Origin of the sequence: Nitrospina sp. P1_D6 (genome assembly GCF_052156615.1) — a bacterium.
GTDB lineage: Bacteria > Nitrospinota > Nitrospinia > Nitrospinales > Nitrospinaceae > Nitrospina.
This window is the reverse complement of record NZ_JBQKUN010000001.1, coordinates 513,166-743,851: the sequence shown is the minus strand read 5'-3', so window position 1 is coordinate 743,851 and position 230,686 is coordinate 513,166. Positions and strand designations below refer to the sequence as shown.

General features: G+C 55.5%; 214 protein-coding genes (2 of these 214 running past the window's edge). 107 read left to right on the top strand and 107 right to left on the bottom strand.

The window, feature by feature from the left end; genetic code table 11:
- The 9 genes from ACTRXA_RS03480 to ACTRXA_RS03440 all read left to right on the top strand — a co-directional run.
- A protein-coding gene (locus tag ACTRXA_RS03480) for a metallophosphoesterase family protein (protein ID WP_442425817.1) crosses the window boundary here: on the top strand, positions 1–372 show its 3' portion. 357 nt of this gene lie to the left of the window's left edge; the window shows 372 of its 729 coding nt (coding positions 358–729); its start codon lies off the left edge, out of view; it ends in the stop codon at positions 370–372.
- Positions 373–524: 152 nt separating this feature from the next.
- Positions 525–1,892 (top strand): N-acetylmuramoyl-L-alanine amidase, encoded by a 1,368-nt coding sequence (locus ACTRXA_RS03475; RefSeq protein ID WP_442425816.1) that lies wholly within the window; start codon positions 525–527, stop codon positions 1,890–1,892.
- Positions 1,893–1,901: 9 nt separating this feature from the next.
- On the top strand, positions 1,902–3,233 hold the full coding sequence (gene der / locus ACTRXA_RS03470) for a ribosome biogenesis GTPase Der (protein WP_442425815.1): 1,332 nt from the start codon (positions 1,902–1,904) through the stop codon (positions 3,231–3,233).
- Positions 3,234–3,244: 11 nt separating this feature from the next.
- Positions 3,245–5,662 (top strand): cyclic nucleotide-binding domain-containing protein, encoded by a 2,418-nt coding sequence (locus ACTRXA_RS03465; RefSeq protein WP_442425814.1) that lies wholly within the window; start codon positions 3,245–3,247, stop codon positions 5,660–5,662.
- Positions 5,663–5,786: 124 nt separating this feature from the next.
- Complete coding sequence (gene fusA / locus ACTRXA_RS03460) at positions 5,787–7,877, top strand: elongation factor G (protein WP_442425813.1); 2,091 nt, start codon at positions 5,787–5,789, stop codon at positions 7,875–7,877.
- A gap of 28 nt (positions 7,878–7,905) precedes the next feature.
- Positions 7,906–8,232 (top strand): integration host factor subunit alpha, encoded by a 327-nt coding sequence (locus tag ACTRXA_RS03455; protein WP_442425812.1) that lies wholly within the window; start codon positions 7,906–7,908, stop codon positions 8,230–8,232.
- Positions 8,213–8,569, top strand: a complete 357-nt coding sequence (locus ACTRXA_RS03450) for a MerR family transcriptional regulator (RefSeq protein WP_442425811.1) — start codon at positions 8,213–8,215, stop codon at positions 8,567–8,569. The genes ACTRXA_RS03455 and ACTRXA_RS03450 overlap by 20 nt, the downstream gene beginning before the upstream one ends.
- Before the next feature lie 169 nt (positions 8,570–8,738).
- Positions 8,739–10,715, top strand: a complete 1,977-nt coding sequence (locus ACTRXA_RS03445) for a TonB-dependent receptor family protein (protein WP_442425810.1) — start codon at positions 8,739–8,741, stop codon at positions 10,713–10,715.
- A gap of 87 nt (positions 10,716–10,802) precedes the next feature.
- Positions 10,803–12,404: a hypothetical protein gene (locus tag ACTRXA_RS03440; protein ID WP_442425809.1), complete on the top strand. Its 1,602-nt coding sequence runs from the start codon at positions 10,803–10,805 to the stop codon at positions 12,402–12,404.
- Here the strand turns inward: ACTRXA_RS03440 and ACTRXA_RS03435 are convergent.
- The 10 genes from ACTRXA_RS03435 to ACTRXA_RS03390 form a co-directional block, all read right to left on the bottom strand.
- Positions 12,397–12,819 (bottom strand): Lcl domain-containing protein, encoded by a 423-nt coding sequence (locus ACTRXA_RS03435; RefSeq protein ID WP_442425808.1) that lies wholly within the window; start codon positions 12,817–12,819, stop codon positions 12,397–12,399. The genes ACTRXA_RS03440 and ACTRXA_RS03435 overlap by 8 nt on opposite strands.
- Positions 12,820–12,845: 26 nt before the next feature.
- A complete protein-coding gene (locus ACTRXA_RS03430) occupies positions 12,846–14,273 on the bottom strand; it encodes an aldehyde dehydrogenase family protein (RefSeq protein WP_442425807.1) in 1,428 nt (475 codons plus the stop codon).
- A gap of 94 nt (positions 14,274–14,367) precedes the next feature.
- Positions 14,368–16,590: an ATP-binding protein gene (locus ACTRXA_RS03425; protein ID WP_442425806.1), complete on the bottom strand. Its 2,223-nt coding sequence runs from the start codon at positions 16,588–16,590 to the stop codon at positions 14,368–14,370.
- Positions 16,591–16,654: 64 nt separating this feature from the next.
- The gene (locus ACTRXA_RS03420) at positions 16,655–17,275 is read right to left on the bottom strand and encodes a DUF4390 domain-containing protein (protein ID WP_442425805.1); all 621 of its coding nucleotides are present in this window, start codon (positions 17,273–17,275) and stop codon (positions 16,655–16,657) included.
- A gap of 356 nt (positions 17,276–17,631) precedes the next feature.
- Positions 17,632–20,280 (bottom strand): DNA mismatch repair protein MutS, encoded by a 2,649-nt coding sequence (gene mutS, locus ACTRXA_RS03415; RefSeq protein ID WP_442425804.1) that lies wholly within the window; start codon positions 20,278–20,280, stop codon positions 17,632–17,634.
- A gap of 12 nt (positions 20,281–20,292) precedes the next feature.
- Complete coding sequence (locus tag ACTRXA_RS03410; protein ID WP_442425803.1) at positions 20,293–20,781, bottom strand: HIT family protein; 489 nt, start codon at positions 20,779–20,781, stop codon at positions 20,293–20,295.
- 29 nt (positions 20,782–20,810) lie between these two features.
- Entirely contained in the window at positions 20,811–21,278 is a 468-nt protein-coding gene (gene ybeY, locus ACTRXA_RS03405) for an rRNA maturation RNase YbeY (protein ID WP_442425802.1), read from the bottom strand.
- A gap of 66 nt (positions 21,279–21,344) precedes the next feature.
- Positions 21,345–22,325 (bottom strand): PhoH family protein, encoded by a 981-nt coding sequence (locus tag ACTRXA_RS03400; RefSeq protein ID WP_442425801.1) that lies wholly within the window; start codon positions 22,323–22,325, stop codon positions 21,345–21,347.
- 132 nt (positions 22,326–22,457) lie between these two features.
- Entirely contained in the window at positions 22,458–23,021 is a 564-nt protein-coding gene (gene folE / locus ACTRXA_RS03395) for a GTP cyclohydrolase I FolE (RefSeq protein ID WP_442425800.1), read from the bottom strand.
- Positions 23,005–23,430 carry a 6-carboxytetrahydropterin synthase gene (locus tag ACTRXA_RS03390; protein WP_442425799.1) on the bottom strand — a complete coding sequence of 142 codons (426 nt, stop codon included), beginning with the start codon at positions 23,428–23,430 and terminating at the stop codon, positions 23,005–23,007. The genes folE and ACTRXA_RS03390 overlap by 17 nt, the downstream gene beginning before the upstream one ends.
- Before the next feature lie 81 nt (positions 23,431–23,511).
- On the opposite strand from ACTRXA_RS03390, the gene ACTRXA_RS03385 reads away from it, so the two are divergent.
- Positions 23,512–24,468: a glycosyltransferase family 9 protein gene (locus ACTRXA_RS03385; protein ID WP_442425798.1), complete on the top strand. Its 957-nt coding sequence runs from the start codon at positions 23,512–23,514 to the stop codon at positions 24,466–24,468.
- 6 nt (positions 24,469–24,474) lie between these two features.
- On the opposite strand, the gene ACTRXA_RS03380 is transcribed toward ACTRXA_RS03385, so the two are convergent.
- From ACTRXA_RS03380 to ACTRXA_RS03345, 8 genes are all read right to left on the bottom strand, one after another.
- Positions 24,475–24,666 carry an FmdB family zinc ribbon protein gene (locus ACTRXA_RS03380; protein ID WP_442425797.1) on the bottom strand — a complete coding sequence of 64 codons (192 nt, stop codon included), beginning with the start codon at positions 24,664–24,666 and terminating at the stop codon, positions 24,475–24,477.
- A gap of 57 nt (positions 24,667–24,723) precedes the next feature.
- On the bottom strand, positions 24,724–25,233 hold the full coding sequence (locus tag ACTRXA_RS03375; RefSeq protein ID WP_442425796.1) for a hypothetical protein: 510 nt from the start codon (positions 25,231–25,233) through the stop codon (positions 24,724–24,726).
- A gap of 22 nt (positions 25,234–25,255) precedes the next feature.
- Positions 25,256–25,675: a nucleoside-diphosphate kinase gene (gene ndk, locus ACTRXA_RS03370; protein ID WP_442425795.1), complete on the bottom strand. Its 420-nt coding sequence runs from the start codon at positions 25,673–25,675 to the stop codon at positions 25,256–25,258.
- A gap of 126 nt (positions 25,676–25,801) precedes the next feature.
- Positions 25,802–26,065 (bottom strand): pyruvate ferredoxin oxidoreductase, encoded by a 264-nt coding sequence (locus ACTRXA_RS03365; RefSeq protein WP_442425794.1) that lies wholly within the window; start codon positions 26,063–26,065, stop codon positions 25,802–25,804.
- Positions 26,066–26,096: 31 nt separating this feature from the next.
- A complete protein-coding gene (locus tag ACTRXA_RS03360; protein ID WP_442425793.1) occupies positions 26,097–26,810 on the bottom strand; it encodes a 2-oxoacid:acceptor oxidoreductase family protein in 714 nt (237 codons plus the stop codon).
- Between the two features lie 18 nt (positions 26,811–26,828).
- Positions 26,829–27,707: a thiamine pyrophosphate-dependent enzyme gene (locus tag ACTRXA_RS03355; RefSeq protein ID WP_442425792.1), complete on the bottom strand. Its 879-nt coding sequence runs from the start codon at positions 27,705–27,707 to the stop codon at positions 26,829–26,831.
- A gap of 160 nt (positions 27,708–27,867) precedes the next feature.
- Entirely contained in the window at positions 27,868–29,082 is a 1,215-nt protein-coding gene (locus ACTRXA_RS03350; protein ID WP_442425791.1) for a transketolase C-terminal domain-containing protein, read from the bottom strand.
- Between the two features lie 406 nt (positions 29,083–29,488).
- The gene (locus tag ACTRXA_RS03345) at positions 29,489–29,803 is read right to left on the bottom strand and encodes a hypothetical protein (protein ID WP_442425790.1); all 315 of its coding nucleotides are present in this window, start codon (positions 29,801–29,803) and stop codon (positions 29,489–29,491) included.
- A gap of 232 nt (positions 29,804–30,035) precedes the next feature.
- Here ACTRXA_RS03345 and ACTRXA_RS03340 point away from each other — a divergent pair, with 232 nt between their 5' ends.
- Both ACTRXA_RS03340 and ACTRXA_RS03335 read left to right on the top strand, forming a co-directional pair.
- Positions 30,036–30,320 carry a hypothetical protein gene (locus tag ACTRXA_RS03340; RefSeq protein WP_442425789.1) on the top strand — a complete coding sequence of 95 codons (285 nt, stop codon included), beginning with the start codon at positions 30,036–30,038 and terminating at the stop codon, positions 30,318–30,320.
- Positions 30,321–30,377: 57 nt separating this feature from the next.
- On the top strand, positions 30,378–30,824 hold the full coding sequence (locus tag ACTRXA_RS03335) for a DUF1841 family protein (protein WP_442425788.1): 447 nt from the start codon (positions 30,378–30,380) through the stop codon (positions 30,822–30,824).
- Positions 30,825–30,827: 3 nt separating this feature from the next.
- Here the strand turns inward: ACTRXA_RS03335 and ACTRXA_RS03330 are convergent, their stop codons facing one another.
- From ACTRXA_RS03330 to fliD (ACTRXA_RS03300), 7 genes are all read right to left on the bottom strand, one after another.
- On the bottom strand, positions 30,828–31,031 hold the full coding sequence (locus ACTRXA_RS03330; protein ID WP_442425787.1) for a hypothetical protein: 204 nt from the start codon (positions 31,029–31,031) through the stop codon (positions 30,828–30,830).
- A 76-nt stretch (positions 31,032–31,107) separates the two neighbouring features.
- On the bottom strand, positions 31,108–31,977 hold the full coding sequence (gene sucD / locus ACTRXA_RS03325; protein WP_442425786.1) for a succinate--CoA ligase subunit alpha: 870 nt from the start codon (positions 31,975–31,977) through the stop codon (positions 31,108–31,110).
- On the bottom strand, positions 31,974–33,134 hold the full coding sequence (gene sucC, locus ACTRXA_RS03320; protein ID WP_442425785.1) for an ADP-forming succinate--CoA ligase subunit beta: 1,161 nt from the start codon (positions 33,132–33,134) through the stop codon (positions 31,974–31,976). The genes sucD and sucC overlap by 4 nt, the downstream gene beginning before the upstream one ends.
- A 236-nt stretch (positions 33,135–33,370) precedes the next feature.
- The gene (gene fliS, locus ACTRXA_RS03315) at positions 33,371–33,802 is read right to left on the bottom strand and encodes a flagellar export chaperone FliS (RefSeq protein ID WP_442425784.1); all 432 of its coding nucleotides are present in this window, start codon (positions 33,800–33,802) and stop codon (positions 33,371–33,373) included.
- Positions 33,803–33,857: 55 nt separating this feature from the next.
- On the bottom strand, positions 33,858–35,489 hold the full coding sequence (fliD, locus tag ACTRXA_RS03310) for a flagellar filament capping protein FliD (RefSeq protein WP_442425783.1): 1,632 nt from the start codon (positions 35,487–35,489) through the stop codon (positions 33,858–33,860).
- A gap of 358 nt (positions 35,490–35,847) precedes the next feature.
- On the bottom strand, positions 35,848–37,623 hold the full coding sequence (gene fliD / locus ACTRXA_RS03305; protein ID WP_442425782.1) for a flagellar filament capping protein FliD: 1,776 nt from the start codon (positions 37,621–37,623) through the stop codon (positions 35,848–35,850).
- 305 nt (positions 37,624–37,928) lie between these two features.
- Positions 37,929–39,548 carry a flagellar filament capping protein FliD gene (gene fliD, locus ACTRXA_RS03300; RefSeq protein WP_442425781.1) on the bottom strand — a complete coding sequence of 540 codons (1,620 nt, stop codon included), beginning with the start codon at positions 39,546–39,548 and terminating at the stop codon, positions 37,929–37,931.
- Positions 39,549–39,759: 211 nt separating this feature from the next.
- Between fliD (ACTRXA_RS03300) and ACTRXA_RS03295 the strand changes: the two genes are divergently transcribed.
- Complete coding sequence (locus tag ACTRXA_RS03295) at positions 39,760–40,449, top strand: ribonuclease H-like domain-containing protein (protein ID WP_442425780.1); 690 nt, start codon at positions 39,760–39,762, stop codon at positions 40,447–40,449.
- Positions 40,450–40,539: 90 nt separating this feature from the next.
- On the opposite strand, the gene ACTRXA_RS03290 is transcribed toward ACTRXA_RS03295, so the two are convergent.
- The 5 genes from ACTRXA_RS03290 to ACTRXA_RS03270 form a co-directional block, all read right to left on the bottom strand.
- Positions 40,540–41,247, bottom strand: a complete 708-nt coding sequence (locus ACTRXA_RS03290) for an HIRAN domain-containing protein (protein ID WP_442425779.1) — start codon at positions 41,245–41,247, stop codon at positions 40,540–40,542.
- A 290-nt stretch (positions 41,248–41,537) separates the two neighbouring features.
- Complete coding sequence (locus tag ACTRXA_RS03285) at positions 41,538–42,533, bottom strand: AAA family ATPase (protein WP_442425778.1); 996 nt, start codon at positions 42,531–42,533, stop codon at positions 41,538–41,540.
- Positions 42,534–42,630: 97 nt separating this feature from the next.
- Positions 42,631–44,211, bottom strand: coding sequence for a peptidase MA family metallohydrolase (locus ACTRXA_RS03280; RefSeq protein WP_442425777.1), 1,581 nt, complete (start codon positions 44,209–44,211; stop codon positions 42,631–42,633).
- Entirely contained in the window at positions 44,208–47,540 is a 3,333-nt protein-coding gene (locus tag ACTRXA_RS03275; protein ID WP_442425776.1) for a DUF4175 family protein, read from the bottom strand. Before ACTRXA_RS03275 ends, ACTRXA_RS03280 begins: the two co-directional genes overlap by 4 nt.
- Positions 47,541–47,678: 138 nt before the next feature.
- Positions 47,679–48,449: a slipin family protein gene (locus tag ACTRXA_RS03270; RefSeq protein ID WP_442425775.1), complete on the bottom strand. Its 771-nt coding sequence runs from the start codon at positions 48,447–48,449 to the stop codon at positions 47,679–47,681.
- Between the two features lie 176 nt (positions 48,450–48,625).
- Here ACTRXA_RS03270 and ACTRXA_RS03265 point away from each other — a divergent pair, with 176 nt between their 5' ends.
- Both ACTRXA_RS03265 and ACTRXA_RS03260 read left to right on the top strand, forming a co-directional pair.
- A complete protein-coding gene (locus ACTRXA_RS03265; RefSeq protein ID WP_442425774.1) occupies positions 48,626–49,468 on the top strand; it encodes a hypothetical protein in 843 nt (280 codons plus the stop codon).
- Between the two features lie 112 nt (positions 49,469–49,580).
- A complete protein-coding gene (locus ACTRXA_RS03260; RefSeq protein ID WP_442425773.1) occupies positions 49,581–50,522 on the top strand; it encodes a hypothetical protein in 942 nt (313 codons plus the stop codon).
- Positions 50,523–50,634: 112 nt separating this feature from the next.
- Here the strand turns inward: ACTRXA_RS03260 and ACTRXA_RS03255 are convergent, their stop codons facing one another.
- Entirely contained in the window at positions 50,635–51,759 is a 1,125-nt protein-coding gene (locus tag ACTRXA_RS03255; RefSeq protein ID WP_442425772.1) for a S1C family serine protease, read from the bottom strand.
- 297 nt (positions 51,760–52,056) lie between these two features.
- Here ACTRXA_RS03255 and ACTRXA_RS03250 point away from each other — a divergent pair, with 297 nt between their 5' ends.
- Positions 52,057–52,599 carry a Crp/Fnr family transcriptional regulator gene (locus ACTRXA_RS03250; protein ID WP_442425771.1) on the top strand — a complete coding sequence of 181 codons (543 nt, stop codon included), beginning with the start codon at positions 52,057–52,059 and terminating at the stop codon, positions 52,597–52,599.
- Between the two features lie 105 nt (positions 52,600–52,704).
- Here ACTRXA_RS03250 and ACTRXA_RS03245 read toward each other — a convergent pair whose 3' ends face one another.
- From ACTRXA_RS03245 to holB, 5 genes are read right to left on the bottom strand one after another with little or no spacing between them, the layout of a single operon-like run.
- Positions 52,705–53,079, bottom strand: coding sequence for a DUF423 domain-containing protein (locus ACTRXA_RS03245; protein ID WP_442425770.1), 375 nt, complete (start codon positions 53,077–53,079; stop codon positions 52,705–52,707).
- A 5-nt stretch (positions 53,080–53,084) separates the two neighbouring features.
- Positions 53,085–54,476: a YchF/TatD family DNA exonuclease gene (locus tag ACTRXA_RS03240; protein ID WP_442425769.1), complete on the bottom strand. Its 1,392-nt coding sequence runs from the start codon at positions 54,474–54,476 to the stop codon at positions 53,085–53,087.
- Entirely contained in the window at positions 54,473–56,413 is a 1,941-nt protein-coding gene (gene metG / locus ACTRXA_RS03235; RefSeq protein ID WP_442425768.1) for a methionine--tRNA ligase, read from the bottom strand. The genes ACTRXA_RS03240 and metG overlap by 4 nt, the downstream gene beginning before the upstream one ends.
- A gap of 24 nt (positions 56,414–56,437) precedes the next feature.
- Complete coding sequence (locus ACTRXA_RS03230; protein WP_442425767.1) at positions 56,438–57,337, bottom strand: PSP1 domain-containing protein; 900 nt, start codon at positions 57,335–57,337, stop codon at positions 56,438–56,440.
- Positions 57,338–57,364: 27 nt separating this feature from the next.
- The gene (holB, locus tag ACTRXA_RS03225; protein ID WP_442425766.1) at positions 57,365–58,381 is read right to left on the bottom strand and encodes a DNA polymerase III subunit delta'; all 1,017 of its coding nucleotides are present in this window, start codon (positions 58,379–58,381) and stop codon (positions 57,365–57,367) included.
- 325 nt (positions 58,382–58,706) lie between these two features.
- Here holB and ACTRXA_RS03220 point away from each other — a divergent pair, with 325 nt between their 5' ends.
- The 10 genes from ACTRXA_RS03220 to atpC all read left to right on the top strand — a co-directional run bounded on the left by ACTRXA_RS03220 (position 58,707) and on the right by atpC (position 66,173).
- The gene (locus ACTRXA_RS03220; protein ID WP_442425765.1) at positions 58,707–59,033 is read left to right on the top strand and encodes a 4Fe-4S ferredoxin; all 327 of its coding nucleotides are present in this window, start codon (positions 58,707–58,709) and stop codon (positions 59,031–59,033) included.
- Positions 59,034–59,441: 408 nt separating this feature from the next.
- On the top strand, positions 59,442–59,738 hold the full coding sequence (locus tag ACTRXA_RS03215) for an AtpZ/AtpI family protein (protein WP_442425764.1): 297 nt from the start codon (positions 59,442–59,444) through the stop codon (positions 59,736–59,738).
- A 16-nt stretch (positions 59,739–59,754) separates the two neighbouring features.
- The gene (locus ACTRXA_RS03210) at positions 59,755–60,483 is read left to right on the top strand and encodes a F0F1 ATP synthase subunit A (RefSeq protein ID WP_442425763.1); all 729 of its coding nucleotides are present in this window, start codon (positions 59,755–59,757) and stop codon (positions 60,481–60,483) included.
- Positions 60,484–60,510: 27 nt separating this feature from the next.
- Entirely contained in the window at positions 60,511–60,738 is a 228-nt protein-coding gene (gene atpE, locus ACTRXA_RS03205) for an ATP synthase F0 subunit C (protein ID WP_005011080.1), read from the top strand.
- Between the two features lie 83 nt (positions 60,739–60,821).
- The gene (gene atpF / locus ACTRXA_RS03200) at positions 60,822–61,334 is read left to right on the top strand and encodes a F0F1 ATP synthase subunit B (protein WP_442425762.1); all 513 of its coding nucleotides are present in this window, start codon (positions 60,822–60,824) and stop codon (positions 61,332–61,334) included.
- A 41-nt stretch (positions 61,335–61,375) separates the two neighbouring features.
- Complete coding sequence (atpH, locus tag ACTRXA_RS03195) at positions 61,376–61,930, top strand: ATP synthase F1 subunit delta (RefSeq protein WP_442425761.1); 555 nt, start codon at positions 61,376–61,378, stop codon at positions 61,928–61,930.
- Positions 61,927–63,432 (top strand): F0F1 ATP synthase subunit alpha, encoded by a 1,506-nt coding sequence (gene atpA, locus ACTRXA_RS03190; RefSeq protein WP_442425760.1) that lies wholly within the window; start codon positions 61,927–61,929, stop codon positions 63,430–63,432. The genes atpH and atpA overlap by 4 nt, the downstream gene beginning before the upstream one ends.
- Positions 63,433–63,435: 3 nt before the next feature.
- Complete coding sequence (atpG, locus tag ACTRXA_RS03185) at positions 63,436–64,293, top strand: ATP synthase F1 subunit gamma (RefSeq protein ID WP_442425759.1); 858 nt, start codon at positions 63,436–63,438, stop codon at positions 64,291–64,293.
- 42 nt (positions 64,294–64,335) lie between these two features.
- Positions 64,336–65,748 carry a F0F1 ATP synthase subunit beta gene (gene atpD, locus ACTRXA_RS03180; protein ID WP_442425758.1) on the top strand — a complete coding sequence of 471 codons (1,413 nt, stop codon included), beginning with the start codon at positions 64,336–64,338 and terminating at the stop codon, positions 65,746–65,748.
- Entirely contained in the window at positions 65,748–66,173 is a 426-nt protein-coding gene (gene atpC / locus ACTRXA_RS03175) for an ATP synthase F1 subunit epsilon (RefSeq protein WP_442425757.1), read from the top strand. The genes atpD and atpC overlap by 1 nt, the downstream gene beginning before the upstream one ends.
- 68 nt (positions 66,174–66,241) lie before the next feature.
- Here atpC and ACTRXA_RS03170 read toward each other — a convergent pair whose 3' ends face one another.
- The 3 genes from ACTRXA_RS03170 to ACTRXA_RS03160 all read right to left on the bottom strand — a co-directional run bounded on the left by ACTRXA_RS03170 (position 66,242) and on the right by ACTRXA_RS03160 (position 71,642).
- A complete protein-coding gene (locus ACTRXA_RS03170) occupies positions 66,242–66,661 on the bottom strand; it encodes a CBS domain-containing protein (RefSeq protein WP_442425756.1) in 420 nt (139 codons plus the stop codon).
- 145 nt (positions 66,662–66,806) lie between these two features.
- Complete coding sequence (gene uvrA, locus ACTRXA_RS03165) at positions 66,807–69,680, bottom strand: excinuclease ABC subunit UvrA (RefSeq protein WP_442425755.1); 2,874 nt, start codon at positions 69,678–69,680, stop codon at positions 66,807–66,809.
- Between the two features lie 24 nt (positions 69,681–69,704).
- Complete coding sequence (locus ACTRXA_RS03160; protein ID WP_442425754.1) at positions 69,705–71,642, bottom strand: menaquinone biosynthesis decarboxylase; 1,938 nt, start codon at positions 71,640–71,642, stop codon at positions 69,705–69,707.
- Positions 71,643–71,685: 43 nt separating this feature from the next.
- On the opposite strand from ACTRXA_RS03160, the gene ACTRXA_RS03155 reads away from it, so the two are divergent.
- The 4 genes from ACTRXA_RS03155 to ACTRXA_RS03140 all read left to right on the top strand — a co-directional run bounded on the left by ACTRXA_RS03155 (position 71,686) and on the right by ACTRXA_RS03140 (position 74,912).
- A complete protein-coding gene (locus ACTRXA_RS03155; RefSeq protein ID WP_442425753.1) occupies positions 71,686–72,615 on the top strand; it encodes an ABC transporter permease in 930 nt (309 codons plus the stop codon).
- Positions 72,615–73,451, top strand: coding sequence for an ABC transporter permease (locus ACTRXA_RS03150; protein WP_442425752.1), 837 nt, complete (start codon positions 72,615–72,617; stop codon positions 73,449–73,451). The genes ACTRXA_RS03155 and ACTRXA_RS03150 overlap by 1 nt, the downstream gene beginning before the upstream one ends.
- A 214-nt stretch (positions 73,452–73,665) precedes the next feature.
- Positions 73,666–73,971 (top strand): hypothetical protein, encoded by a 306-nt coding sequence (locus tag ACTRXA_RS03145; protein ID WP_442425751.1) that lies wholly within the window; start codon positions 73,666–73,668, stop codon positions 73,969–73,971.
- A gap of 26 nt (positions 73,972–73,997) precedes the next feature.
- Positions 73,998–74,912: a DUF1566 domain-containing protein gene (locus tag ACTRXA_RS03140; RefSeq protein WP_442425750.1), complete on the top strand. Its 915-nt coding sequence runs from the start codon at positions 73,998–74,000 to the stop codon at positions 74,910–74,912.
- A gap of 57 nt (positions 74,913–74,969) precedes the next feature.
- On the opposite strand, the gene ACTRXA_RS03135 is transcribed toward ACTRXA_RS03140, so the two are convergent.
- From ACTRXA_RS03135 to ACTRXA_RS03125, 3 genes are all read right to left on the bottom strand, one after another.
- Positions 74,970–75,263, bottom strand: coding sequence for a hypothetical protein (locus tag ACTRXA_RS03135; RefSeq protein ID WP_442425749.1), 294 nt, complete (start codon positions 75,261–75,263; stop codon positions 74,970–74,972).
- A 9-nt stretch (positions 75,264–75,272) separates the two neighbouring features.
- Positions 75,273–76,220 carry a DnaJ C-terminal domain-containing protein gene (locus tag ACTRXA_RS03130; RefSeq protein ID WP_442425748.1) on the bottom strand — a complete coding sequence of 316 codons (948 nt, stop codon included), beginning with the start codon at positions 76,218–76,220 and terminating at the stop codon, positions 75,273–75,275.
- Between the two features lie 68 nt (positions 76,221–76,288).
- Positions 76,289–77,047: a hypothetical protein gene (locus tag ACTRXA_RS03125; protein WP_442425747.1), complete on the bottom strand. Its 759-nt coding sequence runs from the start codon at positions 77,045–77,047 to the stop codon at positions 76,289–76,291.
- A 79-nt stretch (positions 77,048–77,126) separates the two neighbouring features.
- On the opposite strand from ACTRXA_RS03125, the gene ACTRXA_RS03120 reads away from it, so the two are divergent.
- Together ACTRXA_RS03120 and ACTRXA_RS03115 are read left to right on the top strand one after the other, a co-directional pair.
- Positions 77,127–77,672, top strand: coding sequence for a Slp family lipoprotein (locus tag ACTRXA_RS03120; protein ID WP_442425746.1), 546 nt, complete (start codon positions 77,127–77,129; stop codon positions 77,670–77,672).
- Positions 77,666–78,175 (top strand): Slp family lipoprotein, encoded by a 510-nt coding sequence (locus ACTRXA_RS03115; RefSeq protein ID WP_442425745.1) that lies wholly within the window; start codon positions 77,666–77,668, stop codon positions 78,173–78,175. Before ACTRXA_RS03120 ends, ACTRXA_RS03115 begins: the two co-directional genes overlap by 7 nt.
- Positions 78,176–78,182: 7 nt before the next feature.
- Here the strand turns inward: ACTRXA_RS03115 and ACTRXA_RS03110 are convergent, their stop codons facing one another.
- On the bottom strand, positions 78,183–78,971 hold the full coding sequence (locus tag ACTRXA_RS03110; protein WP_442425744.1) for a biotin--[acetyl-CoA-carboxylase] ligase: 789 nt from the start codon (positions 78,969–78,971) through the stop codon (positions 78,183–78,185).
- A 77-nt stretch (positions 78,972–79,048) separates the two neighbouring features.
- Here ACTRXA_RS03110 and ACTRXA_RS03105 point away from each other — a divergent pair, with 77 nt between their 5' ends.
- From ACTRXA_RS03105 to ACTRXA_RS03090, 4 genes are all read left to right on the top strand, one after another.
- Positions 79,049–79,558, top strand: a complete 510-nt coding sequence (locus tag ACTRXA_RS03105; RefSeq protein WP_442425743.1) for a DUF2062 domain-containing protein — start codon at positions 79,049–79,051, stop codon at positions 79,556–79,558.
- Between the two features lie 574 nt (positions 79,559–80,132).
- The gene (locus ACTRXA_RS03100; RefSeq protein WP_442425742.1) at positions 80,133–80,468 is read left to right on the top strand and encodes a hypothetical protein; all 336 of its coding nucleotides are present in this window, start codon (positions 80,133–80,135) and stop codon (positions 80,466–80,468) included.
- 29 nt (positions 80,469–80,497) lie between these two features.
- Complete coding sequence (locus ACTRXA_RS03095) at positions 80,498–81,700, top strand: radical SAM protein (protein WP_442425741.1); 1,203 nt, start codon at positions 80,498–80,500, stop codon at positions 81,698–81,700.
- Positions 81,701–81,784: 84 nt separating this feature from the next.
- Positions 81,785–81,979 carry a hypothetical protein gene (locus ACTRXA_RS03090; protein ID WP_442425740.1) on the top strand — a complete coding sequence of 65 codons (195 nt, stop codon included), beginning with the start codon at positions 81,785–81,787 and terminating at the stop codon, positions 81,977–81,979.
- 36 nt (positions 81,980–82,015) lie between these two features.
- On the opposite strand, the gene ACTRXA_RS03085 is transcribed toward ACTRXA_RS03090, so the two are convergent.
- Positions 82,016–82,417, bottom strand: a complete 402-nt coding sequence (locus ACTRXA_RS03085; protein WP_442425739.1) for a hypothetical protein — start codon at positions 82,415–82,417, stop codon at positions 82,016–82,018.
- Between the two features lie 401 nt (positions 82,418–82,818).
- Here ACTRXA_RS03085 and hemB point away from each other — a divergent pair, with 401 nt between their 5' ends.
- The 11 genes from hemB (at position 82,819) to ACTRXA_RS03030 (ending at position 97,436) form a co-directional block, all read left to right on the top strand.
- On the top strand, positions 82,819–83,793 hold the full coding sequence (hemB, locus tag ACTRXA_RS03080; protein ID WP_442425738.1) for a porphobilinogen synthase: 975 nt from the start codon (positions 82,819–82,821) through the stop codon (positions 83,791–83,793).
- A 142-nt stretch (positions 83,794–83,935) separates the two neighbouring features.
- Positions 83,936–84,586, top strand: coding sequence for a helix-turn-helix domain-containing protein (locus tag ACTRXA_RS03075; RefSeq protein ID WP_442425737.1), 651 nt, complete (start codon positions 83,936–83,938; stop codon positions 84,584–84,586).
- 4 nt (positions 84,587–84,590) lie between these two features.
- Positions 84,591–85,484 carry a hypothetical protein gene (locus tag ACTRXA_RS03070; protein ID WP_442425736.1) on the top strand — a complete coding sequence of 298 codons (894 nt, stop codon included), beginning with the start codon at positions 84,591–84,593 and terminating at the stop codon, positions 85,482–85,484.
- A gap of 18 nt (positions 85,485–85,502) precedes the next feature.
- Entirely contained in the window at positions 85,503–87,566 is a 2,064-nt protein-coding gene (locus ACTRXA_RS03065) for a transglycosylase domain-containing protein (RefSeq protein ID WP_442425735.1), read from the top strand.
- Positions 87,547–89,106 (top strand): SPOR domain-containing protein, encoded by a 1,560-nt coding sequence (locus ACTRXA_RS03060; protein WP_442425734.1) that lies wholly within the window; start codon positions 87,547–87,549, stop codon positions 89,104–89,106. Before ACTRXA_RS03065 ends, ACTRXA_RS03060 begins: the two co-directional genes overlap by 20 nt.
- A 31-nt stretch (positions 89,107–89,137) precedes the next feature.
- Positions 89,138–90,448, top strand: a complete 1,311-nt coding sequence (locus ACTRXA_RS03055; RefSeq protein ID WP_442425733.1) for a glucose-6-phosphate isomerase — start codon at positions 89,138–89,140, stop codon at positions 90,446–90,448.
- A 4-nt stretch (positions 90,449–90,452) separates the two neighbouring features.
- Positions 90,453–91,703, top strand: a complete 1,251-nt coding sequence (locus ACTRXA_RS03050) for a transaldolase family protein (RefSeq protein ID WP_442425732.1) — start codon at positions 90,453–90,455, stop codon at positions 91,701–91,703.
- A 4-nt stretch (positions 91,704–91,707) separates the two neighbouring features.
- Entirely contained in the window at positions 91,708–92,709 is a 1,002-nt protein-coding gene (glk, locus tag ACTRXA_RS03045; protein ID WP_442425731.1) for a glucokinase, read from the top strand.
- A gap of 51 nt (positions 92,710–92,760) precedes the next feature.
- Positions 92,761–93,969, top strand: a complete 1,209-nt coding sequence (locus tag ACTRXA_RS03040) for an argininosuccinate synthase (RefSeq protein WP_442425730.1) — start codon at positions 92,761–92,763, stop codon at positions 93,967–93,969.
- A gap of 28 nt (positions 93,970–93,997) precedes the next feature.
- Positions 93,998–95,398, top strand: coding sequence for a sigma-54-dependent transcriptional regulator (locus ACTRXA_RS03035; protein ID WP_442425729.1), 1,401 nt, complete (start codon positions 93,998–94,000; stop codon positions 95,396–95,398).
- Complete coding sequence (locus ACTRXA_RS03030) at positions 95,388–97,436, top strand: penicillin-binding protein activator (protein ID WP_442425728.1); 2,049 nt, start codon at positions 95,388–95,390, stop codon at positions 97,434–97,436. Before ACTRXA_RS03035 ends, ACTRXA_RS03030 begins: the two co-directional genes overlap by 11 nt.
- Here the strand turns inward: ACTRXA_RS03030 and ACTRXA_RS03025 are convergent.
- From ACTRXA_RS03025 to ACTRXA_RS03015, 3 genes are read right to left on the bottom strand one after another with little or no spacing between them, the layout of a single operon-like run.
- Positions 97,433–99,859, bottom strand: coding sequence for a penicillin-binding protein 1A (locus ACTRXA_RS03025; protein ID WP_442425727.1), 2,427 nt, complete (start codon positions 99,857–99,859; stop codon positions 97,433–97,435). The genes ACTRXA_RS03030 and ACTRXA_RS03025 overlap by 4 nt on opposite strands.
- Before the next feature lie 41 nt (positions 99,860–99,900).
- The gene (locus ACTRXA_RS03020; RefSeq protein WP_442425726.1) at positions 99,901–100,314 is read right to left on the bottom strand and encodes a DUF5069 domain-containing protein; all 414 of its coding nucleotides are present in this window, start codon (positions 100,312–100,314) and stop codon (positions 99,901–99,903) included.
- Positions 100,315–100,374: 60 nt separating this feature from the next.
- Entirely contained in the window at positions 100,375–100,842 is a 468-nt protein-coding gene (locus ACTRXA_RS03015) for a hypothetical protein (RefSeq protein WP_442425725.1), read from the bottom strand.
- 314 nt (positions 100,843–101,156) lie between these two features.
- Here ACTRXA_RS03015 and ACTRXA_RS03010 point away from each other — a divergent pair, with 314 nt between their 5' ends.
- From ACTRXA_RS03010 to tatA, 3 genes are all read left to right on the top strand, one after another.
- A complete protein-coding gene (locus tag ACTRXA_RS03010; protein WP_442425724.1) occupies positions 101,157–104,123 on the top strand; it encodes a hypothetical protein in 2,967 nt (988 codons plus the stop codon).
- Positions 104,124–104,274: 151 nt separating this feature from the next.
- Complete coding sequence (locus ACTRXA_RS03005) at positions 104,275–104,634, top strand: hypothetical protein (RefSeq protein ID WP_005010958.1); 360 nt, start codon at positions 104,275–104,277, stop codon at positions 104,632–104,634.
- A 213-nt stretch (positions 104,635–104,847) separates the two neighbouring features.
- Positions 104,848–105,393 carry a twin-arginine translocase TatA/TatE family subunit gene (tatA, locus tag ACTRXA_RS03000; protein WP_442425723.1) on the top strand — a complete coding sequence of 182 codons (546 nt, stop codon included), beginning with the start codon at positions 104,848–104,850 and terminating at the stop codon, positions 105,391–105,393.
- A gap of 71 nt (positions 105,394–105,464) precedes the next feature.
- On the opposite strand, the gene ACTRXA_RS02995 is transcribed toward tatA, so the two are convergent.
- The 5 genes from ACTRXA_RS02995 to ACTRXA_RS02975 all read right to left on the bottom strand — a co-directional run bounded on the left by ACTRXA_RS02995 (position 105,465) and on the right by ACTRXA_RS02975 (position 113,615).
- Positions 105,465–106,472 carry a lysylphosphatidylglycerol synthase transmembrane domain-containing protein gene (locus ACTRXA_RS02995; protein ID WP_442425722.1) on the bottom strand — a complete coding sequence of 336 codons (1,008 nt, stop codon included), beginning with the start codon at positions 106,470–106,472 and terminating at the stop codon, positions 105,465–105,467.
- 100 nt (positions 106,473–106,572) lie between these two features.
- Positions 106,573–107,763 (bottom strand): NADH dehydrogenase (quinone) subunit D, encoded by a 1,191-nt coding sequence (nuoD, locus tag ACTRXA_RS02990; protein ID WP_442425721.1) that lies wholly within the window; start codon positions 107,761–107,763, stop codon positions 106,573–106,575.
- 36 nt (positions 107,764–107,799) lie between these two features.
- Complete coding sequence (locus ACTRXA_RS02985; RefSeq protein WP_442425720.1) at positions 107,800–110,433, bottom strand: molybdopterin-dependent oxidoreductase; 2,634 nt, start codon at positions 110,431–110,433, stop codon at positions 107,800–107,802.
- A gap of 24 nt (positions 110,434–110,457) precedes the next feature.
- Positions 110,458–110,991 (bottom strand): NADH-quinone oxidoreductase subunit NuoE family protein, encoded by a 534-nt coding sequence (locus tag ACTRXA_RS02980; protein WP_442425719.1) that lies wholly within the window; start codon positions 110,989–110,991, stop codon positions 110,458–110,460.
- Positions 110,992–111,380: 389 nt separating this feature from the next.
- Complete coding sequence (locus ACTRXA_RS02975; protein ID WP_442425718.1) at positions 111,381–113,615, bottom strand: tetratricopeptide repeat protein; 2,235 nt, start codon at positions 113,613–113,615, stop codon at positions 111,381–111,383.
- Between the two features lie 210 nt (positions 113,616–113,825).
- On the opposite strand from ACTRXA_RS02975, the gene ACTRXA_RS02970 reads away from it, so the two are divergent.
- Complete coding sequence (locus ACTRXA_RS02970; protein ID WP_442425717.1) at positions 113,826–114,662, top strand: class I SAM-dependent methyltransferase; 837 nt, start codon at positions 113,826–113,828, stop codon at positions 114,660–114,662.
- A 29-nt stretch (positions 114,663–114,691) separates the two neighbouring features.
- On the opposite strand, the gene mltG is transcribed toward ACTRXA_RS02970, so the two are convergent.
- Genes mltG through ACTRXA_RS02945 form a run of 5 tightly spaced genes read right to left on the bottom strand, consistent with a single transcriptional unit; the run spans position 114,692 to position 120,801 of the window.
- Positions 114,692–115,705 (bottom strand): endolytic transglycosylase MltG, encoded by a 1,014-nt coding sequence (gene mltG / locus ACTRXA_RS02965; RefSeq protein WP_442425716.1) that lies wholly within the window; start codon positions 115,703–115,705, stop codon positions 114,692–114,694.
- Between the two features lie 41 nt (positions 115,706–115,746).
- Positions 115,747–116,826 (bottom strand): histidinol-phosphate transaminase, encoded by a 1,080-nt coding sequence (gene hisC, locus ACTRXA_RS02960; RefSeq protein WP_442425715.1) that lies wholly within the window; start codon positions 116,824–116,826, stop codon positions 115,747–115,749.
- Positions 116,827–116,832: 6 nt separating this feature from the next.
- Complete coding sequence (gene gmk, locus ACTRXA_RS02955; RefSeq protein ID WP_442425714.1) at positions 116,833–117,501, bottom strand: guanylate kinase; 669 nt, start codon at positions 117,499–117,501, stop codon at positions 116,833–116,835.
- On the bottom strand, positions 117,498–118,382 hold the full coding sequence (locus ACTRXA_RS02950) for a YicC/YloC family endoribonuclease (protein WP_442425713.1): 885 nt from the start codon (positions 118,380–118,382) through the stop codon (positions 117,498–117,500). Before ACTRXA_RS02950 ends, gmk begins: the two co-directional genes overlap by 4 nt.
- Before the next feature lie 19 nt (positions 118,383–118,401).
- A complete protein-coding gene (locus tag ACTRXA_RS02945) occupies positions 118,402–120,801 on the bottom strand; it encodes a sulfurtransferase TusA family protein (protein WP_442425712.1) in 2,400 nt (799 codons plus the stop codon).
- A 351-nt stretch (positions 120,802–121,152) separates the two neighbouring features.
- Here ACTRXA_RS02945 and ACTRXA_RS02940 point away from each other — a divergent pair, with 351 nt between their 5' ends.
- On the top strand, positions 121,153–121,914 hold the full coding sequence (locus ACTRXA_RS02940) for a methyltransferase family protein (RefSeq protein WP_442425711.1): 762 nt from the start codon (positions 121,153–121,155) through the stop codon (positions 121,912–121,914).
- A 10-nt stretch (positions 121,915–121,924) separates the two neighbouring features.
- On the opposite strand, the gene ACTRXA_RS02935 is transcribed toward ACTRXA_RS02940, so the two are convergent.
- Complete coding sequence (locus ACTRXA_RS02935) at positions 121,925–122,365, bottom strand: hypothetical protein (protein WP_442425710.1); 441 nt, start codon at positions 122,363–122,365, stop codon at positions 121,925–121,927.
- Between the two features lie 50 nt (positions 122,366–122,415).
- Between ACTRXA_RS02935 and ACTRXA_RS02930 the strand changes: the two genes are divergently transcribed.
- From ACTRXA_RS02930 to ACTRXA_RS02920, 3 genes are all read left to right on the top strand, one after another.
- Positions 122,416–122,787: a YraN family protein gene (locus ACTRXA_RS02930; RefSeq protein ID WP_442425709.1), complete on the top strand. Its 372-nt coding sequence runs from the start codon at positions 122,416–122,418 to the stop codon at positions 122,785–122,787.
- Positions 122,788–122,850: 63 nt separating this feature from the next.
- The gene (locus ACTRXA_RS02925; RefSeq protein ID WP_442425708.1) at positions 122,851–123,633 is read left to right on the top strand and encodes a NifU family protein; all 783 of its coding nucleotides are present in this window, start codon (positions 122,851–122,853) and stop codon (positions 123,631–123,633) included.
- An 8-nt stretch (positions 123,634–123,641) separates the two neighbouring features.
- Entirely contained in the window at positions 123,642–123,986 is a 345-nt protein-coding gene (locus ACTRXA_RS02920; protein WP_442425707.1) for a helicase, read from the top strand.
- 16 nt (positions 123,987–124,002) lie between these two features.
- On the opposite strand, the gene ACTRXA_RS02915 is transcribed toward ACTRXA_RS02920, so the two are convergent.
- Positions 124,003–124,962 carry a hypothetical protein gene (locus ACTRXA_RS02915; protein WP_442425706.1) on the bottom strand — a complete coding sequence of 320 codons (960 nt, stop codon included), beginning with the start codon at positions 124,960–124,962 and terminating at the stop codon, positions 124,003–124,005.
- 117 nt (positions 124,963–125,079) lie between these two features.
- On the opposite strand from ACTRXA_RS02915, the gene ACTRXA_RS02910 reads away from it, so the two are divergent.
- Complete coding sequence (locus tag ACTRXA_RS02910) at positions 125,080–125,424, top strand: ATP-dependent Clp protease adaptor ClpS (protein ID WP_442425705.1); 345 nt, start codon at positions 125,080–125,082, stop codon at positions 125,422–125,424.
- 37 nt (positions 125,425–125,461) lie between these two features.
- On the opposite strand, the gene ACTRXA_RS02905 is transcribed toward ACTRXA_RS02910, so the two are convergent.
- Positions 125,462–126,757 (bottom strand): citrate synthase, encoded by a 1,296-nt coding sequence (locus tag ACTRXA_RS02905; RefSeq protein WP_442425704.1) that lies wholly within the window; start codon positions 126,755–126,757, stop codon positions 125,462–125,464.
- A 110-nt stretch (positions 126,758–126,867) separates the two neighbouring features.
- On the opposite strand from ACTRXA_RS02905, the gene ACTRXA_RS02900 reads away from it, so the two are divergent.
- On the top strand, positions 126,868–128,109 hold the full coding sequence (locus ACTRXA_RS02900; protein WP_442425703.1) for a dicarboxylate/amino acid:cation symporter: 1,242 nt from the start codon (positions 126,868–126,870) through the stop codon (positions 128,107–128,109).
- Between the two features lie 4 nt (positions 128,110–128,113).
- Complete coding sequence (locus ACTRXA_RS02895) at positions 128,114–128,485, top strand: TSUP family transporter (RefSeq protein WP_442425702.1); 372 nt, start codon at positions 128,114–128,116, stop codon at positions 128,483–128,485.
- A gap of 39 nt (positions 128,486–128,524) precedes the next feature.
- Here ACTRXA_RS02895 and ACTRXA_RS02890 read toward each other — a convergent pair whose 3' ends face one another.
- From ACTRXA_RS02890 to ACTRXA_RS02880, 3 genes are all read right to left on the bottom strand, one after another.
- A complete protein-coding gene (locus ACTRXA_RS02890) occupies positions 128,525–128,962 on the bottom strand; it encodes a DUF1566 domain-containing protein (RefSeq protein WP_442425701.1) in 438 nt (145 codons plus the stop codon).
- Between the two features lie 110 nt (positions 128,963–129,072).
- Positions 129,073–129,465 carry a hypothetical protein gene (locus tag ACTRXA_RS02885; RefSeq protein WP_442425700.1) on the bottom strand — a complete coding sequence of 131 codons (393 nt, stop codon included), beginning with the start codon at positions 129,463–129,465 and terminating at the stop codon, positions 129,073–129,075.
- 183 nt (positions 129,466–129,648) lie between these two features.
- The gene (locus tag ACTRXA_RS02880; protein ID WP_442425699.1) at positions 129,649–129,996 is read right to left on the bottom strand and encodes a hypothetical protein; all 348 of its coding nucleotides are present in this window, start codon (positions 129,994–129,996) and stop codon (positions 129,649–129,651) included.
- Between the two features lie 536 nt (positions 129,997–130,532).
- On the opposite strand from ACTRXA_RS02880, the gene ACTRXA_RS02875 reads away from it, so the two are divergent.
- Positions 130,533–130,910 (top strand): DUF2203 domain-containing protein, encoded by a 378-nt coding sequence (locus tag ACTRXA_RS02875; RefSeq protein ID WP_442425698.1) that lies wholly within the window; start codon positions 130,533–130,535, stop codon positions 130,908–130,910.
- Positions 130,911–130,928: 18 nt separating this feature from the next.
- Here ACTRXA_RS02875 and ACTRXA_RS02870 read toward each other — a convergent pair whose 3' ends face one another.
- Positions 130,929–131,741, bottom strand: coding sequence for an inositol monophosphatase family protein (locus ACTRXA_RS02870; RefSeq protein ID WP_442425697.1), 813 nt, complete (start codon positions 131,739–131,741; stop codon positions 130,929–130,931).
- 170 nt (positions 131,742–131,911) lie between these two features.
- Between ACTRXA_RS02870 and ACTRXA_RS02865 the strand changes: the two genes are divergently transcribed.
- The 5 genes from ACTRXA_RS02865 (at position 131,912) to ACTRXA_RS02845 (ending at position 139,953) form a co-directional block, all read left to right on the top strand.
- Positions 131,912–132,802 (top strand): formylglycine-generating enzyme family protein, encoded by an 891-nt coding sequence (locus ACTRXA_RS02865; protein WP_442425696.1) that lies wholly within the window; start codon positions 131,912–131,914, stop codon positions 132,800–132,802.
- A gap of 51 nt (positions 132,803–132,853) precedes the next feature.
- On the top strand, positions 132,854–135,697 hold the full coding sequence (locus ACTRXA_RS02860) for a fused MFS/spermidine synthase (protein ID WP_442425695.1): 2,844 nt from the start codon (positions 132,854–132,856) through the stop codon (positions 135,695–135,697).
- Positions 135,698–135,799: 102 nt separating this feature from the next.
- Complete coding sequence (locus ACTRXA_RS02855) at positions 135,800–136,537, top strand: tetratricopeptide repeat protein (RefSeq protein WP_442425694.1); 738 nt, start codon at positions 135,800–135,802, stop codon at positions 136,535–136,537.
- 106 nt (positions 136,538–136,643) lie between these two features.
- Positions 136,644–137,630, top strand: a complete 987-nt coding sequence (locus ACTRXA_RS02850; RefSeq protein WP_442425693.1) for an MlaA family lipoprotein — start codon at positions 136,644–136,646, stop codon at positions 137,628–137,630.
- A gap of 139 nt (positions 137,631–137,769) precedes the next feature.
- Complete coding sequence (locus tag ACTRXA_RS02845; protein WP_442425692.1) at positions 137,770–139,953, top strand: thioredoxin domain-containing protein; 2,184 nt, start codon at positions 137,770–137,772, stop codon at positions 139,951–139,953.
- A 99-nt stretch (positions 139,954–140,052) separates the two neighbouring features.
- Here ACTRXA_RS02845 and ACTRXA_RS02840 read toward each other — a convergent pair whose 3' ends face one another.
- From ACTRXA_RS02840 to rocD, 4 genes are all read right to left on the bottom strand, one after another.
- On the bottom strand, positions 140,053–140,214 hold the full coding sequence (locus tag ACTRXA_RS02840; protein ID WP_442425691.1) for a hypothetical protein: 162 nt from the start codon (positions 140,212–140,214) through the stop codon (positions 140,053–140,055).
- A gap of 156 nt (positions 140,215–140,370) precedes the next feature.
- Positions 140,371–140,832, bottom strand: a complete 462-nt coding sequence (locus ACTRXA_RS02835) for a GNAT family N-acetyltransferase (RefSeq protein WP_442425690.1) — start codon at positions 140,830–140,832, stop codon at positions 140,371–140,373.
- On the bottom strand, positions 140,825–141,364 hold the full coding sequence (locus tag ACTRXA_RS02830) for an NADPH-dependent FMN reductase (protein ID WP_442425689.1): 540 nt from the start codon (positions 141,362–141,364) through the stop codon (positions 140,825–140,827). Before ACTRXA_RS02830 ends, ACTRXA_RS02835 begins: the two co-directional genes overlap by 8 nt.
- Positions 141,365–141,391: 27 nt before the next feature.
- Entirely contained in the window at positions 141,392–142,594 is a 1,203-nt protein-coding gene (gene rocD, locus ACTRXA_RS02825; RefSeq protein WP_442425688.1) for an ornithine--oxo-acid transaminase, read from the bottom strand.
- Positions 142,595–142,775: 181 nt separating this feature from the next.
- Between rocD and ACTRXA_RS02820 the strand changes: the two genes are divergently transcribed.
- Entirely contained in the window at positions 142,776–143,723 is a 948-nt protein-coding gene (locus ACTRXA_RS02820; RefSeq protein ID WP_442425687.1) for a chlorite dismutase family protein, read from the top strand.
- Positions 143,724–143,820: 97 nt separating this feature from the next.
- Here the strand turns inward: ACTRXA_RS02820 and ACTRXA_RS02815 are convergent, their stop codons facing one another.
- The 7 genes from ACTRXA_RS02815 to rph all read right to left on the bottom strand — a co-directional run bounded on the left by ACTRXA_RS02815 (position 143,821) and on the right by rph (position 149,295).
- Positions 143,821–144,498: a DnaJ domain-containing protein gene (locus ACTRXA_RS02815; RefSeq protein ID WP_442425686.1), complete on the bottom strand. Its 678-nt coding sequence runs from the start codon at positions 144,496–144,498 to the stop codon at positions 143,821–143,823.
- A 53-nt stretch (positions 144,499–144,551) separates the two neighbouring features.
- On the bottom strand, positions 144,552–145,406 hold the full coding sequence (accD, locus tag ACTRXA_RS02810; RefSeq protein ID WP_442425685.1) for an acetyl-CoA carboxylase, carboxyltransferase subunit beta: 855 nt from the start codon (positions 145,404–145,406) through the stop codon (positions 144,552–144,554).
- A 52-nt stretch (positions 145,407–145,458) separates the two neighbouring features.
- Positions 145,459–146,217 (bottom strand): CDP-diacylglycerol--serine O-phosphatidyltransferase, encoded by a 759-nt coding sequence (gene pssA / locus ACTRXA_RS02805; protein ID WP_442425684.1) that lies wholly within the window; start codon positions 146,215–146,217, stop codon positions 145,459–145,461.
- The gene (locus ACTRXA_RS02800) at positions 146,214–146,858 is read right to left on the bottom strand and encodes a phosphatidylserine decarboxylase family protein (RefSeq protein ID WP_442425683.1); all 645 of its coding nucleotides are present in this window, start codon (positions 146,856–146,858) and stop codon (positions 146,214–146,216) included. Before ACTRXA_RS02800 ends, pssA begins: the two co-directional genes overlap by 4 nt.
- Before the next feature lie 15 nt (positions 146,859–146,873).
- A complete protein-coding gene (gene ilvC, locus ACTRXA_RS02795) occupies positions 146,874–147,875 on the bottom strand; it encodes a ketol-acid reductoisomerase (protein ID WP_005010853.1) in 1,002 nt (333 codons plus the stop codon).
- 30 nt (positions 147,876–147,905) lie between these two features.
- A complete protein-coding gene (ilvN, locus tag ACTRXA_RS02790) occupies positions 147,906–148,394 on the bottom strand; it encodes an acetolactate synthase small subunit (RefSeq protein ID WP_442425682.1) in 489 nt (162 codons plus the stop codon).
- A gap of 175 nt (positions 148,395–148,569) precedes the next feature.
- Positions 148,570–149,295 carry a ribonuclease PH gene (gene rph / locus ACTRXA_RS02785; RefSeq protein ID WP_442425681.1) on the bottom strand — a complete coding sequence of 242 codons (726 nt, stop codon included), beginning with the start codon at positions 149,293–149,295 and terminating at the stop codon, positions 148,570–148,572.
- Between the two features lie 191 nt (positions 149,296–149,486).
- Between rph and ACTRXA_RS02780 the strand changes: the two genes are divergently transcribed.
- Positions 149,487–150,008, top strand: coding sequence for a bactofilin family protein (locus ACTRXA_RS02780; RefSeq protein WP_442425680.1), 522 nt, complete (start codon positions 149,487–149,489; stop codon positions 150,006–150,008).
- A gap of 22 nt (positions 150,009–150,030) precedes the next feature.
- Here the strand turns inward: ACTRXA_RS02780 and ACTRXA_RS02775 are convergent, their stop codons facing one another.
- From ACTRXA_RS02775 to ACTRXA_RS02765, 3 genes are all read right to left on the bottom strand, one after another.
- On the bottom strand, positions 150,031–150,972 hold the full coding sequence (locus tag ACTRXA_RS02775; protein ID WP_442425679.1) for a calcium/sodium antiporter: 942 nt from the start codon (positions 150,970–150,972) through the stop codon (positions 150,031–150,033).
- 170 nt (positions 150,973–151,142) lie between these two features.
- Positions 151,143–151,499, bottom strand: a complete 357-nt coding sequence (locus tag ACTRXA_RS02770; RefSeq protein WP_442425678.1) for a hypothetical protein — start codon at positions 151,497–151,499, stop codon at positions 151,143–151,145.
- A 222-nt stretch (positions 151,500–151,721) separates the two neighbouring features.
- Positions 151,722–152,756: an SPOR domain-containing protein gene (locus ACTRXA_RS02765; RefSeq protein WP_442425677.1), complete on the bottom strand. Its 1,035-nt coding sequence runs from the start codon at positions 152,754–152,756 to the stop codon at positions 151,722–151,724.
- A gap of 270 nt (positions 152,757–153,026) precedes the next feature.
- Here ACTRXA_RS02765 and ACTRXA_RS02760 point away from each other — a divergent pair, with 270 nt between their 5' ends.
- Entirely contained in the window at positions 153,027–153,956 is a 930-nt protein-coding gene (locus ACTRXA_RS02760) for a dihydroorotate dehydrogenase (RefSeq protein WP_442425676.1), read from the top strand.
- Positions 153,957–153,960: 4 nt separating this feature from the next.
- Here ACTRXA_RS02760 and alr read toward each other — a convergent pair whose 3' ends face one another.
- A complete protein-coding gene (gene alr / locus ACTRXA_RS02755) occupies positions 153,961–155,085 on the bottom strand; it encodes an alanine racemase (RefSeq protein WP_442425857.1) in 1,125 nt (374 codons plus the stop codon).
- Between the two features lie 83 nt (positions 155,086–155,168).
- Positions 155,169–155,648 carry a DUF1566 domain-containing protein gene (locus ACTRXA_RS02750; protein WP_442425675.1) on the bottom strand — a complete coding sequence of 160 codons (480 nt, stop codon included), beginning with the start codon at positions 155,646–155,648 and terminating at the stop codon, positions 155,169–155,171.
- 310 nt (positions 155,649–155,958) lie between these two features.
- Between ACTRXA_RS02750 and ACTRXA_RS02745 the strand changes: the two genes are divergently transcribed.
- Positions 155,959–156,255 carry a hypothetical protein gene (locus ACTRXA_RS02745; RefSeq protein ID WP_442425674.1) on the top strand — a complete coding sequence of 99 codons (297 nt, stop codon included), beginning with the start codon at positions 155,959–155,961 and terminating at the stop codon, positions 156,253–156,255.
- A 58-nt stretch (positions 156,256–156,313) separates the two neighbouring features.
- On the top strand, positions 156,314–157,198 hold the full coding sequence (locus tag ACTRXA_RS02740) for a formylglycine-generating enzyme family protein (RefSeq protein ID WP_442425673.1): 885 nt from the start codon (positions 156,314–156,316) through the stop codon (positions 157,196–157,198).
- 18 nt (positions 157,199–157,216) lie between these two features.
- Here the strand turns inward: ACTRXA_RS02740 and ACTRXA_RS02735 are convergent, their stop codons facing one another.
- From ACTRXA_RS02735 to ACTRXA_RS02715, 5 genes are all read right to left on the bottom strand, one after another.
- Positions 157,217–157,558 (bottom strand): DUF2784 family protein, encoded by a 342-nt coding sequence (locus ACTRXA_RS02735; protein ID WP_442425672.1) that lies wholly within the window; start codon positions 157,556–157,558, stop codon positions 157,217–157,219.
- A gap of 55 nt (positions 157,559–157,613) precedes the next feature.
- Entirely contained in the window at positions 157,614–158,465 is an 852-nt protein-coding gene (locus ACTRXA_RS02730) for a pentapeptide repeat-containing protein (protein WP_442425671.1), read from the bottom strand.
- Entirely contained in the window at positions 158,465–159,292 is an 828-nt protein-coding gene (locus tag ACTRXA_RS02725) for a motility protein A (RefSeq protein WP_442425670.1), read from the bottom strand. Before ACTRXA_RS02725 ends, ACTRXA_RS02730 begins: the two co-directional genes overlap by 1 nt.
- Positions 159,293–159,318: 26 nt before the next feature.
- Positions 159,319–161,484 (bottom strand): class I adenylate cyclase, encoded by a 2,166-nt coding sequence (locus ACTRXA_RS02720; protein ID WP_442425669.1) that lies wholly within the window; start codon positions 161,482–161,484, stop codon positions 159,319–159,321.
- A 136-nt stretch (positions 161,485–161,620) separates the two neighbouring features.
- Entirely contained in the window at positions 161,621–163,147 is a 1,527-nt protein-coding gene (locus ACTRXA_RS02715) for an OmpA family protein (RefSeq protein ID WP_442425668.1), read from the bottom strand.
- Between the two features lie 202 nt (positions 163,148–163,349).
- Here ACTRXA_RS02715 and ACTRXA_RS02710 point away from each other — a divergent pair, with 202 nt between their 5' ends.
- The 5 genes from ACTRXA_RS02710 (at position 163,350) to ACTRXA_RS02690 (ending at position 167,368) form a co-directional block, all read left to right on the top strand.
- A complete protein-coding gene (locus ACTRXA_RS02710) occupies positions 163,350–164,816 on the top strand; it encodes an MFS transporter (protein WP_442425667.1) in 1,467 nt (488 codons plus the stop codon).
- A complete protein-coding gene (locus tag ACTRXA_RS02705; RefSeq protein WP_442425666.1) occupies positions 164,813–165,463 on the top strand; it encodes an alpha/beta hydrolase in 651 nt (216 codons plus the stop codon). Before ACTRXA_RS02710 ends, ACTRXA_RS02705 begins: the two co-directional genes overlap by 4 nt.
- Before the next feature lie 3 nt (positions 165,464–165,466).
- Entirely contained in the window at positions 165,467–166,048 is a 582-nt protein-coding gene (locus ACTRXA_RS02700) for an HD domain-containing protein (protein ID WP_442425665.1), read from the top strand.
- 1 nt (position 166,049) lies between these two features.
- Positions 166,050–166,763 carry a response regulator gene (locus tag ACTRXA_RS02695; protein WP_442425664.1) on the top strand — a complete coding sequence of 238 codons (714 nt, stop codon included), beginning with the start codon at positions 166,050–166,052 and terminating at the stop codon, positions 166,761–166,763.
- Positions 166,764–166,933: 170 nt separating this feature from the next.
- Complete coding sequence (locus ACTRXA_RS02690) at positions 166,934–167,368, top strand: helix-turn-helix domain-containing protein (protein WP_442425663.1); 435 nt, start codon at positions 166,934–166,936, stop codon at positions 167,366–167,368.
- Positions 167,369–167,392: 24 nt separating this feature from the next.
- Here ACTRXA_RS02690 and ACTRXA_RS02685 read toward each other — a convergent pair whose 3' ends face one another.
- The 10 genes from ACTRXA_RS02685 to ACTRXA_RS02640 form a co-directional block, all read right to left on the bottom strand.
- Positions 167,393–168,082, bottom strand: coding sequence for a tetratricopeptide repeat protein (locus tag ACTRXA_RS02685; protein ID WP_442425662.1), 690 nt, complete (start codon positions 168,080–168,082; stop codon positions 167,393–167,395).
- Positions 168,083–168,153: 71 nt separating this feature from the next.
- On the bottom strand, positions 168,154–169,857 hold the full coding sequence (locus ACTRXA_RS02680; protein ID WP_442425661.1) for a BatD family protein: 1,704 nt from the start codon (positions 169,855–169,857) through the stop codon (positions 168,154–168,156).
- A 115-nt stretch (positions 169,858–169,972) separates the two neighbouring features.
- Positions 169,973–170,791, bottom strand: coding sequence for a tetratricopeptide repeat protein (locus tag ACTRXA_RS02675; protein ID WP_442425660.1), 819 nt, complete (start codon positions 170,789–170,791; stop codon positions 169,973–169,975).
- A gap of 162 nt (positions 170,792–170,953) precedes the next feature.
- Positions 170,954–171,658: a Bax inhibitor-1/YccA family protein gene (locus ACTRXA_RS02670; protein ID WP_442425659.1), complete on the bottom strand. Its 705-nt coding sequence runs from the start codon at positions 171,656–171,658 to the stop codon at positions 170,954–170,956.
- 112 nt (positions 171,659–171,770) lie between these two features.
- The gene (locus ACTRXA_RS02665; protein ID WP_442425658.1) at positions 171,771–172,760 is read right to left on the bottom strand and encodes a vWA domain-containing protein; all 990 of its coding nucleotides are present in this window, start codon (positions 172,758–172,760) and stop codon (positions 171,771–171,773) included.
- A 1-nt stretch (position 172,761) separates the two neighbouring features.
- Positions 172,762–173,760 carry a vWA domain-containing protein gene (locus ACTRXA_RS02660; protein WP_442425657.1) on the bottom strand — a complete coding sequence of 333 codons (999 nt, stop codon included), beginning with the start codon at positions 173,758–173,760 and terminating at the stop codon, positions 172,762–172,764.
- A gap of 6 nt (positions 173,761–173,766) precedes the next feature.
- On the bottom strand, positions 173,767–174,789 hold the full coding sequence (locus tag ACTRXA_RS02655; RefSeq protein ID WP_442425656.1) for a hypothetical protein: 1,023 nt from the start codon (positions 174,787–174,789) through the stop codon (positions 173,767–173,769).
- A gap of 3 nt (positions 174,790–174,792) precedes the next feature.
- Positions 174,793–175,362 carry a hypothetical protein gene (locus ACTRXA_RS02650; protein WP_442425655.1) on the bottom strand — a complete coding sequence of 190 codons (570 nt, stop codon included), beginning with the start codon at positions 175,360–175,362 and terminating at the stop codon, positions 174,793–174,795.
- A 6-nt stretch (positions 175,363–175,368) separates the two neighbouring features.
- Positions 175,369–176,325 carry a DUF58 domain-containing protein gene (locus ACTRXA_RS02645; RefSeq protein ID WP_442425654.1) on the bottom strand — a complete coding sequence of 319 codons (957 nt, stop codon included), beginning with the start codon at positions 176,323–176,325 and terminating at the stop codon, positions 175,369–175,371.
- A 13-nt stretch (positions 176,326–176,338) separates the two neighbouring features.
- Entirely contained in the window at positions 176,339–177,331 is a 993-nt protein-coding gene (locus tag ACTRXA_RS02640; RefSeq protein WP_442425653.1) for an AAA family ATPase, read from the bottom strand.
- A 181-nt stretch (positions 177,332–177,512) separates the two neighbouring features.
- Between ACTRXA_RS02640 and ACTRXA_RS02635 the strand changes: the two genes are divergently transcribed.
- The 20 genes from ACTRXA_RS02635 (at position 177,513) to trmFO (ending at position 200,044) form a co-directional block, all read left to right on the top strand.
- Positions 177,513–178,406, top strand: coding sequence for a hypothetical protein (locus ACTRXA_RS02635; protein ID WP_442425652.1), 894 nt, complete (start codon positions 177,513–177,515; stop codon positions 178,404–178,406).
- Positions 178,407–178,524: 118 nt separating this feature from the next.
- Positions 178,525–179,361, top strand: a complete 837-nt coding sequence (locus ACTRXA_RS02630) for a hypothetical protein (protein ID WP_442425651.1) — start codon at positions 178,525–178,527, stop codon at positions 179,359–179,361.
- A gap of 52 nt (positions 179,362–179,413) precedes the next feature.
- Entirely contained in the window at positions 179,414–180,241 is an 828-nt protein-coding gene (locus ACTRXA_RS02625; protein WP_442425650.1) for a WD40/YVTN/BNR-like repeat-containing protein, read from the top strand.
- Between the two features lie 197 nt (positions 180,242–180,438).
- A complete protein-coding gene (gene trpE / locus ACTRXA_RS02620) occupies positions 180,439–181,932 on the top strand; it encodes an anthranilate synthase component I (protein ID WP_442425649.1) in 1,494 nt (497 codons plus the stop codon).
- A complete protein-coding gene (pabA, locus tag ACTRXA_RS02615) occupies positions 181,929–182,540 on the top strand; it encodes an aminodeoxychorismate/anthranilate synthase component II (RefSeq protein ID WP_442425648.1) in 612 nt (203 codons plus the stop codon). The genes trpE and pabA overlap by 4 nt, the downstream gene beginning before the upstream one ends.
- Positions 182,515–183,546, top strand: a complete 1,032-nt coding sequence (trpD, locus tag ACTRXA_RS02610; protein ID WP_442425647.1) for an anthranilate phosphoribosyltransferase — start codon at positions 182,515–182,517, stop codon at positions 183,544–183,546. Before pabA ends, trpD begins: the two co-directional genes overlap by 26 nt.
- A gap of 10 nt (positions 183,547–183,556) precedes the next feature.
- Positions 183,557–184,369: an indole-3-glycerol phosphate synthase TrpC gene (gene trpC / locus ACTRXA_RS02605; protein WP_442425646.1), complete on the top strand. Its 813-nt coding sequence runs from the start codon at positions 183,557–183,559 to the stop codon at positions 184,367–184,369.
- Positions 184,344–184,973 carry a phosphoribosylanthranilate isomerase gene (locus ACTRXA_RS02600; RefSeq protein ID WP_442425645.1) on the top strand — a complete coding sequence of 210 codons (630 nt, stop codon included), beginning with the start codon at positions 184,344–184,346 and terminating at the stop codon, positions 184,971–184,973. Before trpC ends, ACTRXA_RS02600 begins: the two co-directional genes overlap by 26 nt.
- Positions 184,974–184,975: 2 nt before the next feature.
- The gene (gene trpB / locus ACTRXA_RS02595) at positions 184,976–186,187 is read left to right on the top strand and encodes a tryptophan synthase subunit beta (protein ID WP_442425644.1); all 1,212 of its coding nucleotides are present in this window, start codon (positions 184,976–184,978) and stop codon (positions 186,185–186,187) included.
- On the top strand, positions 186,184–186,984 hold the full coding sequence (trpA, locus tag ACTRXA_RS02590; protein WP_442425643.1) for a tryptophan synthase subunit alpha: 801 nt from the start codon (positions 186,184–186,186) through the stop codon (positions 186,982–186,984). Before trpB ends, trpA begins: the two co-directional genes overlap by 4 nt.
- A gap of 17 nt (positions 186,985–187,001) precedes the next feature.
- Positions 187,002–187,685, top strand: a complete 684-nt coding sequence (locus tag ACTRXA_RS02585) for a glycosyltransferase family 2 protein (RefSeq protein ID WP_442425642.1) — start codon at positions 187,002–187,004, stop codon at positions 187,683–187,685.
- Between the two features lie 95 nt (positions 187,686–187,780).
- Positions 187,781–188,518, top strand: a complete 738-nt coding sequence (locus tag ACTRXA_RS02580) for a hypothetical protein (protein WP_442425641.1) — start codon at positions 187,781–187,783, stop codon at positions 188,516–188,518.
- 4 nt (positions 188,519–188,522) lie between these two features.
- A complete protein-coding gene (locus ACTRXA_RS02575; RefSeq protein WP_442425640.1) occupies positions 188,523–190,697 on the top strand; it encodes an NHL domain-containing protein in 2,175 nt (724 codons plus the stop codon).
- Positions 190,694–191,665 carry a hypothetical protein gene (locus tag ACTRXA_RS02570; RefSeq protein ID WP_442425639.1) on the top strand — a complete coding sequence of 324 codons (972 nt, stop codon included), beginning with the start codon at positions 190,694–190,696 and terminating at the stop codon, positions 191,663–191,665. Before ACTRXA_RS02575 ends, ACTRXA_RS02570 begins: the two co-directional genes overlap by 4 nt.
- Positions 191,666–191,682: 17 nt before the next feature.
- Positions 191,683–192,987, top strand: a complete 1,305-nt coding sequence (locus tag ACTRXA_RS02565) for a glutamate-5-semialdehyde dehydrogenase (protein ID WP_442425638.1) — start codon at positions 191,683–191,685, stop codon at positions 192,985–192,987.
- Positions 192,988–193,025: 38 nt separating this feature from the next.
- A complete protein-coding gene (locus ACTRXA_RS02560) occupies positions 193,026–193,916 on the top strand; it encodes a site-2 protease family protein (protein ID WP_442425637.1) in 891 nt (296 codons plus the stop codon).
- A gap of 608 nt (positions 193,917–194,524) precedes the next feature.
- Positions 194,525–195,232, top strand: coding sequence for a TolC family protein (locus ACTRXA_RS02555; protein ID WP_442425636.1), 708 nt, complete (start codon positions 194,525–194,527; stop codon positions 195,230–195,232).
- Between the two features lie 82 nt (positions 195,233–195,314).
- Positions 195,315–196,442 carry a DNA-processing protein DprA gene (gene dprA, locus ACTRXA_RS02550; RefSeq protein ID WP_442425635.1) on the top strand — a complete coding sequence of 376 codons (1,128 nt, stop codon included), beginning with the start codon at positions 195,315–195,317 and terminating at the stop codon, positions 196,440–196,442.
- Between the two features lie 14 nt (positions 196,443–196,456).
- The gene (gene topA, locus ACTRXA_RS02545) at positions 196,457–198,709 is read left to right on the top strand and encodes a type I DNA topoisomerase (RefSeq protein WP_442425634.1); all 2,253 of its coding nucleotides are present in this window, start codon (positions 196,457–196,459) and stop codon (positions 198,707–198,709) included.
- 21 nt (positions 198,710–198,730) lie between these two features.
- Positions 198,731–200,044, top strand: a complete 1,314-nt coding sequence (gene trmFO, locus ACTRXA_RS02540; RefSeq protein WP_442425633.1) for a methylenetetrahydrofolate--tRNA-(uracil(54)-C(5))-methyltransferase (FADH(2)-oxidizing) TrmFO — start codon at positions 198,731–198,733, stop codon at positions 200,042–200,044.
- A 3-nt stretch (positions 200,045–200,047) separates the two neighbouring features.
- Here trmFO and ACTRXA_RS02535 read toward each other — a convergent pair whose 3' ends face one another.
- The 4 genes from ACTRXA_RS02535 to ACTRXA_RS02520 all read right to left on the bottom strand — a co-directional run bounded on the left by ACTRXA_RS02535 (position 200,048) and on the right by ACTRXA_RS02520 (position 210,312).
- The gene (locus ACTRXA_RS02535) at positions 200,048–202,906 is read right to left on the bottom strand and encodes an ATPase, T2SS/T4P/T4SS family (protein ID WP_442425632.1); all 2,859 of its coding nucleotides are present in this window, start codon (positions 202,904–202,906) and stop codon (positions 200,048–200,050) included.
- Between the two features lie 154 nt (positions 202,907–203,060).
- Positions 203,061–205,961 (bottom strand): ATPase, T2SS/T4P/T4SS family, encoded by a 2,901-nt coding sequence (locus ACTRXA_RS02530; protein WP_442425631.1) that lies wholly within the window; start codon positions 205,959–205,961, stop codon positions 203,061–203,063.
- Between the two features lie 173 nt (positions 205,962–206,134).
- The gene (locus ACTRXA_RS02525) at positions 206,135–208,024 is read right to left on the bottom strand and encodes a DNA gyrase/topoisomerase IV subunit B (RefSeq protein ID WP_442425630.1); all 1,890 of its coding nucleotides are present in this window, start codon (positions 208,022–208,024) and stop codon (positions 206,135–206,137) included.
- Between the two features lie 8 nt (positions 208,025–208,032).
- Entirely contained in the window at positions 208,033–210,312 is a 2,280-nt protein-coding gene (locus tag ACTRXA_RS02520) for a DNA gyrase/topoisomerase IV subunit A (protein ID WP_442425629.1), read from the bottom strand.
- A gap of 564 nt (positions 210,313–210,876) precedes the next feature.
- Between ACTRXA_RS02520 and ACTRXA_RS02515 the strand changes: the two genes are divergently transcribed.
- Positions 210,877–211,974, top strand: a complete 1,098-nt coding sequence (locus ACTRXA_RS02515; RefSeq protein ID WP_442425628.1) for an Mrp/NBP35 family ATP-binding protein — start codon at positions 210,877–210,879, stop codon at positions 211,972–211,974.
- A gap of 44 nt (positions 211,975–212,018) precedes the next feature.
- Complete coding sequence (locus ACTRXA_RS02510; protein WP_442425627.1) at positions 212,019–212,375, top strand: DUF971 domain-containing protein; 357 nt, start codon at positions 212,019–212,021, stop codon at positions 212,373–212,375.
- A 90-nt stretch (positions 212,376–212,465) separates the two neighbouring features.
- Here the strand turns inward: ACTRXA_RS02510 and ACTRXA_RS02505 are convergent, their stop codons facing one another.
- On the bottom strand, positions 212,466–212,909 hold the full coding sequence (locus tag ACTRXA_RS02505; protein ID WP_005010681.1) for a PCP reductase family protein: 444 nt from the start codon (positions 212,907–212,909) through the stop codon (positions 212,466–212,468).
- 21 nt (positions 212,910–212,930) lie between these two features.
- A complete protein-coding gene (locus ACTRXA_RS02500; protein ID WP_442425626.1) occupies positions 212,931–213,818 on the bottom strand; it encodes a P-loop NTPase in 888 nt (295 codons plus the stop codon).
- A gap of 343 nt (positions 213,819–214,161) precedes the next feature.
- Between ACTRXA_RS02500 and truA the strand changes: the two genes are divergently transcribed.
- The 9 genes from truA (at position 214,162) to ACTRXA_RS02455 (ending at position 224,240) form a co-directional block, all read left to right on the top strand.
- The gene (gene truA / locus ACTRXA_RS02495) at positions 214,162–214,938 is read left to right on the top strand and encodes a tRNA pseudouridine(38-40) synthase TruA (RefSeq protein ID WP_442425625.1); all 777 of its coding nucleotides are present in this window, start codon (positions 214,162–214,164) and stop codon (positions 214,936–214,938) included.
- 68 nt (positions 214,939–215,006) lie between these two features.
- Positions 215,007–216,098 carry a 3-isopropylmalate dehydrogenase gene (leuB, locus tag ACTRXA_RS02490; protein WP_442425624.1) on the top strand — a complete coding sequence of 364 codons (1,092 nt, stop codon included), beginning with the start codon at positions 215,007–215,009 and terminating at the stop codon, positions 216,096–216,098.
- Positions 216,098–217,108 (top strand): aspartate-semialdehyde dehydrogenase, encoded by a 1,011-nt coding sequence (locus ACTRXA_RS02485; protein WP_442425623.1) that lies wholly within the window; start codon positions 216,098–216,100, stop codon positions 217,106–217,108. Before leuB ends, ACTRXA_RS02485 begins: the two co-directional genes overlap by 1 nt.
- A 133-nt stretch (positions 217,109–217,241) precedes the next feature.
- The gene (locus ACTRXA_RS02480; RefSeq protein ID WP_442425622.1) at positions 217,242–219,533 is read left to right on the top strand and encodes a hypothetical protein; all 2,292 of its coding nucleotides are present in this window, start codon (positions 217,242–217,244) and stop codon (positions 219,531–219,533) included.
- Positions 219,534–219,664: 131 nt separating this feature from the next.
- Complete coding sequence (gene mtnP, locus ACTRXA_RS02475; RefSeq protein ID WP_442425621.1) at positions 219,665–220,522, top strand: S-methyl-5'-thioadenosine phosphorylase; 858 nt, start codon at positions 219,665–219,667, stop codon at positions 220,520–220,522.
- Positions 220,519–221,808, top strand: coding sequence for a glutamate-1-semialdehyde 2,1-aminomutase (gene hemL / locus ACTRXA_RS02470; RefSeq protein ID WP_442425620.1), 1,290 nt, complete (start codon positions 220,519–220,521; stop codon positions 221,806–221,808). Before mtnP ends, hemL begins: the two co-directional genes overlap by 4 nt.
- A 44-nt stretch (positions 221,809–221,852) precedes the next feature.
- Positions 221,853–223,142: a phosphopyruvate hydratase gene (gene eno / locus ACTRXA_RS02465; RefSeq protein ID WP_442425619.1), complete on the top strand. Its 1,290-nt coding sequence runs from the start codon at positions 221,853–221,855 to the stop codon at positions 223,140–223,142.
- Between the two features lie 6 nt (positions 223,143–223,148).
- Complete coding sequence (locus tag ACTRXA_RS02460; RefSeq protein ID WP_442425618.1) at positions 223,149–223,463, top strand: FtsB family cell division protein; 315 nt, start codon at positions 223,149–223,151, stop codon at positions 223,461–223,463.
- A gap of 492 nt (positions 223,464–223,955) precedes the next feature.
- Complete coding sequence (locus ACTRXA_RS02455; protein ID WP_442425617.1) at positions 223,956–224,240, top strand: integration host factor subunit alpha; 285 nt, start codon at positions 223,956–223,958, stop codon at positions 224,238–224,240.
- Between the two features lie 18 nt (positions 224,241–224,258).
- Here the strand turns inward: ACTRXA_RS02455 and queA are convergent, their stop codons facing one another.
- Positions 224,259–225,299, bottom strand: coding sequence for a tRNA preQ1(34) S-adenosylmethionine ribosyltransferase-isomerase QueA (gene queA, locus ACTRXA_RS02450; protein WP_442425616.1), 1,041 nt, complete (start codon positions 225,297–225,299; stop codon positions 224,259–224,261).
- 137 nt (positions 225,300–225,436) lie between these two features.
- On the opposite strand from queA, the gene ACTRXA_RS02445 reads away from it, so the two are divergent.
- Positions 225,437–226,249: a cytochrome c family protein gene (locus tag ACTRXA_RS02445; protein ID WP_442425615.1), complete on the top strand. Its 813-nt coding sequence runs from the start codon at positions 225,437–225,439 to the stop codon at positions 226,247–226,249.
- Positions 226,250–226,343: 94 nt separating this feature from the next.
- Complete coding sequence (locus ACTRXA_RS02440) at positions 226,344–227,726, top strand: nucleotide sugar dehydrogenase (RefSeq protein WP_442425614.1); 1,383 nt, start codon at positions 226,344–226,346, stop codon at positions 227,724–227,726.
- A 27-nt stretch (positions 227,727–227,753) separates the two neighbouring features.
- On the opposite strand, the gene ACTRXA_RS02435 is transcribed toward ACTRXA_RS02440, so the two are convergent.
- The 5 genes in view from ACTRXA_RS02435 to ACTRXA_RS02415 are tightly spaced (at most 51 nt apart) and all read right to left on the bottom strand, a layout consistent with a single transcriptional unit that may run on beyond the window.
- Positions 227,754–228,020, bottom strand: a complete 267-nt coding sequence (locus ACTRXA_RS02435) for a hypothetical protein (RefSeq protein WP_442425613.1) — start codon at positions 228,018–228,020, stop codon at positions 227,754–227,756.
- A gap of 15 nt (positions 228,021–228,035) precedes the next feature.
- Positions 228,036–228,419 carry a RidA family protein gene (locus ACTRXA_RS02430; RefSeq protein WP_442425612.1) on the bottom strand — a complete coding sequence of 128 codons (384 nt, stop codon included), beginning with the start codon at positions 228,417–228,419 and terminating at the stop codon, positions 228,036–228,038.
- A gap of 32 nt (positions 228,420–228,451) precedes the next feature.
- Positions 228,452–229,204 (bottom strand): DNA repair protein RecO, encoded by a 753-nt coding sequence (gene recO, locus ACTRXA_RS02425; protein ID WP_442425611.1) that lies wholly within the window; start codon positions 229,202–229,204, stop codon positions 228,452–228,454.
- Complete coding sequence (locus ACTRXA_RS02420; RefSeq protein ID WP_442425610.1) at positions 229,191–229,739, bottom strand: methylated-DNA--[protein]-cysteine S-methyltransferase; 549 nt, start codon at positions 229,737–229,739, stop codon at positions 229,191–229,193. The genes recO and ACTRXA_RS02420 overlap by 14 nt, the downstream gene beginning before the upstream one ends.
- A 51-nt stretch (positions 229,740–229,790) precedes the next feature.
- On the bottom strand, positions 229,791–230,686 hold the 3' portion of the coding sequence (locus ACTRXA_RS02415) for a TRAP transporter large permease (RefSeq protein ID WP_442425609.1). 379 nt of this gene lie beyond the right edge of the window; the window shows 896 of its 1,275 coding nt (coding positions 380–1,275); its start codon lies off the right edge, out of view; the stop codon is at positions 229,791–229,793.

Sequence of the window (230,686 nt, the reverse complement as noted above, 5' to 3'; positions counted from 1 at the left end):
GAACCGGAGGAGTGGCACTACATCACCAACCCCCACGACGGAGTGGAAAACTTTCCCGCGTTCGACACCCAGCTTTGTTTTGTCGGGCACACCCATCGGCCGCTGATTCTGAAACAGGAGCCGGATGGCAATATCGAAGCCGGACTTTCCGATGTGTATGAACTGGAACCCGACAGCCGCTACATCATCAATGTGGGCAGTCTGGGTCAACCTCGGGATGGCAACCCGCAGGCGTCTTTTGTGTCGTACGATACCGAAACCAAAACCGTCGAGTTCCACCGTTTTGACTACGAGGTGGAGTCCACTCAGGAAAAAATTCACGAAGAAGGCCTTCCCACTTTCCTTGCCGACCGCCTGGCCGCAGGTGTCTGAAAACCCGCAAGTTATAGCCTTGACCCGTTTTCCCGATGGTGGTATAGTCAAAACGCCAATAAATTGAAGGGGTTAAATGATACCCTTCAGCGGTTGGATCTTTCCGGCACCTGGTGCCCTCATCAACCCCTCTGCGAGTGGGAATACAGGCCATGGCAAGGCAAACCTTTGTGATGGGGAGACTTGGAAAAGTTCTCCAGATTGCGGTGGTGGTGTGCCTCATGGTCGGGTGGTTACCCGGCCCTGCACTGTCCAAACCCAGTGCCGCCTCACCGGCCAACAGTCTTTACGACAACGCCAAGAAAGCCTATTACCAGCTTTTGGAAGACACCCAGCGTGTTCCCAACCGGGACGAATGGGTTTCTGTCATTCGCCTGTTTGAAAAGGTGCTGGTCACATACCCGCAGACCGAACTGGCTTACAAGGCCGCGTTCACAGTCGGTCGCCTGTATCAAAAGCTGGGTAAAAAACTGGATTCCGAATCCGATCTCAGGGAGGCGGGTCGGTACTACTCCCTGTTGCTCAAGGAGTATCCTGAAGGACATTTGAATGACGACAGCCTGTTTCATCTGGCCGGTCTCGATATGTACCGGAAGGATTACCAGGGTGCCCGGGAACGTCTGCAAAGTCTCCTGAAAAAGTACCCGGAAGGCGACAGGGTGGAGGCTTCGCGCAAGGAATTGAAGCGGCTGGTGCGTTTGCTCACCAAGGCCCCGACAACGGAAACCACTCCCACTGACCCGGTCGAAATCAGCAACAAGGACTCACTCACCCCCGAAAAACCGGAAAACCTGGCGCCGGCGCTCGAAACGGTCGAGACGGAAAAAAACAAGCATGTGCCCCTGGTGGTGGTCGATGCCGGACATGGGGGTAAGGATCACGGCGCCATCGGCCATCACGGCTTGAGGGAAAAAGAGGTCAACCTCAACATTTCGAAAGAGGTTGCGGCGATCCTGACTAAACGTTACAAGTTTCGCGTGGTGCTGACCCGGGATGACGATCGTTTTATAGAGCTTGCAGACCGTGGCAAGATTGCCAACCAGAAAAACGCCGACCTGTTTGTTTCGATCCACGCCAACGCCGCACCGCACAAGGCCGCCCAGGGGATCGAAACCTATTACCTGGGGAGCGGCTCCACCGAGCAGGCGCGAGAAACCGCCGCCCGTGAAAACGGCAACCTGATTTATTCCGTTGCCGACGACGAAGTCCAGCAGATCCTCGCCAGCCTCATCAGCACCACCAAGATCAACGATTCCTCCAGGCTGGCTTCCAAGGTGCAAAAAATTCTTCACGGAAACATGGTTAAACACTACCGTGATGTGCATGATCTCGGTGTGAAGGAAGGTCCCTTTTTCGTCCTTCACGACACCAACATGCCCAGTATTCTGGTCGAGGTGGGGTTTGTCACCAACCAGCGTGAAGAAAAAAGGCTCGGATCGAAAGCCTATCAGAAGGCACTGGCAGAAGCCATCGCGCATGGCATCTACGAGTTTCTAAAAGAAAAAGCCCCTTCCATTTAAGAGGCGGCCATGCTTCCCCACGTCGCCATCGTCGGTCGTGCCAACGTCGGCAAATCCACCCTCTTCAACCGCATTACCCGTAGTAGGTCCGCAATTGTGTACAATATGCCGGGAGTCACCCGTGACCGCATGTACGGTCAGGCAGAGTGGAATGGAAAATCGTTTATGGTGATCGATACCGGCGGGATCGATCTGGCCGGGGACAGCTCCATCGAGTTGCAGGTTCGGGAACAGGGAGAGTTGGCGATTCGGGAAGCCGACGTCATCATCTTTGTGGTGGACGGACAGCAGGGGGTTTTACCGCAGGATCAGGAAGTGGTGGAACTCCTCCGACGATCGGGAAAACCATTGTTTCTTGCGGTCAATAAAATCGACGATCCCGTGCATGAGGATAGAATCACCGATTTTTACGAGATGGGGGTAAGATTCACCGTTCCGATTTCATCCGAGCATGATATAGGTATTTCCGATTTAATGGATAGGGTCACCGAAAAAATGGCCCTTCCGGCGGAAGAGCCGGATATCGAATCTTCTGAAACGGGTGCCATCCGGGTGGCCATCGTGGGCAAACCCAACGCCGGAAAGTCTTCTATTATCAATAGACTTTTGAACTCCGACCGCTGCATCGTATCCGAAATACCCGGCACCACGCGCGACACGGTGGATCTTCCTCTTGAGTACGAGGGAAACTCTTTTGTTTTAATGGATACGGCGGGCATTCGACGCAAGGGAAAAACCAGAAAAGTAGTTGAAAAATTTAGTATTATAATGGCATTGAAAGCACTCGAACGTTGCGATGTGGCCGTGCTGGTGATCGACGGCGCGGAGGGGGTTTCGGAACAGGATGCGACCATTGCAGGTTACGCTTTCGAGCGTGGAAAGGCCCTTTTACTGGCTGTAAACAAGTGGGACCTGGTGATAGAGAAGGGGCTTGAAAAGGACGAGATTGAAACCCGCGTTAGATTGAAATTGAAATTTCTCGATTTTGCTCCTATGATAAAAGTGTCGGCTAAAAGCGGATTCGGAATTCCTAACTTTTTTGGGCAGGTGCGGACGGTCTTTGATGAGTTCTCCCGAAAAATTCCTACGGGACGTCTCAATGATTGTATTCAAAGGGCAATCCAGAAAAACCCAATGAGCACCTTTAAGGGGAAATTTCTCAAAATTTATTACGCCACGCAGGTACGCAGTTGCCCACCGACGTTTGAATGCTTTGTCAATTTCCCGGAAGGCGTTCACTTTTCTTACCAGCGTTACCTGATCAACAGCCTGAGAAAGGCTTTCGGCTTCTCGGGAACGCCGGTGCGGATGAAATTTTCCTCCCGCCATCAGGATGAATAGGGGGCTTTGGAATGAGTTTTACGGTACAAAAAGGCTACAACTTTCGTATCCTCGATACGGATGATTTTGGCCGTATCTGCTTCGGCTGCCCGCCGGGGGTGGTAAAAGATTTCTCCCAGCGTGAAGAAAGCCTTCCTTCCAAGTACGTTCTTCCGCTACGCACATTTGTGAATGGGACCAACCGGTTCGATTTTGAATTCATTTTATACACTTACCTGTTCATAAAACCCGGAAGGCAGAAAGTTTCCATTTTCTGCACCGAGGACCAGAAGAACCGCTTCAAGGCGATTTTTGAAGAAACCCTGTTCGGTCCTAATTTCTACAACCTGCTTAAGGCAGAATTCCACCGGTTTGGGAGGGTGCACCACTTCTCAGCCGAGGAAAAGGAATATTACCTCCGTTTCATCGAAAAGCTTTCCAGAAATAAAAAACTGTGGAACACCTTTGAAAGCCAGCTTGCCAGGCACGTTCCCGATAGGGACATGCACGGGCGTCTGGCCGACATCATAAGCGCCCTGCTGGAAAACGAACGCTGGCTGGCCTCCAAGAAAATCAAAAATATGGAGCAGGCGTTTGCCCAGCACTACGCCCGCTGCGCCCAGTTGAAAATTGAAATGGAGTTATTCGCTCTGGCCAAGGAAGAAGATCGTGAGGCGTTTCTTGAAAACGTGGCGGACTTCCATGTCTTCGACAGTACGGGTGTGGTGGAAGTGAAGGGAGATGTGGACAAGCGGAAGAAACTCAAAATCCACCAGGTTCGCCCCTCGGAGTTTGAGGTGTACCAGAACAACATCCTGCGTTGCCGGTTCGATATCGTCAACCTGGACCGTCACTCCGTTCCGACCCGAATTGAAAAAGCCGAAAAACCCTACATGGGAGTGACGTTTCTCGGTGTGGGTTCCGGTTTCACCCATAAGCGCCACAACAGTTGCATGATTGCCTGGTCGGAGGGAAAGGGAATCATGGTCGATGCCTTCAGCGACAACGACCGCGCCATCGTTCAGCACGGAATCTCCGGGGAAGATGTGCCTTACATGTTCCTGACGCACATTCATTCCGACCACGATGCGGGATTCATCGAGAAAATCCTTTCCGGACAGCGTCTCAAGGTTTTGAGCAGCCGCATTATTTTCGAAAGTTTTCTGCGGAAGATTCAGGCGGTCACCCTGTTTCCGGTCGAAGTGCTGGAAAACCTGGTGGACTTCATCGAACTCGAGCCTTACAAAAAGACCAAGCTTCCCGGTTTCAAACGCACATTCATCGAGTTCGATTACGCGTTTCACTCGATCCCCACCGGTCGCTTCAAATTGATCCACAAGGATGAAGACGGGAAAACCCGGACCATCGCGCATTCCGGCGACACCAAGTACGATCGGGATCTGGTGAACTCCTGGTATGAGCATGGCCACCTGTCTCCGGACCGGCGGGAGCAGATTCTTGGATTCATCTGGGATGCGGACCTCATCATGCATGATGTGGGAGGCGGCCCCATCCACACCGATTTTGAATCGCTCCTGCACCTGGATCCGGAGCTCGCGCGTAAAGTGATATTGGTTCACCACGACAGGGAACCCCCGGAACATCCCTACATGCGCTCCGCACACGAGGGCCAGACCGAGGTGCTGATCAAGGGGCAGACGATTCCGGTCAAACCCAAGGTGGAGGACCTCAAGCATGCAGGACTGTTCCGCAACACGCCGGAAAAGGAACTGGAAGACATCATCCAGCACTCGCAGGTACTGGAGTTCCAGGCGAACGACGTGGTGTTTGCCAAGGGGGATGTAGGCGATTCCTTTTATATCATCCTGGATGGGTTTGCCGAGATCATCCTGAACAAGCGAAAATCCATCATCTATGAAAAAGGTATGTTCTTCGGCGAACTCGCCATTTCCACCGAAAACCCGCGGCGCCGCGCAACCGTGAAGGCCATGTCCCGGTTGATCCTGGTCCAGGTACCAAAGGAATACTACTCCCGGGTCAAGATGCCGAAGATCACCGACGATTTCTACAAACTCGGCAACTTCTTCAACAGTTCCATCCGTCCGGGATTGGTGGCTTCCCTGGGAGAAGGGGACCTGGTGCAGTGGAGCAAGAATGAAAAGATATTCGAAAAGGGCATCCGCAAGGGAGATGTGTTTGTCATCCTTTCCGGGCAGGTCGAAATTCCTACCGATCGAAACGGAGAATCGGAAGGCGTGTTTCTTTCCAGCGGCGATGTCCTGGGTGAAATCACCTCGCAGGAACGCTCCATTCAAAAACTCCTTTGTGGCACGGATATGCCTAAAACTTCCAATGCCTTGGCGGCAAGCGAGCGGGTTTCCGCCGTGCGCCTCAAATCCCAGCAGTTGAGCAAAATCTTCAAATCCTATCCCTCCTTCTTTGGCACGGTTTATCAGCGCATGAAAAAACTTCAAACTGTGCTATGCTAAGGCCCTTGAAAGCTTAAGGGACAGTCTCTAAAATAGCCGCAAACTCGCGTTCATTGCAGGATTGGGTTCCGCCTGAGTCCTGGTGGAAGCCCGTGCTCCAGCAGATGATGATAAGGGGGGAGCTATGAAGCCGTACAGTCCTGAAAACATCCGCAATGTTGGATTCATCGGGCATGGAGGGGCAGGAAAGACTTCCATCCTTGAAAGCATTCTTTATCTCACCGGCGTTTCCGACAGGCTGGGCAAAGTCGGCGACAATTCCTCGGTCATGGACTTCGATCCCGACGAAGTCAAACGCGGGCACTCCATCAGCGCCTCGCTTTCCTTCTGCGAATACCAGAAACACAAACTGAACCTGCTGGACACCCCGGGCTCCAACAATTTTGTCACCGACACACCGGGTTGCATCCGCGTGGTCGACGGGGTGGTGGTGGTCCTTTCCGCCGAGGCGGGGGTGCAGTATTACACCGAAAAAACCTGGCAATGGGCGGACCAGCAGGGCCTCCAGAAAATCATCTTCATCAACAAAATGGACAGCGACAAAGCCAACCTCAAAGCCGCCCTGGATGGGGCCAAGAAAAAATTCAAGATCAATCCCATGCTCGTACAGGTCCCGGTCGGCTCGGGAGGTTCCTTTGAGGGTGTGGTGGATTTGATTGAAAACAAATATTACAAATACGAAAAAGGTGGCAAAGGGGTGGGCGAAGCCACGGAGGTGCCCGCGGAACTGGTGGACGAGGTGGAAACCAGCCGCGCGGAGCTGGTCGAGGTGGTGGCGGAGGCCGACGACGATCTCATCGAAACGTATTTGGAAAAGGGGGAGCTGTCGGACGAGGAGTTTCACACCGGCCTGCAGGTGGGAATCCAGAAAGGGCAGCTTGTACCGGTACTTCTGGGAGCGGGGGCGATGGGTATCGGGACCGACCGCCTGCTGGATGCCATGCTCGAATACCTGCCTTCGCCGGACAAGCGTCCCCCGATGAAAGCCCTGGCCCTGAAGGACGACAAGGAAGTGGAAGTGAAACCCGATCCCGGGGGACCCCTGGCGGCGCTGGTGTTCAAAACCATCGTCGACCCCTATGCTGGAAAATTGACCCTGTTCCGTGTGTATTCCGGGACCCTGAAGGGGGACAGCAGTGTGCACAATGCCACGCAGGGAAATTCGGAAAAATTGAGCCAGCTCCTGAGTCTGCAGGGCAAGAAGCAGGTGCCGGTGACGGAGGTGCCCGCGGGGGACATCGCGGTGGTGGCCAAGCTGAAATCCACCACCACCAACGACACCCTCACCGTTGCTGACGCCGGTGTGAAGTTCGAGCCCATTGAGTTTCCCAAGCCGGTTCTGGCCCGGGCCATGGTTCCCAAGACACGCGCCGATGAGGAGAAAATCAGCAATGCCCTGGCGCGGCTGGTGGAGGAGGACCCCGCTCTCAGTGTCGAGCGGGACCCGCAGACGCACCAGCTGCTGGTTTCAGGGCTGGGGCAGGAGCACCTGGATGTGGTCATTGAGCGCCTCAAGCGCCGTTTCAGCGTGGACGTGGACACGAAACCTCCCAAAGTGCCCTACCGGGAAACCATTCGCGGCAAAACAAAGGTGCAGGGCAAACACAAGAAACAAAGCGGCGGCCGGGGCCAGTTCGGTGACTGCTGGCTGGAGATCATGCCTTTGCCGCGGGGGCGCGGATTCGAATTCGAAAACAAAATCGTCGGTGGTGCCATCCCGAAAACTTATATCCCGGCCGTGGAAAAGGGAGTGCAGGAGGCGATGGAGCACGGTACGGTGGCCAGTTATCCCATGGTAGATGTGAAGGTCGTCCTCTACGACGGGTCCTACCATGATGTTGACTCGTCGGAAATGGCGTTTAAAATTGCCGGGTCGATCGGTTTCAAAAAAGGCGTCAAGGATTGCAAACCGATCCTGCTGGAACCCATCATGACCATGGAAGTCAACGTTCCCAGTGAGTGCGTGGGTGATGTGATGGGGGACCTCAATTCCAAACGCGGAAAAATTCTGGGTGTGGATGCGAGCGACGAAGATCAGACAATTCGCGCACACTTGCCGATGGCGTCCATCCTCAACTATGCCCCGGAATTGCGAGCGCTGACAGGGGGCCGCGGGGTGTTTGTGATGGAGTTTGATCATTATGACGTGGTACCGGAACACCTGACCGCCAAGATCGTGGAAGAAACCCGGGCGGAAGCGGAAGCTTCCCATTGATGTTCAACTGAATCATACCGAGGCCCCTTTGCCCAACTCGCCCGAAATTGGAACCGTGGTCAAGGCCGACCTGGTCGAAAAGGTTTATGACAAGGTCGGCTTCACCCGTAAAGAGGCCGCTCAGGCGGTCGAGGTGGTGTTCGAAGAAATCAAAAACGCGTTGGTCCGTGGTGAGGACGTCCGCATTGTTGGTTTTGCCAGTTTTAACCTGCGCGACAAGAAAGCCCGCAAAGCGAGAAACCCCAGCACCGGAGAGCCCATCGTCATTCAACCCCGGCGGGTCCTTTCTTTCAAGCCCAGCAAACAATTGTTGCAGTCCACCAACCGTGAAACTGATGAGTCTAAAACTTCCTGATAAACTTTTTTTCAAGATAGGCGAGGTTGCGGAAATCGCCGGTGTCGAACAGCACGTTCTGCGCTATTGGGAAGACGAGTTCGAAGAATTGAAACCGGATAAAAACCGTTCCGGCCAGCGCCTGTACCAGAAAAAAGATATTGAGCGCATCCTCGAAATCAAACAGCTCCTCTACCATGACAAGTACACCATTGCGGGGGCGAAACAGCGGCTCAAGCAGCGTCGTAAGGGGGCTTCCCAACTCGACTTCGGGTTCGACCGGAGTGCATTCGTCGATCTCAAGAACCGAATTCAGCAAGAGTTGGAATCCCTTCTCGAAATACTTGAAAAAAAATAAACATTCCGCGGTTGGATGGGTCCACAGTGAAATTTGGATCGCGGCCGTAAACTTTTCCCTTCCCGCCTCCAGCCTGATTGTTTCGGCAACCGGCTTTGCTTTTGCCACGATGCTGTGCCTTGCTTCCCTGGGATGGGGGCAGGAGGCACCGGAGAAATCTTCCGAAACGGTGGTTCTCCAACCGCTTGATGTCACTGCCACGCGTACGAAAAAATCCCCCGACGACATCCCCAACAGCCTGCGCCTGATCGATCGTGGTGCCTGGCAAAATCATTCACCCGGCGCCACTTTGGAGGAGTTTGGGGTGGGCGCCCCCGGTGTGTTCTTCCAGAACCGATTCAACTTTGCCCAGGATTTGCGCATCGCCATCCGGGGTTTCGGTGCACGGTCGCCGTTCGGCGTTCGCGGAATCCAGGTTCGTGTGGACGGAATCCCGCAGACCCTTCCCGACGGCCAGACCCAGTTGGATTCCATCGACACATCCCTCATCCAGAGAATGGAGATTCTTCGGGGACCTTCGGCTTCCCTGTTCGGCAATGCCTCCGGCGGCATGATTTCCATGACCACACGCGAACCCCAATCGCACGGACTGGAACTGGCCCCGCGCCAGGTATTCGGTTCATTCGGGTACTCCAAAACAGAGATGTGGGCAGGCAAGCGGGAAGGAGATTTTGATTACGGGATGTTCGCATCGCGGCTGGGCCAGACCGGCTGGCGCCGTCACAGCCGGGTGGAAAACCTGTTTGCCCAGCTAAAGGTCAACCTGTATGGAGGGGCGGATTCGGACTGGATGGTGCTTTTCCGCAAGTTTTACTCGCCGCTCACAGAAGACCCTGGCGGGTTGACCCTTCAGCAGTCCGTGACCAATCCCCGCCAGGGGGCTCCGCGCAACTTGTTGTTCAACGCTGGAGAGGAGGTGGACCAGGAACAACTGGCCGTGCGCTACCGCAAATTGCCCACAGCGCAGGACGAATGGAACGTCACCGTACATCTGCTTCGCCGCGATTTTGAAAACCGACTCCCATTCACCTCCGGGGGCCGTGTGCAGTTCGACCGCTGGGTGGGTGGATTGGCCGTGCAATGGCAAAACGACCGAAAGGTTGCGGACCGGGCCAACCGCTTTCTGGCAGGGTTTGATTACGGCATCCAGAACGATGACCGCCAGCGGTTTGACAACAACAACGGCCGGCAAGGGGCGCTGACCTTCGACCAGGTTGAGCGCGTGCAGAGCGTCGGACCGTTTTTCCGCAATGAATGGAAGATGTCGAAGAAATGGGACATCGTGTTGGGAGGGCGCTGGGACTGGTTGCACTACCGTGTGGACGATGCGTTTGGAGGCGACGGCGACCAGTCCGGTTCCCAGACCCTGTCGCAGGGGAGTGGGACTGTGGGTGTGGTGTATCACTTGGCGGACCGGCACCAGATGTACGCCAATGTGGCTTCCGTGTTTGAGGCGCCGACCACCACGGAACTCATCAACAATCCGTCCGGTACAGGTGGTTTCAATCCCGATCTCCAGTCGCAGACCTCACTCAGCCAGGAGGTGGGTCTGCGCGGCAAGCCCGCGGACTGGGAGTATGAGGTGGCGGTGTTTTACATCCGTTCGTGGGACGAGATCACACCATTCGAACTCCCCGCGTTTCCAGGGCGAACCTTCTTCCGGAACGCCGGGAAGTCACGGCGCCTGGGCCTGGAGACGCGGTTGGCGACGCCGATGTGGCACGGTCTTCAGGCGGAGGCGGCTTATACATATTCGGATTTCGAGTTTGAGGAGTTCGTGGCCAACAACGTCAGTCTGGAGGGCAAGACCTTTCCGGGCGTCCCCGTCCACCACTGGGAAGGGCGGGTCAGTTATACTCATCCATCCGGAACCTTCGGTCAGGTCCGGGTGCAAAGGGTCGGGCGGGTTTTCGCCGACAACGCAAACACCGCTCCGAACGCCGGTTACAGCCTGGGTCAACTGTTACTGGGCTGGGAAGGGAAGTGGGAGTGTGTTGAGGCCTCCCTGTTTGCCGGGGTCAATAATCTGTTCGACGACCGCTACAATGCCAATGTCCGCATCAATGCCGCCTTCGGCCGATTTTTCGAACCCGGTCCCCCTATCAACGTGTTTGGCGGTCTGCGACTCCGTATTCTCCCCTTTTAAAAGGCATTTCAAATCTGCTTGTATTGCCGATCCTGCCTCAGGTAAACTGAGTGCATGAGATGCCTTCCTCCCACCGGGATAATCAAATTGCTGGCGGCGTTTCTGTTCTCCTGCCTCCTCACACTCCCCGTCTGGGCCAGCCACTTGGGTTCGGAGGAGGACGAACCAACCCGCAAACGACCCCTCTACGAATACAAAGGCGATTACCGCGGCGAGATCAATGAGCTGAAGGAAAAGTTCCAGTCCGCCTTTGGGTATGTGCTGATGGACCTGGACCGTGGCTGGACGTCGGATGAAATTCGCAAACTTCATGAAGCCTTTGATCTGCTGCCGGATATTTTTCACCGGATTCCCGGTCTGAAGGGTTTTTACCGTGCCAACCAACTGCAGGCCGGAAAGCAGGCGATGGTTCCGGGAGAGGTGTTTGCCGCCACGTTCCCTCCCTTGTCCACCATTTACCGTCAGGCCGCCAAACATCACCTGGTGATGGTTGCGGACGAACAGCCGCGGATCGAGTTTTATAACGACCTGTTTTATCTGGACAAGAAAGTGTTTCAAAACATTGTCCATCATGAAATGGGGCATATCTTTGATCTTTTTCACGAGTTTCCCAGCCTTCAGCCTGACTGGCTGACGCTTGCGGGATTCCGCATCCACAACATGCCCGCACTGGATGCCGAACCGGGAAGCGATTTCATTTATACTCTGCTGAACAATCCGGACACCATGCGTTACGCGCCGGTGTCTGACCTCCAGCATCCCATCCACTCCCGCGAAAACGCGATGGAGGATTTTGCCAATTCCGTGGCCGGGTATATCCATTACCCGTATTTTCGTTACACCAATCCCGATCGTTACCGTTTCATGAAGGAAAAGGTATTTCTTGGTAAGGAATATTTTACGGAACGTCCAGGTTCCTATGCAGAATTAATTGAAGGTGATTTTAAACAGGCTGTTGGTAAGGAGGACTGGCAGGGGGTACTGGATATTCTTCAGGAAGCGGCGCGGACCATCCACCCTGAAGCGGATCAAAAATTAATGCAAGTTTTGAAAAAAGCGATGGAAACACCGCGTCCTCGCGACATCGATCACAAACTGGCGGCAGCTAGTTGTTTCCTTCAATCGCCCGATGCCCTGCTTCTTCGACAGGAAATGTGGGCCGATCAGCGCATCGATACGGAAACCATCCTCAAGTTTCCACGTTGTGGCGGCATGCAGAAAAAAATATTCCAGGAGCAACTTTCCAAAACGCCTGTGATGAACCTTTACTTTTACCTGGAGGACAAGGAAGCCTGGATTCAGTTTCTGGATCCGACTCTTTTTGTGGCGCAGGCGCGGGGATTTCAGACCTCATACAAATGGAGGTTGTTGCTCGCCCAGGGACGCCAATGGCGGCTTGCGGCAAGCGGTGAGACGGGTTACATGTCGGATCCCGACGGTTCGGTACGGGTCAGCCTGAATAAATCGACTTTGCGCGGTCCGGACTTTCAGTTTCCCACCGAGCGGATGGCGCGGATTGAAGTGTGGGCCGAACGCAAGCATCCACAGTTTCCGAAGGTATTTTCATCCGAGGTGAATACCATCCAGGTAGTGGCAAAACCCTGGTTCGAGTATTTCGGTCCCACCCCGCCCAGTACCCATGTGGTTTATCCACCCCTTGTGGGCAGGTATGTGGAACCGATCAGGTGAGGTTCCTGCACAGCCGAACAGCCATGTTCAGGTTGGCATATTGCGACGGCCACACCTTCACCCCATCCTCGTACTGAACAACCAGCGCGGCTGATTCCTTTACGTCTTCCGTCCATGTGACTCCCGCGGACCCGGGTTCGAAAACGGAGTCCAGGTAAATGTCGTCGCCGTACTTGTCTTTGTTTGTTTTATTCAATTCCAGCAGGCTGAAGGCCTCGTCTTCGTAGGGAAACCTCCAGTCATCGAAGCCACCGAAATTTTCAAGATTCACGATTTGCATGTATTCGTGGCCGCGAAACCAGTTCTGCCACTTTTTCGTGTCCTGAAACGAATCGGTTTTTTTCCACATCAGCTGAAGTTTGTGGTCAGTGATGGTACCGTTTCCATTGTCAACGAAGCGAGCCTGCTCGGTCATGGTTTTGCTACTTTCAATAGTTGGAATTAAAGGTATTTGTTCATCACCAGGAGTTTGATTTCCGTCATTTCCTCGATGGTGTACTTGATGCCTTCCCTCCCGAAACCCGAATCTTTCACGCCGCCATAGGGCATGTTGTCAACGCGGAAGGTGGGCACATCGTTGAGCACGACGCCTCCGACATGGAGTTGATTGAAGGCCCGCATGGAGTTCTCCAGATGATTGGTGAACACCCCCGCCTGCAAACCAAAATCCGAATCATTGATGGTATCGAGGGCTTCCTGAAAGTCCCTGTAGGGCTCGACCACAAGAAGGGGGCCAAAGGCCTCTTCACAAACGACCTTCTTGTCGCGCTTGACATTGGTGAGAATGGTCGGATCAAAGAAGGCGCCATCGCGTTTGCCCCCGGTGACCAGTTTTGCTCCGTCATCCAATGCCTCTTTCACCCAGGATTCGATGCGCTCGGAGTTGCCGGTATCGATCATGGGGCCGAAAGTGGTGGATTCGTCCAGCGGGTCGCCTTTTTTCAGTTTGTGGGTTTCGGCAGTCAGTTTGTCGATAAAGGTGTCGAACACAGATTCATGGACGTAGGTGCGTTGAACCGAAATGCATACCTGTCCTGAAAACGAGAAGGCGCCGAAGCAGACCCGTTTGGCTGCGAAATCGAGATCGGCATCCGGTTCAACAATAACCCCTGCGTTTCCGCCCAGCTCCAGAATGACGCGCTTTTTGCCTGCACGCTTTTTGATGTCCCAGCCAATGGGAGGACTCCCGGTGAAGGACACGAGTTGCAGGCGCGGATCTTCAACCAGCGCGGTGGCGTCCCGGCTTTTGCACGGGACCACACTAAATACACCTTCCGGCGCATCGCTTTCGAGAATCACTTCACCCAGCAACAGGGCTGTGAGCGGGGTGGACGACGCTGGTTTCAGTACAATGGGATTGCCCACCGCCAGTGCCGGGGCCACTTTGTGCGACACCAGGTTGAGAGGGAAATTGAAAGGCGATATGCCGGAGATGGCTCCCAGGGGAAAACGCCGGGTGAGCCCGGTTTTGTCTTTCGCGGCCTCGGTGACATCCAGGTTCAGCACTTCGCCGTGAATCCGAGTCGCCTCTTCCGCTGCAATACGAAAAGTGGAGATGGAACGGTCTACTTCGGCGCGGGAGTAAATCAGCGGTTTTCCGGACTCCATCGCAAGGGTCCGGGAAAATTCTTCTTTACGTTTTTCGATTCCTTCCGCAACCTGATTGCAGATGTCCCTGCGCATGTAGGACGGGAGATTGCGTGTGGTCTGGAAGGTTTCAACCGCAAGCCCGATAGCCCGATCGATTTCCTGGGGTGTGGCCAGCGAAACATCGGCAATGACTTCCTGAGTATATGGATTGGTCACGGGAACCGTTTCAACGGCCCCGGTCCATTTTTTACCTATTAAAAAATCATGTTTTTTGGTCATGGGTTTTCATCCTGATGATCAATGGCTATGATTCTATATTCTATTAAAATTTCCGGGTTTTGGAAAGATGTGGAAATTGGCTGGGGAAACGGGCTCAGGCAGGGGGAGTCGAGCGGGGCAGGGCGGGTTCCCGGGACCCCGGGGAGGTGGCCTGGGCAGAGGTGTCCGGCAATTCGATTATGAAAGCAGTGCCTTTGGGATTGTTGTCGGCCACCTGGATGCTCCCGTTATGCTCGTTTATGATGCGGGTGACGATGGCAAGCCCCAAACCGGTGCCGCGTTTTTTGGTGGTGAAATGGGGCAAAAACAACTTGTCGCGATCAGACGGATTTATCCCTTTTCCATTATCTGAAAAGTGAATCTGGATGGTGCCCGACCGTTTATCCTTGCGCGTGGCGATCCGAAGCGTGCCGCCGGCATCAATGGCGTCCAGCGCGTTGTCAAAAAGATTAATAAAAACGCGGCGGATCTGCTCCGGATCAATGTTGAGAAGAGAAATTCCCGGATCATACTCTTTGGCCACGTGTGGTTTTTTAGTATGGTTTTTGTACAGTTTGTGAACGTCGTCAATAATCTGGTGGACGGATGCCGGGCGGGGCCGGGGGGTGGGCATCCGGGAAAACCTTAAAAATTCATTGAGCAGGTCCTTCATGCCTTCCACTTCCTGGGTGATGATACGGATGCTCTCGTCAAACACCTTGGCGAATGACTTCTTGTCTTCATAATATTTTTTACGAAGGCGCTGCGTGTTTAGCTGAATCGGTGTCAGCGGATTCTTGATCTCATGAGCAATGCCCTGCGCCACTTCCTGCCAGGCGGAAATTTTTTGCGCCTTGATGAGCTGCGTCACATCTTCAAACACAAGAAGGATTCCCAGGTATTTTCCCGAACTGTCACGCATGAATTTGATGTTCACCAAAAAGGTGCGGGTGCTGTCACCGACGGTCAATTCCAGTTTTTTCTCAAAGGATTCCTGCTGGCTCACGTCGATTTGCTTAATGGTGTTGCGGATGGCATCTCGAAAAACCGGATCAAACGCTTCTTTATAACTTCGCCCATAAACCTTGCGATCGCCCATTTTAAGCAGACGTTTTGCCCCTTTATTGATGGTGGTGATGATGCCTGTTTTGTCAATGGAAACCACCCCCGCACCGATATTTTCCAGAATGGTTTCCGTGTAGTAACGGCGGCGCTCCAGTTCTATATTCGTGTCGCTCAGGTTTTTGTGCACTCGGTCTATCTTGATACGGCTCTGTTTTAATTCATCGGTCATGCTGTTGAACGAATTGACCAGCATGCCAATTTCGTCGTTGGTGGCGACGTCCACCTTGAAGTTGAGGTCGCCCTCGGCAATGCGCCGTGTTCCCTGTGCCAGTTCCTGAATGGGAACCGTAATACCCCGCGCCATGTAAAAACCAAGCCAGATGGCGGAAAACAGGATCAACAGTGTCATTAAAATGAAGGTGACAAAATAATTGGCGCTGACAGGCAGCTTGAGAAAACTCTGCTTTTTATACTCTTCGAATGCATTCCGGATGCTTTCGATTTTGAAAAGCGTGCTTTGCGGGATTTTTGAAAGGGTCAGGATGTAACCCCAGATGGCCGGTTTGTCCTCCAGACGCTGAATGAGGGGAGTGATCACCACCATATAATTGCCCTTGGTGAAGGAGCGGGGCTCGGTAATGGTTTCATTTGCCATGCTTTCCTGAATCAGGTCTGAGTAATCCTTGTTTGTGTAGGTCTCCGGCATGGAACGGCTGGCGTAGGAAACGACCACGCGGCCCTCGTGGTCGTAAATGATTATTCCCCCCAGTTGATATTCTTCCACTTTCATTTCCGTTAGCCGCCTCAACTGGTCGCGTCGGTCTTCCAGGTAGAGTTGGTTGTTGGTGATGAACTGCTCCAGTTTCTTTGCGTAAAACAGGTTGGTCTTTTCCACGTGGGAATAGTATTCCCGCGCGACTTCCATGGACTGCTGAAGGGATTGTTCCACCTGAACACTGAACCAGGTTCCAATGCTGTAGCTGAACAATTTGCTCGCTACGAAAAACAATAGGACGGAAGGGACAAGGGCCAGGGTTAAAAAGGCGAGGATCAGTTTGGTCTGGAATTTCGCCCCGATCATAAGGCTTTTACGTTCGTTGTACAGCTTCGTCAGGTTGCGCGCAATCAACGTCACCAACAGGACCAGGAGGATGATTATGACGTTGAAAAGAAGAAGGACTGGGATATTGTCCGAAATGGTGGCGTTTTGCTGGCGCAGGTAAGAGAACTCAAAGTAAGACAGCAGGCCAAGCGCAATGATGATCAGGGCCAAATTGCGGCGGGCCCGATTTTTTTTCCTTCGAAGCTGGTCTTCGGTGAGGTGGGAATCGTATGGATTATTTGCTAAAGGCTCGAACGGCATTGTTCAATCCCCCGCCGTGCGTCCCGGAAGGGCTCCGAAGAGGTTGAGTCGCATCCGCGGGGAATCCTTTGTTGGGTTCCACCTGGATCAGACTGGATTCAGTCCACGAAGTTTCGAAATCGTGGATAGGTACAAAAAACAACAACCAGTTGAAGGGGAACCAGAGGCCGTCATCGTTGATCATTTCCGCCTTGACGCGGACATAATACCATTCGTCGGGATCGAGAAGGTATATCGAGGACAGGGGGATATCCTTCAAAGTCATCATCAATTCCCGGCACAAGTCAGATTTCCGGGTCACCACCTTACGTTCCATATTGTCACCCTGCGAAGAAAACTCGTAGGTTTTTTTGAGGGTATCGTACTGTACCGTATGGGCGATGGTTTTTTGGCTGATCATCTCGTCGGGGTAAAAGCTTAAATGACGGCGAAGCTCAACTTTATAATGGAACGTCAATGGGACACCGCTGTGCAAGGCTTCCATCATTTTGTCGGTAAAAGCATCGTGAAGCGTACCATCCACCAAAATCTGTTCATGATCAGAGCGAAGGGTCACATCCGACAGAACCGGTTTGGCCCACGCCGGAATCACCATGAAGCCGATGCAAAGCAAAATGAGAATGCCCTGCCGGGCGCATCCTGAAACAGTTTGTGCCAACAATTTAATATTTGTCCTTAAAATGTATCGCTAATTCAAAAAAGGAATTTCAAGCAGGGGATTCAGATAACGACAGGTAAGCCAGCGATTAGATTTCCCCCAGTTGTAATATATCTTAAAGGATTTTAAAAAAGATGTAAATATTTACAAAAATTGAATTTATTTTGGCCTTGAAGGTTTGGAATCAGGTCATGGAAGGAGGATGCCGGGCGGGAAACCGAGCCCCATTTTAGCGCTTTGAATTTGAATGGGTTTTTGAAGGACATTCGGCTCAAGGGCTGCACATTGGGAGATCAGCTTTTTTTCAGCAGGTCGCGAAGTTCATAAAGCTTCTCCAGGGCCTGGCGCGGGGTCAGGTCATCCAAATCCAGCCGTTTGATCATTTGGATCAGGGGGGGAGGCACTTCGCCGAACAGGCCAAGCTGATGGGGACCGGTTTCCGGCGGTTGGGGTTGTGCCAGTTTAGGAGTTCCGACCTCATCGTACTCGTTGTTTTCGAGATTGAACAGCACTTCGTTGGCGCGTTGCAGTACCTGCTCCGGAAGACCGGCGAGCCGGGCGACATGGATCCCGTAACTTTTGTCCGCGCCTCCGGGAATAATTTTTCTCAGGAAAATGATTTCGTCATTCCACTCCTTGATCTGCACGTTGTAATTTTTGACGCCGGGAAACAGCCTTTCGAGTTCCGTGAGTTCATGATAGTGAGTGGCGAATAATGTTTTGGCACCGATATGGTCAGGTCCCTGCAAAAACTCTACGATGGCCCAGGCGATGCTGATGCCGTCGAAGGTGCTTGTTCCGCGGCCGATTTCATCAAGTATGATCAGGCTTCTGCGCGTGGCGTTGTTGAGAATGTTTGCTGTCTCGTTCATCTCTACCATGAACGTGGACTGTCCTTTTTGCAAATGGTCCTGTGCGCCGACCCGGGAGAATATTCGGTCCACCAGTCCGATCTCTGCTTCCTCCGCAGGTACAAAACAACCGACCTGAGACATCAGCACGATCAGCGCCACCTGCCGAAGGTACGTCGATTTGCCCGCCATGTTGGGCCCGGTGATGATTGCGACCTGGTGTCCATCACAATCGAGGTGGATATCATTAGGTATAAAGGGTTGGTTGGGATCGATCAGTTCCACCAGCGGATGACGGCCCTTTTGGACATGGAGCACGTCCCCTTCATTGATTTGCGGGCGGCAATAATCCTGCTGGTGAGCAATTTGCGCGAAACCGAGAAGGGCGTCGAGTTCTCCAATGCGTTTCGCCATCGCCTGAATACGCGTGCCCTCGGCAGCAACGGACTGCCGAATCTCATGAAACAGCCTTTGTTCAATGATCTGCACTTTTTCTTCGGCACCCGTGATTTCGGATTCGTATTGTTTGAGTTCCGGGGAGATGAAGCGTTCGGCGTTGACCAAAGATTGTTTGCGGATGTAGTCGTTCGGTACGCGGTCGAGGTTTTTCTTTGTGATTTCTAAATAGTAGCCATAGATCTTGTTATAACCAACTTTGAGCTGCGGTATACCGGTGCGTTCTTTTTCCCGGGCCTCCAGGTTGGCGATGGACTGGTTGCTGTCCTTCATAATGGATTTCAACCGGTCCAGTTCCTGGTCACAGCCAGGTTTAATGAGCCCGCCGTCTTTGATATTGAGGGGCGGGTCGTCCTCGATCCGTTCGTCGATTGCCTGATACAAGTTATCAAGATTGTCCCACCCGTCGCGGATGGCACTCATGGCAGGCAGGGCGCAACGCCCGATCATCTCCTGGATTTCCGGAAATACCCGAAGGGAATTTTTTAGCGCGATCAGGTCACGTGGCGTGCACGTTGCCATCGAAATTTTTCCGAGGAGGCGTTCCAGGTCAGAAATATGTTTCAATTTTTCGCGCAGGTCATTTCTTTCGAGCAGGTGTTCGCGGTAGTGGCCGACCAGGTCGAGGCGTTGTTCAATCGATTCCAGCCGAATGAGTGGTTTCAGGATCCATTCCCGCAACCGGCGCGCACCCAATGGAGTGCAGGTCGCGTCCAGGTGTCCCAGAAGAGAATGTTTGCGCTGGCCGTCGCTCGATTGCACCAGTTCCAGGCTGTTGATGGTGGACTGATCCAGCATCATGGAATCCTGCGTGCTGAAAGTGGACAGCGACGTGATGTGGTGCAGGGCGGATTTCTGGGTTTGCTTCAGGTACTGGAGCAGGGAGCCGGCAGCACCCACCGCTGCGGACCAGGTTTCGCACCCGAACCCTTCCAGCGTTTTTGTCTTGAACTGCTCAGTCAGCACTCGACGTGCCTGGCCTTGTTGATACGTCCAGTCTTCAACCGGCTGAATGAAATAATCTGTATCGGCTAGCGCCGGAGGACGTGGTCCGTTTCCGTTCAGGGTGCTTTCCGGGATCAGGATTTCCTTTGGATCGAGTTTGGCCAACTCATCCTGAAGTAAACTCTCTGCAGAGGGAGGAAGCTCGGTGACCTTGAAGAGGCCCGTTGACATGTCCAGTGCCGCAAGGCCCGTCTGTTCCTTGCCGAAATAAAGGGAAACCAAAAAGTGATGGCTTTTGGGATCGAGCAGGTTGTCATCCAAAACCGTTCCGGGTGTGATGACGCGCACGACTTCCCTGCGTACCAGCCCTTTCGTCTGCTTCGGGTCTTCCATCTGCTCACAGATGGCGATGGTTTTGCCACTCTTCACGAGTCGGCTGATGTACATATTGGCGGAGTGATGCGGAATTCCGCACATGGGAATGGCGTTGGGTTTGTTCTTATTGCGGGAGGTGAGGGCGATGTCGAGGAGTTTCGACGCCTCCTTCGCGTCCTCGTTGAACATTTCGTAAAAATCGCCCATGCGGAAAAACAGGATGGCGTCGGGACACTCCTTTTTGATGCTCTGGTACTGCTGCATCATGGGAGTGTCGTCGTCTACCACGTTCTGCTTATTGGCGTTTTTGGCCATGACCGGATTTATTTAAATTTTGAGTTCCTGAAAAACGGGATACAGTCGCTGAAATGTGGCTTCGATGTGTTCCGGATGCACCTTGGTATCGGCGAGAACAGGCATGAAGTTGGTGTCGCCGGTCCACCGCGGTACGATGTGGCAATGGATGTGTTCCTCAAACCCCGCCCCACCGCTTTTGCCGATGTTGTATCCGACGTTGAAGCCGTCCGGGTGGTACGAAGCGCGCAAAATCTCCATCGATTTCTGAGTGAGCAGGCCGATCTCCGCCAGCTCCTCCCCGCCCAGATCGGTGAGGCAGGACAGGTGGCGGTAGGGCGATACCATGAGGTGCCCATTTGAATACGGGTAAATATTGATGATGACAAAACTCAGTTCACCGCGGTACAGCAGTTTACGCCCCATGTCGTCATTGGCCTGCGGACCGGTGCAGAAAATGCATTCCTTGGTTTTGTCGGATTTGATGTAATTCATGCGCCAGGGGGCCCAGAGGTTTTCCATATTCACTCTCCCGGCAGACGGCCGGAAATTTAGAAATTGCTGGTTCCGGAAGGTTGCCGGCCGGGGAAAATGTGGCCGAAGACTTCCTGCGTTTTGGACTTCATGAAACGTGCGTCCTTCCGGGACGTTTCGTGGTCGTAACCCATCAGGTGCAGTATGCCGTGAATGAGGAGGAGGATCAACTCCTCTTGCAGGGACAGGCGGTGATCGTGCGCCTGCCGGTCCGCCGTCTCGACGGAGATGACGACATCGCCCAGCAGGCGGTCGCCGGTTTCGTTGACCGCATCCTCATCCTGTGGGAACGAAAGCACATCCGTGGCCTGATTCTTGTCGCGGTACTCCAGGTTGAGCTCGTGGATTCGGGCATCGTCCGTCAGCAGGACACTGAGTTCGTCGTTCTCCAGATCCAGAAGCCTCAACACCCGGCGCGCTTCCTTTTTAATCCAGCGAACATCGATTTTGTGGACCGATTGGTCGTTTTTTACAAGGACGGGCATGGCGTCATTTTATCAGGATGGGTGGACTTGGCGGAACGGGTGTTTTGAAGCGGGAGATACGGGATTTCATTCAGAAGGGGGTGGCTCTTCGCTTTCGGCCCGGTCGTAGGCACCTATGATTTTTTTCACCAGTTCGTGCCGCACCACGTCTTTCTGACCGAATTCGATCAGGTCGATGCCGTTGACGTCCTGCAAAATTCCTCTTGCGTGGATGAGGCCGGACTGCACGCCGCGTGGCAGGTCTACCTGGGTGATGTCGCCGGTGACGACCATTTTCGACCGGAACCCCAGCCGGGTGAGGAACATCTTCATCTGTTCCCGGGTCGAGTTCTGGGCCTCGTCGAGGATGATGAACGAATCGTTCAGCGTGCGTCCCCGCATATAGGCGAGGGGGGCGATTTCGATGTACCCTTCGGCAATCATCTGCTGGACCTGGTTGAACTCCACCATTTCGTAGAGCGCGTCATAAAGCGGCATCAGGTACGGCTGGATTTTTTCAGCGATGTCTCCAGGCAAAAAGCCGAGCTTTTCTCCCGCTTCCACGGCGGGACGGGTGAGGATGATGCGCCGGAACTGCCGCTTCAAAAAACCCTCCACCGCCATGGCGACGGCGAGGTACGTTTTACCCGTACCGGCGGGGCCGATGGCGAGCACGATATCGTGCTGGCGGATGGCCTGGATCATTTTGCGCTGGGTGTTGCCCTTGGGAGTGATGAATCCCTTTTTGGGTGATACGGGAATGCGTTCGCCGAACAGGCCTTTCAGGTCGACTTCCGGATCTTCCGCCATGAGCCGAATGGCAAATTTGATGTCGCCATTGACCAGTCGCTGGCCTGCGGCCAGCATGTCGTGCAATTGCACGAGCAGGCGCTCGACCGCTTCCACCTCGTTGGGTTCACCACTGATCCGTATCTGGTTTTCCCGGGTGGTGATGCGGACGTTGAATTTTTTTTCGATCTGTTTGAGGTTGGTGTCCTGGGTACCGAATATTTCAGGAATGTATTCCGTGCTTTCGAGGAGCAATTCCCTGGAGGCGGTGTGATTCAAGCGGAGGCGACCTTTATCAAATGAACCTTGAATCCATTATATGGAGATTGGTTTCGGATGTCAAAGCATACCGAGGTCCATAAATTATTATATTTAAATGAGTTGGTGCGCCTCCGCCAGGACCGGAGAAGGTCAGGTACGGTAACGCTGACTGCCATTGATCAGGCTCAGGAATTCACCGCGCGTACTGGGATTGGTTTTGAAGTAACCCAGCATGGAACTCGTCGTGGTGTACGAATTTTGTTTCTCCACGCCGCGCATGGACATGCACAGATGCAGAGCTTCGATGACCACGGCGACACCCTTTGGTTTGAGCACACGATGGATGCAGTCGGCGATCTGTGTGGTCAGCCTTTCCTGAACCTGCAACCGGCGGCTGAATGCGTCCACCACACGGGGGATTTTACTGAGACCAATGATCTTTCCATCCGGCAAATAGGCCACGTGGGCCTTGCCAAAGAAAGGAAGCATGTGGTGCTCGCACAGGCTGAACATGTCGATGTCCTTGACGATCACCATCTCATCGGTGTTGGCATCGGTGAACAGGGCATCGTTCACCAGCTCGTCGATATTGACCCAGTAGCCACCGGTCAGAAATTTGAGGGAACGGGATACCCGTTCGGGGGTATTTTTCAGGCCTTCGCGCGAGGGGTCTTCTCCCAGCTCGAGCAAAAGCTTTTCAATCAACTCTTTCACTGACTTGTCCTCTATAAGTTACGAAGTTGCGTGGAGATTCGTACAATTTGATTTGGTGAAGCAACCCGCCGCCGATTTTCGGTTCCAGCGCCTCCCAGAACTTGATAGCCAGATTTTCGGCAGTGGGGATGACCCCTTGCAAAAACTCCACGTCCATGTTGAGGTTTTTGTGATCAACCTTGTCGATGATCTCCTCGGTGACGAGCTTTTTGAGGAACTTGAGATCCAGAACCATTCCGGTTTCCGGGTCGACGTCCCCCTTGACGGTCACTTCCATGGTGTAATTGTGTCCATGACCGTTGGGGTTATTGCAAAGGCCAAACACCTGGGCGTTTTTTTCGTCAGAAAAGGTTGGGTTGAACAGCCGGTGACTGGCGCAAAATTCTACTTTTCGTGTTATATAAATCATGGGTTTTCTTCCGTTCATGTTATTGGAGGGGGGCCGGATTGTCAATGGAATTCAGGGTTTAAAGCTTTTTGAAGGGATAATATGCATCGCCTGTCCGGGAAAAAAATAGTTGTGGTTCGCACCGGTGCGCTAGGCGACGTGTTGATGATTTTGCCCTTGTTGCAGGCGGTGCATTCTGTGCAACCCGATTGCCTCCATGTGGTGGTCGAAGCCCGGCAGAAAGCCCTGATGGAAGGCTTTGACTGCGTTGACCGGGCTTTCGCCACCGACGACCTGCAATGGTGGCGGGTGTATGGTGATGGCACCGATACCCTGCCTCTGCGTTTCCTTTCCGACTACGATTGCGTGGTGGCCCTCATTCAGGATCACGGCGGTACCGTGGCCGACAGGCTTTGTCAATGCCTACCAGGTGAAGTGATCGTTCGGCCACCGTTCCCTCACCGTCCGGACAAGCATGTCAGCGGGTATTACCTGGAAACGCTTCCAGAACTGCCTTCACCCCTTTCCTGGCCTCCGGGCTGGAAGGCGCCGGAAGAGGATGTCCGGGAAGCAAAACGGATTATGGCATCCCTTTCTCCGCCAACCCGAACCTGGATACTTCAACCCGGAAGCGGCGGGGTTTCCAAAAACTGGCCGCTCAAGCGGTTCCATGAACAAGCGGATTGGCTGCATTCACAAGGAATTCTTCCGGTGTTCCTGCTGGGGCCCGCGGAAGTGGCCATCTCCGAAATCGTGCATGCGTTTTGCCGGGAACGCGGGTTCCCGGTCTGGGAAAGCCTTTCCCTGACCCGTTGCGCGGCCTTGCTCAGCCATGCCGATGGGTTTCTGGGCAACGATGCGGGGGTGACTCACCTGGCTGCTGCGCTGGGATTGCCCACCCTGGCCGTGTTTGTCAAAACAGAGCCGGAAATGTGGCGTCCATTGGGGGCGAACACAGGGGTTGTCGATATTCGTAAAACCAGTGGGGCGGATCAAGACGGTGCCGGCGAAGTCAGGAGGGAACTGGACCGGCTGCATTCCTTGCGCGCCCGCAACTGAGGGAGGTCATTTCAGGTATTTCCGTTTGTTGTCCGTGGTGTAAAACCCGGAACCGTACAGGTGAAAGGTTCCACCCCCCACGCATTTATGAAGCGGTCCGCCACACTTTTCGCATTTTTCAAGAGGCGGGTCGTCCGCTTTCTGCAGGGCTTCCGTTTTTTCTTTGCACTTTTCACATTCGTATTCGTAAATGGGCATGAAATTGCCTCCTGCTTATTCGGGACGGGCAGGGTATCGCTGCAACTCCACCCGGCTTCATGGTTGTTGCCAGAAGATGGGCTTGGTGCCTTCCTGTTCCCGGAAAATGTCCAGAGTTTTTGGAATGTTCTCCTTGACCTCGTCCAGATTGAACACTTTTTGGGGCAGGGTCAGTCCGAATTCCTGCTCCCATATCCCTACCATTATACCGATCCGGTCGCTCAATATCTGGAGAATAATAAATCGTGTGATGCCGAATTTTTCCTGCACCGCTTTCGGCATCATGAAGGTTCCGTTCTGGTTGACCTCACCGAAACGCATGACGGCGAGACCCTGGTCGACTTCCTTGAAACCCAGAGAGGCGATATATTCTTTGAGTTCCGGTGGCATGAAATCGCGGGGCCAGGCCACGATGCCGTGCTTTTCAAAGTTCTGGTAAAGGACGTACGGCCGCGGTTCGTCCTGCGCCCGGGCTGGTGAAGGGGATAAAACCGCAAAAACCAGGGTCCAGATGAGAAGGCCGCCTGCCCACAGGCGGGCGGCTGGGTTGGATCGGGATCGTCGCATGCTTTACCCCCTTTCAGGGCCTTCAGGAAAGGATTTCCGTCTGACTGAAAAAATAGGAAATCTCAAAGGCTGCATTTTCGGGTGAATCGGAACCGTGCACGGAGTTCTTTTCAATGTCCACGGCGAATTCCTTGCGAATGGTGCCGTCGGCAGCGTCCTTGGGATTGGTCGCGCCCATCAGTTCCCGCCAGCCGGTGATGGCTTTGTCTTTTTCCAGTACAAGCAGGACCACGGGACCACCGGTGGACATATAGGTGGTCAGGTCTTTAAAAAAGGGACGCTCCTTGTGAACGTGGTAAAAACCTTCGGCCTGCTCCAGGGTCAGTTGAGCCCGTTTCATGGCGGCGATGCGGAACCCTTTGGATTCGATGCGCTCCAGGATTTTGCCAATGAGGTTGCGTTCTACAGCGTCAGGTTTGATGATAGCAAACGTTCTTTCCATTGATACTCCGGTTCTTCTAGGTGAATGAGTTGACGGGGAATTTGGATGTCAGGGAAAAAAAAAGGTATTTGGGGGAGCCCCAAATACCTTTTCCTTATATGAAACCAATACAGGTTTAAAGGATGCTCAGCGCTGAACCACTCCCACCCGTTTGATCACGAAACGATCTTCCAGATTATCGATCCATTTCATCTGGATGGCATCGTGCTTGGCGACGTCTCTGCAGATGTAAACACAGATTTCGCAAGACTTACAGCGGTCCACCGAAACGTAGGCGGATTTGTCTTCCTCGCTGTAGTTGATGCAGTTGGCTTCGGGACAATAGGTCGTGCACAGGTGGCAATTGGTTTCTGCGCATTTATCCTTATCTACATCTGCAATGTAGTACATGCTTATTCAATCTCCAATTCAAAAAGTTACCTTAGACGGCAACCGGTTTCTCTTTGGCATCAGCATGAACACCCCATTTGTTATCAATCGCGAACTGATAAGCGGCTTTGATGGTGTCCATGTTCGCCTGAAGCAGTTTCTGCTTTTTGGCGAATTTTTTCTCGATGACGCTGTCCAGAGAGGCGGTACCACCGGAAGTAACGATACCTTTACCGATGAAACGATCCTTCACGGATGCCTCAATCGAGTCCATGTCCGGCATGCCAAAGATGGCGGAAATGGCGCCGCACATGGCCATGTTGGTGGCCAGGTCGGTTCCCGCAATATCATTGGCAAGTTCGGTCGCCGGCAGATAATAAATGTTCGCTTTTTTATCTACCAACTCCTTTTCCTCATCGGGAATGAGTTTGAGCGGCTCTTTGTTATTGATCAGGATGATGCCGTTCTCTTTCAGGCCCGTGTAAAAAGGCATGGTGTACGACTTACCCAGTGTGATGACCTGAGCACTGAAGATCATCAGCACGTTGGGGAAGACGATCTCCCCGATTTCAAAAATCTCATCGTTGGAGATCCGCACATAACTTTCAACCGGGGCGTTGCGCTTTTCGGAACCGAAAAAGGGCACGAGGGAGCTGTACCCCTTACCGATTACGACCGCGTTACTCAGGATGTGAGATGCGGTGACGACGCCCTGGCCTCCAATACCGGCCATGCGGACGTTATAACGTTTGACTTCTTGTGGCATGGATTGAAAACCTCCTCATTATTTTTTAGCAGCTTTGGCTTTTTCTTTTTCTTTCTTTTCGAGGTCGGTGATGTACGCCTTGGCTTCATCCGTCATTTCCTCGTGGAAACCATAACGTTCTTTTTCGACATCGAAGGCATCCTGCATGACTTCCGGAGTGGGAATCGCATACTCGATGTTGCAGGAAGTGTAGGCCTGGATGTAGGTCGGGCCGATTTCGCGCGCAATCAGGATGGCGCGACGAACGGTGCGAACCACGCGGGCCGGGTTGGTCGGCGCGATGCGTGCGATGTAAGCACAGTTCGAAACCCGGGCCAGACCCAGAGCGTCGATCTTGCCGGTTTTCTTGCCGCGCGGGGCCATCTTCAGAATCTGACCCTGCATGGTCATACCGCTTTCCTGCCCACCGGTGTTGCCGTAAACTTCGTTGTCCAGCATGATGGTGGTGAATTTTTCCTGACGGAACCAGGAATGCATGAGGGCCTGGAAGCCGATATCGATCAGACCACCGTCACCGGCCATAACAATGACGTCTTTATACTGATTCGGATAAAGAATTTCCAAGCCGCGTTTCAGGCCGGATGCCACGGAGTTGGTGTCACCGTAGTTGCCGTAGATGAACGGGATGTTGGCCTGGGAAATAGCAAGACGGCCGCAACCTGCGGTACCGACGTTGATGGTATGTTCAGGATTCGGCAATGCCAGCATGGTGAGGCGGATGAAAAGGGTCATCGCACAACCTGCACACATCGGATGCTCTTCCAGAAGTTCCTTGAACTTCCCCATTTCGCTGACTTTCACCTCACGGCCATACTGACCGTACTTGACCAGATCACGGTATTCAACGGGGAGAAGATCTTCAAAACCAGGAGACGGTTTAACGGTTTCGAGAGACATAATTGATTTACCTTTCTATATATATTTAAGAAAGTTTTATTAAGTTTTATTTAGACCCTCAGCTTGCAAGGGTTGACGCATCTTTATGAAAGGGAATTTCGGGGCCAAAGTCCCGAAAAACTAAGCCTACACGATTCGCACGGCTAACGCAACATCAGTGTTACAGGCGATCAACCGTACCTTTGCGGGCCGCATCCAGCCACTCGAGAATCATCTCGGTCGGCATGGTCATGCCACCATAAACCCGCGGTCCGGAGGCGATTTCGGCTTTGCAGTTGCCATACAGCGTGGAGCAGACTTCCTTGTGCAGCCAGCCCGCCTGGTTGAACTCCGGAACCAGAATCCGCTTGGCGTTCTTAACCGCCTCAATGATCTCCCTGCCAGGCCACGGGCGAATGGTCTTGACTTTGACCAGACCCACCTTGCGACCGGCTTCACCTTCCTGACGCACGGCTTCGCGTGACTGCGAAACCGCGGAACCGGAAGCGATGAGGAACTCTTCGGCGTCCGGGTTTACGACTTCGATCAGGTCGCCCAGGTATTTGCGCCAATGCCGGGCGGAACGCTCGACAGCGGCAAACACTTCCTGCTGCCAGCTGGCATGCATGTGGTAGCTGATGAAGTTGGATTTCTGAATGGGAGCGTCGCGGGACAACCGGGCCGGCGGGTTTTCGTTGTCCATGGCCGGTACGGCCGAACGCCAGCCAACGCGGGGCGGCAGCTTGAATTCCTCCGAAGGCATGGACACCTTGCCGCGAGCGTGGGTGACGAAAAAGCCGTCAACCGATACCACCGCGGGGAGAGTCACATCCACTTCCTCGGACACCATGAACGCAGCGAGGGAATAGTCAAAGAAGTCCTGCTGGTTTTCAGCATGGGCGTGGAGGATGCCGGTGTTCAACAAAAATGAAATCTCGATGTTGTCCGGCTGAATGGCCAGCGGCGTGTTGATGACGCGGCACATGTTCAGCAGAACAAGAGGAGTCCGCGCACCGGGCCAGGAAGCGATGGCTTCCATGCCGCGCATGAGTCCCGGACCGGAAGTCGCCGTCAGGGAACGCACACCGGCCCTCGAAGAACCGCCGATGGCCGTCATGACCCCGATCTCCTCTTCCGCACGGTAATAGTCCTTCAGGTAGCCCTCGTCATAGAGGTAACCGACCTGCTGCATGGTTTCACTCTGCGGGGTGATAGGGTAAGAGATGGCGATGTCTACATTGGCCCGGCGAATGGCCTCGCGGGCCGCCTCACTCCCGGTGATGAACTCGGTTTCACGGGGCGCTTCTCTCAACAACCACACCGGGTCGACCACTTTTTGCAAGTCGCCTTTAGGGACCCATTCTTCTTTTTTCTGGGTTGCAGTTTGCTCGGTCATAACGACTCCTCAACGCAATGATGTTTATTCCAAATGTTGAATATACTTAGCTTTAAAGCTGTTATTTAGTATTTAATAGGGCAACTGGAAGAGGGACTCTGTTCCAGGAAAGATCAGAACAACCTGATTTGCGGTGTTCAAATTACCATGTTTGCCCCTCTAATACAATTTAATTGAAGGTTTTCAATTAAATTTTGTACAGGTTTGGAAGAAACTCCGCACACACCCGATTTCACTCTGGATGGGGGGCGTTTCGATAAATTAATTAACCCAATAATTTCAAGTATTTAAATTAAACTTTGAAGGGAGGAAGGTGCCCCCGGAGCAACTGGCTCTGCGCCAGTTTGCAGGGTTTTTTAGGACCAGAGGTGAACTTTTGTCCCCTCAGGCTGTCCCCCGGGGCGACTCACCCCTTTTGTTCCTGCTTCGACTGGATTTCATTCAGGTGGGCGAACGCTTTCTCGAGGAACTCGTTTACAGCCTTGTCGTTTCGGAATTTGAGCGTGGTTTTGGCCAGGTCGGTATCGTGATACAGCTCGTAACGCATGGTTTCCCCATCCTGAAACTTGACCACGTCCACGGTCCACTCCAGTTCGGTGATGTCCTCCGTGGGGAAGTTCACCGCCGTGACCCCCAAATTCCCAACGCGGTATACAAACTGAAGACCGCCGTTTCCGCTCGGCTCGGTACGAGTGAGCACGAGGTTTTCCTCGGTCAGCATAAGGGCAAGGCTCCTGTTAGCGATTCTTTTAATGGTTTGCAGGCGGTTTTCTGCAACAAAAACCTGTGTTAGGATAGGCTTCCGGCTGGCCGGAAACTCCAGAGTACCCAACATACCAGACATGAAGCCTTCAGGTAAAGGCTTCATCTTTTTTGGATATACAAATTAACACAATCCTTTTCTCCACACAGACATCTTAACCCGGAAACTAAATACATATTGATAAAGGTTTATGGAACCAATTGAACTGAACGATCCAGCAGAGATCCAGCAATTCCTGAGTAAAGTCCGGCTTACGGGCAAGGGTTTCACCTCCGATGCGCTCTTGGGAGACGTATTTGAGGCCGGGCTCGACTACCCCGACTTTTTAAAGGCGGAAGGGGAGGACCCGGACGCGAGCTACGATGGCAAGTCTCCGGCCTGGGCCAAATACCATGTCCGTCAGGGCAAACGGGTCTTCATGGTGTACGGTGCCGCGGGACGCGAGCGCCGCTCCCATTTTTCTGAGACCCCTTAATTTATTATTTCATCCGGGTCCCCTGTCGGGATAAACACCGGATTTGAGAGCGAACTTATGAAATTCGACAAGGAAACGCAGGAACGCATTCTTCGCGTTGCGGCCGACCGAAACCAGGGTAAGGACATGGAAGAGGTGGACGAAAGTATCGCCTACATCATGGACATGCACCCGGAGTTCGACCAGGCCTGGGAAATGGGTGAGATGGCGGTGTACCCGCAGGAGATCGATGGCAAGGTGGTCAATCCTTTTGTCCACACCGTCCTGCATGTCGTCGTGGACCAGCAGATCCGCGACGAGGCGCCGGACTTCGTGGCCCAGGCCTACAAGGACCTGGTGGACATGGGCATCGACCCGCACGAGGTCCTGCACCACCTCATCTCGGTCTACGCCGATTTGTATTTCACCACGTTTCGCCGCGGCGACAACTTCAGCAACCTCGATTACCAGGAACGCATCAAGAAACTGGTGCAGGCCGCCAAAGATGGGATGCAAGAGGGGTGACCGTCACTCCGACTGACCTGGCTTCAACGGCTCGTGGCAGACTTCGCAGTGATCGAGTGTGTAGTCGTTGATGTGCTGGCAGACAGGGCAGTCGAGTTCCTTGTCCTCGGCCTTCGGCGGGTCAAACGGCGTCAGGCACTTTTCGCACCACGCGGTTTTATTGATATTGGGCGCCCCGCAATTGGGGCATTCGAGAGTGTAGTTCATACCCCTTGGGATGCAGGCCATCCCAAGGGGTTTTGTTTTTTTAACGGATTTTGCGGAAAAGAGATGCAGGTGGGGCTTACAGGCACTTGGCGATGGTTTTGCCGATGTCAGCAGGGCTTTTGACCACCTTGATGCCACACTTTTTCATCACCTTCATTTTGCCTTCCGCCGTGCCCTGACCACCGGAGATGATGGCCCCGGCGTGGCCCATCCTGCGGCCCGGAGGCGCGGTCTGACCCGCAATGAAACCCACCACCGGTTTGGTGATGTGTTTCTTGATGTAATACGCGGCTTCATCCTCCGCCGATCCACCGATCTCGCCGATCATGCAGATGGCCTTGGTCGCCCGGTCTTTCTGGAACAGCTTCAATGCGTCGATGTAGCGGGTGCCGATGATGGGGTCGCCGCCGATGCCCACGCAGGTGGACTGGCCGATGCCCATCGCCGTCAACTGGCCCACGGCTTCGTACGTCAACGTACCGCTTCGTGAGATGATGCCGACGTTGCCTTTTTTGTGAATGTGCGCCGGCATGATGCCGATCTTGCATTTGCCGGGGGAGATGACGCCCGGACAGTTGGGACCGACGAGACGTGAGTCGGAATCCTGGATGTACCGGTACACTTCCACCATGTCGTAAACCGGAATGCCTTCGGAGATGCAGATGATCAATTCGACGCCCGCATCCGCCGCCTCGAGGATCGCGTCCGCGGCGAACGCCGGGGGCACGAAGATCATCGATGCGTTGGCTTTGGTTTTGTCCACGGCCTGCTTGACCGTGTCGAATACCGGAACGTTGTCCAGAACCTTCTGTCCACCTTTACCGGGGGTCACACCTGCCACCAGCTGGGTGCCGTATTTCTGGCACTGCTCGGCATGGAACATGCCTTCGCGACCGGTGATGCCCTGAACCAGCAACCTTGTGTTTTCGTCTACGAGAATGCTCATTTTATTGCCTGTACGACCTTTTTCGCGGCGTCTTTCATACCGTTGCCGACGATGAAGTTGATATCGGATTCATTCAGAATGCGGTGACCTTCTTCCATGTTGGTGCCTTCCATGCGGATGACGACCGGAATGCCCACATTCAATTTCCTGGCGGCAGCGACCACGCCGTTGGCGAGGATGTCGCAACGAAGAATACCGCCAAAGATGTTGATGAAAATCGCTTTGACCTTGTTGTCGGAGAGGAGGATGCGGAACGCGTTCTCGATCATCTCCTCGTTGGCGCCGCCGCCGACATCCAGAAAGTTGGCCGGCTCGCCTCCGCTGTGTTTCACGATGTCCATCGTCGCCATGGCCAGTCCCGCACCGTTCACCATGCAGCCGATGTTGCCGTCGAGCTGAATGTAGTTGAGGCGGAACTTGGAGGCTTCGATCTCGTTAGGATCTTCTTCGTCGAGATCGCGCATCTCCTGCAGGTCGGGGTGGCGACCCAGCGCGTTGTCGTCGATGTCGATCTTCGCGTCCAGCGCCAGCAGGCGATTGTCGCCGGTGACGACCAGCGGATTGATCTCCAGCATCGACAGGTCTTCCTTCACGAAACACTGGTACAGGTTGATGATGAAAGGAATGGCCTGCTTGAACACCTCACCTTCCAGGTTCAATGCAAATGCGATCTTGCGGGCGAGGTAAGGCTTCACGCCGATGACGGGATCGATGCGCTCGACGATGATTTTTTCCGGTGTGGCCTCGGCGACTTCTTCGATCTCCATGCCGCCCGCCTCGCTGGCCATGATCATGACCTGGCTGGTTTCGCGGTCGAGGATGAGGCTCAGGTACAACTCGCGAACGATGTCCATGCCTTCTTCAACCAGCACCTTTTTGACCAGACGTCCCTCCGGTCCGGTCTGGTGCGTGACCAAAGTCATGCCGATGATTTTGCCGGCGTGCTGTTCGGCTTCTTCCGGACTTTTGGCGAGTTTCACGCCGCCGCCCTTGCCGCGTCCGCCTGCGTGGATCTGCGCCTTCACCACAACCGGCGTGGTGCCGATCTCCCGGGCTGCCGCTGCGGCTTCCGATTTGTCATGAATCAGAATGCCACGCGGGACCGGTACTTTGTATTTCTTGAAGAGCTCTTTGCCCTGATATTCGTGAATTTTCATGGTTCAAATTGAAAGAATTAAATAGGTATCCAAATGTGGGAGCCGCTTTGTACCACAGGTTTTCGCAGGTTGTCAAAAAAAAGCGGGGGGATTGGAATTCAAAACGGCAGGAGGAACGGGGCGGCTCCTCCTCAAACCGGACGCGGGAATACCCGCGCGCGCCCGAATGGACGGAAGGATTTCTACGAAAAAATGGCAGGGGGCTAAGGAAAGGATGAAAATTTGGCTGTGCGCCTTCAACAACGGGCGGCGAATCCGGGTTTGGCGTTGCTGGATCCGGCGGTTTCTGTTTCTTCCGCCGGGTTCAATATCTGGTCCCAGGCTTCGCGCAGCGGCGTCATCACCCGCAGGATCGACTGCAGGGCGGCTTTGTCGTTTTTGATGTTGGCGTGCGTGAGTTGACGCAGGATGAACTGGTACAAACGTTCCAGGTTGCGTGTCACCTCGCCGCCTTTGTCCGTATCCAGAGCCACCATGAGTTCGTTCACGATATCCCGCGACTTCTGAATGTATGCGCTTTTGTGCGCGACGTCGTTCTGGTCCATCGATTCCATCGCCATGGTGACAAAGCGTATGGCCCCGTCGTACATCATGAGAATCAACTTGCCCTGGTTGGAGGTGGAAACCTCGTTGATCTGGTATTGATTGGGTCCCTGGGTCCGTACCATGAATTCGCTCTCCTGTAATTCTTCTAGTTCTTCGTGATATCCGCGTTCGCTGTTATTACTTGCTCAAAAGGCTCGGCAGGTTTGCCAGGGACGACTCGACGGCCCTTCTTTGTGAGTCGAGTTCACCCAAAAGCTGTTCCAGCCGGATAAATTCTTTTTTGATGTTTTCTTCAAACAAAGCCAGCCGGTCATCGAGCCTCAGGATGGTTTCGTTCAGGTCCTCGATGGTTCCGGTGGTGGTGTTGATGTCGCCCTGAAGCGGGCTGTTCAGCGTGGTGTCCGTGTTGAAGGTCACGATGCGGTTCAACTTTTCGGCCACCCCCAGGGACACCTCGATCGTTCCCTTGCTGCCGTCCACGGCCAACTCGGAAGGGGTGATGCTGAACACCAGGCCTTCCGCCGTGGTGCCCGCCGCACCGATGAAAGTGTCGCCCGGGCCGGCGACCGCGGGAGTGAACGTGGATTCCCCCACTTTGCGCAATTCCGGCACTCCGCCGGTGACCTGCAACTCAAAGGTGCCTTCTTCTGTAGTGGAGGCCGCGCTGCCGAAAGTGACGTTCGGGTTGGATGCCGAACCGCTGTTGATGAACAGGTTGACCACACCGGTGGGGTCGGAAGCCAGTGCCGAACTCAGTTCGGCTTCATCCAGTTCAAGCAGGCCGTCGTCCCCGGTCCTGATACCGACCTGGGAAAGAAAACTGAAGGAGGTGCTGAGTCCCTGCACTTCACTGGAAACCAGCCGTGCCAGCGACTGCTCCAGTGAACGGACGGAAACATTTCCGAACAGGGGACCCGCTTCCAGCGTGTCCGAATCGAACTTGGCGTTTTGATTCACGAAGGCCCGGATCGCATTGTACTGCTCGACAAAATCATCCACCTTGCCGCGAATGGCTTCGGTATCCTGCGTGATTTGAATGGTGCCCGGTCCCAGGGCCTCGAGCGACAGGGTCGTCCCCGTCAGGACGTCGCTCACGATATTGGTACTGCGGGTATAGGAGATGCCTTCAAAATCGAACAGGGCGTCCTGCGCCACCTGGACATCTGAAAAATTTCTTGCCGCTCCGAAAAAACCAGGGGTGAAACTCACTGAAACCGTATTGGCACTCCCTTCGTCGTCCCCGGTGATGACCAGGCGGTACGGGTCGGGACTACTGCCTGTATCCACGATGGTGGCGGTCACCCCGCTCACGTTGTTGTTGATCTGGTCGGTCACTTCCTGAAGCGTGGCGCCGGGAGCAATGGTTAGATTGTTGGCCACGCCTCCTACAGTCACATTCAGGGTTCCGTTCGTGAACCCGGTGTGAAATGTGCTGGTTGTCAGGTTGAACAGGTCATCCGACTCCACAATGGCGTTCTGCGCCAGCTGGTTGACGTCGATGCTGTAAGTGCCAATGGGGGAGTTGAGGGTCGTGGTGACCCCGACGCGGGCGTTTTCTCCCCCGGAGGTGTCGGCAACGAAACTGCCGTCGATGGACACCAAACGGTCGCGAACGTTCATCAGCCGCACAGTGCTTTTGAAGGTGTTGAGCAGACCGCGGAACTCTTTCAGCAGGTCGAGCTTTTCCACCTCCAGCTCGCGGTCGGAGACCTTGGCTTCAAGCGGCCGCTGCTGCAATGCAATCAGTTTCTCGACCACTTCCGAGGTGTTGAATCCAGATTGGAGGCCAAATATGGATGTGATGGCCATGACCTTCTCCTTATTTAATCAATCGGCACGGGGTGCGCGCTATCTAGTCATCATATCGACCAAAAGGAAAGGGGACTTTAGATAAAAAGGCGCTCAACTCCTTTCTTTCAGGTAATTTGGCCGCTTGCTGGAATTTCGTTGAAATCTTTAGGGTTGGAGGTTTCCAGGTATCGAGGGCAGACCCCCTCCCGTGTTTGAGAACACCCTTCCGGATTCTTTGATTAATTTAAAAAAAAATAATAAATTTGGGTATTTATGAATAAATAATTAAAGTTTGGATGAATTTCCGGGCCCGGGATGGGGGGTGAGCGGAGGTAGCAACGACCCATGGTCCGGGCCCGGCAAATCAGGTTGTCCGTCAGCGGTGGAAGTCGAACAGGCCGGTCAGGGTGAACCGGAAATTTTCCATCATCAACCTCTGCGATTCCAGCCGGCTCAGGGATTTATCGAGGTTTGCAAACTGGCTCCGGCTGCGTTGTTCGGATTGCTGAAGCTGGCGTGACAATCGATCGATGAAACGGGTGAGTTCGCCCATCCTTTCATGGACCGTGTCGATGTCCGCTTGAAAGGGTTGAACCGGGTCGCCCTCTTCGGTGACCGCCGTCAGCAGGCGGTTGAGCCTGCCGGCGAACCCGGAGGAAACCACAACGGACCCTTTTTCCCCTTCCTCGACGAGTTCCACCGGGTCGACCCGGATTTGCAGTCCTTCTGCGGACGTTCCCGCCGCGCCTTCAAAGGTACTGCTGGTGGTTCTGACCGCGGTGCTGGACTCGGACTCACCCACTTTGTGGATTTTCAGGGACCCATTTTGTATTTCCAGTTCAAACACCCCACCCTCCATCCGATCCCCGGCACTGAGGAAGGTTACGTTTGGGTTCGAAGCGGATCCCTGAATGGAAATCAGGTCGAGGACGTTTTGCAGGTCGTATTCCAACGCCTCATCCAGTTTGTCCATATCCAGGGAAAGCGTTCCGTCCTGCTGTACGGTGATGCCGATCTGCGCCAGGCGACTGGACCCGCCTTGCAGCTCCGCCAGTTCGCTATTCAAGAAGTGGCAAAATGCCTTGTGCAGGTTTCGCACTGAGCAAAGGGAGAACAGCAGCCCGGGTTCCCCGGTTTTTCCGTTGTCAAACGCATGGCGGTCGATGAAATTCCTGATCTCATTAAATCTCGCTATGCAGTGCCGGATCTGGACTTGAAATTCATCCATGCCGGTAGCCGGTTTTCCCGGAACGTCCCGTGTGATTTCCCTGATCTTGAGGGTGCCGGCGCCTGGGGTTTGCAAAGTCAGCGTGGCGCCGGGAAGGGCGTGGTCCACCTGATTGGTGAAGTGGGAGAACGGGGTGCCGTTCAGGAGGAGGGAAGCGTCCTGTGCCTGCCGAACGGTTTCGAACGTCTCTCCCCGCCGGGAAATTCCGCCGATGCCGGAGTCAATGAAGTCGAGTGCTTTGGTTTCGGACCTGCCCGGCTGGGTGATATTTTTTTCCAGCAGGCCGAAGAGATTGAAGCTTTTCCTGTTTTCCCGAAAACAGGCGGCAACCCCCTGCGCGGCTCCGGTCAGGTTGCCTCCGATCTCAAGGCGGTAGAGCGTGCCATCGCATACGGCCCCTGCCGTGACATTGGCGCTGGATGCACAAATGGCCTCCACAACTTCTCGGAGGGAAGTGTTTTTGGCAATCTCGATCTGAGTCCGTTCGGCGCCCATCTGGAAAATCAGCACTCCCCCCCGGCTGGTGAACGCATCGTCCGGGTCGGCAAGGGCGCGCCTGGAACGAACGATCCCTGCCTGCGCCAGCTGGTGGATGTCAATTTTACAGGTACCGGCCGGAGCCGAATCGCTGACCTTCAGACCGAGGTCCGCGGGACCGTTGGAAATGAATTCGCCCTGTTTTCCGACAACGATGGTTTCGTCCGGAGTGGCGGGTGTGGGCATCGTCACGCAGAGATTTTGAAGAGTGGACTGGAACGACGCGACCAGGGAACCGAGCCGCTTCAACAAATCCAGCCGCCGTTCACAAAAAGTGCGTTCCGCTTCTTTGGACCGCAAACTTTTTCTTCGGAGGGTGACCAGGTGCTCCGCCGAGTGGGCGGTATTCAATTTCTGTTTCATCTCCAAAAAGGAAGACAAGTGCATCAGCTACCCCGATTATTCTGGTTGCAAGTTCACTCTCTCCCCCTTCACCCCATTTTTCGGCGGCTTGAAAAAATCCCTTTAGCTCTATTTCAAGTCGATACTACCTATTGGAGGGGTACAAAAAGGCTACAGGCTTTTTGAAACAGATTGGCCAGTCGGAAGTTAAAATAGGTAAAGTCGGGGCCCGGGCGCAATAATATTTTTTTTCAGGCAGGGATTTTTTTTAATCTGGAGGAGCCCGATGCCCCGCATAGTAAAAGGAGGGGGGAGGATCGCCCCCCTGATGAATCCATTCACCGGGTCAGCTATTTAGAGGATTTCAGCATTCCCGGCAGGTTCGCCAGTGAGGCCTGTACTGCTTCCCGCTGCGAATTCAATTGCCCCAATATGGTCTCCAGCCGGATGAACTTTTGACGCAGGTTGTCCTCGAACAGCTTCAACCGGTCGTCGAGCATCAAGATGACCTCGTTGAGGTCTTCGATTTTCTCGGTGGTGGCGTTGATGTCGGCCGACAGGGCGCTGTTTCCGCTTTCCTTGGTGCTTGCCGTCAATGCCCGGTCCAGTTTTTCCGCAATGCCGATGGAGACGGTGAGCGTGCCCTTGTCGCCGTCGGTTCCCAGTTCCGCCGGGTCGATGCTGAACACCAGCCCTTCGGCGCTGGTGTCCTGCGCTCCGATGTAGGTGTTGCCGGGACCCGCCACCGCCGCCACGAAATCCGTTTCCCCGGATTTTCTGAGGTGCGGCACGCCGCCGATGACGCGCAGTTCAAACTCGCCTTCCTCCGTAAATTCCGAGGCGCTGACAAACTCGACTTCCGAGTGACTGGCCGAACCGCTGGTGATGAACAGGTTGATCACCCCTTGCGGATCGCTGGAGAGGGCGGAGCTCAGCTTGGCGGAATCGAGTTCCAGCGTGCCGTCGCCGCGGGTGGCAATCCCTATGGTCGACAGGTAGTCCAGATCCCCGTCCAGCCCCTGCACCTTGGCGGATACCAGGTCGGCGAGGTTCTGCTTCAGTTGACGCAGGGAAGCGCTGCCGAACAGTGGGCCGGATTCCAGGGTGTCGCTGTCGAAAAATGCGTTCTTGTCAATGAACGCCAGGATTTGATTGTATTCCTCGACAAAGGCCTCGACCTTGTCCTCGATTTCCTCGGTGGAGATGCTGATCTGGATGGTGCCCGATCCCTCGGCCTCGAGCGTCAGGGTGGTGCTGTCGATCACGTCGTCCACAATGTTGCTGGAGCGGGCGTACTGAATGTTGTCGAGGGTGAAGAGCGCATCCTGCGCCGCCTGCGTGCTGGAGAAGGTCTGGTCCGGCCCCGGTTCGTTGAACACGGCGGAGACGGCGTTTTCGGCGCCGGTCTGGTTGCCGGTGATGACGATGCTGAAAGGAGTCTGGCCGCTGCCGCTGTCCACCACGCGGGCGGTGACATCCGCCGATGAGGCGTTGATCTTGTCCACCACGTCCTGCAGCGTGTCGGTATCGGTGATGGAGATGTCGGTTTGCGTGCTACCGACCGTGATTTCCAGGGTCCCGGCGTCGTCCGGGCTGTAAACGGACGTGGCCGAGGCGTAGTTGTCGTCCGACCGCACGATGCCCACCCGGGCCAGTTGGGTGACGTTGATGGCAAAACTGCCGGAGGGGGAGGTGACGCTGGTGATGACATCCACTTTGGCGGTGTCCGTGTTGCCCAGGAAGGAACCCACCTTGACGGTCATCTGGTCGCGGCCGTCCATGGTGCGCACCAGGCTTTTGAAACTGTTGGCATTCTGGCGCAATTGCTTGAACAGGTCGAGGCGCTCGATCTGCAACTCGCGTTCGGAAACCTTGGCTTCGAGCGGGCGTTGCTGAAGAGCAATCAGTTTTTCAATAACTTCGGAGGTGTTGAATCCCGATTGAATGCCGAAAATGGAGGTGATAGACATAAGTTCCTACCAATAAAGGTTAAAATTACTGTCCCTCCCAATAAGCTTTACGGATAATTATAAAAAAAGTTTATACCGATATTGGAAAAACCATAAAAAATTTGATTATCTTGCAGGCTGTCCTGTGTGGATGCTATAACTGGTTGATTTTTATTTGGTTCTGCGGGAGGACTTGAACTGCCGGGGGGCGAAGTGATATAAGGCTGTCACTATGTCCGACCAACTCGATCTGTTTTCCCAGCCCCCGGTGGAAGAGCCGGCGCCTCCCAAACCGCAGAAAGCCCGAGGCCCTCGTGTCCTGTATTTCGACCTGGAGACGCAGAAGAGCGCCGACGAGGTGGGCGGCTGGGACAACATCAAGGACATGCTGATGGCCGTCGGCGTGGTGTGGGACAGCCACGACGAACAGCACCACGTCTATTACGGCGAGGCGGAGAAGAAAGAGGGGAAGGGCTACACCGACCTCATCGACCACCTGAAGTCGGCGGACCTCGTGGTCGGCTTCAACGTCATCGGCTTCGATTACACCGTCATCCAGGGCGCGGCCAGCCAGCGCCACATCGATCTTTTGGACATCCCCACCTTCGACATCCTCGTCGATTTCATCAAGCTGAAAAACCACCGCATCAAGCTCGACAACCTCGCCGGCTGCACGCTGGGCACGAAGAAGTCCGCCGACGGACTCATTTCACTGCAATGGTGGAAGGAATACCTGGGGGGCGATGCGGGCAAGCTCGACCGGATTGTCGAGTACTGCAAGCAGGACGTGAACGTGACGCGCGACCTGTTCTTATTCGGCAAGGACCACGGCTACATCGAGTACGACAACCTCTCCGGCAAACGCTTCCGCCTGAACGTGGACTGGACCGTCGAAACCATCCTCAAAAGCCCGCATCGGTAAGGCGACAAATAAGTCTGAAAGTAATATTTTCTTAATAAGACTATGGAAGGGTAAGGTAAGAATTTTGTGAAATTTCTTACATTAAAAGGCTTATCCTAATCGGTTTTTTCGTTTCTTCAAGCTTTCTTCATCCGATTTACTTAATCCCACCCGATCATTAAAAGTTTCGTATTTTTTAATTTCCTCAAGGGCCTCATTGGTCTTTCCTAGCTTTTCCAAAATTAAAGAAAGGCGGTTGATTGGGTATCTAGTGGTTCGCCAAGCAACCGCCTTTTCTCCTTGTGAATCTAATCGTTGCAATTCAGCTACTGCTTCCCGATATAATTTTACTGCTTGTATGGGTTGGGAGGTTTCCTTATTTTTAGCTTTGTTAATTAACTCCTTTGCCTTTCGATCGATGTCCATATAGGGAGCTACAGCCTTCCAATCAATATCCTCCTTAGTTATTTTTAGTACGCACCCATAACTTTTTCGAAAAGCTGATATGAATAGTCCTAGAAATCCGGAGCCGCCAGTAATTTCTTTAATGACAGCGTTCGTTTTACCTCCCCGATCAATATGATTAGCAAGCTTTGCGTCTCCTTTTGGTAAATAACCTATTTGCTTGTCATCTAAAGTGAATACAGCAATAGCAAATTTATCAAACTTATTGTTTGGTTCCCTAACTAGCTTTACCTTTTGACCCGACTTGCAATTTTTAAGAATATTCTGCCGATTCGTTCCATCATGGTTTTGATAAGTTACTCCTACGACCTTTAAAGCGAAACTTTGCTTTGGTAAATCAATGGAAACTTTCATTTGAAAGTTCTCCTAATGGAATCTTTATATACTTTTTATATTTGAAGAGTTGTTTTTGGTATGCCAAATAATTATTTGACGTTCCAATATTTAATTCAAGGACAAATTTAGGAATGAATGACCAAAAAACCAAAAATTTCTATCTGAATTTGTTTAAAGGGTAGGCTAAATTTTTTTGGAGTCTAAAATTGGGATGAATTCCTGGGTTAAATATCGGTAGAAAAATTTAGTTAATCTTTAGGGTGTGGGTTAAATTATTTCGGTTTTAAATTGGTAAGCAAAAATTTATTTTACACTTTCACCTCAGCCAACAGCTTGTCGATGATGTCCTGGGTTTTGATGTTTTCGGCTTCGGCTTTGAAGTTGAGCAGGATGCGGTGCTCCAGCACCTGCTGGCTGACGCTCTTGATGTCCTCGATGGTGACGGCGACGCGGTTGTCCATCAGCGCCCGCGCTTTGGCGGCCAGCACCAGGTATTGACTGGCGCGCGGTCCCGCCCCCCAGCTGACCCACTCGGTGATGAACGACGGCGTCGTGCCGTTCCCCGGCCGTGACGCCCGTACCAGATCCACCGCATAGCGCGCGACGTGGTCCGACACCGGCACCTTCGGCACCAGGTTCTGCAAAGCGAGGATGCGGTCGGCCTCCATCACCACCTGCAAATCCGGCTTCACGCCCGACGTGGTGGACAGGGCGATCTGCACCTCCTGCTCCTTGGTCGGGTAATCGACGTTGATGATGAACATGAAGCGGTCCAACTGCGCCTCGGGCAGGGGATAGGTGCCCTCGTGCTCGATGGGGTTCTGCGTCGCGAACACGAGGAACGGTTCATCGAGATGGTACGTGTTCGATCCCACCGTCACCTGGTGTTCCTGCATGGCCTGCAACAGCGCCGCCTGCGTTTTCGGCGGGGTGCGGTTGATCTCGTCGGCGAGGATGATGTTGGCGAAGATGGGGCCGAGGATGAAACGGAAGTCGCGCTTGTTCGTCGCCTGGTCTTCGTACAGGATCTCGGTGCCGGTGATGTCCGACGGCATGAGGTCGGGGGTGAACTGGATACGGCTGAACTTGAGGTTCAGCACCCTCGCCAGCGAGCTGACGAGCAAGGTTTTCGCCAGCCCCGGCACGCCGACGAACAGGGAGTGGCCGCGCGAGAACAGCGCGATCAGCAGGTCCTCGATGACGGCGTCCTGGCCGATAATGACCTTGCGGATTTCCTTCAGTACCTGGTTTTTCGCGTCCAGCAGTTCGCGGGCGAGATCGAGATCGGGCGTCGTTTGGTCCATGTGGGTCTCTTGAAAGTCAAATGCGAAAGAATAACTTTTGCATGATGGGTTATAAAAGCGAGATCGGGCCAGCCTCAATGTTGCGAAAAGGCATGGTTCATTGTATCAAAGCCAGCCTTGTTTCCTGTTCTTCCTTGAGCCTGTTTTCGCCCAGCGCGCCGTAGATGCGGATCAGGCGCAGGTGCACCGCCGGGTTGAAGGGATTGATGCCCTCCGCCTTCACGTAAAAATCGCGTGCGGCCTCGTAATCCTTGCGCCTGAACGCCACCTCCCCCAGGTTGGTGAGGGTGGTGGGGAACTGCGGGTAAAACTCCAGGCTCTGCTTGAGTAAAATTTCCGCCTCGTCGAATTCGTTGGTCAGCATGTAAGTGCCTGCGAGCTTGTTGTACAGCACCGGTGACAGCGTGTCCGATTCCGAAATCGCCTTGCGGTATTCGATGATCGCGGCCTGCACGTGGTCGCGGCTCTTTAAAATGTCGCCCAGCAGGGTGAGGTCGCGGGCGCGCCGGCTTTCGATGAGGGCGCGTTCGCCTTCTTCATCCTCGGCCTGGCCGTTTTCGCGCTTGTTCTTGAACTGGAACTTGAGCACGGTGAGGCCGGGGATGCGTTTCAGCTTCTGAGTTTTCATGTACGCCTTCCAGTCGTCCTGGAACCGGTCGAGGTCCTTTTGCAGGAGCCGGTCCAGCACGTCGCCCACCGGCGAGCCGTCTTTCAGTCCCGCCACCAGCCCTTCCAGTCCTTCCAGCCCTTTCAACTCGACGAGGTACTGCACCATCGTCGCCACCTCGGCGTAGGCGAGCTGCACGTCCTCGGCGGTTTTGAGTTTGGCGAACGACGGCATCATGGCTTCGAAGTCGATGAGGTAATCGTTGTCGAGCCCGTTGGCGAGCACCGTTTCCATGATCGGCGTCAGGTGTTCCGGGTCGCCGCGCCAGCGCGTCTCCAGGTACTTGGCGATGCCTTCGTGGAGCCACAGCGGCACGTTGTTGTGGCTTTTACTGCTGAGCAGGAAGTGGACGTACTCGTGGCTCAAGGTATCCAGCCAGTTGTAACCGCGCACCAGCGAGCCCGGCGAGATGAGCATCAGCCGGTTGTACTTGCACAAGGCAACCGTGCCGGAGGTCATGATGTCCTTGAAGGTGAGCGGCGAGATGCGCGAGAACGGTTCGCGGCTGGGATAGATCTCCACCCGCACTTTCTTTTTCGGGTGGTGACCGAGGATGTCGCCCAGCACCGCGTAGGATTTCTCCAGCGCGTCAATGGCGTAGTCTACAAGCACGGAGTCGGGTCCGTCGGTGTAACTCAGGATGAAGTGATCCGATTCGCGCAGGACCATGCCCCGCGTCGCTTCGTGCGTCTGCGCCACCAGCTGCTTGAACTCCTTGACCGTGGAGGCGGAGTCCTCGACCTGGTTCATCAGGTCCAGCGACCGCGCGTAGTCACCCTGGTAAAACACCACCCGCGCGAGCAGGAACGTGACGTCGCCGGACTTGGGGTACTTGTCCATCAACGACCGCGTGTGCGCCTCCGCTTCCTCGAAGCGCCACTGGTCGATCAGCGAGTAACCGCGGTTGATGTCTTCCTGCAGGCCGGCGTGGACGGGGGCCGACGCGCCGCACCACAACAGTGCCATGGCAAAGCCGAGAGCGAGCGCGGTACGTGGGAGGGTCGTCGTCATTTCACCAGTTCCTTGTAGTACTGGCCAATGAGGCGTTCGTATTTTTCCGGATACTTGTTCTTCATGGCCTCAATGATGTCCTCACGGAACTGACCCGGCACGCGGTACTGGTCTTCCGACGGCAGGGTGATCTTCTCCTGCCGCAGGCGGCGCGCACCACCACCCTGGCTTGGATCGCGCTGTCGGCCCTGTCCCATTTGCAGGGACGATTTCGGCTGGCCCTGACCCTGGCCGGAGTTTTTCAACGCTTCCAGCATGTCGCGTACCTCGTTGAGTCCCTGCAGCGCACGGTTCTCGGACTCGATGCTGTCCTGCACGCGCTGGCCTTTGAGGCGGCTCTGCGACTGCTTCATGTACCGGCCGGTGCCGGTCATGCGGTTGGAGAGACCGGGGCTGATCATCGGGTTCTTGCGGTTCATCTGCTGGAACAGCTCGGACAACTCTTCCGTATCTTTCGACAGGCCTTCCTGCTGTTTCGCCATCTGTTGCAGTTGCTGTTTTTCCTCGTCGCTCAGCAGGCTCTGGTAGTTCTGTTGCAGGGACCGCATCATGGTGCCGAGTTTCTTGGAGATTTCGCTGTTGAGTTGCGCCACTTCATACAGGTCGTCGTTCATGCGGTCGAGCAGCTCCGGGTTGAGGTCGCGCGAGGTTCGGAAGTGGTTCTGCCAGCGGAGCACATCCGGGTACGTCTGCCTGAACATGGAGTTGAACTCGAACAGGTCCTGGAGCTCCGTGAATTCCTCCAGCTTGTCGTACTTGGAGTTGAGTTCCGGCAGGTAGTTCTTGAAACCGTGGAACATCTTCATGTGCAGGGAGTGGATGCGGTCCATGATGTCCGACAGTTCCGCACGCTTGTCCTTGAGTCTGGCGAAATTTTCGCGGTGCTCCTCTTCGCGGCCCAGCGAACCCAGCGTTTTTTCGTTGAGGTCGCGGATGTCGCTGCTGATCGCATCTTCCTTGTCCATCAGTTCGACCAGTTTCTGCATGTCCGGGTTCGTCTCCAGGACGCGTTCGTCTTCGCGCAGGATGCCCTGGATGGCATTGACGTCTTTTTTGAGGCTTTTAAAGAAATCCATCAACTGCTGCTCGAACATCTTCAACTGCTGGGAGCGCAGGTTTTTGTTGATGTCCATGGTTTTGTCGAGCAGGCCTTTCTGCTGTTCCGCCAGTTCGTCGATTTTCTGGAGCGAGTCGTCGATCTGTTTCATCAGTTCCAGGTCGACCATGTTTTCCTGGTTCTGGTTCATGTTATCCAGGTTTTCGGAAAAGGCCCGCAGGTCGTCCATGAACTTTTCCATCTCCTGCATGGCTTCCTCGATCTTGCCCTGCTCGACAAGGTCCTTGATTTTTTCCATGGAGGCGTTCATGTTTTCGAGGCTCATGTTTTCAAACGCCTGCTTGTTGAGGAACTCGTCGGGAAGGCCCTGCATCTGCTGCGACAACTGCTCCATGATCTTGTGGAGCGTCTCGCGGATCTTGTCCATCGCCTTCTTGAACTCGGAGGTGTTCTTCGGCGAATTTTTGTCTTTGAGTTTTTCGAATTCCTCGCGCAGGTTCTCTGTGAGGTTGCCCAGTTCGCGATCGAGGTCCATCACCTGGTTCATGCGTTCGCGGTTGAGCAGCTTTACGAGGAACAGGATGTCCCGTTCCAGGTGCGTGATGAGGCGTTCCATCACCGGCCCGCCCGGGGGTGCGTTGAAAGCGATGGGCGTGGTTTTGAACAGCGCGTTGTTGATCTGGTTCATCGCCTGAATCTGGTCCTCACGGATTTCGTTCAGGCCGCCGATGATGTTGCTCATCAGGGTCAGGTAAGGTTTTGGAAACGACTCGATCTCCTGCGCCTGCGTCTGGATGGTCTGCGCCAGGTTAATGATCTCGATCAGGCGGTCGGTGCTCCACGCCAGTGTTTTCTTGTAACGGGTCAGGTCCTCCGGCTTGTCGGCCAGCGGTTCGGTGTTCGATACCAGCGTTTTGGCCAGCAGGGTGACCATCTTGTCCACCAGTTCATCCTGCAGGGCCAGCAGGTCCCAGCGTTTCTGCCGCTCATCGAAGATTTCGAACGAATACACCTCCGACTGCCCGGTGTTGGGTCCGTAGACGTTGTCGTTGTCCTCGACCTCGAGGTAATACTGAACGCGGTTGCCCGGTTCCAGCGCCATGGTGGCCAGCTCCCAGGTGTAGCCGTCCTTGTTGTCTTTCTCATTGCTCTTGAACCGCTTGATGGTCCTGCGCGTCACCTGCCCGTCCACGTCCATGACCAGGTTGACCCGGCTCAGGCCAAAGTCATCCACCGCCTCGTAGTAAAACTGGATCTTGTCGGTGACCATGTATACCGGTTTGGGATTGCTCAGAAACATGATGATGCGCGGCGCGCGGTCCTGTCCCAATTCGATTGGATACCTTGCAGGCAACAGCACCTTGTGCCCATCCGGCGTTTTCAGACGGAACTGATAGAAGCCGCCTTCCTTGACGATGAAGCGTCCCTGGATGCGGTGTTCATCCAGCGCATCCATAGACAGGTTGTCGCGGTTGTTCAGCACCAGGGATGCGCCCGCAACCGGATGGTTGGTGCGCGCCGTGACCTTCACTTCTGTCCCCGGCAGGACTTTGATCTTTCCATCGGTGTTATTCAAAGTCACGCGTTTCAATTGCGTGTAGGCGGGGTAATTGAATTCGAGCGACATCGATTCGATGGTGTATTCGAATTCCGGCTGGTTGGATCCGGGGTTGTCGGGCGTGCCGCTGATCTGTTTTATGGGGCTGGCCTCCGGTGGCGGCGCCACCCAGTGTTCATAACCGCGCGTCCAGAAATCCGGCAGGGTGAGTGTGGCCACCAGCAGCAGCACCAGCGATCCCACGAGGGCGCGCTGTGTGTGCCTCATGCGATCGGTGGAGACGATGTCCTCCGGTCTCAGGTCGCGGATGTCCTTCTGCGTGCGGGCCAGCAGTTCCGCGATCATTTCACGCGAGATGCCGTCCGGCTGGTTCTCTTTCAGCCGCGGTTCCAGTTGAACGGAGTTGATGAGGTTGTTGTTGAGACTGCGGACCCTTTCTTCAACAAGAAGCGCGGCCTGGTCGCGCCGAAGACGCAGAAACCACTCGGCGATGTAGGTTCGGCCCAGCAGGTACACCACGGGCAGAGCCCAGACGGCCAGGAAGGGGATCAGCCAGGGGCCGGGGTCTTTCAGAAAGTAGGCCAGCAGGTTGGCGGCCAGTCCTCCGGCGACGAGCAGAAACAGAATCAGGCAGGTTCCCGAGAGGAGATTGACCCGAGTCCTGTAGCGGCGAACGCGGTCGAGGAAATCATGAATGAGGTGCGCCGGGTCCATTCGGATAAGAATCCATTAAAGAACGTTCTCCCATCATTTTATTACATCAGTGGCGGATTTTCCCGCGCAAAAGGACCCTAGCGGAAAATCGGTGTGGTCACAATCCGGCTTTCTCCGACCCCCATGAAGGCTTTAATTTCAGGCTGTTCCCGGATTGTTGTCGTCGGTCTTGGGAGCCCCGACCAGAGATTGGAGCATTTCCAGTGGGAACGGGAAGAACACCATACTGGTTTTGTCCACGGAAAGGTCCACCATGGTCTGCAGGAAGCGCAATTGCAGGGCCGGCGGATGGGCGTTGATGACGTCCGCCGCGTCACTGATGCGCTTGCTGGCCTCGAATTCGCCCTCGGCGTGGATCACCTTGGCGCGCCGCTCGCGTTCCGCTTCGGCCTGCTTGGCCAACGCTCTCTGCATTTCGGTGGGCAGGTCCACGTTTTTGAGTTCGACGTTGGCGACCTTCACGCCCCAGGGTTCGGTCTGCTGGTCGATCACCTGTTGCAGGTGTTCGTTGATCTTTTCGCGGTGTGCCAGCAGGTCATCCAGCTGGCTTTTGCCCAGCACGCTGCGCAGGGTGGTCTGCGACAACTGTTGCGTGGCGTAGAGGTAGTCTTCGACGTCGATGATCGCGCGTTGCGGATCGATCACACGGAAATAGACGACGGCGTTGACGCGCACGGTGACGTTGTCGCGGGTGATGATGTCCTGCGGAGGCACGTCCATGACCACGGTGCGGAGGCTCACCTTCACCATCTGTTGCAGGATCGGAATGACCAGGATGAGGCCCGGCCCTTTGACTTTGTAGAATTTGCCGAGCAGGAAAATGACGCCCCGTTCGTATTCCCGAAGCACCTTGAAGGCGCTGAACAGGATGACCAGTAAAATGATAAGACCGACGATGAATCCATTCATGGTTCGAATCTCCCCCCTTAGGGTTGGTCGTATGGGTGCCTTTTCTCATGATACCACCATTTTCAGCCATGAGGATACCGCGGGAGGCCCGGGGCGGGGATCGCTCAAAAGCCTTCGCGGCCTCTCCTTATGCTGTGATAAACTCAGTGGATCATTAGTTTGAACGGTGATTGCCTGTGAATGCCTTTATCCGTAATACGGCCCTTGGGCTTGCTGTCTGGGTGGCGGCGTGTGCCGCTCCGGCGACGGGATTGTCTGCGGAGGACCGCCTGAGCATCACGACCGATCCCAACGTCACCGGTGACGGGCGCGTGACCATCACACTCCATTTGCGCAACACCGGATCCCGGCCGCTCCACCATGTGCATCCCATGTTTCATTTTCATCACACCATGTCGCACATGCCCATGATCCATGAATTGAAACCGGGGCAGGAAGTGACGCTGATCAACGATCAGCATCCGCCGGTGGTGCGGGTGGGCAGTTACCCGGTGGTGGCCATGGTCAATTACAAGACCGCAATGCACAGCGATGCGACCCGGACGCAGTTGCACACCAGTTCCTTCCATTATGAAGAACCGCTCCAGGCCCTGATCACCGGGGATATTCAGGCGCTTCATCAGGAGAACACGGACTCTTCAACCCTGCGCATCGCGCTTCGCAACGATTCGCCTTCGTTTAAAAACGTGCGGCTGATGTTGCTCCTGCCGCCCGAACTCACCGCCTCACAGTTTTCCGGAATGATGGGCTTCACCATCCACGGTGGGCAGGAAAAGCATTTCGAGGTGCCGGTGCAAAAGGTAGCCGGACGCCCCGGCGGCGAGTACCCGGTGCATCTTCTGGTGGAGTACGGGGAAATGTTGAAACACTATTCCGGCGACATCACGGGCAGTGTGTACTTCGGACCGGACTGGGGTGAAGAACCGTTCTGGCCGCAGATGTTGGTGTTCCTGTTTCTGTTCCTCATGCTGACCCTTGCGGGGGTCCGACGCTGGCGCCACCGCCGGCAACGGGTTTGAACCTTTCCATAGTCTTCATCCCTCTTCAGTTTCCGTTAAGTGAACCCAATTGACACTCCGCCTCCAGCCTTTATATTGGATAAAGGTTTCAATCACTGACTGGAGGAGGGCGATGCAGGGGGAATCGACCGTCAACTGGGAACGTATGCGGCTGCGCAAGAACCGCGCGGTCAGCGGCACCACCATCCACGGCTGGCCGTCCATCCTCTTCGGCCTTCCGTTCGCCGGCATCGGGGTGATGTTGTTCCTCATGTACCTCGGCGTCATACATCTCGACCCGAAAAGCGTGCACGCGCCGTTATGGGTGCTTGCGGTGATGGGAGGCCTGTTCTTCTTCGCCGGAGCGTACATGATCGTTCACGGTTTTCTCGGACTCGGTCTCAAAAAGAAAATCGAGGAAGGCCGACGCCGCGCTCCGCACCAGCCCTGGCTGTGGGACTATGCCTGGGACCCGCTCGGCATTGCCGAAAATAAAATGAAGGACGTGGTGAAGCATTTCATCACCGCCGCCGTCTTCATCGCCTTTCTCGCGCCGTTTCATTACATCGCCTGGTTCAGCGAAAAGGAGCAGGTCCCCATGTGGGTGAAGGGCGTGGTGCTGTTTTTCGATTTCATCGTTGTGCTGATCATCGGCGACGGCATCCGCAAGTACATGCAGTACCTCAAATACGGCAACAGCCGCCTGAGGTTTCTTGGATTTCCATTTCACCTGGGTGGGAAAATGAAACTGGCGCTGGAAGGCATGCCCGGAGCGTTTGATTCGGTCACGCTGAACCTGCGTTATGTTGAAGAAGTGTATGAGACGCGCTACTCCGGGCGAAGAAAGAGCCGCGAGGTGGTGTGTTACCAGATCTATGGGGAAGAGCGGACGATGAACTCCGGCGCCTCGCGCGGCGGCGGGTTCCTGATGGAATGGGACCTGCCGGACAACAGGGAGATGACCACGGAATTGAGCGGGCGTCCCGGGCGGTTCTGGGAAATCGAGATCCAGGCCAAAACGCCGGGGGTCGATTACGACAGCCGCTTCCTCGTGCCCGTGTACGCGAAACAGTAAAGCCTTCCTGCGTGGTATCCAATCCAAATAAGAAAACAAAAGGCCCGGACGGGGGAGCGTCCGAACCTTTTGCCCAGGGAGCGAAGGGGGAGGAGGAACCCTTCGCAGTCAGTTAAGCCTGGCTTTCCTGCATCTTCTCGATGGTGACTTTCACCGTCACCGGTTTGCCGTCCCGCAGGATGTCCAGCGTTACGGTTTTGCCGGGTGCGGTGGTTCCCACCATCTTGGGCAGGGCGGAGAAATCCACCAGCTCCTGCCCGTCGTACTTGACGATGACGTCACCGCGTTTCAGGCCGCCGCGTTCCGCCGGACCTTTCGGCAGGACGCCGTTGACCAGTGCGCCTTTCGGCTCGCTCAACCCAAAAGAAGACGCCAGTTCCTCGGTCATCTTCTGGATGGTGACGCCCAGCCAGCCGCGGGTGACCTTGCCGTCCTTCTTCAGGTCGGCCACGATCGATTTCGCCATGTTGATGGGAATGGCGAAGCCGATGCCCACGTTGCCGCCGTTGCCGGACAGGATCATGGTGTTGATGCCGATCACGTCGCCGTTCATATTGAGCAACGGACCGCCGCTGTTACCGGGGTTGATGGAGGCGTCGGTCTGGATGAACGCGTCATAGGGACCGGAACCGAGGTTGCGTCCCTTCGCGCTCACGATGCCCGTGGTGACGGTGTGGCTCAGGCCGAAGGGGTTGCCGATGGCGATGACCCACTCGCCGACCTCGAGATTTTTGGAATCACCCAGGTTCATGTGCGGCAGGGGCGTGGTGTCGCCTTCCTTGCGAACGATTTTCAACAGGGCGATGTCGGTGGCCGGGTCCTTGCCGATCACCTCGGCCTCGTACTCTTTACCGTCGTGCAATTGAATTTTTACCTGATCCGCACCATCCACCACGTGGTTGTTGGTGAGGACATGACCTTCTTTATCGATAATGAAGCCGGAGCCGGATCCCCGAGGGGCCGGGCCGGGTGAGGGGACACCGGGACCGAACGGATTCCGCGGGTCCATGCCGCGCGTCCGTTCCATCTTGACGGACGAATGCACGCCGACCACCGCCTTGTCCTGCTTTTTCACCACTTCGGTGATACGGTTGGTGCCCACCGGGCTTGTGTCAGTGCTGAGTGCAAAGGCGTTGTCCGGCTGCAGGCCGTGATCGCTCCCCATTATGGAAAGCATGGGCACGCCGACAAACAGGAACGACGCCAGTGTGATTGATTTCCAATTCAGTTTCATCATAGTCCTGGCTCCATCCGGAGATGAGTGTTGGGTTGACCTTCTGCCTGGGGAAGCCCCTCAGGTCTTTGTACCTAGAATAAGGAGCGCGGATTAAGAGGACGTTAAGCGAATATTAAATAATTTTAATCGGGCTCGTTCAGGAATGGTTAAAAACCGGTGCCGGGGCGGTGAAAAACAATGGCCCGTTTGTATGTGGCCGTTTTTTCGAAGCAAAACGGTTTGCCACGTCGTCAATCTGCATTATAATCTTGGAGGGTCCCTTGGTTGGGGACCTCTTTCTTTAAACCGAGGGGGAGCATGAAAACCGCCGACGTGGTAGATCACCTCAACCGAATTTCCTTCTTCGACGACTTCAGCGAGAAGGAAAAACAGGCATTGGCGCAGATCACCGGCACCGTGCAGAATGTGGCAAGGGGCGAGTGTGTGATCCGCAAGGGCACCACCGACCCGACGATGTATTTCGTGCTGGAAGGCACGATCGTGATTTCCGCCGGGGAGGACCTCGATCACGAGATCACCGAGCTTCACGTCGGTGCGCTGTTTGGAGATGTGCCTTTTGTTAAAGCAGTGCCGCGTGTGACCAGCGTCCTTGCCAAAACCGACGCCACCCTCCTGCGTTACCACAAAGATCAGATGGACCAGATGGATCCCCTGCTCATCGGCAAGTTCAAGGACCAGTTTCTCAAACTGTTCGTTATCCGCCTCGACATGCTGAAAAGCACCATCAGCCAGAACCGTGTCGATTTCGAAAAATTCTTTGACTCCTTCCAGAACATCTTCAAGGAAATCGAAGTCATCAATCAGGACATCGTGGTTCCAGAAGACGACAATCAGGAATGAGGTCTCGCCTCATTTAAAGCAGACGCGGGTGAATCCGGGAAAATATTAAAATGCGGTTATCCGCAGACAAGTGGGGTGGGACCGGTGTGTCTTGCTGAAGAGGATTTATTTTTTGGGAATTGAGAAGGCGAGAAGAAACCAGCCGATCATGAACGACAACCCGCCTAATGGAGTGACGGGGCCCAGCGCCCTCGGGCCACCCAGCGCCAGCCAGTAGAGGCTACCCGAAAACATGACGATGCCTGCCAGAAAAAACCATCCCGCCTTGTTTGCCCGGGAGTCGTTGCCTTCACCGAGGTATCCGCAAAGCAGGCCGACGAGAACCAGCGCGAGGCTGTGGAAGAACTGATACTGGTTCGCGGTCTGAAAGGTGGCGAGGCTTTTTTCAGTCAGCACCGCTTTTAAAGAGTGCGCCCCGAAGGCACCCAGCATGACACTCAGTCCACCCAGTATGCCTCCAAGTAAAATCCAGCGTCGCATGGGGATCATCCTACGATGTTGTACCGCCGCGGACGGTACTTGACGCCGAACTGCTTTTCGGCGATCTCTTCACATTTGTCTTCGTCCACATCCTTCTGGTGCGTCACGATGGTCGCCTGCACATCGGGTATGTGGCGCCTGGCGTCTTCAATGAACTTCAGAATCTCGTCGTAAATTTTCCCCCGGTAATTGGGCAGGGGCTGGCTGACTTCATCGTACGCGTCGGAGTTGTCGGCGTTCAGGCTGATGGACACCGAATCGACGAGGCCTTCCAGTTCCGGCAGGATATTGCGTTTATTAATGACGTTGCCGTGACCGTTGGTGTTCAGCCGCACGCGTCCCCCGGCCTCCTTGATCTTTTTCGCCACCTCTTTTATGACATCGAGCCGCAAAGTGGGTTCGCCGTACCCGCAAAATACGACTTCGTCGTACCTGGTCGGGTCGTCGATCGACTCCCATACCTCCTGCGCGGTGGGTTCGCGGTCGAGGGCGAGATTGTATCCCTGCACGATGGGTTTGGAGATGCGGGTGCAGAACACGCAGTTGGCGGTGCATCGTTGGGTCAGGTTGAGGTACAGCGAGTTTCTTATCTGGTACGAGATGGTGCCGGACTTCGCTTTGCTTCCGATGCCGTAGAGGTCGAAGAAATTGAGTTCCACCGTGCGGTGAAGGTCCTGTACGCTGGTGCCGCGCAATTCCGCCAGGAAATCCGCCGTGTGATTGACGAAAGCCGGTTCGTTGCGCTTGCCGCGCATGGGGACGGGCGCCATGTACGGGCAGTCGGTCTCGACGAAAAGGCGGTCGGCGGGAATGGTCCTGGCCACGGCACGCAACTCTTCCGCGTTCTTGAACGTCACCACACCGGAGAAGGAAATGTAGAAGCCCATCGCCAGTGCCGCCTCGGCCAGTTCCTGGTCGCCGGTGAAGCAATGGAAGATGCCGGAGCGCGCATTGGGATCGTCCGGGTAGTATTCGGACAGAATGGCGATGGTGTCTTCCTTCGCGTCTCGGGTGTGGATGACCAGCGGTTTTCTGTGTTCGCGCGCCAGCTCGATGTGTTTGCGGAAATGCTCGCGTTGCAGGTCGTGCGGCGAATAGTTCTTGAAATAATCGAGACCCGTCTCACCCACCGCGATCACCCGCGGATGCTGGAGCAGTTCCTTCAGTTCCAGGTACGTGTCTTCGTCGATGTCCTTGACGTCGTGCGGATGGATGCCGACGGCGGCGTAAATGAAGTCGTGTTCTTCGGTCAACTCCACCGAACGTTTGCTGCTCGGGATGTCGCACCCGATATTGACGATGTACTTCACACCGCTCTCGACCGCGCGCTGGATCATCTCGTCGCGGTCGGCGTCGAAGTCCGTCATATCCATGTGTGCGTGAGTGTCGATGATCATTTCACACGCGCTCCCAACTCCAGTTCCTCGTCAAACCCGGCGAGGACGATTTTGTCCTTGTCGCTTCCGGCAAGGATCATGCCCTGCGACTCGATGCCCATGAGTTTCGCCGGTTTCAGGTTGGCCACCAGGATCACCTTGCGGCCGACCAGTTTTTCCGGCTCGTAACTTTCCGCGATGCCCGCCACCACCTGGCGCTGTTCGCTGCCGAGGTCGACCTTCAGCTTGATGAGCTTTTTCGATTTCTTCACTTTTTCGGCTTCGATGACCAACGCCACGCGTAGGTCGAGTTTCATGAATTCGTCAATCTGGATCAGGTTGTCTCCATTGCCTTCGGCTTCCGCCGAGGCGCCGTCATCCGAAGCCTTGGCTTCGACCGACGACAGGATTTTCTCCGCGGCCTTGTCTTCGATGCGCGGAAAAATCTGCTCTCCCTGTTTGATTTCCGTTGTCGCAGGAAACCAGCCCCAGGTGCGGATGGAAGCGAGGCCTTGTTCTTCAATGGAGTTGTCGATGCCCAGCTGCGTCATCATCTTTTTTGTCGTGTCCGGCATGAACGGGTAAATGAGGATGCCGATGACGCGGCACGCCTCGGCGGCATTGTACAGCACGGTGGCCAGACGTTTTTTGCCTTCGTCGGATTTTGCCAGGTTCCACGGCGCGGTGTTGTTGATGTATTGATTGGACGCGTCGAGCAATTCCCAGATTTTAATCAGGATGCGGTTGTATGCGAGCTCGTCGTAGAGATCGTGCACCTGTTCGACCACCTCCTTGGCCTTGCCCTTGAGGCCCGCATCCTCGTCGCCTTCCACATCCGCTTCCGGCACCTTGCCTCCGTAATACTTGCCGATCATGTTGAGCGTGCGGTTCAGCAGGTTGCCCAGGTTGTTGGCGAGGTCGCTGTTGACCCGGCCGATGAGCGCCTTGTGGGAGAAGTCGCCATCGAGACCGAACGGCACCTCGCGCATGAGAAAGTAGCGGATGACATCCACGCCGAACTGGTCGATCAACAGGTTCGGCTCCACCACGTTGCGGAGCGACTTAGACATCTTCTTGCCTTCCACCGTCCACCAGCCGTGCGCGAAGATGTTGAGGGGAGGGGAGATACCGATGGCCTTCAGCATGGTGGACCAGTAGACCGCGTGCGTGGTCAGGATGTCCTTGCCGATCAGGTGATGCGCTGCCGGCCAGTATTTGCTTTTCAGTATCTCTTCCAGGCTGCCGTGGATCGAGATGTAGTTGATGAGCGCGTCGAACCAGACGTAGGTGACGTAGCCCTCGTCGAAAGGCATCGGGATGCCCCACGGCAGGCGTTCCTTCGGCCGCGAGATGCAAAGGTCTTCCAGCGGCTTTTTGAGGAAACCCAGGATTTCATTCTTCCGCGACGCGGGCAGGATGAACGATTCGTTTTTCCGGATGTGGTCGATCAGCCAGTCCTGGTACTGGCTCATCTTGAAAAAGTAATTGTACTCCTTGATCTTCTCCACCTTGCGGCCGCATTCCGGGCAGTTGCCGTCGACGAGGTCCTTTTCCGTCCAGAAGCGCTCGTCCGGCATGCAGTACCAGCCCTCGTAGCTGTCGCGGTAGATTTCGCCCTTGTCGTACAACGCCTGGAGAATCTGGCGAACCACCCGGGTGTGGCGTTCCTCCGTGGTGCGGATGAAGTCGCTGTTGGAAATGTTGAAGCGCACCCACAGGTCCTTGAACGGCTTGTGCAGGGCATCAACATGTTCCTGCGTGCTGCGCCCCGCCAGTTGCGCCGCCTGCTGAACCTTTTGTCCGTGTTCGTCTGTGCCGGTCAGGAAAAACACGTCATCGCCGTCCAGCCTGCGGTAGCGCGCGGCGACATCGGCGGCGATAGTGGTGTAGGCGTGGCCGATGTGCGGCACGTCATTGACGTAGTAAATGGGTGTGGTGATGTAAAAGGTTCGGTTCATTTCAGTGGTGAATGCGGTTGAGGGTTAGCTGGCCGGTTTGGGCGGCTGGACGGCCTGCGGGGGCAGGTACTCGCGCAGTTCTTCCAGATCATAGTACATGATGAAATCGTCCTCAAGGCGAACGGTCACCTTCTGTTTCAGGATGTCGTTCTGGATGACGCGGCCCTTGCCGTCCGGCGTCGAGATGGTTTTGCCCAGTTTGGGCATTTCCTTGATGAGGTCCTTGTAGATATTGTGTTCGTATTGCAGGCAACACATCAGCCGGCCGCACACCCCTGAGATTTTACTGGGATTGAGGGCGAGGCCCTGGTCCTTGGCCATGCGGATGGTGACCGGGGTGAACTCCGGCAGGAATCGTGAACAGCAGAGCTCCTCGCCGCACACACCGTGGCCGTTGATCGACTTCGCCTCGTCGCGCACGCCGACCTGGCGCATTTCGATGCGGTGGCGCAGGCGGGAGGCGAGTTCCTTGACCAGCTGGCGGAAGTCAATGCGGCCTTCGGCGGTGAAATAGAACACCGACTTGTTGAGCTCTTCGAAAAACACCACGCGGCTCAGATTCATCGGGAGCTTCAGGTTTTCGATCAGCTCGCGGCACAGCACGGTGGACTTGATTTCGCGTTGGCGTTTGTCCTGTTCGTGTTGCAGGTCTCCTTCGGTGGCAAGCCGCAGGACTTTGGGAGGACGGCATGCGTCCTTGCGCACATTGAGGATTTTGTTGGAGGCCACGACGCCGATCTGCGGGCCGTCTTCGGTTTCCACCATCACTTCCATGCCGACACGCAAGACCAGCGTGTGCGGATCGCAGACCTGGGTTTTATCCCGGCCGCGAAGGCGCACCCCGATGACGAACTTCGGACTCGACGGAGATTCTGCGTGGCCGTTGTTTGTTGTGCTATTGGGATTCAAGGCTTCATTTGGCATGGGTCGTCCTTTGGCATGGGTCGTCCTTCACGCCGCTTCACAGAACTGCATCAGCATGTTTTCCAGGGTCAATTGCACGTTGGCGTTGCGGTCCAGAAGATTGCGTGTGCGGAACACCGACTCCATCATGCTGAGAACGGCGGACCGCGGTTTTGCCTGGGCGAGGGGGGCGAGCCGCCCCGCGAGGTCGCGGTTGTTCAGGATCTCCGCTCCGCATCCCACCTGCAACAGGGCAACGTCGCGAAGCAGGCCCAGCAGTTCTTCAAGGATTTTTTTTATCTGGGACAGGTCCTGCCCCCGTCCGGTTTCCCGGCACCAGGCAAACAGCAGATCCATTCTGCGGAAACTGAGCTGACCGAGAAGAGCCAGCAGTTCCTCCCGGTAACGCGCGATTTCCGCCACATCTTCCGCCAGCGCCCGGGCCACCTGGCCTTGGGACCGCAGAACACGCAACTCGATTTCCTCATCGAGCATGCCCTGGGTGTCCGGATGCGCTTTCAAAATGGAGTTCAGGGCGTCCTGCGGCAAGGGATGGAACCGCACTCCCTGGCACCGCGAGATGATGGTCGGCAGCATCTGATAAGGATTGGCGGTCACCAGCACCAGCACTGTTGCCGCCGGAGGCTCCTCCAGAGTTTTGAGGAAAGCGTTGCAGGCCTGCAGGTTCATTTTTTCCACGCCATCGACCACTGCAACCTTGTAGCGGCCTTCATAGGGAGTGAACCCCAGTTTCTTTTGCAGTTCGCGGATTTCGTCGATGTTGATGCTGGTATCACGGGACGAGGGTTTTTTGATGGGTTCCAGGAAAAACACGTCCGGATGTTGTCCCTGCTCGATTTTACGGCAGGACGGGCAGGCGCCACAGGCGGCTTGGGGACCGGTTTCGGCGCAGTTCAGCGCCTTGGCGAACTCCAGGGCGGTTCGCTTTTTGCCCACGCTTTCAGGGCCGAAATAGAGGTAGGCGTGTGCCACCGTGCCTTGTTCCAGAGCACGGTCAAGTATATGTTTAGCCTGGTCTTGGCCCAGGATGGTTTCAAAGTGCATGTGAACCTGATAACTGCTTATATACAAACGTTTATAAAAATAAACGCGGTAACGTAGGGGAAGTTTGAGACCGGCTCCTGTCTCCTCAAACGAGCACGGCCAAGGCCCGGATACGGGCTGTTCACAAACCCAAACGCTTTCATATTATTATATGGCCCCGGTCCTGTAAATGAAAAAGCCCGCCTGCCGGCAGGGCGGGGGCCGGCGGCATAAGATTGGAAAAATGTTGGTTTGATATTGAATCCCAATTTGGATTTTGCTATAAATCTGCCCTGTTTGCTACAATATGGAAGAAATGTGAATTCAATCGTATGGATATCCTGATATGGCAGTAGCCGAACGAGCCAAACGCTCCGCCCAAAGAAAACGCAAACCGAAAGAGTTAGCGGTCATCAACGAGGCCTGCACCGGATGCAGTGGCTCGCCCATTTGCATCACCGAGTGTCCGGTAGAGAACTGCATGTACGAGGTTCAAAACCCATATGCGCCGGCTTTCAACGTGGTGATGGTGGATGAACTGCTGTGCATCGGTTGTAAAAAATGTGTCTCCAAAGGCCCCATGGATACGTTCCTGGAGGGGTGCCCTTGGGATGCAATTGACATGCTCCCGTTGGCCGATTACGAAAAGAAATTCGGGGAAATGCCTTACTGAGGACGTGCCGGGCAGGCCTCCGGGTTTCCGCAATTGGGAGTGGGCAAGCGGAATCCCAATGCTTTCCCCATTCCAGGCTAATTTGCATTGGCCATCCTGACGCTGGATTTTTCAATTGACAGGTGAGAAGTTCGGCGTTATTTTTTTGCGGCCCAAACGGTCTAGATGTGTCGCGACCCGGACCGGCCCCTGTTGCAGGGTAAATCATTGAGTGAGGGGCGGTTTTGGCAGTTGCCGGCATTCCTTTCTCCCAAATTCGAGCGAACACCGCGCGAACATTTCAGATTTTTGTCGAACCCCGGAAGTCCTTGAGGCAACTCAAGAATTTCTTTTGGTAAACAAGGATCCTGTTGGTATGATGAGGCGTTTTCAGCCTTATCTGGCCTTGTTACCCCCAATGACAAAAAAATGAAATCCGGGAGTTCCCTACGCCAGGGCCTGAGTTACGCGTTCAGACTCGGCACCGAGATGACCGTTGCCACCCTCATCGGGGCTTTGATGGGGTACGCGCTGGACTACTTTCTGGAGACGGACCCCTGGTTTCTTGCCGTCGGCGTTTTGTTCGGCGGTGCCGCCGGGGTCCTCAATGTGTACCGGGCGGCAATGAATATGGAGCAGGACTGGGGGCAGGACGACCCAGAAAACAAGGGCGACAATAAAACGGATTTGGACGACGGCCCTCCGGATCCCAACCGCGACGATTAAAAAGAAATATTGAGGAATGGAAAACCCGCTTCACCACTTCGAATTGCACCCCATCATCCCCATCCAGTTTCTGGGGCTCGACCTTTCCATCAACAAGGCGGTCATCGTCATGTGGGTGGGCGTTGCCCTGGTTTTTTTCCTGTTCATGGTGGTGATCAAAGGCGGCCTCAGGCTGGTACCCGGCAAGGGGCAGAGTGTCGCCGAAGTTTCTCTCGAATTCGTTCAGGGCATGGTTGATGAGTTCATTGGCGAGGACGGCAGGAAATACTTCTCCTTTGTCGCCACCCTGTTTTTCTTTATTCTGGTATGCAACCTGATCGGCCTCGTGCCCGGTTCGTACACCATGACGAGCCAGCTGGTCGTTACCGGTGCGTTTGCGCTGATCATCTTTTTCATGACGCTGGTCATCGGCTTCGTCAAACATGGCGGGCATTTTCTGAGTATCCTCGTGCCGCCGGGCGTGCCCAAGCTCATGATCCCGTTCATGATCCCGATCGAAGTCATCAGCATGCTGGCCCGACCGGTGTCGCTGTCCGTGCGCCTGTTTGCCAACATGACGGCGGGCCACACGGTGCTGGCGGTGCTGTTCGCATTGACGCTCACGGCCCCGGGGTGGGTCAGCTGGATGCCGTTCGGGTTCACCGTCGTCATCAACGTATTGGAAGTCGCAATCGCATTCATTCAAGCTTATATATTCACCGTCCTGACATGTGTTTACATCGGGGACGTCATTAAATTGCATTAAATCAATCATCAAGAGAGGAGTTCCAGGATGGAAGCAGCTGCCGCAGCATATTTGGGAATGGGCTTGTGCGCCGCAGGGTTCTTCGGTGCGGCGATTGGTATCGCCAATATCTTCGCCACGACCATCGAGACCGTAGGTCGTCAGCCGAATGCCGAAGGCCGTGTGGCCAAGTATTGCTGGATCGGTTTCGCGCTGGTGGAAGCCGTTGCTCTGTACGCGCTGGTTCTCGCCTTTATTCTGATGGGCAAGGCGTAAGCGCACTTTAGTGACGCGCCCTTCGGGGCGCATCCAGGTACGGCAATCTTTATGAACAACCTTCATCCCAGGTCACCCGGACAATGCCACAACTAGAGCAGGTATCGGTATTTTCTTCATTGATCTTCTGGTCGATCGTCTCGTTCGCCCTTCTTCTGTTTCTGCTGAAGAAGTACGCGTTCCCTCCCATCCTGCAGATGCTGGAGGAGCGGCAGAAGAAAATTTCCGGAGACATTAGAAGCGCCGAAGCCATGCGGGCGGAAGCGGATAAAATCAGGAAGGAGTTTGAGGACCAGCTCCAGACCGCGCACGACAAGGCGAACACCATCGTCCAGTTGGCACACGACGAGTCCCGCAAACTGCAGGAAAAAACCCTCAACGAAACCCAGGCCAAAGTTCGGCAGATGCAGAAGGAAGCCGAGCATGAAATCCGTGTTGCGCGCGACAGGCTGATGGGGGAGATCCGGCAGTATGTTTCCGTTTTGACCATTGCCTCCACCGAGAAAATCCTGCGCCGCACCATGCAGGACGACGACAAAAAGCGGCTGGTGGACGAGTCCATTGACGAAGTGGTCCGCAACCTGGAAAAGAACTAGGCGCGGCGGCGTTGGCCGTCCCGTCGTGAAATGAAGGCACAATGATTGAAAACCAGATAGGCAAACGATTTTCCGAAGCGTTGTCCGGCTCCATTGAGGAAAACGCCAAACTGCAGGAAGCGCTGGACAACCTGTGCGATCTGGATGATGCCATTCAGTCCGACCCCGCACTGCCCAAGTTTTTTCTGCATCCCGCCATTTCGGACGACAAGAAACTCGCGTTCGTGATGTCGCTTTGCGACAACATCCCGGCCGGCAAGGAAGTGCGCAAGGTGGCGGAGATGCTGGTTCAGCGAAACAAGATGGCCTATCTGAAAAACATCCGGGAATACTTTGAAAAAACGGTGGCCGATCGGCTCAATCAGGTGCGGGTGAAGATCGTGGCTGCCCATCCTGTATCCGAGGAACAACTGAATAAACTGAAATCGTCCCTGGACCGGGCTTTGGGAAAAAGCGCGGTGATCGACAGCCAGGTGGACGAGTCGTTGCTCGGCGGCATCCGTGTCAGTATCGGAAGCTGGGTCGCCGATGCCACCATCAAGAACCGCCTGGCGCTGTTGCGACGGTCGATTGAGAAGGAGGAGGTCCTACTGTGAGTCTTAGAGCGGATGAAATCAGCACCCTGATCCAGAAGCAGATCGAAGGGTTTGAGTCCGAAATCGAATTGAAGGAAACCGGCCGCGTCATCTCCGTCGGCGACGGCATCGCGCGCATCTACGGCCTCGAACAAGCGATGGCGGGCGAACTGGTGGATTTTCCGAACGACGTCACCGGCATGGTCCTGAACCTGGAAGAGGACAACGTCGGCGCCGTGCTCATGGGATTCGACAACCTGATCAAGGAAGGCGACGAAGTCAAGCGCACCGGACGCATCATGGACGTGCCGGTCGGACCGGAGCTGGTCGGCCGCGTGGTGAACGCGCTTGGCCAACCGATCGACGGCAAGGGCCCCATCAACGCCAAGCAGCGCGGCCCCATCGAGCGCATCGCACCGGGTGTCATCGACCGCAAATCCGTACACGAACCGATGCAGACCGGCATCAAGGCCATCGACGGCATGATCCCTGTCGGCCGCGGTCAGCGCGAATTGATCATCGGCGACCGGCAGACCGGCAAGACCGCCGTCGCCATCGACGCCATCATCAACCAGAAAGGGCAGAACATGTTCTGCATCTACGTCGCCGTCGGCCAGAAGCGGTCCACGGTGGCGCGTGTTGTCAAGACGCTGGAAGAGCACGGCGCGATGGATTACACCATCGTCGTTTCCGCCAGCGCCAGCGACCCGGCCCCGATGCAGTTCATCGCACCGTACGCCGGTTGCGCCATGGGCGAGTATTTCCGCGACAACGGCCAGCACGCACTCATCATTTACGACGATCTGTCCAAGCAGGCGGCGGCCTACCGCCAGTTGAGCCTGCTGTTGCGCCGTCCTCCGGGACGCGAGGCGTACCCCGGTGACGTCTTCTTCCTGCATTCGCGCCTGCTCGAACGCGCCGCGAAGTTAAATGACGAATTGGGTGCGGGATCGATGACGGCTCTTCCCATTATCGAGACGCAGGCCGGCGACGTGTCGGCGTACATCCCGACCAACGTCATCTCCATCACCGACGGACAGATCTACCTGGAAACGGACCTGTTTTATTCGGGCGTACGCCCGGCGATCAACGTCGGTCTCTCCGTTTCCCGCGTCGGTGGCTCCGCACAGATCAAGGCGATGAAGCAGGTGGCGGGTCAGTTGCGCCTCGACCTCGCGCAGTACCGCGAAATGGCTGCCTTCTCCCAGTTCGGCAGTGACCTTGACGCCGCCACGCAGGCGCAGTTGGCACGAGGTGAGCGCCTGGTGGAGTTGCTGAAGCAGCCGCAGTACCGGCCGTTGACCGTGGTGCAGCAGGTGGTCTCGCTGTTCACCGGCGTACGCGGCCACCTCGACGACATCAAGGTGCGTGACATCCAGCGATTCGAGGAAAGCTTCATCAATTTTCTGGAAGAAAAGAAAAAAGACCTTATGGAAACCATCGCCAAGGATAAGAAGCTCACCGATGAAAGTGAAGAGCAACTGACTGCGGCGGTCAAAGAGTTCAAGGGATTGTTTAATTAAATCATGCCAAATTTACGGGACGTTAAAAGCCGGATTCGGAGTGTCAAGAACACCCAGCAGACCACCAAGGCCATGAAGCTGGTGTCGGCCTCCAAGTTGCGCCGTGCCCAGGAAGCCATCCTGACGGCCCGGCCTTACGCCACCAAGATGCGCGACGTGCTGAATCATCTGGCCGCCCGCTGCAACCACGACCTGCACCCTTTGTTGAATGACCGCGAGGGCGACAATATCCTGCTGGTGATCATCACGGCGGACCGCGGCCTTTGTGGGGCCTTCAACGCCAATATCGTCAAGATGGCGTCGAAGGTCATCGATGCCAACAGCAACAGCAACATCTCCCTGTTTCTTGCGGGCAAAAAAGGCGGGGATTTCTTCAAACGCCGGTCTTACAAGATTCAGGAAAACTATCCGGGCTGGACCAAGGATTTCAACTACGCCAAGGCGGTGGAGATCGGCGAAAAGCTGGGGCAGTTGTTCGTGGAAAAACAAGTGGACCGTATTTTTCTGGTGTACAACGAGTTCAAGTCCGTCCTCCGGCAGGAGGTCATCAGCGAGCAATTGCTGCCGGTGGCTCCGGAGGAGACGGAAGATCAGTTTCCGGTGGATTACATTTATGAGCCGGACGAGGAAAGCATTCTGGAAGACATTCTGAAGCGGTACATGACCTTGCAGGTTTACCGCGCCTTTCTGGAATCCAGTGCCAGCGAACACGGCGCCCGCATGACCGCGATGGACAACGCGTCGCGCAACGCCAAGGAAATGATCGGTCAGTTGACCCTGTTTTACAACCGCACACGGCAGGCGTACATCACCAAGGAACTGATCGAAGTGGTCAACGGGGCGGAAGCGCTGAAAGACTGAATATAAAGTATCGACCAAGACGACCAAGTAAAGGAGCGTTTGATGAACGTAGGAAAAGTCATCCAGGTAATCGGTCCCGTCGTGGATATCAGCTTCAAGGGCGGCGAACTGCCGGCTTTGTACAATGCTCTCCACATTAAGAAAGAGGTGCAAGGTGGAGAGGACGAAACCATCACCTTGGAAGTGGCGCAGCATCTGGGCGACAATGCGGTGCGGGCCATCTCCATGCACCCCACCGACGGCCTCGTGCGCGGCATCGATGCGGAAGATACGGGTCGCCCGATCTCGGTTCCCGTAGGCGAAAATGTGCTGGGACGGATCCTGAACGTCATCGGCGAACCTGTCGATCAGAAGCCAAAGGTCGAGTCACAGGAGACGTGGAGTATCCACCGCGACGCGCCGCCGCTGGACGAGCAGGACACGGGTATGGAAATGCTGGAAACCGGCATCAAGGTCATTGACCTGCTCGAGCCGTACCTGAAGGGCGGCAAGACCGGACTTTTCGGCGGCGCCGGCGTGGGCAAGACCGTTCTCATCATGGAACTGATCCGCAACATCGGCGCGGAGCACAGCGGGTATTCGGTGTTCGCCGGGGTCGGGGAACGTACACGTGAAGGCAACGACCTCTACCACGAAATGATCGAATCGAAGGTCATTGACAAGACGGCCCTGATCTACGGTCAGATGACAGAACCTCCCGGCGCGCGCATGCGGGTCGCCCTGACGGGGTTGACCATCGCCGAATACTTCCGCGATGTCGGTGGTCAGGACGTGCTCTTGTTCATCGACAATATCTTCCGGTTTTCGCAGGCAGGTTCCGAAGTGTCCGCGTTGCTCGGCCGTATCCCGTCCGCGGTTGGTTACCAGCCGACGCTGGCCACCGAGATGGGCAACCTGCAGGAACGCATCACTTCAACGAAGAAGGGGTCCATCACCTCCGTCCAGGCGATTTACGTTCCGGCCGACGACCTCACCGATCCGGCTCCGGCGACCACCTTCTCTCATTTGGACGCCACCACCGTTCTCAACCGGCGCATCTCGGAACTGGGCATTTACCCTGCTGTAGATCCTCTGGACTCGACTTCACGCATCCTGGATCCGGCGATTGTCGGCGAAGAGCATTATTCGGTTGCGCGTGAAGTGCAGCGCACCTTGCAGCGCTACAAGGAACTGCAGGACATCATCGCCATTCTGGGTATGGACGAATTGACGGAAGAGGACAAGATGCTCGTCATGCGGGCCCGCAAAATCCAGAAATACCTGTCCCAGCCGTTCTTCGTTGCAGAAACGTTCACCGGCGCGCCCGGCAAATACGTCAAGGTGGCTGACACCATCACCGGCTTCAAGGAAATCGTCAACGGCAAGCTGGACGACATCCCCGAGCAGGCGTTCTACATGTGCGGCGCCATCGATGAGGTGTACGAAAAAGCCGAGAAACTCAAGAAGCAGGGTTGATGAGCATGGCCGAAGAGAACCAGAAACTGCATTTTGTGTTGGTCACGCCGGAGAAGGAGATGGTCAACGATCCGAGCGTAGACCAGGTCAATATTCCCGGAAGCGAGGGCGACCTGGGCATCCTTCCCCTGCACGCGCCTTTGTTCACCACCATGCGGCCGGGAAGCTTTTCCTATGAAAAGGGCGATGAGATCATTTCGCTCGTCGTGGGTCACGGGTACGCGGAAATCACCAACGACCGCGTGACGGTGCTGGCGGAGACCGCCGAGTACCTCAGCGACGTCGATGTGGCCCGCGCGCAGGAAGCCAAGGCTCAGGCCGAAGCCATTCTGGCCAAGCCCGATGTTGAGGAATCCGAACTCGTCGAAGCGCAGAAAAAATTGTTCCGCGCTCTGGCCCGCATCGAAAGTAAAGGCACCGAGTAACGCTGCAGCCTTCCCCCTTTTAACTCCAGGCGTTCCAGCGTGGCCCGGTTGATTTTGCCGGGTGACCTTTAAAACGTGCGGATGCGCGGGTTCGAAAAGTAGTGCACCAGGTTATGCACTGAGATGATTCCCACCAGTTCCTCCTTGTCCATCACCACCAGGTGACGGATCTTCTTTTTCGCCATAAACTTATTGGCGTCCAGCACCGATTCGTGACAGTCGATCGTCTGTAATGGCGTGGTCATGATGTCCGCCACCTGCGCTGTTTTGGGATCGAGTCCCTTGGCCACCACCTTGCGGGCGAAATCGGTTTCGGTGACGATTCCGACGGGTTTCTTTCCCTGTATGACCACCAGCGACCCCACGTTCCGATCGTGCATGAATTCCGCCGCGTCTTTGATGGTTGCTGTCTCAGGAATGGTGACCACCGGGGCGGACATGTAGTCACTCACTTCTTCAATCGGATTTTCCTGCTTGCGTTTCTTCATTGGAACACCTCCTTGCTTGCCTCGGCGAGCCGGCATTCCACGGCTCAAAATGAAACCACCCATATTGTACGTGGAACCGTGATGATGTGGGAAAAGAAAGAAAGCTTTGCCGATTTATTATCGGAAAATCACTGATTGCGGAGGGTTACATTTTCGCCGCTTTTTTGCGCGAGGTGCGGGCGGGAGGCTTCAAAACGTTTGATAAATAAAGGCCCGTGTACGACTTGGGGTTGGCGGCCACTTCCTCCGGCGTGCCCGTCGCCACCACCTCGCCACCACGGTCGCCGCCTTCCGGGCCGAGGTCGATGATGTGATCGGCGGTTTTGATGACGTCGAGGTTGTGCTCGATGATGATCACAGTGTTCCCCGCATCGACCAGCTTCGCGAGAACGTGCATGAGGTGACCGATGTCATGGAAGTGCAGGCCGGTGGTCGGTTCGTCGAGGATGTACAGGGTCTGACCGGTGCTGCGCTTGCTGAGTTCCTTCGACAGTTTCACCCGTTGCGCCTCGCCGCCGGAGAGGGTGGTGGCGGGCTGGCCGAGGTGGATGTAGTCCAGCCCCACGTCGGTGATGGTTTGCAGTTTGGTGCGGACGGACGGGATGTTCTGGAAGAACTCGAGCGCCTCTTCCGCGGTCATCTCCAGGACTTCCGAGATGTTCTTGCCCTTGTACTGGATTTCCAGCGTCTCGCGGTTGAAGCGCTTGCCCTGGCACACTTCGCAGGTGACGAAGATGTCCGGCAGGAAATGCATCTCGACCTTGATGATGCCGTCGCCCTGGCAGGCTTCACAGCGGCCGCCCTTGACGTTGAAGCTGAACCGGCCCGGCTTGTAGCCTCGCACGCGCGCTTCCGGCACTTCGCTGAACAGGTCGCGGATCAGGGTGAACAGGCCGGTGTAGGTGGCGGGATTCGACCGCGGGGTGCGTCCGATCGGCGACTGGTCGATGTCGATGACCTTGTCGAGGTACTGGACGCCCTTGATCTTTTCGAACGTCCCGGGTTTGTCGTTGGCTTTCCAGAAATGCTGGGCCAGTGCCTTGTACAGGATATCGATCACAAGCGTGCTCTTGCCGGAACCGGAGACGCCGGTGACGCAGGTGAGCGCACCCAGTGGCACTGTGATGTCGATTCCCTTCAGGTTGTTGTGGCGTGCGCCGGTGATTTCGAGAGCATGACCGTTGCCCTTGCGGCGTTTGGCCGGGACGGGAATCTCGCGCTTGCCGGAAAGGTACAGGCCGGTCAACGATTTCGTATCTTTAACCAGTTCCTGCGGCGGGCCGGCGAAAATCACCTCGCCGCCGTGGATGCCTGCCCCGGGACCCAGGTCCACCACGTAATCCGCGTCGCGGATGGTGTTCTCGTCGTGTTCGACCACGATCACCGTGTTGCCGAGGTCGCGCAGGGTGGTGAGGGTTTTCAACAGGCGGTCGTTGTCGCGCTGGTGCAGGCCGATGCTCGGTTCATCGAGCACGTAGAGCACCCCCATGAGGCTGGAGCCGATCTGCGTCGCCAGCCGGATGCGCTGGCTCTCGCCGCCGGACAGGGTCGCCGAGGTGCGGTTGAGGGTCAGGTAATCGAGACCGACGTCCACCAGGAACTGCAACCGCTCCCTGATCTCCTTCACGATACGGCGGGCGATGGAGAATTCCTGCTCGGTGAAGGTGAGTTTTTCGAAGTACTCGCTCAACTGGCCTATGGAGAGTGAAGTGAGTTCGATGATGTTCTGTCCGCCGACCCTCACCGACACCGCCTCTTTTTTGAGACGCGTGCCACTGCAGGTGGGGCAGGGCAGGGCCCGCATGTACTGCGCGATCTCGTCGCGCGTCGAGTTGGATTCGGTTTCGTGGTAACGCCGGTCGAGTTCGGGAATCACGCCGTCAAACGTGCCCGTGTAGGATTTCCGCCGCCCGTCCTTTTCGTAATAGTATTTGACCGGATCTTCGGTGCCGTGAAGGAGCACCTCCTGCGTGATTTTGGGCAGGTCCTGAAACGGGGTGCTGAGTTTGAATTTGAACTGCGACGCCAGCGAGTCCAGCATCTGGAAGAAATACACCGTGGTTTTTTTCTGCCACGGATGGATCGCGCCCTGACGGATGGACAGGGTCTTGTCGGGGACGACGAGGTCGGGGTCGATCACCATGCGGTTGCCCAGGCCGTCGCACTCCGGGCACGCGCCCGTCGGGTTGTTGAACGAGAACAGGCGCGGCTCCAGTTCCGGGTAACTGATGCCGCAGTAACTGCATGCGAACTTTTCACTGAACAGCAGTTCTTCCGCCGCGTGGTTGTTCTTCTTGTCTTCGAGGAGAGAGACCACCAGCGACCCGTCTCCCTGGCCCAGCGCCATTTCCACCGAGTCCGCAAGCCGTTTGCCCATGTTGGCCTTGATCACCAGCCGGTCTACCACCGCCTCGATGGTGTGCTTGAATTTTTTGTTGAGGGTGATGTCGTCTTCCAGCGATTTCACTTCGCCGTCGATGCGCGCCCGCACGAAGCCTTTCTTGCGCAGTTCGAGGATTTCCTTCTTGAACTCGCCCTTGCGGCCCTGCACCACGGGCGCGAGGATCATGAGCTTGCGTCCTTCTGGAATAGCCTGCACCTGGTCAACGATCTGCTGGACAGTCTGCGATGCGATCTCCCGGCCGCATCCGTAGCAGAACACGTGGCCGATGCGGGCGTAGAGCAGACGCAGGTAATCGTAGATTTCAGTGACGGTCCCGACGGTGGAGCGCGGGTTCCTGCTCGACGTCTTCTGCTCGATGGAGATGGCCGGGGACAGGCCTTCGATGTAATCGACGTCCGGCTTTTCCATCAACTCCAGAAACTGCCTGGCGTAGGCGGAAAGGGACTCGACGTAACGGCGCTGGCCTTCGGCATAGATGGTGTCGAAAGCGAGCGACGATTTTCCCGAACCGCTCAGGCCCGTGATCACCACCAGCTTTTCACGTGGAAGTGTGAGGTGGATGTTCTTCAGGTTGTGCTCGCGGGCGCCTTTGATGGTGATGTTTTCGAGTGCCATGATGCGTGGGGTGTTTCTCTGGATTCAGGGTTGCCTGGATTGCGGGAACATGCGTTCCCATTTTTCATCGACGCGTTTTTTGATATCGTCGGACATGTGAATCTCCTCCGGCCAGTCCTGCGTGTAACCTTCCTCCGGCAGTTTTTGGGTGACGTCGATGCCGATGCGTCCGCCAACCTCCTGGATGTCACGGCGCGGGTCGAGGTTGTTGAACAGTTTCCACAACACGGCCGAAGTGTTGTCGAGATCGACGTGCGCTTCCAGTGCCACGATGACGCCTGCTCCAGAGAGGTCATCGTCTTCCAGGCACGCGCGGAGAAAATCGCGGCCCTGGTGCGGTCGGGTTTTGTCCAGCGCCACCAGCACCACCGGGCGGCGCACGATCGGGTCGCACACCCGCACCGATTTGGCTTCCGCGAATTTGTTTTTGATTCGTTCGCCCAACTGCGGGTCTGGCGTTACGGGCTCGCCTTTTGGCGGATTCGATGGCGGTTCGCCTTCGATCGGCCGGGTGGCGTCGATGCCCAGCTTGGAACCGTAAAGGGCGTGATCCGAGGCGTGATTGAGCACGTCGAGGATGCCTTCGGAAAAAAACAGGTCGCGGTTGAAGTCGATGTCGTTGAGCAACAACTCCAGCACCGCCTGTTCGTCCTGCACATCGACATCGCGGTCCACCACGACGATGGTTTTGACGAAGCTCATCTGCCCCGCGCCCCACAGCGTGCTCATCAATCGCCGCGCCTGCATGGGATAGCGTTTGTCCATAGAGACAATGACGCAATTGTGAAACACGCCCTCGAGCGGCATGTTCATGTCCACCAGCTCCGGCAACTGCGTGCGCAACAGCGGCAGGAAAATGCGTTCCGTCGCTTTGCCGAGATAAAAATCCTCCTGTGGCGGGATGCCGACGATGGTGGTGAGATAGATCGGGTTGCGGCGATGCGTCACGGCGGTGACATGGAACACGGGATAGTCCCCGTCTTGCGAGTAGTAACCCGTGTGGTCGCCGAAAGGACCTTCACGCCGCATCTCTTTGGGATCGATGAAACCTTCCAGCACGATCTCCGCGTTGGCTGGAACTTCCAGGTTCACCGTCTTGCATTTGACCAGGGGCACGGCTTTTTTGCGGATGAACCCGGCCAGCAGGAATTCATCGATTCCGTAGGGCAGGGGGGCTGAGGCGGCGTAGCAGGAAACCGGGTCCGCGCCCAGCGCCACCGCCACTTCCATGACCTTGCCCTTCCTTTTGAATTCGTGAAAAAAATGTGCGCCGTCCTTGTGGATGTGCCAGTGCATGGCCGTGGTTTTTTTGTCGAACACCTGCATGCGGTAGAGACCGACGTTGCGGATCTTGCGATCGACACTTCGGTTGATGACGATGGGATAGGTGATGAACCGCCCTGCATCGTGCGGCCAGCACTGGATGATCGGGATTTCTTCGAGATTGACCTGGTCGCCGGTTTTCACCACTTCCTGGCAGGGCGCGCTGGATACCATCTTCGGCGGAAACTGCGATGCCTCGAAAAGCATGGGAAGCATCCTGGCCTTGTCGAGGAGCGTCTCCGGTGGAGCCATGTGCAGGTACTGGTCGATGTCGCGCGCGATCTTGTCGAGCTTCGTCACACCCAGCGCGGCCTGGATGCGGCTCCAACTGCCGAATGCGTTGATGAGCACCGGCATGGAAGCACCTTCGACATTTTCGAATAATAGGGCCTTGCCGCCGCCGTCCTGCTTGGAGACGCGGTCGGTGATCTCGGCGATTTCGAGGATGGGCGAGACCTTCTCGCGGATGCGCACCAGTTCGCCTGCGCCTTCGAGGTGTTTGACAAATTCGCTGAGGGAGTCGAAAATCATCGGGTTGCCGTGGGCGACGGGTTTTTGGAAACGGTTGGACTGGAACCGCAAAAATGCGAAGACTCCATTATAGCTCACTTCACCCCCGCAGGTGGGGACGGATTGCATTTCCCTGCAGGGCCTTGCTGGAAGCGGGGGAGGCCGGGGTGTCATGCTGATCTATTTCCTGAAACGGCTCCTGCAGGGGGTGCCGGTATTGATCGTGGTGGCGACCATCACTTTCCTCATCATGCACGCCGTGCCCGGCGGGCCGTTCGATCGCGACAAAAAACTCCCTCCCGAAATCCTCGCCAACATCGAAGCCAAGTACCATCTCGACAAACCTGTGTGGCAGCAGTACCTCCTTTACATGGGGCAACTGGTGCAGGGGGAGATGGGTCCGTCGTACAAGTACATCGGGCGCGACGTCACGGACATCATCAGGGACACGTTTCCCGTGTCGCTCACCCTCGGTCTTCTGGCGGTGCTGGTGACCCTGGGGCTGGGCGTGCCCGCCGGGGTGATTTCCGCGGCGCGTGAGAACACGTTGATCGATCGCTCCTGCATTTTCATTGCCACCCTGGGTATATCGGTTCCCAGTTTTGTGCTGGGCACGTTCCTGATTCTGATTTTCTCGCACATGCTTCACTGGCTGCCGCCCGCCCTGTGGGAGGGGCCGCGTCACATGCTGATGCCCGCGTTGGCTCTGGGTGCGGGGTTCGCGGGTTACATCGCCCGGCTCACCCGCACCACGGTGCTCGATGTGCTGTCGCAGGATTATATCCGCACCGCCCGTGCCAAGGGATTGAAAGAGTCCACCATCCTCATCAAGCATGCCCTTCTCAATTCCCTGACGCCGATCGTGTCGGTGATGGGACCCCTCACCGCCGGGCTGGTGACGGGATCGTTCGTCATCGAATTCATCTTTTCCATTCCCGGGATGGGAAATTACTTCATCACCGCCGTCACCAACCGCGACTATCCATTGATCATGGGCGTGACGCTGGTGTACTCGGTGCTGATCGTACTGGCCAACATCGCCGTCGACCTGCTGTATGTGAAGCTCGATCCCCGCGTTAAGTTGAGTGGAGAGAGGACCTGATGCGCGCCATGTGGAACCGGTTTTCCCTGCCCGCGAAACTGAGTGCCTGCTTCATCGCTGCCATTGCACTGGCGGCGCTGTTCGCACCATGGCTGACACCGTTTTCGTTTGAGGAGCAGGACACGATGAACGCGCTGGCCGCTCCCGATACCACGCACTGGATGGGCACCGACCGCCTGGGGCGCGATCTGTTTTCGCGCATGCTGTATGGAGCGCGTGTGTCTCTGTTTCTCGGCGTCGGCACCACGCTGATTGCACTGGTCATCGGCACCGTGTATGGGGCCATTTCCGGTTACATCGGCGGACGCATCGACAATTTCCTGATGCGGGTGGTGGATGTGATCTTTGCGCTTCCCGACCTTTTGTTGATTATCCTGATCATGGTGGTGCTGGGGCGCGGCCTGACCAGTATTTTCCTGGCCCTCACCATGGTGAGCTGGGTGACGGTGGCCAGGCTGGTTCGGGGCGAGGTGCTGCGCATCAAGGAGTTCACGTTTGTCGAGGCGGCGCGCGCACTGGGGGCGGGGCACCGGCGTATTCTGTTCTCCGAAATCGTGCCCAACCTGTGGGGCGTTTTGATCGTTACATTGACCTTTCGTATCCCCGTGGCGATCCTCGCCGAATCGACGTTGAGTTTCATCGGGTTGGGCATCGCGCCGCCGTTCAGCAGCTGGGGGACACTGGCCAACGATGGCTGGACAGCGATCAAGTTTTATCCGCACCTCATTGTGTTTCCCTCGCTGGCCATTTTCCTGACCATTCTTGCCTTCAATTTTTTAGGGGAGGGGTTGCGGGATTATTTCGATCCTCGGAAATCCTCTCTAGAATTAAATTGAGACCGTGTGGGATTAGGGGTTTTCATTCGATTCATAGAGATTTAAAATAAATATAAGGTATTGAATAAAATTAAATTAGGAATGGAGGGAGCCATCGTTTTCACGCGATTAGAAATGAGGTTGTTTCATGTTGACATCCCACTGAAGTTGATTAAAATACGCAACTCAAGCTGAAACGGCTTGAGTTGGGTTGTATTGAGGACGGTGACACTTTATGTCTCGAATTAAAGCCGACCTGATTTGCGAAATCATTCGCAAATCTCAAACCAATTATCTTGAAAAGCAAGGTTGGTCGGATCCTGGTAAGCCAGAAATCAGCGAGCAATTCGTTCTCGAATGGGTGAGGAATCACGCCAAGCAATACCGCGAGTATTACGTGGCGCAGTTGCAGATGTATTCCACCACGCGTCTGGGTGAAATTTTAAAAGCCCTGACGGAAAGCGGAAAGGATCTCACCGATGTCATTCACCGTGCGCCGCAGTTTGCGGATAAACCCAATTCGGGACCGGTACCCAGATAATTAAGCGAAACGCTCCGACTTGATCGATGGCCGACACGAATCCGCAGAACGAAGAGAAGCAATCCGCCGAAGCTAAACCGACCGCTTCGGAATCCACTCCCAAACCGGCATCTCCATCCCCGAAACCGGAAGGTGGGGAGGGTGCGTCCGAGAAACCCGCTCCGGCTGCTGGTGCCAAGCCCGCAGCCTCCGCCGGAGCGAAACCGGGTGGAACCGGGGCCAAGCCCGCTCCCGCCGCAGGGGCGAAACCCGCGGCTGCCAAACCCGCCGCCAAACCCAAGGTAGAAAAGAAGCCGCTCATCGATAACGGCGACGGCACCATCACCGATCCCAACAGCGGATTGATGTGGAAGAAGACCGACGCGTGGATCGACAGTAAAAAATTCTACACCTGGCCGCAGGCTCCCGAGTACGTCGACAAGGTCAACAAGGAAAAGTTCGCGGGCCATGACGACTGGCGCATTCCCAGCAAGGCGGAAGCCGCGACGCTGGTGGACAAGACCAAGAAGCACATGGACAAGAACGGAACCGAGTATCCCTTCGACCCGATTTTTGAAATCGGCTGTGCAGCGGTCACGTGGATCACCGAATGTTCCGATGAAAAAGTGATCCGTTTCGATTACAAGATCGGCAGCGAGTTCACCTATCCCCCGTGTGAGCTCTGGTCATCCATCCGCGTGGTGCGGAATGCGGAGGGTTACGAAGACGTACCCAAACCGGGAGCCGCTCCTGCGGCGAAACCCGCGCCGAAACCCGGTGCGCCGGCGGCAGGAGCCAAACCGGCGGCCCCGGCGGCAGGTGCGGCCAAGCCCGCGGCACCTGCAGGAGACAAACCGGCAACGCCCGCACCCAAACCCGATGCTCCGGCCGGTGAAAAGGCAGCACCCCCTGCGGCCGACAAGCCCAAACCGGCCGAAGGTCAATCCACTCCTACCGCTTAAAGATACGCTTCCGTTTCTCGAATTGCAGGACCCTCCCGCTTCCCAGCGGAGCTTCCTTTATCTTTCCCTCATCCAGTTTTTAAGAATCTTTGCCGATTCGGCGGGATGCTGATCGACGAAAGCATCCACCACTTTTCGGATGGCTTCGCGTTCCGTCATGCCTGCCCTGGCCATCATGGTTTCGTCCGGTGAGCGGGTTCGGGGGAGTGCAGGAGGACGCGTTGCATTCGCGGCCTTACGTTTTCTGACCGTGCGGCGCGGGGTTTGCGCTCTGTCCTCTGGAAAAAGCAGATAGGCCAGGCCGACGGCACAGAGAATGATGATCAGCAGGAAGAGGAAAGGAAGGCTCATTTCCCCGCCTCAGGCCGCGGGTTGGGCGACGTGGAACTTGACGATGAAGTCACCCCGTTTTTTGCTGGTACGCTCGCGGCTTCCCACTCCGGGAATGCGGTATTCTTCGCCGGTCAGGGTGCCGTCTTCCACCATGATGGTTTCCTTCCCATCCAGTGTTTCGACTTCCAGGGGACCGCCATTTTCCGCGAGTTCGGCGGGGATGGTGATGTCTGCGTAGACATCCGACTGCACACGGCGAAACCGGGGATGCGGCTGGATGCATACCTTGAGCAACAGGTCACCCGGCGGGCCGCCGTTTCTGCCGCATGCGCCTTCACCTTGCAAGCGCAGGGTGTACTGATCGGCAATCCCTCCCGGCACGCCCACATTCACCGAAACCGGCTCGACGATGCGTTGGATCCCCTCGCAAACCGGGCAGGCGTCCTGGTCGGTATTCAATCCACTGCCGTTGCATTCCGGGCAGGTGACGTATTTTTCGTAATGAAAGGGGAGGGTTCCGCCCAGTGCTGCAGTGATGAAGGGAACATCCAGCATGAACTGAAGGTCGAATCCCTGAGTGGGCATGTCCGGGTCGAACTGCGGTTCTTCATCAAAATCCGGTCGTGGCCCGGCATCACGGAAATCCTCACGGGGACCCTGCCGGGTATATTGCCGGGCGTAGTCGTACGCACCCTGCCACGGGTTTCCTCCCTGGTAAGAGCGGCCGCTTCCCCGCGGTGCCCCGGTGCCCTGCGAACGCATCTGGTCATATTGTTTGCGTTTTTTGGAGTCGCTCAGGGTGGTGTAGGCTTCGGAAATCAGTTTGAAGGTTTCTTCCGATTTGGAACTGCCCTGGTTGATATCCGGATGATGTTTCTTGGCGAGGTCCCGGTAGGCTTTTTTGATCTCTTTCATCTTCGCCGCCTTGGTGACGCCGAGGATTTTATAATAGTCTTTGGATGCGGAGACGGGCATGGCCGGGATTCCCTTTTATAGCAGCCTGTGAATACTGTGGTTCATTCTATCCCCATGCGTGAGGCAGTTCAACCCGCGGGCCGCCATCGGGGAAGTGCCTTTTCCGAAAGGGAGGAGGCCTCCTGTTCCTTTCCGGAGGAAAGCGTTTCGATGATTCGATCTCTCAATTCCCGGCTGCGAAACGGGTAGAACTGGTCCCGGAGGACGAGGGTGTATACGGCGGCGCCCCCGTGCCGCCGATCCGGCTGGGGGAACATGCGGATTTTTTCCGAACCGACTTTTGCAAGTTCCGAAAACTGGGCGGGACTCCACGTTTCCTGGATCAGGAGTCCTGCAAAATGGACCCGGTTTTCCTTCACCGTCAAGTATCCCACGTCAATGAAGGAAGGCATCATTCCCAATCCCACCCCGGAATGGGGGCGTTGGCCGATCAACATGGCCAGAATCCCCGGTTGGCGGCTTCTTGCAGGAAGTTGTTTTGTGCGGTTGATGTAAAGCCGGATCAGCCAGTGCGAGTAGTCAAACCAACGGAAGGAAACTGAAAAACTGAACAGGGCGTTGAAGGCCATCAGAAAATAATTTGGGAAGATGACATAGTAAACCATCAAAGCCATGGATACCGCGAGTGCCAGGCTGAGAGACAGGTTCATGAGCACCCCTGTCCAGTAAACCGCAAGCAGCTTGCGTCCGGAGCGTGGCTGGTGTTTCCACAGGTAGTGTTTGCGGAAAATGAGGTAGCACGTTCCCGCGCCCAAGGTGGCCGAAAGGGTTGGAAGCGGAAAAATGAACATCAAGAGAATGTACAGTACAAAGAAGAATTCGATCATGATTTTCTATTGTAACGCAGGCCCGGGCAGGGTTGTATAATGAAAGCGGAGGGGGCTTTTTTCGAAAGAAGGTGATGTGATGTTTCGATGGAAAAGCCTGCTTGCCGGGCTGGTTCTGGCCGGGGTGGCGTTCGGATGCGCTCATCCGATATCCGGCTCCCTGCGCGAACAGACGAACATGGATTTCAGCATGCAGCGTATCATGCAGAGGCCTGAACATTTTACCGGGGAAAAGGTGGTGCTGGGAGGCATCATTGTCCAGACCCGCATTTACAAAGGGTGGTCGGAGGTCGAAATCATTGAGGTGCCTTTGACTTGGACGGGACGGCTGGACGACCGGGATGAGTCCTCCGGCCGGGTCATCCTGCGATATGAAGGATTTCTGGAGCCGGAGATCTACAGCAAGGACCGGGAGATTACCGTTGGAGGCACCGTGACCGGTTCCAAGACCGGTACCATAGACAATGCAGAATACAAGTACGTCGTCGTGAGCGTTGAAGAACTGCGTCTATGGGAGAAAAATGAATACGTTTATTACGGCTATCCCTACTATGGTTATTGGGGATATTGGGGGCCGTATTATTCGCCCGCCTGGTACTATCGTCGGGGTCCTTACTGGTGGTGACAGACATAAAATCTAAAACGGTGGGACTTCTGTGTATCTGGGTGCTGGGAATGGGGGGGTGTGCCGGAGTCATCTCTTCCGACCTGGTAAAGGCAAGCAGGCCACAGGCCCCATTCACGGAAATCCGCAGCACGCCCCAGGATCATCTGGGCCGCAATGTGGTTCTGGGGGGCAGCATCATAAATGTCAAGAAAGAGGGGACAGTGACCGTGGTGGAAGTGCTTCAAAGGCCTTTGGGGTACCATCTGCAGCCTGAGATGGGGGATAAAACCGGGGGCCGGTTTCTGGCCAGGATCGAGTCAATCGATAAAAAAACCAAGCTGGAACCGAAACGGGAAATCACGGTAGCGGGCAAGGTGGCGGACGAAACGACGCGTCCACTGGATTTTACCACTTACACCTATCCGGTGATCCATGTCGAGGAATACCACCTGTGGCCGAAATGGAAGCAGCCCAGGCCGCCAAGGGTTGATTTTTATGGCGGTATTTCAGGGGCCCTGTAGGGACCAATTATTGGCAGAGTGTCACTTCGCCGCTTTCAAACGCGACTTCCTCCCCGGAGTCGAGGTGCACCACCAGGCGTCCGCAATCGTCCAGATCCATAGCAATACCGGAGTGAGTCTGGTTGCCATGACGGAGGAGGATGGGGGTTCCCAGCATGCGCGTGTTTTGCCGCCAGTGGGATAAAACGATTCCTACATTATCTTCAAGTAAAATCTGATAGTAGCTGTGTAAATTTTTAATAATATTGATTAAAAGCTCAAAGCGGGCTGGGTGGGTGCCGGCCTCTATCAATAATGATGTTGCGAGGCGGGCGATGTCTTCCGGGAATTCCTCCTGGCTGACATTGAGGCCGATGCCAATGACCACCCCGGGATGCGAGCCATCCACCACTTGCTCTGACAGGATGCCGCCCAGCTTGCGGTTATTCAGCAGAATGTCGTTGGGCCATTTGAGGGTGGCGTTCTGGGAGTCAATCTGGTTGAGGGCCTCCACCACGGCCACAGCCGCCATGAGGGTCAGGTGGGGAATCTCGTCCTGGTCGAGTGTGGGCTTCAGGATGAGTGAAAAGTAGAGCCCCGTGTCCGGCTCGGAATACCAGCTACGGCCGAGACGCCCCTTGCCTTTGGTTTGCGAGTCCGCGAGAACGACAGTGCCCTCTTCGGCACCCTGCAACAGCAAATTTTTCGCGAGATCGTTGGTGGAATCCACCTGATCATAAGCTATAATTTTCCCGGCCCAGGGAAGGGTTTGCAATTGATTTTGAATCGCATCCAGTTCTTCCTGTGAGTAAGGCATTGCAGATTTTCCCAGAATGAGGGGTTCAATGACCACCGGGTGGCACGTTCCACCCTTTTTTATATTCCAAAAGAACTATGGAATCCATTAAAAGAGCCTGCAAATATTTTTACTATCGGTTCATCCGGTTGCAGGCGAGCCCCGAAAAGCTGGCATGGGGGATGGCGTTGGGCCTGTTCATCAGCACAACGCCCACGTTTGGGTTCCAGATGGCTCTGGGTTTCGTGACAGCCGCGTTCTTCCGGGTCAGCAAGCTGTGCGCCCTGATCGGGGTGCAGGTCACCAACGCCCTCACAGCTCCTTTCGTCTATGCAGGCACCTATTACCTGGGGGCGGTGATTCTGGACCGCCCGTTCAAACAGGAATACCTGGAAAACCTGTCCTGGGGCAGTTTGTGGGAGATGGGACCGGATGTGTTTGCTTCGCTTTGGGTGGGGGGAGTGATTGTAGGGGTTATTCTGGCTGTCATCGGATATTTTGTCGTTCTCGGCATCGATACCAAGGCCCATTTGCAGATTGTGAGGGCCCGCAGGCAGCTGGACAGGATGAAACGAAAAAATCCTCCAATCTTTGAAAAAATTGATTGAATTGTTATCAAAATATTGATACAAACCTATTTCTAAATTGCATCTCAGGCATGCAAGCCAGCAAGTCTTTATTGAGGAGAACATTAATGAGAAAACTGGTGATTTTCTTGATGTTGAGCGTGTTCGCCGTCGCGGCGTCCGGGTGTGAAAATGCCCAGGGACCCTGTCCGCATGGTATTTGTAAGCAATCTTATTATGAGGATAAGGAAGCTCCTCCCAAAGAGTAATTTCGACCCAGTTTACCAGGCCGAACTGGCCTCCCTCCTGGTAGCCGGATAGATATAAGGTGGTACGAATATCCAGGCAGTTTTGCTCCCTGACCCGATTATGGCTGATTGGACTTTGAAGGCCCAAAGTCTGGGGTAGGACTGCCTTTCTTTCTTCCTTTTCCAATCCCGGTGAATTCGTCCATTCGACTCCATGCCCAAGGTGCGCCCGTTTCACTGATTTTTTGACACGGAAAGCAGTCCGTTTGGTAGAATAAACCACTTTCAAGGGTTATTTTTATCCTTGGCGGTCTGGGGACCGTTGGACCCGATATTAGCCAAACTGCAAAAGCTGAGTTGAAGAGGATATGGATCAAGATCCCGTTACCGTAGAAGAAGTGAGAGAGGTCCAGGAGCTGTTCAAGGCAGGGTATCAGTACCACCGGGAGCAGAAGTACAAGGAAGCGATCGCTGAATTCAAAAAAGCCGCTTCCATTCGTCCCATTGACGAAGAACACTTGAATGAACTGGCCAAGCGCCTGAAAGCCATGTCGGTGAAGCTGGTTCAGGAAAGCCTCGCCTACATGGGGTGTGCGACCAATCATTTAAAAATGATGGTGGATCAACTGGACCCGGATGAGCGGGAAGCCGTTCCTTTGGATGAAACGCTGAAAGAACAGTTCGAAAAATGGGATGAAGAATAACCCTCTTCCTTTTTAAAGGGAAGTTGGTTATGGACCAGCAAATCTTGAACGATGTCCTTCGCCAGGAGATCCGGGAGGGTAAGATCCCTCTCAGTCTGGGCAAAACCTGCCCGGTCGAGTGCACTTTCTGCTACGAAAAAGATCACAGCTACCGCCCCACCATCGATGTGCCCCGCACCACGGAGCAACAGTGGCAGAATATCCTTGAAGAAATTAAAAGGATCCCGACACGCCCGGGCCATTCCTGGCTTCTGGGTGGCAATGAATACATGGAATGGACGGACATCTTCCTGCATCCGCGGGTGATGGACTGGCTGGAAGAGTTTCTGGACACGACCGATAAAAGCGTCACGTTTTTTACGGTGGGTTTCGTCCAACCGGAACGCATCCATCGACTGGCCGAGCGTTATCCCGGCCGCATCAGTTTCGAATTGTCGGTCATCACCCTGGGCGAGTACCGTAAAAAGCTTCTGCCGCACGGCCCCACCGTGCGTCAGCTCATGAAAATTCTGGACGGGCCTGCCGTCACCTCCGCCAACTTTTATTCCTTCGGACCCCACACCATGTCCGAAGACGCGAAGACCATTTCCCGCATCAACCCAGACTGCCTGTTGTGGATGGGATGCCTGACGCCGCTAAAGTACATCGACCGGGAAACGTCTGACCTCATGCGTCAAGGGCGACGCTACCTGGCGGAAGAAAGCCGCAAAATCTATTATGCGGACCTTCCCAACACGCAAATGCTCCACACCGAGCCTTATATATCCACCTTTCTTGCGCGCAATAAAATTCTCAAAACCTTCGACGCCTGCGAAGTGGAGAAAAACGACCATGTGGTTGTTTCCGGGTGCGTGTACCGCATTCTCCAAACGTTTCGCCGGCACAGGGCGCGTTTCCTGTATGTGCCGAACGACACCCTGGGAGGCGACTCGGACTGCTCGACCCTGCTCACGTTCAGCGATATTGCCAAACGGTTGACCCACGAGACCCGGGTTTATATTCCCAAGGTAATCATGGAGCATCCCTCGCGCGGGGAAAGGGACATCTCCGGCGTCACGTTCGACGAATTCAAAAGCTGGTTTCCACGAACCCGGTTCCGGATTCTGCACAAGGTCAACACGCAGGTGTCCAACAAGAAACTGTACGAAAAGGGGTATCTGAAAAACTATGTCGAGGATTACCTGGGTAATCCTTTACATAAAAAGCTGGAGGCGGTTCCGCTTCCAAACTGAAGTTTGTTGGGGCCCAATGGGGGCATTGGGTAAACAGGGAGGCTTCCCGTTTCTTGCGGGAAGTGGTTACAGGGGGAATGAAAGATGGAGTATCTGCTGAAAGTGGTTTTTGTCGACAACAGTGAACTGGTGCTGGAAGACACGCAAAAGCATTTTGTCAGTGATGACCTGGAAGTGCTGGAAATCACCACCACCCACGAGGTGCTGATCGTGCCCATGCGCCAGATCAAGTATGTATCCTGCGACGCGACGATATTTAAAGAAGCGGTGCGGGGTTGAAGGGACTGCGCTCCGGAATCCGGAGCGGAGCCTTCATTACATTTTAAGGCGGATTTTTTTCAGCCAGCTTTTCTCATCGAAGCGGTGCATGGCGTATTCCAGGTAACGGAGTTCCGTGTCCGTCAGTCGGCGTCCGTCCACCTGCGGCTGTGCAGGCGGGGTGGTGGCCTCGCCGTGATTCGGGGCCGGCTTTTCCCCCACGCCTTCCATGCTTCCCGGAAACCGGCCGGCGGCCGATCCCGGAGGACTGGAGTGGATGTATTCGTCCAGTTCCTCCAGGCTCAAAAACAGATTGAAGACCGACGACTCGTTGATGTATCCCTTGCCGCCGATTTCTTTCAGAATGCCGCGGATTTCCTCGGAATTGACGATGGCGTTCATGATGGCCTGATTGAAACGCTCGTATACCTCGTCCAGATAAGAATCCTCGGTGTCCATAAAACGACCCCTCCTTCCTTTGCCCGATTGGCAGTCGGGTATTGCAATGTGATTGGCTGCCTTTCCAAAAGCAAGAGCTGTGCCACTCGGGCCTGTGATCGGGCAAAGTCTTTCAGGACCTTTTTTTGAAAGAGGTTATGGGGGTGTTCTGATTTGGGCCTGAGTTTGGGCAAAGCGTTGGGTGTCAAACAATCCCTCGGACAACGGCAAAATTGTCGGCCTCCCCCGGTAAATTTTGACAGGAACATGAGACCCCCTGCATGCACGGGCTGCATCCGGCGGGTACTCTCGAAGGAGCTTCATCTTACATGGGAGATTATTGACTAATTGGGGGATAATGATAAGATCGTCTGCTTTTAAGGACCGTTCTGTAACTGTTTTTATTTCAGGTTTCATCTGGCATGCCATTTCCCATTCACAGACCCCGCCGGCTTCGCAAATCCGCTGCCATCCAGCGTATGGTACGCGAAACCGTGCTGACGCCGGACGACCTCATCCTGCCGTTGTTTGTGTGCGAGGGCAAAGGCGTGCGCACGCCCATCGGGTCCATGCCGGGCATCGACCGCCTGTCGATCGACCTGCTGGGGCAGGAAGTGAAGGAAGCGCATTCCCTGGGCATTCCGGCGGTCATCCTGTTTGGCATACCGGACCACAAGGACGCCAAGGGCACGGAGGCATACAATCCTGACGGCGTGGTCCAGCGCGCCATCCGCGAAATCAAATCCAAAGTGCCGGAGATGGTGGTCGTCACCGACGTGTGCATCGACGAGTACACCGATCACGGCCATTGCGGACTGGTGGAAGGGGACGAGGTGATCAACGATCCCACCCTGGAGTTGCTGGCCCGCATGTCTCTCACGCACGCCGACTGCGGCGCGGACATTGTGGCCCCGTCCGACATGATGGACGGGCGAGTGCAGGCCATCAGGAAGGCGTTGGACGAAAACAGCCACCAGAGCACGCTCATCATGTCGTATGCCGCCAAATACGCGTCGGCGTTTTACGGACCGTTCCGCGAGGCGGCGGATTCCGCGCCCCAGTTCGGCGACCGGCGGTCGTACCAGATGGACCCCGGCAACAGCGACGAAGCCCTGCGCGAAGTGGAGCAGGATATCGAGGAAGGTGCGGACATCCTGATGGTCAAACCCGCATTGCCCTATCTGGACATCATCCGCCGCGTACGCGACACCTTTCCCGTACCCCTTGCTGCGTACAATGTGAGCGGTGAGTATTCCATGCTGATGGCCGCCGCCGAAAAAGGGTGGGTCGATGGCGACCGGGTGATGATCGAGGTTCTGCTCAGCATCAAGCGTGCGGGCGCCCAGATGATCCTGACGTACTCCGCCCTGCCTGCCGCCCGTCTCCTGAACGGTTGAATTTCCCCTTTTTCCCCTGCAGCCCTGTCACGGTTCCGGTCATCGGGAGGGTATGGGCTCCATTCCCTTAATTATCTGTTTTGATAAAACTTAGCGCAAAATATATAATGGGAGAGTGGGGCTGGAGAAAGGAGTTTTTATTATGTCCATTCTGGCGCAAAACATGCGGACCATCCGCAAGGAACTGAAGTGCACGCAATCCGCGATGGCGGACATTCTGAAGGTGGGTTTTCGCACCTATGTCCGTTATGAAGCGGGAGAGCGCGATGCCCCGGTTTCCATCCTTGTGAAAATGGCGAGGCTCGGAAACGTTTCCCTTGAGCAGTTGCTGACGCAGAAAGTGGACCGGTTCAACATCACCCCGGTCGACCTGGAAACGTTCAACATGAATCCGCCGGTGGTCAAATCGGCAAACTTCCGCACCGGTCACATCGTGTTCAAAAAGCCCGCGCGCGAAACCCTGCTCACCATTGATGAGTCGGAGAAGAAAGTGCTTTCCCTGTTCCGCAAGATGTCCACGGATGAGCAGAACCGGTGCCTGAAAAACATCGAGAGTCAGTTTAAACCGTCTGCCGCATCCACCAAGGCGGTGCGAACGGATGTGGTCAAGGCTCTTCCGGAAGCCCAGCTCCTGGCGGACGAGCCGCAGTCGATGGTGAAAAAACCGCGTCTCAACCGCCCACGAAAGCGAGGTCGTCCGGGGCGCACCCGCGAGGACAAGAAACTCCTGCGGGAAAAGATAGACCGTCTGAAAAAGATCACCAAATCCGCTCCCAAAATCACCGTGAGATGACCGTTTGAAAAATACGGGAATCAGGGAAAACCTCAACGTCGGCCTGTTTTTCTCTATTCTGGTGGTGCTGTGTTTCCTGGAAATCACCACCCACCTTTTTGAGAAAGCCGTTGGCTATTATTTGAAATGGGAAAACCACACGCGTCCCCAGCTCGGCAGGATATGGGAGCGTGACCGGGAAAACCTCGCCGCGCAGAAAAAAATCGAATCTCTCCTGTCCAGTTTGAATCTTCAGGAACGGTCTGCGGAATCGATCCAGTCGCTCAAGGAGTTGTTCGAAAAGCTGTCACCCTCCAGCCCGCAGGTGGTGTCGCGCCGCAAGTTCGTGCAGTTGTATTATGACTTTCCGGGGCAGTGGGCAAAGAACCTGATCCCGTCGTACGACCTCATCGAGATCGACGCGGATAAAAACTGGCAGAGGGTTCTGCTCACCCAGTTCGGTCCGTGGATCACCGTGAGCTTCATCGACAACCAGAACTACCCCATCCGCGAGGTTTTTCTTTCCTCCGACCAGTTGGTGGAAATCCAGAGCACACGCACCGTCCAGCGCGGTCAACTGGAGGACCTTGGCTTCCGTAGTGAGACCATCTTTACGCTGGCGGAGTTCCTTAAAATCTTCAAGACACTGGACCCGGCCACGCAAAAGGCGCTGTTTCCGGATCCGCAGTGGTTCCTGCGGCACAACTACCACATCCTGCGTGTGGGCCTGCAGGAAAATCCGGACTCGATGGGCGGCAGCGGATCGCCCATGTTCGGAATCGAGTACGAAACCGAATTTTTCACCGATGTGTTGCTGACTCCCATTCCCGGCGAAATCGCCAACAACCTGCTGTCCCAGTTTGAAAGGCCGGGCGCCGAGGGCGCCGTGGATCCTGAAACGTTCATGCAGGGTTTTTAAATCATTCGAGGCACCGTCTTGTTCCGACGCGCTCTGGAAAAAACCGTATTCGTGCTGTACACCCTGCTCGTGCTGTTCGTGTGCGTGGCCGCCGGGGTTTACTGGAACCTGCGCGACGACCTGCCACAGTTGCCGGACAGCCTGGAGAAAATCAACCTCAGCCTGCCTACCGAAATCTATTCGGCCGACGGGGAGATCATCAAAGTCCTCGGCCAGCGCCACCCGGTGAACCTGGAAAACATCTCACCCCTTTTTCTGAAAGCCATCATCGCCGTCGAGGACTCGCGGTTTTACCAGCACAGCGGACTCGATCACATCGGCCTCGCCCGCGCTCTTTACGTGAACCTGCAACGCCGCGCCATCGTGCAGGGTGGCAGCACGCTCACCCAGCAGCTGGCGAAGAACCTGTTCTTTTCGTTCGAGCGCGACTGGGTGCGCAAGGTCAAGGAACTGCTGGTCGCGCTGCAGATGGAGACCACTTTCACTAAAGATGAAATCCTGGAAGCCTACTGCAACCAGGTGTACTTCGGCAGTGGGGCCTACGGCGTGGAGGAGGCGGCGCAGGAGTACTTCGCCAAACGCGCGCAGGACCTCAACCTCCTGCAGGCGGCCATGCTCGCGGGTCTGCCCAATTCGCCCAACAACGCCAACCCGTTCATCAATCCCGAACGTGCCATGCGCCGCACGCAGGCGGTGCTGGCCCGCATGGAACGGGAAGGATACATCAGCCGCACCGACCGCGAACAGGCCCTGCAAATGGACCTCGGCCTCGTCAATCCGCGCATCGAATCGAACCCCAACCAGTACTTTGTGCGGTTTGTCATCGATAAACTGGCGGAAGATTACGGCAAGGAATTTGTGCATTATGGCGGGCTCAAAATCTACACCACGCTTGATACCCGCTTTCAGCAACTGGCGCACCGCTCCGTGGAAACGCACCTCAAATACCTGGAGAAGCGGGAACTGAAAACCGGCCTGAAGGACCCGCTGCAGGCCGCTTTGGTGATGCTCGACAACCGCACCGGTGCCATCCGCGCCCTGTTGGGGGGGCGCAATTATTCGGAGAGCCAGTTCAACCGTGCCGTGTCCAACAACCGCATGCCCGGCTCCGCCTTCAAACCCATCGTGTACATGGCGGCGTTTGAGAAGCTGGGTTACCACCCGGCGACGGTGGTGGAGGACGAACCCACCCGGTTCCCCATTCCCGGAAGCGAACCGTGGGAACCCAGTAACTTCGGCAACAAGTACATGGGCCCGGTCATCCTCAAAAAAGCGTTGATGAATTCGCTCAACACCGTCTCCGCGAAACTGGTGTACAACCTCACCCCGCGCCGGGTCATCCAAACGGCCAGGCAGTTCGGCATCACCAGTCCACTGGGTGACAACCTGTCCCTGGCGCTCGGCACCTCCGGCGTGTCGCCTCTGGAGATGGCCGCGGCTTACAGCGTCATCGCCAACCAGGGGATACTCAATGAACCGTACTTCGTTCAACGTATTGAGGACTTCCGCGGCAACGTGCTGTACCAGCATTTTTTTCACGGCGTGCAGCGGTTCTCGTCGAAAACCGTCTATCCGCTTCTCAACATGATGCAGGGCGTCATGGACGAAGGCACCGGGCGTGTGGTGCGGCAGTTGGGATTCCACCACCCCTCCGGCGGCAAGACCGGCACCACCAACGATTACAAGGACGCGTGGTTCATCGGTTTCACCAAGGAATACGCGGCGAGTGTGTGGGTGGGTTACGACAACAACCAGCCGGTGATCGATAAAAACGGCAACGGGCTGACCGGGTCGCGCGGTGCCGCCCCCATCTGGGCGTACTTCATGGACAAGGCGCTGGAAGGCAAGGGGCGGGTGAACTTTCCCAAGCCGGAAGGCATCCAGTTCCAGAAAGTCGATACGAAGACCGGATACCTGCCGGACCTCATGACGATGGAGAAAATGGAAATCGCGGTTAAGGAAGAGATCAACCTGGAAAAGCCGCTGACGCCGGAGGCCGAGGTGATCCCGCCGGTGCCACCGGACAGGGAGGTGACCACCGTTCCCGCTCCCAGGGAGGACGATGCTCTACCAAAGCTTTAAATACTATTTTGTGCGCCTCGGCGTCTCGTTTTTCCTGATGATGACGGCGGGCTTCGCCGCGCTGTTTTTCATCCACGAAATCGCCCTGTCCGGCCTCACTTTCGACGACCGCCCCATCAAGTGGGGCGTGGTGGTGATTTCCCTTTTCTTCGGTTTTCTGGTGTTCGGCATGTTCGGCGAACACCGCTTCATGAAGGCGCTCGACGGCCTCAAATGGATCGACCTCCAGATGCCGATGAAGGAAGTGGTGCCGAAGTTCGAAGCGCTCATGCGTTTCACCGAATCGTCTTACTTCCTGCCGGGCCACGGCCGCAGGTTGAAAGAAAAGGTTGTCCGTCAGTACGCGCAGTACCTGCTCAGCATTGGAGCGGAAGACCGGCAGGCCCTCAATATTTACCTCAAGGCGTTTCTGCAGGACCCGTCGGAGACGGCGTACCGGGACATGATCGTCTCCGTGCTGACTCAAAAAGGAAACCTCGAGCATGCGGAAATCGATCTCCTGCTTCTCATCCTGACCAAGGAAAGGTACGCGGACCGGGAGATTCTGAACTTCCTCGTTTCCATTTTTCTGCACCAGCAGACGTTCTCCAACAAGTCCGAACCGGTGTTCCTGCAGGCGCTGGAGAAAAATGCGCCGCAGTCGGATGAGATCATTGCTTTCCTCCTGCCCATTCTTTCCCAAAAGGAGCGGAAGGACCCGTATTCGGTGCAGTTTTACCTAAACGCGCTCGATCATGCGCAACCGGACCAGAGAACGGTGCTGGAGGATCTCATCGCCTCCAGCTTCTGCGAGGAACGGTTCCGCGTGGTGGACCCGGTCCTGCACCAGCGGTGCGAAGCGGTGTTCCAGCGGCTGGCCCCCGACCGGCAGACGCAGTTGATGACCGCCGCCAACGAGCGTACAGTTGCCGAGAAATGGAAAAAGGTGAAACTGTTGCGCGGAGAGGATGTCCGCCAGGTCCAGCGAATGAACCGGGAAACCGGAGTGGAGCGTTCCTTCGGTTCGGTCCTGTGGCAGAAACTGGGTGGTGTGACCGCCGCCGGACGTGAGGCCCTGCGGGCGTCGGTATTTAGATTGTTCGACGGCCTCAACTGGCTCGGCGGCCTGCCGCTGAAATACAAACTCAACGCCCTGTTTGTTTTGATCGGGGGTGTGGCCCTGGTCGTGTGGATGGGGCAGGGCGGGGGGCTTTCCGGAGAAACACCGAGGAATGAAGAAACGGCAAAACCGATCGCCGTGCCGCCGACCAATCAGGCCCAAAAGGGCGTTGCAAAAATACATTCCATCCAGGTCGCCGCTGTCAACCGGAAGGCCAACGCCAACGAGATCGTAGGGGCTCTCAAACGCAAGCAGGTGCAGGGCGTTTATGTGGTGAAAACGAAACGGAAATCAAACGGTTACTGGTACAAGGTGCGCATCGGCAAGTTCGGTTCGGTGGACGAGGCGCAAAAATACGCGCAAAACCTCGTCGAACAAAATATAATCAGTAATTACTTCCTGGTCTCGCTGGGGACCGAAAACAAAGCCCCACGCGGTTGAATCGGAATCATCTCAAACCTGTCCAAACCACATGAACAACCTCACCCTCAACATCGACAACCTCAAACCCTTCGTTTCCGACGAAGAACTGGGCAGCTTGCAGGGAGAGGTCGATCGGGTCCACCAGCTTCTCGAATCGGGAAAGGGGCCGGGCAACGATTACCTGGGCTGGTTGCATTTACCATCTCATATTGAAGAAGCGGAAATCGCTGCCATCGAGGAAACCGCCTCCGCCATCCGTGCACAGTGCGACGCGTTTGTGGTCATCGGTATCGGCGGTTCCTACCTGGGCGCCCGGGCGGCGGTCACCTTCTGCCAGCCCCTGCTGGGGGGAGCTCAAAAAGCGCCGGAGATCTTTTACGCTGGGCACAACATCAGCGGGGATTACCTCTCTGATCTGGTGGAGACCCTTCGCGGCCGGAGGGTGTGCCTGAATGTCATTTCCAAATCCGGCACGACGACGGAACCAGCCATTGCCTTCCGCATTCTGAAAGAATTGCTGGAAAAGGAAGTGGGGGTGGAGGAGGCGAGGAAGCGCATTGTCGCCACCACCGACCAGAAAAAAGGGGCCCTCAAGCAACTGGCCGATGCCGAAGGGTATAAGACTTTTGTCATTCCCGACGATGTCGGCGGACGCTATTCCGTACTGACGCCCGTGGGTCTGCTCCCCATCGCGGTGGCGGGGATCGATATCCGCAAGCTCCTGCAGGGTGCCCGGGACGAAGAAGCCGCGACCCTTGCCAGTTCGGATATGAAGCACAACGCCGCCTGCCGCTATGCGGCGGTGCGGCACCTGCTTTACCTGCGGGGCAAGACCACCGAGGTGATGGCGTCGTTTCATCCCGCGCTCCAGTACGTGGCGGAATGGTGGAAGCAGTTGACCGGCGAAAGCGAGGGCAAGAATCACCGCGGGCTGTATCCCGCATCGGTGGAGTACACCACCGATTTGCACTCGATGGGGCAGTGGATGCAGGAAGGCCAGCGCACCATTTTTGAAACGTTCCTGCGCGTGGGTCTCTCCAACCGGGACCTGAAGATTCCAAAGATGGAGGACGACCGGGACGGCTTGAATTACCTGGCAGGGAAGAAGCTCGATTACGTTAACGAAAAGGCGTACGAAGGCACCGCCCAGGCGCATCTTGCTGGCGGGGTTCCGAACATGACCCTCACATTGAATAACCGCGAGCCGGAAACACTGGGCGAATTGTTTTATTTTTTCGAAAGGGCCATCGCCCTGTCAGGATACCTGCTGCACGTGAACCCCTTCGACCAGCCGGGAGTCGAATTTTACAAGAAGAACATGTTTCAACTATTGAACAAACCAGGATACGAAAAGAGGTAATCACATGGGTACCATCAGCAAAGAACTGGACGACCTCGTGCACAGCATCGCCGCGCGAAAGATCGACGGAGGCGATGTATCCGGCCAGTATGAAAGCGATCCCCTGCTTGCACGACTGAAGGAGCTGGGAAGCGAGTTGTGGATCGACACGGGCGACCTGGAACTGGCCAAATCAATCTGGCATCGGGAACTGTCCGCACTCACCACCAACAACACCCTCGCCAACCAGGTGGTGCAGACGGGCATCATGGACGACCTCATCAAGGAAACCGTGGAGAAGCTCAACGCCGCCGCCTCCGGCTGGTCGGAGGACGAACAGGTCCGGGAAGTCGGGTTCGTCATCAATTGCCGTATTGCCCTGCGTCTGGTGGAAGCCTTCAAGGTGAAGGTGAGCGTCGAACTGCACCCCAAGGTGTCCCGCGACCTGGAAGCGACGCTCGACTACGCGCGCCGTTACTACAAGGTATGCCCGGAATACTTCATCGTGAAAATCCCGCTGACGCCGGAGGGTTACCTTGCCGTTCGCACCCTGCGTAAAGAAGGCATCCCCATCAATTTTACGCTCGGTTTCTCGGCGCGCCAGAACTACCTGGCCGCCCGGTTGTCGAATCCCAATTACCTGAACGTGTTCCTCGGTCGCCTGAATGCCGTGGTCGGCGACAACAAGCTGGGCGATGGATCGAACATCGGTGAGAAGGTCACCTTCGCCACCCAGCACGCGGTAAGGGAGGCGGGCAAGCAGGACAAGCAGGTGACGTCGAAGCTCATCGCGGCGAGCATTCGCAATGGCGACCAGGTAGCGGCGCTCGCCGGGGTCGATGTGCAGACCATTCCGCCCAAGGCCATGCAGGAGTTCCAAAAGTCGGGACGCAAACCGGAGGAGGTCAAAAACATTCTCAATACCGACCTGAAGCCTGGCGTGGACATGTCCGGCGGTTGGGGTTCTCAGGTGGCCCGGTTGTGGCAGGTGGAGGACACGTTCAAACAGTTCGTGGACACGCTTTTGAAAGACGGTAATCCCGACGGCATGGGCGGCGAGGATCTGGTGAAATTCAGCGAGAAGTCAAAGGTTGACCTGTTTCACCGTTTCTCCGATGGCGACCTCAAAAAGATTTACGATCATGGGAAAATCCCCCAGCTTGCCGACTGGCCGGAAACGGTTGCGCTGGATGATTTGATGACCCAGTCCGCCCTGCAATCGTTCACCAAAGACCAGGACGCGCTGGACGACCGCATCCGGTCGTTTCTGAAATAGCGCGATGATCCTGGCCGGTGATATCGGCGGCACCCACTTCCGCCTGGCCTTGTTCCGGGGCGAAGCGGGGGTGCTGGAGATCGTTCACGAATCCCGTTACAAGAGTCGGGAATTTGCCGATTTCACCGCCGGGTTGGAGCGGTTCCTTTCTGAATCCAAACCCGGGTCCCTGACTCACGCCAGTTTCGGCATCGCCGGTCCGGTACGGGACGGGCGCTGTCAGGTCACCAACCTGCCGTGGGTGGTGGACGTCCGCGACCTCAAAAAGTCCCTGAAACTGGAGAAGGTGGCGCTCATCAACGATTTTGCCGCCCAGGCTGCATCCATACCTTACCTCGGTGAGCAGGATATGACGGTATTGCAGGTGGGTGAGGCCGATTCCACGGGAAATGTGGGCATCCTGGGAGCGGGGACGGGGCTGGGGCAGGCCGTGCTGGCCCCGGTGGAGGGCGGTGACCGTTTCGCGATCATTGAATCCGAGGGGGGGCATGTGGATTTTCCCGCCCAGACCCCCCTCGAAGCAGAGCTTGTCCAATTCCTCAATAAACAGTATCATCGGGTCTGCGTCGAGCATGTGTTGTCCGGGTCGGGGCTGGAGTCCCTGTACGCGTTTTTCCTGACCCGCCACCCGGAACCGCCACCCGGCTGGCTGGAGGCGGAACTGCAACACGGCGACCCGCCGGAAGTCATTTCCCGCGTGGGAATGGAACAGGGGTTCCTTCCCTGTGAGCAGGCGCTGGACCAGTTTGTGAGCAGTTTCGGTGCGGTGGCCGGGAATCTGGCCCTGCAGGTGGTGGCCCGCGGCGGCATATTTCTCGGCGGTGGCATTGCCCCTCGAATCCTGCCCCGCTTGAAGTCCGGGCCGTTTCTGGCAGCGTTTTGCGATAAAGAAAAATTCGAATCCTGGATGGGTGCTGTCCCGGTGAAGGTGATCACCAACGACCGGTGTGCCTTGCGGGGTGCGGCCCACTACATCATCCAGGCCGGCCGGTTTCTACGCGGCTGAACGGGGGCTGTTTTAAAAAGGCGATATTCAATTGTATAGAATGCGAGAATCATGACCGACAAACTGAACAAAATCGTGCTGGCTTATTCCGGAGGACTGGATACCTCCGTCATCATTCAATGGCTCAAAGAAAAATACCACTGCGAGATCATCGCCTACTGCGCCGACATCGGCCAGGGAGCGGAGCTGGAACCGGTGCGGGAAAAAGCTCTCGCCACCGGGGCGAGCAAGGTGTTTGTTGAGGATCTGAAAGAAGAGTTTGCGCAGGATTTCCTGTTTCCCATGCTCCGCGCCAACGCTTTTTATGAAAACCATTACCTGCTGGGAACGTCGATCGCGCGTCCCCTGATCGCCAAGGAACAGATCCGCATCGCCAACCAGGAAGGTGCGGAGGGTGTGTCCCACGGCGCGACCGGCAAGGGCAACGACCAGGTTCGGTTCGAGCTCACCTACATGATCCTGAAGCCGGATGTGGTCATCATCGCACCTTGGCGGGAATGGGACCTGGACTCGCGGAGCAGCCTCATCGACTACGCCACAAAGCACAACATCCCGGTGCCCGTCACCAAGAAAAAACCGTACAGCATGGACCGCAACCTGTTTCACATCAGCTACGAAGGCGGGGTGCTGGAGGATCCGTGGTACGAGCCGGACGCCGATATGTTCCTGATGACGAAGTCACCGGAAGACGCTCCGGACAAACCGACGTACATCGAAATCACCTACCAGCAGGGCAATCCCATCGCCATCAACGGCGAGGCCATGAGCCCGGCCAACCTGATCGCCGCGCTCAATGAGTATGGGGGGGATAACGGCATCGGCCGCATCGATATCGTGGAAAACCGCTTCGTAGGCATGAAATCGCGCGGCGTGTATGAGACTCCCGGCGGCACCATCCTGCATGCGGCTCACCGGGCGCTGGAGACCCTGGTGATGGACCGCGAGATCATGTTTTTGCGGGATTCGCTGATCCCCACCTACGCGCGGCTCATTTACAACGGACTCTGGTACTCCCCGGAACGGGAACTGTTGCAGAAGACCATCGACGAGACACAGGTTCACGTCAACGGCACCGTCCGCATGAAATTGTACAAAGGGAACTGCATCCTGGCCGGGGTGAAAGCCGAGAAATCCCTGTACTCCAAGGACATGGCCTCCTTCGAAAAGGACGACATCTACCGACAGGCCGATGCCGAGGGATTCATCCGCCTCAACGCGCTGCGCCTCAAACTGTACTCACAAACTTTTGGCAATATGTAAATCAATCCCTTACACTGAATTCAGGGATATGAGCAAAATACTGGTTGTCGAAAACGAAAAAAGCATGCGCGACCTGCTGACCATCGTTCTGGAAAAGGACGGTCACGAGGTGGAAACTGCACGCAATGGCGAAGTGGCGGTGGACATGATCCAGGAGCACCAGTACGACGTGGTGCTGACCGACATCAACATGCCGCGCGCCAACGGCATCGATGTGCTCGATGCCGTCAACCGCGTCCTGCCCGGCACCCCGGTGATCATGATGACTGCCTACGCTTCCGCAGAGACGGCAGTCGAGACCATGAAAAAGGGGGCCTACGATTACCTTTCGAAGCCTTTCAAAATCGAAGAGCTGCAACTCATCATCAAAAATGCGGCGGAGAAAAAAAGGCTGGCTGACGAGAACACCTACCTGAAAAGCGCACTCAAGGACAAGTACCAGTTTGCCAACATCATCGGCAAAAGTGAGGGCATGCGGCAGGTGTTCGATTACATCAACAAAGTGGCCAACAGCAACGCCACGGTGTTGATCGGCGGCGAAAGCGGAACCGGCAAGGAACTGGTCGCCAAGGCCCTTCATTACAACAGCAATCGTAAAAACTATCCTTTTATTTCCATCAACTGCGGTGCGATGCCGGAGAACCTGCTGGAGAGCGAACTGTTCGGACACGAAAAAGGAGCTTTCACCAGCGCCGACTCCACCAAGATTGGCCTGATGGAGGCGGCTAACAAGGGAACCTTTTTTCTCGATGAAATTTCCGAAGCGCCTTTGTCGATCCAGGTCAAGCTCCTGCGTGTGCTTCAGGAAAAAGAGTTCACCAGGGTCGGCGGCACCAAGCCCATCAAGGTGGACCTGCGCATCATTGCCGCTTCCAACCGGGACCTCTCGCAGGCGGTGAAAGACAAGGAGTTTCGGGAGGACCTGTATTATCGCCTGAAAGTGATTCATATCCAGATCCCCCCTCTGCGGCAGCGCAAGGAGGACATCTCCCTATTGGTCCATCACTTCATCACCAAGTATTGCGAGGAATACCAGGGGGAGAATAAACTGAAATCGATTTCACCGGAAGCGGTCAAGGTGCTTGAAAATTACGACTGGCCGGGCAATGTCCGCGAACTGGAAAACGTCATGGAGCGGGCGGTGGTGCTGGAATCCCAGGACACCATTCAGGTCAGCAGCCTTCCGGAGGAACTGGTGGGTGCGAAAACTTCCGTGGCCGACAACATGGTGCCATCGCTGACGGACGAGCCGATCGATCTTGAAAGCACTCTGGACAAGATCGAAAAGAAAATGTTGCTGGGTGCCCTTGATAAATCCGACGGCATGATCAACAAGGCGGCGCAACTTTTGAATCTGAGTTTCCGTTCGATGCGTTACCGCGTCAAGAAACACAACCTGAAGGGTAAAATGGATAAAGATGAAGGTTGAAGCGCGCGACGGACAGGTTCCGCGAAAAGCAAAACGTGCGGTCACCGGACGGTTTCATTCGGTGATCCTTTTTTTATGCCTTTTCCTGTTGCCCGGTCCCGGGCTGACGCAGGAGAAGTCCGGCCTTGATCCGCGGAGGTCGCTTTTTTACCAGGGCGAGACGCTGTTTCATAAAGGCGATTTTCTCGGCGCCAAGGCGGTGTTTGAAGATTTCCTGGATTTGTACCCCAACGAGCCTCGTCGCTCGAAAGCGTTTTTTCGACTTGGGCAAATAGAAATCAAGAACAGATATTATTCCTCCGGCCTCAAGTATTTTGAGCTGTTCACCGAACACTTTCCGCAATCCACCTGGAACTATCATGCACAATTGAAGATGGCTGAATGCCTGTTCCACATGGAGCGCTATGAGGAAGCGGAAAAAAGGTTTCGTGCCACTATCAAGGTCAATCCAGACGTCACCCACAAATGGGAAGCCTATTCCTACCTTGCCAGGCTCGACGACCTGCGGATGAATTATGACGACGCCCTGAAAAAGTTCAAAAAAATAATTGAAAAGGGTAGCGATGAGCAATTGTTGGAACACGCACGGCAATCCGTAGAAACCATAGTCGAGGACAAGCTGACCAAGCAGCAATTGCTGAACCTGAACCGGGTGCTGGGCGCGGAATACCCGGGTGACCTGATTCTAAAGCGGCTCATTCAAATCTACCGGAACGAGCGGGATATCGGCAATTACCAGATTGCGTTGGAAAATTTCATCGTGCGGTTTCCTGATCATGAGTTCAATGAAGAGGCGAGATTGGCCTTGCAGGGGCTTCGTGATCAGGAGGAAAATGGAATTCGCATCGGCGTGGTATTGCCGTTGTCCGGTCAACGCGCCCTTGTCGGGCAGCAGGTTTTGCAGGGCATTCAATTGGCCTACAGCCAGTTCAGTGCCGCGAACAAACAGCAGATAAAATTGGAAGTGAGGGATTCCGGGCTGGGTCGTGATGCAACGGCGGTGGTGGAAGAACTGGCTCGCGATCCCAATGTTGTCGGCATTGTCGGGCCGATTCTGAGCTGGGAAATTCAGAGCATCATCCCGATTCTTGAAAAATACAGGATGCCGGTTTTTTCCCCGACGGCCTCGACAAGCGGCCTTGCGGATTTGAGCCCGTTCGTGTTCCGCAATGCGCTCACTAAAGAGCTGCAGGCGCGGTTTCTTGCCCGGTATGCGGTGAATCACCTGAATCTGTACCGCCTCGCGGTTCTGTATCCCACGGAATATTATGGCGAGATCCTGCGGGAAGATTTTGAGCGCGAAGTGCGTGCCCTCGGCGGTGAAATTGTCACCTCCATTTCGTATGACCGCAAACAGAATGACTTCCGTGAACAGATCCTTAACCTGGGCGGGGTCCCCGATGATCGGTTGAAGTGGATGGTCAACCGGTTTTTGCGCCGTGGAGCCAAACCTCCACACCTCAATGACAAGGGAAACGTTTCCCGGCCCATCATTGATGGGGGTCTTTTTTCCGGAAGCGATTCCGAGGGATTGAAGGTTGCGCTGGAAGTCAATTACGACGCCATTTTCATTCCCGGATTTTACGATAAAGTGGGATTGATGATTCCCCAGTTTGCGTTTTACAACATCGAAAATGTTTTGTTTCTTGGGGCCAACGGTTGGAACTCGCCGGAACTGATAGAGATGGCGAGGCATTACCTGAATTCGGTATTGTTTGTGGATGGTTTTTTCCCGGAGGGGAAGGACCCGGAGACCAAAAAGTTTGTTGACGATTTTGAAAAGCGGTTTGGCTCCAAGCCGACTGTGCTCTCCGCCCAGGCGTACGACGCGGCAAATATTTTATTTCAGGCTGTTATGCAAGGCGGGTTCAACCGGCTTGAAATTCAGAAGCGCCTGTCCGAACTTGAAAACTACCCTGGTGTGTCCGGGGTCACCACCATGCTTCCCTCCGGCGACACGGACCGAAGTCTTGTGAAACTGAGCGTGCGGGAAGGCAGGATCGTCCCTGTGAACGGGCCCACCCCGACCTTGGATTAGAAGTTGTCGTTGCCCAGGATGGCTTCCATCTCTCCCGCTTTCATCGGCAAATTGTCCCGCAAAAACATTTCAAGCTTGGCTTCTGGATCGTCGAAATTGGCAGCGTTTCCCGTTTCCGGGTTGACCTTCATGTAAACCACCTCGTCACTCACCGGAAAACTTTTCACCGGCTTGCCCACAAGCGCTTCCTGCATGAATTGCAGCCAGATGGGGATAGCCGCGCGTGATCCGGTTTCGTTGACCCCCATCGGTTCATCGCGATCCTTACCCACCCACACGCCCGTTACCAACTCCGGTGAATAGCCCATGAACCAGGCATCGATGTAGTTGTTGGTGGTGCCGGTCTTGCCCGCGATGGGGCGGTTGAGAACCCTCACTTTCTTCCCGGTCCCGTTGTCCACCACGCTTTTCATCAGGTCAGTGACAATGGCCGCGAGGCCTGACGAGATCACCTGCTGGCTCTGCGTCTCTGCGTAATAAATGGCGTCGCCCTGGCGATTGTTGATGAAGCGGATTGGAACCGGCTCGATTCGCCGGCCCTGATTGGCGAAAACAGCGTAAGCCTTGACCAGTTCATACAGGGTGACGCCCGAAGAGCCCAGGGCGATGGACAGATTGTTGGCCATGGGACTGTCGATGCCCAGGCGCCGCGCCACTTCAACGGCTTTCGGCACCCCGGTGTGCTGCAAAAGTTTGATGGTCACCACGTTGCGCGAATGCGTGAGCGCGGTGCGAAGCGAAGTGGGACCGTAAAACTTTTCGGAAAAATTGACCGGTTTCCATTTGTCAAAAGTATCTTCTTTTTCTTTAAAGATAATTGGGGAATCGATGACGATACTGGCAGGCGTGTAGCCATCCTCTATGGCCGCCGCGAAAATGATGGGTTTGAATGCCGACCCCGGCTGGCGCACCGCCTGCGTGGCGCGGTTGAACTGGCTTTTTTTGAAGTCGTAACCGCCGACCATTGCCTTGATGTGGCCGTTGGTGGGGTCGAGGCTGATGAGCCCCGCCTGCACTTCCGGTTCCTGCTCCAGACTGAGGTTCCATTCGCTCGCGCTTTGCTTCTGGCCCAGTTTTGCCAGGATAACGTCGCCAATGGAAAGTGCCTGACGTGCGCTCTTTATCCGGGACCAGCGGATATCGAGCCGCGTGTTGGGTTCACGCGCCCAGTCCATGTCCTCAAGTTCGATGGTGCCCTGTGCCCCGCCCAGATACACGTTGGCATGATCCTGGCGCACCCGCGTGACCACTCCGTGAATGATGTTGCCTTCAAAGAATAAACCTTTTTCTTCGTCAACCAGATCAGCTTCTTCATTCAGTTTGGTGAGAAGGGCGTCTACCGATTCACGGTGAGTGAGGTCGGTTACACGCTGGATCGGGCCCCGATAACCGAACCGCTTGTCCGCTTCGCGCAGCCCGTCACGCACCGCTTTTTGCGCGGCCACCTGGCTGCGGTAATTGAGGGAGGTGTAGATTTTCAGGCCGTCCCGGTACAGTTTGTTGGTGCCGTATTTTTCCTGGATGAACTGGCGGATGTACTCCACAAAATAGGGGGCCTTGTTGACCGGGTCCGCGACCTGTCCCAGCTTCACCTCTTCCGCCAGCGCCTGTACCTTTTCCTGTTCGGTGATGAAACCGTTGTGTGCCATACGGCGGATGGCGTGGTTTCTGCGGTTGACCGATTTTTCCAGGTCTTTATAGGGTGAGTAATGGTTGGGTGCTTTGGGCAGGCCCGCGATCAGGGCGCACTCGGCGATGGTGAGTTCCTTGACCGGTTTGCCGAAATAAGTCCGTGCGGCCGCTTCCACGCCATAACTTCCGTGGCCGTAATAAATCTGGTTGAGGTACATCTCCAGGATTTCATCCTTGGTGAACACCAGCTCCATACGGATAGCCAGAATGGCTTCCCGGATTTTGCGTTCCAGGCTTCGTTCGAAAGATAGAAACAGCGTTTTGGATAACTGCTGGGTGATGGTGCTGCCGCCCTCAACCACGTGCCCGGCCTGAAAGTTTTTGATCATAGCGCGGATGATGGCTTTTGGGTCGATGCCGAAATGGTAGTAGAAGTTTGAGTCCTCGACCGCCAGCGTAGCCTGTTTGAGGTGGGTCGGGATATCCTTCAACGGTGCGAGGATTCGTTTTTCAATATAAAACTCCGCGATCAATTCATCATTATCGGAGTAAACGCGGGAGATGGTGCTGGGCTGGTAATCCTTGAGCTGGCGTACGTCCGGCAGCCCCTGGGAGTATTTAAAGTAAATGAATCCGGCGGCGGCAAACCCGATCAGGAGGCCGAACAACGTGAGACCAAGGAACGAGAGCAGGAGCGTGCGTTTCCATCCACCTCCCGATTTTCTGGGGGCGCGGAGGTTGCGTGGAGCGCGCTGGGGGTTCTGGTTTTTGAGGAATTTTTTGTTTGTCATTCAGGTCAGGGAATAGTCTCCCTGTTCCAAGCAGGGAAGGGTCACATTCGGCCCTCTTCCAGGTCGATCAACTCCGCCCAGCTCGTTATGTCGTCCCGGGTGCGGTCGATGGAATTCAGGAGGTTTTTGAATTTTTCCCGTGCTTCGTCGTTGTCCGGCGACGCGTTCAGGATGGCTTCATTGATTTTTTCGAAATCCCGGCGGGACTTGTCCTGTACGAGATACTCGACCCACTCCTCTATGGTGGCTTCGGGAAACGATGCGGCCTTTTCCATGAAGGTATCGGAATCCACGTTCAGGAACTCCAGAATCATTTTGTCGAGAGGACAGGGATAAATGTATTCTCCCAGTGTGTTTTTGTGACAGGCGCGGGCTTTGTCGATCATTCGTGGTACATGAACCAGCTCCGCAAGCCGTTGTCTTGGACTTCTTGGGTATCTTGCAGTCAAATTCATAAAAGTACGATAGGAAATGGATTGAACCGCGGAGGATGAAACCGTTGGCAGTAAGCGGAATCAATCCAGGCGGACGCGGTTCAGGTTCTTAAAATAGCTGGCTTGCTTTATCGCCGCGGCACCTTCCGCGCCGAGGTTGTTGCGGAACAGGTCGAGCGTGTTGAGACTTGCGAAATTCTCCGAGGCGGCCAGATACCGCGCGCCTTCTTCTCCAATCTGGTTGAACTTCATCACCAATTGCTCGAGATTGGAGACATTCCCGGAGTGGGCAAGGTGTTTGGCTCCTTCAGCTGTGATCTTGTTCGATTTCAGGTTCAAGACTTTCAGGTTTTTGATGTGGGGGCTTCCGGCCAGGGCAGCCACACCTTCATCCCCGATTTCGTTGTCACCCAACTCGAGTTTGATGACCTGGCCCAGTTGTTCCATTTGCGCCAGAGCCTTGGCTCCTTCATCACCCAGGCGACGGTTTTCCAGGTCCAGGGTGTCGCCGTTGATGAAATTCTTTGAAAACAAATCTTCCAAATCCATATTATTTCAAACCTCTAGGTAATAGCGAACATCTAATCCACAAGTTTATTTAATTTTTGGAACCCGATCAAGGGGCAAGGCGGTTTTGCCGGGAAAAGTTACGATCTCTCCCGGTATTCTGCAATAAGGTCCTTGATTTCCCGTCTGCTACCGCAAAATCAACTTGTCTGGTTTTCATGAACCGCAATCCTGTTAAATCTGCTGTTTCCTATCATCAGCGGACAAAACACCATTACCACAACCTGGCAAAAGGCCCGGGGCACCTGGATTGGGCGACGCAACCCAACCCGTTTCGCAGGTACGAAGATGCGCCGTTGGTATATTTGCCCCCGATTGTTTCCGACGACTCCCCCCCTTATTACAAAATTTTTGAAGAGAACGCCATTGAACCTTGGTTGCTCAATGCAGACTCCCTTTCGCGTTTTTTCGAATTGTCGCTGGCCATCTCGGCGTGGAAGCAGGCGGGTGACAACCGCTGGGCATTGCGCAGCAATCCGTCCAGCGGCAACCTGCACCCCACGGAAGGCTATGGGGTGCTCGATGCGATGGAGGGCATCGGGGACGCTCCGGGAGTGTACCACTACGCGCCGAAAGAACACGGGCTGGAGAGACGTGCCGAACTGGACGAGGAAACGTTTCGTTCATTGCTGATAAATTTTCCGGATGGGACTTTCCTTGCGGGATTGACTTCGATTCACTGGCGGGAAGCATGGAAGTACGGTGAACGCGCGTTCCGTTATTGCCAGCATGACATCGGCCACGCGCTGGGGGCCTACCGCATTGCCGCCGCAGTGCTTGGATGGAAACTGGTCCTCCTCGAGGATATGGACGATGTCGCCATCGCGGGGTTGTTTGGGCTTGATCGCGAAGCCGATTACAGGGAGGCCGAGGGCGAACATCCGGACCTGGTGGCGGCGGTGCTCACGCAACCGGATGAGATGCCGCCCGTCAGGAATCTTCCTCCGGGTGCGGTGCAGTCGGTGCGCCGGGCGAATTGGCGAGGACGCGCCAATCGTTTGAGTCCGGATCGCCGCGAATGGCCGGTCATCGACGAAGTCGCGGAATCGACATTGAAACCCGGGCCGGGGAGGTGGGACCGGGTTCCACCGTTTCCCGTCCGTCATGATTGGTTGAATTCTGAACTCCCTGTGCGCCAGCAACGCATCACCGCGCGACAGATCATTCGGCAACGCCGCAGTGCCGTGGCTTTCGACGGTCAGACCGGCATGACGCGCGATGCGTTTTACAAAACTCTTGCGCAAACCATCCAGTCTGTGCCTGCCGACGCGGTGCCGTGGAAACCGTCCATTCATTTTTGTCTTTACGTCCATCGTGTGGAAGACCTGCCTCCGGGAATCTATTTTTTCGTTCGGGATTTGGGGCAACTGCAACGCCTCAAAGAAAGCACCGACTCCGCCTTTCTGTGGCAACGGCCGGAGGGCTGTCCGGAACAATTGCCCCTTTACCTGCTCAAGGAGACGAACATCCAGCGGGAAGCGGCGCAGGTGAGTTGCACCCAGGAGATCGCCGGGCAAAGCGCGTTCAGTCTGGGCATGATCGCTGAATTTCATGATTCCCTGGAACAACAGGGCGCCTGGTATTATCGCCGCCTGTTCTGGGAAGCGGGCATCGTGGGACAAATGCTGTACCTGGCCGCCGAGTTCATGGGCCTCCGCGCCACCGGCATCGGGTGCTATTTCGACGATCCCGTGCATGAAATCCTGCGCCTTCGCGGCAACACCTACCAGAGCCTGTATCATTTCACCATCGGCGGTGCGGTGGACGACAAGCGCCTGACCACCCATCCCGCCTACCCGTGGTCGTGTGACCTGGTCGAAAGCCGTTTCGATTCCCGCAAGGGCGGTGCCGAGATGGACGCCTGTGCCGAGCGCACCCGTTTGCTTCCCGATGCGGCGTGCATCGACTGGAATGGAAGACGGGTGAGCCGTCTGGGACTGGGATTGAAGTCCTTCGGGCGCGTTCAACGTCAACACACGGAGGCCATCGATGCCTTCCTCGGAAGCCCGCTGAATGTTGTTGAAACCTCGCCCGATTTTTCGGAAGGGGAAGACCAGATCGTTTTCGGGGATGCGCTCAACCGCCGTCTGAATGCCGGCGGACAGGGGGCGGAGGGGGTGTTCGTCATCACCGCCCTGGGTTTGGCGAAGGGGCGGCATCACCGCCTTTTGCAGGACCTCGAAACCCGCGGCCGCCCTGTACCGGATGTGATTCCACTGGGTGCGGACCGTGCATTCTGCATGCACCCTGATTTTTTGAAGGACCAGATTGACCGCTCCATCCGCCGCACCGGTCTGCCGCAACTGGACCTCGTGGTCCTGCGCCTGCCGGAGGAGGCACTGACGACGCTGGATAGTGAAGCCTGCCGGGAACAGGTACGTCGTGCATTTCTTTATTTGCAGGAAGAATGCGAACGCGCGCGAATTTCCGGCTTTGGCATTGCCTTCCCCGACTGGCTGGAAAGCGAGCCCCGGTGGAGTGGCTTCACCCTGGAGACCGTACACGCGGAGAATAAGGACTTGCCTGGATTTCAAGCAATCGAATTTTCCGCCAATTTCATTCATGATCGGGCCGTTACGGGAAGCGGAAAGGGTCCGTCGTTGGTGGAACGCGCAAAGTCCCTGGGACTCAAAACCATTGCAGGCAGACCCTACCGTGCGGTTGTGGAAGGGGAGGGCGTGGTGCTCATCGATTACCCGGAAAGCGAATCCGGAAACCGCGAACAGAAATGGGACTGGTTGCTGGACGAGTTGAAAGAGTTGGAAACGCGCATTCACCTGAACAGCATGGCCGATGGGCGTAATTTGAAAGAAGTGCTGGAGCAGGCAAGCATTCCTTCGCCGTTCAAGTTCCGCGACCTCCTCGAGCCGGTCCGTACTTTCAAGCCCGAAAGCAGCCGGCAATTGAACGAAGTGCTCGAGAACATCCGGCAGGTTTATTTCCGCGCCCGGTCACTGGGCGAACAGACCGTGCAGGCCCGCCTGTGGGATCCTGTCAGCTTCGATGAAATGTTTGGTACTGCCGAGCAATATGTCGATTGGATTTCGCAGGATTTGAAGGTTCGGTTTCACCAGGAATCCAACTCCAGAATCGAGTCCCTGCGGGAACGTTATTTTCCCGGTACCCCCGAGGCGATCCCTTTGCAGGTTCTGGGAGTGAAATGGCTTCTGGACCGGGGAGTGGATATCGTGTTGTCCGGCATGACCCGCCGGGAATATGTCGCCGAAGCAAGTCGCATTTTAAACGCCTTCGACAACTCCTGATCCTGGCATTATCAGGAAGAAGGAATTTTGGTTACCTGTAGTTGGGTGATCCCGGATAAACCATGGTCTAGAAAATGTTTTAATTCGGGCATGGAAAATGATAGGCTTTTTTATAACCGTAAACCCAAAATTTTTGTGGGAGATTAGGAATATGAGAAAACTGCTGGTCAGTTTGGTTATCGCTTTCGTGATGATGATCCCCTTCTCGGCCATGGCGGATGAAGGTCCCATGAAATTGCCTGACAGTGCCCCTGAAAGCGCCAAAATGCACAATCAGGAAGGCATCAAACATTGGAATCAGGGGCATTACGATGTCGCTTTCAAGCATTTTGAAGAGTCCGCCGGCATCGATGCATCCAACGGTGAAATTCATTTCAACGAAGCCATCGCCTTGGACAAAATGGGTCAGCATGGCAAAGCCACCATGCATTTCAAAGCGGCCAAGTCCCGCGCCAATGGCAACCAGGCCATCATCAATTCCCCGATTTTGAACGCCCATATCGGCGGGTGACGCAAACCGGGGCGTGATCGGGAGCTCCTCAAATAGGCAGAAGTCCTTGTGAATTAAGGGCTTCTGCTTTTTTTTGGGTTGATATCCCGGATTCTCGATTTCCAGGTTCGGGTGGTTTAGTTGGTGTCTGCGATTATGCTATAATTCCTACAGCATTTCCCCTGAGTGCCAGTGCCCGTCAGGGTCCTAAAATTTTCTTTTAAAGAGGTTTTTATGATGGGGATCGGTTTTCCAGAGTTGATGGTGATCCTGGTGATCATCATGATCATTTTCGGCGCCGGCAAGTTGCCGGAGATCGGCAGTGCCTTTGGCAACAGCATTCGAAATTTCAAAAAGTCGATGAAGGAAGCGGAAGAGGGAGAGGACAAGGAAATTGAAACCGCCGCCGTGCCGGAGGGCGCACAGTCGGCCCCCGCCCAGCCGGAGGGAACTCCCGGGCTTCAGCCGTCTGCCCAGAACACGGCCACCACGGTTCCCTCAGGACAGTCTTCGTCCCAGCCGGTGACGGCGCAGTCCACCGGAACCGCTCCGCAGTCGGGACAGAACCCCGCACCGAATGCGAAGAAAAAAGACAAACCGAAAGACGAAGCCGAGAAGATGATCGAGGACGCGATCAATGAATTGAAAGAAAAACGCATTGATACGATTAAAACGAAGCACGACGGACTGGTTCAGCAGTCGGACGTATTCACCGAATCCCTGAAACGCACACCCTTCGGACGCGGTCGTGATCGCGGGGTTTCGCGCGATGTATTCTAAGATGTAAGGGAATCCGTTTTCAAAGCGGCCATCCGGTCACTCGCTGAGTGCCACCGGGTGGCCGTTTTTTTTCAGGGTTGCTCTGAGGACTCCGCCGGGATGCGCATGGGTTTGAATGCGGCGCTTCCACCGAGCAGGAGGCCGAGCCCGATCCAGATCAACTCGCGAATGCGCCGCACCAGGGACACAGCGAGCCCGAGCGGGCCGCTCATCCCCATCGACATGAATATCACCACCAGCCCCGCTTCCTGCGCCCCCAGGCTGACCGGAATGAAGAAACTGCCCACCCGAACCAATTGCAGGATCGCTTCGATGGTCCACAACTCCATCCAGCTCAACTCGACGCCGAGAAAATAGAGCGTGAAGTAGAGTTCGATCACCCCCGCCGCCCAGCCCAGCCAGCCGTACCAGATGGATTTGAAGCAGAGCGTGCGGTGTTCACGGTAGTATCCCGACATCATGTTGCAGAGTTGGAGCATGTGGTCCACAGCCGGGCGCGCCTCGCTTTTGGGAAAGGTGCGGTCAAACCAGCCGACCAGAATGCTCAGGCATCCCGTGATTTGGAACAGCAGGAACAGGATAATGAGGATGGAGAAGGTGATGAGTCCTGCGGCGCTGCCGTTCTTGAACGTTTCGTCGATGCCGTCGGCAAAAAACAGGAAGACCGTTCCCGGAATCATGAACAGGATGAGGCTCAGCATCAGCGTGGTGCGCGCCACCACCTGCGAGGCCAGCCCCTGTTTGTAACCGAGGCCGTACTGCTCTTTCAGGAAATGCGCTTTCACCGGCTCGCCGCCCAGGGATCCGAACGGCGTGATGGCGTTGAACGATTCGCCGATGGTGCGGACTTTCCACAGTGCGAAGGTGGTGAGCTGTTCCACTTCTTCGGGTTTGAAGGCGAACTGCCAGGACCGCGCGTCGAAGTAGGCGACCAGCCCATAGGCAAGGAACACCAGGCCGAAGCCCCAGCCCATGTCCAGCAGGTGATGGGTGACGTCCTTGAAGTCGACGGTGCTCACGGCCCACGCAAACAGGCCGACGCCGAAAAGAAAAAACAGGGGTTTCAGGAGTTTGGACATGATGCTCTGCGGACCGGGGATGAAGGGCGTGGTGCGCCCGATCCTTTGAGAATAGGGTCAATCGGGAGGGAGGTCAACCGGTTGATGGAAGTGGAACCGCTTACCGGTCGCACTCACCGCCGATCATGTTGATCATGTCGAAGGTGGGGATGATGTCGGCCAGCATGGCGCCGCGCACCATCACTTCCATCGCCGCCGTCATGGTGAAGCAGGGCGGGCGCACGCGGCACTTGTAGGGACGGCCGGAACCGTCGCTCACCAGGTAAAAACCGAGTTCGCCGTTTGCCGCTTCCGTGCCAAGGTACACCTCGCCGACCGGCGGTTTGATGCCGTCGATGGTCAGCTTGAAGTGGGCGATCATCTCTTCCATGCGCGTGTACACATCCTGCTTGGAAGGCTGGCGCATGTACGGGTTGTCCACGTTGATGGGACCGTCCGGCATGTCTTTCATCGCCTGCTTGATGATCTTGTAGCTCTGCTTGATTTCCTCCATGCGCACCAGGTAGCGGTCAAAGTTGTCACCGGTACGGCCGAGCGGGACGTCGAAGTCGATGCGGTCGTAAACCAGGTACGGCTGGGCCTTGCGCACGTCGTAATCAACACCACAGGCGCGCAGGCACGGTCCGGTGAAGCCATAGGAAATGGCTTCTTCCACCGAGATGATTCCCGTATCGCACATGCGGTCGAGGAAAATGCGGTTCTTGGTGAGCAGCTTGTCGACATCGTCGAACAGCGCGTCCAGCTTCGGGTAGGCGGCTTTCAGGTCGTCATCCAGGTCTTCCGGGATGTCGCACATGAGTCCGCCGATGCGCACGTAGTTGGAGGTGAGCCGCGCACCGCAGATTTTTTCCAGGATGTCCCACAGGATTTCGCGGGCCTCGACAAAGTAGATGAATGCTGTCAGGGCGCCGAGCTCCAGCGCCGCCGCCGCGATGTTGGTGTAGTGATCGGCGATGCGCATCAACTCGTTGGTGACGACGCGGATGTACTGGCACCGGTCAGTGCATTCGATGCCCAGGAGTTTCTCCACCGCCAGCGCGTAGCTGATGTTGTTCATGATGGCGGAGCAGTAGTTCAGCCGGTCCGTGTACGGGAAGACGTTGGTGTAGGTGACGCTTTCGCACATCTTCTCGAAGCCGCGGTGCAGATAGCCGACCTCGACTTCGCAGTCCACCACGGTTTCGCCGTCCAGCGTGAGGGTGAATTTAACCGTTCCGTGCGTCGCCGGATGGGACGGGCCCATGTTAAGAACCAGGTGTTCGGTATGCAAACTCTCCTTGAGATCGGACATGTCTTCTTTCTGCTCCTAGATTGTGATGCTTTGGACTCAGCCGGCCTTCGAGATTTTGACCGAAACCAGACCCTCTTCACCGTTCCGCATCTTGTTGATGGGAACGTCCACCCAGTTCTTGGGAATGTACACGACACCCTGAACCGACCGCTTGCTGACCTCCACGGGAACCTCCACCGTGTGTGTGGACGACTCGACACGGATGCGGTCGCCGCTTTCCACGCCCAGTTCTTTCGCGTCCTTCGGATTGATCTCGGCGATGCAGTCCGGCCCGATGTCCATCAGCGCCTTGGCGTACTGCGTGTAGGTGCCGATGTGGAACATGTGGTTGTTGCTGATCAGTGTGAAAGGATACCCGTTGCCGTTCGTGGACGGAGCGGCTTCCGCTTCAGTGACCGCAAAGCCCGGCTTGTGGCCGCTTTCAGCGGGGGTCCATTGTTTGGACTTTTTGCCGGGGAACATTCCCTTGTAAATGGGCGCGGCGATTTCGATTTCCGCCTGCACGTCCTCGACCGAATTGAAATCGAACGGCTTGCCAAACGCATCCGCCAGGTCGAGGAAGATGTCGAAGTCCGGGCGCGACTCGCCTTCCGGCAGAACTGCGGGAGCGACCTTCTGAACGTGGCGGGTCATGTTGGTGAACGTGCCCTCCTTCTCCGCGTAGGTGCAGGACGGCAGAATGAGGTCCGCCATTTTCGCAGTTTCCGTCATGTACGAATCGTGCACCACGAGGAAGGGAACCGTCTGCAGTGCGTTTTTCACCGCGTCGGCCTTGTAGTAACTGTGGCAGGGGTCCTCGCCGGCAATATAAAGCATCTTGACGTGGCCCTTGGTGCAGTGTTCCCACAGGTCATCGACCAGGTTTTCCCCTGTGAGCTTGAGTTCATTGAGGCCCCAGGTTTTGGCCAGATGCGCCAGCGCTTCGGAGTCGTCCGCGCGCCGGTAGCCCGGCAGGTATTCCGGCGTGAGTCCCATGTCGTTGACGCCCTGCGAATTGCAGTGCTCGCGAGGGGGATAGATGCTGACACTGCCTTCGCCGCCTGCATGCACCAGGACCGACAGGTTGAGAAGCGCATTCAGGATGGCCTCGCCCTGGCCGGTTTCGTGGATGTCGTTTCCGACCAGGATGAACCGGTCGGCATTGCGGCTGAAGCGTTCCGCGGCGCGGGTGAGGGTCGCGTCATCCAGACCGGTCGCGTTCTCAGCGTACTCGGCGGTGTATTTGGACAACGACTGCACAAACTGGTCGTAATTGGGCAGAACGGTTTTCACCTTGCCCGTGTCCACGAGGTTCTTGTCGATCAGGATTTTGCTGATGCGGTTGGCCACCACCAGATCCGAGCCCGGTTTGTACGTCATGCGCACTTCTACTCGGGATTCGTGGTGGAAGACCACGTTCCGCGGGTTGGCGATGAGGATGTCGGTGCCGAAGTTGATCGCTGCCTTGCGGATGGAGTTGCCCGCAACCGGGTATTCCGAGGGAATGTCGGTGTTGAACAGCAGCACCACGTCTGCCTCATCCAGCTCCGTGATCGGCTTGGACACGATGCCGTTTTCGAAGCACTGCTGGGTGAAACGGTTGACGTACGGCGCCCGCAGCTGGTTGAGATTGGTCAACTGATTGGTCCCGACCAGACCGCGGAACAGTTTCTGGAACAGGTAGTTTTCCTCGTTGGTCAGCTTTTCCCCGCCGATGGCGGCGATGCTGGCCGGTCCACTGCGGTTGATGGTGGCTTTCAGGCGATCGGCGATGGTCTCCAGCGCTTCCGACCAGCTGACTTCCTGAAAGGTACCACCGACATTCATCATCGGCTGCTGGATGCGCTGCTTGTTGTGGACCATGCCGTGGCCAAATCGGCCCTTGGCGCACAGGTTGCCTTCGTTGATGCCGAGGTCGAACGTTTCGTCGCCTTCGATGCGCACCAACTGGCCTTTCTTGGTTTCCATCTTGACCGTGCAACCCCATGAACAGAAGTTGCAGGTGCTGTGGGTGGTCTTGAACATGGACACCAGCCCTCGTGCGCTCGAAGTCATGTCCATCAGGGCGCCGGTGGGGCAGACGGTGATGCACTGACCGCAGAACTCGCAGTCCAGCGGCTCGTCGTTGGCGGTGCCGATGCCCACCTGGTAGCCGCGCTTGTGGTAATCCAGTGCCTGCACACCCTGAATCTCGTCGCACACGCGCACGCACATGCCGCACATGATGCACCGGTTCAGGTAAAACTCGATGATCGGGTTGGTCTTGATGCTGGGCTCGTTGCGGCGCTTGATTTCGAAGCGGCCGTTCCACAGCTTCAGGTGGTCGGTATTGTCCTGCAGGGGGCAGACGCCGGATTTGTCGCAGATCGGGCAGTCCAGCGGGTGTTCGACCAGCAACATCTCCAGGCACGCACCGTTGTAGCGGCTGGTTTCATCCGTGTCCGTACGGATCTTCATGCCTTCGGACACCGGATGCGTGCAGGAATAGACGAGGTCCTTCTTGCCGTCCTCGTTGATTTCCACCATGCATGTACGGCACGCGGCGAACGGCTTCAGTTTGGGGTTCGAACACAGGTTGCTGATAAAAATATCCGCCCGCTTTGCGGCATCGAGGATCATCGTGCCCTCAGGCGCGGTGAGCGGCTTGTCATTGATCGTGAAGTTGACCGTTTTTCTGACGACGGTACTCATTTATTCCTTCGGCTCCTGGTATTTTTAAAGCTTGTAATGATCACAGATTTCGTAGGTTTTTTCCGGGTCAATGGTGCCATGCGTGTCTTCGCCGATGATGGCCATCGGAGCGGCGCCGCAGTTGCCGAGGCAGGAGGCAAATTCCAGCGTGAACAGCTTGCTGGCATCCGTTTCGCCCTTGCCGATCCCGTATTTTTCCTGCAATTTCTGAGCAATAACGGGAGCGCCTTTGACGAAACAGGCCGTACCGTAACAGAGCTTGAAAATGTACTTGCCCGGCTCGACGATTCGGTACTGGGGGTAGAAGGAGATGACGCCGTAAATCTCCGCACGCGTGATGTTCAATTCCTCCATCACCACCTCGACGATCTCATCCGGAAGAAACCGGAACTCGTTCTGGATCTTGGTCAGCAGGGGAATCAAAAACTGGCGCGACCGGCTCGGAAAGGTGTCCATGATCTCATAGACCTTGTCCATGCAGATTTTCGTTTCTTCCGGGGCGGCGGTCTCCACGGAGGTGGATTCTTCCTGATTGGTTTCGATTTCCGGGTTGTCCATGAGGGGTCTCTATAATGGATGGGTTGACAGTTAGAAACTGAACCGTAACTCATTTGAATTATGGCAGGTTAATCTTATCAAACCTGCGGAAAAAAACGAAGTATATAAACCCGGCGAATAAGCTGTCAACCTAAATATGGTCGCGGGGAAGTGTTGAAAAAAGAAGGGGACGAGTGGGGCGCGTACGGACCCAAAATCGAAACTGCAATGCGCCTCAGCAACTTCGATTCGATTCCATGCACCCCTGCAATAATTGCAGGGGTTTCTTTCGGTGCACTAACCACACTCCATGCGGCAGTCAACCCGAAATAAAGAGGAATAATTTCATTGAAAGAGTTAAGGTATTAAAATGGGGATATTTATTTAAATACTTGTTTTTAAATGAAAAATTATTTTATTTTTGGCGGGTTTCTTTTGCTGGTCCGGGTTTCCAGTTCTGCGAGCCGGGTCAGGGCGCCGGTGTGGTCGGGGTCGATACGGAGAGCCATTCGGAAGGCGGAGCGGGCTTCCCCTGGCCGATGCGCGGCGGCAAAAGCAACACCGAGATTGAAGTGGGCGTCTGCGTTGCTGGGATCATAACGCGTTGCCTGCTGGAAAGCCCAAACGGCTTCCCGGTACCGCTTGAGTTGCAGCAATACCCAGCCACGGCTGAAATGGGCTGAAGGGTTTTTGGCATCAACGCGAAGGGCACTGTCCAGCGATGTGAGTGCGTCCAGATACCTTCCGAGAAGATCGTAAAGCATCCCCAGGTTGAACCGTGGCTCAAAATAATCGGATTTCAGCCGGATGGCCTCGGAGTAGGCATGAATGGCTTTATCCGGTTGTCCGATTTCGCTGTATATGACCCCCAATTGATTGTAGATTCTAAAGTTTTCCGGATCCAGCTGAACCGACTGATGGTAAGCCTTGAGGGCCGGCTGGTATTGCCGGAGGTGCCAGTAGGCATTTCCCAGTTTCAGGAGAATCTTTTGCCGACGGGTGACATCGCCCATCGCTGCCCGGAGAGCAGGCACCGCCTCAGCGTAGCGCTCCAGTTCCAGGTAGCTGTCCCCCAGCATGGCCTGGGCTTGAAAATTGTCCGGATTTCGCGCCACCGTCCGTTTCAAATGAACCACGGCCTGCTCATGCCTGCCCAGCCGGGTGAAGATGATGCCCAGCCCGAGGTCCGCCTGGGGAAGATCCGGGTTCAACTGCAGAGCTTTTTTGAAGGGAATGACGGCTTTTTGCAGCTGGTCCAGTTGCATGAGTGCGTCACCCAGAAACATCCAGGCCTGGGAGCGGCCGGGGTCCCTGCGCAGGGTCTCGCGAAGCGGTACGATGGCCGCCCGGTAGTTTCCTAATTGCCATTGTGTGGTTCCCAGGCTTTGCCAGATTTCCACTGAATCTGGAAAAAAGCGGAGGGATTTCTGGTAAGCCGAGACGGCATCCTGCCAGCGGTTGAGTTCTTCATAGGCACGGGCCAGTTTCAGCTGCACAGGCCCATTTTCAGGGTCGAACCGCAGGACGTTTTCAAACTCCTCTGCGGCCCTTTGGTAATTTTCCTGAAGCAGGCTGAGGTCCGCGATGCGATGGTGAGCGCGGACGTGTTTCGGGTTCAGGCTGAGCACCTGCATGTACTCGTCGATCGCTTTTTCCATTTGCCCCAGGTTTTCCAAAGTCTGACCGAGGTGGAAACGGATATCGAGATCGTTCGGATCAAACCGCAGCGCGTTTTCAAAAGACTCGCGGGCGTTGACGAATTGGCCCAACTGCAGGTATTCACGACCGAGCTGGTAATGACTTTCAGCCTGCTGCGGTTGTACGAACGTCAGCTCCTTGAACGCCAGCATCGCTTCCCGGTGTTTTCCCATACGGCTGAGGGCGCGGCCCAGGTATTTTAGGGCCAGTGCGTTTTTGGGATCGATGCGAAGGGCATTCTCCAAAGGTTCCAAAGCCTTTTCCAATTGGCCGGTGGCAACCTGAATGCGGCCGATGGCGGCGTAGGCGTCGGCAAAATTGCTGTTGAGGTCGAGGGTCTGCTTGTACTGGTCGATGGCAGAGTCGAACTGGGACAGCGCTTCCATGCTCTTTGCCAGAGCAAATCTCCATTCGGGGTGCAGGGGGCTGAGTTCCAGCGCGATTTTGTATTCCGGGATGGCTTCGGTGTGCCGGTCGGTTTCCGCGTAAGTCCGGCCCAATGCAAAATGGGCCCGCGGCATGCGGGGATTGATCCGAAGCGAGTTGGTCAGGTGTTCCAGCGCCTCTTCGTATTTCTTAAGCTCCAAATTGGCATATCCCAGACCAAACTGGGCATTGGCAAAATTCGGGTCCAGCAACACCGCTTCCCGAAAGGCTTCGGCGGCCTCCTTCGTGTGGCCCAGTTGGCTATGGGCTTCGCCGATCTGGTAGTAGGCACTGGAAAAAAGCGGCTCCACCTCCAACACCTTTTTGAATTCAGCGATGGCCTTGTCATACAGGCCGATCTGCGCGTACGCCCGCCCCAGCCCGAAATGAGCGATGTAGTCGTTGGGGTCGACTTTGAGCGCGTCCCTGTATTCCTGCATGTGGAGAAAGTCAGCGTTTGCGGGCACATTCGCAAGAACCGTTCCCAGGAACAGCGACAGGATAAAGGCAATTTTTTTCATGTTTAATCTCTTCATGGGAAACCTTGTTTCGTATCGTCACAATTCTCCGGGAAACAAGAGGGAGGTGGCAATTTCTCTGTTCAGGGTCACGAATTTTGCGGCCGGTTGCCAGAGTTTGCGTGCAGGATCGTTTTTAGTTCAAGTGAATTTTCTGTGCCGCCGATAAGGTTATAAAGTAATGAAAATCAACTATTTTTAGAGGAAACCGGCATGCCGACCAGCACTTATTCCGATCTCGAAACCATAATTGGGTTCTTCAACCACGCCAAACCACGGTCCCTCCTGGATATCGGCGTGGGATTCGGCAAGATCGGGTTTCTGGCCCGGGAGTTTCTGGATGTCATGTTAAACGAGTCGTACCGGCCTGCTGACTGGAAGGTTCGGATCGATGGCATCGAGGCCTTTCCCGACTACATTCAGGGTCATCACAAAGCCCTTTATGATTCCATCCATATTGGTGATGCTTTTGAGGTCATCGATAACCTGGGCCAGTACGACGCGATTGTGCTGGGCGACAGTCTGGAGCATTTTGAGAAGGAACGCGCCTGGCAGATGCTGGACAAGTGTGCCGAGCACTGCACAGGTTACCTGATGATTTGCATCCCGCTGGGTGAGCATTGGGAACAGGAAGCCATCTACGGAAACGATTACGAACGCCACTTATCCTTCTGGACTCGCGAAGAGTTTGAGCCAATCGCCGCCGCCAGCAAGATCACCTGGTTCGAGGGCATCGGTGATTATGGGAGGTTTCTGATCCCCGTGGATCGTTTTCGGCATCACCGGTTGCGGATGCGCGCCGGAAAGCTGTTCCAGAGTGGCGACCAGGACCGGGCCATCGCGGAAATGACCGCGGGTATGGAAGGGTTGCCGGTGAATGTCGACAGTGAGTACCAACTGGTTGAATTCCTGCTGGAGATGGACCGGCTGCGGCAGGCGGTGCATCGCCTTAAATCCATTCAACTGAAGTTCCCCAACGAGGCCCCGGTGGTGGGGGCCTATATCGAGCGCGTGGAAGCCTTTCTTGCCCGGCAAGCCAAAGCCTCCTGACCTTTCCTGCAAATCCAGAGTGAATTGATTCAACCGCCCTGCAGCTGGTACTTGACGACAGCGCGGTTGTGGTCGTCCAGGTTCGTGGAAAACTTATGCGTGCCGTCCTGACGTGAGACAAAGAAAAGAAATTTTGTTTCGGCCGGATTGAGGGCTGCCTCGATGCTGTCCAAGCCGGGGCTGGCAATGGGGCCCGGCGGCAGGCCGGGATAGAGGTATGTGTTGTAAGGGGATTCGACAGACAGGTCTTTCTTGCGGATATTGCCGTCGAAATCGGCCAGCGCATAGATCACCGTCGGGTCCGTTTGCAGTCGCATGTTGCGCTTCAAGCGGTTATGGAAAACAGAGGAAATGATTTTTCTCTCCGAAGGGGCCCCGGTTTCTTTTTCTATAATGGAGGCCAGAGTGATGACCTCGTGCAACGTGAGGTTCATGTCTGCCGCCTTGCGGGTGGCTTCCACCAGGTTCACTTTTTCCTGAAAAGTCTGCACCATGGTTTCCACGATGCGCTTTTCTCCGGCGTTTTTGGGGAACTTGTAAGTTTCCGGAAACAGGTAACCTTCCAGGTTTTTCGCGGGAGTGCCCACTTTACCGATCAATTCCGCATTGCGCGTCTCCTCTAAAAAACGTTCCCGGCTTCCCAGTCCCGCCTGTTCCACCAGCTCTGCAATTTCAAGGATGCGATACCCCTCCGGCACGGTGAGTGTGTGGAGAACCGACTGGCCGGAGGTGATGGTTTCCAGGATCTGTTTGGGTGGCATGGCTCCAGACAGGCGGTACTCGCCGGCACGAACCTGGTTCTGTTTTCCCTGAAGGTAGGCAAACAGCACAAACCCTGTCGGGTTGCCGATGAACTGTTCTTCATTGAGGTGATGGGACACCTGCTTCAGGGTCATGCCGCGGGAAATGTCCACAATCCGGGAATCGGCAGCGGGGGACAACGGCGAGGTGGAATAGCTGTACAGCCAGAATGAGAACCCGAACAGCCCGGTCAATACCAGAAAAAGGCCTGCCAGAAGCGATGTCTTCAAGTAACCGTTCATGGAAAAAGCCTTGCCAGACCGTGTGCCCCTTTCCCTGCGCGTTACCCTTTGCTGCGGAGGATGGATTTGATCTGCGTGACGAACTCGGCGTTTTCATCATGAGTGCCGACTGTGACGCGCAGACAGTTCCGCAGGCGCGGGTGGCTGTTGAGATCCCGCACCAGTATACCTTTTTCCACCAGCTGATTGAACACCTCTTCGGAGCTACGATGAACGCGGAACAATATGAAATTGGCGTCAGACGGAAATATTTGAAGTTGCGGGAGGTTTGACAGGGCTTTGAGCAGCCAGTCCCGTTGTTCCAGAATCTGGTCGATCTGCTGTTTCACGGGTCCGAAGCGGTCCAGCAAAACCGCCGCCAGTTCCTGGGATACCGTGTTGGAGTTGTAGGGGAGGCGGATTTTGTCCACCTGCTCGATGATGGTTGGGTGCGCCACGGCGTAACCGACGCGCAAGCCCGCAAGCCCAATTTTTGAAAGACTGCGCAGGATCACCAGATTGTTGTGTGTCCCCAACTGGTCGAGGAAGGTATCGCGCGCAAAGTCGTAGTAGGCCTCATCCAGTACGGTGATGCCCTTGAAGTTTTCCAGTACTGTCTGGATGGCGTCACGGTTGAAACAGTTGCCGGTCGGGTTGTTGGGGTAGCTGAAAAACACAATGCGTGCCTGTGTCTTTTCCAGCATGTCCAGAAACGGTTCCGCCGCGAAATCCCAATTTTCATCGAGCGGAAAGCTTTCCGCCTTCACCCCCATGCCGCGCGCGATGATCGAGTACATGGCGAAGGTGGGATCGGGAAATACAACCACGTCACCGGGGTCGCAGAATACCTGGATCAGAATCTGGATCAATTCATCCGAGCCGTTGCCGATGGCCAACTGATCCGTGGAAACGGACAGGCGCTGGGAAAGCACGTCCTTCAATCGTTGGCTCGCCGGATCCGGGTAGCGGTTCAACTGAAACGTACGAAAAGTATCCTGGAAGAGGTCGAGGATTTCCGATGGCGGCGGGTACGAGTTTTCGTTTGCGTGAAGCTTGATGTCGCAGTCGAAATTTTCCACGTGGTACGCCTTGAGCGCCTTGATTTTATTTTTGACCAGCTGGTCCAGGTTCACGTTTGCCATGCTGCCTCAGTCGGATTTCAGGATGTCGCCGATCACCGGACAGTCGGTGGAGAAGCGCGAACCGCGGTGTTTTTCGGCGCGAAAAATACACAATAGCGTTTCCACCGTCTCTTCGACGTTGTGATTTGCGACGATGTAATCGTACAGCCGGTATTGACCCATTTCAATTTTTCCTGCGGTGAGGCGTTCGATAATTTTTTCTTCGGACTCGGTGCCCCGTTGCCGCAGGCGACGCTCCAGCTCTCTCAAGGAGGGAGGCAGGATGAAGATAAACACGGCGTCCAGGTTGAGTTTGCGAATGGAAGCCGCCCCCTGTGGGTCGAGTTCCAGAATCAAGTCTTCACCCCGGTCCCGGTGGGCTATCAGCGTGCTGTGTGCGGTGCCGTAAAAATGGTTATGAACCCACGCCGATTCCAGAAACTCGCCTTCTTTCTGCATGGCCTCAAACTGTTCGCCGTTGATGAAATGGTAGTCGATGCCGTCGCGTTCGTTCTGCCGGGGAGGGCGAGTGGTGTGCGACACGGAGAACTTGATTTCCGGGCGAACTTCCCGCAGGCGATTGCATATTGTGGTTTTGCCTGTGCCCGAAGGGGCGGACAGGACAATGAGCAGGCTCTTGTTCTGGGATGGAGTGTCGGTCATGGAATCGGTCAGGTCGAATGACGGCAAAATCACTCGATATTCTGCAACTGTTCGCGGATTTTTTCCAGAACGCTTTTTATTTCTATCACCGCCTGGGAGGTTGGGTAGTCCGCGGACTTGGACCCGATGGTATTGGTCTCGCGGTTGATTTCCTGGGTGATGAATTCCAGTTTGCGTCCGGCGGGTTCCTTGGAGCCGAGGAGTTCCTTGAACTGTCCAAGGTGGCTGTGGAGCCGGCTGATCTCTTCTGAGATGTCGCTGCGGTCGGCCATGATGGCGACTTCCTGGGCGAGCCGGGTTTCGTCCAGGTCCGGGCCGCTGGTGGTCAGGGCCCGAAGCTTATCCTTCAGGCGTTCCTGGTAGGCCTCCAGCACCATTGGTTGCCGTTCCTTGATGGTCTCGAGGTGCTCGCCGATCTGGCGGATGTGCTGGTCAAGGTCGGCTTCCAGATTGGCTCCTTCCTCGGTGCGCATCTGAATGAGAGCGGTGAGCGCGTCCTCGACGGTTTCCATCACCATCGATTCCTGCGCCGGGTCCAGTTCCAGTTGTTCCGTCACCAGGATATCGCGTACACCCAGCAGGGCTTCAAGCGGCAGGTCTCCGGAAAGGCCAAATTGTTCTTTCAATTGCCGGGCCGCGTCCACGTATTGCGAGGCCAAGTCGATATTGGGTTTGAGCTTCTGGTCGGCGGGTTCTCCCTCCGACCGCTCTAAGGAAACATACACATCGAATGAGCCTCGGGCGCACCGGGCCTTGATGCATTTTTTAAGGGGTAGCTCGAGGGCGTTCAGGTGTTTGGGCAGGCGGGTGTTGGCTTCGATAAAGCGGTTGTTGACTGAGCGGATTTCAACTTTGCACGAAAACGTTCCACTCTGTTTTTCTGACCGGCCGAAGCCGGTCATACTTTTCAACATTCGACGGGCAACCTTCCGGTTAGACTTTTTCGAAAACGATGATGTGGTGTCCGTTGTCACGAACGTGCGACACCAGTTTATGCCCGTCGTTCTGGACACTGCGGGGAACGTTTTCTGCCGGTTCGCCGTCGTCCAGAACCACTTCCAGCTTCTGGCCCGGGGACAGGCTTTCCAGCTTGAGCTTGGTTTTTACATAATCCTGCGGGCTCTTGACCCCTTTGAGGTCGATCTGTGCGTGGACGGCATCTGCGGTGGCGGTGCCACCGTTGCCTGCCGTGGATGCTTTTGCCTGTTCCGCAATTTCATCGGTGACGCGGATGCGCAGGGATTTCTCCGACTGCATCTTGTCATAGGCCTTGCGGCATTCGCCGATGAGCGTTTTCGATTCATCGATCAGGCTCTGTGCGAATTCCGGTTCGGCGGTCTCCGGATCTTTCTGAAACCGTTCGGCCACGCCGGCATGGGTCTCGGAGACAATGCCGGTTTCCACGATCAGCGATTCGAATTTTTTCATGGTCTCCAGGTTGTCCTCGAAGTCCATGCCCTCGGTCACCAGCAGGGCTTTCGCCGCCAGGGCCAGCGAACGGTTGGCCTGCCGCACGGAGTCGGCGATCAGTTGTTTCTCGAATGCGCGGGTGCTCTGGAAGAGGGCGCGCTCGGCTTCGGACAACTGGTCGGTGATCATGTCGGAGACGCCGCCGGCACACTCTCCCTGACCCCGGTCGTCCAGCGTGAATTTGTCGGAGGAGTGATAATCGACGTACGATTGTGGCGACTCGGTGATGGACGGCAGGTCCTTGAGGTCGGACAACAGGTCGGCGAAGTAATTTTTGCCGACCCGGTCGTAAAATGCGGGAAAGGTCTCGCCTTCCCGCCGGTCTTGTTTATAAGCATCCACGGTGCGCCGGGTTGCCAGGGGAACATTTTTGGCCGGGATCTTGATCACATGTTCGCCGAATTTCGCTTCCGTCTCCGAAATGCGGCCACCCAGCATCATTTCATAATGCGGGGCGAGCACGCCGTTGACCTTTTTCGCACTGCCGGAAAACCCGATGTCCGCAATGTGATGCTGGCCGCAGGAATTGGGACAGCCGCTGGCCTTGATCGACAGGGAATCCAGGTCGGTGGAGCCGGTGTACAGGTTCTCGATGTCATCGGTGAGCTGATTGATCAGTCCCCGTGAATGCGTGATGCCGAGGTTGCAGGTCTCGGAACCCGGGCAACAGGTCATGTCCTTCAATTCTTCGGTGCCCGCCTTGTGCTGTCCGATCTTCTTGAGCTCGCCGAAAATATTGCCGAAGGCTTCCTTCTTCACCCAGGGGATCATGATGTTCTGGTGCACAGTGTTCACCAGGCGGCCCCCGGCAAAGTCATCGGTCATTTTTGCGATGGCGCGGGCGTGGTCGCTGGTCAGGTCTCCCAACTGCAACTTGATATGGATGTTGTAAAACCCTTCCTGCCGTTGCGGGAAGGTGTTGCGCGCCACCCAGTTCTGAAATTCAGGGTCGCTGTCGAACTCGTTCGTCGGGGCGAAATCCGGTATGTCCGGAATGGCCTCATCGGGCACGTCGATGGCCGGGAATGTTTTGCCTTCGAGCTTGGCGAACTCTTCCTCGACCAGCTTTTTGGTTTTCTCGATGCCGTATTTGTCCAGAACGTACTTGAAACGCGCTTTGTTCCGATTCTGTTTGTTTCCGTGCTGGTCGAAAATGCGGATCACCGCCTCGCAGGCGCGCAAAAGGTCTTCCGCCGGGACGAAGTCCGAAAAATGCTGGGCCAGACGCGGGGAGGAACCCAGGCCGCCGCCGATGATCATACGGAACCCGCGGCGCCCGTCCTGGATGACGCCGTTCAAACCGATGTCATGAATGGGCGCGAGGCTGCATCCGTTGCACCCGCCAACGCTGATCTTGAATTTGCGCGGCAGATTCTGGGTGAGGGGGTGGCGGAGCAGATACCGGGAGACGGCGCGGGCATAGGGCACCACGTCGAAGGTTTCTTCCTTGCAGGTACCGGCCTTGTGGCAGGCGGTGACATTGCGTACGGTGTTGCCGCAGGCTTCGCGGGTGGTGATGCCGTGTGCGGCCAGATCCTGCAGGCCCTGCGGCACGTCTTCCAGGGCCACAAAATGGAATTGAATGTCCTGCCGGGTGGTCACGTGCAGGATTTTATTTGAATAGGTATCCGCGAAATCGGCCAGGCCGCGCAACTGGTCGGTGGTGTACCGGCCCAGAGGGAGCTTGGTGCGCACCATCTGCACGTGGCCGGGTTGACGCTGGCCGTAAATGCCGTGTTGCAGGCGGAAGCGTTTGAAATCTTCTTCTCCCACGTCGCCCCGTTCGAGGCGCTCCACTTCCGCAGCGAAATCTTCCAGTTCCTGCACGATTTCGGGGGGGAGATTCAATGATTTTAAGTCCATAGCGATAATCCAAAACTAAAGATGCACTGCTTTATGCGTTCGCCCGGGGGCGGGGCGGATGCGTCAAATGATGGGGGGCGGTTCAGCCTGAAATCACTGATTCCATAGTGTCTCCTGCTTATTTTCTGCCGCCATTATGGATGCCATCATATAATAATTTGCCCTGAAAAAACAGGGGAATCGGTCAATAATACTGTTATTTTGATGTTAGAAGTCGCAATTACGTTTCCAACACTTTCAATATTTGACATAATTTTTTAGAATCAAAAACTTACCCCGATGTGGGAATCCACTACGGAAGCTTTCTCCCTATGCATCGAAGGTATTGATAGAAGGGGCCTTGATAAAGTCATGCTGGACGCGGGTTGGACGTTTATGGATATCTCCCATTTTTGGATATGGGCCAATTTTCTGGTGTTCCTGTGCGTCTTCGCGGTGGCGCTGTACATCAATTACAACTTCAACACCATTATGGTCGGGGTGATTTACCTCCTGCCCTTGATCCCCTTCGGTCTGGAAGCCGCCTCCGCGCCGCGTTTTCTCATGGTGTCGTTCCAGAACCTGGTGTTCGGGGTCATCGAGGTCGTGATCTTCGTCATCACCGTCAAGCCGCGGGACGCCACCTTCGACCGCGAACACATCAAGCAGTTGATCGGGCACGTCCTGCCCATCGCGGTGGCGCTGATCGGGTTGTCGTTCGTCGCCCGCATGAGCAACGCTCCCATGTCCGGGGCGGAACTCGCCCTCATCACGACGGTGTTTCTCGCGGGATCGGTCATGCGGGTGCTGGCGGTGTACCAGCTGGGAGCGACGGCGTTCAAATTCGACATCGTGTTCCGAGACGACCAGCAGCTGAAAACCACCCATCTGTACCGATTTATACGCCATCCCTCCTACACGGCGATGATGATCGTGATCCTTGCCTACGCGCTCAATACCCACCACCTGCTGGCGGGGGTTCTTGGAATGGCGGCGGCGGCGTTCGGGTTTCAGTACCGCATTCATTACGAGGAGAAAGGGTTGCAGGAGAAGTTCGGGGAGGATTACCTGCGTTACCGAAGCCGCACCGGCATGTGGTTGCCGCGGTTGGGCGCGGTGAGGGAAAGCAAATGACCCCGGGGGCTCATTCCTGCGGAAACCAGGTTTTCCAGTAAGGTTGTGTGGTGCCGCCGGTTTCAACAGGATTCTGGAACCACAGGGCGAGGCCGAAGAGGGCGAAGATATACAGGTAACTGGCGGTGTAGAACAGCGGTTTACTGGCGCTTTTGCCTTTGAAGCGGGTGACTCCCGGCTGGGCGGCGTTCCGGACGCGGTAAAAATTGGAGATGGCCATCAACACAAACAGGATGGTGGGATGGTAATCGAACATGGCCATGAGGAACGCCGAAATGGGGGCGAGGCCGGCCATCACCAGCAGTTTCACCGGGTGGTTGCCGGTGAGGTCGTCGAACGTGTTGAGCGCGGCCATGTAACACACCAGGTAAAACAGGCCGGTGAGACCGAGCCAGATGAAAAAGGCCAGGATGGTGGTGCCGCCGGTTATGTCTTCAATTCCCAGAACCATGGCGGAAGCATAGCAGGAGTCCTGGAAACGGGCAATCGGGAGAAGAATGGATGACCGAGGAAAGGCGGGAATTCGGCCGGGAAGGGGAGGCGGCGGCGGTGCGTCACCTTAAAAAACAGGGCTACCGCATACTCGAAACCAATTTCCGATCGAGTGCAGGCGAGATCGACATCATCGGCGAGCACAACCGGTCGCTGGTGTTCATCGAGGTCAAAACCCGTGCCGGCCTGGAAAAGGGGCACCCCGCCGAGGCGCTGACTCCCCGCAAGCAAAGGAAGATCGGGCAGGTGGCCAACCAGTTTCTGGCACAATATAAAGCAGGGGACCGCCCCTGCCGGTTCGATGTCGTGGCCATCACCGGAGACCCTCAAAATCCAAAGGATTGGAAAATAGAGGTGATTAAAGATGCCTTTCGATTGTAGAATTGGCATTAAAGATGAGACTTTCAGGTCTTTAACCGATACCGACAGCAAGGAGCTTATTGCGTGAATTCCATATTGAAGAAATTGTCGAACCTGTTCGGGCCCGGATCGCGGGAAAAGGAAGAAGCGGGTGCTCCTGCGACCACTGCCACTGTTTCCTCCGAACCCCCTGCCACTTCCGGTGAACCGCCGCTCCGTCGCCGGGTTATCCAGGCTCCGGTTATCATGGAGCAGGATGAGGCCAGCCGGAAATCCAACAAGGTATTGATCAAGGCGGAACTTTCGGGCATGCGCGATTCGTTGAAACTGATGGTCAACCGACCCCTGTTCGACGGCTACTCTTGGCATTTTTCGTCATTTGAAAGCGCGGCCGGCTCGCGTCTCGCAGAGGCGGTGTTCAGCGTGGAAAAGGTGGAAACCCTGCTGGTGCAGGGGTCGACCGCCACCGTCACGCGCACCGAAGCGGCGCACGTCGAGCAGTGGAAAGAATTCGCCGAACAACTTGGGGCCGCCATGCGCGAGGCCATCGAGTCCGGCGAGCCGCTCATCTCGGAGGAAATCAGAAAGTCGATCCCGCCGGAAGACACGGTTCGCAAGGACATCCAGAGAGTCATCGATGGCGAGGTCAATCCCGGTGTGGCGGCACACGGAGGGTTGATCGTGCTGAAAAAAGTCGAGGGCAATACCGTGCACATCGTCATGGGTGGCGGATGCCAGGGATGCAGTGCGGCGGACCTGACGCTCAAGCAGGGCATTCACAATGCCTTCCGGACTGCAGTGCCTTATGTCGGTGCGATCCTGGACGAAACCGACCATGCCGCCGGCACCAACCCCTATTTCTCCTGAGGTGACGCATGCCCAAACTCAATCGATTCCAAATCAAGATCGAAACGGGAGAAGTGGGAACGAAGCAGCCCGTTTATTTCACCATCAACAACCACAAGGTTCCCTTCGAGGAAGCCAAGGGGGATGTGGGGCCGGGACAGACTTTTGAAAGCGGGTTCGATGTCTCAAGTTTCGCGCACTCCATGACACTGGTCGGTCCGGAACAGGGAAAATGGGACATTCAGAAAATCAGGGTCGACTTCGACTGTGAGGGCACCCAGCCGTATTCGGTCACTTTCGGCCAGGTGGAACTGGATGAGGCGACGGAGGTCAACATCTGGCACGATCCGCCTCTACCCACCTGGGATGTGTGAAAGCTTGAGGTGAGCGTCACTGCGTTTTGGAGGTGTCGCTCGTGACTTCGGCGACGTTGTCCGAGGAGGGAAACACGCCCCCCCGAAATTCCCCGTGAAGGTCTCCCAGCAGGATGTAATTTTTGACCGTGGTCTCCAACGGGATGAGGTGCTTCGAGGTCCAGAAGATCAGTTCACCGTCCTTGGTCTTGAAGACGTCTTTGGGAATTTTGATTTTGATCAGGTATTCGTTTTTGGGTTTGAGGGCACTGTCGTTGCCGATCAGGCGTTTTTCATTTTCCGTGTGGATGTAGACCTGGATGGCCTTCATACTTTTTTCGGGTATCGTGTTGATGAGGTATCCCTTGCCCTTTTCGACTTTTCCATACACCTGGTTGCGGAAATTGTAGAACGCCGCCAGAATGTCATCGAAAAAAATTTGAGGAGGGATGTCTTCCCGGCCCTGATCCACCTGTTTTTTGTTCACATAATCCATCCAGAAGTGGTTGCGGTTTTGGTAATCAAGGATATGGTTGGTCTCTTCCACCCGTTGGCCAATGATGACCTGGCGGATGAAGCGGATGGTTCTAACCCGGTTGCCATCGTCGATGACCTCGAATTTTGAATTGTAATAGTGTTTGCGGTAGGAAGTGAAAAAACCGACAAAGCCCTTGGTTTCTGCAAGCAGGGTGGCGTGATAAAGGTTGTCTTCTTTGAAAAACTTGACCTCCACCGAAGCGGCTTTGCTGAACATGAGGAAGTCCACATCCCATTTGAGGACCTCGCCGTTGAACCGGCGGATGTCGCCCTCGGGGCTGTAATGGTTGTATTCGCCTTCAGAGGTGATCACGTGGCGGATATTGCCGGAAGGGGCTGCAAGGACCGGCAGGTTGGCAGCGAACCATTCCACGGCGACCACCAGGCCCGTGCACGTCAGAAACAGGAACCCATTCAGAAACAGTATTTTCAGATGGGGACGGGAATGAAGGAAACTCATGGCAAGGACTTGAAATCAGAGCACAGTTGAATACAATATAGAAAAAATCTGTAGTCCGGGATATCTTAAACTAAAATGCCTGTCGGCATATAATTGTTTTTTCATAGATTTGTCACCATGAGCACGGAAACCTTACCTGAAACCTTGCCGGAAACCGTTCCGGAATCGCCCGGTACCGTCGTCACCCCGGATTCACGGAGTCGCACCGGATACATGCCGCTTTACAGGGTGATCATGTGGGACGACGATGTCACCACCATGGAATTCGTCATTCGCATGCTGTTCAAGGTGTTTGGCAAGGACTACAAAACGGCGGAACGGTTGATGCTGGAAGTGCATTACACCGGCAGCGCGCATGTGGACACCCTGCCTCTGGAGCGCGCGGAATTCAAGGTGGACCAGGTGCATAAAGCGGCGGCTCTCGAAAATTACCCGTTCCGCTGCACCATCGAGCCGCTTTAGCCCATCTGTTTCCGTCCCCCGCGAATCCCCTCCTTCCTCAACCACGTTGTTCCAGCGGCACGTAGTCGTGGCTCGTTTTTCCCTGGTAGATCTGCCGGGGGCGTCCGATGCGGAAATCCTTGTCCCCCTGCAGTTCCACCCAGTGGGCGATCCATCCCGGAAGCCGGCCTATGGCGAACATCACCGGGAACATGTTGACCGGGATGCGGAGCGCCTTGTAGATGATACCCGAATAGAAATCCACGTTCGGGTAAAGCTTTTTCGAGACGAAGTAATCGTCTTTGAGGGCGATTTCCTCCAGCTGCAGGGCAATGTCGAGCAAAGGCTCCTTCACCTTCAGTTTGTCCAGCACTTCGTGGGCCATCTGTTTGATGATCTTGGAGCGGGGATCGAAATTCTTGTAAACGCGGTGCCCAAAGCCGAACAGGCGGGACGATCCTTCCTCTTTGGGATTCTTGGCTTTCTCCACGAATTTTTTGGCGTCGCCACCCTCGTCCTGGATTTTCTGCAGCATCTCCACCACCGCCTGATTGGCGCCTCCATGAAGCGGCCCCCACAAAGCGTAAATGCCTGCGGATACCGAGGAGTACAGGTTGCAGCGGGAACTGCCGACCAGCCGTACGGTGCTGGTGGAGCAGTTCTGCTCGTGATCGGCGTGGAGCATGAGGAGCACGTCCAGCGCCTTGGCCGCCACCGGATTCACCTCGTAGGGTTCGCACGGGGTGGCGAACATCATGTTCAGGAAGTTCTTTGTGTAACTCAGGTGGTTTTGGGGATAGAGAAACGGTTGTCCCAGGGATTTCTTGTAACTGTAGGCCGCGATGGTCGGCAGCTTCGCCAGGAGGCGGTGGATGGTGATTTCTATTTCGCGTGCCGTCTGGTTGTTGAACTGGTCCTGATAAAACGTGGCCAGTGCGCCCACCACCGCACTGCACACCGCCATGGGGTGCGGGTTGTTGGGAAACCCGTCGTACAGTTTTTTGATCGACTCGTGCACCATGGAATGGTGCGTGATGTGGTACTGGAAATATTCCAGCTCGGACCGGTTGGGAAGATGACCGTAGATAAGCAGATATGCGGTCTCGATGAAGTTGCTTTTCTCCGCCAGCTGCTCAATGGGAATGCCCCGATACAAAAGAATTCCCTTTTCTCCGTCGAGGAATGTGATGTCGCTCTGGCAACTGCCTGTACTGACATAGCCGGGATCGAAGGTGATGTAACCCGTGGCCGATCGCAACGTCGAAATGTCGATGGCCTTTTCGCCGCAGGTTCCTTCGATCACAGGCAGTTCGTATGTGGTTCCATTCAGCACCAGCTGGGCGGTCTCGGTCATGTTTCCTCTCCCTGATTTGACGTGGAATGTGGCTCCATTCTTTCCGTTCACGGACGGTAAGTGTATTATAGCGTGATTTGTCCACCTCCTTTAAATGGTGCCTGAAAACCATGACCAATGCCAACAACAAAAATTCAGGAAACCTGCTTCTGTACATGATCCTCACCGGGGTTGTTCTCGGAGTGTTGTGCGGATGGGTGTTCGGACCGAAAATGCACGCGGTGGACTGGATCGGCGAGATGTTCCTGAACGCCTTAAAGATGATGGTCATCCCCCTGGTGCTGTCGTCGCTTGTGGTTGGCATTGCCGGTTTGGGCGATATCTCGAAAGTCGGGAAAACCGGCGTCATCACGCTCGTTTACTTTTTAACGACCACTGCTTTTTCAGTACTCATCGGCCTTGTTGTGGTGAACCTCATTCAGCCGGGGGTGGGTGTGGAAATGAGGGTGGCCCCGGAGACGGAACCTTCCCTGAAAGAGGCCAGCGGCGTAACGGATCTTTTTTTGAGTTTTGTCACGCCCAACCTGGTTCAGTCGATGGCCAACATGGACATCCTTCCGCTCATTATCTTTTCGCTGGTGTTCGGCGGGGTGCTGACCACCATGGGGGAACGCGGGCGGAGAGTGATCGACTTTTTCGATGTGGTCAATGAAGCGGTGATGAAAATCGTGCACCTGATTCTCTACACCGCCCCCATCGGTATTTTTGCTCTCATCGCGTCCAAACTGGGGGCAGCGGGCGGGGGAGACCAGTTTATCGCGGAGCTCATGAAAATCGGCAAATTCGCCTTCACCGTGATATTCGGTCTGCTGGTGCACGGCATTGTGGTCCTGCCGGTGATCCTGATGATGGTCACCCGCCGCAACCCGTGGAAATATTTTAAAAACGCCCTGCAGGCGCTGACGACGGCGTTTTCCACCGCCAGCAGTTCCGCCACCCTGCCGGTGACCATCGAGTGTGCCGAAGAGTACAACCGGGTGTCGCGTCGGACTTCATTATTTGTGCTGCCCATTGGGGCGACGGTGAACATGGACGGAACAGCGCTGTATGAATCTGTCGCCGCCATCTTCATTGCGCAGATGCTGGGTGTGGATCTGACCTTCACGCAGCAGGTGATCATATTCCTCACCGCATCGCTGGCCGCCATCGGTGCGGCAGGCATTCCGGAAGCGGGACTCGTGACGATGGTGATGGTGCTTCAATCGGTGGGCCTGCCGACCGAGGGCATCGGCATGCTGTTGGCCATCGACTGGTTCCTGGACCGTTTCCGCACGGCGGTCAACGTGTGGGGCGACTCCATCGGGTGCGCCGTGGTCGATGAGTTGGAAACCAAATACGTGGAAGGAGGGTAGCTCCGTGGAATGGATTATTTGTGCGTTGATGGGTGTGCTGGTGGGGGTTCTGTCCTCGCTCAGCGGTCTGGGCGGCGGCTTTCTCGTGGTTCCGCTGTTGATCTACCTGGGTCACAAGGCGCAATTGGCCGTGGGAACCTCGTTCATGGTGATCCTGATGATTGCGGTATCGTCACTGGTGGCGCACGGCCGCCTGGGTAACGTGGATTTCAAGATGGGCCTGATGCTCGCCGTCGGCGGGATGGTGGGCGCTCAGGTGGGCCCGCATATACTGAAACTGATTCCCGACGCATATTTCAAAATGGGATTTGCCGCCGTCCTCATCGGCATGGGGGCCTGGATGATGATCACCGCATTTCGCAATACCACGGCATGAAGCCATCCTGGAAGATTGCCCTTGCGGCGAGGAGGCGGCTCAGCCAGCCGTCTCGTCGGTGCGCTCTCCCCGAACCAGTCGTGCCGCGAAGGGACCTTCCCCCAGTTTGTTGATCCAGTTCGAGCGGCCCTTGATGAGGTTGTACATCATGGCCCGGTCCCCGTTCACCGTATCGGTCCACGTGACGTCGGCGCAGTCCGGCTCGAACACCGGTGGCAGGTGGATCATGTCGCCGCCCTTGGCTTTCAACTGGTAGCTTTTGTCGAAAATGGTCTTGATGTCTTCCAGGCGGCACACCCTCCAGTCGTCGAACCCCGCGAATTTTTCCTGATTGAGTTGCTCCGCATACTCCTTGCACTGTTCCAGGTTGCGCCAGCGCCCCAGCAATTGCCGAGTGTCCTTTTTAATCCACGTGAGGCCGGTCTGGCTGTCAGTGACGGTATCGTTTCCATTGTCTATGAATCTTGATTCAGACATGGTTTCCTCTGATAACAGGTTTCCAATCGGTTGCCTTTATTCGCGCCAATTATAACAAATTTCACCGTGTGACCGGGAGAGGGGATCCAAACCTTACCGGAAAAACAGGATCATCTTCCGGTGTTGAAATTCAGCCCCTGAAAACTGTATTTGAGCTGGGGTGGGAAGCGGATTTCAAAGATGCCATCCTCCAGCGGCGGTGCGTACGAATCGGCGATCATCACGTTGTAGTCGAAGGGGCTCTCTGAACAATCGCGGAAAAAGCACCATCGCAGGTGAATCGGAACACGCAGGTCGCGCTTCAGAATAATGCCAAGGATGTTGGGTCCGCTGAAAAAAAACTGCAGGACGAATCGTTTGTGATTGACCTGAAAAGTTTCCCGCAAAGGCAGGGCGGTCAGGTCCACAGGATTGGAAACAGGGATGGCTTTTTGAGGGAATTTTTTTATGGAAACCGGTTCCAGGGAAAATGCAAGCGACGGCCAGGAAAGGTGCCAGATCAAAATCAGGGTTGCGATTTGGCAGGCATGGATTAAGGAAAGGGGCTTGTTTTGCTTCATGAAGTCGGGGGTGACAGGGTTGAAGGCTTCCGGGTCAAAACGAAAAAAAGCCGATAGAATATAATATTCTATCGGCTTTTTGAATCACTCAGGTCAAGGGCATGGGGCCCGAAACTTGGATGACGCTTACTTCAGGGTTTTGTGATAATCACCACAAAGTTCGTTCGGTACCAGAACTTCCTTCATGAAACCTTCGCGGCTCTGGTTCATCTGTTTGCGGTACTCATTGTCAGAGTTTTCACCCTGGCAGTCGCCCGGAACGAGTCCGTGTACCTGCGCTTCTTCAACCGTCTTGGCGGATTTCCAGGACTGGTCGGTCTGCGAAGAACCGAACTGCTGGTAAACGTCCACGCCCGTATTCGGGTTGACGTGCATGACGTTGCGGGATGCGTTGTTCAACGCGCTGGTGAGAGCGCGATCCTTGGCTCCGATCTCAACCATGGTCTTGCCCACGCCCATTACACTCTGATCCACCGGAACGTTAGCACCCGGCAGCAACTCATCCGCCATAGCGGAGGTAGCACCAAAAGTGAGAACCGTCACAAAGCTGATTGCTACCATCAAAACTTGTTTTTTCATTATTCGTCTCCCCATAGTTAAATTAACGAAGTGATGTTAATTTCCAACGATATAGATAGCCAGTTTTGAAGGCGATGATTTTTTGTTGTCGGGAGACGGGAAAGCCCTAAATTTTCCCACCTTTCCGGATGATTCGGCCAAAATGTATAATCTTGAAGGGTATTTGTCAACAGAAAACGCCCCCGTCCCGCTCATCGCTTTACCGACCCCCGGGGGGATTCTTTGCGGGAACTCCTCAAACAATGAATAAAATATAACAAATCAATGGTTTAAACCAGAAAAAAAACATGTTATCAAAGGAAAGATTCGTCGGTTTCCACAATAACCGAAACGTGGTTCAATAAGAAGGATGATTGAAAATGATCCGGAGGAGCATGCGAGGTTGTTGTTCCGTTTCTGGAGATACTTTTGCCCTATTGAAACTGGGAGACATGGACAAACGATATTTTACCATTGAAGAAGCCAACGCGATTGTTCCGGATCTTCTGGAAATCGTTCCGAAACTTCAGGCCCTTCATGCCAAATTGAGCGATGCATTTCCTGACGTGCGCAACGCCTGGGAAAAAGCACGCTACGGAGGCGGCAGCGTGCAGGGCGCGGATTACCTGGCTGTGGCGCTTGCGGCGAACCAGTTGACCAACGCGCTTGAGTCCAAAGGGTGTGTCCTCAAGGGCATCGAACGGGGCCTGGTGGATTTCCCGGCCATGCGGGACGGCAAGGAAGTTTTTTTGTGCTGGAAAAACCCTGAAACAGAGATCAGGTACTGGCACGATCTTGATACCGGGTTCGCAGGCCGTCAGCCATTGTAAACCGGCAGGCAAAACCGGCTAAAGCCCGGACTGACCGTGTGCAGTGGAAGAGGTGGTTACCATTCTGCGTACCTGCTTTACCAGTTCTGCATTGCCGACGATGGCCGTGCCCTCCTCAATGCGGGCCTTTCGACCGTGGAAGTTGGCAAACACCCCTCCCGCTTCCTGCGCCAGAATCTTGATCGGTGCGTAATCCCAGACGAAGGCCAGCGGGTCCACCATCACATCCAGCACGCCGCGAATGGCCATCAGGTGGCCGAAGGCATCCGGATAGGTTCGAACCAGCGCGGCGGTTTTGTGGAGGGAATTTAGAAGGCGCATTTGTTTGGTATCGCGAAAGCAATAGGCATCCGCCGTGCCCACGGTGGCTTGTGGCAATTTGGATTCGGAGGAAACCCGGAGACGTTGGCCCTCACACCACGCGCCTTCTCCCTGCACCGCCCAGGCGGTTTCCTCGAGCGCCGGCAGACAAATGATGCCCATCACCGGTTCGCCCCGATGCAGCAAAGAAAGAAGCACGGAAAATAAAGGCAGGCCCCGAACAAAAGAACGGGTGCCGTCAATGGGATCCACCGTCCACACCCATTCGCGCCCGGGGTCCACGTTGCCGAATTCTTCGCCGATGATGCCGTGGTCCGGAAAGGCTTTTTGAATCTTACGGCGGAGCATCTCCTCGGCGTTTTTGTCGGCAATGGTCACGGGGCTCTGGTCGGATTTCAGGTCCACGGCCACGTCGTTGCGGAACCATTTCATGATTTCCCGGTTTACCGGTTTCAACCAGGACAGCGCCGTGTCCTTGGCGTGAAGCAGGTCTTTTGAGTGAGAGGGCATCCGGTTTTTTTCCTATGGCTGGTGGGAGTTTTCTTCCCCCGTTTCAATGTCTTGCACGAAACTTTGACCTGCCGGATGGAGGCAGAAATCGTTTGATTTAATGCAATGATAAACTATAATCGCTTTTTCGATTTGAGTTAACGTCCAACTTTTGGGTCTGTATACATTATATGAGTGACAAAAACCTGGTCATTGCCGTCCTTGCCTGTTTTGCTGTAGCCATAGCCTTTTTTCTCGTCATCGTGTGGGAAATCAACAAATCCATCAAGTTCGACCGCAAGGTGCGTACAGAACAGGCTCAGCAGAAGCAAATCACAATAGATGACAATCGCGATTTCAGCATTTACGAAACTCTTGTCGGCGACGATGGCCGGGAGATGGTTCTGGTTCCCGAAGGTGTGTTTTCCCGTGGGTCCCTCGAAGGCGATTTCGATGAGAAACCACCCCAGGAAGTTTACCTCGACGCATTTTACGTGGACAAGTACGAGGTTTCCGTCGAAGCTTACAATAAATTCCGCAAGGCGGCCAATTATGTTGAGTCGAGCGTTCCGTTTTTCGAGGGAGAGCACGAGCTTTTAAAACATCCCAACGTTCCCCAGGTGGGCGTCAGCTGGTACGATGCCGTCAATTACTGCACCTGGGCCGGTAAACGTCTCCTGACCGAAGCGGAATGGGAAAAGGCCGCACGCGGAACCCACGGCCTGGTCTACCCCTGGGGGAACGAGATGCTCCCGCGCCGCGCCAATATTCACGGCACGGCAGACGGCTACCAGTACCTCGCACCCATCGGCAGTTTTCCCATGGGACGAAGCGTTTATGGAATTTACGACATGGCTGGCAATGTGTCTGAATGGGTGGAAGACTGGTACGATCAGTTTTATTATCAGGAAGCGCCGATGATGAATCCCACCGGCGCCGAAAATAAAAAGAACCGGGTGTTCCGCGGCGGTTCGTGGGATTCCACCAAGGTGGATGTGCGGGCGTCGAAGCGTTACGCCGCCACGCCGGGCCGCAAGGACAGCGTGGTGGGATTCCGCTGTGGCAAGTCGGTGGAAAAGTAATCCCGGTTCACAACCCCAACCTTACCTCCCTTTAGAGGGGCAGGCGCACCTTTGAAACCGTCCCGTTTCAGAATCTGGATTTTCGTTTTCTTCTTCGTCTCCGGGTTCACGGGCCTCATTTATGAAGTCGTCTGGACCCGCCTCCTGACCCAGGTTCTGGGCAACACGCATTATTCCATCGCCACGGTGCTGACCACGTTCATGGCGGGGCTCGCTCTCGGCAGTTACCTTGGCGGCCGCTGGGTGGACCGGCACGGCGAGCCGCTGGTCCTCTATGCGGTGCTGGAAGGGATCATCGGCGTCTTCTGTTTTCTGATCCCGTATCTCATCGACTTCGGCCTGCCGCTGTTCCAATGGATCTACAGTCATTTCCGCGATGATTACATGCTGGCCAGTCTGCTGCGGTTTGGTGTGTGCGCTACGATTCTCATTGTCCCGGCTTCTTTCATGGGGGCGACGCTTCCGGTGCTGGGCAAATTCGTCTCCGACGACGAAAAGGGCATCGGCCGCGACGTCGGCACGCTCTATGCGATGAACACCTTCGGCGCGGTGGTGGGAGCGTTCGCCAGCGCGTTCGTGTTCATGCGCGCGTTCGGCATCAGCGCCACCATCTGGATCGCCGCGGCACTCAATCTCACCATCGCCGCCATCATCCTGTTCTCGGTTCGCGGGGAAGGGCGGCTGGCCTCCCTGTTGACCAACGAGCCGCAAGCGGAAGCGCATTCCCGGGCCGAATCCCCGTCTCCGTTCACACCGGAGCTGTGGGCGGTGCTCATCTGTTTTGGCCTGTCGGGTGTGGCGGCATTGATCTACCAGGTCGCGTGGAACCGAATCTTTTCCCTGTTGCTCGGATCGTCGGTGTATGCCTTCAGTCTCATCCTCACCACATTCATCCTGGGGTTGGCGCTGGGTACGGTGGTGTTCGCCCGGCTGGTGAACCGTTTCCGGGATTTGAAGGTGACGTTCGGCGCGTTGCAGGTGGCCATTGGTTTTTCGGCGCTCGTGGCACTTCCGTTTTTCGGCGATGTGCCGCTGTTCAACCGGTGGGTGTATCTGAACTGGAACCTGAATTTCGCCACCGTGCAGTGGGCGAACTTCCTCATCATTTTCGCCATCATTTTCATCCCCACGTTCTGCATGGGAGCGCAGTTCCCGGTGGTGGTGCGCATGGTGGCCCAGCGGCTGGAGACGCTGGGACGGAACGTGGGGTCCGCCTACGCGTCGAATACGGTGGGCACCATCTTCGGCTCGTTCGTCGGCGGCTTCCTGCTGATTCCCTGGCTCGGTATCCAGAACACCATCCTGACTGCGGTCATCCTGAACATGCTGTTGGGCGGTTATCTGCTGGCCACGTCTCCCGGCCTGTCGCTCAATTTCAAGACTTACATTCTTCCGGGAGTGCTGGTGCTGTTCGTGCTGGGGGCGCAGGACATTCGCGCGTGGGACCGCGCGGTGATCTCCAGTGGATCGTACATCCCGTACCGGCTGGACGACCTCGATGCCGCCCTCGGGGACCGAAACAAAATTCTGTTTTACGAGGAAGGCATCCACACCACGGTGACAACGGAACTGGGTCGCACGGGAAACATCTTTCTCCGCGTCAACGGCAAGACCGATGCGTCCCTGGCGATGGACATGCGCACGCAACTGCTCTCCGGTTACCTGCCGATGCTGTTCAACAAACCGCGCGAACAGGTGCTGGTGATCGGGCAGGGGAGTGGGGTGACGCTGGGAGCGGTGGAGCAGTTTCCTGCCAAGGAAATCGACCTTGTGGAAATCTCGCCCGCGGTGATCGAGGGGAGCCGTTTCTTCGAGCCGTTCAATCACCACGCACTGGAAGACCCACGCGTGAACCTCATCCTGCAGGACGGACGCAACCACATCACCCTCACCGACAAGAAGTACGACGTCATCATCTCCGAGCCGTCGAACCCGTGGATTTCCGGAATTGGCGCATTGTTTACGGTCGATTTTTTCCGGCTTGTGGAACAGCGGCTCAATGCGGGGGGCATCGTATGCATCTGGACGCATACCAACATGTCGCCGGAAAACTTCAAATCCATTGCCCGTTCCTTTCACGCCGTGTTTCCGTTTGTGACCGTGTGGGAATCCATCGTCGGCGACGATTACCTGATGATCGGCTCGAAGGAAAATTACACGCTTCCCTATGAAGAGGCGCGGCGCATTCTGGACGATCCTGTCACCGGCAAGGATTTAAAACGTCTGGGAATCGAAGGTGTGCGCGATTTGATGGGGCTGCTCATCATGCGGCAGGACACATTGAACGATTTCATCGGCGATGCGCCTCTGCACACGGATGACAATTCGCTTCTCGAATTCGGCGCACCCGAGTACATTTACAAAGACGAGCGGCACCTCATCGTGCGCCAGTTGACGCCGCATTTCCGGGTGTATCCGGACTTTGTGAGTTTCCGCAGTCTGACACCCACCGAACAGGAAACCGTACGGAGAGACCTGGCCGGGCTGGACCGGAGCGAGGTTCAGGTGAAAGGCATCAAGCGCAAGGCGCAAATCGACCAGTATCTCGATCAGGCGGTGGCGGCGGTCGAACACGGTGCATTTGAGCAGGCCGCGGGTTTCTATTTTAAAATTCTGGAGATCGACCCCGAACACATCCTGACCCTTCTCAACCTGGGAAGCATTTACCGCGAAATCCGGGAGTATTCAAAGGCGGAAGAGGCTTACCGCAAGACCGTTCAGATAAACCCTTACTATGTGTACGGGTTTGTGGAGCTGGGACGCCTGGCCCTCCTGCGGGGAGACACCCAGGCCGCGCTTTCGGCGCTGAAAGAGGCGCAGAAGCTGGTACCGGACGACCCCGAAACGGCGCGCCTGATCGATTTGGTGGAAACGCAGTTGAAACCCGCATCCTGAACAGGATGACCCATTATCTGCAATTAGCGTTTTGGGTTGATGTCCACTCAAGGTACAATGTCATCCTTCAATTGTTATTCGTTTTTGTCACCGGAAAATTAAATGCCAAAAAAAGTCAAAGTCGTTTACGTTCTCTGCTGCATTTTTATTTTCATCGGATTTGTGTATGTGAGTATCAAAACCCAAATCCGCGAGAACCAGGCCCGTCAGCAGGTACAGGCCCAGCAGATCCAGAAACGCCAGGAAGAGAAAAAAGTGGAGCAGGCCAAGCGGTTTGAGGTGATGAAGCGTCTCGACCTGTTGAAGCAGCACGTCACCAATGGCAAGCTGAATGAAGCGGAGGAACTGGCTAAGGAGTTGAACAAGGAAGACCCGACGAACTCCGAAGTGTTCACATGGTGGGGTATCACGCTGGTGAAGGGCGACCGTCTGGATGAGGCTGTGGACAAGTTCATTCAATCGGCGCAGATCAATCCGAACTCCGCCCGGACGTATATTTACTGGGGCCTCACGCTGGAGATGAAAGGCAAGCATCAGGGCGCCATTGACAAATACGAAAACGCCCTGCTTCTGGAACCGGAGAACAGCAGTGCCTACGCGTACTGGGGCGCATCCCTGGCGAAAATGGGTAAGCACGATTTGGCCATTGCCAAACTTTTGGAAGCCATCCAGTTCAACAAGTACAACGAAACGGCTTACGGCGTACTGGTCGATTCCCTGTTTCATCAGGGACAGTACGCGAAAGCCTGGGAGATTGTGAAACGCGCCCGCGACGCGAAGGTGAAGATCCAGCAGGATTCCATCGACCGCCTCGCCGCCGCCTTGCCCGAACCCGCATGATTTCATTTCATGGGAGTGGAGATTGCGCCCGGTCACTCTGATTTTCCCTTTAACCCCAACCCTCGCGGCAATTCAAAAAACGGGTTTCAAACCAGGACTGGTTTGGATGGCCCTGGCCGCACTCCTTTTGGGGCCACTCCCCCTGCATGCCTCCCTCAACAAGGTGGAGGCTTTGCCCGTGGCTCCCGCCCTGAGTGCTTTTCAGCAGTTGAATGAGGTTGAATCCCTGCCCCTGGCTCCTCCTCTGGATGCCTCAAAAAAGGTAAAGGCATGGGACCAGGAACGCATTCCCCACGCTCAGAAACTGCTCCCGGACGGTGAGGCCATTCCGCCGGCATCGAAAGAAAAAGAACCCTCCGGCGAAGAAGAGGCACTCGATCCCCGGCTCCTCGATGACGCCGTTCCCACAGGCGATCCGTTTTCCGATCCTTTCGGCGACGAGGTGTACGAGGAAGATCCGTTTGAAAAGAAACAACCCGATATCCCGCCGCTCAGCGATCCGTTCGAAGGATTCAACCGGTCGGTGTACACGTTCAACGACACTGTTTACGAATACGCCCTGCGTCCCGTGGCCGAGGTGTACCGGGATTACGTAAACGAAGAATTTCGCATCGCCCTGCGCAACCTGTACAACGTGTTTCTCGCTCCGGCAAAGTTCGTCAGTTGTGTCGTGCAGTTGAAATTCAAAAAGGCGGGAATCGTACTGGTGCGCACCGTCATGAACGTGCCGCTGGGATGGGGCGGTATGCTGGACGTGGCCGGGCAGGAATACGGCATTGTGGAGGTGGACGAGGATTTCAGTCAGGCACTGGGGTACTGGTACATACCTTCCGGACCCTATATCATGCTACCTTTTCTCGGACCCTCCACCGCGCGGGACACCGTCGGCACCGTCGTGGACTCGGTGTTGAATCCCCTGTTCTGGCTCATTACCAGTGGGACGGTCGGCGCGGGGGTGACTTCCGGCAAAGTCATCAACGAGACCTCATTTTTCATCGACGACAAAAAAGCGCTGGATGAAAGCGCCATCGATCCTTACGTGAGCGTGCGCGACTTCTACCACCAGATCCGCGAAAAGAAAATCCGCGAATAAGGTGGCCGGGCCCACTCGCGGTGCATGCCACCCCATCTTCTGCATCCTTCCAGTCCCAAATTCCACCTTTCGCGCTTTCCGCCTTTCCGGTATGCTTGGCGCATCAAGTTGTTAAACCCTGATTCCCGGCACGTTTGTTATGACCACACCCGCACACACCAACCGGTTGAAGGACGAAACCAGTCCGTACCTCCTGCAACACGCGCACAACCCTGTGGACTGGTATCCGTGGGGACCGGAAGCGCTGGAGAAGGCAAAGCAGGAAGACAAACCGATTTTCCTGAGTATCGGCTATTCCTCCTGTCACTGGTGCCACGTGATGGCGCACGAATCGTTCGAAAACGAAGAGACGGCGAAGCTCATGAACGAGTTGTTCGTCAACATCAAGGTGGACCGTGAGGAGCGGCCGGACATCGACGCCATCTACATGAAATCGGTGATCGCCCTCAACGGCCACGGCGGCTGGCCGATGAGCGTGTTCCTCACGCCGGATCAGAAACCGTATCTCGGCGGCACCTATTATCCTCCGGAACCGAAGTTCAACCGGCCCGGTTTCCCGCAGGTGCTCCAGCAGGCGGCGGACATCTACCGCAACCAGAAGGACCGCATGAAATCGGTGAGCGTGCGGCTGATGGAAAAACTCACCACCCCGCCGCCGATCCCGCAAGGGCAGGGCGCTGGATCTGATGCACTGATCCCCCAGGCGGTGGAATTGATGAAGGAAAAGTACGATGAGACCTATGGCGGATTCGGTTCCGGCATGAAGTTTCCCGAACCCATGCTCTACACGCTCCTGCTCCGCCACTGGCAGAAACGTGAGGACAATGACGCCATCCTGATGGCTGACAAGAGCCTCACCAAAATGGCGGAAGGCGGCATGTACGATCAGCTGGGCGGCGGCTTTCACCGTTATTCCACCGACCGCAAATGGCTGGTGCCGCATTTCGAAAAAATGCTTTACGACAACGCACTTCTGGCACGCCTGTTTGTTGAAATGGCGCAGGCCACCAAGCAGGAAATCTACGAACGCATCGCTCGTGAGGTGTTCCATTACATCGGGCGTGAAATGACGTCGCCTGAAGGCGGATTCTATTCCAGCCAGGACGCCGACACCGACGCAGGGGAAGGGCACTTCTTCACCTGGACGATGAAAGAGGTTCTCGACCTGCTGGGCCCGCGCCAGTCGAAGGTGTTCGCCCGCGTGTACGGCATGACCGCCAAAGGCAATTTCGAAAAACGCAACGTCCTGCACATCGCCGAGACGATGGAGAAGGTATCCGAATCCGAAGGCGTGCCGATCTTTGAGGTCGATCACATCATTCGAAACGGCAGGCAGAATTTGTTGGAGGCGCGGAACAAACGGCAGAACCCGGGCCGCGATGACAAGATCCTCACCGGCTGGAACGGTATGATGATCACTGCTTTCGCCGCGGGCGCGGTGGTGTTCCGCGACCGGGTGTATCGAGACCACGCCGTCCAGGCCGCCCGGTTTTTATGGGACACGATGTGGCAGAACGGCAAACTGTCTCGCGTTTACAAGGACGGGCAGGTGCGGGTCGATGGCTGTCTGGAGGACTATGCGTGGTTTCTTGAAGGCCTGCTCGGTGTGTTCGAAGCCACGGGCGAAGGAGAATGGATCGACAAGGCGCAGGCGGTGGCCGATTCGTTGGTCGACCGGTTCTGGGATGCAAAAGACGGCGGGTTCTTCATGACCGCGGCGGATCAGGAGCAACTCATCACGCGACTCAAGAATCCGGAGGACGAGGCGATTCCCTCCGCCAACGGGGTTGCGGCACTGGCGCTGGCGAAACTGGGTCGGCTGACGGGCAAGGACGGTTATTTTGATAAAGGACGCGACACCGTGCGCGCGTTCGCCGACCGCATCGAGCACCGTCCCACGGCGTACACAAGCCTCCTCGCGGCGATGGATTTTATCGAGTCCCTGCCGATGGAAGTGACGATCTCCGGGCCGGAGGACGACCCGCAGTATGGCAAATTATTGGAAGCGGTGTATTCGGACTACCGTCCGGACAAACTGGTGGTGCGTCACTCAGGCGAGGCGACGGAAAAGCGTGTGCCCTGGGCGGAGGGCCGCGGTCCCGTGTCCGGCCAACCTACGGTGTATGTGTGCCGGCAGGGAACGTGCTACCCCCCGGTGCACGATGCCGAAGCGCTGATGAACCAGATGGGCCGGCCGCCGCACATCAAGCTCAACATCTTCGACGAGGAAAAAAAAGTGAAAGATCTGGAGTCGAAGGAGCAGGCCAACTTCCTGAACGCCATGAACCACATTTTCAAGCATTCCGGCCTCGGCAAAAAATAAATTGCCTGCCATCATCCTTTCCTTTCAAATTTAAACCCGCCGGGTGGCGGATTGCCATCGGGGTTTTGTGTTTCCGATCACTGTGAGTGTGGTGAACGGTCATTCCTTCTTATGCTGGTGAGGCCCGCTGTGCTTGCCGTGATCGTGTTTCAGAAACGGAAACACATGATGACAGCCGGAGAACACCATCCCCGCCATCAACCACAGCACCAGACCCATTTCCAGTTTTTTCCGGAGCTTCCTTTTTCTTATTTCCAGCATCAACATATCCTTACTATACTTGTGACGATTCATGAAACAGTGCATTGCCTGAATAGAAAAAGGTAAGGCAAGTTGGTACCCATTTCAAAACAGATTTTCATTGTCGCTGGAATTGGCGGGATTAAGTTCAGGTCAGTGTTCCAGGCAGGTGGAGTTTCATTCAAACTCGCGTTCGTAAACGTGATAGCCGGCAGGATTGAGGCCGAGCCTGGCATAGACGCTCTGGCCGTTGCGGTTTCTTTCCTCGACGTACAGGCGGATGCCGCGTACATCGGAGGCATTGCGGGCGAGGGATTCGATGTGCTGGTACAGTTTGCGGAACACGCCCTGCCTGCGGTGGTCCGGGTGCACGTACACGCTCTGCAACCACCACAACGTGCCGTTTCTCCAGTCACTCCACTCGTAGGTGATCATCGCCTGCCCGATGACCTTTTCTTCCAACTCGGCGACGAAGTAACGGCAGAGCTCCGGCCGGGCGAGCCCTTGCTGAACCCCGCGCAGGACCGTCTGCGTGTGCAGGCACTTCGATTCCGTCTCATTCGCCATGGCGCGATTGTATTTGGTGATGATCAACGCGTCTTCGGCACGGCCTTCGCGGACGGTGACGTTCTCAGGCATTTTCTTCTTTCGCGGCGTGCAGGCACGCGACCAGTTTGTCGAGCATTTCCTGGATTTTGGCCCGGGCTTTTTCGCTGGTCAATTCGTCCCCGTCGTAGTCGGCATACGTCGTGTAAATGTGCGGTTGCACAGTGGTGACGTGTGATTCGAATGCGAGGATTTGTGCCAGATCGCCCAGCGACATGTACGACGCCTTGCCGCCGGCCTGGCCGAGGATGCCCGCCCATTTCTTTTCCATGGCCGACGAATGGATGTCGATGAAGTTTTTGAGTGGACCTGAAACCGAATAGCAGTACACGGGCATGCCGAAGACAAACCCTTGTGCGTCGGCCAGTTTCTTGTGTACCGCCTGCGTGGTTTCATTGTACTCACGAAGTGGGCGCGAGTCGCAAAACTGCATCTCCAGGTCGCGCAGGTCGATGATTTCGTTTTCAACCCCGCGCTTGTCCAATTCCCTTTTGGCGACGGCGATGAGGCGGGCCGTGTTGGAATCGGGATTGAGGCTTCCCTGAATCAGTATGATTTTAGACATGGGTGGGTCCTTTATGGAATGAGGGGATCACGATTCGGTCAATACCTGTTGGATGCGTTCGATGGCCCCATCGATTTCATCTTTTTTAATGATCAGGGGCGGAGCGATGCGCAGGACGTTCTCGTGGGTCTCCTTGCATAGCACCCCGCGCTGGGCCAGTGCCTCACAAAAGCGGCGTGCTCCACCGGCCTCGGGTTTCAGTTCGATGCCGATCATCAGGCCTCGACCACGCACCTCCTTGATGTGTGGCGAGTCGATGGTGCGCAGTTTCTCCATTGCGTAGCCGCCCACGTGCGCGGCGTTTTCGATCAGGTTTTCCTCCATCAGCACCTTGAGTGCGGCGCGGGCCACGGCACAGGCCAGCGGATTTCCTCCAAAGGTACTTCCGTGGTCGCCGGGCTTGAACACGCCCAGCACCTCGCGGTTGCTCAAGACCGCGGAGATGGGGTAGAAACCCCCGGAGAGGGCCTTGCCGACCAGGGTCAGGTCGGCTTCGATGCCTTCGTGTTCCTCGGCAAACAGTTTGCCCGTCCTGCCGAGTCCCGTTTGGATTTCATCTAGAATCAGCATGACGTTGTTCCGGTCGCATAAGTCGCGCGCGGCTTTCAGGTAACCGTCCGGGGGGATGATAACGCCGCCTTCACCCTGGATGGGTTCGACCAGAAAGCCGACGGTGTTGGGCGTGATTGCTTTCTCCAGTGCTTCCGCGTTGCCGAACGGGATCAGTTTGAATCCGGGTGTGAACGGGGCGTAGCCCTGGCGGTACTGCTCTTCGGAACTGAAGCCGACGATGGTCAGCGTGCGGCCGTGGAAATTGTTGGTGCAGACGATGATTTCCGCCTGGCCCTCCGGAACGCCCTTCACCTCGTAGCCCCATTTGCGGACGGCCTTGATGGCCGATTCCACCGCTTCGGCGCCGCTGTTCATGGGCAGGACGGAGTGCGAGCGCGTGAGCGAGCAGATTTCGTCGTAAAACGGCCCAAGCTGGTCATTGCGGAAGGCGCGGGAGACGAGGGTGAGCTTGCGGGCCTGATCGACCATCGCTTCCAGGATTCTGGGGTGGCAGTGTCCCTGGTTGACGGCAGAATAGGCGGCGAGGCAGTCCATGTAGCGATTTCCTTCCACATCCCATACCCAGATTCCCTCCCCACGGTTCAGAACCACATCCAGAGGGTTATAATTTCTTGCCCCATATCGGTTTTCGAGTTGGATAAAATCTTGAGTTTTCATAGAGTTAGGCGCATTTCGTGTTGAATTTCCATTGATCCCAGTTTATCATGGGACCCGATCAAACCAAGAACAGACATGCCGAGCAGGGATTATCCGGATTCAGTCGGCTCCGGGCCTTGATCCCTGTTTTGATTATTGTATAATTTGGCAAACTTTAACAACCGAGGATAGAGGTTGAGCTATGGCAATCGATGACAAAGAGCTGGAACAATTAATGCCGGAAACGAGCCTGAACTGGACCGAAGATGCCAAAGCCCGGATGCTGAATGTGCCCTTTTTCGTACGGAAAAGCGTGGTCCGCGGGATCGAACAGTACGCCCGGGATAAATCCATTGAATTGATAGACGACGACGTGGTCTCCCGGGCCCGGCAGGAGCGTGAAGGTGAAGCGATTGCCAAAATGCAGGCCGAGCGGAAAGCGCGGGAAGCGCAGCCAGGAAGCCGCCGCCAGTACGTCAACTTCGCATTCTACAAGCTGGATTCGGCGTTCCGGCGCCTGCCGCAGGCCGAGATCGATGCAGCGAAGGAAGAGTTCATCAATGTGCTGGAAGATTACGACGCGCAGGACGGGACGATCGTCCTCGCCTATTCCACCGTGGGTGTCCGCTGCGATTCCGAAATCATGCTGTGGCGGATTTCCTATGAAATGGAAAACTTCCAGAAAATGACCACCGCAATGCTGCGCACCAAACTGGGCAAGTATCTCGACACCACGTATTCGTACTTTTCGCAGACGAAGCGGTCGATGTACATGGACCTGTTCAACCCGGAGCACGAGGAAGACCGGACGCACATCATTCCGGGCAAGGCCAAGTACCTTTTCATCTATCCGTTCACCAAGAAACGCGAATGGTACCTGCTTTCCAAGTACGCACGGCAGGGCATCATGGACGAGCACATTTACGTGGGAAACCAGTATCCGTCGGTGAAACTGAACACCACGTACTGCTTCGGTCTGGACGACTACGATTTCGTCGTGGCGTTCGAAACGGATTACCCGGACGATTTCCTCGACCTGGTCATGGACCTGCGGGAGACGGAAGGCAGCCGCTACACGGAAAAAGACACGCCGATTTTTTCCTGCACGGCGATGTCCATTCGCGATGCGGTGGAAACGCTGGGCGTCTGATCTCCGCGCTGCAAAAGTAAATTCACTTGGAAAAATAAAAGCCGCTCCGAAAAGGAGCGGCTTTTTTATATTGCGCCAAAAATGAGGAAGAGGGTATTTACATCGAGCCCTCTGCCCGTAATTGTCCGAATTCCCACTGCCCTCCGTACGCCTTTCCATCGGAGATGAGCACCCCCTCGCCGTGCGGCATGTCATCCTGGAAACGGCCTACGTAACGGTCGCCGTTGGCATAAATGTACGTGCCGCGACCGCACATGGCATCTTCCGCAAATTCCCCCGTATAGGTGTCGCCGTTGGCGAAGGTCATCTTGCCGTTGCCATGTGCCTTGTTGAACCGGAACTGACCCGTGTACACATCGCCGTTGGAACGCACATAGTGGCCCATGCCGTGCATCATGCCATTGTGGAACTGGCCCTCGTAACGGTCGCCGTTGTTGAAAGTCTGGATGAAGTACCCCGGTATGTCGGTTTCCGCACGGACACCGGGAGGCGGCGGTTGGGTGGCTCTGCCGAAATCGGGGTTGAAGGGCCGCTGGAAACCGCTGAACCGGTCCTCCTCGTAAAATCCCTGCTGGCGGTTGGTGTGCAGGTCCACCAGCTTCTGGTACGCTTCGGTTATGGAGGAAAACAGATCATGGGCTTTTTTCTGCGCCGACTCATCGGCGTGAGGAAAGCGGTCAGGATGCCATTTCTTGACCTGCTCCTTGTACGCCTTTTTGATTTCCGTCAGGCTGGCCCTGGAAGAAACGCCGAGTATTTTGTAGTACTGCATCATAAGCCGATCTCACTTCCATCCGGGTCGAGGTGGAATCGACTTTCTATTATAATTCAATTCGGCTGGGCGACGATAGGGGTGTTTTTGAACAGGGAAAGCAGATTGGCGATACGCCGTTTCATGTCCTTGCGGTGCACCACTTGGTCGATGAGGCCGTGGTCCAGCAGGAATTCAGCGCGCTGAAATCCTTCCGGCAGTTTCTGTTTGATCGTCTGCTCGATGACGCGGGGTCCTGCAAAACCGACGAGCGCGCCCGGCTCGGCCAGGATGGCATCCCCAAGCATGGCGAAACTGGCTGAGACGCCGCCCATGGTGGGGTCGGTCAACACCGAGATATAGGGTACGCCTTCCTCAGCGAGCGTATTCAGCGCCGCCGACGTCTTCGCCATTTGCATCAGTGAAAAGATACCTTCCTGCATGCGTGCCCCGCCGGAGCAGCTTACGATGACCAGCGCCGACTTGTCTTCCCGTGCGCGTTCGATGGCGCGGGTGATTTTTTCGCCGACCACCGATCCCATGCTGCCGCCAAGAAATTCGAAATCAAAAACGCACAACTCCACCTGGTGGTCTTCCAACTTGCCGGTTCCGCAGACCACGGAGTCGGTGCTGTTTCGCACCTTGAGCAGACTTTTGACGCGGTCCTTGTAGCGCTTTTTGTCCTTGAAGCGGATGGGGTCGCCGGAAATCAGGTTGGCGTCTTTTTCTTCAAATGTACCGGGATTGACAAGCAGCTGAACCCGGTCCGAGTACGTCATGCGAAAATGAAAATCGCACTTCGGGCACACATGCAGATTGTCGATCAGGTCAATCTGGTAAATCTGTTCTTTGCAGGATTTACATTCCACCCACGCTTCTTTGGTTTTGGGTAATTTGCGACCCACACCGGGAAATTTATCGAACCAGGCCATAATGATTGTCAACTCGTCTCAATGAGTGTTGGTTGAAGTTAAGGACAATTGTTCATTTTTTGCGGTGAGGAATTTCCCTCGATGGTTGAGACCCGATTTTGCGCAGGAGTCCGGTGAGCCAGAGCGTCGGACCCGACATCACGTAAAGCAGGCTCAGCCCGAAAAATGCGATCTTGGGAATCGTTGCCACCGCGTACACGAACAGCACGACAAATACGAACCGCGTGAACGTCACGCGTTTTTTGAACGCCAGCTTTTTGAAAGCCGGGTACCGGATGTTGCTCACCATCAAAAACGCCAGCAGGTACACCACACCGACCATGATCATGGGATTGAGCCGCGTCGCAAACAAATCTTCGAAGGCAATGATGATGGAAGCGATCATGGCGGCCGCCGCCGGAATGGCAAGCCCGATGAAATTATCGCTGGACGGGTCCGGTTGGGTGACGTTGAACCGCGCCAGGCGCAACGCACCGCAAAGCAGGAACAGAAACGCCGCCATCCACCCCAGCCGTCCAAAGGGTTGCAGGACCCAGCTGTAGGCAAGCAGGGCGGGGGCCATGCCGAACGAGATCACATCCGCCAGGGAATCGTATTCGAAGCCGAAAGCGCTGGTGGTTTTTGTCAGGCGCGCCACGCGGCCATCGAGGATGTCGAAGATGATGGCCAGGCCGATTGCCACGGCGCCCTGGAAGTACTGCTCGCTCAAGGCGGCAATCAAGGCATAAAACCCGCAAAAGACATTCCCCGTGGTGAACAGGCTGGGAAGGATGTAAATGCCTTTTTTCAGTTTTTCCGGCGGTTTGATCATGACGAGTTTCCGGGATCCAGAAATCCGATGATGGAACTGCCTCCACTCACCTTGTCTCCGACCTGAACTTCAATCCTGCTCGACTTGGGCAGAAACAAATCGGTTCGCGAGCCGAACCGGATCAACCCCATACGCTGCCCCAGTTCGTAGCGATCGCCTTCTTTCGCCCAGCAGACGATGCGGCGGGCGATCAATCCGGCAATCTGCTTCATCAGTACCTGCTCGCGGCCGGTGTCGATGAGCAATGCGTTTTGCTCGTTTTCGGCGGAGGCCTTGTGACTGGCCGCGTTGAGGAAACTTCCCTTGTTGTAGCGGACCGCCTCAATGCGGCCGGCAACCGGAACGCGGTTAACGTGAACGTTGAACACGTTCAAAAAAATGCTGACCCGCATCATCGGTTCTTTCAAAAGCGGGTCGGTGTCTTCCGCGATCTCGACGACCTTGCCGTCCGCGGGCGAAACCACCACGTTGTCTTTCTGTGGGATGGCCCGCTCCGGGTCGCGGAAAAAGTTGAGACAGAACAACAGGGCCAGCCCGAAAAGCAACGTGCCCCAGTGCATGGACAACGCCGCGAATACGGCGGTGACCAAGGCCAACGGGATGATGAAGCGGAAACCGTCCGCCACGATTGGAATGCGCATGGTGTCTCCGCCCGGTCAGTCGAGCTTTTTGCCGACGAACGGCATCATGCCCCGCAGGCGTTCGCCCACTTCCTCAATCATGTGGTCCGCATCTTTTTTCAGCAAGGCGTTGTACACCGGGCGGTTGGCCTGGTTCTCCACGATAAATTCCTTGGCAAACTGGCCACTCTGGATTTCGCCCAGGATCTTTTTCATCTCCTTGCGGGTTTCGTCGGTGATGACGCGCGGACCGCGTGTCACATCGCCATAGGCCGCCGTGGTGCTGATAGAGTACCGCATGTTGCCGATACCGCCTTCGTAAATCAGATCCACAATGAGTTTCAGCTCGTGCAGGCATTCGAAATAGGCGAGGTCCGGGTTGTAACCCGCCTCGACCAGCGTGTCGAACCCGGCGCGGATGAGTTCCGTCACGCCGCCGCACAACACCACCTGCTCGCCGAACAGGTCGGTTTCGGTCTCTTCCCGGAAACTGGTTTCCAAAACCCCGGCACGGGTTCCGCCGATGGCCTTGGCGTAGGCGAGGGCGACCTTCTTGGCGTTCTTGGTGACGTCCTGCTGAATGGCCATGAGGCAGGGAACGCCGGCGCCCTGCTCAAACGTGCGGCGTACCAGGTGACCCGGTCCTTTCGGAGCGATCATGAAGACGTCGACAAAGTCCGGCGGCACCACCTGTCCGAAGTGGATGTTGAAACCGTGGCCGAAGGCGATGGCGTTGCCTTTTTTCAGGTGCGGCAGAATTTCGTTATCGTACAGGGCACGCTGTTTGTCGTCCGGTACGAGGATCATGATGATGTCCGCGGCTTTAGATGCTTCCGGCACAGTCATGACCTTCAACCCGTCTTTTTTGGCGCGGTCCCAGAAGCGGCTTTCCTTGCGCAGGCCGACCACGACCTTGATGCCACTGTCGTGCAGGTTGCGGGCGTGAGCATGCCCCTGGCTGCCGTAACCGATGATGGCAACGGTCTTGCTTTTTATATTCTTGATATCAGCATCTTTGTTGTAATAAATCTTCGACAAGATTCTCTCCTATTCGCTCTGAATTTATTTTCAGTTGATCGACCGCATTCCGCGGCCCAGGGCGATGCGTCCGGACCGCACCAATTCCTTGATACCCAAAGGACGCAACAACTCCAGAAAGCCGCGCAGTTTGCCCTCGTCACCGGTGATCTCGATGGTGTACGTGGCCGGGCTCACGTCCACCACTTTGGCGCGGAAGATTTCCACAATCCGCAGGATCTCTTCCCGGTTTTTCGGTTCAGCGTTCATTTTGATCAGCAACATTTCCCGGTCGATGAAACTTTCTTCCGTCAGGTCCACAACCTTTATGATGTCGACCAGCTTGTTAAGCTGTTTGGTGATCTGCTCGATTTTTTTATCGTCACCGCGGGTCACGATGGTCATGCGGGAGATGTTGGGCTCGCTGGTTTCGGCCACGTTGAGGCTTTCGATATTGAAGCCGCGGCCGCTGAACAAACCGGAAATGCGCGAAAGCACGCCGAATTTGTTATTCACGAGGACTGAAATAGTATGTTGCATGGGATTCCCGGTTTCGGAATTAATCGGTTTGGGTATGATGTTCAGGGTAATCGGGAGCATATGTTAACAAAATCGATAGGTTATTTCTATATAATTGTAAACTTTGGCCTTGTGAATCTTTTCCGAAGCACGGGCTTCGGGGAATCTGGGGTTCCGGCCCAAGCCGGTTCCCTATTCAGTCCAGCTTGCCGATCGCTTTCTCCTGGAGGTCAATCAGGTCCTTGATGCCCTTGCCGGCCAGCCCCAGCATTTCCTGCATGTCCTTGTCGGAAAACGGGTCGCGCTCGGCGGTGCCCTGGACCTCGATGAAGTGTCCCTGGCCCGTTTTGACGACGTTGAAGTCCACGCCTGCCGTGGAGTCCTCACTGTAATCCAGGTCCAGCAGTTTGTGTCCTTCCAGCATGCCCACGCTGGTGGCGGCGACAAAATCCTTGACGGGGATGAAGTCGATCATTTTGTTTTTATGGAGGTGCTTTAGCGCCAGGCAGACCGCCACGAAGGCCCCGGTGATGGAGGCGGTGCGGGTGCCCCCGTCCGCCTGGATCACGTCGCAATCCACCCAGATGGTTCGTTCCCCCAGGTTTTCGAGGTCCACCACGGTCCGCAGGGACCGGCCGATCAACCGCTGGATTTCCATGGTACGGCCACCGACTTTGCCTCGGGTGGATTCACGCTGTGATCGCGTATGGGTGGAGCGGGGCAACATGGAATATTCTGCCGTCACCCAGCCCTGTCCCTGATCGCGCAGAAACGGCGGCACTTTCTCTTCGACGCTGGCGGTGCAAATCACTTTGGTTTCGCCCACGGTGATGAGGACGGAGCCCTCGGCGTGCTTGATAAAATTCTTTTTGATGCTCACCGGTCTCATCTGAGTGGGCGTGCGTCCGTCGTTTCGCTTCATGTAATTCTCCGTTGGGCTGGTGAGCGGGATGGGCCGAAAAAAATAAAAGGGGTAAAATATCAGGAATTTCGCATTTTAGCAACGTTGAGGCGGTGTGTGGGTCCTCATTCCGAAAAAAATCACTAACCTTTTAATTTTGAACCAGTTATACTGACCTCCGTCAGTCAGGAATTCATTGAAAGGAAGCATGGATGGATTCATTCATACAAAAAGGAGTCACCTTGAAAGGCGTTTTGCGCGTCAAGGGTGTGGTGCTGGTGGAAGGCCGTGTTGAGGGCGAGGTGTTTGCCGCCGACCACCTGATCGTCGGTGAGTCGGGCAACGTCCTGGGCAATATTCAAGCCGGACACCTGACAAACCGGGGCACCATTCAGGGAGACGTCTCGGCCGGCAACAAGGTGGTGCTGGTGGAAAAAAGCCATCTGACCGGAGATATCTCGGCCTTTCAACTTGTGGTTGAAGAGGGGTCGGTTTTTGACGGACGCTGCAAAATGCTTTCAAAACCCACCTATCAGCCGAAACCGGAAACCCCGGAGCCTCCACTGCCTGAAACGAACGGGGGTCCCAAAAACGGTGCCCAGTCCAAAACGGCTTCGACCGAAAAACCCGCGACAAAGGTTGCTTCCGATAAAAATCAGGCTGCAAAGGAGAAAGGCAATAAACCGTCCGGTTCGGGCGTCGGTAATTTCTTCCGCCAGCTGTTTTCTGGATAAGGCCTGGTCACGGTCCGTCGGTTCAAAACAGACTCAATCCCTTGGCGCCGATATAAAACGCGTAGCCGGCAAGCAACACCACACCCCCTCCTTTTTCCAGACGGTGTTTCATGTTGATCATGATGAGAAGCATGCAGGTGAGGGCCGTCGTGAAAATGAGGTCGGCCCGGATCGGTTCCTGAATTATTAAGGGATCAATGGACGCGGTGGCACCGAGTACCAGGAAAATGTTGAATATATTGCTGCCGAACACGTTGCCCAGCGCCATTTCCCCATGGCCCCGCATGGCGGACATGGTGGAAGAAACGATTTCCGGCAGACTGGTGCCTACGGCAATGATGGTAACTCCGATGAACCATTCGCTGATTCCGAAACTGCGTGCCAGGCTGACACCTCCAACCACCATGCCGCGCGCCCCCGCCACCAGCAGAGCCAGACCCACCACAATCAGGATAAACTGAAATCCGATCGGCTTCCCGCGGAACCATTTCAGTTCGTCCTCAAAATGAAGCAGCGACTCTTCTTCGTCTTTCAAGGCCCGGGCGATGTACCACCCAATTCCGGCAAGAAACAGCAATCCTTCCCAACGAACCAGTCCCTGGTCCCAGGAAAATAAAATCAGCAGGAAGGATGCGATGAGGAGGGGAGGGGTTTCCAGCCGGAAACGGGCCTTGTCGATGGGGACAGGAACCAGCAGGGCGGTGAGGCCGAGCACCAGGCCGACGTTGGCGATGTTGCTGCCGACCACGTTCCCCATGGCCACTTCCGGGGAGCCTTCCAGGGCCGCCAGCAGACTGACCGCCAGCTCCGGAGCGGAGGTGCCGAAGCCCATCACCGTGGCGCCAATCACGAAAGGACTGACCCGGTAATGTTGGGCAATGCGCAGGCATCCCCCGATCAGCAGTTCCCCTCCGTAGTACAGGAGGGCAAGACCTCCCAGTATGAAAATGATGTCCAGAAGCATGAATGGGGTTCTAGGGGTTGGAATTAAAATGCGCGTGGAGGCAAGCCGACATTTGAAGATATCAGGTTAAATAAGCAAAGAAAATAGAAATCAGAAAAGAGATGAAAAGCCGGGGCCAAGAGGAGGAAAGCCCCGGCTTTTCCGGGTCACAGGGGGAGGGACCCAGGGGATCAGTGTGCGCTTTGGGTGCCTTTTGAGAGTGTCTTGTGCTCCATGGACTTCATGCCCGACCCTTCCTCGTGGCCGGTGCGATGTGGCGTCGTCTTATGGTCCTTCATGCCGCCACTGACTTCGTCCATCTGACCGGATTTCATAGTGTCGTGGGGAGAGCCCTCTCTGTATTCGTGACCGTATTCATGACCGGGTTCCGACAGTACGGAGGAACCACTGCCTTCTTCAAACATATTGTGCTTGGATTCCATTTTGTGGGGATCGTTGCTTTTGTGTTCACCCTCGTGGGAAATGGCGAAAAAAGGAATGGCCCAGATGAGAAGTGCCGCCGTCAGAACGGGTATGGTTTTTTTCATGGATGTCTCCGTATAAAAGGCCTTCAGGTTGGGTGGCGGGAACCGGGTTTCCGGATGGGTTCCCTTCTGGCAATAGATTAGGGCGTTTGCCTTCCTGAAAGGAAGCCTTATTTCTTGATGTGAGTCGGGGGGAATAAAAAAACCTTTCAGAAAAATCCAGCGAACTGAAAATTTCTGAAAGGTTTTGCGGTAAACGGAGTCATTCCCGTAAAACAGCGCGGGTTATTTCGTGATTTTGCGAACCAGCGTTTTGGGGTATCCGACCTTGGCGATTTCCTTCTGGTAACGGGCGGCCAGGTCTTTGGAAGCGAAACCACCGACGCGAACCACGTGAATGGGCGTGCTCACCCTTCTTTTTTCAATCTGGGTGAAGATGCCTTCCTGTCCCAGCTTTTTCTGCATGGCCTCCGCATTTTTAAGGGACCGGGTTTTTCCCAGGAGAATGGCGTAATTGCCGTCTTGAGAGGGAACCAGGTCTGGGGTGTGGCCCTTGGTTTTAAGTTCTTTCATGAGGAACTGTGCGCTGTCCGGGGAAGAAAAACCGCCGATCAGCAGTGTGTGCATGGAAGAGGTCCCTTCCGTTTGACTGACTGCGGTCGGCAGTCCCGCGGCTTTCAGTTTTTTCAGCATGCGGTCGGCATTGGATTTAACCGAAAATGCACCGACCTGCACAAAATAATCTCCGGCCGGGGGATTGATGGGAAGGCCGTTGGACTTCACCTCCGCCTTGGTTTCCTTGATAGCGGGCTTTTCTTTCGTCGGCCCTTTTTCTTCCGGGATTGTGTTGACCGGAGCGGGGGAAGAGGACGACTCGTCCAGGGAATTCAGTGCTTCACTGATGGCAGAAGCGGCCTGATTTTCCATCTCGCCCAGAGTGGATGCAGGTTTTTCATCTCCCGTGGCTTCCGGTGTGGTGGGGGCTTTCACCTCGTTCTGCGGATTCGCCGCTCCCTCGGTTTCGTTCAGGGGTGCGATTTCCGGAGCGGGAGCCGGTTGCGGTTCCACCTTCGCCGTCTGATCCATTCCCGGCAGGCCGGGTAAAGACTGGTTCTCCACCCCAAGGTAAAGCAGGGCTGCCAGCCCAACGGCAATGAGGGCGATCAGTGCAAACTTGGCGTTCTTGTAACGGATTTGTTTATCGATTTCAGCCATGGCCTCGATTTCCGATTCATCGATGAGTTCATCGATGCGTTTGAGAAATTTTTTGTCGGCGGTTTCGGTCTGTTTTGGTTCGGCAAACAAACTGGGTCGGGACATGATTCTTTCCGTTCCAAATGGAATGAACGTGGATGATGGGGGATGGGGGCCGGGTGAAGGGAAAGAGTAATTCCGTGCGAACATCCGGTAAATCTGCTAGTGTAGAAAGCGCTCTCGAACCGGAGACGGATGCGGCAGCCACATCCCCTTTAAAATCAAAATGAAGTATATATTGCAATTTTTAGCCTGTCAAGCAAAACTGATTGAAAAATAAAACGTTTTTTCGTTTTTGGCGACCCTTTATTTAAACAAATTTTAATTAATCATCATATGGGTTCCGCAGTCGATCTTTCTGTCAATCTGGGCACATTTTCGCTGGCCAATCCCGTGCTCGCGGCGTCCGGCACGTTTGGCTACGGACTGGAGTTCACCCCCTTTGTGGACCTCAACCGGATTGGCGGATTCTGCACCAAAGGACTGTCCCTGAAACCCCGTATGGGTAACCCTGCGCCTCGTGTCGTGGAGACGGCGGCGGGAATGCTCAATTCCATCGGGCTGGAAAACGTCGGGTTCGATCGGTTCCGGGATGAAAAACTGCCGCACCTGCAAATGTACGACTGCCGCGTGGTCTGCAACTTCTTCGGAGACACGGTGGGGGAGTACGAGGAGATGGCGCGGGCCTTGTCCACGCTGGACCGGGTGGACGCGCTGGAGATGAACATTTCCTGTCCGAACGTGGAAGAGGGCGGGGTGCAGTTCAGTGCCGATCCCAAAACCGTGGAGAAGGTGGTGGGCGCAACGCGGCGCTCCACGGACAAGTTTCTGATCGTCAAGTTGTCGCCCAATGTCACCGACATCACCGTTACAGCGAAAGCGGCGGAGGTGGCGGGGGCGGATGCGTTGTCCCTCGTCAACACCTATGTCGGCATGGTGCTGGATGCGGAAACGGCCGAACCGTACCTGGGAAACGGAAACGGCACCGGCGGGCTGTCCGGACCGGCCATCAAGCCCATCGCGCTCAACATGGTGTACCAGACGTCGCGGGCTGTGACCATTCCGGTGATCGGTCTGGGAGGCATCCGCACGGCGGAGGACGCCATTGAGTACATCCTTGCAGGGGCCTCCGCCATTCAGGTGGGCACGGCAAATTTTTTCGATCCCCGCGCTACGATGAACATTCTCGATGGGTTGACCGACTGGTGCCGGGACCACGGCATCGACCGGATTGAATCGCTTCGCGGCCGCGCCTGGAAGCAGTGACGGTTCAGGGCAGGTAAACCCGCGGCACGCGCTTGCCGACCCCGCACAGGGTTTCATAGGGAATGGTGTTGTAGCGGGAGGAAAGTTCTTCCACCGTGATGGCGTCGTCTCCTTGCTTTCCGAACAGCACCACCTCGTCCCCCTCCTTCACCTCCGGCAGGTCGGTGATATCCACCATGCACATATCCATGCAGATGGTCCCCACCTGCGGGGCGCGTTTGCCGCCGATGAGCACTTCCATGTTTCCAGACAACGCACGGCTCAGGCCATCTGCGTATCCCACGGGCAGAACGGCGATCCGGCTGTCCCGCCTCGTGATGAAACGGCGGCCATAGCTCAGATAAGAGTGCGCCGGCAGGGAGTTGATCCGCAGCACCCGTGTTTTCCAATGCATCACCGGTTTCAATTCCGGCGACTGGGTGGGGATGTGGCCCTGTGGCGCAGGCGGAACCACCCCGTACAACGCGATGCCCAACCGCACCATGTCATATTGGCTTTCGGCAAAGTTCAGCAGGCCGGCGCTGTTGGCGCAGTGCACCGGCGGGCAGGGCAGATTATTCTGTTTTACCAGGTCCAGTGCTTCCTTCATGCGATCCAGTTGGAGGCGCGTGTAGTCGGCATCCTCATCGGCGGACGACAGGTGGGTGAATACGGACAGGACGTTTAGCGATTTAAGACCACTCAGGAATTCGATGAAAGCCGGCAACTCCTCCCAGCCAATGCCCAGGCGTCCCATTCCCGTGTCGACCTTGATGTGAACGTCAGCCTGTTTGTTCTGCGCCGCCGCTTTCTTGGCAATGGCTTCCGCCAGGGGTTGCGAGCACAACGTGGTCGACAGGTTGTAGCGGAGCAGATCGTCGATCTCGTCGGGCAGAATACCGATCAACAAATGAATGGGGGCGTCGATGCCGCAGTGGCGAAGCTCGATGCCCTCGGCGATGATGCCGACCCCCAGAACGTCCGCCCCGGCGGAGAGCGCCGCCTCGGCGCAGGGTTGCACACCGTGTCCGTAAGCATCCGCCTTGACCACCGACATGAGGCGCACTCCCGGTTTCAGGCATCCGCGCAGGGCCCGGATGTTGAAGCGGAATGCGCTCAAATCGATTTCCGCCCGGGTGGAGCGGTGCAGCCCCAGTCCGTTGGCGGCGGGGGTGTCCAGAGACTTGGAAATGGTGAACTCCTGTTAAGGGTGAGCGGTGGCTGACCGTCGGCTTATTCCCGGCGGGTTCTGCCGGTGGTTGAAACGCGTTTCGCCACCTTGGCCTTGCCGGTGGCCCGGCACGGGCGGCAGGACATGAAGGAGTCGTCCTTGGCCGTTTTGCGGATCTGGTAGCCCCGGTCGCTGTAAAAGTTGTAGGCCATGGCGTTGTGGCCGCTTTCTTCCTGGCACCAGTAGGTGAATCCGCAACCTTCCGGGAATATGTAGTCGATGTGAACGATGTCGTCGTTGAAATCGTAATTTTTGGATTCGTGGTCGTACAGGTTGCGGCAGTCCTGGCTTTTGGGCAGCCTCCAGTCGGAATGGCCTGCAAACTGTTTTTCGTTCATCAGCTTGACGTATTTGTTGGCGCCCATCCAACTGCACCACTTTCCCTTGCGTTGATAGTAGTCCTCCTTCAACCACATCATTTTGTATTTGGTGTCGGTGACAGTGCCGTCACCATTGTCCACAAAGCGTTCTCCTTCTGCCACGGTGATCCTCGTCCAATTACTTCAGTTTCAGGTTGATTTCGGAATGGAACCCGCAGTGCGGGTTCCCAGAATTAGCCTTAATATATTAATATCAATGTTTTTAATGGCGCAACCCATTTTAAAGCGTTGCCGGCAGGAAGTGGCTCAGAGCGGAGGCTGCGGGTTTGAATGAGACGCAGGCAGATCAAAAACGGTTGCCGAAGCGGAAGGGTTTTGTGCTATTTTGAGGCCTCAGAAATTCTAAAACCCATATGCGACTCGATTGACCGTGTAGTTGCATGTTGCTATTGAAAGGGATGGAACCACCGTCATGGCAAAAATCGAAGTACAGACTTTTTTTTATGACCTGATCCATTGCAAGGACAAAATTCTCTCCTGTTTCGACCGGTTTGACGAACAGTACAGCGACGACGAACGGGGTGCCCTGGTTGCCGGTATCAAGGAAATGGAGGATGGCGAACTGGTGAACCTGCTCATCAATATCCAGAGGCTGGCGTCGGGGTTTCAGGACATCCAGACCCTGATGACGCAGGCCGAGGAGGAGGAGCTTCAGGCTTCCATCAGTGGTGCGGATGAAGAAGAGGAAGATGACGACGACGAAATCTGAATCCCGTTGACACCCTCACGCAATCCTCTATTAAAAACCTTTCCCGCTTTTTGATTTCATGTTTTTCCGCCTTCACCGAATCGTTTGCCTGATCCTCCTTTGCCTTCTGGGACTCGCCGCCTGTGGCGAACCGGACTGCGATTGCGGAGTTGGCGGAGGGAGGCCGCTTCCGGCATCGCTCATTTCCGAGGTCGATGGCAAGGAAATGGTGCTGGTTCCCGCCGGGGAGTTCATCATGGGTACGGACAAAACGGACCCCGAGAAGAAGCACCTCAAGATCGGCGCAGTCAAACCCCTGTTCCGCGATCAGCAACCCCGGCACACCGTTTTCCTGGACGCGTTTTACATCGACAAGTACGAGGTCACCAACCGTGAGTACAAGCAATTCGTCGAATCCGTTCAGTATCATGAGTATCCCGGGCACTGGTTGAACGGCATGTACCTTCCAGAGCAGGGCGACCTGCCTGTGACCGGCATCACCTGGGGCGAGGCCCTGGCGTATGCCATGTGGGCGGGGAAGTCTTTGCCCACCGAAGCCCAATGGGAAAAGGCCGCGCGGGGCACCGACGGACGCCTATACCCCTGGGGCAACGATTATGAAAAAGGCGTCGCCAACATCGGGCTCGACGGTCCGCGCAAGTTGATGCCGGTGGGCAGTTTTCCACGCGACGTCAGCCCATTCCAGGCCTTCGATATGGGGGGCAATGTGATGGAATGGACACTGGACTGGTACCTGCCTTATCCGGGAAGTGACTTTCAGTTCAAAAAATTTGGAACCGATTTGAAAGTTCTGCGCGGCAACGGCTTCCAGGAAGGCGGGCATTATTTTCTGGACGAGCACCGGTATGTGTTCCATCGCTCGGAAGTGCGACCCGATGACTATTTTGACAACGTCGGGTTCCGCTGTGTGAGCCCCTTCCTCAATTTCTCAGAAGAAAGCTGAACCCCGCTCCCCTCCTGGTTACCTGCCGCGCGGCGGTGGCCGCCAGATGAACGACGTGAACACCAGCATGGCGAAGGTCATGTCCGCCACAAACACCGCGCCGGCATCGAACCATTCCATATAAATGATGCGATTGAGCCACGTGGCGAGAAATGAGCCTTCGTAATCCTGGTCGGAGAAGTGTTCTTCCAGAACGGTGAGGGGGCACGGGATGTTCACGATCATGAGCACCGTGACAAACGCAAGCAGGGCCGCGTGAACAAAACGGAAGGTGCGGTGGTTGACAATCAGTCCCACAATGAATCCCACCACCATGTACAAGATGAAAAGGAAATGCAGGATAAGGAAGTAGTACGCCATGCGTTGATTATATTAAAAGAGGGGGGCTCTCGCACGTCTTGCCTGAGGAGGGAGGTCACTCGAGGATGGTGTTCTCCAGCACCGCATCTTTCAGCACCGCTTTGGAAATGTTGGCGTCCACGAAATAAGCGTTTTTCAGGTTGGTCTGGTTGAAGTTGGTGCCGTGCAGGTTGGCTTCGAGAAAAAAGGTGTTTCGCATGTTTGATTTTTCAAAATTGGCGTAGGTGAGGTCGGCCCCTTCCATGTTGGCCTCTTCTATTTCGTTGTCCTTGCAAACGGCGTCTTTCATTTCCGCGCCGATGAAATTAGCGAAGGATAAATTGGAGTCCCGGAAAGTGGTGGAATTGAAATCCGTGTATTTGAATACCGCGCTTTTGAGATCGGAATCGCGGAACTTGACGAATCCAAAGTCCGAGCCACGCGCATTGGTTCCGTTCAATTTGCAGGTGTTGATTTCCGCTGACCGGCAGTAGCTGTACATCATGCGGGAAAAGGAAAAGTCACAGTTTTCCATCTTGCCGGCGGAAAAGTTGCTGTGGTTCAGGTTGCTGCCACGGAACATGCAGCCTTTAAGATTGGCCATGGTGAAGTTTGCGTTTTCCAGGGATGCATTTTTGAAAACGCAATCGACGAGCGTGGCTTCCTCGAAGTTGGCGTTGCTGAGGTCGGCGTTGCCGAAATCAACATTTTTGATGCGGGCTTTGTAAAAGTTCGCATCCACAAGGGATGCCTGGGTAAAATTAAGGTCAATCAGCTCCGATTTTTCCAGGATGACTTCGTTGAGCACCCCGAAGATGAAGGTGATGCCATTCAGGCTGATGCCCTTCAGATCATACTGGGAGAAATTGACGCCGTCCTGGCACTTGCTCGCGAGGGTCAATTGCAGTAATTCGTCGATGTTCGACATTATCGTTGCTGTTCCGGAGAGAGCAGTGCGTTCATGTTTCGCCGGATTTTCTGGGGGTTGGTGCGGTCATGGATACCCAGAACCCCGACACGGATTATCTTGCAAAGCAGGGTTTCGCTTTCCGTCCGGTGGCTGAGCTTGGCCACCACCGGCGTGATGATCAGGTTGGCGAGCATGATTCCGTAAAATGTGGTGATGAGGGCTGTCGCGAGAGAGGGGCCGATGGTGTCCGGGTTCTCAATGTGCATGAGCATCTGGACCAGGCCGATCAGGGTTCCGCCCATACCGAAGATCGGTGCCTGCACGGCCATGAACTGAAGGATTTTCTGGCTTCGCTGGTGACGCTCGATCATCGAGTTCATTTCCCGGTCCAGGATTTCGTGAATCTCACGGGAGTTGTATCCGTCCACGATCATGCCGATGCCGGTGCGCAGAAACCGGTTATCCACGTTTTCTTCTTCGTTTTTGAGACGCTTGATGCCGCCGGTCCGGTACTTGGTGGCGAGTTGCATGATCTGCTCAATGTAGCCGGCGGGTCCTTGATTGTCCGGCCTGTAAGCATTGATGATGACGCGAATCAGGCTCAGGATTTTTCCTGAAGGGTAGGCGATGAACGAAGTGGCGATGGTGCCGCCGAAAACAATCAGCACCGCATTGAGGTTCAAAAAGGTTTCGGGGCTTCCTCCACGGATGATGGCCCAGGTGATCAGCCCCACGCCGATCATGGTCCCGAAAATGGTGCCGACGTCGATGCGGGATTCCTGTTGGTACCGTCCCGTGTATTCCAAGCCGGATATGGTTTCCGATTCTTTTACTGCGATTGCCATATCTCTTTCGTTTCAGTCATTGCAGTTCAGGCGGACGAAGACCTCGATCTGACTTCTTCCACCTCCTGTGCGTCCGGCTCCGACGGCTTTGGAGCGGTCGGATGGGATTTGGGGTCGGCCGATTCAACCCTTTCCGCAGCCTTTCCTTTTTTGAAAGTCAGCGTTTTCATGATGTACCGGGACAGCCAGGAGAAGTCTATTTTTTCTTTTCGGCTTCCAGGTACGAAAAATTTAAAAAATTCGTCTTCGTCGATTTCCCGGTTGGGGGTCATGGACCGCAATTCTGCAAGGCAGCGGTTCATGGAATTGGCTCCGACATACGTTTTACAGAACAATTCCCCCCATGAGGTGAGGTAAATGGCGGTGGTGCTGGAAATGCGTTCCAGTTTTTTATTCATGAATTCGGCGTATTCCCTGGCGGTTTTGCAATCCTGCAGGCCGCCGATAATGACCTCACGCGGAATGGGGTGCCCGAAATCCACAATCATGAACAATTGCCGCAGGCGGGCATGAGAAAGCAGGTCTTCATTGGGAATGGATGCCACGGAAACCTGCGACATGAATGAAGACAGGTCTTCCAGCAGGAATTTCAGGTCATGGTCCTTGATGGACTGTTGCTCCGCTCGCAGCAGAAGAACGGTGTCCTTGCGGAACAAACTGTTGAAACAGGCAAAGGCCACCAGAAATTGCAGGGACGACGCCTTCTTGAGAATCTGTTCCTTGGGAATGTGCTCCAGGAAAGCCAAAGTTTTTCCGCGAATCAGGTACCACTCCCCTTTGTCTTTGGGGTTCACGCGGTGGAGCATGAAGGTCAATTCCTTTTCACCCGTTTCTCCATCCACCAGAGCGAAAAGGTTTTCCACCTTGTTCTGACTGGGCCGGTAAAAGCTGAACAGCTTCCGGCCCAGAAGGTGCGTATCGCGTTCGGAGATCAGGGATTCCTCACCGGATTCCTTGTTTGCCTCGGAAATGTTTTTGTAGCTGGCCATGAGGATTTTGTTGATCCGGTTTCCGAGCGCGACCTTGTCCAGCATTTGCCAGCTGAAATAGGAATTGACGCTTTCCAGTTTTTGCGGTTCCCAGTCCCAGGAGTTGTACATGTTGATCAGGGTGCGTTTTCGGGGATCGGGGCTGCCTTTCACCAGTTCTTCACCAGTGACTTTGGTACCCACCTTCAGAACGAAAGAGGTTTTGAGCGCGTCCAAGGCATTTTCATCCTTGTGTTCCTTGAAAAACCGCTCCACCCGTTCATACATGGCAATGTAGGTGTCGATGTCGTCGAACAGGGTACCGCCGAAAACTTTCTTTTTGATTTCATGGCAAAGCAGATTGAAACGGGTGTTGCCAAACATGTACTCCTCCAGCAACCCCATTTTCAAAAGGGTCTTGAAGGGTGCCTTGAAGGATTTGATGAGTGCCCAGATGGAGCCACCGAAAAACTCACCCTGTGAAATGTCATCCACGTTGCCGATATCGACGAACTCATTGGGATCGAGCAGGGTTTGACGCGAGTTGAGAAGGCTTAAATAGTTCTCGTACTTATCGTCATCGGTTTTGAGTGGGACCACCCACCAGAAGGGAAGTTTGCCCGCAGTGATGACAGCGGTGCGGTACATCTCCTCTTTAAGCAACTTGGCCTGGGCAGAACCCGTGCTTTCGGTGTCGCTTTCGCCAAAAATATTGTTTTTGACCTCTTGTATGTCATTTATGAAAAAGTGGACCTCGAGGTTGAATTCGTCCCAGGCCCATTTCTCGATGAGATGGAGTTTCTGCTTGAAAAGGCCCAGCCTTTCCGGCGATACGCTGTGCTTGTTGACCAGAAGTGTGTAATCGAGGTCGGATTTACGGCTCTGGGCGATTGAACCGCAACTGCCCATAATCAAAACCGTGTGAATGAAGGGATCGACTTCTTCATTCCCGCGGAATACCGTGTCCGGAAAAAGGGTTTCCACGGCGAGCTGAACCCGGTGGTCGAGCTGAAAATGATGGATACCGCAAGGCGTATCGCCATTCACGTAGCCCGGGAGTCCCTCCTGGTTGATATGCAGGAGGCGGGGAATGATGGTGAACACATGCCGGTCCATGTGAAAAAGAGGTTGTTGAATCCGGTTGAGGTTGTTCTGGTTGTATCTCAAAAATATCTGGCGGTTGTTGAAAAGGGTTTCCGCGATATTTTCCGGTTTGTCCGCCATAAAATTCCCCGGGACGTTTTTCGATTCAAAGGATTCAATTGCTAATTATAAAGGGCGTACCCATAAATGAGAATGGGTTTTTGGCCGCTGCGGCCAACCCGGCAAAGTTCAACGATTCGACTCCCGGAACGGCCCTTCAGGTTTTCTTTACGGGTTGTCCATTTATTGCCTGGCCCTTGCCCCCGTTTTCTTCCTTTAGAACTTCCTTGTCTTTAAGAATTTTGATCTCGACTCGCCGGTTCATGGCCCGGTTGGAATCGGTGTTATTCGGTTTAAGGGGGCGGTGTTCGCCATAACCCGAAACGACGATCAACTCCTCCGGAAAATTGAGTTCCTCAATGATGTAACGTGCCACCCGTGCGGCGCGGGACGTGGAAAGTTCCCAGTTGGAGGGAAAGGTCTCGGTGCTGATGGGAACGTTGTCCGTATGCCCCTCTACGTGGATTTGCTTGACGCCCTGCTTCAGGTCGTTCGTGATGGCTTTAAAGATGGTTTCCTCCGCACCCGGAATCAACGTGGCCTTGCCCGGTGCAAACAGTTCTTCGGATTTGAGGCGGATCAGTTTCGTTTTCACGTCTCCGCGCACGAGCTCTTCCGGGTCAACATTGTCTTTCACCAGTTCGCGTACGCGTTCCAGCATTTCGATTTCCTGGTTGGTCAGACGAACGTTTTGAGAGGTCACGCGGACCTGTTTCTCCTGAAATGAGGAGATGGCTTCCACAAATTTGGCCTCGTCAATGTTTGACATGGTGAACAGCATGACGAAAATTGCGAGGAGAAGGGTGATCATGTCGCTGTATGTGACAAGGAAACCCTCCATGGAGACGAATGCCGTGCGGAATGAGGAACGGTGTTCGAGTGCGATCTGCCCCTCCAACTGTCTCGCGACCTGCTTGTCTTCCAGAGTCTGGATCTTGCTTTCCAGCTCTTCGTTGTCATCTTTCAACTGGTCCAACTCGATGATCAGGCGTTCCTTGTCGTGGAGCAGTTCGTTCAGCTCCATGCGTAACTCAAAAATGATTTCGGCCGGAAGCTTGCCGTCCTCGCGGTCCTGCGTCGCATCCTTGATGATGCGTTCCAGTTTCTCGATTTTTGCTTCCTTGCCTTCGATTTCCTTTTCCAGCTGCTGGTAGGAAGGGCCGGCCTTCTGTTCCAGCTCCTGCTTGAGGCGGGTGACTTCGTCTTTCAATGACTTAACCCGGTCCAGTTCCTTGCGGGTTCTTTTGACTTCCTTGACGAGGAGGGATTTGTCGTTGCTGGTTTTTTTGAGTTCCTCCCGGGTTTCCTTGAAAATACTTCTGAGGTTCTGCAGGCTGGTTTTGGTTTCCTCGAGTTCCTTGACGATGGCAGGATCGATTTCGTGAACTTCGCTCTCCAGATCCTCAACCTGTTCTTCCGTTTCTTCCCCGTCCCCTTTTTCGTCTCCCTGGCCTTTCTTGCGTTTGGACATGCGGGCCGCCCAGACAGCTTCCTGCGCTTCTTTCAGTTCCAGTTCTTTTTGCTTGATCAGGCCCAATAATTCATTGACTTTTTCCTTGTTTAGGACGGTAATGTTGTTCATTTTGTCAGAGAGCCTGGACGTTTCTCTGACCTGCTTTTTCAGCTCCTGATTCTTGATTTTGAGCTGTTCTTTTAGACGCTGAATGGAATTCTCTTGAGCCATGGTTCCCTACCCCGATTTCCTATCGGCTAGAATACCCTAAATTCTTATAAAAAAATCATTATAGGGATTCGACCGTCCACTAGAAAGTATAAGGGGAGGCGCTCTGTGGACAAGCGGCAAATAAGACATCCATCGATCTGAATGCCGACGGGGCATCCACCAATCCGACCGTTGGGGGGGCATGGAGAGTCATCCTAAATTATTGAAAAGTAAGCTATTCTGGGTTGGAATCCTGTATTTCGCGGAAGGCTTCCCGCTGGGCGTGTTCTACGATGTTTTCCCCGTTCACCTGCGCCAGCAGGGGGTGGATCTGTGGCAGATCGGGTTCATGAGCCTGCTCGGGTTGGCCTGGACCCTCAAATTTTTGTGGGCCCCGGCAGTCGATTACGTTCGCCATCACCGCCGCTGGATTTTCCTGATGGACGTGCTGATGGGCGGCGTCATGCTGGTTTTTGCCGTCCTGCTCGATTTCGGTCCCTGGGTGTGGCTGGCCATCGGCCTGTTCACAATATTTTCCGCGACGAGCGATGTCGCCATCGATGCCTACACCATTGAGATGCTCAACAAGGACGAGTTGGGTCTGGCCAACGGCATTCGCAATGGCATGTATCGGGTGGGCATGCTGGCTTCGGGATTCATCCTGGTGCTGGCGGACTGGATGTCGTGGAGCGCGACGTATCTTGCCGGTGCGCTCATCTTGTTTGCCTGCGGTACAGTGTGCCTGCTGGCCCCTCCGGAACAGGCCTATAAAACGCGCTCTGAACGGTCCCTGCTGGGCGAGTTTCGCCTGATCGCCCGCTATCCCTACGCGCTGGCTCTGCTTTTCATCATGGTACTGATGGGCTTCGGCCTGGTCGATACCAAACTGGACGTGTCCGACAAACGTCCTTACCTGTGGCCCACGCTGGCGATGGCGGGTATTCTGGTGGTGGCAGGCAGTCATTATTGGACGCGCCGGGTGAGGCAGCAAAGTAACGGCCAATCTCTTCGCGACGAGTTGAACGAAGGACCCATGTTCGGCGCATTTTTCGAACTGATCCAGCGGCCGCACATCATTCCGGTCATCATTTTCATTCTGATTTACAAGCTCGCGGACACCTCGATGGGGTTCATGGTTAAGCCGTTCTGGGTGGACTCCGGGTTTTCAGCAACGGAAATCGGTCTGGTTTCGGTCAACATCGGGCTCGGCCTCTCTATTGCGGGGGGCCTGGTGGGAGGCTGGTTCACCGACCGCTATGGAATATTCAAAGGCATCTGGGTGCTGGGGCTTTTGCAGGCGCTATCCAACCTCGGTTACGCCGGGGTGGCGGCTGTCATCCCCCCGCCGCAGGAAGGAGTTCCCATGGCGATGGAATTCAAGGCCATGATGTACGGCGCAAGCGTACTGGAATCGTTCACTGGTGGATTGGGCTCGGCCGCGTTTCTCGCCTTCCTGATGGCGATCGTTAACAAAAAACGATCGGCTTCGGAATACGCACTCCTTTCCTCAATATTCGCGTTCAGCCGGTCGGTGGCAGGGTGGGCAGGCGGGTTCGGCGCGGAGGCGATGGGCTACGCCCCGTATTTCACGCTCACCTTTTTTCTCGCGTTTCCGGCCTATCTCTTTCTTCCCTGGGTCAAACGTATGCTGAGTTCTCAGCCGGACTGGAACCAGGGTACCCGGGCATGAAAACCGTCTATGTGTATTGCCACGGATTCGCCTCCAGCCCCGGTTCCAAGAAAGCCACTGTGTTTGCCCAGCGATTCCAGGACCAGGGAAAAGAGTTGATAGTGCCCGACTTGGAAAAGGATGATTTTCGAAATCTTACTCTTTCTGGGCAGGTTGAAATAATTCAGTCGGTGGTCGATACTTTTCCGGGTTCGGGGATCGGGATGATCGGGAGCAGTATGGGCGGATACCTGGCGGCACTTGTGTCCCAGTTGCGACCAGAGGTTAAGGGGGCGTACCTGATGTGTCCGGGGTTTCAATTCCTGAAACGCTGGAAGGAGAAAGTGCATCCGGAGGACCCGAAGTCCGAAAGGCTGCCGGAAGTAATACGGGTGTACCACTACCGCTACGACCGGGAAATGGAATTGAGCACGGCCATTTTTGAGGATGCCCGCAAGTGGGATGCTCTGGCACTGGACCGGTCCGTTCCGACGCGCATTGTCCACGGAGTGCACGATGAAACCGTGCCCGTGGCTCAGTCACGGGAGTTTGCGAAGAATCGACCCTGGGTTAAACTGGAAGAGTTGAACTCCGATCACAGTTTGTTATCGCATATAGACTGGATCGTGGACGATTGTTTGAAATTTTTTACCCGGGAAGGCATTTAAAATATGGAACCGTACGTGATTCGGGTTACGGGAAACCTGGGAAAAATCAAAAAAGCCTTTCTTACCGTTCAAAAAGCGCACTCCGGACAAATTAGAAAAGGTCGCGAGCGGGAGCTTTTCTACCACCATCCCCGCCGTGTGTGCAAAGCCTATCTTCAGTTTCATTTCAAGACAGTGGAGGGCGCCCTGGCTGCATTGTGTCATGACCTGGTGGAGGATACCTGGGTCAACCTAGATGACATCGAATCCTGGTTCGGACCCGAAGTCCGCCGTCTGGTGGCGGATTTGACCAAGCCGGACGGGTTGTCCCACGTCGAATACCTGAAAGACTTTGAAGCCTGGCCACTCGAATCCAAAAAAATCAAAGTGTGTGACATTGAAGACAACATTCTCAGCTCACGGTCGATTCCTTCCGAACAACGGCAGGCGATGATGATCAAATGGCAACGGTACCTTCTGGCGCTCGCACCGGAAACCAACCCTGTTGCCGGGCCGGCAAAAGAGTATTCAATAAAATGGAACCATGTGCTGGCCCTGATGGAGAAGGAATGGAAAACCCTGGCTCACTACCCGACTGAAATCTGATATGGCCGACAACAGCAAAACGAAAAAAGGGTTCCGGCGCTACACTATCCTCATTGTGGACGACGACCCCTCCATCGTGACCCTGGTGAAGCAACTGGTCGATCAGGAAAAGTACAAGGTCATTTCGACGGATGACGGTGAATCCGCGGAAGCCATCATTCGTTCGCGGTGCCCCGACCTGATTCTGCTCGACATCAATATTCCAGGTAAAAACGGGTTGGAAGTGTGCCGCAGCCTGAGAGGCGAAAAGGAAACACAAAACCTTCCCATTATCATTCTTTCCGGCAGGACGGAACAGGTGGACCGGAACCTGGGTCTGGAGTTCGGTGCGGATGATTATGTCACCAAGCCGTTTAACTCTCAGGAACTTTTATTACGGGTGAACAATGTTTTAAAAAGGGTGTATGGTTCGCAAGCCCGAAATGACACATTGACCCAGGGTGTGCTGAAGGTGGACTTCGGGAAACACGAGGTGCGGGTTAAAAACAAAATCGTCCAGTTGACTCTTACCGAATTCAAGCTGCTCTCCTCATTGCTGGACAATTTGGGCCAGGTAAAAACCCGGGATTACCTGATGGAACATGTCTGGGAAAGCAATGAAGGTGTCTTTTCCCGAACTATTGACACGCATATCCAAAGGCTTCGGAATAAATTGATGGAGGCGGGAAAATATATCGAAACCATTCGGGGCGTGGGATACCGCTTTAAAATTTAGGGTTTGCAGAGGCGGTTAACCTTTTTGGTTTTTATTCAGTTTAAAGTAAGAAATATCGGAAAAGCTATATCATTGGGCCGATTTGTAACATAATTGTTGCATTGTCTTCATCATATTTTGACCGATTTTTTCAATAATAGGGGCTGAAGATAAACACAAGGAGGTTTCCGATGATTGAAAAAATTGGTAACGAAAATCCGGATCACGAGGATTCGAATCAGCCCAAATCGGTGGGCGGCCGTCTTCGCTACTGGCGCAAGTTGTCATCGCTCCGGTTGGTGGACCTGGCCGCAACCATCAATGTTTCACAGGGATCTTTATCGGATCTGGAAAACGACAAGTCTCTTCCTTCCGCCACCACTCTCACAGGGTTGTGCCGGAAAACCGATGTCAACATTTGCTGGTTGTTGACCGGGGAAGGGGACATGATCAAGGAAAAGGATGCGGTGGACAAGGATGTATCCGCTTTCAAGGAAGTGGTGCGTCTGATGAGTGACAACGATTTCAAGCGCACGGTCCACCGTCTGGTTAAAATCTTTGAACGAGGCACTCCGACCCAGAAGGCCCAGATCAAAGGCTTCATGGCCGGGGTGGAGACGGATTGATGGAATCCGGGGTGGGTCGAAGCGTCAGGTTCCGACCTGGTCGTCTTGTGCCCGGATCCACCCCCCGGTTTCATCCGGAAAAATCAGGTGGTACCACCCATCTTTTTCCGCCGTAATTTTTCCGACGGCCCCCTCATGGAGCCGGAAAAGGACCGGTTTTTCCGGTCCCTTCTCTGCATGCACGGCAATGTCCTTTGCCAGCACCACCGCATACCGATCGGCGTCGTAAAAAAAACGGGCCAGCGTGGATACCAGAACCAATCCCAACAACCCCAGCGCAATATTTCGTGTCAAACGGGTGGCGTGCCCGGGGTGGACGATCAACACACTCCACGCCACCCATAAAAGTAAGTTCACGCCCGCCAATGTCCAGATGTGCTCTTCCAGAGTCACATCCTCAAGCCAGAAGAACACCGTGGTCCACACGTTGGGAAACCGCCAGTCCGTCCGGTCCACGGTTTTCGCCAGTGTGAAAATCAGGTTGGCCTCCACCTTCTCGTCACGGGGCAGGCGTTGTTGTGCTTTCAGGTAATGAAGGATGGCTTTTCCGGTTTGGTTGGTGCGGTAATATGCGTTTCCCAGGTTGAAATGCAGACGACCGTTATCGAAACCTGATTGAAGTACGGACTCGTACACGTTGATCGCTTGTTTGTATTTCTGTTCCATGTAGAGGCGATTGGCCGATGCGATGCGTTCCTGGACTTCTCCGGCCAAGGCCCCGCCTGCCAAGAATAAAACAGCCCAAAGCAAGATCATTACCTGGATTGCGAACCTGGGAAGGCGCATCAAGAATTCTCCAGTTTCTCGATAAGGCGGCGGGATTCGGCCAGAAGCGCCTCCGTGTCGCCTTGCCCCGCGGCGTATTGCAGGGATTCGTATTTTTCCAGCAAGTCGCGTGTCTCAACAATATGTTCTTCGCGGAATTCACGTTGCCGCAACTGCTCTTCCACTTCCCGCGAGGTGAATGCGGTTCCCTTCAGGTTCAGCCGATCGCCTATGTAAGTGCGCACGATCTGTGACAGCTCCCGTACCATTTCGCGAGCGCCGCCGTTGCGTTCTGAAGTCAGCCGATTCAGGCGTTCCTGCGCCTGACGAAAAGCTTCCATCCGGCGTTTGTAGGCGGTGTCGAATTTCATGCGCTGGCGCTTGCGGTGGAGCGGGACAAAAAACAAAAAAACCGCCGGGGGAACGAACAGTGCCAGCACCACAGTCAACCAGAACCAGCCAGAACGACTCCGGTCGGTGAATTCCTGCATGTCCAAATACAAAGGATTGATGTCTTCAATCGGCTCGCGTTGCGGGCCTCCGGTGGACGAGCTTTCCGGTTGCGGTTCCACCGCATTCAACTCTTGTGAGTCCTTTGTGGGAGTCACTTCCACCGTTTGCAGTTCGGTTTGGACCGTACGATATGAATGAACCCGTGGTTCGAAAAAGTTGAGGGTGATTGCGGGAAATGTCAGCGTACCCGCTTTCAGCGGAACCAGAGCATACTTGAACACTTTTTCCCCCTGCACCGTTTTATCGCCGCCCGTGCGGGTGAACTCCGGCTGGTCCGCGTAAACCTTAAAGTCTCCTCCGCTGTCCGGGAGTTCCAGCAGCGCATCCTGCGGATTGCCCTCACCCGTCACCGTGACAGTGAGGGTCATCGTTTCCCCCTGCGCCAGCTGGGTTCGGCTGAACCGGGTATTCATTTGGAACTGTCCCACCAGGCCGGAAAACGGTTCCGGCCGGTTTTTCTCCGGAAGCGGCAACACCTCGAGCTCGATGGGATCGGTTCGCAGGATTTTGTGTTTCAATTTGAATTGGTTGTGAAAAAACGGACTCTGGAAAAAAGGGTCGTCAAAAAAAGGATCTCCGGAACGCCGCCGGCCTGAGGGGGTTTGTTCAACCATATCCAACTCGATCAGGGCCGAGGGGATTGTGACCCGTCCCGCTTTTAAAGGATAGATTCCGGTGTTCCACTCGTACACATCGTAGCGGATTCCATTCAGCACGCGGCTGTACTGTTTCGGCGGTCCCAGTTCTTCCTTGCGAAAAGCGTCCAACGGAAAATCGACCTTAACATTGCGCACAGTGGCCTGGCGGTACACCTTCAGAGTGATGGGCAACAACTCGTTGACGTAGGGCTGGTGTGTGGGGACCGTGGCCTCTGCAAAAACAGGAAGCTTTCCCTGGTTGGGTGCCGCGCCTTTACGTACGGTTATGGCAATGGGTGCGGTGATGTAGGGATTGCCGTCGATCTCAAACTTGAACGGACCGATGGTGAAGTCACCGGATTGTTTTGGGATCAGCTGGAAATGGAACGTGGTCGATGCGGTTCGTATTCCGTTGATGATTTGAAGTGAGGTGGCGCGACCCCCGGTACGGATCGAAAATCCGGGCAGGGGCGGAGGCTCAGGTTCCGGCGCATCCTGCGTCCCTTCCACCACCACTTCCAAATTCACCACGTCTTCCAGAGTGATCTCGGTGTTGTTCACCGAAGCACTCACGCGGATTTCCTGCGCCCAAACTCCGCTGGGTAAGAACAGAGCAAACCAGGCACAAAAGAGAAGCGGGGAGAACGGTTTTATCCACGGTGTGGGGTTGTTCCTGGGCATGGTTCCATCACCAGTCCTTTCCCTGATCCTTGAACAAATCCTGCATCTCTCCCTGCAACTGGCGGCGCTTGAACTTCTTGAGATCCTCGCTCAACGATCCCAACAGCCGCTCGGCCTCTTCCTGGGTCAAGGGCGCAGCCTCTTTCAACATGGCGTTCATTTTTTTCTGTTCGGGAGAAGAAGGAGCGGGCGGGGTTTTGTCGGTCATCTGCTCCTGCGGCTCTTCTTTCTTCTTATTTTTTTCCGGTTCCTGTTCTGCGGTCCGGGTTTCCTCGGCCGGTTCGGGCTGTTCGTTGGCCTCACCGTGTCTTGCCTGTTCCGTGGATTCAGATTGGGAAGTTTCGGGCGGGGCCTGTTTCTGTTCCTTGCCGGGTTGCGGTTTTCCCTTATCCATATTGCGAGGCATCATCTGTCCGGATGCGATGGCCTGTTCCAGCTGGCGCTTGGCGAACTCGTAATTGAATTTGCTGTCCTCATCTTTGGGATTGAGTTCAAGCGCTTTTTTGTAAGACTCCATCGCCCGGTCCAGCGCACCCAGCCGAAACCAGGCGTTGCCCTGGTTGTACCAGGTTTTCTGTTTGAGAGCCGGCGGGGTGTCGCCGGAGAGTACCTTGCCGTAGTCCTCGATGGCCGCCTCGTAGCGGCCCAGCCGGTACTTGGCGTTGCCGGCGTTGTATCGTACGGTGGGATTTTCCGGATCCAGGGCTTCCGCTTCACTGAACTTCCTTGCCGCCTGATCGAATTGCTCCTCATTGTAATAGGCGATGCCCTCGCGTGCGGACTCCGGCAGATCTTCCGCGAAAGTGGGCAGGGGATTCCATCCCAATGCGGCTGCAAATATTAGCGTTATAACCGGTTTTTGTAGAAGATTTCGCATGATCCCTGGAAGTTTAGCACGCCTGCCTGTGTGACGTGCGAAACGAAAAAAGGGATTCCCGCACCGGGAATCCCTTTTCGTTATTCAAACCGCCGTGGAAGAACCGAGGCTTCAGCGCCGGTCTCCCATGATGCGGAGGAGCATCAGGAACAGGTTGATGAAGTCCAGGTACAACTTGAGGGCGCCCTGGATGGCTTCCTTGGTGTCTTCATCGGTGCCTTCGTTACCGAGGATGTTCATCTGCTTGATCATCTGGGTGTCGTAGGCCGTGAGGCCGACAAAGATCAGCACGCCCGCGTAGGTGACCACCCAGTAAACGGCTTCATTCTGCAGAAAGATGTTCACCACTGAGGCGATGATGATGCCGATGAGGCCCATGAACAGAAAGCTGCCCCACGAGGTGAGGTCCTTCTTGGTAGTGTAACCATAGAAACTCATCGCACCGAAGGTGCCCGCCGTCACCAGAAAGGTGGAGGTGATCGATGCCGCGGTGTACACCATGAAAATGGCGGAAAAGGTCAAACCCGTCAGGCCGGCGTACAGAATGAAAACGCCCGTTGCCTGGCTCGCGGACATCTTCATGACCGAGGACGCGAGGTAGAAGACCAGGCCGATCTGGGCGATGATCAAAACGATCGGAACGATGGGATTCCCGAAAATCAGTTTCATCAAAGGTTCGGTATTGGCCACCAGCCACGCCACACCACCGGTCATGGCGAGACCCGCCGTCATCCAGTTATAGACCCGGACCATGAACCGCTGTTGTTCGGCGGCAATGGCATCCTGACTCATGTATGAGGTCCGATTGGGCTGCATCGTTATAAACTCCTTGAATTATTTATAGTATCTGCCCAAGTTCCGCAGATTCGATATTATATAAGACGCGGCCCATGCCGCGTCAAGTCCGGTTTTTCCCTTATTTATTATCTCATTTTTCGCGGACCATGCGCTCTCCTAAAAGGCATACCAGCCCCAGCGCGATGAACCATTGAAACCGTTCCTGCCAGCGTTTCCGCCGGGTGGTGCGCAGCTCTTTTTTTTCGACCCGTTGTTTGATGTCCTCAAGATAGATTTTATTCAGGTCCATGTCTCCAAGCACGGACCTCACATAACTGCCGCCGGTGGAAAGGGCCACCTGTTGCAGGACGGCTTCGTTGAGACGGGTGAGGACGATTTCTCCCTTACGGTCCCGCTTGAATCCGCGCTGCCTTTCGGAATCGGGAATGGGAGCGCCTTCCTCCGCGCCGATGCCGATGACGAACACTTTCACTCCCTGCTCGTTGGCGTACTGGGCCGCGGCCAGCGCGTCGCCTTCATGGTCCTCTCCATCCGTGATCAGGATGATGGCTTTCGATTTTTTTTCCACTGAACTGAAGGCCTTGACGGCGGTACGGATGGCATGACCGATCGCCGTACCCTGGGTGGGTATGAGGTCGGTCCCCAATACATTCAGGAACATCCTGGCTGCGTTGTAGTCGAGGGTCAGCGGGCATTGCAGAATGCTGGAGCCTGCAAACGCGACCAGGCCGATGCGGTCCCCTTCCAGGAGGTGGATGAGGTCGGCCACCTCATGCTTGGCCCGTTCCAGCCGGTTGGGCTGGATGTCGCTTGCCAGCATGCTCTGCGATACGTCCACCGCCACGATGATATCCACCCCTTCCTGTTTCAAATCCTCCCATTCGTACCCCCAGCGTGGCTGGGCGAGGGCCAGAATAAAGAAAAATATCGCGAGGACCATCAAGGTGGTTTTTTTTCTTTGTTTTTCCCTTACGCGCGGGGGCACCAGCCGGCCTAGCAGGGAAGAGGAGGCGAATCGCGCAGCCTGTTCGCGCTTGCGGTTTCCCGACCATATGAAAAATCCAATCAGGAATGCCAGCCCCATCAGCAAAAGCAAATATTCCGGCAGACCGAATCGCATCTTATGGGATTCTCCTCAAGCGGGTTTGTGCCAGCGTGATTTCCGTTATCAACAACAGCAGGCCCGGAATCAGGAAATAGGGAAACAGTTCCTTGAATTCCGAGTGATCGATCCACTTCACCTCGGATTTTTCGAGCTGATCGATCTGCGCGTAAATCTTTTTGAGGGAGTCGGTGTCCATGGCCCGGAAATACTTGCCGTTCGTGGTGTCGGCGATTTCTTTCAGTGACTCCTCATCCATCTCCACGTCCTGCATGATCATCTGGCGGCCGAGAATTCCGTCGAACACGAACGGCACTTTGCCGCGGGTGCCTACGCCGACCGTGTAAATCTTGATGCCGAAGGTGGCGGCGATCTCCGCGGCCTGCCGGGGTGGGATGCTCCCCGCGTTGTTGCGTCCGTCGGTGAGCAGGATGATGACTTTGGATTTGGATTCGAGGTCCTTGAGCCGTTTGACCGCGATGGCGATGGCGGAGCCAATGGCGGTGGAATCACCCGCCACACCGATGTCAAGCCGGCTTAAAAACTCCTGCAGTATGTTGTGGTCCAGCGTCAACGGGCACTGCGTGAATGCCTCGTTCCCGAACACCACCATACCCATTCGGTCAAACTCGCGCCCGTCAATGAACTCGCTCACCACGTCTTTTACGATGGTCAGGCGGTCCACCGGTTGGTCCTTTTTTTTGAAGTCCATCGCCTGCATGCTGGCTGACGTATCGAGCGCAAGCATGATGTCCACACCGTGTGTCAGGATCTCCGTGCTCTTTCTTCCTTCCTGCGGACGGGCGAGGGCGATGACGATCAATATCACCGCGAGGCAACGCAGGATCAACGGCAACTGCACCAGGAAAGAAACATGGGAGGGAAGGATGCGCCGCAGTGTGTTCAGGGAAGAAAAGGGGAATGCCGCCGGGCGGTTCCGGTAATGCTGGTACACCATCCATGGAATCGCCAGAAGTAAAAGAAACAGCCACGGATTTGCAAACTGGAAATAAGTCATAACACGTCAGATGGGGGCCGCTGGCGATTTCTGGCTGGAACCCAGGTCGCGTCGCGGTTTTGTGTCCTCTATAAACTGCCTGACCGCCTGAATATTTTCCAGACACGTAGAAGCATCACTTTCCACGTTGGCGAATTTGACCCAGTCGGTACGGTGCAGAATACCCAAGGCCCGTTGGGCCAGTTCCTGGGGGAAATGTTTGCGGAAAAGCAGGTTCTGTACGATTTCTTCAGTGGTCCAGTCCAGTGCCGGCACGGAATAAAGCGCGCCCAGGTAACGGCGGAAAATTTCCGACAATTCAAATTGGTGTTCGCGGAACCGTTCCTGTTCGATCCATTGTTTTCGGTTCAGCGTGTCCAGCTCATCCAGCGCGATTTCATGAGGTTCACGGATCACGGATTGCGGTTTCCGTTCCCGGGGAACTTTTTTCACAAAAATTTTACGTCCGATGAAGTACAGGAACATCAACCCAACGAGGCCGGCAAGCGCGTACAGGGCATAACGCCGCCAGGGAGGCCCCGCACCGACGATGGGCTTGATGTCGCGAATGTCTTTCGGGTCGCCGTCCTTGAACAGTACCGACCGCACTTCCACCACCGCACCGGGGGCCTGGATTTCGCCGGGTCCCATTTGCGATGGATCAGCCAGAGGGGGACCGGTGAAGTGGACGGGAATTTCCGGAATGTTGTAGTAGCCGACCTCCATTGCCCGGAACTTGAAAACAAACTCGTCGGCCACGCGTCCGCCGGGTTGCTGCCTGGTTTTCGCACCCTGGTCAAGGAACTCGAACTTCTCAAAATGCTGAAACGGATTGGGGGGCTTGATTTGAAATTCCGGCGGATGCGTCACTGTTAACGTGTAGGTGACCGTATCGCCAATGGTGGCTCTCTGTGGTTCGATTTGCGCCGTGGCGGTGACCGGAGGGAGCTGGGTATTTTGGGCGAACGCTTCCCCGGAAAAACAGAGCAACGCAATTCCCAGCCACAGGAATTTGGTTCCAATTTTATTGTTGCATAGATGCTGCCACATGGCTCACGGGTTCGCTTTCAACTGATGCAGACAGCCGTCGATACGCTTGTTGCGATCTTCCGACCACGGCGCATCTTTCACCGCAACCTCGGAATGAAAAAACCAGACCAGTGCCTCCCCGCAGTTGCCCAGTTCCATATATAACCCCCCCATGATGTAGGCGACGTTCGACCGCGTTTCCAGGTTGAGATTCGGATTTTCCAGGTACGCCTCGTACTGGATGACCGCCTGTTCGTATAAACCCGAGTCCCGAAGTTTTTCGGCGACGGTCAAGGCCTGCGTGCTCCAAACCGTGGAGCCGGAGGGGGCCTGGGCGGCGGTCTCCTCTTCCGATGGCATGGACTTTTTGAACAGCATGGCGGTGAAGATTCCGAACGCGACGAAGGTGATAATGGTGAGAACGATGACGAATGTCTTTAGCTTCGTACTCACCCCTTCGGTTGGAATCTGGAAAGCGGAAGGAGTGCCCTTTGCCGGGGGTTCCGCTTGACGCGATGCCTTGGGTGGCGGCCGCTTGGGGCTGGTCGGGTCGTCACCGGTGGTACGTGTGTTCTGTTCATTCAAATCGGACATGCTTCCTCAGTGTTTTTTTTCTCTCATTTTAAAAAACTGGACGATTGGCTTCACCAGCGACCGGTCCGAGCGGATTTCAATATGATCCACCCCCGCCGAGCGAAGAGCAGCCTGGAGTTCCCTCCGTTCGCGCTCTTTTTCCACTGCGTACCGCTTGCGAAAAGCGGGGTCGCTGGTATCCACCCACAACGATTCTTCGGTTTCCTTGTCTTCAAGTTGAACCAGGCCGGCGTCTGGCAACTCCACTTCCCGCGGGTCGAGTATGTTGATGGCGACCAGGTCGTGCTTCTTCCGCGCCCGGCGGAGGCGGTCCATGTAATCCTCCGCCTGGAAATCGGAGATGAGGAAGGCGATGGATTTCCGTTTCTGCACTTTCAACAGGTATTCAAGCGGCAGGCTCAAATTTGTCCGGTGGCCTTCCGGCTCAAAGGTGAGGATGGTGCGGATGACGTTCCAGATATGGGCACGGCCTTTTTGCGGACGTATGAAGTGTTCGATCTGGTCGGAGAACACGATCAACCCCACCTTGTCGTTGTTTTTGATGGCGGCGAAGGCGAGGATGGATGCCACCTCCGCCGCCACCTCGTTTTTGAAGGCGTAGTGCGAGCCGAACCCGCCGGAACCGCTGACGTCCACCATCAGCATCACCGTCAATTCCCGCTCTTCGCGGTATTCCTTGATGAACGGATGGTCCAGCCGGGCTGTCACATTCCAGTCGATACGCCGGATATCGTCACCGGGTTGATACTCCCGCACCTCGCGGAATTCCATGCCGTGCCCCTTGAAGGCAGAGACATACTCTCCCACCATCATGTGGTTGACCAGGTGATTGGTTTTCACCTGAATGTCCCGGATCTTTTGAATCAACTCCGAGGAAATCTCCAACGCATCCCGGTACTGCGGGGCCGGGGGGGGCGCAGGTTTGAAGGGTGCTGAAATTTTATCGATCAGGTTGCCGAACATGGCGGCCCCTCCTTCATGGAACTTCCACAGTGTCGAAAATCTTTTTCAGCACATCGTCGGACGTGATGTTCTCGGCTTCCGCCTCGTAGGTGAGGATGATACGGTGGCGCAGGATGTCGAGGCCGATGGTTTTGATGTCGTGCGGCACCACAAAGCCGCGTCCCTGCATGAAAGCATACGCTTTTGCCACGCGGTTGAGAAAAATCGAGGCCCGCGGGGAGGCGCCGTAGTCAATCATGCTGGCCAGGTTTTCCAATCGGTATTCGCCCGGAAAACGGGTGGCGTTGACTAAATTCACGATGTAATCCTGCAGGTTGTCGTCGATATAAATCTCGTCGAACACCGCTCGAGCCGCCAGGATGTCCTTCGGGTGGATCACCGGCTTGATCTCGATATGGCTGTTGGTTGTGGCCATGCGCTGCAGGATGCGTTTTTCTTCGTCCTTGGAGGGATACCCGATTTTGAGCTTGAACAGGAAGCGGTCCACTTGGGCCTCGGGCAAGGGGTAGGTCCCTTCCTGCTCGATGGGATTCTGTGTCGCCATCACCAGGAACGGCTGTTCCAGAGGAAAGGTCTCCCCCCCGATGGTGATCTGGCGCTCTTCCATGGCTTCCAGCAGGGCGCTCTGCACCTTTGCCGGGGCGCGGTTGATTTCGTCCGCCAGAATGATGTTGGCAAACAGGGGTCCTTTTTTAATAACAAACTCTCCGGTTTTCGGCTGATAAATCTGGGTGCCGATGAGGTCCGCGGGCAGCAGGTCCGGAGTGAACTGGATGCGCTTGTAGCTGGCTTCAATGGTCTGGGCGAGGGTTTTGACGGCGGTGGTCTTGGCCAGTCCCGGCACGCCCTCTACGAGGATGTGCTCGTTGGTCAGCAGGCCCAGAATGAGGCGCTCGATCAGGTAACGCTGGCCCACCATGACGCGTTCCATCTCCGCGACGATGGCCGGAACGAAATGACTGGCCTGTTTGACCCTATCGGTGATTTCCTGTATGTCTTGCGGCATCGGTGCAATCCTGAATGAAATTAAGACGTAACAATATAGCAACCCCGGCATGGGGCCACAACTCCTGATGGCAGGGCCCGGACCCGGCCTGTTGAAATTATATCTTTACAAAAACGTTGATTTTTCTACAATAGGCGATTCATGTCTTCAAATCCCTGACTTTAATTCCTAGAAGTGAGCCATGGCGGATACCGAATCGATTATCAAGGAAGGCCTGAACATCGAAAACAGCGAACTCGATCTGCGCGAGCGCGAAATCGGCGATGAGGACCTGAAAAACATCGTCCAAAGCGACCAGATCAAGGACATCACCGCGATATTCCTGGAGTTCAACGAGGTTGGCGATGAGGGCGTTCAGGCCCTGCTCGACTGCAAGGAAATGAAGAACCTCACCGTCCTCAACCTGTTCAAAAACCAGGTGACGGATGCCGGACTGGCCGCAATGTGCAAGTCCAAAACCATGCTCAACCTGTCCGAACTGATTTTGAGCGACAATAAAATCACCGCCGAAGGCGCAAAAGCGCTGGCCAAATCCACCATTCTGGGCAACCTGGTCTCGCTTTGGGTGGGGGACGGACTGGAGGATGAGGGCGCTGCAGCTATTGCCGAGTCGGAAACTCTCACTCGGCTCAATCTGCTTTCACTCTACCGCAACAACATCGCCGACGAAGGGGCTCTGGCCATTGCCCGGTCAAAAAATCTTTCCAAGCTGACCGAGCTCAACCTCAACTGGAATTATATCGAATCGGACGGGGCCGTCGCCCTGGCGGAATCGGAAACGCTCAAGAATCTCCAGCAGTTGACGTTGACGTACAATCCCATCGGTGACCGCGGGGTGGAGGCCATCGCCAAATCCGAATGCATGCGCAATCTGACCCTGCTCGATCTGTATGAAACCGAGATCACCGACAAGGGGGCACGCGCCATTGCGGAGTCCAAGGTCCTGTCCAATCTGGAAACCCTGATCCTCGTTCACAATGACATCAGTGAGGAGGTGCAGGAGTTGATTCAGAATTCGGAAAACCTGCCCAAGCTGTCCAAAGTGGTGTTCCGGCTCACCCCCGCCGAACATTGACCCCTGTTTGGGGCTGTCTCTATTCGGGGCCGTACCTCGCCTGAAATATCGCTGCGGGGGTGAGACGTCAACGAATACCGTTTCTCAATCTGTTTTTCATTAAGGATCGAAACTAACCATGTTTACGGGCGAAAAACCGGATTTGATGGACATCTGGCCGTTCAACGAGAACAGCATTTATGTTGTGGGCAAAGACGGGATTCCTCAGTACTTCGATGGTGAGTTCTGGACCCCCGAACGGACGGAAAATACCAATCCACTCATGGGGATCTGGGCTGCGCACGAAGACTGCATCTATGCGGTCGGTATCGGTGGAGTGGTCATCCACTACGACGGCAAGGAGTGGACACAGATCGACACCGGCAATTACGACTCACTCAACTCACTGTACGGCTACGATGAATCGCACATATTCATCTTCGGTGTCGGTGGCCGCGTGCTGTTCTGGAACGGGACGTCCTGGGAATATCGCGAGCCCAACACCATTCACGACCTGTTCGGCTTCTGGGGAGCGGACATCAACCGGATCCACGCCGTTGGTGGCGAGGGCATCTACCGCTTCTACGACGGCAAGACCTTCCACCGCCGCGAGGAATTGACCGATGAGCAGACCTCGCTTTACGGCATCTGGGGCGCCGGTGCCGACAGCGTCTATACGGTGGGTTCGTACGGTACTATCCTGCATTTCGACGGCAACGAGTGGACCCGCATGGAAACGGGTACCGAGGAATACATCCTCGCCATCTGGGGGAGTTCCGACGACAACATCTTCGCCGTGGGCGACGCCTCCACTCTGTTGCACTATGACGGGAAGGCTTGGACGCAGATGGAAATTCCCTTTGACTCTTACTTCACCAAGGTGCGAGGGCTTGCGCCGGACAAGGTCTGGGTGTGCGGAGAAAACGGTTGCGTCATCTTCTACGATGGCAAAAAATGGCACGACGTTTCATTGTGATCGCGTAACTCACGCAGCAACGAACCGCTGAAATTTCAAACGGGGATGGGACATGAGCCAGTTGACGAGCAGCAACCTGCTGTCTGTGTACGGCTTCGGCGCCGACAATGTATTCATCGGGGGAGCTGAAGGTACCTGCCTGCACTGGAACGGCAAAGAATGGAACAAGATCGATACCGGCGGACGCTGGACCCTCAAACGGATGTGGGGCACCGCGCCGGACAACCTCTACGCCGTCTGCACCGACGGCAAAATCATCCGCTACAACGGCAAGGAGTGGAAGGCGGAAGACACCGACAGCCTGCCGCCCATGTCCGGTATCTGGGGGTTGGGCGAGAACGAAATCTATGCCTGTTGCCGCATCGGCAAAATCCTCAGGTATGACGGCCAGAACTGGAAATTCATGTCCAGCGGCACGCAGACGGACATCGCCGCCGTCTGGGGCTGGGACCGGGAAAACATGTACGCCGTCGGCTTCGACGGACTGGTGCTGAAACTCCACGATACCGAGTGGAAGCGCATGACCTTCAACTCCAACGCGGAGTTGTACAGCATCTACGGATTCGGCCCCGAGGACATGTATTTCGCCGGGTCTTTCGGTACGCTGATCCACTTCAACGGTAATGATTTCAAGGTGATGCCGACTCCCGTCGAGGACTTCTTCCTCGATGTGTGGGGACCCAGCGAGGAACTGGTGTTCGCGGTGGGTGACGTCGGTCTCATTATCTACCGCGACGGCGACCAGTGGACTCGTATCGAGTCCAATACCGAGGAATACCTCACCGCCATCTGGGGTCCGAACGAAAATGACATGTACGCGGTGGGGGACAACGGCCTCATCCTGCACTGGGACGGCGAGGACTGGAAGGAAGTGGAGTAGGGGCCAAATTCCTGTATCGGCCCTGTTGTTTTCGTCTTTTCCGGAGCGCCCTTCGGGCAGCCGCACGGGCCCGCGCAATCGGCTTGACACCCTCCGCCCCTCGGTGGTACTGTCATTAAACTAACTCATTGAAAATAGACCCTTTCTAAGAGGCCTTTTTCGTGTAGCACAGTGCGTCTGTGCTTTTTTTGTTTGCAATGTACAAACCCTCTCTCGATGACTTCAAGGCCAAGGCGAAACAGGGCAACCTGATTCCAGTTTATAAGGAAATCCTCGCCGATTTGGATACGCCTGTCTCGGCGTTTATGAAAATCCGCGACGGCATGCACGCCTTTCTTCTGGAAAGCGTCGAGGGCGGCGACAAGTGGGCGCGCTACTGCTTCATCGGGTGCAATCCGTCGACGGTTATCCAGACCAAAGGCGATTCGGTCACGGTCCAGACCTCCGGCCAGAACGAAACCCGGCAGTTGAACGGCGAGCAACCGCTGTCAGTGGTGAAGGAGATGCTTTCCCGGTACCAGCCGGTGGCGGTGGACGGCCTGCCGCGCTTCTCCGGCGGGGCGGTGGGGTTCATCGGCTACGACATGGTGCGCTACTTCGAGGACCTGCCGAACCAGACCGAAGACGACCTCGATATCCCGGATTCCTATTTCGTCATCACCGACACGCTTCTCGTGTTCGACAATGTGACGCAGACCATCAAGATCGTTTCCAACGCCCATACGCCGGGGCGCGACCTCGACGAACTGTACCTGGAGACGACGGGCAAGATCGAGGCGCTGGAACGCCTGCTCCGAAAAGACCTGTCGCAACACAGCAACGGCGGCCATCCCTCCCTGCAAAGCAGTCACGCCGAGATCCATTCCAATTTCGAGGAAGAGGAATTCAAAAAAGCGGTTCTCAAGGTCAAGGATTACATCCGCGAGGGGGATGCCATCCAGGTGGTGCTGTCTCAGAGGCTCCGCTTCGAGCTCAAGCAGGACCCGTTCGTACTGTACCGCGCGCTCCGCACCATCAACCCGTCGCCCTACATGTATTACCTGAGCTTCGGCGACATGCAGGTGGTGGGGTCGTCACCGGAGGTGCTGGTGCGGCTGGAGGGCAAGGACGTCGAGGTGCGGCCCATTGCGGGCACCCGCAAGCGCGGCAAAAATGAAGACGAGGACCGGGCACTGGAAAAGGACCTCCTGCAGGATGAAAAGGAGCTGGCCGAGCACATCATGCTGGTGGACCTGGGTCGCAACGACCTGGGCCGGGTGGCGGAAATCCGCAGTGTGGAGGTGAACGAAAAATTCACCATAGAAAGATATTCGCACGTCATGCACATTGTCTCCAACGTTCGCGGTATATTAAAGGAAGGCCTCGACTGCTTCGACGTTTTGGCGGCGGCGTTCCCGGCGGGAACGGTATCCGGCGCGCCCAAAATCCGTGCCATGGAAATCATCGAGGAACTCGAGCCCACGCGGCGCGGCCTTTACGCCGGGGCGGTGGGTTATATCAGTTTCAACGGTAACATGGACACGGCCATCGCCATCCGCACGCTCGTAGTCAAAAACCAGACGGGGTATCTCGGTGTCGGCGCGGGCATCGTCGCTGATTCGGTTCCGGAAAAGGAATTCGAGGAAACCATGAACAAGGGCAGGGCCATGCTGAAGGCGGTGGAACTGGCGGAGAAGGGGTTGGTCTTATGATCCTGATGATCGACAACTACGATTCGTTCACCTACAACCTCGTGCAGTACCTGGGGGAACTGGGAGCGGACATCCGCGTGCACCGCAACGACAAGATCACGGTGGAAGAAATCGAGGGACTCGCGCCGGAGAAGATCGTCATCTCTCCCGGACCCTGCACTCCCACCAAGGCCGGGGTGTCGAAGGACGTGGTCAGGCACTTCGCAGGAAAGATTCCGCTTCTCGGTGTGTGTCTTGGGCACCAGTCGGTGGCCGAAGCGTTCGGCGGCAAGATCGTCAAGGCGGCGAAACTGATGCACGGCAAAACGTCGCAGATCCACCACGACAACAATACCCTGTTCAAGGATCTGCCGGATCCCTTCGAAGCGACGCGGTATCATTCGCTGATTGTCGAACGCGACTCCCTGCCGGATTGTTTCGAGGTGTCGGCATGGACGGTGGAAGGCGAGATCATGGGCATCCGTCATAAAGAACTGCCGGTGGAAGGGGTTCAGTTCCACCCGGAATCGATCCTCACGGTGTACGGCAAAAATCTTCTGAAAAACTTTCTGGACTCGCCGGGTCTGCCGGCGGGGCACGTCGATGGACGCACACAGCATTCTTCATAAAGCGGTCGATGGCCGTGACCTGACCGAAGAGGAGATGATCCACGTCATGACCCTCGTCATGGAGGGGAAGGTGGAGCGGTCGTTCCTCGGTGCGCTCCTGACGGCACTCCGCATGAAGGGAGAGACGGTTTCGGAGATCACCGGCGCCGCCAGAGTGATGCGCGAGAAGGCGGAAAAGCTGGATGCCGACGGCGAGCATTCCGTCGACACCTGTGGCACCGGCGGCGACGGGGCAAACACATTCAACATCTCCACCGCCGTGGCGTTTGTCGTGGCGGGGGCAGGGATCACGGTTGCCAAGCACGGCAACCGCGCGGTGTCCAGTCGCTCCGGTAGCGCGGATGTCCTCAAATGCCTCGGCGTCAATGTTGAGGCGGAAAAGTCCGTTGTTGAAAAATGTTTGAAGGATGTGGGCATGGCGTTCCTGTTTGCGCCGTCGATGCACAAGGCGATGAAACATGCGGCCGACGTGCGCCGCGAACTGGGATTCCGCACCATTTTCAATTTACTCGGACCGCTCACCAATCCGGCGGGCGTTCAGGCGCAGGTGGTGGGGGTGTTCGATGCCAAATGGACCGAACCGCTGGCCAACGTTCTGGACAAACTCGGGTGCCGTCACGCATTTATCGTGCACGGCGAGGACGGGCTCGATGAGATCACCCTCACCGGGCCGACCCAGGTCGCGGAACTCAAGGACGGCACGGTCAAGGCGTATGTGCTGAATCCGCAAGATGTGGGACTGACCTTGTGCAATGCGAAGGATCTGAAAGGCGGCGAGGCCGAAGACAACGCCGAGCTGGTGCGTGGCATTCTAGTGGGTGCGCCCGGACCGAAACGCGATATCGTCCTGCTCAATGCCGCCGCCGCTATCGTGGCTGCGGGCAAAGCCGTCGATTTGCAAGCCGGGATCGATGCGGCGCGCCGGTCCATCGACTCGGGTGCGGCGAAACAGAAACTGGAAGACCTGTGCCGCGTCAGCAACCAGCGTCCCGTCAACGTGCCGTAGGAAATCGATCATGCGCAACATTCTGGACACCATCTTCGAACACAAGAAGGACGACGTCGCCACGGCGAAGCGCGAACGGCCGCTCTCTGAATTGAAGGGGCGGCTGAGCGAGGTGCAGAAAGCGCAGGATGTTCTGGGCATTCTGTCACGTAAGGGGGATGGATCGAACATCATCGCCGAGATCAAGCGGCGTACGCCGTTCAAGGGCGACCTGGTGCAGGACTTTGACGCGATGAAGATTGCGAAGGAATACGCGGACAACGGGGCATCGGCGATCTCCATTCTGACCGACAACAAGTTCTTCGGCGGCAGTCTCGATTATCTTCAGCAGGCGAAGCAGGAGGTGAACATTCCTCTCCTGCGCAAGGATTTCATCTACACCGAGTACCAGGTGTACGAATCGCGGGCGTTCGGCGCGGATTTCTATTTGCTCATCGCCACCTCGCTCGACAAGAACCAGTTGAAGGACCTGATGGCGCTGGGCCACGAACTGGGTTTTACGGCGCTGGTCGAGACGCACAACGAAAAGGATCTGGAGAAGGCGCTGTACGCCGATGCCAAACTGCTCGGTATCAACAATCGCGACCTGACCACGGGCAAGACGGACCTCGCCGTGTCGCGCCGCCTGCTGGGTCAATTGAAAGGCCTGGGCGGGCTGTGCCTGGTGTGTGAAAGCGGTATTTACGAACGCACCCACATCGAGGAATTCGAATCGCTCGGTATGCACGCGTTCTTGATCGGCGAAAGCCTGATGAAGGCGGACTGCATCCCCGAAAAATTACAGGAACTGCGCGGCCATGACAAAACGTCCGTTTCCGGTTAAAGTCAAGGTCTGCGGCATGACCTCTCTGGAAGATACGATGCATGCGGTCGAATGCGGCGCGGATGCGGTAGGCTTCATCTTTTTCAAGAAAAGCCCACGCGCGGTGACGGCCAGACAGGCCAAGGCCATCGCTGAAAAACTGCCGCCGTTCGTGCAGAGGGTCGGCGTGTTCGTCAATGAAACCGCCGAGGTCATCGAGCGCACCGTCAAAACCTGCGGTCTGGATGTTGTGCAGTTGCATGGCGACGAGTCGCCCGCGTTTTGCAAACGCATCGCGGCCAGGGTGGTGAAAGCCATCCGCGTGAAGGATGCGGAATCGGTCAAAGGCCTGTCACGCTATGCCGTCGATGCGTTTCTGCTCGACGCGTACAAGGAAGGCGAGTGGGGCGGCACCGGTGAGCGCTTCAACTGGAGCCTCGTCAAGCAGGCGCGCCAGCACGGCCCGGTGATCCTCGCAGGTGGTCTCGACGCGGAAAACGTCGCTGAAGGCATCCGCGTGTGCCGACCGTATGGGGTGGATGTGTGTTCCGGAGTGGAATCGAAGCCGGGCAAAAAGAACCGGAATAAAGTACGCAAGTTCATTGAAGCCGTAAAAGGAATGTGACCATGGCTCAACCGAAAGATTACACGACCGTCCCGGATGCCAGCGGGCATTTTGGCCAGTTCGGCGGTAAGTACGTCATCGAAACACTGATGCCCGCGCTCACCGAGCTGGAGCGGATTTACAACGAAACCCGGCAGGATCCGGAGTTCCAGCGCGAACTCAAGTATTACCTCGAGCAGTACGTCGGACGGCCCTCGCCGTTGTATTTCGCGGAAAACCTGACCCGCCAACTGGGCGGTGCCAAGGTGTACCTCAAGCGCGAAGACCTGAATCACACCGGGGCGCACAAGATCAACAACACCATCGGCAGCGCTCTCCTCACCAAACGCATGGGCAAGAAGCGCGTCATCGCCGAAACGGGAGCCGGACAGCACGGCGTCGCCACGGCCACGGCGGCTGCATTGTTCGATCTCGAATGCGAAGTGTTCATGGGTGAAGAGGACATCCGCAGGCAGGCGCTCAACGTTTTCCGCATGAAACTCCTCGGTGCGAAGGTCATCCCCGTCTCCTCCGGCACACGCACCCTCAAGGACGCCACCAGTGAGGCCATCCGCAACTGGATCACCACCGTCGAGACCACGCATTACATCATCGGTTCGGTCGTCGGGCCGCATCCGTTTCCCATGATCGTCCGCGATTTTCAGAAGATCATCGGCGAGGAAGCGAAACGGCAGTTGCAGGAAGTGGAAGGCCGACTGCCGGACATCTGTGTCGCCTGCGTCGGTGGCGGGAGCAATTCCATCGGCCTGTTCTACCCCTTCGTCAACGACGAATCCGTGAAGCTGATGGGTGTCGAGGCGGCCGGCCACGGCATCGACACCGGCAAACACGGTGCGTCGCTGGGCCACGGCGGGGTGGGCGTTCTGCACGGCATGAAAAGTTACCTGTTGTTCAACGAGGACGGGCAGATTCACGAGGCGCATTCCATTTCCGCCGGACTCGACTATCCCGGCGTCGGTTGCGAGCACAGTTATTACCGCGAGACCGGACGGGCGGAGTATGTGTCGATCACCGACGAGGAAGCCCTCGAAGGATTCAAACTGCTGTCGAAGTCGGAAGGCATCATCCCGGCGCTGGAGTCGGCGCACGCCATCGCGCAGGTGGTCAAGATCGCGCCGAAGATGAAGAAAGACGAAATCATCGTGCTCTGCCTGTCGGGCCGCGGAGACAAGGACGTCAACCAGGTGGCTGAGTTTCTGGGAGAACAGCCGTGAACCGCATCGAACAGCGCATTGAAGACCTGCGCACCAAAAAACAGAAAGCTTTGGTGGCGTTCATCACGGCCGGCGATCCCAGCCTCGACGCGACCAAAGACATCTTCCAGGTGATCGAGGAAAACGGAGCGGACATCGTGGAGCTTGGCGTGCCGTTCTCGGACCCCCTGGCCGACGGACCCGTCATCCAGGCGGCGTCGCAACGCTCGCTCAAAAGCGGCACCACGTTGAAAAAGATTCTGGCGCTGGTTTCCGACCTGCGCAAAACGTCCGAGCTTCCCATCGTGCTCATGACCAGCTACAACCCGGTGTTCGTGTATGGTGAGGAGCAGTTTGTGAACGATGCCGTGGCCGCAGGCGTGGACGGCGTCATCGTGCCCGACCTGCCGCCGGAGGAATCGACGGCGTTCGAAAGCTTTGCCAACAGCAAAGGCCTGCGCGTCATCTACCTGCTCGCGCCCACCAGCACGCCGGACCGGGTGCGCATGATTTCCGAAAAGAGTCGCGGTTTCATATATTACATCTCCCTCACCGGGGTCACCGGCATGCAGAGCAAGTTCAGCAGCAACCTTCAGTCGCGCATCGGTGAGGTGAAAAAAGTCACCACGCATCCGGTGATGATCGGCTTCGGGATCTCCGGTCCGGAAGAAGCGAAAGAAGCGTCGCAGATGTCCGACGGCGTGATCGTCGGAAGCGCCATCGTCAAACTCATCGACCAGTGCTCCAGTCCCGACGAGCGCAAGGAAAAGGTCGGCCAGTTCATTGCCAGTATCAAGAGCGCCCTCAACGGAGCCTGAGCCGCAGGCGGCCTCTCATGTCCTCCAGAATCTCCGTCATCCTGCCCGCCTTCAACGAAGAGCAGTCCATCGGGCTGGTACTCGATGACCTGCCGAAAGACCGTCTGCACCAGATCATCGTGGTGGACAACGCTTCCACCGACGCCACCGCCGAAGTGGCGCGTGAGCACGGCGCGACCGTGGTTGCCGAATCCCGCCGCGGTTACGGAAGCGCCTGCCTGAAAGGCATCGCCAGCCTCAAAAACCCTGACATCGTCGTCTTCCTCGACGCAGATTACAGCGATTATCCGGAAGAGATCGATCTGCTTGTTAAACCCATCGAAACCGGGGAGCAGGATTTTGTGCTGGGAAGCCGCATGCTCCTGAAGGAAAGCCGGAAAGCGCTTTTGCCACAGGCGCGGTATGGCAACAAGCTTGCCGTGTTCCTCATCCAGCTGTTTTTTGGTCACCGTTATACGGACCTGGGACCCTTCCGGGCGATCCGGCACGCTTCGCTGATGGAAATTGGAATGAAGGATACCAACTTCGGCTGGACCGTGGAGATGCAGATCAAGGCGGTGAAGAACAACCTTCGCATTTTGGAGGTTCCCGTGAAGTACCGCTGGCGGGTGGGGGTGTCCAAGATCACCGGCACGGTTTCGGGAACTTTCAAGGCTGGAACAAAAATCATATACACCATCTTCAAATATCTGTTAACCTAGCCTGGGTATGGATTAGGTCACAGCGTTAACCCTCATCGTACGCGCGCATGGTTTCTGTTCTGAAAAGGGTGACAGGGGTTCTCGTTGCGCTGGTTATGCTGGGTTCCTCTGGAGCCGCCGCACAGGGAATCGATGAACTGGTTAAGCAGAGGCTCAGCCAGGATGGCACGAAACTCGACCTGAGCGGGGTGAAGATCCGTTCCGCCGGGGCCGTCCGGCTGGCGGAAATGGAACTGCTGAAAAACGTCACCGACCTCAACCTTCAGAACAACCTCATCAAAGCCGAGGGCATGCAGGCCCTGGCCCAGTCTCCATACCTGTCCAACCTTCAAAGCCTCGATCTCTGGGGCAACCTGCTGGGCGATATGGGCGTGAAAGCGCTGACCGAATCGCCGTACATCAAAAATCTCGAAACCCTGCAACTCTGGAAAAATGAGGTGGGCGAACCGGGCATCCGCCTGATGTCGCAGTCCGGCAACTTCCAGAAGCTGGAAACCCTTCTTCTCAACGACAACCTCATCACCCCCGATGGGATGGATCATCTGGTGGAAACCAAAGCGTTTCCGAAGCTGACCACACTCGGCCTGTTCCGCAATGAAATCGGGCCGGACGGCGCGCAGGTGCTGGCGCGGGCCAAACACCTGACCTCGCTCAAAAATCTCTACCTCGGACAAAACAACATTCAGGATGAAGGGGCGATTGCAATTATTGAGTCGCCGAATTTCCCGAATCTGGAGATGCTCGACCTCATACAGAACAGGTTGGGCGAACCCACCATACGGGCCGTCTTCAAAACAAAACGCCAACGACAGATAGAAATAACTATACGGTGAACGCATGAACATTTCAGATTGGAACCACGGACGAGGCACAGTCATCATCCGGTGGGTCTGTCTGGTTGTGTTGAGCGTTGTCCTGGCCGGCGCAGCTTTTCCCGGCGAAAAATCCTTTCCCTATTCGGACATCGGCGACGGACAACCGGCAATCCATGTGGCATTGACCCTGGTGGATGGTGTGGTGGTGGATAAGGAAGGGAATATTTTCATCTCCCACCGATCCAAAAACCGCATCCGCAAGATCGGTAAAAACGGCATCATCACCACCGTGGCGGGCAACGGCAACGCGGGGTATCACGGAGACAACGGACCCGCTCTCGAAGCCGCCCTTAATTTTCCAGCGGGGTTGTGCCTGGATCCCTCAGGCAACCTGTATATTGCCGACCGCAACAACCATCGGGTGCGTAAAGTCGATACGGAAGGCATCATCACCACCGTCGCCGGAACGGGAGAGCCTGATTTTGGCATGGAGGAAGGGCCCGCAGTTGAGATTCCCCTGCATTTTCCATCGGACGTGGCCTGCGATTCTCTAGGTCACGTGTTTATCTCCGACCGCTCCAACAACCGCGTCCTGAAAATGGACCCGGAGGGGCAGATGGTTACAGTGGCGGGCCTCGGTATGGCCGGGTACGGCGGGGACTTTGGTCCGGCCATCGATGCGCTCCTCAAGTACCCGTTCGGCATCGACGTTGATGAAAACGGCAATCTCTTCATCGCGGACCGCGGCAACAACCGCGTGCGCAAGGTGACGCCCGACGGGATCATCACCACCGTGGCAGGAGAGGGCACGCATTTTTTCAGCGGTGACTTCGGTCCGGCCACACGCTCCAGCCTGGCGTATCCCACAGACGTGGTTTCAGACGACCGCGGCAATCTTTATATCGCCGACCGCAACAACAACCGGGTGCGCAAGGTGGATGTCAACGGGATCATCACCACCGTCATGGGTACGGGGAAAAACGAGTACAACGGTGACAATGAAATTGCCTCCGAAACGTCCCTGCACCTGCCGTTTGCACTGGCGATGACGCCGGATCAACACCTTCTCATCGTGGACCGAAACCACCACCGCGTGCGAAGCATGCACCTCGTTCAACACACAGTGCAGACGGTGGCGGGCAACGGGCAGGCCTTGTTTCGCGGCGATCACGGTCCCGGGCCCGGCGCCACGCTGGATGCGCCTTCGGGGATTGTGGTGGACCGGCAGGGACACGTGATTTTCGCCGACAAGCAGGCGCACCGTCTGCGGGCGCTTGACAAAAAAGGTTACATTTATACCTACGCGGGAACCGGGCGGGAGGGCAATGAAGGCAACGGACGCTCCGCACGCTACGCGTCGCTGTTCATGCCGGAAGGCCTGGAAATCGATCACCAGAACCGCATATATCTGATCTCTTCGCAGGGCAACAGCTGGTACGTGCGGCGTATCGACGAAAACGGGGTCATCGACCGTTTTGCCGGAAGCGGGGTGCTGGGTCATGCGGAGGATGGGATTTTGGCGGTCAACGCACCGCTCGGTGTGATCAAGGACGTTGCGGTCGGCCCGGATGGGAAGGTCTATCTTGCGGACTATACCAACCGTGACATCCGCTGGGTCGACGCACAGGGACGCATCCAGACCCTGGCGAAAGATGCGTGGCTGGCCATTGAAGACGGGGAAGTGCACCCGAACGGTCTTGCGGTGAACGATCAGGGGGAAGTGTTCGTCTCCGATTCCGGAAGCAGCAAGATCCGTAAAATCGACAACGAAGGCAACGTGACAACTTATGCGGGCGACGGCAGTTTCGAGGACAAGGGCGATGGCGGGCCGGCGTTGCTGGCGGGAATCCGGTCGCCGGGAGGACTGGTGTTTTCGCCCTCCGGCGAATTGTACATTGCCGAGGAAAACGCGCACCGCATCCGGAAGGTAGACAAAAACGGCATCATCACCACTGTAGCGGGAACGGGTGTGCAGGGTTTTTCCGGTGACGGCGGGCCCGCCGTTCAGGCGCAGTTGAAAAGCCCTTACCGCATGGCATTCGATAGCGAAGGAAATCTGTATTTCTCTGACCGAGACAACAACCGCGTCCGTCGGGTGGACACCAACGGAATGATCACCACCCTTGCGGGTAACGACAACTTCGGCTGGCTCCAGGACGGACTGGAGGTCCGCATCACGATACAGAATTTTCCATGAAGCCATTCCACACAACCCGGGTTCTGGTGTGGGCGGTGCCCGCCCTGGCCGGACTTGTGTGGTCGGGTCCCGTCTGGGCCCTCAATATCAATGCGATCATCCTGAAAGAACTGAAGCAGAACGGCACCCACCTCAAGCTCAATTTCAGCGGCATGCTGGGCGATGACGGGGTGCGTCAACTGGCGCGGTCCCGTCTGTTGAAAAGGGTCGAAATCCTGGACCTCAACTCACATGGTTTTGGCAATGCCGGAGCCCAGGCGCTGGCGGCTTCCAAATACCTGTCGAACCTCCAAACGCTGAACCTGTTCAATAACCAGGTCGGGCCGGACGGGGTGGCGGCGCTCGCGGCTTCGAACAAGTATCCGCTCCTTTCCCACCTCAATTTGTGGGGCAATCAAATCGGTCCTGCGGGCACCCGGGCTCTGGCCAATTCAGATACCCTGAGGGCACTCGAATACCTGGATCTGTCCGGAAACGGGATTGGCGATGCCGGTCTAATGGCACTGGCCCATTCCCCGATACTGGAGAAAGTCCGGGTTCTCAGGCTGGATAAAAACGGGATCGGGAATCGGGGCCTTGCGGCATTGGCCTCCTCGCAATACCTGAGAAACCTGGAAGTCCTGTCCCTGTCTCACAACGAAATCGGCGAAGAAGGTGCAAAGGTTCTTGCGGAATCTCCGTATATTCGTAAACTGAGACAGCTTCGACTGGAGCGGAACAAGATTGGCGACGTGGGTGTGAAACACCTCGCCAAATCGGAGGCATTCACAAATCTGGAAGAGCTGGATCTGCAGTGGAATGGCATCACGGAAACCGGGGCTCATGACCTGGCCGGGTCTCCGGTGCTGACCCGCCTGAACCGCCTGTACCTGTGGGGTAACGAAATCGGCAATGCCGGGGTGCAGGCCATCAAGGAATCCGATATTCTAAAGCATGTGGGCAACGACATTTACCCCTCCCTGAATTAAAAAGCAAGAGGAAGACCATGACCGTAACAGAAATGGCGGCGTTGGCCAAAAAGGCGTCGCTTGTTTTGGCGCGTCTCGACACCGCCACTAAAAACCGGGCGTTGGAAGCCATGGCCCAGGCGCTTGTCGCTCAAACCGAGTCCATTCTGGAAGCCAATCGAAAGGACCTTGATTACAGCAAAAAGGAAAATATTTCAGGCCCCCTCGTTGCCCGTCTGGCCGTGGATACGCACAAGGTGAAGGGAATGGCGGAAGGCATCCGCAGTGTGGTCCGGCTGGAAGATCCCGTTAACCGGGCTCAAGGCACGACGGAGTTGGATGAAGGACTGATCCTGCGCCGCGTGTCGTGCCCCATCGGGGTCATCGGTGCGATTTTTGAGTCGCGTCCCGATGCGGTACCGCAGATCGCGTCGCTGTGCCTGAAATCCGGAAATGCGGTGATTCTGAAAGGCGGCCGGGAAGCGCAGAATTCGAATAAGGTCATCGTGGATCTCTTGAGACAGGCGATTGCCAGTGTTCCCGGGGTACCGGAGGCGGCGGTGCAGTTGATCGAAACCCGCGCCGAGGTGGCGGAGATGCTCGAGCAGGATCGTTACATCAACCTGATTGTTCCGCGGGGCAGTAATGAATTTGTTCGATACGTTCAGGATCACACGAAAATCCCTGTTCTGGGTCATTCCGAAGGCATTTGCCACGTGTACATCGACGAACACGCGGACACGGCCAAGGCGTTGAACATCGCCCTGGATGCGAAACTGCAATATGCGGCGGCGTGCAACGCCATGGAAACCCTGCTGGTGCATGAGAAGGTGGCTCCGAAGGTGCTGCCCGATCTCACAGCCCGATTTCGCGAAAAAGGGGTGGCATTGATGGGAGACCTGCGTGCGTGCAGTCTGGTGCCGGATCTCCAGAAGGCTTCCGCTGCGGAGTGGGACACCGAGTACAATGATCTCAAGCTGGCCATCAAGGTGGTGGATGACCGTGGCGCGGCCATCGCACACATCAACGAGCATGGTTCCGGGCACACCGATACCATCGTCACCGAAAACCGCGAGGCGGCGGAACAGTTCATGAACGAGGTGGATTCGGCGAGTGTCATGTGGAACGCCTCCACCCGCTTTGCCGATGGTTTCCGTTTCGGGCTGGGAGCGGAAATCGGCATCAGTACCAACAAGACGCATGCGCGCGGACCCGTCGGGCTTGAGGGACTGGTGATTTACAAATACAAATTGTTCGGATGCGGCCAGACCGTGGGCGAATATTCCGGCGAAGGGAGCAGGCCATTCACGCATCGCCCCCTGTCCAACGACACGCCGTTGTGACCTGCGAAGCCCGGATCGATTGAAAACGGCAGGATAAAATGGACCGAAACGCTGAAAACCGGGAAGGGCCGCAGGAGACCGGTCCGTGGGAAGCCGAACCGTACCCGTATCCACACAAGCGGTTTGTGATCAATTTCCGGACGGTCACGGTGTTTGTGCTGTTGCTGGCAGGCACCGTGTTCACCACCACCCTGGTGGGCGGGGTGTGGTACGCGCTGGGGCTGCTTTCGATTCTCGGCGTTCACGAGTTCGGGCATTATTTTGCCTGCCGACGCAACAATGTGGATGCCACCCTGCCTAATTTCCTTCCCGCACCTCCCATGTTCATCGTTGGAACATTTGGAGCGTTCATTGCGATCAAGGAACCCATAACGGACCGCCGGGCTCTCATGGAAATCGGTGCCTCGGGACCGATTGCGGGGTTTGTGGTGGCATTGTTTGTGCTGGCAGTGGGATTGATGTTCTCCGTGGTGTCGCATGTGGCTCCGCCACCGGGGCTGGGACTCAATTACGGCAACTCTCTCATTCTTTACTTCCTGTCGGAGTTGGTGCTGGGTGTGAGCCCGTTCAACGAAGAACTGACCATTTATCTGCATCCCCTTGCGCTGGCCGGGTGGTTTGGCATGTTCTTCACCGCGCTCAACCTCTTGCCCATCGGGCAACTCGATGGGGGGCACATCATTTATTCCATGTTCCCGAATCAACAACCCTGGCTTGCGCGCTTATTCTTTGTGGCCTTATTCCCACTTGGGATGTACTGGCCGGGATGGTTTGTGTGGGCGGCCATGGTTTTCTTCATCGGTGTAAAGCATCCACCCGTTATCGATGAAACGGTGTTGTTGTCACCGTTTCATAGAAAGGTGGGATACGCTTCCATTTTCATTTTTGTGGTCACGTTTGTTCCCGTTCCAATAGACATGATCCAGTGAATGAAGAGAGGGTGAGGGCCCCCTGTGAATAAGCTGTGAAAGGATTCCGAAGTTCGGACTTTAACCTGTTGATTAAATGGGTTTTGATAGTATTTTCGTTCCACTTTCGCCCTGATTTTGAAATTGGCGTCTGGTACTGAAAACCCTTCCCGATGAACCTTTTAACTACTTATAAAGTATAGGGTTATATCACTTTTGACGAGGGCGTGAAGGGGCCCTGGAAAAGCAAAATAGTATTGACAAGGCGACAAACGCTATGCTAAATTCTGTATATCCTTTGGGGTACTGGACAAAGTGCTTATTTTATAAGCACTCTACCAAAAAAGAGTGGAAAGATAGACTCAGCCCTATCTTCTTGGTTGCCATCAAGAACTCTTTTCGGTTTGTTCAGTATCCCTTTTTTTTCGCCTGCTTTTTGCAACTTCCCTCCCATCAGGCTTTAAGTTATTTTTGTTAAATTTATGAAATTAAATAATATTTTTTTATTTTTTAAGGTTTCATTTCTGCAGGTGTCACTGGTTTTTCTGGTGGGAGTGGCTCCTGCTTTTTCCCAGTCTGTCCACGTAGATCCCTTGAGCACCCTGCCGCCTGTTGTGGAATGCGTGAATATGACGCTCCAGGCCCATTCCAACCCAGGAAAGCTGGAAAAATCAAAAGCTATTGATCTGGAACACCGCGTGCGTCTCGCGTACGAGATGATCCTGGTTCGAAAGGAACAGATCGGGATTTCCCGTGAGGTGCAGGGCCACTTTGAGAAAGCCGTCACTAATGCGGAAAGGAAGTTCGAGGAGGGAGAAGGGGACGTCACCCAGGGGGCGCTGACCAAGCTTAAACTGGGGTTGGCGGGCACCTTGAACGACATCACCCAGTTCGAAAGCGATATTTCACTGGCACGGCTCGACCTTGAGGCATTGATGGGTGTGCGCATCCACCCGGAATTCAAATTGGCAGATGATTCCCTGTCGCCACGCAAATTTCCGTTCACCACGATTCGGGAATACGGTGAAATGGCCGAAGGAGGGAACAACCCATTTGAAAAAATTTCTGCTGAGAGAAGAATTGCATTGGAGAAATCCATGGTGCGGGTCAATCAGGCCCGCTCCCAGTTTGATCTTGCCCGTAAAAACCGTAGAATGACGCGCGCGCTTCTGGTGACCGAAGTCGCCAACTATGATTTCGGGATCGGGGACGAGAAGGACCTGTTCGAAACCCTCATCATTTACACCCGGGTTCTGGTCGGATTTTATGATGCATTGCACAACTTCAACGAGGCGGTTGCGGAGTTTGAGAAGGAGGTTTTTAGTACCAACCGGTAATACCGGTTAAGCGAGTGACCCGGGAGAACGAAAAGGGGATGTAGATGGCGGGTTTCTACCATAATGAGGCGCTCAGGATTCGGTGAAAACTCTTTTTTCAGATGACGATGTGTCTGCGGCGGAGCGCTATTGGGTGGCGTTGAACATGGTTCTTGGCGTCGGCAAGACGCTGTTTCACCGGCTGGTCCAAGGTTTGGGATCCCCCAGGAATGTATTTAATGCCTCCCGCCAGCAACTGATGCAGGTGGAGGGGATTGGTGCAAAAACCGCGGCGCAAATACTAAAATTCGACCTGGAACGCAATCTGGACCGGGAATACCGGTTGATGAGGGACACCGGAGTGCGTGTGCTCACTTTGGAGGACCCGCGCTATCCGCCGCTATTGAAAGCAATTTACGATCCGCCTCCGGTACTGTATTTCAAGGGACGGTTTTTTGATAACGTGAGCTTTCCCTTTGCCGTGGTGGGCACCCGTGCGGTATCGAGTTATGGGAAAATTGCAACCGAACGGTTGTGCAGCGAGCTGGCACAACGCGGGGCCTGCCTGATCAGCGGCATGGCGCGGGGTGTCGATACCCTGGTGCATAAAACAGCCCTTAAGGAAAATGCGGTCACCCTGGCGGTAATGGGGTGTGGCTTGGAACACACGTATCCACCGGAGAATCGTGCCCTAAAGGAAAAAATCACCGAGTCCGGGGCAATCATCTCGGAATTTCCCATGTCCACCAAACCGGATCGAAACAACTTTCCTGCCCGCAACCGGGTGATCAGTGGCCTTTCGCAGGGGACATTGGTGATCGAGGCAGGAGAAAAGAGTGGTGCGTTGATCACTGCGTATTTTGCACTGGAGCAAGGCAGGGAAGTGTTTGCATTGCCCGGGAATATTTTTTCACCCAAAAGCAAAGGTTCACACAATCTGATAAAGAAAGGTGCGAAACTGGTGGATGGCGTCGACGCCATTCTGGAAGAATTTTCCGAAGAAGTGCAACAAAATATGGCTGCCAGGGAAATTAATGATGAAAGAATTGAATTGACAGATTTTGAAAAGCTATTACTTTCATTAATAGGCCACGAACAACACCACGTTGATGACCTGATAGAACGCAGTCATTTGCCAGCGGCGGATGTTTTGGCTACACTTGTACAGTTGGAATTGAAAGACCGGGTTACGCAAACGGATGGCCTGTGGCACATGGCCCGGTTTCCCTGAAGCATTGAGGTATTATGGGTAAATCCTTGCTCATCGTGGAGTCACCCACGAAAGTCGAAACGCTCAAGAAAATCATCGGGAAGGACTTCGTCGTCAAAGCCTCGGTGGGTCATATTAAAGACCTGCCGAAAAAAAAGCTGGGTGTCGATGTCGAAAACAACTTCAATCCCGAATACATCACCATCCGAGGAAAAGGGAAAATCCTCAATGCGTTGAAAACCGCTGCCAAAAAAGCGGACAACATCTACCTCGCACCCGACCCGGATCGCGAGGGCGAGGCGATCGCCCACCACATCTGCAACGAGGTTTCAAAAATCACGAAGGGCAAGATTTACCGCGTGATGTTTAACGAGATCACCAAGAAAGCGGTCACCGAGGCGATCAAGCATCCCACCGAGTTGAATGTAAATAAAGTGAATGCCCAGCAGGCCCGGCGCATTCTGGACCGTCTTGTGGGCTACAAGATCAGTCCCATTCTATGGAAAAAAGTTCAGCGTGGACTCAGTGCGGGGCGTGTGCAGTCGGTGGCGCTTCGGATGATTTGCGACCGGGAAGAGGAAATCAAGAGCTTCAAGAGCGAAGAATACTGGACCATCACCATCGATCTCGAAGGCAGCAAGGAGCCCGAATTCCAGGCCAAGCTGTTCAAGGTCGAGGGGAAAAAGGCTGAGATCGGCAACGAGGAACAGGCCCAGGCCATTGTCAAGGCGGTGGAGAAGGGCGAGTTCGTCCTCGAGGACATCGTCAAAAAGGAAAGGAAACGCAACCCTTCCGCTCCCTTCATCACCAGCACCCTTCAGCAGGAGGCGTCCCGCAAACTCAATTTCTCTCCGAAGAAAACCATGATGCTTGCCCAACGCCTGTACGAAGGGATAGCCCTGGGCAAGGAGGGCACCGTGGGTTTGATCTCCTACATGCGTACCGACTCGACGCGGTTGTCGGAAGAGGCGATCGGGGACATTCGCCGTCTCATCGAGGACAAGTACGGCAAGGAATACGTGCCCAAGGCGCCGAATGTGTACAAGAGCAAGAAAACGGCGCAGGAGGCTCACGAGGCGATCCGGCCCACCAACATCATGCTGGAGCCAAAGTCGATCAAGGAATACCTCGAGAAGGATATGTACAACCTGTACGAGCTGATCTGGGCACGCACGCTTTCCTGCCAGATGGTGCCTGCGGTGCTGGATACCACCCAGTTTGATGTGGTGACCGCCAAATACCTGTTTCGCGCCAACGGTTCGGTGATCAAGTTCGACGGGTTCATGAAGGTGTACGTAGAGGACACGGACGATGAAGGTGCGGGCATGAAGTCTACCGAAAAAATTCTCCCCGATATCAAGAAGGGAGAGGTTCTCGAAATGAAGAAGGTCCTTCCGGAACAGCATTTCACCCAGCCACCGCCGCGGTTCACCGAGGCGATGCTGGTGAAAGCACTGGAGGAAAAAGGCATCGGCCGGCCCAGTACGTATGCCGCCATCATCAGCACCATCAAAGACCGCGATTACATCCGAAACGAAGACAAGCGCGTGGCGCCGACGGAGTTGGGTCACCTGGTCTCGGAACTCTTGGTGGACAATTTTCCGGATATCATGACGGAGGAGTTCACGGCGCAGATGGAGGACCAGCTTGACCAAATCGAGGAAGGCAAGATCGAGTGGGTGGACACTCTGAAATCGTTTTACGGTCCGTTCGAAAAAGACCTGGTCGAAGCGGAAGCAAAAATGAAAGATATCAAGAGCCAGGTAGAGGAAACCGACGAGGTTTGCGAGAAGTGCAACAGCCCCATGATCATCAAGTGGGGCCGGTTCGGCAAATTCATGGCCTGTTCCGGCTACCCGGAATGCAAGAACACGAAAGAAATCGGTGGCAACAATGGCGAAGGGGGCAAAAAGGTTTCCGAGAAGGTAGACGACACCTGCGATAAATGCGGTGCGCACCTGGTTATGAAAATGGGCCGTTTCGGCAAGTTCCTCGCCTGTTCGGAATATCCGGAATGCAAGTTCACCAAACCCATCAGCCTGGGCATCAAGTGCCCGGAACCCGATTGCAAAGGTGACATCTCACCCCGCCGTACGAAAAAAGGCCGCACATTTTATGGATGCAGTGAATACCCGAATTGCAAGTTCACTTCCTGGGACAAGCCGGTGGACGAGGCCTGCCCGAAATGCAACAACGCCTACATGGTCACCAAGTGGAAAAAGAATGAAGGCGAAAGCATTGTGTGCCCCGGTTGTGGCTTCAAGAAATCGTCCGACGAAGCGGCATAACGTTTAAAAGAACCGGGAAATATGACATCGCATGTGACCATCATCGGGGCCGGGCTTGCCGGATCGGAAGCGGCCTGGCAGATCGCCGAGCGGGGCGGCCGTGTGGTTCTTTACGAAATGCGTCCGGAGCTCAAGACTCCGGTTCACAAAACCGACCACTGCGCCGAACTGGTGTGCAGCAACTCCCTTGGGTCCAACCAGGACACCTCCGCTCCCTTTTTACTCAAACAGGAACTGCGCAAACTCAACTCGCTTGTGATCCGTTCAGGCGACCGGCATGCGGTGCCCGCCGGCGCGGCACTTGCCGTTGACCGCAACCTGTTTTCGGCTGAGATAACCCAGTCGCTGGAACAGCATCCCAACATCACCCTGAAGCGCAACGAGGTGAAGGACATTCCATTTGACGGACCCGTTATCATCGCCACAGGGCCCCTCACTTCGCCCGCGCTGTCGGACCGCATCTCATCCCTGCTGGGGCAGGGGTATCTGTATTTTTACGATGCGCTTTCCCCGATTGTGGACACCAACTCCATTGATATGACCAAAGCGTTTTTCGCGTCGCGCTATGACAAGGGCGATGCGGATTACTTGAACTGTCCCTTGAACAAGGAGCAGTACGATCAGTTGGTGGACGGATTGTGCAAGGCGGAGAAAGTCCCTCTCAAGGAATTTGAAAAACCGGTTTACTTCGAAGGGTGCATGCCGGTGGAGGAACTGGCATTGCGGGGGCCAAAAACCCTTGCTTTCGGCCCGCTCAAACCGGTCGGCTTGAATCATCCGGAGACAGGGGAGAGGTTTCATGCGGTGGTGCAGTTGCGGCGGGAAAACAAAGAGGGTACGGCCTACAATCTGGTCGGGTTTCAAACGAAGCTGACATATCCTGAGCAACGCCGCATTTTCCGCATGATCCCCGGATTGGAAAACGCCGATTTTTTCCGGTACGGTGCCATTCACCGCAATACGTTCATCAACTCGCCGGAATTGCTGTCCGCCGATTTGAGCCTGAGGAAAAACCCGAACGTGTGGTTTGCAGGCCAGATCACGGGGGTGGAGGGGTATGTGGAGTCCTGCGCAATGGGCCTGGTTGCCGGCCTGTGCGCTTTAAGCCGGGTACGCAACGCCCCCTTCACAAGGCCGCCGAAAGAAACCGCCATCGGTGCGCTGTTGCATTACGTGACGGAAGGCCCCCCTAAAGGGAATTATCAGCCAATGAATGTGAACTTCGGATTGTTTTCGGGGGAAGAGTTCAAAATCCGGGACAAGAAGGTTCGCAACGCCAAAATCATCGAGCGCGCCCTCGCTATTCAAGAGGAGTGGCTGAAAACCCTTTGCTGACCTTTATACGATACAGACCGCCAGCACCTGCTTGAGGTCGCAATCCCCCTTGAAGATTTTCCAGATGCCGTCCTGCTTCAGGGTGGTCATACCGTCCTTGATGGCCTGGTCGCGCAATTCTTCGACCAGAGCCTGCTTCATGACCATGCGTTTGATTTCCGCCGTGCCCTCCAGGACCTCGTGGAGACCCGTCCGCCCCGCATAACCCGTGTCGCTGCACTTCTCGCAGCCCTTGGGTCCATACAGTTTGAGATCGTCTGAATATGGGATATTGATGTTTTTGGCGAACAGTTCCGGATCCCCATACTCATTCACAAGCGTATCGTATTCCTCTTTGGTGGGGTGGTATTCCTCCTTGCAGTTTTTGCAAAGCGTGCGGACGAGGCGCTGGGCCGCAATGAGGAGGAGGGCGTCGGCAAAGTTCAGCGGGTTCATGCCCATGTCGAGAAGACGCGTGATGGTTTCCGGTGCGGAGTTGGTGTGCAGGGTGCTGAAAACCAGGTGACCCGTTAGGGACGCTTCCAAACCGATGGCACAGGTCTCCGCGTCGCGCATCTCACCCACCATGATGACGTCCGGGTCACCGCGCAGAAAGGAACGCATGGCGCGGGCAAAATCGAGCCCGATCTTGTTGAGCATCTGCACCTGACGCAATCCTTTCTGCGTGATTTCCACCGGGTCCTCGGCGGTCCAGATCTTTTTTTCCGGGGTGTTGATGTAACCGAGGGTGGAGTGCAGGGTGGTGGTTTTACCGGAACCGGTCGGCCCCACTACCAGAATCAGGCCATAGGGTTTCGCCGCCATCGCCTGAATCAATTTCAGGTTGCGGTCGGAGAAGTTCATGTTCTCCAGGGGAATCGGTTTGCTGGCGGCAAGGATACGCAGAACCGCGTCCTCGTTGCCGCCCACAGTGGGGCAGGTGGCAAGGCGGTATTCCACTTCCCTCCCCCCGTATTTGAGTTTGATCTTGCCGTCCTGGGGCAGGCGTTTTTCCGCGATATCCAGACGTGCCATGATTTTGAGGCGGGACATCATGGCGAATTTGTACATGGGTGGGATTTCCTGGTATACGCGGCAGGCTCCGTCTTTACGAAAACGCACCACCATGTGGTCCTTGCCCATGCCCGGTTCGATATGTATGTCGGACACGCCGTTGTCATAGGCGTCGGTCAGGATCTTGTTCACCAGCTTGACGATGGTGTTGTCGCTTTCGCTGATGGCGTTTCCATCCTCGTCCTCATCTGAAGCCAGTTCGGTGTCTTTTTCACTTTCCAGCGCGTTGAGCAGGGTGGACATTTCTTCCAGGGGAGCCCCGGCCGACTCCTCCGCCACGGCGGCATTCAGAAAGTCACGGATGTCGGCCTTCAACCCGACGCGGAACTCAATCTTCTTTTTGACGAAGATGAGCTTGATGTTCTGGATTTTATCGAGGTTGTTGGGGTTGTCAATAACGATGACCACCTTGTCGTCTTCGCGTTCAACGGGTACCCAGTGATTTTTCGACAGAAAGTTAAGGTTCAATCCTTCGAAAATGGTTGCGGGCAGGACCATTCCGTCTTCGTATCCCATGTACGGGATCTTGTAAAAGTTTTCCAGTGATTTGCCAAGCTCCTTTCTCGAAATACCGAGTTCATCCAGAAGGATGTTTTCGATATCCATCTGTTCCTTGCGGGCGCGGTTGATGGCTTTATTCAGTTCGATGTCAGTCAGCAAGCCCTGTTGCAGGAGATAAGAAAACTTCGTGGGTTTCTGTTGAACGAATTTCGACTGGTTGTAAAAAGCAAGGGCCAGAGTTTCGGAGACGACCTTGGCGCTTTTTTCGTCAATGACGTTAAAAGGCTGGTTGTTCTTTTTGTTGATCAACTGCAAAACCCCCATCATTTTGTCTTTATGGATGAGGGGCGTCACAAGCATGCTTTTGGTCTGGAAACCTGAAATTTTGTCCCAGGAACTGTCGAACGTCAGTTCGGGGTGAAACTTTTTTAATTCCCGGTCATCGTATACATTCTTAATGACCACCATTCTCTGTTCCATGGCCACGCAGCCGGCGATGCTCTGTGGAGCAATGGGGACCCGGATTTCATTGATTTTCTCCCCGGATTTGACTTTGGAATAAACTTCGTTGCGCACCGGATCGACGGCATAAACTGTAATGAGGGTCGCATCGAACAATTCCAGAATGCGGTCCTTCAGGCTGATCAGGATTTCATCCACGTTTTTTGCTGAGTGGATGTCATTGATGATTTTGACGAGCTTTTCCTGCAGTTCGGCAGAGGAGAGTGGTTTGGAACCAGGCGTATCCATGGTCGGGGAATTTCTTGCAGTCATGGTACTGTTCCCATCCAGTTTGGTTACTAAAAATCCCAAGTAGGGCGCAAGCTCCTTGGAAATTTTGAAATCCTGTTCCGAGAACCCGCCGTGTCCGACCTTGTTGACGAATTCCACAATCCCCACAACCTTTTTCTTGTGGGGCAGGGGCAAAACCATCAAAGACCGGGTTTCGATATCCAGCACTTCATCAACGGTGGAGCCAATTTTGAAGTTGGGGTTCATTGCCAGTATGGAACCCAACTCTCCCACGTTTTTTAATAAAATCGGCCGACCGTTGAGTGTTGCGTGCCCCGCCAGCATATCGTTTTTCAACGGCAACCGGTGCTCTTGAACTCCGCAACCCAATTCATGACAGGAAACCAGTTCCTTGTTGGCCCGGTCCAATTTGTATAGCACCACCGCTTCGCTGGGAAACAACCCTTTCAATTCTTCCAGCAATCCGGGAAGCAGGGACCACAAATCACCTGATGACTGGATCTGGGCACTGATTTCCTGGACTTTCATTTCCAGGGTAGCGGAATCGGTCGTCATAAAGATAATCAACAGTGACAGGAACAGCTACTTCGCAACGCGACGTCTTCGACCACCCGGGTCAGGACTGATTACTCCATGCGATGAATTAGGATGAAAACAGTATAAATACCTTCCCGAATAACTTCAATGTTTTCCGGGAGAGGAACGGTTCCTACTGAATGCAGACCGCGAGCACTTGTTTGAGGTCACAATCGCCCTTAAAGACCTTCCAGATGCCATCCTGCTTCAGGGTGGTCATTCCATCCTGAACGGCCTGCTGCCGAAGTTCTTCTACCAGCGAACTTTTCATGATCATGCGTTTGATGTCGTCTGTTCCCTCAAGGCATTCATGCAATCCGGTACGACCCGCATACCCGGTGTTGTTGCATTTTTCGCAACCCTCCGGACCCTGCAACATGAGATCATCGGAGTAAGGAATTTTGACGTTTTTGGCGAAAAGTTCGGGGTCGCCATATTCTTTCACCAGGGTGTCGTATTCTTCCTTGGTGGGGTGATATTCCTTTTTGCAGTTTTTGCAGAGGGTGCGTACCAGCCGCTGGGCGACGATAAGCAGGAGGGCGTCGGCAAAGTTCAGGGGGTTCATGCCCATGTCGAGAAGACGCGTGATGGTTTCCGGGGCGGAGTTGGTGTGCAGGGTGCTGAACACCAGGTGACCCGTGAGGGAAGCTTCCAGACCGACGGCGCAGGTCTCCACGTCGCGCATCTCACCCACCATGATGACGTCCGGGTCGCCGCGCAGAAACGAACGCATGGCGCGGGCGAAGTCGAGTCCGATCTTGTTGAGCATCTGCACCTGGCGGAGGCCGTCCTGCGTGATTTCCACCGGGTCTTCGGCGGTCCAGATCTTTTTTTCCGGGGTGTTGATGAAACCCAAAGTGGAATGCAGGGTGGTGGTTTTACCGGAACCGGTCGGCCCGACGCACAGGATGAGTCCGTATGGTTTGGACGCCATCGCCTGAATCAATTTCAGGTTGCGGTCGGAGAAATTCATGTTCTCCAGGGGAATCGGTTTGCTGGCGGCAAGGATACGCAGAACCGCGTCTTCGTTTCCACCCACCGTCGGGCAGGTTTCAACGCGGTACTCGATGTCTTTCTTGCCGTATTTCATTTTGATCTTGCCGCTCTGTGGAAGTCGCCGCTCGGCAATATCCAGCTTCGACATGATCTTGATGCGGGAGAGAAATGCCTGCCGGTACATGGGGGGAATTTCCTGATACACACGGCAGGAACCGTCCTTGCGAAACCGGATGCGCATGGCCTTTTTTCCGAGGCCCGGCTCGATGTGGATATCCGACACACCGTTGTCGTAGGCGTCGATCAATACCTTGTTCACCAGCTTGACGATGGTGCTGTCGGTTTCGCTGATGGCGCTGACTTCATCTTCCTCATTCCCCGAATCGACCTCAACATCCTTTTCACTTTGAAGGGCACTGAGCAGCGTGTCCACGTCCCCGGTATCCGCGGGCATGGCGCCGGGGCTGTCGTCTTCAGGAGTGGCATTGAGAAAGTCGTGAATGTCCGCACGCAACCCTACTTTGAATTCGAGGGTCCGCTTGGTGAAAATCAGTTTGATACTTTGAATTTTGTCCTGGTTCGCCGGGTTGTCGGTAAGGATGGTAACCCGGTTCTGCTCTTCATCTTTGGCGATGGGAAGCCAGTTGTTCTTGAGAAGAAAGTTGGTATTGAGACCGGTGAACAATGATTGTGGCAATACGATATCCGGAGAATAGCCGTAATAAGGAATGTTGTAAAACTCCTCCAGGGATTTGCCAAAATCACTGCGGTTGATTTTGTATTCGTCGAGAAGAATGGTCTCGATATCGACACCGCTGGTACGTGCTTTTGAGATCGCCTTGGTCAATTCATCCTGGGTGATGATACCGTTGTTGATGAGGTAGCTGAACTTGGTCGGCTTGGCCATCTTCTGTTTCTGCTTGTTCTTGATGGCCAGCGCCAGGGAATCCGCGATGGTTTTGATGCTCCGTTCATCCTGTGGGGTGAACGCGATTTCATTCTGCTTGTTGGCAAGCTGCAATACGCCCATCACCTTGCCTTCGTGCACAAGCGGGGCAACCAGCATGCTCTTGGCCTTTTCCCCCAGCGAATTTTCAAGGGTTCGCTCGTAAACCATCTCAGGGTGGTATTCCACCAGTTCCACCTGGTCATGCACGTTTTTCACATTGAGAACGCGTTTCTCCGTTGCCACGCAACCGGGCAGGGTGGCGGGACCCAGGGCGCAACGGACTTCGCTTTCTCCCCCACCGGTCTTCAGTTTGGCAAACAGGTCTTTTTTTGCCGGATCGAGAGCATAAATGACTGCAAGCCTGCAATCGAATAATTGAAGGATCGGCATTTTCAATTCCATCAGGATTTCATCCAGTGTCCCGGCGGAATGAATGGCGTGCGAAGTGGCCTGGATTTTTTCATCAATGATCTCGGTCTGCATCTTGACGATGGCATGACCCAGGGTGCTGGCCAGTTCCTTTGCCAGCCGGACATCCTGATCGGTGAAGTGGGGCTTGCCCCGTTTGTTGATGACTTGAAGGACCCCCATCATCTTGCGGTTGTGGGGCAGCGCAACAACCAATACCGACTTCGTCTTGTATCCCAGTTTTTCGTCAAACGATTTTTCGAGTGTCAACTCAGGATGAATACGACTGAGCTCCTTGCCGTCGTATGCATTGAGGACATTCAGGGTGCGGCCCGATGCCGCGACAAAGCCGGCCAGGCTTTTGGGCGAGATATCCACCCGGATCTCTTCAACCTGGTTGTCCTTGAAGTTTCGGGAGAACAACTGGCGTTTGGGCCGGTCGATGGCAAAAACGGTCACCTTGTCAGCATCAAACAGTTCCCTGAATTCGCCGATCAATTCAAACAGGGTTCGGGTGATGCTGTTGGAGGACAGAATTTTGTTGACCAGAGTGCGCAGTTTGTCTGCGGAACGGCGCTCACGGCCAGCGGCCTGCGTCTGTGGAGCGGTCTGGCGGGCGGCCCGTTTTTGCGCGGGATTTCCCGGAGCCTTCGGGTTTCTTTGCGGAGGCGAATCGTTCAAGGTGGTATGAAACCTGATAAATTAACGCTAAGTGTAACTCTAGTAGTACATCATTAATTTTACAAGGTTTAGAGGTGTTTTAAAATTATTTTTTGGGTGGAGTGCCGAATTGGTCGGGAAATACGTGCATTTGCGGTAGCTTTGAGGACTTTTTTTAAGGCGGACGGATATTATCAGATGTCGAGGTCTTGAAAAAATACGGCTTTCTCTTTAATGAACTTGAAGCGGTTCTGGGCGTCCTTGCCCATCAGACGGTCGAAAGTGACGTCGGTATTCCTGTCATCGGCAATAGTGACGCGGATCAGGGTGCGGTTGGATTTGTCCATGGTGGTGTTTTTGAGGTCGGAGGAGGGCATTTCTCCCAGACCTTTGAAGCGGCCGATTTCGTATTTCGCACCGTTCAGTTTGGAGACAATCTTGTTCTTTTCCTTGTCGTCGATAGCGTAAAAGGTCTTTTTGCCGGCATCGATGCGATACAAGGGGGGCTGGGCGATGTAGAGATGGTTTTCGTGGATCAGGCGCGGCATGAAACGGTAGAAAAAAGTGAGGAGCAGGGTGCAGATATGGGCCCCGTCCACATCGGCATCGGTCATGAGAATGATTTTTCCATAACGCAGTTTTTCATACTGGTAATTTGGTTCGATTCCTGTTCCGAGGGCGGAGACGATGTTCTGGATTTCCTGGTTGGCAAGGATCTTGTCCTTGGTCGCGGTTTCAACATTAAGAATTTTGCCGCGAATGGGAAGGATGGCCTGCGTTTTGCGGTCGCGTGCCTGTTTGCTGGAGCCGCCGGCGGAATCGCCTTCACAAATGAACAATTCGGACTCATCCCGGAGAGTGGACGAGCAGTCGGAAAGTTTTCCCGGCAGGTTGAGCCGGTGCGAGATGTTCGATTTGCGGTTGACGGAGTCCTTGGCCTGACGGGAGGCGATGCGTGCCTGCGCCGCCAGGATGATCCGGTTGGACAGCAGGTCCCCCTGCGTCTGGTGTGTGTTTAAAAAGTCTTCCAGCGAATGACGCACCACGGAGTCCACCTGCGACGTGATGTCCGAGTTGAGTCGCCCCTTGGTCTGGCCCTGGAACTCGACATCGCCCTGCAAATAGATGTTGATGATGGCGACAAGGCCTTCTTTCACGTCGTCTCCGGTGATGCCGGAAACGCCTTTGGGTAACAGGTTGCGTCGCTCGATGTAGGCGCGAAGCGCCTTGGTGATGCCGTTGCGAAACCCGTTTTCATGGGTGCCGCCGTCGATGGTTTTAATGGCGTTGGCATAGGAATGGATCACCGTATCGGTTTTCGAAGTCCACAAAAACGCCACTTCCAGCCTGAGCTCCTTATCCTCCTTCTCCACGTACATCGGTTCCGGAGTGAGCGACGCGTTGGCCGGGGTGATCTTGCGGATGAAGTCCTTGATGCCTTCCGGGTACTGGAACACGTGGGTGTTTTTGTTTTCGCGCACGGTGATCTTCAGCCCCTTGTTGAGGAATGCCTTCGATTCCGCCTGCTCGAGGATGGCTTTCACGTTCCACGCGATCTTGGGGAATATTTTCGGATCCGGCCGGAAGGTGATTTCTGTACCGCGGTTGCGGGTGGCTTTGCCTTTTTTCAGTTTGCCCTCGGCCTTGCCGCAGGAATAACTCTGCGTCCACTCGAAGCCGTCGCGCCGGGACGTCGCGGTGAGGGATTTCGACAGCGCGCACACCACCGCCATGCCGACGCCGTGCAAACCGCCGGACACTTTATAATTGCCCTCCTGGAATTTTCCGCCTGAATGGAGCGTGGTGAACAGGATTTCCATCGCGCTCTTTTTGGTTTTGCGGAACGTGTCCACGGGGATGCCGCGGCCGTTGTCCTTGATGGTGATCTCGTCCTCGCGGTGGATGGTGACCTCTATGTGATTGCAGTGGCCGTTGAGCGCTTCATCGACGGAGTTGTCGAGGATTTCCCACACGAGATGGTGCAGTCCTGTGGACGAGGTGGAGCCGATGTACATGCCCGGCCGTTTGCGGACCGGTTCCAGCCCCTCCAATACCTGGATGTCTTTTGCCTGATATGTGCTCATTGTCTAATTCAATTTTCCATAATGCGGACGACCTTGACGCGTTTGACCACACCCACGCCCTGGCTCCCACGGTTGTATTCCGGCACCGCCGTCATTTTAAGTTCTTTGATTTTGCCGCTATCCAGCAGAAGTTCCACCGTTTGGCGTTTTTTCACACATTTCGCGGCGAGGAACCGGCTGTCGCCGACGTTGATGAGGCGGACACCCACGCCCGCCCCGCTCAGCTGCGTGATCTGGTCCAGCTTCACCAGCATGCCTTTGCCTGCCTCCGTCAGCAGAAAGGCATGGGTGCCGGCGGTCTGGATGACCGTTATCAGACGCGCGTTGTTTTTCAGCGTCATCACCTTCTTGCCGGAGCGGGTGGTCTCGCCCAGGTTTTCGGTGGCGAAACGGAAACCGTAGCCTGCGGAATTCACCAGCAACAGTTCCGCGTCTTCCTCCTGGCCGATGCCATCCAAAGGAAGGCTCTGCTGCTCGCCCCTGGCCGCTTCCCGGGCTTCCACCGATTGGGGCGACAGCAACGGAAGCATCCTGATCACGCGCTCTCCGTCGCCGAACTTGAACAGGTTCTGAATGGGTTCGCCGAATCCACTGCGGGTGTAGGGCAGGGCGTGGACCTTTTGCACATACACCACGCCGTGGGAGGTGAAGAAGGCGACCAGGTCCGCCGTGTTGACACGCGCCATTTCCAGCAGGCCATCGTTTTCCTTGTACTTGAGGGATGCCGGGTCGGATACGGATTTCATCTTGCGGAGCCAGCCGTTTTTGCTGATCACCAAAGCTACGTCCTCATGCTCGATGAAGTCCTCAGCGTTGAATTCCACCCCGTCATCGGAACCAAACTGGGTCCGGCGTTTGTCGCTGTACTTGTCCGTGATCTCCTTCAATTCGGTTTTGACTTCCTGCCAGATTTTCTTTTCGGATTTCAGGATGTCTTTCAGCCGCTTCTGTTCCTTTTTCTTTTCCTTTTGTTCCTGCAAAATCTTGTCGATTTCCATCGACACCAGCCGGTAGAGCGGGATGTCGAGAATGGCCGCCGTTTGTTCGTCGTCCAGTTTGAACGTCTTTTTGAGTTTCGTCGCCGCTTCGTCCTTGGACTTGGACGACCGGATGAGTTTCAGTGCCTTGTCGAGATCTTTGAAGATGACTGCGAAGCCGTCCAGGATGTGCAGCCGTTTTTCCAGCACTTCAAGGTCATATTTGATGCGGCGCGTCACCACGTCCTTGCGGAAGTCCAGGAAATGCAGGCACAACTCGCCTATGGACAAGCGCTCGGGCTCGCCGTTCGGCTTCAGGCAGTTGAAGTTGATCTGGAAACCGCTTTCCAGGTCCGAGTGCTTGAAGAGGTAGGCCATGATCTTTTCGGGGTCGCTCCCGGACTTGATCTCCAGCACCACGCGCACGTTTTCATCGCTTTCGTCGCGGATGTCGGTGAGAGCCTGCAGTTTTTTTGCGATGATGATCTCCGCGATCTTCTCGATCAGCCGCGCCTTGTTGACGCCGTAAGGGATTTCGATGATGACGATCTGTGTTTTGCCCCGCGCCAGGGTTTCCATCGTCCATTTGCCGCGCACCTTCAGGTTGCCGGAGCCTTCCTCGTACATCTTGCGCAGTTCGGTTTTGGAATTGAGCAAAATGCCGCCGGTCGGGAAGTCGGGTCCCTTGATGTGTTTCATGATCTGCGTCGTGGTCTGATTGCGGTCGTCGATGAGCGACATGAGCGCGTTCATGACCTCTTTCAGGTTGTGGCTGGGAAAGGAGCACGCCATGCCTACGGCGATGCCGGAGGAGCCGTTGATGAGCAGGTTCGGCACCTTCGATGGCAGGATAACGGGTTCCTGCAGGGTGTTGTCGTAGTTGGCGCGGAACTCGACGGTGTTCTTCTTGATGTCGGCCAGCATGTAGCTGGTGATGGGCGTCAGCTTGCCTTCCGTGTAACGGTATGCCGCAGGGGAGTCGCCGTCCACCGATCCGAAATTGCCCTTGCCGTCCACCAATGGGTAGCGCATGGCGAAGTCCTGCGCCATTCGCACCATGGAATCGTAGGTGGAAGTGTCGCCGTGCGGATGAAACTTACCCAGCACCTCTCCGATGATTTTGGCTGACTTCACCGGCTTGGCTTCTGCGCCCACACCCATGCCGTTCATGGCATACAGGATGCGGCGGTGAATCGGCTTCAATCCATCACGCACGTCCGGCAGGGAACGGGAAACGATGGTGGAAAGGGCATAGGTGAGAAACCGGTTTTCCAGTTCCTGAGTGATATCTGATTCTTTTTCGTTTGCCATGACCGAAGGATAAACAGGGTGATTTGCCAGAGGACCGGCCTCCGTTGCGAAGGGCGGGTCCGGGGTCCATCATCTCTACGTCCACGATGGAGGAGGATGGGAAACAGGGCCCAATGTTAAATTAGGGCTCGGGACCGGATGCGTCATTAAGGGTATTTTAGACCCTTTAAAATTAATGACTTAAGTAAAATGACTAACACAGTGCCCAACTTTTGTAAAGATTAAAATACATTATGTTGTGGGCGCTGCTTTCGAATGTACACTATATATTGTAATATGGTTTTTTATACGATTCTTTCGCGGGGAATAGGAAAATCTCCCCGAAGCAGGTTGGGAGAATGGGTTTTCAATTTCCCATATTCCATGCAATGATGTATTTTAGAAAACTTTTTTTGGGGATTTGCCATCCTAAAACCAAGGAAGCGGGCAAATGACCCCTTCTTTTTCGAATTGACGGAAGCCATCCCTCAGGCCGCCTTGTCAGGCGCGGCCTTGAATCTTATAAATCTCGAATAAAGACACGCGTCAAGTCAATCTATTTGTGATCCATCCCGGGAGCGAAATATGTCGGATCAAGATTTACAGGTAAAAGTCATCGGGGCTTTGAAGACGGTCATGGACCCCGATCTGCATAAGAATATAGTGGACCTTGGGTTTGTCAAAAACCTCGAAACCAAAGACGGCAAGGTGAAGTTCGACGTGGAATTGACCACTCCCGCCTGTCCGGTGAAAGAGGAATTGAAAAACGAATGCCAGACCAAGGTCGGTGAAATCGAAGGCGTGAAGGACGTCACGGTCAACATGACCTCCAACGTGCGGCCTTCCGAGCATCAGCAACCCATTCTGACCGGCGTGAAAAACATCATCGCCGTGGCCAGTGGCAAGGGCGGCGTGGGCAAATCCACCGTCAGCACCAACCTCGCCATTGCCCTCAGCCTGAGTGGTGCCAAAGTCGGCCTGATGGATGCGGACATTTACGGCCCGAGCATTCCGAAAATGCTGGGCATGCCCATCAAACCGCCCAGAGGGGCCGACAACAACAAGTTTTTCCCGCACGAGAAATACAACCTGAAAGTCATTTCCGCCGCTTTCCTCACGGAAGAGGGACAGCCGCTGATGTTGCGTGGCCCCATGCTGGGCGGAATCATCCAGCAGTTCCTGCAGAACGTGGAGTGGGGTGAGCTGGATTACCTGGTCATCGACCTGCCTCCGGGCACGGGCGATGTGCAGTTGACCCTCACCCAGCGGGCTCCGCTGTCCGGCGGGGTGATTGTCACCACCCCCCAGCAGATCAGCGCCATCGACGCCGACAAGGGCGTCAAGATGTTCCGGCAGGTGAAGGTTCCTGTTTTGGGTGTGATTGAGAACATGAGCTACTTCATCTGTGACGGTTGTGACAAGAAACACTTCATTTTCCAGTCCGGCGCCGGGCAGAAGCTGGCCGACGATTCCAAGGTGCCGTTCCTGGGTGACATCCCACTCATCCCGGATGTGGTTGCCGGGGGCGATTCTGGGGTGCCGATCCTCCTGAGCAATCCCGATTCTCCGGCCTCTTTGGCTTATAAGGAACTGGCGGGAAAAGTCGCGGCGCAGATCAGCATCAACCAGGCGAGTGCGGAAAAGAAAATCGATTCCAGTTTCGAACTGGCCTGGAAAGCGTGACGTCTTCAAGCTGAGCACAATAGAAACCTGAAACCGGAATGGGTATGAGCGAAGAGCCGAAGAAAAAAATGGAAGAGAGTGAAATGACTCCCAGCGATGTGAAGCAGGTGGACGAATCCACGCTGGGAATCACCTGGCCGGATGGACACGAATCGGTGTATCCGGTGAAGTTGCTCCGCGAGAAATGTCCGTGCGCGCACTGCATCGACGAATGGACGGGGGAAAAGAAAATCAAGCCGGGCATGATTCCGGACAGCATCCGCCCCCTCACGATCAAGGCGGTGGGTCTTTATGCTTTGCAGTTCGACTGGAACGACGGCCACAGCACGGGACTTTACCCGTATGAATTGTTGCGGCGATTGTGCCAGTGCGGGGAGTGCAAGTCGCAGAACGCGGCGTGAGTTTTTACGTTTAAAAAGTATTGGCAATAAAAAACGGGTCGGCCTCTTACAGGCCGGCCCGTTGTTTTTTTGTTCGCGGTGAGCGGGTTGTTACATGCCCACCTTGTCGCGCACCTCGTCCATCAGGGCTGCGTCAATCACCTTGATGCCCTTGGACTTGGCGAAGTTGATGACGGTCTTTTTGGCCATGCCGCGCACGAAGAAGGGGACCTTCTGGATGCGGTCCTTGGCTTCCTGCGTCCACTCGACATCGCCTTCGTCGCTGGGCTCCGCTTTCTTGAGCTCTTCCTTGCCTCCGGCCAGCGAACTGCCCACCATGCCGAACGGTGTTTTGCCGAACTCCGAGGCGCCGCCTGCTTCCACGCCGAGCTTGCTCACGAACTCCGTTTCAAATTTATTGGTCAGCATGGCGATCATATGCCCGCATTTTTTGCATTTGAACTTGAGAGCGATGTTCTTGCTGTCATCGGTCATCAAGAGACCATCTTTTTGAGTTTCCATCTGCTCGTCGCAGGGAATGCAAAGGAACTTCATGGGTCCTCTCCTTAACTTGTTTTATTTCGATTGAATGAATTTCTCGATGCCATCGACGACGGCGCCGAGCGCTTTGCCGGTGATCGAATCGGGGTACTCGGTAACAAACAGTTTGTTTTTCCCGGACTCCTTCGAAACCCGGCTGTCAAAGGGGACCCGGCCCAGGAAGGGGATGCCCTTCGTTTTGGCCAACTCCTCGACGTTTTGCCCCTCGAACAGGGAGCCTTCCTCGTTGCAATGCGGGCACACGTAGGTGGCCATGTTTTCCACCAGCCCGATGATCGGTACTTTCAGCTTTGAGTTCTTGGTGATCGATTTCGACACGATGTGCTGGGAGATGGGGGAGGGGATGGTGATCTCCACCACGCCCGCCAGTTCCGGAATCAGGTCGCGGATGTTGTCGATACGGTCGCTGCCCGGAGGCATGTCGATCAATAGATAATCCAGTTCGCCCCAGATGGTGTCACGCAACAGTTCCTGCAGGGCGGTCGACTCCATGGTGCTCACCCAGACGGCGCTGGCTTTTTCGTCTTCCGTCCACATGACGGGAGCATCGGCGCTTGGCAACAGCATGTCCATGGACATGATCTTGATACCCAACGCGCCCTCGCCGGGATGCACGCCTTCTTCCTCGACTTTCAACTTGGCGTCGTTGGGCACGCCCAGGAGTTTGGCGACACTGGGGCCGTTGAGGTCCGCGTCCAGAATCCCCACCTTGTGCCCGCGCTGGGCGAGGCACGCCGCCACGTTGGCGGTGATGGAGCTTTTTCCGACGCCCCCCTTGCCGCTCATCAGGCAAACCTTGTGCTTTATTTTATCCATCCTGGCGCGCAGTTTCTGCTGTTGGCTGACCACCTGTTCCACAATGTTGGAACCGCCGTCAGAAGCCAGGTCGTTGTACGTTTTCATCCTGAAACTCCTTTGATTTGAATCGATTCGAGTATCTGGCTGTTGCGTCCGATGGCCCCTATCTTATAGAATTTGCCCCCGATTGGAAAGAATTAGTTTCCCCTCGGAATTTCAGCCTTTTGCCCTCTTGCGGGGCCGTAATGAAGGACTATATTAGTGATGTGAGAAATGGTCCAATCCATCGGGAGGGTCAAGAGGAGCCATGAGTCCACCGCGCCAGAAAGCCAAACCCAACCATTCATGATCCACGTATAAACGTGGATGCTTCGTCAAGACGGAGCCAAATGGATAAAAATCGCGACGGTCCGAGACTGTCGCGATTTTTTTCATGTAATATCCCCCCATGCGCCGCATCAAACTCCTCCTCGAATACGAAGGCAGCCAGTACCACGGCTGGCAGTTCCAGCCAAACGGGATCACCATCCAGGAAGTGCTGGAGAAACGGCTGGAGACCATCACCGGCAGGAAAACCCCGGTGGTCGGCTCCGGGCGCACCGATTCCGGCGTGCATGCGGAAGGGCAGGTGGCGCATTTCAACACCATCTCGAAGATGACCCCGCGCCAGTTCCTGAAAGCCCTCAACAGCCTTTTGCCGCACGACATTGTGGTGAAAGCGGTGGAAGAGGTGGAGTCGGGGTTTCACGCGCGCAAATCCGCCACACGCAAGATCTATCGCTACACCCTGCTCAACCGGGACTACCCCTCCGCCCTGCGTTGCAAACAGGCTCATTACGTCGCCCAGCCGCTGAAAATCGTCGCCATGCGCAATGCCGCGCGGCACCTGGTGGGCAAACACGATTTCAAATCGTTCCAGGGGGCGGGGTGCGAGGCCAAAAGCACGGTGCGCGAGGTCTTCGACCTCACCGTCAGAAAACGTGGTGACTGGATCGAGTTCTCTGTCGATGGCAATGGTTTCTTGAAACACATGGTGCGTAATCTCGTCGGTACATTGATCGAGGTGGGCTACGGGCGCATCGAACCCGACGCCATTCAGGAGATTCTGAAAGCGCGGGACCGCAGACAGGCCGGCCCCACCGCCCCGGCACGCGGACTCTGCCTGGTTGAGGTGTTTTACGACAAACCGAAAGCCAGACGTCGCACGGCATCCAAAAAAAAGTGATCGGCTTTCGGCACTGGCGGGTTTTCGGGTATAATGCTCCGTTTCATTTTTGAAAGGTGGCGACAGGTATGAGTCAGGAATACACGATTGCGGTTCTGCCGGGCGATGGCATCGGCCCCGAAGTGACTGCCGAAGCGGTGAAGGTCCTCCGGGTGGTGGAGACGCGCCTCGGCCTCAAATTGAATTTGAACGAAAAGCCCGTTGGCGGCGCGGGATACGAGGCGACCGGACACCCCCTTCCGGGCGATACCTTGCAGGCGGCGAAGGAAGCCGATGCGGTTCTGTTGGGGGCGGTGGGCGGTCCGAAGTGGGAGACCATCGATTTTTCCCTGCGGCCCGAACGGGCTCTGCTGGGACTGCGCTCTGAACTGCAACTGTTCGCCAACCTGCGGCCGGCCAAGGTGTTCCGCGCGCTCACCGAGGCTTCGACGCTCAAGCCGGAAGTGGTGGAAGGGCTCGACATCCTCGTGGTGCGGGAACTCACCGGCGGCATTTATTTCGGCGAGCCGCGCGGCGTGGTGGCGCTTCAGGGAGGCGAGCGGCGCGGCACGAACACGCTGGTCTACACGGAAAGCGAAATCGTCCGCATCGCCAAGGTTGCCTTCGACGTCGCCCTCAAGCGCGACAAGAAAGTCTGTTCCGTGGACAAGGCCAATGTGCTGGAAGCCACCGGCCTGTGGCGCGAGGTGGTGACCGGTGTTCACGAAAAAGAATACAGCGAGGTCGAGTTGTCGCACATGTACGTGGACAACGCCGCCATGCAACTGGTGCGGAATCCCAAGCAGTTCGACGTCATTGTCACCACCAATATGTTCGGCGACATCTTGAGCGACGAGGCCAGCATGCTCACCGGCTCCATCGGCATGTTGCCGTCGGCCAGCCTCGGCGGCAAGACGGCGATGTACGAACCGATTCACGGCAGCGCCCCGGACATCGCCGGAAAAGACATGGCCAACCCGCTCGCAACCATCCTGTCGGTGGGCATGATGTTCAAGTATTCTCTCGACCGCGAGGACGTCAACACAGCGCTCGAAAACGTGGTTGAATCGATTCTGGAAGAGGGGTACCGTACGAAAGACATCATGTCGAACGGCATGAAGGAAGTGGGTTGCAAGGCGATGGGCGACCTCGTCGTGCAGGCAATGGAGAAGAAACTGTAATGCAGAAAAAAGATTCATACAATGTCGCGGTGGTGGGCGCCACGGGAGCCGTGGGCCGCACCATGATCGCCACCCTGGAGGAACGCAAGTTCCCGGTGGCGGAACTGCGCCTGCTGGCTTCGAGCCGTTCGGCGGGAAGCGAACTGCCGTTTCACGGCAAACCCGTCACCGTGCAGGAGTTGAAGGACGACTCGTTCGTGGGCATTGACATCGCGCTGTTTTCGGCGGGCGCCTCGACCAGCCGGCAGTTCGGGCCGAAGGCGGTGGAGGCGGGGTGCGTCGTCATCGATAACAGCAGTGCGTTCCGCATGGAACCGGGCATTCCGCTGGTGGTTCCGGAGGTCAACCCCGATGCAATCCAGAGCGGGCCGGGCATCATTGCCAATCCCAACTGCTCGACCATCCAGATGGTGATGGCCTTGAAACCCCTGCACGACCGATTCCGTGTGCGTCGGGTCATCGTTTCCACCTACCAGTCGGTGTCGGGATCAGGACAGAAGGCCATCGACGAACTGACGCACCAGAGTAAAAACGCGCTCAACTGCGAACCCCTGGTGAAGAACGTCTATCCGCACCAGATCGCGTTCAACTGCCTGCCGCACATCGACACGTTTCTCGACAACGGCTACACCAAGGAAGAGATGAAGATGGTCAACGAGACCCGCAAGATCATGGGCGACGACACCATCCAGGTCACGCCGACCACGGTCAGGGTGCCGGTGATGTACTCGCATTCGGAGTCGGTGTACGTCGAGACCGATGAGGAGATCGACGTCGCCGAGGTGCGCCGCGTGCTGTCCGCCTTTCCGGGCGTCAGCGTGGTCGATGCGCCGGAGAAGAACGAATATCCGCTGGCCATCGACGCCGCCGGGCGTGACGAGGTGATGGTGGGACGCATCCGCAAGGACCTCGCCAACCCGAAAGCCCTCAACCTGTGGGTGGTGTCCGACAACCTGAGAAAAGGCGCGGCGCTGAACGCCGTGCAGATTGCGGAAGCACTGATCCGCTGACCCTCCCCCTCGCCACGGCAGGCGCACTTTTTCCTCCTGGATCCTTCCCGGCCTTTACAAATCTCCAAAAATAATTAAAATACATATACTTACGAATTGCCGGCTCCCGGCCGGCACCTCGGAGATTTGACCGATGCCGGACCATTCAGCCGAAGATTCCCCGCGCGATCCGAACGTCCGCGGTTCCGAGTGGCGCCCCGCCGACTCCGCGGAACTTTCGCGACTGCTCCAGACGGCGGCGCAGGAACGCAAAAACCTGCAACTCCTGCTCGACTACTTCGAGAACAACGTCGGCAAACTCTCCGATACGAAACAGTATTTCGAAAAATTCAGTCAATCCCTCCCCGATACATTCAAAAAACTCGACACCCTGCAAAAGCGCCTGAAAGAGATGCAGGCGCTGGAGGGGTCGATCGGCAAGTTCGAGTCCACTGCCTCCACGCTTGAGGTCCAGTTCAAGGAACTCAAACAGGATCTCAAGAACGTGCGCGCCTTGCACGACGAAGTGGAGCAGAAAACCAAGTCCCTCAGCCAGCAGAAACGCACCGCCGAGAAGGCCAATGAAGAATCCGGACGGCTGAACGCGCTGGTGTGGGACATGGAAAGCAAGATCACCAGGCTGAAAGAAGACAGCGGAAAACTGCGCGATGCGGAGAAACGCGTTGCCAAGATAGAGTCCCTGCTGAACAAGGCGGGCGGGCAGGTGGAAGAAGTAACGCGCTTCCGCACGACAATGAAGGAGTCGTCCGACCGCGTCGGCGATCTCAAATCCCTGGTCAGGGACCTGGACCACCGTTTCGCTACGGTCAAAAAGGACCGCGAAGTGGTGGGCAGTTACCTGCGCAGCCTGGGAGATGTGAAGCAGCAGTTGAGCCAGGCTAAACTTCAAACCGACAAGGTGCTTGCGCAACGGGAACAGGTCAAAACCGTGCAGGAGACGGTGGACCGCCTGTTGAAAGAGACCAGTGACCTTCATGTCGAAGCCGACCGAATCAGCGAGAAAGCCGGCCACATTCGTGAAGTCGGCGCGCGCATGGAAGAGCTGGAGACGATGGCCGACAAGGTCAAAACCCAGCTGGTGCAACTTCACGAGGACAAGGCTGAAGTTCACAAGCTGGAGGAGAAAATCGGCTCGCTCCAGACCCTGCTCGAATCCACCATTCAAAACAAGCTCGAAACCCTGCAAGCCGAAGCGGGGAAGCTCGACACCTTTGCCGAGAACCTTAAATCATTCGAGGACACGGCGCAGGAAACCGAACGGCGGATTGAACGCTTCCGCGAGGAGTTGAAAGGGGCGGCATCCATTGAATCCACCTTTACCAGGAATAAAGAACTGGGCGAGGAGGCGGCGAAACGGCTGGATAGCATTCTCGAAAAACGCGACTGGTTGAACGAGGTTGAAAAACGGGTGAACGGTCTTTCCGCCATGATTCACAACATGGAGGAAAAGCTCGAGGACCAACTCCAACGCAAGGGGTTGATCGAAAAACTGGAGAAAAAGATCGATGGCCTCGAATTCTTTATTGAAGAGGCCAACGTCAAAACCGGCAGTCTCAATCGTCAGATCGGCCAGCTGGAAGAAATGGAAGGGCGGCTGGCACGTTTGAAAGAACTGGCCGACGGCATTGAGTCGCGCATCGAGCACGCCAGCCGCGAGAAGGCCGAATGGGAGGAGCGGGAGAAACGCCTCAGCCACCTCGTGTACACCATGACGACGCTGGAGAAAGATTTGCAGAAGCGGGTGAAGGAAGTCGATGCGTCGCAGGCCCAGGTGGCGAAGATGGATGCGTTGAAAGCCGGACTCGATGCGGCTCTCGCTGGTCTCGATTCCAGGCAGTCTGCCATCGATGAACGGCAGAAAGCCGTTGCCGCCACCGATGAGAAGCTGGACGCCATCGACCGCATTTTAAAAGATCTCCAGCGGCGTCAGGCAACGCTTGAAGAAAAGGAAGCGCATGTTGCCCGCGCGGAGAAACAGTCGCGCCATTTGGAAGACAAACTCGCGGAGTTGGAAACGCGGGCGGAATCGGTGGCGGGTCAGGTGTCGAAAGTGCGCGAGGTTCAGGAAAACCTGGCGCAACTGGAAGGCCGCATTGCGGAGATTCAATCCGAACGCGAACGTCTTGACTCGGAAAGGCAAAATCTGGATGATGCCCTTTCTCAGGTCAATGATCTGACCCGGGCGGCGAGCGAGAGCCGCGAACAGGTGGAAGCTTTCGAAAACCGCCTGCGCGAATTCGAGTCTCTGGAAAAGCGTCTGGGCGAACTGCACGTTCTGTCCGGTGACATCACGGCGAAAATCGAAAATCTCAAGCAGGAGTCCGGTCTTCTTGATGCCACAGAGGACCGCATCTCCGAACTCAGGTTTCTACTTCAAAAGGCGGAGCGCGTTTCGAACAATTTGAAAGAGGACACCGAGGAGTGATCCGGGCCCTTGATATGCAAACAGGGGAGGGGGCCCGGGTCATTTCCTCTTTAACTTCCGCGTCCGCCCTGCTACAACATTCGTTTTCATCGGAACCGCAACCTTCCCATTCCAGTTAGAAAGGACAATCGATGGCGGCAGATATTCTCGGCGTGATCGGCGGTAGCGGCCTGTACAACATGAAGGACCTCAAGGTGGAAAAGGAAGTCGCCGTGGACACGCCTTACGGTGCCCCTTCGGACCCAGTAGTGATCGGGGAGCTTGCGGGAACGAAACTCGCATTCCTGCCGCGCCATGGCGTCGGCCACCGCATCACGCCATCTGAGATCAATTACCGGGCCAACATCTTCGCCATGAAAAAACTCGGCGTCGAGCGCATCGTGTCGGTCAGCGCTGTGGGAAGCATGAAAGAAGAGATCGCTCCCGGGCACATCGTTCTTCCCGACCAGTTCATCGACCGCACCCATCGGCGCATCGGTACCTTTTTTACCGACGGCATCGTAGGCCATGTGAGCCTTGCGGACCCCATCTGTGACGACATGCATGGCAAAGTGCTGGAAGCCAGTCAGAAAGCGGGTGCGGTGGTGCATCCGGGCGGCACCTACGTTTGCATCGAGGGTCCGCAGTTTTCGACACGGGCCGAATCGAACGTGTACCGCAGCTGGGGCGTGGAAGTGATCGGCATGACCAATGTTACCGAAGCGAAGCTGGCACGCGAGGCGGGCATTTGTTATGTTACCATTGCCCTCGCCACGGACTACGACTGCTGGCACATTGAAGAGGAGCCGGTGACGTTGGAACAGGTGCTGGAGATCATGCACAACAACGTCGAACTGGCGCAGACCATCCTCAAGGAAGTGGTGGGGCTACCCGTTCTTGAGCGCCAATGCGAATGCGGTGAGGCGGCGAAAAAGGCCATCGTCACCGATCCTGCTAAAATTCCCGATCAACGCAAACGAGACCTCGAAACCCTGTTTGGAAAGCTATGAACCGCAAGAAATCCGAATCCCTGTTTGAGTCAGCACAGCAAGTCATCCCCGGCGGTGTCAACAGCCCTGTCAGGGCATTCAAGGCCGTCGGCGGCCATCCCCTGTTCATCCAGAAAGCCAATGGGTCTCGTCTGTGGGACGTGGACGGCAATGAGTTCATCGACTACAACGCGTCGTGGGGGCCGCTCATCTTCGGGCACGCACACCCACGGATCGTCGATGCCGTGAAACGCGCCGCGGAGAACGGCACCAGCTTCGGCGCGCCGACGGAACTGGAAATCGAGATGGCGAAAAAGGTCATCGACTGCGTGCCCTCAATCGAGCGGGTACGCATGGTGAGTTCGGGTACCGAGGCGACGATGAGCGCCATCCGCCTGGCGCGCGGCTACACCCGGCGCGACAAAATCGTCAAATTCGAGGGCAACTTTCACGGCCATGGCGACAGCCTGCTGGTCAAATCCGGTTCCGGCCTGATGTCGCTGGGCATCCCGGACTGCCCTGGCGTCATCGAGGACCTGGCGAAAAACACATTGACCCTGCCTTACAACAACGGCGATGCGGTGACCGAACTGTTCGACAGGATGGGGAGCGAGATCGCCTGCCTGATCGTCGAGCCCATAGCCGGCAACATGGGGGTCGTTCCGCCGAAGGAAGGGTTTCTGCAAACGCTCCGCGACGTCACCAGCAAGCACGGCGCGCTGCTGATCTTCGACGAGGTCATCAGCGGGTTCCGCGTCGGTTTGGGCGGGGCGCAGGAAGTGTACGGCATCACGCCGGACCTCACCACGCTGGGCAAGATCATTGGCGGTGGACTGCCCGTGGGCGCCTATGGCGGCAAGAAGGAGTTCATGGACCACATCGCGCCGGTGGGATCGGTTTACCAGGCGGGCACGCTTTCCGGCAACCCCCTTGCAATGGCGGCGGGACTGGAGATGCTGAACCTGCTCTCGGGCAAGGGGGTTTACGAGGATCTGGAGGCGAAAAGCCAACGCCTGTGCGGGGGCTTCCGCAAGAATGCGGAGGAAGCGGGTGTGCCCGCGTTCTTCACCCGGGTGGGCTCGATGTTCTCCATGTTTTTCACCGATAAAGAGGTTGTGGATTTCGAAACCGTGTCCACCTGCGACCTCGAATTTTTCAAACGTTATTTCAACGCAATGCTGGAGTCGGGCATTTACATTGCCTGTTCTCAGTTCGAGGCGGGATTCATGTCCGCCGTGCATACGGAAGAGGAAATCGATCGGACGATCGAAGCCAACCGCGACGCCCTGAACAAGGCGAAGGGTTGATTTCCATACACGCTGAATGAGTTGAGGGGATCAAGAGGAGAATCATGAGCGAAATCGTTGGTATTCAGGCAAGACAGATTCTGGATTCTCGGGGCAACCCGACGGTGGAAGTGGATGTGTTTCTGGAAGAAGGGCTGATGGGCCGCGCCGCGGTGCCCTCCGGCGCGTCTACCGGATCGCGCGAGGCACTGGAGTTGCGCGACGGCGACAAGAAAACTTATATGGGCAAGGGAGTGCAGAAGGCGGTCAAGAACATCAACGCCAAGATCGCCCCGGAACTGGTGGGCATCGAGGTGACGGAACAGAGGTTGATCGACCGCATCATGATCGAGATGGACGGCACCGCCAACAAGGGCAAGCTGGGAGCGAATGCTATTCTCGGCGTGTCTCTCGCGGTGGCGCATGCGGCGGCGAACGATCTCGACATTCCCCTGTTCAGCTACATCGGCGGAAGCAACGCGTGCGAACTGCCGGTACCGATGATGAACGTACTGAACGGCGGAGCGCATGCCGACAACAACGTCGATATTCAGGAATTCATGATCATGCCCGTCGGCGCGAACAGCTTTCACCAGGCCCTGCAGATGGGAACCGAGGTGTTTCACCACCTGAAAGCCGTGCTCAAGAAGAAAAAGTACAACACCGCCGTGGGCGACGAAGGGGGTTTTGCGCCCAACCTCAAGTCCAATGCGGAGGCCATCGAGGTGCTTCTGGCCGCGATCAAGAGCGCCGGATACAAGGAAGGCAAGGACATCCTTCTGGCGCTCGACGTGGCGGCAAGCGAACTCTACAAGAATAAAAAATACGTTCTGCAGGCGGAGAAGAAACCCAAACTCACCTCCGACGAAATGGTCGATTACCTGGCAAAACTGGTGAAGAAGTACCCGATCGTCAGCATCGAAGACGGTCTTGCCGAAAACGACTGGAAAGGGTGGGAGAAGCTCACCAGGAAAGTGGGTGATACCACGCAATTGGTGGGTGACGACCTGTTTGTTACCAACACCCAAATCCTGAAGAAGGGCATTCAGGAAGGCGTGTGCAATTCGATTCTCATCAAGGTGAACCAGATCGGGACGCTGACCGAAACGCTGGAAGCCGTGGAGATGGCCAAACGGGCCGGGTACACCGCGGTCATTTCACATCGTTCCGGTGAGACGGAGGACACCACCATCGCCGACATTTCGGTGGGCGTCAACTCCGGCCAGATCAAGACAGGGTCCCTGTGTCGTACCGACCGTGTGGCGAAGTATAATCAATTGTTGCGCATCGAGGACATGCTTGGCCCGGCGGCCGTGTTCAAGGGCCGCGAGGTGTTCTATAACCTGGGAATGTGATTTGCCATGGCCATCAAAACGAAACCGCTCAATAGAATCCAGGCTACGATCGGGCTCAGTCTCTTGCTGTTCGCCATTATGGTCGGGGTCGCGGTATTCAGCGACGATGGTGTGATGACCGTATTTAATTTCAATGACGACCTGGAAAAACTGAAGCAGGGAAATGCCTCTCTGGTTCAGGAAAACAAAGCATTGCAGAAGGAAATCGAAGCCCTCAAAAAGGACCCGCTGGCGGTTGAGCGGGTCGCCCGCGAAAAATTAAATCTGGTTCGCCCCGGAGAAACTGTTTACCAGATTGTACCCCACCCCGATAAATCCTGAATTCATGCGGCAGCAGTTTTCTTAACGATTGATTTCAAACCATTTATAACAGATTTGATACCTCGCGTAAGCTTAAGTAATTTATTGGAAAATAGTCATAAATGGCTGGTTTTAAATGGTATTTTTTGTATCAGTTTAGCGCTTTTGGTATAGGATTTCGTTTCTGCAAAGTTTGAGCCAAACCGGTTTCGGAATTAGTGTAATAACCTATTGATTATTTTGAAATAAATGGTAAAGTAGATTCATTCCTCTTTGGGTAACGAGTAGATTCAAGAGTCAGGGTGTCCGTGTCGATAGGGCAGTACATCAAGTTCGATCGAGGCTTGGTTGGCAGATCTGGCACCTTGGTGGGTCCTCCCGGTGTGGCTGCACCGGTGGAGGTGGATTTGCAGGATACCCAATGATGCATAGCCATGAGGGGCGGAGAACAGGTGAAAATGCCTGATAAATAGGCTTATATCATTTTCATTTTCGTGAACTGAAGGAGGGAGCATGACCAAGCAAGATATTATCAACCATGTATCTCAGGAAGCGAGCCTGTCCCGGGCCAAAGCTGAAGAAGCGGTGGAAACCGTGATCAAGCTTATAAAGGAATCTTTGGGGCAGGGTGAACCTGTGATCTTGCGGCGTTTTGGAACCTTCCAGGTCAAGGCCAAGACCAAGCGCATGGGGCGCAATCCCAAAACCGGTGAGGAAGCTGAAATTTCCGCCCGTAAAGTGGTTCGTTTCAAGTCCGGGAAGCACTTCAAGCAGGCTGTCAACAGTCAGGAAAGTTGACTGGCGACTGCAGTAGTGTCACAGAATCAGCATGGCGTCCCCGTAACTGAAAAAACGGTACTTTCTCGTTATGGCTTCCCTGTACGCCTGATCCATCAGGGGTTTTCCGGCAAAGGCGCAGACCAGTAAAAACAGGGTGGAGCGGGGCAGGTGGAAGTTCGTAAGCAACCGGTCCACGTTGCGAAAGGTTTGGCCGGGATATAAAAACCGATTCGTCCAGCCTTCCACGTCCTTTTCTGTGGCTGTATCGAAATTGACCGATTCCAGTACGCGAGTGCTGGTTGTACCTACCGCGAAAACGGGCCGTCCCTCGGCTCTCGCCTGGTGAATTTGGTTCCAGGTGGATGCGGGGATCCGGTAAAACTCCTCCTTCATTTGATGGTCCACAACCTTGTTTGTCCTCAGGGGCTGGAATGTGCCCGGGCCCACATGAAGAGTTAGAAAACCCAGTTCCGCTTTTTTTTTCAATAAATTCATCAACTCGGGCGTGAAATGCAGGCCGGCGGTGGGTGCGGCAATCGCCCCTGCCTCTTCGGCAAACACAGTCTGGTAACGTTCCCGGTCCAGCGAATCCATTTTCTCCCCCAGTTCCCCCGAGCGCTTGATGTAGTGCGGAAGGGGCATCCTGCCTTTCTGGTTCAGGGTGGCTTGCAATAGTTCCTCACTGGAAAATCGCATCCGGGCCATTGCCTCCTCCACCCCCTCAAATACGGCACTCAATTCATTTCCAAACCGGAACGTCTGGCCGGGCTTGAGCCTGGACAGTCCACGTGTCAGAACAAGCCATGAGCCGGATTCCACCTTGCGGGCCAGGAGCCACTCCACCGGCTTGCCGTTATCGGTGCGGTGTCCTTCCAGTTTGGCCGGGAGCACGCGGGTGTTGTTGAAAACCAGCAGGGGACGGTCAGTCAGAAATTCCGTGATGTGCGGGAACATCCTGTGCTCAATTTTTCCAGTGATGCGGTCCACCACCATAAGGCGGGAAGCATCCCTTTCTTCAGTGGGGGTCTGCGCGATCAATTCGTCCGGCAGGTGAAAATCGAAATCAGATATATCCATGAAATCTATTGTATTATCAGATTTTTGATCGTTTGGGGGCAGGAAATTCGTATTGACCTGACTGGGCGTTTATTATATCCTGCGCGGACGTTTAAATGGAGTGCTAACCGAAACTGCCAAACATCAGGGTGACAACAATGGCTAATGTTTTTAAATCGTTCGGATATCTATTTCTGACCTTATGCCTTTTTCTGGGTTATTCCGACACGGCCGACGCCGCCAAGAAAAAGGTCCCCAAGCGACCTAAATTCGTGGGTGCCACGAAGTGCGATGGTAGCTGCCACGATCCCTATTACCAGGCTTGGAAGAATTCACCCCATGGAAAAACATTTGATTTGCTGAAGCCGGGCAACGCCGCCGATGCCAAGAAAAGAGACGGCCTTGATCCGGAAAAAGACTACACTGCCGATCCGGCCTGCCTGTTCTGCCACACCACCGGCTACCGTCAGCGTGGTGGATTCATACCCCCCGGAACGAAATTCAAAGGCCGCGATGTTAGCACCCGAATCGACCCGACCGAGCCCAATCTGGAGCAAGTGGGTTGCGAAATGTGCCACTCTGTTGCCGGTGGTTCTCAATTCCGCGTTGTGATGAAAAACACCAAGGGTGATTTCAAGAAAGGGGATACTGAGAAGTATGGCCTCCGCTGGGATTACAAGAACGTGTGCAACCGCTGCCATGGCCACAAGCAGAATCCGCATAAGGGCGACAAGGTCGATCTGGAAGCGGCTCTGGCCAACGTTCATCCCTTCTCCAAGTTCATCACCGAAGATAACGCCGACCAGAACATCGTGAAGGACGGCAAGGTGAAAGACCGGGCGAAGGAAAAAGGTCCTTCAGAAGAAAAAGGCATCGTCATCGAAAACTGGAAGATTCACAAAGGCAAACTGCGCTTTCTGAAAGGCGGACGGGCCTTCAATTACAAGAAGGGCAAAATTTACTATAAATAATCATTTGGCGAATTTCGCCGTTATACTATCAGGGAGTGCCGGTTCGGCAACGAACCGGCCTCCCTTTTTTTATGTCCAACGGTGGGAGTCTGCTATGGGGGATTTTGTCAAAAAAATCGTGTGCATCGGGGCCGGGTATGTGGGAGGGCCGACCATGGCCGTCATCGCTCACCACTGTCCGGATTACAAGGTGACAGTGGTGGACATTTCGCAGGAAAAAATAGCCCTGTGGAACTCGGACCAACTGCCTATTTACGAGCCCGGTTTGTATGACCGCGTCGTCCAATGCCGGGGACGCAACTTGTTTTTCTCGACCGAGGTCGATAAGGAAATCGGCGAGGCCGATATCATCTTCGTCACCGTCAACACACCGACCAAGACCTACGGTGAGGGAGCCGGGCGGGCGGTGGATTTGCAGTTCATCGAGCAGACCGCGCGACGCATCAAGGAAAACTCCAGGTCCGACAAAATCGTCGTTGAAAAAAGCACCATTCCCGTTCGGGCTGCGGAGACGCTCCGACGAATCCTGCATTCCGGTGACAACGGTGTCCATTTCGAGATCCTGTCCAACCCGGAGTTCATGGCTGAAGGCACCGCCATTCGTGACATGGAGGAACCCGATCGTATCCTGATCGGGTCCATGGACACCCCCGCAGGCCGGGAGGCGCGGGACGAACTCACCCGAATTTACAGACACTGGGTGCCCAACGAACGTGTCCTCACCACCAATTTATGGAGCAGTGAGCTGTCGAAACTGGTGGCCAACGCGTTCCTCGCCCAGCGTATTTCGTCCATCAACAGCATCTCCGCCCTGTGCGAACAGACGGAAGCGGATGTGACGCAGGTGGGTCATGCCATCGGCATGGACACGCGCATCGGGGCCAAGTTTCTAAATGCCGGAATCGGTTTCGGCGGGTCCTGCTTCCGTAAGGACCTGCTCAACCTCATTTACCTGTGCGAGCACTATGGCCTGCATCCGGTGGCCGAGTTCTGGCAGAAGGTGGTCGACATCAACGATTTCCAGATGCAGAGATTTGTTCAGCGGATGGTCAACGCCATGTTCAATTCCATCGTCGGCAAGAAAGTCGCCATCCTCGGGTTTGCCTTCAAGCCGGACACAGGCGATACCCGGGATGCACCGGCCATTCATATCTGCCGTGCGTTGCTCGAGGAGCGGGCCTGGCTCAGTATCACCGATCCACATGCCCTTCCCAATGCTAAAAAAGATCTGGAGGGCATCCCGGGTGAAATCGATTACCTGGACGACCCCTACCTGGCGGTGAAGGGCGCCCATGCCATCGCCCTGCTGACGGAATGGAACGAGTACCGGAATCTGGATTACAGGAAAATCTACGACCTTATGGAAAAACCCGCATTTATTTTCGATGGGCGAAATCACCTCGACCACGATGCCCTGTTCGATATCGGGTTCAACGTGTACGGTGTCGGCAAACCGGCACGGGAGCACTTTGATTGAGTTGACAGGGGGAACCGGGTGGGGAACTCACCCGGCCTTGTCCGGCGTGTGGCAGAAGGTGCAGTCTTCCATTCTTCGGTGCGGCATGATGGGGATGTTGCTCGCCTGCCCGGTGTGGCAGTTCAGGCACTGGGCGGCCTTGGCCTGGGGATCGTGAAAATCCCGTTTACTCAAGTGCGGAGCCGAGTCCAGCAACATATAAACGAATGTTCCGGCAATGATCGCTCCCAGCACGGCCATGGCCTTGTAAAAGTTGATCTGGCCCTTCAATTCCTGCTTCTTTTTTTTTGCCATTGAATTGAATCTCTTTCAACCTGCCTGGGCAATCACATCGATTTCCACCTTCGCTCTTTTGGGCAACGCCGCAACCTGCACACAGGCCCGCGCGGGTTTCCCGGTGGCGAAATATTTTTCGTACACACCGTTCATGCGGGCGAAGTGGTTCATGTCGGCGAGATAAACGTTCGCCTTCACCACATCCTCGAACCCCAGTCCCGCAGCTTTCAGAATGGCGCCAATGTTTTCCAGGGTCCGTTCCGTTTCCTCTTCAATTTCTCCGGACAGGAACTCGCCCGACTTCGGGTCGAGTGCAATCTGGCCGGAGGTGAACACAAACTGCCCTGCGCGGATGGCCTGCTGGTACGGGCCGATGGCGGCCGGGGCGTCCTCGGTGTGAATGGCTTGTTTTTCCATGGTCCTCGCTTTCGGTTTCAGGGTGTGCGGAATCAAACCGCCATTTTCTTTATAAAGGGATAGGATTTCAACTCCCTTCCCAGCCGCGCCAGAATGAGGCGGTGGGTGATGGACTCGATCTCCGCCTCGCTTCCTTTGGGAATTTTCAATCGGTCGGTGTGCTGGATATCCAAGGTCAGGAGCTTCCGCAGGTAATTGAGGGTGCCGTTCTGGATCCGGGCCTCCAGCACCGTCTGGTCCTGGCAAACCGCGCACAGAATGCCGTGCCGTGTGTAGCTGAATCCCACCCAGCGGGACCGCGGCTCCTCCCGGCATTGAATGCACCGCTTCAGACGCGGGGTGTATCCCGCCAGCGCCATGATTCGCATTTCGTAAAGGCGGCACAACGTTTCCAGGTCGCCTTCGCCTTCCACCTTGCGCAGGGCCTTGCACAGCAGGTCGAAGGTTGGAATTTCCGGATGCGCCTCCGCCACGAGGCTCTCCGACAACTCGATGAAGTAAATGCCGGTGTAAAACTTCTGAGGGTGCTCCCGCACTTTCTGGAAGGAGTGCACGATATCACACTGGTTGAGGCGGTAGAGGTCCTGATGCTCCTTACCAAAATAGATGAGCGACAGGTGAGTCATCGGTTCCAGGCACGCACCGAATCGGCTTTTGATGCGCCGGGCCGCCTTGGCGACGACCTTCACCTTGCCATACTCCCGCGTGAACAGGGTGACGATCTTGTCGGCGTCGCCCAGGTTCATGCTGCGCAGGACAACGGCCTGCGTTCTATACAGCGGCATGGGTGTGTGTTTCCAGGTCCAAAAGAAATTCCTTGATATGCAGACCCCCGGTGTAGCCGCCCAGTCCTCCGTCGGCATGGATCACACGGTGGCAGGGAATGATGACGGGTACAGGATTTTTACCGTTGGCGTTGCCCACGGCGCGGCTGGCATTCGGGTTATCGAGTTTTTCCGCCAGCCAACCGTAGCTGCGGGTCTCCCCAAATGGAATGCTCAAAAGCCGCTTCCACACTTTTCGTTGAAACGGCGTGCCGCAGGAAATATCCAGGTCACAGTCGAACTCTGTGATCTCTCCTTTAAAGTAGCCTTCCAATTGATCCAATACGGGCTTCAACCGTCTGGAATCAGCAACCGGACGGGCAATGTACACGTCTTCCAGATAGCTTACAAACTGACGTTCACTTTTCTGTGCCGTGCGGATGTTGCACACGCCTTTATGGGTCGAGGCAATGCCAAGAATACCGATCGGGCTGTCCATCGTCGCATAAAAAAGGGAATCGGTTTCGAGGCGTTGATGTTTTCGAATGGGTTGCATGGTGGAGTGTCCTTTTCGCACTAGGTGACCGACGGAAGCCATTGTAACACGCTAGCTTCCGAACAGGTTGGGCAGGAACAGGCTGAGCAGGGGAAAATACGTGACCGCCATCAGGCCCATCAGCCGGAGACCGAGGAACGGCAGGGTGGCCTTGTACAGGCGCACCACGGGCTCCTCAAAGCGGGAACTGGCGATGAACAGGTTGAGCCCCACCGGCGGGGTGGAATAGCCGATTTCCAGATTGACCAGAAAAATGACCCCCAGGTGCACCATGTCGACGCCGAAGTTCTGTGCGATGGGCACGATCAGCGGCACCACCACAATGATGGCGGAAAAGATGTCCATCATGCACCCGACGATCAAAAGAAACAGGTTCAGTACAATGAGGAAGGTCAACTGGTCATCGATGTAATCCTTCATGAAGCCCAGCAGTTGCATGGGCACCTGCTCATCAACCAGGTAGCTGGTGAAGCCCATCGCCGTGCCCAGGATGATGAGGATGGCTCCCACCAGCACCATGCTTTTTTTCATGATCTCAGGCATGCCGCGGATGGGGTGGATGTCCCGGTACACGAAACATTCGACCACCACCACGTACACCACCGTCACCGCCGCGGCTTCCGTCACGGTGAAGATGCCCCCGTAGATACCGTACAGCACGAGAAAGGGGAGGGGGATCTCCCACGCCGCCTCGCGCACCGCACTTTTCGTCTCCTGCCAGTTGAAGGCGGTTCTTTCGATTCCAAACCGTTTGCTCTGCGCCATGCTGTACACGGCAAGGATGATGATCATCAGCACACCCGGCACCACACCCGCCAGAAATAACTGGTCGATGTTCACCTTCGCAATCAGGCCGTACAAGATGAGCGGCAAAGAAGGAGGGAACAGCAGGCCCAGGCTTCCCGACGAGGTCATCAACCCGAGCGAAAAATTTTTACCGTACATTT

Coding starts and splice junctions, on each gene's coding strand:
- ACTRXA_RS03475 (WP_442425816.1), top strand. CDS start 525: ATGGCAAGGCAAACCTTTGTGATGGGGAGACTTGGAAAAGTTCTCCAG.
- der (WP_442425815.1), top strand. CDS start 1,902: ATGCTTCCCCACGTCGCCATCGTCGGTCGTGCCAACGTCGGCAAATCC.
- ACTRXA_RS03465 (WP_442425814.1), top strand. CDS start 3,245: ATGAGTTTTACGGTACAAAAAGGCTACAACTTTCGTATCCTCGATACG.
- fusA (WP_442425813.1), top strand. CDS start 5,787: ATGAAGCCGTACAGTCCTGAAAACATCCGCAATGTTGGATTCATCGGG.
- ACTRXA_RS03450 (WP_442425811.1), top strand. CDS start 8,213: ATGAGTCTAAAACTTCCTGATAAACTTTTTTTCAAGATAGGCGAGGTT.
- ACTRXA_RS03435 (WP_442425808.1), bottom strand. CDS start 12,819: ATGACCGAGCAGGCTCGCTTCGTTGACAATGGAAACGGTACCATCACT.
- ACTRXA_RS03430 (WP_442425807.1), bottom strand. CDS start 14,273: ATGACCAAAAAACATGATTTTTTAATAGGTAAAAAATGGACCGGGGCC.
- ACTRXA_RS03420 (WP_442425805.1), bottom strand. CDS start 17,275: ATGGTGATTCCGGCGTGGGCCAAACCGGTTCTGTCGGATGTGACCCTT.
- mutS (WP_442425804.1), bottom strand. CDS start 20,280: ATGGCCAAAAACGCCAATAAGCAGAACGTGGTAGACGACGACACTCCC.
- ACTRXA_RS03410 (WP_442425803.1), bottom strand. CDS start 20,781: ATGGAAAACCTCTGGGCCCCCTGGCGCATGAATTACATCAAATCCGAC.
- ybeY (WP_442425802.1), bottom strand. CDS start 21,278: ATGCCCGTCCTTGTAAAAAACGACCAATCGGTCCACAAAATCGATGTT.
- ACTRXA_RS03390 (WP_442425799.1), bottom strand. CDS start 23,430: ATGATTTATATAACACGAAAAGTAGAATTTTGCGCCAGTCACCGGCTG.
- ACTRXA_RS03385 (WP_442425798.1), top strand. CDS start 23,512: ATGCATCGCCTGTCCGGGAAAAAAATAGTTGTGGTTCGCACCGGTGCG.
- ACTRXA_RS03380 (WP_442425797.1), bottom strand. CDS start 24,666: ATGCCCATTTACGAATACGAATGTGAAAAGTGCAAAGAAAAAACGGAA.
- ACTRXA_RS03375 (WP_442425796.1), bottom strand. CDS start 25,233: ATGCGACGATCCCGATCCAACCCAGCCGCCCGCCTGTGGGCAGGCGGC.
- ndk (WP_442425795.1), bottom strand. CDS start 25,675: ATGGAAAGAACGTTTGCTATCATCAAACCTGACGCTGTAGAACGCAAC.
- ACTRXA_RS03365 (WP_442425794.1), bottom strand. CDS start 26,065: ATGTACTACATTGCAGATGTAGATAAGGATAAATGCGCAGAAACCAAT.
- ACTRXA_RS03360 (WP_442425793.1), bottom strand. CDS start 26,810: ATGCCACAAGAAGTCAAACGTTATAACGTCCGCATGGCCGGTATTGGA.
- ACTRXA_RS03355 (WP_442425792.1), bottom strand. CDS start 27,707: ATGTCTCTCGAAACCGTTAAACCGTCTCCTGGTTTTGAAGATCTTCTC.
- ACTRXA_RS03350 (WP_442425791.1), bottom strand. CDS start 29,082: ATGACCGAGCAAACTGCAACCCAGAAAAAAGAAGAATGGGTCCCTAAA.
- ACTRXA_RS03345 (WP_442425790.1), bottom strand. CDS start 29,803: ATGCTGACCGAGGAAAACCTCGTGCTCACTCGTACCGAGCCGAGCGGA.
- ACTRXA_RS03340 (WP_442425789.1), top strand. CDS start 30,036: ATGGAACCAATTGAACTGAACGATCCAGCAGAGATCCAGCAATTCCTG.
- ACTRXA_RS03335 (WP_442425788.1), top strand. CDS start 30,378: ATGAAATTCGACAAGGAAACGCAGGAACGCATTCTTCGCGTTGCGGCC.
- ACTRXA_RS03330 (WP_442425787.1), bottom strand. CDS start 31,031: ATGAACTACACTCTCGAATGCCCCAATTGCGGGGCGCCCAATATCAAT.
- sucD (WP_442425786.1), bottom strand. CDS start 31,977: ATGAGCATTCTCGTAGACGAAAACACAAGGTTGCTGGTTCAGGGCATC.
- sucC (WP_442425785.1), bottom strand. CDS start 33,134: ATGAAAATTCACGAATATCAGGGCAAAGAGCTCTTCAAGAAATACAAA.
- fliS (WP_442425784.1), bottom strand. CDS start 33,802: ATGGTACGGACCCAGGGACCCAATCAATACCAGATCAACGAGGTTTCC.
- fliD (WP_442425783.1), bottom strand. CDS start 35,489: ATGGCCATCACATCCATATTTGGCCTCCAATCTGGATTCAACACCTCG.
- fliD (WP_442425782.1), bottom strand. CDS start 37,623: ATGCACTTGTCTTCCTTTTTGGAGATGAAACAGAAATTGAATACCGCC.
- fliD (WP_442425781.1), bottom strand. CDS start 39,548: ATGTCTATCACCTCCATTTTCGGCATTCAATCGGGATTCAACACCTCC.
- ACTRXA_RS03295 (WP_442425780.1), top strand. CDS start 39,760: ATGTCCGACCAACTCGATCTGTTTTCCCAGCCCCCGGTGGAAGAGCCG.
- ACTRXA_RS03290 (WP_442425779.1), bottom strand. CDS start 41,247: ATGAAAGTTTCCATTGATTTACCAAAGCAAAGTTTCGCTTTAAAGGTC.
- ACTRXA_RS03285 (WP_442425778.1), bottom strand. CDS start 42,533: ATGGACCAAACGACGCCCGATCTCGATCTCGCCCGCGAACTGCTGGAC.
- ACTRXA_RS03280 (WP_442425777.1), bottom strand. CDS start 44,211: ATGACGACGACCCTCCCACGTACCGCGCTCGCTCTCGGCTTTGCCATG.
- ACTRXA_RS03275 (WP_442425776.1), bottom strand. CDS start 47,540: ATGGACCCGGCGCACCTCATTCATGATTTCCTCGACCGCGTTCGCCGC.
- ACTRXA_RS03270 (WP_442425775.1), bottom strand. CDS start 48,449: ATGAATGGATTCATCGTCGGTCTTATCATTTTACTGGTCATCCTGTTC.
- ACTRXA_RS03260 (WP_442425773.1), top strand. CDS start 49,581: ATGCAGGGGGAATCGACCGTCAACTGGGAACGTATGCGGCTGCGCAAG.
- ACTRXA_RS03255 (WP_442425772.1), bottom strand. CDS start 51,759: ATGATGAAACTGAATTGGAAATCAATCACACTGGCGTCGTTCCTGTTT.
- ACTRXA_RS03250 (WP_442425771.1), top strand. CDS start 52,057: ATGAAAACCGCCGACGTGGTAGATCACCTCAACCGAATTTCCTTCTTC.
- ACTRXA_RS03245 (WP_442425770.1), bottom strand. CDS start 53,079: ATGCGACGCTGGATTTTACTTGGAGGCATACTGGGTGGACTGAGTGTC.
- ACTRXA_RS03240 (WP_442425769.1), bottom strand. CDS start 54,476: ATGATCATCGACACTCACGCACACATGGATATGACGGACTTCGACGCC.
- metG (WP_442425768.1), bottom strand. CDS start 56,413: ATGAACCGAACCTTTTACATCACCACACCCATTTACTACGTCAATGAC.
- ACTRXA_RS03230 (WP_442425767.1), bottom strand. CDS start 57,337: ATGCCAAATGAAGCCTTGAATCCCAATAGCACAACAAACAACGGCCAC.
- holB (WP_442425766.1), bottom strand. CDS start 58,381: ATGCACTTTGAAACCATCCTGGGCCAAGACCAGGCTAAACATATACTT.
- ACTRXA_RS03220 (WP_442425765.1), top strand. CDS start 58,707: ATGGCAGTAGCCGAACGAGCCAAACGCTCCGCCCAAAGAAAACGCAAA.
- ACTRXA_RS03215 (WP_442425764.1), top strand. CDS start 59,442: ATGAAATCCGGGAGTTCCCTACGCCAGGGCCTGAGTTACGCGTTCAGA.
- ACTRXA_RS03210 (WP_442425763.1), top strand. CDS start 59,755: ATGGAAAACCCGCTTCACCACTTCGAATTGCACCCCATCATCCCCATC.
- atpE (WP_005011080.1), top strand. CDS start 60,511: ATGGAAGCAGCTGCCGCAGCATATTTGGGAATGGGCTTGTGCGCCGCA.
- atpF (WP_442425762.1), top strand. CDS start 60,822: ATGCCACAACTAGAGCAGGTATCGGTATTTTCTTCATTGATCTTCTGG.
- atpH (WP_442425761.1), top strand. CDS start 61,376: ATGATTGAAAACCAGATAGGCAAACGATTTTCCGAAGCGTTGTCCGGC.
- atpG (WP_442425759.1), top strand. CDS start 63,436: ATGCCAAATTTACGGGACGTTAAAAGCCGGATTCGGAGTGTCAAGAAC.
- atpD (WP_442425758.1), top strand. CDS start 64,336: ATGAACGTAGGAAAAGTCATCCAGGTAATCGGTCCCGTCGTGGATATC.
- atpC (WP_442425757.1), top strand. CDS start 65,748: ATGAGCATGGCCGAAGAGAACCAGAAACTGCATTTTGTGTTGGTCACG.
- ACTRXA_RS03170 (WP_442425756.1), bottom strand. CDS start 66,661: ATGAAGAAACGCAAGCAGGAAAATCCGATTGAAGAAGTGAGTGACTAC.
- uvrA (WP_442425755.1), bottom strand. CDS start 69,680: ATGGCACTCGAAAACATCACCATCAAAGGCGCCCGCGAGCACAACCTG.
- ACTRXA_RS03160 (WP_442425754.1), bottom strand. CDS start 71,642: ATGCAATCCGTCCCCACCTGCGGGGGTGAAGTGAGCTATAATGGAGTC.
- ACTRXA_RS03155 (WP_442425753.1), top strand. CDS start 71,686: ATGCTGATCTATTTCCTGAAACGGCTCCTGCAGGGGGTGCCGGTATTG.
- ACTRXA_RS03150 (WP_442425752.1), top strand. CDS start 72,615: ATGCGCGCCATGTGGAACCGGTTTTCCCTGCCCGCGAAACTGAGTGCC.
- ACTRXA_RS03145 (WP_442425751.1), top strand. CDS start 73,666: ATGTCTCGAATTAAAGCCGACCTGATTTGCGAAATCATTCGCAAATCT.
- ACTRXA_RS03140 (WP_442425750.1), top strand. CDS start 73,998: ATGGCCGACACGAATCCGCAGAACGAAGAGAAGCAATCCGCCGAAGCT.
- ACTRXA_RS03135 (WP_442425749.1), bottom strand. CDS start 75,263: ATGAGCCTTCCTTTCCTCTTCCTGCTGATCATCATTCTCTGTGCCGTC.
- ACTRXA_RS03130 (WP_442425748.1), bottom strand. CDS start 76,220: ATGCCCGTCTCCGCATCCAAAGACTATTATAAAATCCTCGGCGTCACC.
- ACTRXA_RS03125 (WP_442425747.1), bottom strand. CDS start 77,047: ATGATCGAATTCTTCTTTGTACTGTACATTCTCTTGATGTTCATTTTT.
- ACTRXA_RS03120 (WP_442425746.1), top strand. CDS start 77,127: ATGTTTCGATGGAAAAGCCTGCTTGCCGGGCTGGTTCTGGCCGGGGTG.
- ACTRXA_RS03110 (WP_442425744.1), bottom strand. CDS start 78,971: ATGCCTTACTCACAGGAAGAACTGGATGCGATTCAAAATCAATTGCAA.
- ACTRXA_RS03105 (WP_442425743.1), top strand. CDS start 79,049: ATGGAATCCATTAAAAGAGCCTGCAAATATTTTTACTATCGGTTCATC.
- ACTRXA_RS03100 (WP_442425742.1), top strand. CDS start 80,133: ATGGATCAAGATCCCGTTACCGTAGAAGAAGTGAGAGAGGTCCAGGAG.
- ACTRXA_RS03095 (WP_442425741.1), top strand. CDS start 80,498: ATGGACCAGCAAATCTTGAACGATGTCCTTCGCCAGGAGATCCGGGAG.
- ACTRXA_RS03090 (WP_442425740.1), top strand. CDS start 81,785: ATGGAGTATCTGCTGAAAGTGGTTTTTGTCGACAACAGTGAACTGGTG.
- ACTRXA_RS03085 (WP_442425739.1), bottom strand. CDS start 82,417: ATGGACACCGAGGATTCTTATCTGGACGAGGTATACGAGCGTTTCAAT.
- hemB (WP_442425738.1), top strand. CDS start 82,819: ATGCCATTTCCCATTCACAGACCCCGCCGGCTTCGCAAATCCGCTGCC.
- ACTRXA_RS03075 (WP_442425737.1), top strand. CDS start 83,936: ATGTCCATTCTGGCGCAAAACATGCGGACCATCCGCAAGGAACTGAAG.
- ACTRXA_RS03060 (WP_442425734.1), top strand. CDS start 87,547: ATGCTCTACCAAAGCTTTAAATACTATTTTGTGCGCCTCGGCGTCTCG.
- ACTRXA_RS03055 (WP_442425733.1), top strand. CDS start 89,138: ATGAACAACCTCACCCTCAACATCGACAACCTCAAACCCTTCGTTTCC.
- ACTRXA_RS03050 (WP_442425732.1), top strand. CDS start 90,453: ATGGGTACCATCAGCAAAGAACTGGACGACCTCGTGCACAGCATCGCC.
- glk (WP_442425731.1), top strand. CDS start 91,708: ATGATCCTGGCCGGTGATATCGGCGGCACCCACTTCCGCCTGGCCTTG.
- ACTRXA_RS03040 (WP_442425730.1), top strand. CDS start 92,761: ATGACCGACAAACTGAACAAAATCGTGCTGGCTTATTCCGGAGGACTG.
- ACTRXA_RS03035 (WP_442425729.1), top strand. CDS start 93,998: ATGAGCAAAATACTGGTTGTCGAAAACGAAAAAAGCATGCGCGACCTG.
- ACTRXA_RS03030 (WP_442425728.1), top strand. CDS start 95,388: ATGAAGGTTGAAGCGCGCGACGGACAGGTTCCGCGAAAAGCAAAACGT.
- ACTRXA_RS03025 (WP_442425727.1), bottom strand. CDS start 99,859: ATGACAAACAAAAAATTCCTCAAAAACCAGAACCCCCAGCGCGCTCCA.
- ACTRXA_RS03020 (WP_442425726.1), bottom strand. CDS start 100,314: ATGAATTTGACTGCAAGATACCCAAGAAGTCCAAGACAACGGCTTGCG.
- ACTRXA_RS03015 (WP_442425725.1), bottom strand. CDS start 100,842: ATGGATTTGGAAGATTTGTTTTCAAAGAATTTCATCAACGGCGACACC.
- ACTRXA_RS03005 (WP_005010958.1), top strand. CDS start 104,275: ATGAGAAAACTGCTGGTCAGTTTGGTTATCGCTTTCGTGATGATGATC.
- tatA (WP_442425723.1), top strand. CDS start 104,848: ATGATGGGGATCGGTTTTCCAGAGTTGATGGTGATCCTGGTGATCATC.
- ACTRXA_RS02995 (WP_442425722.1), bottom strand. CDS start 106,472: ATGTCCAAACTCCTGAAACCCCTGTTTTTTCTTTTCGGCGTCGGCCTG.
- nuoD (WP_442425721.1), bottom strand. CDS start 107,763: ATGTCCGATCTCAAGGAGAGTTTGCATACCGAACACCTGGTTCTTAAC.
- ACTRXA_RS02985 (WP_442425720.1), bottom strand. CDS start 110,433: ATGAGTACCGTCGTCAGAAAAACGGTCAACTTCACGATCAATGACAAG.
- ACTRXA_RS02980 (WP_442425719.1), bottom strand. CDS start 110,991: ATGGACAACCCGGAAATCGAAACCAATCAGGAAGAATCCACCTCCGTG.
- ACTRXA_RS02975 (WP_442425718.1), bottom strand. CDS start 113,615: ATGAAAAAAATTGCCTTTATCCTGTCGCTGTTCCTGGGAACGGTTCTT.
- ACTRXA_RS02970 (WP_442425717.1), top strand. CDS start 113,826: ATGCCGACCAGCACTTATTCCGATCTCGAAACCATAATTGGGTTCTTC.
- mltG (WP_442425716.1), bottom strand. CDS start 115,705: ATGAACGGTTACTTGAAGACATCGCTTCTGGCAGGCCTTTTTCTGGTA.
- hisC (WP_442425715.1), bottom strand. CDS start 116,826: ATGGCAAACGTGAACCTGGACCAGCTGGTCAAAAATAAAATCAAGGCG.
- ACTRXA_RS02950 (WP_442425713.1), bottom strand. CDS start 118,382: ATGTTGAAAAGTATGACCGGCTTCGGCCGGTCAGAAAAACAGAGTGGA.
- ACTRXA_RS02945 (WP_442425712.1), bottom strand. CDS start 120,801: ATGGACTTAAAATCATTGAATCTCCCCCCCGAAATCGTGCAGGAACTG.
- ACTRXA_RS02940 (WP_442425711.1), top strand. CDS start 121,153: ATGCTGGACGCGGGTTGGACGTTTATGGATATCTCCCATTTTTGGATA.
- ACTRXA_RS02935 (WP_442425710.1), bottom strand. CDS start 122,365: ATGGTTCTGGGAATTGAAGACATAACCGGCGGCACCACCATCCTGGCC.
- ACTRXA_RS02930 (WP_442425709.1), top strand. CDS start 122,416: ATGACCGAGGAAAGGCGGGAATTCGGCCGGGAAGGGGAGGCGGCGGCG.
- ACTRXA_RS02920 (WP_442425707.1), top strand. CDS start 123,642: ATGCCCAAACTCAATCGATTCCAAATCAAGATCGAAACGGGAGAAGTG.
- ACTRXA_RS02915 (WP_442425706.1), bottom strand. CDS start 124,962: ATGAGTTTCCTTCATTCCCGTCCCCATCTGAAAATACTGTTTCTGAAT.
- ACTRXA_RS02910 (WP_442425705.1), top strand. CDS start 125,080: ATGAGCACGGAAACCTTACCTGAAACCTTGCCGGAAACCGTTCCGGAA.
- ACTRXA_RS02905 (WP_442425704.1), bottom strand. CDS start 126,757: ATGACCGAGACCGCCCAGCTGGTGCTGAATGGAACCACATACGAACTG.
- ACTRXA_RS02900 (WP_442425703.1), top strand. CDS start 126,868: ATGACCAATGCCAACAACAAAAATTCAGGAAACCTGCTTCTGTACATG.
- ACTRXA_RS02890 (WP_442425701.1), bottom strand. CDS start 128,962: ATGTCTGAATCAAGATTCATAGACAATGGAAACGATACCGTCACTGAC.
- ACTRXA_RS02875 (WP_442425698.1), top strand. CDS start 130,533: ATGGACAAACGATATTTTACCATTGAAGAAGCCAACGCGATTGTTCCG.
- ACTRXA_RS02870 (WP_442425697.1), bottom strand. CDS start 131,741: ATGCCCTCTCACTCAAAAGACCTGCTTCACGCCAAGGACACGGCGCTG.
- ACTRXA_RS02865 (WP_442425696.1), top strand. CDS start 131,912: ATGAGTGACAAAAACCTGGTCATTGCCGTCCTTGCCTGTTTTGCTGTA.
- ACTRXA_RS02855 (WP_442425694.1), top strand. CDS start 135,800: ATGCCAAAAAAAGTCAAAGTCGTTTACGTTCTCTGCTGCATTTTTATT.
- ACTRXA_RS02850 (WP_442425693.1), top strand. CDS start 136,644: ATGGCCCTGGCCGCACTCCTTTTGGGGCCACTCCCCCTGCATGCCTCC.
- ACTRXA_RS02845 (WP_442425692.1), top strand. CDS start 137,770: ATGACCACACCCGCACACACCAACCGGTTGAAGGACGAAACCAGTCCG.
- ACTRXA_RS02840 (WP_442425691.1), bottom strand. CDS start 140,214: ATGCTGGAAATAAGAAAAAGGAAGCTCCGGAAAAAACTGGAAATGGGT.
- ACTRXA_RS02835 (WP_442425690.1), bottom strand. CDS start 140,832: ATGCCTGAGAACGTCACCGTCCGCGAAGGCCGTGCCGAAGACGCGTTG.
- ACTRXA_RS02830 (WP_442425689.1), bottom strand. CDS start 141,364: ATGTCTAAAATCATACTGATTCAGGGAAGCCTCAATCCCGATTCCAAC.
- rocD (WP_442425688.1), bottom strand. CDS start 142,594: ATGAAAACTCAAGATTTTATCCAACTCGAAAACCGATATGGGGCAAGA.
- ACTRXA_RS02820 (WP_442425687.1), top strand. CDS start 142,776: ATGGCAATCGATGACAAAGAGCTGGAACAATTAATGCCGGAAACGAGC.
- ACTRXA_RS02815 (WP_442425686.1), bottom strand. CDS start 144,498: ATGATGCAGTACTACAAAATACTCGGCGTTTCTTCCAGGGCCAGCCTG.
- accD (WP_442425685.1), bottom strand. CDS start 145,406: ATGGCCTGGTTCGATAAATTTCCCGGTGTGGGTCGCAAATTACCCAAA.
- pssA (WP_442425684.1), bottom strand. CDS start 146,217: ATGATCAAACCGCCGGAAAAACTGAAAAAAGGCATTTACATCCTTCCC.
- ACTRXA_RS02800 (WP_442425683.1), bottom strand. CDS start 146,858: ATGCGCATTCCAATCGTGGCGGACGGTTTCCGCTTCATCATCCCGTTG.
- ilvN (WP_442425682.1), bottom strand. CDS start 148,394: ATGCAACATACTATTTCAGTCCTCGTGAATAACAAATTCGGCGTGCTT.
- rph (WP_442425681.1), bottom strand. CDS start 149,295: ATGAAGCGAAACGACGGACGCACGCCCACTCAGATGAGACCGGTGAGC.
- ACTRXA_RS02780 (WP_442425680.1), top strand. CDS start 149,487: ATGGATTCATTCATACAAAAAGGAGTCACCTTGAAAGGCGTTTTGCGC.
- ACTRXA_RS02775 (WP_442425679.1), bottom strand. CDS start 150,972: ATGCTTCTGGACATCATTTTCATACTGGGAGGTCTTGCCCTCCTGTAC.
- ACTRXA_RS02770 (WP_442425678.1), bottom strand. CDS start 151,499: ATGAAAAAAACCATACCCGTTCTGACGGCGGCACTTCTCATCTGGGCC.
- ACTRXA_RS02765 (WP_442425677.1), bottom strand. CDS start 152,756: ATGTCCCGACCCAGTTTGTTTGCCGAACCAAAACAGACCGAAACCGCC.
- ACTRXA_RS02760 (WP_442425676.1), top strand. CDS start 153,027: ATGGGTTCCGCAGTCGATCTTTCTGTCAATCTGGGCACATTTTCGCTG.
- ACTRXA_RS02745 (WP_442425674.1), top strand. CDS start 155,959: ATGGCAAAAATCGAAGTACAGACTTTTTTTTATGACCTGATCCATTGC.
- ACTRXA_RS02740 (WP_442425673.1), top strand. CDS start 156,314: ATGTTTTTCCGCCTTCACCGAATCGTTTGCCTGATCCTCCTTTGCCTT.
- ACTRXA_RS02735 (WP_442425672.1), bottom strand. CDS start 157,558: ATGGCGTACTACTTCCTTATCCTGCATTTCCTTTTCATCTTGTACATG.
- ACTRXA_RS02730 (WP_442425671.1), bottom strand. CDS start 158,465: ATGTCGAACATCGACGAATTACTGCAATTGACCCTCGCGAGCAAGTGC.
- ACTRXA_RS02725 (WP_442425670.1), bottom strand. CDS start 159,292: ATGGCAATCGCAGTAAAAGAATCGGAAACCATATCCGGCTTGGAATAC.
- ACTRXA_RS02720 (WP_442425669.1), bottom strand. CDS start 161,484: ATGGCGGACAAACCGGAAAATATCGCGGAAACCCTTTTCAACAACCGC.
- ACTRXA_RS02715 (WP_442425668.1), bottom strand. CDS start 163,147: ATGGCTCAAGAGAATTCCATTCAGCGTCTAAAAGAACAGCTCAAAATC.
- ACTRXA_RS02705 (WP_442425666.1), top strand. CDS start 164,813: ATGAAAACCGTCTATGTGTATTGCCACGGATTCGCCTCCAGCCCCGGT.
- ACTRXA_RS02700 (WP_442425665.1), top strand. CDS start 165,467: ATGGAACCGTACGTGATTCGGGTTACGGGAAACCTGGGAAAAATCAAA.
- ACTRXA_RS02695 (WP_442425664.1), top strand. CDS start 166,050: ATGGCCGACAACAGCAAAACGAAAAAAGGGTTCCGGCGCTACACTATC.
- ACTRXA_RS02690 (WP_442425663.1), top strand. CDS start 166,934: ATGATTGAAAAAATTGGTAACGAAAATCCGGATCACGAGGATTCGAAT.
- ACTRXA_RS02670 (WP_442425659.1), bottom strand. CDS start 171,658: ATGCAGCCCAATCGGACCTCATACATGAGTCAGGATGCCATTGCCGCC.
- ACTRXA_RS02665 (WP_442425658.1), bottom strand. CDS start 172,760: ATGCGATTCGGTCTGCCGGAATATTTGCTTTTGCTGATGGGGCTGGCA.
- ACTRXA_RS02660 (WP_442425657.1), bottom strand. CDS start 173,760: ATGACTTATTTCCAGTTTGCAAATCCGTGGCTGTTTCTTTTACTTCTG.
- ACTRXA_RS02655 (WP_442425656.1), bottom strand. CDS start 174,789: ATGTGGCAGCATCTATGCAACAATAAAATTGGAACCAAATTCCTGTGG.
- ACTRXA_RS02650 (WP_442425655.1), bottom strand. CDS start 175,362: ATGTCCGATTTGAATGAACAGAACACACGTACCACCGGTGACGACCCG.
- ACTRXA_RS02645 (WP_442425654.1), bottom strand. CDS start 176,325: ATGTTCGGCAACCTGATCGATAAAATTTCAGCACCCTTCAAACCTGCG.
- ACTRXA_RS02640 (WP_442425653.1), bottom strand. CDS start 177,331: ATGCCGCAAGACATACAGGAAATCACCGATAGGGTCAAACAGGCCAGT.
- ACTRXA_RS02635 (WP_442425652.1), top strand. CDS start 177,513: ATGGCGGATACCGAATCGATTATCAAGGAAGGCCTGAACATCGAAAAC.
- ACTRXA_RS02630 (WP_442425651.1), top strand. CDS start 178,525: ATGTTTACGGGCGAAAAACCGGATTTGATGGACATCTGGCCGTTCAAC.
- ACTRXA_RS02625 (WP_442425650.1), top strand. CDS start 179,414: ATGAGCCAGTTGACGAGCAGCAACCTGCTGTCTGTGTACGGCTTCGGC.
- trpE (WP_442425649.1), top strand. CDS start 180,439: ATGTACAAACCCTCTCTCGATGACTTCAAGGCCAAGGCGAAACAGGGC.
- pabA (WP_442425648.1), top strand. CDS start 181,929: ATGATCCTGATGATCGACAACTACGATTCGTTCACCTACAACCTCGTG.
- trpD (WP_442425647.1), top strand. CDS start 182,515: ATGGACGCACACAGCATTCTTCATAAAGCGGTCGATGGCCGTGACCTG.
- trpC (WP_442425646.1), top strand. CDS start 183,557: ATGCGCAACATTCTGGACACCATCTTCGAACACAAGAAGGACGACGTC.
- ACTRXA_RS02600 (WP_442425645.1), top strand. CDS start 184,344: ATGACAAAACGTCCGTTTCCGGTTAAAGTCAAGGTCTGCGGCATGACC.
- trpB (WP_442425644.1), top strand. CDS start 184,976: ATGGCTCAACCGAAAGATTACACGACCGTCCCGGATGCCAGCGGGCAT.
- ACTRXA_RS02585 (WP_442425642.1), top strand. CDS start 187,002: ATGTCCTCCAGAATCTCCGTCATCCTGCCCGCCTTCAACGAAGAGCAG.
- ACTRXA_RS02580 (WP_442425641.1), top strand. CDS start 187,781: ATGCTGGGTTCCTCTGGAGCCGCCGCACAGGGAATCGATGAACTGGTT.
- ACTRXA_RS02575 (WP_442425640.1), top strand. CDS start 188,523: ATGAACATTTCAGATTGGAACCACGGACGAGGCACAGTCATCATCCGG.
- ACTRXA_RS02570 (WP_442425639.1), top strand. CDS start 190,694: ATGAAGCCATTCCACACAACCCGGGTTCTGGTGTGGGCGGTGCCCGCC.
- ACTRXA_RS02565 (WP_442425638.1), top strand. CDS start 191,683: ATGACCGTAACAGAAATGGCGGCGTTGGCCAAAAAGGCGTCGCTTGTT.
- ACTRXA_RS02560 (WP_442425637.1), top strand. CDS start 193,026: ATGGACCGAAACGCTGAAAACCGGGAAGGGCCGCAGGAGACCGGTCCG.
- ACTRXA_RS02555 (WP_442425636.1), top strand. CDS start 194,525: ATGACGCTCCAGGCCCATTCCAACCCAGGAAAGCTGGAAAAATCAAAA.
- topA (WP_442425634.1), top strand. CDS start 196,457: ATGGGTAAATCCTTGCTCATCGTGGAGTCACCCACGAAAGTCGAAACG.
- trmFO (WP_442425633.1), top strand. CDS start 198,731: ATGACATCGCATGTGACCATCATCGGGGCCGGGCTTGCCGGATCGGAA.
- ACTRXA_RS02535 (WP_442425632.1), bottom strand. CDS start 202,906: ATGACGACCGATTCCGCTACCCTGGAAATGAAAGTCCAGGAAATCAGT.
- ACTRXA_RS02525 (WP_442425630.1), bottom strand. CDS start 208,024: ATGAGCACATATCAGGCAAAAGACATCCAGGTATTGGAGGGGCTGGAA.
- ACTRXA_RS02520 (WP_442425629.1), bottom strand. CDS start 210,312: ATGGCAAACGAAAAAGAATCAGATATCACTCAGGAACTGGAAAACCGG.
- ACTRXA_RS02515 (WP_442425628.1), top strand. CDS start 210,877: ATGTCGGATCAAGATTTACAGGTAAAAGTCATCGGGGCTTTGAAGACG.
- ACTRXA_RS02510 (WP_442425627.1), top strand. CDS start 212,019: ATGAGCGAAGAGCCGAAGAAAAAAATGGAAGAGAGTGAAATGACTCCC.
- ACTRXA_RS02505 (WP_005010681.1), bottom strand. CDS start 212,909: ATGAAGTTCCTTTGCATTCCCTGCGACGAGCAGATGGAAACTCAAAAA.
- ACTRXA_RS02500 (WP_442425626.1), bottom strand. CDS start 213,818: ATGAAAACGTACAACGACCTGGCTTCTGACGGCGGTTCCAACATTGTG.
- truA (WP_442425625.1), top strand. CDS start 214,162: ATGCGCCGCATCAAACTCCTCCTCGAATACGAAGGCAGCCAGTACCAC.
- leuB (WP_442425624.1), top strand. CDS start 215,007: ATGAGTCAGGAATACACGATTGCGGTTCTGCCGGGCGATGGCATCGGC.
- ACTRXA_RS02485 (WP_442425623.1), top strand. CDS start 216,098: ATGCAGAAAAAAGATTCATACAATGTCGCGGTGGTGGGCGCCACGGGA.
- ACTRXA_RS02480 (WP_442425622.1), top strand. CDS start 217,242: ATGCCGGACCATTCAGCCGAAGATTCCCCGCGCGATCCGAACGTCCGC.
- mtnP (WP_442425621.1), top strand. CDS start 219,665: ATGGCGGCAGATATTCTCGGCGTGATCGGCGGTAGCGGCCTGTACAAC.
- hemL (WP_442425620.1), top strand. CDS start 220,519: ATGAACCGCAAGAAATCCGAATCCCTGTTTGAGTCAGCACAGCAAGTC.
- eno (WP_442425619.1), top strand. CDS start 221,853: ATGAGCGAAATCGTTGGTATTCAGGCAAGACAGATTCTGGATTCTCGG.
- ACTRXA_RS02460 (WP_442425618.1), top strand. CDS start 223,149: ATGGCCATCAAAACGAAACCGCTCAATAGAATCCAGGCTACGATCGGG.
- ACTRXA_RS02455 (WP_442425617.1), top strand. CDS start 223,956: ATGACCAAGCAAGATATTATCAACCATGTATCTCAGGAAGCGAGCCTG.
- queA (WP_442425616.1), bottom strand. CDS start 225,299: ATGGATATATCTGATTTCGATTTTCACCTGCCGGACGAATTGATCGCG.
- ACTRXA_RS02445 (WP_442425615.1), top strand. CDS start 225,437: ATGGCTAATGTTTTTAAATCGTTCGGATATCTATTTCTGACCTTATGC.
- ACTRXA_RS02440 (WP_442425614.1), top strand. CDS start 226,344: ATGGGGGATTTTGTCAAAAAAATCGTGTGCATCGGGGCCGGGTATGTG.
- ACTRXA_RS02435 (WP_442425613.1), bottom strand. CDS start 228,020: ATGGCAAAAAAAAAGAAGCAGGAATTGAAGGGCCAGATCAACTTTTAC.
- ACTRXA_RS02430 (WP_442425612.1), bottom strand. CDS start 228,419: ATGGAAAAACAAGCCATTCACACCGAGGACGCCCCGGCCGCCATCGGC.
- recO (WP_442425611.1), bottom strand. CDS start 229,204: ATGCCGCTGTATAGAACGCAGGCCGTTGTCCTGCGCAGCATGAACCTG.
- ACTRXA_RS02420 (WP_442425610.1), bottom strand. CDS start 229,739: ATGCAACCCATTCGAAAACATCAACGCCTCGAAACCGATTCCCTTTTT.